214 protein-coding genes, 1 tRNA gene and 1 pseudogene (2 of these 216 only partly in view) are annotated in these 230686 nt (G+C 72.8%); 90 read left to right on the top strand and 126 right to left on the bottom strand.

Annotation, left to right across the window (positions count from 1 at the left end; all coding sequences use genetic code 11):
• From ML5_RS06170 to ML5_RS06150, 5 genes are all read right to left on the bottom strand, one after another.
• Positions 1-468, bottom strand: partial view of a M15 family metallopeptidase gene (locus ML5_RS06170; protein ID WP_013474098.1) — the 5' portion only. Its footprint begins 168 nt before the window's first position; 468 of the gene's 636 nt are visible here — the first part of the coding sequence; the start codon lies at positions 466-468; the stop codon falls past the left edge of the window.
• Positions 465-1598, bottom strand: coding sequence for a D-alanine--D-alanine ligase family protein (locus ML5_RS06165; protein WP_013474097.1), 1134 nt, complete (start codon positions 1596-1598; stop codon positions 465-467). Before ML5_RS06165 ends, ML5_RS06170 begins: the two co-directional genes overlap by 4 nt.
• Complete coding sequence (locus ML5_RS06160) at positions 1595-3730, bottom strand: pyridoxal-phosphate dependent enzyme (protein WP_013474096.1); 2136 nt, start codon at positions 3728-3730, stop codon at positions 1595-1597. Before ML5_RS06160 ends, ML5_RS06165 begins: the two co-directional genes overlap by 4 nt.
• A gap of 115 nt (positions 3731-3845) precedes the next feature.
• Positions 3846-4898: a HAMP domain-containing sensor histidine kinase gene (locus ML5_RS06155; RefSeq protein ID WP_013474095.1), complete on the bottom strand. Its 1053-nt coding sequence runs from the start codon at positions 4896-4898 to the stop codon at positions 3846-3848.
• Positions 4895-5560: a response regulator transcription factor gene (locus tag ML5_RS06150; protein WP_013474094.1), complete on the bottom strand. Its 666-nt coding sequence runs from the start codon at positions 5558-5560 to the stop codon at positions 4895-4897. The genes ML5_RS06155 and ML5_RS06150 overlap by 4 nt, the downstream gene beginning before the upstream one ends.
• A gap of 237 nt (positions 5561-5797) precedes the next feature.
• On the opposite strand from ML5_RS06150, the gene ML5_RS06145 reads away from it, so the two are divergent.
• The 4 genes from ML5_RS06145 to ML5_RS06130 all read left to right on the top strand — a co-directional run bounded on the left by ML5_RS06145 (position 5798) and on the right by ML5_RS06130 (position 9525).
• Positions 5798-7081 carry a hypothetical protein gene (locus ML5_RS06145; RefSeq protein WP_013474093.1) on the top strand — a complete coding sequence of 428 codons (1284 nt, stop codon included), beginning with the start codon at positions 5798-5800 and terminating at the stop codon, positions 7079-7081.
• 40 nt (positions 7082-7121) lie between these two features.
• Positions 7122-8627: an aldehyde dehydrogenase gene (gene adh, locus ML5_RS06140; RefSeq protein ID WP_013284178.1), complete on the top strand. Its 1506-nt coding sequence runs from the start codon at positions 7122-7124 to the stop codon at positions 8625-8627.
• Positions 8627-8974, top strand: a complete 348-nt coding sequence (locus ML5_RS06135) for a DUF779 domain-containing protein (protein ID WP_013474092.1) — start codon at positions 8627-8629, stop codon at positions 8972-8974. Before adh ends, ML5_RS06135 begins: the two co-directional genes overlap by 1 nt.
• Before the next feature lie 101 nt (positions 8975-9075).
• Positions 9076-9525 (top strand): hypothetical protein, encoded by a 450-nt coding sequence (locus tag ML5_RS06130; protein ID WP_013474091.1) that lies wholly within the window; start codon positions 9076-9078, stop codon positions 9523-9525.
• Between the two features lie 19 nt (positions 9526-9544).
• On the opposite strand, the gene ML5_RS06125 is transcribed toward ML5_RS06130, so the two are convergent.
• The 8 genes from ML5_RS06125 to ML5_RS06090 all read right to left on the bottom strand — a co-directional run bounded on the left by ML5_RS06125 (position 9545) and on the right by ML5_RS06090 (position 17798).
• Positions 9545-9856 carry a helix-turn-helix domain-containing protein gene (locus tag ML5_RS06125; RefSeq protein ID WP_013284175.1) on the bottom strand — a complete coding sequence of 104 codons (312 nt, stop codon included), beginning with the start codon at positions 9854-9856 and terminating at the stop codon, positions 9545-9547.
• Between the two features lie 40 nt (positions 9857-9896).
• Positions 9897-10910, bottom strand: a complete 1014-nt coding sequence (gene speB / locus ML5_RS06120) for an agmatinase (RefSeq protein WP_013474090.1) — start codon at positions 10908-10910, stop codon at positions 9897-9899.
• A complete protein-coding gene (locus ML5_RS06115) occupies positions 10907-12109 on the bottom strand; it encodes a saccharopine dehydrogenase family protein (RefSeq protein ID WP_013474089.1) in 1203 nt (400 codons plus the stop codon). The genes speB and ML5_RS06115 overlap by 4 nt, the downstream gene beginning before the upstream one ends.
• Positions 12109-13530 (bottom strand): FAD-binding oxidoreductase, encoded by a 1422-nt coding sequence (locus tag ML5_RS06110; protein ID WP_013474088.1) that lies wholly within the window; start codon positions 13528-13530, stop codon positions 12109-12111. The genes ML5_RS06115 and ML5_RS06110 overlap by 1 nt, the downstream gene beginning before the upstream one ends.
• Entirely contained in the window at positions 13527-14360 is an 834-nt protein-coding gene (locus tag ML5_RS06105; protein ID WP_013284170.1) for an ABC transporter permease, read from the bottom strand. The genes ML5_RS06110 and ML5_RS06105 overlap by 4 nt, the downstream gene beginning before the upstream one ends.
• A gap of 114 nt (positions 14361-14474) precedes the next feature.
• Positions 14475-15383, bottom strand: coding sequence for an ABC transporter permease (locus ML5_RS06100; protein WP_013474087.1), 909 nt, complete (start codon positions 15381-15383; stop codon positions 14475-14477).
• Positions 15384-15459: 76 nt separating this feature from the next.
• Entirely contained in the window at positions 15460-16617 is a 1158-nt protein-coding gene (locus ML5_RS06095; RefSeq protein ID WP_013474086.1) for an ABC transporter ATP-binding protein, read from the bottom strand.
• On the bottom strand, positions 16614-17798 hold the full coding sequence (locus ML5_RS06090) for a spermidine/putrescine ABC transporter substrate-binding protein (protein WP_013474085.1): 1185 nt from the start codon (positions 17796-17798) through the stop codon (positions 16614-16616). Before ML5_RS06090 ends, ML5_RS06095 begins: the two co-directional genes overlap by 4 nt.
• A 205-nt stretch (positions 17799-18003) precedes the next feature.
• Between ML5_RS06090 and ML5_RS06085 the strand changes: the two genes are divergently transcribed.
• From ML5_RS06085 to ML5_RS06075, 3 genes are all read left to right on the top strand, one after another.
• Positions 18004-18516 carry an Lrp/AsnC family transcriptional regulator gene (locus tag ML5_RS06085; protein WP_013284166.1) on the top strand — a complete coding sequence of 171 codons (513 nt, stop codon included), beginning with the start codon at positions 18004-18006 and terminating at the stop codon, positions 18514-18516.
• 148 nt (positions 18517-18664) lie between these two features.
• Positions 18665-20011 carry an aspartate aminotransferase family protein gene (locus tag ML5_RS06080; protein ID WP_013284165.1) on the top strand — a complete coding sequence of 449 codons (1347 nt, stop codon included), beginning with the start codon at positions 18665-18667 and terminating at the stop codon, positions 20009-20011.
• A 5-nt stretch (positions 20012-20016) separates the two neighbouring features.
• Complete coding sequence (locus ML5_RS06075; protein WP_013474084.1) at positions 20017-21396, top strand: FAD-binding oxidoreductase; 1380 nt, start codon at positions 20017-20019, stop codon at positions 21394-21396.
• 129 nt (positions 21397-21525) lie between these two features.
• On the opposite strand, the gene ML5_RS06070 is transcribed toward ML5_RS06075, so the two are convergent.
• Complete coding sequence (locus tag ML5_RS06070; RefSeq protein WP_013474083.1) at positions 21526-21894, bottom strand: DUF3499 domain-containing protein; 369 nt, start codon at positions 21892-21894, stop codon at positions 21526-21528.
• A 153-nt stretch (positions 21895-22047) separates the two neighbouring features.
• Between ML5_RS06070 and ML5_RS06065 the strand changes: the two genes are divergently transcribed.
• On the top strand, positions 22048-22497 hold the full coding sequence (locus ML5_RS06065) for a metallopeptidase family protein (protein ID WP_018787548.1): 450 nt from the start codon (positions 22048-22050) through the stop codon (positions 22495-22497).
• Between the two features lie 98 nt (positions 22498-22595).
• On the opposite strand, the gene ML5_RS06060 is transcribed toward ML5_RS06065, so the two are convergent.
• The 6 genes from ML5_RS06060 to ML5_RS06035 form a co-directional block, all read right to left on the bottom strand.
• Positions 22596-22856, bottom strand: coding sequence for a WhiB family transcriptional regulator (locus tag ML5_RS06060; RefSeq protein WP_013284161.1), 261 nt, complete (start codon positions 22854-22856; stop codon positions 22596-22598).
• A gap of 460 nt (positions 22857-23316) precedes the next feature.
• Positions 23317-23655 (bottom strand): hypothetical protein, encoded by a 339-nt coding sequence (locus ML5_RS06055; protein WP_013284160.1) that lies wholly within the window; start codon positions 23653-23655, stop codon positions 23317-23319.
• A 13-nt stretch (positions 23656-23668) separates the two neighbouring features.
• Positions 23669-25066, bottom strand: a complete 1398-nt coding sequence (locus ML5_RS06050) for a DUF4331 domain-containing protein (RefSeq protein WP_013284159.1) — start codon at positions 25064-25066, stop codon at positions 23669-23671.
• Between the two features lie 72 nt (positions 25067-25138).
• On the bottom strand, positions 25139-25432 hold the full coding sequence (locus ML5_RS06045; protein WP_013284158.1) for a hypothetical protein: 294 nt from the start codon (positions 25430-25432) through the stop codon (positions 25139-25141).
• A 150-nt stretch (positions 25433-25582) separates the two neighbouring features.
• The gene (locus tag ML5_RS06040; protein ID WP_013474082.1) at positions 25583-28108 is read right to left on the bottom strand and encodes a bifunctional FO biosynthesis protein CofGH; all 2526 of its coding nucleotides are present in this window, start codon (positions 28106-28108) and stop codon (positions 25583-25585) included.
• 154 nt (positions 28109-28262) lie between these two features.
• Positions 28263-29198 carry a hypothetical protein gene (locus ML5_RS06035; protein ID WP_013284156.1) on the bottom strand — a complete coding sequence of 312 codons (936 nt, stop codon included), beginning with the start codon at positions 29196-29198 and terminating at the stop codon, positions 28263-28265.
• 99 nt (positions 29199-29297) lie between these two features.
• Here ML5_RS06035 and cofD point away from each other — a divergent pair, with 99 nt between their 5' ends.
• Positions 29298-30245, top strand: a complete 948-nt coding sequence (cofD, locus tag ML5_RS06030; RefSeq protein ID WP_013474081.1) for a 2-phospho-L-lactate transferase — start codon at positions 29298-29300, stop codon at positions 30243-30245.
• Positions 30242-31327, top strand: coding sequence for a coenzyme F420-0:L-glutamate ligase (locus ML5_RS06025; protein WP_013474080.1), 1086 nt, complete (start codon positions 30242-30244; stop codon positions 31325-31327). The genes cofD and ML5_RS06025 overlap by 4 nt, the downstream gene beginning before the upstream one ends.
• 15 nt (positions 31328-31342) lie before the next feature.
• On the opposite strand, the gene ML5_RS06020 is transcribed toward ML5_RS06025, so the two are convergent.
• Positions 31343-32332: a helix-turn-helix transcriptional regulator gene (locus ML5_RS06020; RefSeq protein ID WP_013284153.1), complete on the bottom strand. Its 990-nt coding sequence runs from the start codon at positions 32330-32332 to the stop codon at positions 31343-31345.
• 245 nt (positions 32333-32577) lie between these two features.
• Complete coding sequence (locus ML5_RS06015; RefSeq protein WP_013474079.1) at positions 32578-33621, bottom strand: hypothetical protein; 1044 nt, start codon at positions 33619-33621, stop codon at positions 32578-32580.
• A 39-nt stretch (positions 33622-33660) separates the two neighbouring features.
• On the opposite strand from ML5_RS06015, the gene ML5_RS06010 reads away from it, so the two are divergent.
• The gene (locus ML5_RS06010) at positions 33661-34230 is read left to right on the top strand and encodes an NUDIX hydrolase (protein ID WP_013284151.1); all 570 of its coding nucleotides are present in this window, start codon (positions 33661-33663) and stop codon (positions 34228-34230) included.
• 44 nt (positions 34231-34274) lie between these two features.
• On the opposite strand, the gene ML5_RS06005 is transcribed toward ML5_RS06010, so the two are convergent.
• Positions 34275-35366, bottom strand: coding sequence for a mannose-1-phosphate guanylyltransferase (locus ML5_RS06005; RefSeq protein WP_013284150.1), 1092 nt, complete (start codon positions 35364-35366; stop codon positions 34275-34277).
• A gap of 64 nt (positions 35367-35430) precedes the next feature.
• Positions 35431-36576, bottom strand: coding sequence for a glycosyltransferase family 1 protein (locus tag ML5_RS06000; protein WP_013284149.1), 1146 nt, complete (start codon positions 36574-36576; stop codon positions 35431-35433).
• Between the two features lie 150 nt (positions 36577-36726).
• On the opposite strand from ML5_RS06000, the gene ML5_RS05995 reads away from it, so the two are divergent.
• The gene (locus tag ML5_RS05995; RefSeq protein ID WP_013474078.1) at positions 36727-37416 is read left to right on the top strand and encodes a TIGR03089 family protein; all 690 of its coding nucleotides are present in this window, start codon (positions 36727-36729) and stop codon (positions 37414-37416) included.
• A 127-nt stretch (positions 37417-37543) separates the two neighbouring features.
• Here the strand turns inward: ML5_RS05995 and ML5_RS05990 are convergent, their stop codons facing one another.
• Together ML5_RS05990 and ML5_RS05985 are read right to left on the bottom strand one after the other, a co-directional pair.
• Positions 37544-39535, bottom strand: a complete 1992-nt coding sequence (locus ML5_RS05990) for an acetoacetate--CoA ligase (protein WP_013474077.1) — start codon at positions 39533-39535, stop codon at positions 37544-37546.
• A gap of 318 nt (positions 39536-39853) precedes the next feature.
• On the bottom strand, positions 39854-40369 hold the full coding sequence (locus ML5_RS05985) for an acyl-CoA thioesterase (protein ID WP_013284146.1): 516 nt from the start codon (positions 40367-40369) through the stop codon (positions 39854-39856).
• 23 nt (positions 40370-40392) lie between these two features.
• On the opposite strand from ML5_RS05985, the gene ML5_RS05980 reads away from it, so the two are divergent.
• Positions 40393-41046: a hypothetical protein gene (locus ML5_RS05980; RefSeq protein WP_013474076.1), complete on the top strand. Its 654-nt coding sequence runs from the start codon at positions 40393-40395 to the stop codon at positions 41044-41046.
• Between the two features lie 52 nt (positions 41047-41098).
• Here the strand turns inward: ML5_RS05980 and ML5_RS05975 are convergent, their stop codons facing one another.
• Entirely contained in the window at positions 41099-42262 is a 1164-nt protein-coding gene (locus ML5_RS05975; RefSeq protein ID WP_013284144.1) for an acyl-CoA dehydrogenase family protein, read from the bottom strand.
• Positions 42263-42509: 247 nt separating this feature from the next.
• Between ML5_RS05975 and ML5_RS05970 the strand changes: the two genes are divergently transcribed.
• Positions 42510-43937, top strand: coding sequence for a UDP-glucose/GDP-mannose dehydrogenase family protein (locus tag ML5_RS05970; protein WP_013284143.1), 1428 nt, complete (start codon positions 42510-42512; stop codon positions 43935-43937).
• Positions 43938-44098: 161 nt separating this feature from the next.
• The gene (locus tag ML5_RS05965) at positions 44099-49006 is read left to right on the top strand and encodes an SCO7613 C-terminal domain-containing membrane protein (protein WP_013474075.1); all 4908 of its coding nucleotides are present in this window, start codon (positions 44099-44101) and stop codon (positions 49004-49006) included.
• Between the two features lie 299 nt (positions 49007-49305).
• Here the strand turns inward: ML5_RS05965 and purE are convergent, their stop codons facing one another.
• The 7 genes and pseudogenes from purE to mca all read right to left on the bottom strand — a co-directional run bounded on the left by purE (position 49306) and on the right by mca (position 58073).
• The gene (gene purE / locus ML5_RS05960; protein ID WP_013284141.1) at positions 49306-49797 is read right to left on the bottom strand and encodes a 5-(carboxyamino)imidazole ribonucleotide mutase; all 492 of its coding nucleotides are present in this window, start codon (positions 49795-49797) and stop codon (positions 49306-49308) included.
• On the bottom strand, positions 49797-50954 hold the full coding sequence (locus ML5_RS05955; RefSeq protein ID WP_013474074.1) for a 5-(carboxyamino)imidazole ribonucleotide synthase: 1158 nt from the start codon (positions 50952-50954) through the stop codon (positions 49797-49799). Before ML5_RS05955 ends, purE begins: the two co-directional genes overlap by 1 nt.
• 64 nt (positions 50955-51018) lie before the next feature.
• Positions 51019-53055, bottom strand: coding sequence for a thioredoxin domain-containing protein (locus ML5_RS05950; RefSeq protein ID WP_013474073.1), 2037 nt, complete (start codon positions 53053-53055; stop codon positions 51019-51021).
• A gap of 85 nt (positions 53056-53140) precedes the next feature.
• Positions 53141-54034, bottom strand: coding sequence for a hypothetical protein (locus ML5_RS05945; protein WP_013474072.1), 894 nt, complete (start codon positions 54032-54034; stop codon positions 53141-53143).
• Between the two features lie 111 nt (positions 54035-54145).
• Positions 54146-56678, bottom strand: a pseudogene (locus ML5_RS05940) (putative bifunctional diguanylate cyclase/phosphodiesterase).
• Positions 56679-56858: 180 nt separating this feature from the next.
• Positions 56859-57143, bottom strand: coding sequence for a hypothetical protein (locus ML5_RS05935; RefSeq protein ID WP_013284136.1), 285 nt, complete (start codon positions 57141-57143; stop codon positions 56859-56861).
• A 48-nt stretch (positions 57144-57191) separates the two neighbouring features.
• A complete protein-coding gene (mca, locus tag ML5_RS05930) occupies positions 57192-58073 on the bottom strand; it encodes a mycothiol conjugate amidase Mca (protein ID WP_013284135.1) in 882 nt (293 codons plus the stop codon).
• A gap of 244 nt (positions 58074-58317) precedes the next feature.
• Between mca and ML5_RS05925 the strand changes: the two genes are divergently transcribed.
• Both ML5_RS05925 and greA read left to right on the top strand, forming a co-directional pair.
• A complete protein-coding gene (locus ML5_RS05925; RefSeq protein ID WP_013474070.1) occupies positions 58318-58752 on the top strand; it encodes a DUF4307 domain-containing protein in 435 nt (144 codons plus the stop codon).
• Positions 58753-58897: 145 nt separating this feature from the next.
• Complete coding sequence (gene greA, locus ML5_RS05920) at positions 58898-59398, top strand: transcription elongation factor GreA (RefSeq protein WP_013284133.1); 501 nt, start codon at positions 58898-58900, stop codon at positions 59396-59398.
• 134 nt (positions 59399-59532) lie between these two features.
• On the opposite strand, the gene ilvA is transcribed toward greA, so the two are convergent.
• From ilvA to ML5_RS05900, 4 genes are all read right to left on the bottom strand, one after another.
• The gene (ilvA, locus tag ML5_RS05915) at positions 59533-60753 is read right to left on the bottom strand and encodes a threonine ammonia-lyase (protein ID WP_013284132.1); all 1221 of its coding nucleotides are present in this window, start codon (positions 60751-60753) and stop codon (positions 59533-59535) included.
• Positions 60750-61538 carry a DUF4328 domain-containing protein gene (locus ML5_RS05910; protein ID WP_232236674.1) on the bottom strand — a complete coding sequence of 263 codons (789 nt, stop codon included), beginning with the start codon at positions 61536-61538 and terminating at the stop codon, positions 60750-60752. The genes ilvA and ML5_RS05910 overlap by 4 nt, the downstream gene beginning before the upstream one ends.
• Positions 61539-61686: 148 nt before the next feature.
• The gene (locus ML5_RS05905; protein WP_030271225.1) at positions 61687-63099 is read right to left on the bottom strand and encodes an amidase; all 1413 of its coding nucleotides are present in this window, start codon (positions 63097-63099) and stop codon (positions 61687-61689) included.
• Between the two features lie 16 nt (positions 63100-63115).
• Positions 63116-64258, bottom strand: coding sequence for a cystathionine gamma-synthase (locus tag ML5_RS05900; RefSeq protein WP_013474068.1), 1143 nt, complete (start codon positions 64256-64258; stop codon positions 63116-63118).
• A 95-nt stretch (positions 64259-64353) separates the two neighbouring features.
• Here ML5_RS05900 and ML5_RS05895 point away from each other — a divergent pair, with 95 nt between their 5' ends.
• The 3 genes from ML5_RS05895 (at position 64354) to msrA (ending at position 65984) form a co-directional block, all read left to right on the top strand.
• Positions 64354-64680 (top strand): hypothetical protein, encoded by a 327-nt coding sequence (locus tag ML5_RS05895; protein WP_071096722.1) that lies wholly within the window; start codon positions 64354-64356, stop codon positions 64678-64680.
• A 154-nt stretch (positions 64681-64834) separates the two neighbouring features.
• Positions 64835-65248, top strand: coding sequence for an HIT family protein (locus ML5_RS05890; protein ID WP_013474065.1), 414 nt, complete (start codon positions 64835-64837; stop codon positions 65246-65248).
• Between the two features lie 76 nt (positions 65249-65324).
• Complete coding sequence (msrA, locus tag ML5_RS05885) at positions 65325-65984, top strand: peptide-methionine (S)-S-oxide reductase MsrA (protein WP_013474064.1); 660 nt, start codon at positions 65325-65327, stop codon at positions 65982-65984.
• A 66-nt stretch (positions 65985-66050) separates the two neighbouring features.
• Here the strand turns inward: msrA and ML5_RS32715 are convergent, their stop codons facing one another.
• Both ML5_RS32715 and ML5_RS05875 read right to left on the bottom strand, forming a co-directional pair.
• Positions 66051-66188, bottom strand: a complete 138-nt coding sequence (locus ML5_RS32715) for a hypothetical protein (protein WP_236619367.1) — start codon at positions 66186-66188, stop codon at positions 66051-66053.
• Positions 66189-66327: 139 nt separating this feature from the next.
• On the bottom strand, positions 66328-66795 hold the full coding sequence (locus tag ML5_RS05875) for a hypothetical protein (RefSeq protein WP_013474063.1): 468 nt from the start codon (positions 66793-66795) through the stop codon (positions 66328-66330).
• 205 nt (positions 66796-67000) lie between these two features.
• Here ML5_RS05875 and ML5_RS05870 point away from each other — a divergent pair, with 205 nt between their 5' ends.
• The 5 genes from ML5_RS05870 (at position 67001) to ML5_RS05850 (ending at position 73553) form a co-directional block, all read left to right on the top strand.
• Entirely contained in the window at positions 67001-68791 is a 1791-nt protein-coding gene (locus ML5_RS05870; protein ID WP_013284126.1) for an N-acetylglutaminylglutamine amidotransferase, read from the top strand.
• A gap of 2 nt (positions 68792-68793) precedes the next feature.
• Positions 68794-70632, top strand: a complete 1839-nt coding sequence (gene ngg / locus ML5_RS05865) for an N-acetylglutaminylglutamine synthetase (RefSeq protein WP_013284125.1) — start codon at positions 68794-68796, stop codon at positions 70630-70632.
• Positions 70629-71813, top strand: a complete 1185-nt coding sequence (locus ML5_RS05860; RefSeq protein ID WP_013474062.1) for an osmoprotectant NAGGN system M42 family peptidase — start codon at positions 70629-70631, stop codon at positions 71811-71813. Before ngg ends, ML5_RS05860 begins: the two co-directional genes overlap by 4 nt.
• A 304-nt stretch (positions 71814-72117) precedes the next feature.
• A complete protein-coding gene (locus tag ML5_RS05855) occupies positions 72118-73047 on the top strand; it encodes a ribonuclease Z (RefSeq protein WP_013474061.1) in 930 nt (309 codons plus the stop codon).
• Complete coding sequence (locus ML5_RS05850) at positions 73044-73553, top strand: GNAT family N-acetyltransferase (protein ID WP_013474060.1); 510 nt, start codon at positions 73044-73046, stop codon at positions 73551-73553. Before ML5_RS05855 ends, ML5_RS05850 begins: the two co-directional genes overlap by 4 nt.
• A 90-nt stretch (positions 73554-73643) precedes the next feature.
• Here ML5_RS05850 and ML5_RS05845 read toward each other — a convergent pair whose 3' ends face one another.
• Positions 73644-75014, bottom strand: coding sequence for a cystathionine beta-synthase (locus tag ML5_RS05845; protein ID WP_013474059.1), 1371 nt, complete (start codon positions 75012-75014; stop codon positions 73644-73646).
• A 76-nt stretch (positions 75015-75090) separates the two neighbouring features.
• The gene (locus tag ML5_RS05840; protein ID WP_013474058.1) at positions 75091-75447 is read right to left on the bottom strand and encodes a YkvA family protein; all 357 of its coding nucleotides are present in this window, start codon (positions 75445-75447) and stop codon (positions 75091-75093) included.
• Positions 75448-75588: 141 nt separating this feature from the next.
• Here ML5_RS05840 and ML5_RS05835 point away from each other — a divergent pair, with 141 nt between their 5' ends.
• From ML5_RS05835 to ML5_RS05820, 4 genes are all read left to right on the top strand, one after another.
• Complete coding sequence (locus tag ML5_RS05835; RefSeq protein ID WP_030271236.1) at positions 75589-76635, top strand: GDSL-type esterase/lipase family protein; 1047 nt, start codon at positions 75589-75591, stop codon at positions 76633-76635.
• A 236-nt stretch (positions 76636-76871) separates the two neighbouring features.
• A complete protein-coding gene (locus tag ML5_RS05830; protein WP_013474056.1) occupies positions 76872-77684 on the top strand; it encodes an SGNH/GDSL hydrolase family protein in 813 nt (270 codons plus the stop codon).
• A 58-nt stretch (positions 77685-77742) separates the two neighbouring features.
• On the top strand, positions 77743-79005 hold the full coding sequence (locus ML5_RS05825) for an acetyl-CoA C-acetyltransferase (RefSeq protein WP_013284117.1): 1263 nt from the start codon (positions 77743-77745) through the stop codon (positions 79003-79005).
• A 40-nt stretch (positions 79006-79045) separates the two neighbouring features.
• Entirely contained in the window at positions 79046-80530 is a 1485-nt protein-coding gene (locus ML5_RS05820; RefSeq protein ID WP_013474055.1) for a CYTH and CHAD domain-containing protein, read from the top strand.
• Positions 80531-80638: 108 nt separating this feature from the next.
• On the opposite strand, the gene ML5_RS05815 is transcribed toward ML5_RS05820, so the two are convergent.
• The 4 genes from ML5_RS05815 to ML5_RS05800 all read right to left on the bottom strand — a co-directional run bounded on the left by ML5_RS05815 (position 80639) and on the right by ML5_RS05800 (position 82940).
• Complete coding sequence (locus tag ML5_RS05815; RefSeq protein WP_013284115.1) at positions 80639-80959, bottom strand: hypothetical protein; 321 nt, start codon at positions 80957-80959, stop codon at positions 80639-80641.
• Between the two features lie 48 nt (positions 80960-81007).
• The gene (locus ML5_RS05810; RefSeq protein ID WP_013474054.1) at positions 81008-81766 is read right to left on the bottom strand and encodes a Bax inhibitor-1/YccA family protein; all 759 of its coding nucleotides are present in this window, start codon (positions 81764-81766) and stop codon (positions 81008-81010) included.
• A 125-nt stretch (positions 81767-81891) separates the two neighbouring features.
• Positions 81892-82749, bottom strand: a complete 858-nt coding sequence (locus ML5_RS05805; protein ID WP_013284113.1) for a Bax inhibitor-1/YccA family protein — start codon at positions 82747-82749, stop codon at positions 81892-81894.
• 110 nt (positions 82750-82859) lie between these two features.
• A tRNA-Leu gene (locus ML5_RS05800) sits at positions 82860-82940 on the bottom strand.
• Positions 82941-83030: 90 nt separating this feature from the next.
• Here ML5_RS05800 and ML5_RS05795 point away from each other — a divergent pair.
• Positions 83031-84860, top strand: a complete 1830-nt coding sequence (locus ML5_RS05795; RefSeq protein ID WP_013474053.1) for a hypothetical protein — start codon at positions 83031-83033, stop codon at positions 84858-84860.
• Positions 84861-84916: 56 nt separating this feature from the next.
• Here the strand turns inward: ML5_RS05795 and ML5_RS05790 are convergent, their stop codons facing one another.
• The 8 genes from ML5_RS05790 to ML5_RS05755 form a co-directional block, all read right to left on the bottom strand.
• The gene (locus ML5_RS05790; RefSeq protein ID WP_013284111.1) at positions 84917-86248 is read right to left on the bottom strand and encodes an NAD(P)/FAD-dependent oxidoreductase; all 1332 of its coding nucleotides are present in this window, start codon (positions 86246-86248) and stop codon (positions 84917-84919) included.
• Positions 86249-86351: 103 nt separating this feature from the next.
• A complete protein-coding gene (locus tag ML5_RS05785) occupies positions 86352-86912 on the bottom strand; it encodes a hypothetical protein (RefSeq protein ID WP_013474052.1) in 561 nt (186 codons plus the stop codon).
• Positions 86913-86949: 37 nt separating this feature from the next.
• Positions 86950-88311 carry a DUF58 domain-containing protein gene (locus ML5_RS05780; RefSeq protein ID WP_013474051.1) on the bottom strand — a complete coding sequence of 454 codons (1362 nt, stop codon included), beginning with the start codon at positions 88309-88311 and terminating at the stop codon, positions 86950-86952.
• Positions 88311-89309, bottom strand: a complete 999-nt coding sequence (locus ML5_RS05775) for a MoxR family ATPase (protein ID WP_013474050.1) — start codon at positions 89307-89309, stop codon at positions 88311-88313. Before ML5_RS05775 ends, ML5_RS05780 begins: the two co-directional genes overlap by 1 nt.
• Positions 89309-89893: a hypothetical protein gene (locus ML5_RS05770; protein WP_013284107.1), complete on the bottom strand. Its 585-nt coding sequence runs from the start codon at positions 89891-89893 to the stop codon at positions 89309-89311. The genes ML5_RS05775 and ML5_RS05770 overlap by 1 nt, the downstream gene beginning before the upstream one ends.
• Complete coding sequence (locus ML5_RS05765) at positions 89890-90621, bottom strand: DUF4129 domain-containing protein (RefSeq protein WP_013474049.1); 732 nt, start codon at positions 90619-90621, stop codon at positions 89890-89892. Before ML5_RS05765 ends, ML5_RS05770 begins: the two co-directional genes overlap by 4 nt.
• 20 nt (positions 90622-90641) lie before the next feature.
• The gene (locus ML5_RS05760) at positions 90642-91355 is read right to left on the bottom strand and encodes a uracil-DNA glycosylase (RefSeq protein ID WP_013474048.1); all 714 of its coding nucleotides are present in this window, start codon (positions 91353-91355) and stop codon (positions 90642-90644) included.
• A 19-nt stretch (positions 91356-91374) separates the two neighbouring features.
• Positions 91375-92115 (bottom strand): dienelactone hydrolase family protein, encoded by a 741-nt coding sequence (locus ML5_RS05755; RefSeq protein ID WP_013474047.1) that lies wholly within the window; start codon positions 92113-92115, stop codon positions 91375-91377.
• Between the two features lie 177 nt (positions 92116-92292).
• Between ML5_RS05755 and ML5_RS05750 the strand changes: the two genes are divergently transcribed.
• Together ML5_RS05750 and ML5_RS05745 are read left to right on the top strand one after the other, a co-directional pair.
• The gene (locus ML5_RS05750) at positions 92293-92655 is read left to right on the top strand and encodes a type II toxin-antitoxin system RelE/ParE family toxin (protein ID WP_013474046.1); all 363 of its coding nucleotides are present in this window, start codon (positions 92293-92295) and stop codon (positions 92653-92655) included.
• Positions 92652-92969, top strand: a complete 318-nt coding sequence (locus ML5_RS05745) for a helix-turn-helix domain-containing protein (protein WP_013284102.1) — start codon at positions 92652-92654, stop codon at positions 92967-92969. Before ML5_RS05750 ends, ML5_RS05745 begins: the two co-directional genes overlap by 4 nt.
• Positions 92970-93051: 82 nt before the next feature.
• Here ML5_RS05745 and ML5_RS05740 read toward each other — a convergent pair whose 3' ends face one another.
• The 3 genes from ML5_RS05740 to ML5_RS05730 form a co-directional block, all read right to left on the bottom strand.
• Positions 93052-94011 (bottom strand): hypothetical protein, encoded by a 960-nt coding sequence (locus tag ML5_RS05740; RefSeq protein ID WP_013474045.1) that lies wholly within the window; start codon positions 94009-94011, stop codon positions 93052-93054.
• Positions 94008-94340 (bottom strand): PadR family transcriptional regulator, encoded by a 333-nt coding sequence (locus ML5_RS05735; RefSeq protein ID WP_030271259.1) that lies wholly within the window; start codon positions 94338-94340, stop codon positions 94008-94010. The genes ML5_RS05740 and ML5_RS05735 overlap by 4 nt, the downstream gene beginning before the upstream one ends.
• A gap of 64 nt (positions 94341-94404) precedes the next feature.
• Complete coding sequence (locus ML5_RS05730; protein ID WP_236619365.1) at positions 94405-94602, bottom strand: hypothetical protein; 198 nt, start codon at positions 94600-94602, stop codon at positions 94405-94407.
• A gap of 178 nt (positions 94603-94780) precedes the next feature.
• Between ML5_RS05730 and ML5_RS05725 the strand changes: the two genes are divergently transcribed.
• On the top strand, positions 94781-94972 hold the full coding sequence (locus ML5_RS05725) for a hypothetical protein (protein WP_222947856.1): 192 nt from the start codon (positions 94781-94783) through the stop codon (positions 94970-94972).
• Between the two features lie 102 nt (positions 94973-95074).
• Here the strand turns inward: ML5_RS05725 and ML5_RS05720 are convergent, their stop codons facing one another.
• Genes ML5_RS05720 through eno form a run of 5 tightly spaced genes read right to left on the bottom strand, consistent with a single transcriptional unit; the run spans position 95075 to position 99086 of the window.
• The gene (locus ML5_RS05720; protein ID WP_013474042.1) at positions 95075-96004 is read right to left on the bottom strand and encodes a Ppx/GppA phosphatase family protein; all 930 of its coding nucleotides are present in this window, start codon (positions 96002-96004) and stop codon (positions 95075-95077) included.
• Between the two features lie 42 nt (positions 96005-96046).
• On the bottom strand, positions 96047-96556 hold the full coding sequence (locus tag ML5_RS05715) for an amino-acid N-acetyltransferase (RefSeq protein ID WP_013284096.1): 510 nt from the start codon (positions 96554-96556) through the stop codon (positions 96047-96049).
• A 1-nt stretch (position 96557) separates the two neighbouring features.
• Positions 96558-97115: a DUF501 domain-containing protein gene (locus ML5_RS05710; RefSeq protein ID WP_013284095.1), complete on the bottom strand. Its 558-nt coding sequence runs from the start codon at positions 97113-97115 to the stop codon at positions 96558-96560.
• A gap of 23 nt (positions 97116-97138) precedes the next feature.
• Positions 97139-97774: a septum formation initiator family protein gene (locus tag ML5_RS05705; protein ID WP_013284094.1), complete on the bottom strand. Its 636-nt coding sequence runs from the start codon at positions 97772-97774 to the stop codon at positions 97139-97141.
• A gap of 28 nt (positions 97775-97802) precedes the next feature.
• Complete coding sequence (eno, locus tag ML5_RS05700) at positions 97803-99086, bottom strand: phosphopyruvate hydratase (protein ID WP_013284093.1); 1284 nt, start codon at positions 99084-99086, stop codon at positions 97803-97805.
• 212 nt (positions 99087-99298) lie between these two features.
• Here eno and ML5_RS05695 point away from each other — a divergent pair, with 212 nt between their 5' ends.
• Complete coding sequence (locus tag ML5_RS05695) at positions 99299-99991, top strand: hypothetical protein (protein WP_013474041.1); 693 nt, start codon at positions 99299-99301, stop codon at positions 99989-99991.
• Entirely contained in the window at positions 99988-100815 is an 828-nt protein-coding gene (locus ML5_RS05690; protein WP_013474040.1) for an NAD(+) diphosphatase, read from the top strand. The genes ML5_RS05695 and ML5_RS05690 overlap by 4 nt, the downstream gene beginning before the upstream one ends.
• Positions 100816-100848: 33 nt before the next feature.
• Here ML5_RS05690 and ML5_RS05685 read toward each other — a convergent pair whose 3' ends face one another.
• The 4 genes from ML5_RS05685 to mfd form a co-directional block, all read right to left on the bottom strand.
• Positions 100849-102468 carry a DUF885 domain-containing protein gene (locus ML5_RS05685; RefSeq protein ID WP_013474039.1) on the bottom strand — a complete coding sequence of 540 codons (1620 nt, stop codon included), beginning with the start codon at positions 102466-102468 and terminating at the stop codon, positions 100849-100851.
• 462 nt (positions 102469-102930) lie between these two features.
• Positions 102931-103920, bottom strand: a complete 990-nt coding sequence (locus tag ML5_RS05680; protein WP_013474038.1) for a nucleoside triphosphate pyrophosphohydrolase — start codon at positions 103918-103920, stop codon at positions 102931-102933.
• Positions 103917-104687, bottom strand: a complete 771-nt coding sequence (locus ML5_RS05675) for a hypothetical protein (protein ID WP_013474037.1) — start codon at positions 104685-104687, stop codon at positions 103917-103919. The genes ML5_RS05680 and ML5_RS05675 overlap by 4 nt, the downstream gene beginning before the upstream one ends.
• A 104-nt stretch (positions 104688-104791) precedes the next feature.
• Complete coding sequence (gene mfd, locus ML5_RS05670; RefSeq protein WP_013474036.1) at positions 104792-108448, bottom strand: transcription-repair coupling factor; 3657 nt, start codon at positions 108446-108448, stop codon at positions 104792-104794.
• Positions 108449-108603: 155 nt separating this feature from the next.
• Between mfd and ML5_RS05665 the strand changes: the two genes are divergently transcribed.
• Positions 108604-109515, top strand: a complete 912-nt coding sequence (locus ML5_RS05665) for a cyclase family protein (protein ID WP_013474035.1) — start codon at positions 108604-108606, stop codon at positions 109513-109515.
• A 27-nt stretch (positions 109516-109542) separates the two neighbouring features.
• On the opposite strand, the gene ML5_RS05660 is transcribed toward ML5_RS05665, so the two are convergent.
• Positions 109543-110583: a S66 peptidase family protein gene (locus ML5_RS05660; RefSeq protein ID WP_013474034.1), complete on the bottom strand. Its 1041-nt coding sequence runs from the start codon at positions 110581-110583 to the stop codon at positions 109543-109545.
• A gap of 84 nt (positions 110584-110667) precedes the next feature.
• On the opposite strand from ML5_RS05660, the gene ML5_RS05655 reads away from it, so the two are divergent.
• From ML5_RS05655 to ML5_RS31405, 3 genes are all read left to right on the top strand, one after another.
• A complete protein-coding gene (locus tag ML5_RS05655; protein ID WP_013474033.1) occupies positions 110668-111696 on the top strand; it encodes a membrane protein in 1029 nt (342 codons plus the stop codon).
• A 123-nt stretch (positions 111697-111819) separates the two neighbouring features.
• A complete protein-coding gene (gene ppc, locus ML5_RS05650) occupies positions 111820-114606 on the top strand; it encodes a phosphoenolpyruvate carboxylase (RefSeq protein ID WP_013474032.1) in 2787 nt (928 codons plus the stop codon).
• Between the two features lie 176 nt (positions 114607-114782).
• Positions 114783-115648, top strand: a protein-coding gene (locus ML5_RS31405; protein WP_013474031.1) for an IS5 family transposase whose coding sequence is annotated in 2 segments (ribosomal slippage) — positions 114783-115116 and positions 115116-115648 — 867 coding nt in all. Because the reading frame shifts where the segments join, the coding sequence is not laid out codon by codon here.
• Positions 115649-115663: 15 nt separating this feature from the next.
• On the opposite strand, the gene ML5_RS05635 is transcribed toward ML5_RS31405, so the two are convergent.
• Positions 115664-116476: a hypothetical protein gene (locus ML5_RS05635; protein WP_013474030.1), complete on the bottom strand. Its 813-nt coding sequence runs from the start codon at positions 116474-116476 to the stop codon at positions 115664-115666.
• Positions 116477-116530: 54 nt separating this feature from the next.
• Here ML5_RS05635 and ML5_RS05630 point away from each other — a divergent pair, with 54 nt between their 5' ends.
• A complete protein-coding gene (locus tag ML5_RS05630; RefSeq protein ID WP_013284081.1) occupies positions 116531-117709 on the top strand; it encodes a DNA recombination protein RmuC in 1179 nt (392 codons plus the stop codon).
• Between the two features lie 148 nt (positions 117710-117857).
• Positions 117858-121148, top strand: coding sequence for a S8 family serine peptidase (locus ML5_RS05625; RefSeq protein WP_013474029.1), 3291 nt, complete (start codon positions 117858-117860; stop codon positions 121146-121148).
• Between the two features lie 58 nt (positions 121149-121206).
• Here ML5_RS05625 and ML5_RS05620 read toward each other — a convergent pair whose 3' ends face one another.
• Both ML5_RS05620 and ML5_RS05615 read right to left on the bottom strand, forming a co-directional pair.
• Positions 121207-121617, bottom strand: coding sequence for a hypothetical protein (locus ML5_RS05620; protein WP_013474028.1), 411 nt, complete (start codon positions 121615-121617; stop codon positions 121207-121209).
• Between the two features lie 38 nt (positions 121618-121655).
• The gene (locus ML5_RS05615) at positions 121656-122645 is read right to left on the bottom strand and encodes a 4-hydroxy-3-methylbut-2-enyl diphosphate reductase (RefSeq protein WP_030270742.1); all 990 of its coding nucleotides are present in this window, start codon (positions 122643-122645) and stop codon (positions 121656-121658) included.
• 195 nt (positions 122646-122840) lie between these two features.
• On the opposite strand from ML5_RS05615, the gene xseA reads away from it, so the two are divergent.
• Both xseA and ML5_RS05605 read left to right on the top strand, forming a co-directional pair.
• A complete protein-coding gene (gene xseA / locus ML5_RS05610) occupies positions 122841-124007 on the top strand; it encodes an exodeoxyribonuclease VII large subunit (protein WP_041784137.1) in 1167 nt (388 codons plus the stop codon).
• A 13-nt stretch (positions 124008-124020) separates the two neighbouring features.
• On the top strand, positions 124021-124233 hold the full coding sequence (locus ML5_RS05605; RefSeq protein WP_013284076.1) for an exodeoxyribonuclease VII small subunit: 213 nt from the start codon (positions 124021-124023) through the stop codon (positions 124231-124233).
• Between the two features lie 40 nt (positions 124234-124273).
• Here ML5_RS05605 and ML5_RS05600 read toward each other — a convergent pair whose 3' ends face one another.
• Together ML5_RS05600 and ML5_RS05595 are read right to left on the bottom strand one after the other, a co-directional pair.
• The gene (locus ML5_RS05600) at positions 124274-125113 is read right to left on the bottom strand and encodes a hypothetical protein (protein ID WP_013284075.1); all 840 of its coding nucleotides are present in this window, start codon (positions 125111-125113) and stop codon (positions 124274-124276) included.
• Between the two features lie 92 nt (positions 125114-125205).
• Complete coding sequence (locus tag ML5_RS05595) at positions 125206-125895, bottom strand: DUF4245 domain-containing protein (protein ID WP_176739731.1); 690 nt, start codon at positions 125893-125895, stop codon at positions 125206-125208.
• Between the two features lie 147 nt (positions 125896-126042).
• On the opposite strand from ML5_RS05595, the gene glpX reads away from it, so the two are divergent.
• Positions 126043-127074 (top strand): class II fructose-bisphosphatase, encoded by a 1032-nt coding sequence (gene glpX / locus ML5_RS05590; protein WP_013284073.1) that lies wholly within the window; start codon positions 126043-126045, stop codon positions 127072-127074.
• Entirely contained in the window at positions 127071-128051 is a 981-nt protein-coding gene (locus ML5_RS05585; RefSeq protein ID WP_013474024.1) for a DMT family transporter, read from the top strand. The genes glpX and ML5_RS05585 overlap by 4 nt, the downstream gene beginning before the upstream one ends.
• Here the strand turns inward: ML5_RS05585 and ML5_RS05580 are convergent.
• Positions 128048-128986, bottom strand: coding sequence for an NAD-dependent epimerase/dehydratase family protein (locus ML5_RS05580; RefSeq protein ID WP_013474023.1), 939 nt, complete (start codon positions 128984-128986; stop codon positions 128048-128050). The two genes, ML5_RS05585 and ML5_RS05580, sit on opposite strands and share 4 nt — an antisense overlap.
• A 139-nt stretch (positions 128987-129125) precedes the next feature.
• On the opposite strand from ML5_RS05580, the gene ML5_RS05575 reads away from it, so the two are divergent.
• Positions 129126-129812, top strand: a complete 687-nt coding sequence (locus ML5_RS05575; protein ID WP_013474022.1) for a TetR/AcrR family transcriptional regulator — start codon at positions 129126-129128, stop codon at positions 129810-129812.
• Between the two features lie 12 nt (positions 129813-129824).
• Here ML5_RS05575 and ML5_RS05570 read toward each other — a convergent pair whose 3' ends face one another.
• From ML5_RS05570 to ML5_RS05545, 6 genes are all read right to left on the bottom strand, one after another.
• A complete protein-coding gene (locus tag ML5_RS05570) occupies positions 129825-130793 on the bottom strand; it encodes an NAD(P)/FAD-dependent oxidoreductase (protein ID WP_013284069.1) in 969 nt (322 codons plus the stop codon).
• Between the two features lie 106 nt (positions 130794-130899).
• Entirely contained in the window at positions 130900-131556 is a 657-nt protein-coding gene (locus ML5_RS05565; protein ID WP_013284068.1) for a rhomboid family intramembrane serine protease, read from the bottom strand.
• Between the two features lie 103 nt (positions 131557-131659).
• Positions 131660-132349 (bottom strand): transglycosylase SLT domain-containing protein, encoded by a 690-nt coding sequence (locus ML5_RS05560; RefSeq protein ID WP_030270729.1) that lies wholly within the window; start codon positions 132347-132349, stop codon positions 131660-131662.
• 234 nt (positions 132350-132583) lie between these two features.
• Positions 132584-133990 carry a PhoH family protein gene (locus ML5_RS05555; RefSeq protein WP_013474020.1) on the bottom strand — a complete coding sequence of 469 codons (1407 nt, stop codon included), beginning with the start codon at positions 133988-133990 and terminating at the stop codon, positions 132584-132586.
• Positions 133991-134307: 317 nt separating this feature from the next.
• Positions 134308-134733, bottom strand: a complete 426-nt coding sequence (locus ML5_RS05550; protein WP_013474019.1) for a hypothetical protein — start codon at positions 134731-134733, stop codon at positions 134308-134310.
• The gene (locus tag ML5_RS05545; protein WP_013284064.1) at positions 134730-135071 is read right to left on the bottom strand and encodes a hypothetical protein; all 342 of its coding nucleotides are present in this window, start codon (positions 135069-135071) and stop codon (positions 134730-134732) included. Before ML5_RS05545 ends, ML5_RS05550 begins: the two co-directional genes overlap by 4 nt.
• A 264-nt stretch (positions 135072-135335) precedes the next feature.
• Between ML5_RS05545 and ML5_RS05540 the strand changes: the two genes are divergently transcribed.
• From ML5_RS05540 to otsB, 3 genes are all read left to right on the top strand, one after another.
• Positions 135336-135776 (top strand): XRE family transcriptional regulator, encoded by a 441-nt coding sequence (locus ML5_RS05540; RefSeq protein ID WP_013474018.1) that lies wholly within the window; start codon positions 135336-135338, stop codon positions 135774-135776.
• A gap of 163 nt (positions 135777-135939) precedes the next feature.
• Positions 135940-136293, top strand: coding sequence for a hypothetical protein (locus tag ML5_RS05535; protein ID WP_013284062.1), 354 nt, complete (start codon positions 135940-135942; stop codon positions 136291-136293).
• A 69-nt stretch (positions 136294-136362) separates the two neighbouring features.
• A complete protein-coding gene (gene otsB / locus ML5_RS05530) occupies positions 136363-137187 on the top strand; it encodes a trehalose-phosphatase (RefSeq protein ID WP_013284061.1) in 825 nt (274 codons plus the stop codon).
• Positions 137188-137324: 137 nt separating this feature from the next.
• Here the strand turns inward: otsB and ML5_RS05525 are convergent, their stop codons facing one another.
• From ML5_RS05525 to ML5_RS05510, 4 genes are all read right to left on the bottom strand, one after another.
• On the bottom strand, positions 137325-138095 hold the full coding sequence (locus tag ML5_RS05525) for an isoprenyl transferase (protein WP_013284060.1): 771 nt from the start codon (positions 138093-138095) through the stop codon (positions 137325-137327).
• 31 nt (positions 138096-138126) lie between these two features.
• Positions 138127-139287: a geranylgeranyl reductase family protein gene (locus ML5_RS05520; protein WP_013474017.1), complete on the bottom strand. Its 1161-nt coding sequence runs from the start codon at positions 139285-139287 to the stop codon at positions 138127-138129.
• Positions 139288-139378: 91 nt separating this feature from the next.
• Positions 139379-140236: a hypothetical protein gene (locus ML5_RS05515; RefSeq protein WP_013474016.1), complete on the bottom strand. Its 858-nt coding sequence runs from the start codon at positions 140234-140236 to the stop codon at positions 139379-139381.
• A gap of 40 nt (positions 140237-140276) precedes the next feature.
• Positions 140277-142118 carry a phosphoenolpyruvate carboxykinase (GTP) gene (locus ML5_RS05510; RefSeq protein WP_013284057.1) on the bottom strand — a complete coding sequence of 614 codons (1842 nt, stop codon included), beginning with the start codon at positions 142116-142118 and terminating at the stop codon, positions 140277-140279.
• 490 nt (positions 142119-142608) lie between these two features.
• Between ML5_RS05510 and ML5_RS05505 the strand changes: the two genes are divergently transcribed.
• Positions 142609-143145 carry a GtrA family protein gene (locus ML5_RS05505; RefSeq protein WP_013284056.1) on the top strand — a complete coding sequence of 179 codons (537 nt, stop codon included), beginning with the start codon at positions 142609-142611 and terminating at the stop codon, positions 143143-143145.
• A gap of 62 nt (positions 143146-143207) precedes the next feature.
• The gene (locus ML5_RS05500) at positions 143208-143903 is read left to right on the top strand and encodes a GtrA family protein (protein WP_013474015.1); all 696 of its coding nucleotides are present in this window, start codon (positions 143208-143210) and stop codon (positions 143901-143903) included.
• Between the two features lie 56 nt (positions 143904-143959).
• Here ML5_RS05500 and ML5_RS05495 read toward each other — a convergent pair whose 3' ends face one another.
• Both ML5_RS05495 and ML5_RS05490 read right to left on the bottom strand, forming a co-directional pair.
• Complete coding sequence (locus ML5_RS05495; protein WP_013284054.1) at positions 143960-144529, bottom strand: PH domain-containing protein; 570 nt, start codon at positions 144527-144529, stop codon at positions 143960-143962.
• 142 nt (positions 144530-144671) lie between these two features.
• Entirely contained in the window at positions 144672-145544 is an 873-nt protein-coding gene (locus ML5_RS05490; protein WP_013474014.1) for a biotin--[acetyl-CoA-carboxylase] ligase, read from the bottom strand.
• A 96-nt stretch (positions 145545-145640) separates the two neighbouring features.
• Here ML5_RS05490 and ML5_RS05485 point away from each other — a divergent pair, with 96 nt between their 5' ends.
• Complete coding sequence (locus tag ML5_RS05485; protein WP_013474013.1) at positions 145641-147224, top strand: acyl-CoA carboxylase subunit beta; 1584 nt, start codon at positions 145641-145643, stop codon at positions 147222-147224.
• A gap of 41 nt (positions 147225-147265) precedes the next feature.
• On the opposite strand, the gene ML5_RS05480 is transcribed toward ML5_RS05485, so the two are convergent.
• From ML5_RS05480 to ML5_RS05465, 4 genes are all read right to left on the bottom strand, one after another.
• On the bottom strand, positions 147266-148150 hold the full coding sequence (locus ML5_RS05480) for a hypothetical protein (RefSeq protein WP_013474012.1): 885 nt from the start codon (positions 148148-148150) through the stop codon (positions 147266-147268).
• Positions 148143-148646 (bottom strand): SigE family RNA polymerase sigma factor, encoded by a 504-nt coding sequence (locus ML5_RS05475; protein WP_013474011.1) that lies wholly within the window; start codon positions 148644-148646, stop codon positions 148143-148145. Before ML5_RS05475 ends, ML5_RS05480 begins: the two co-directional genes overlap by 8 nt.
• Positions 148647-148705: 59 nt before the next feature.
• Positions 148706-149677 carry a ketopantoate reductase family protein gene (locus ML5_RS05470; protein ID WP_041784135.1) on the bottom strand — a complete coding sequence of 324 codons (972 nt, stop codon included), beginning with the start codon at positions 149675-149677 and terminating at the stop codon, positions 148706-148708.
• Between the two features lie 98 nt (positions 149678-149775).
• Positions 149776-150519, bottom strand: coding sequence for a M50 family metallopeptidase (locus ML5_RS05465; RefSeq protein WP_013474009.1), 744 nt, complete (start codon positions 150517-150519; stop codon positions 149776-149778).
• A gap of 100 nt (positions 150520-150619) precedes the next feature.
• On the opposite strand from ML5_RS05465, the gene ML5_RS05460 reads away from it, so the two are divergent.
• Entirely contained in the window at positions 150620-151168 is a 549-nt protein-coding gene (locus ML5_RS05460; RefSeq protein ID WP_013474008.1) for a Uma2 family endonuclease, read from the top strand.
• A 128-nt stretch (positions 151169-151296) separates the two neighbouring features.
• On the top strand, positions 151297-152049 hold the full coding sequence (locus ML5_RS05455) for a GH25 family lysozyme (RefSeq protein ID WP_013474007.1): 753 nt from the start codon (positions 151297-151299) through the stop codon (positions 152047-152049).
• A gap of 64 nt (positions 152050-152113) precedes the next feature.
• Here the strand turns inward: ML5_RS05455 and ML5_RS05450 are convergent, their stop codons facing one another.
• Both ML5_RS05450 and ML5_RS05445 read right to left on the bottom strand, forming a co-directional pair.
• On the bottom strand, positions 152114-152326 hold the full coding sequence (locus ML5_RS05450; protein WP_013284045.1) for a hypothetical protein: 213 nt from the start codon (positions 152324-152326) through the stop codon (positions 152114-152116).
• Between the two features lie 89 nt (positions 152327-152415).
• The gene (locus ML5_RS05445; protein WP_013474006.1) at positions 152416-154395 is read right to left on the bottom strand and encodes a serine/threonine-protein kinase; all 1980 of its coding nucleotides are present in this window, start codon (positions 154393-154395) and stop codon (positions 152416-152418) included.
• Positions 154396-154486: 91 nt separating this feature from the next.
• Here ML5_RS05445 and ML5_RS05440 point away from each other — a divergent pair, with 91 nt between their 5' ends.
• On the top strand, positions 154487-154699 hold the full coding sequence (locus ML5_RS05440) for an acyl-CoA carboxylase subunit epsilon (protein WP_013474005.1): 213 nt from the start codon (positions 154487-154489) through the stop codon (positions 154697-154699).
• A gap of 100 nt (positions 154700-154799) precedes the next feature.
• Entirely contained in the window at positions 154800-155252 is a 453-nt protein-coding gene (locus tag ML5_RS05435; protein ID WP_013284042.1) for a hypothetical protein, read from the top strand.
• A 292-nt stretch (positions 155253-155544) separates the two neighbouring features.
• Here the strand turns inward: ML5_RS05435 and ML5_RS05430 are convergent, their stop codons facing one another.
• On the bottom strand, positions 155545-155799 hold the full coding sequence (locus tag ML5_RS05430) for a hypothetical protein (RefSeq protein WP_041784133.1): 255 nt from the start codon (positions 155797-155799) through the stop codon (positions 155545-155547).
• Between the two features lie 849 nt (positions 155800-156648).
• Here ML5_RS05430 and ML5_RS05425 point away from each other — a divergent pair.
• From ML5_RS05425 to ML5_RS33075, 4 genes are read left to right on the top strand one after another with little or no spacing between them, the layout of a single operon-like run.
• Entirely contained in the window at positions 156649-157725 is a 1077-nt protein-coding gene (locus ML5_RS05425) for a S8 family serine peptidase (RefSeq protein ID WP_013474003.1), read from the top strand.
• Between the two features lie 10 nt (positions 157726-157735).
• Positions 157736-158392, top strand: a complete 657-nt coding sequence (locus ML5_RS05420) for a nucleoside triphosphate pyrophosphatase (RefSeq protein ID WP_013284039.1) — start codon at positions 157736-157738, stop codon at positions 158390-158392.
• Positions 158393-158401: 9 nt separating this feature from the next.
• Complete coding sequence (locus ML5_RS05415; RefSeq protein ID WP_013474001.1) at positions 158402-159055, top strand: O-methyltransferase; 654 nt, start codon at positions 158402-158404, stop codon at positions 159053-159055.
• 25 nt (positions 159056-159080) lie between these two features.
• Positions 159081-159215 carry a hypothetical protein gene (locus ML5_RS33075; RefSeq protein ID WP_255348695.1) on the top strand — a complete coding sequence of 45 codons (135 nt, stop codon included), beginning with the start codon at positions 159081-159083 and terminating at the stop codon, positions 159213-159215.
• 237 nt (positions 159216-159452) lie between these two features.
• Here ML5_RS33075 and ML5_RS05410 read toward each other — a convergent pair whose 3' ends face one another.
• The 4 genes from ML5_RS05410 to ML5_RS05395 form a co-directional block, all read right to left on the bottom strand.
• On the bottom strand, positions 159453-160973 hold the full coding sequence (locus tag ML5_RS05410; RefSeq protein ID WP_013474000.1) for a sugar MFS transporter: 1521 nt from the start codon (positions 160971-160973) through the stop codon (positions 159453-159455).
• Positions 160974-161036: 63 nt separating this feature from the next.
• Positions 161037-161792 carry an ABC transporter permease gene (locus tag ML5_RS05405; protein ID WP_013284036.1) on the bottom strand — a complete coding sequence of 252 codons (756 nt, stop codon included), beginning with the start codon at positions 161790-161792 and terminating at the stop codon, positions 161037-161039.
• 17 nt (positions 161793-161809) lie between these two features.
• On the bottom strand, positions 161810-162769 hold the full coding sequence (locus tag ML5_RS05400; protein ID WP_013473999.1) for a daunorubicin resistance protein DrrA family ABC transporter ATP-binding protein: 960 nt from the start codon (positions 162767-162769) through the stop codon (positions 161810-161812).
• Positions 162770-162896: 127 nt separating this feature from the next.
• On the bottom strand, positions 162897-163487 hold the full coding sequence (locus ML5_RS05395; protein WP_013284034.1) for a PadR family transcriptional regulator: 591 nt from the start codon (positions 163485-163487) through the stop codon (positions 162897-162899).
• Positions 163488-163619: 132 nt separating this feature from the next.
• On the opposite strand from ML5_RS05395, the gene ML5_RS05390 reads away from it, so the two are divergent.
• Both ML5_RS05390 and ML5_RS05385 read left to right on the top strand, forming a co-directional pair.
• A complete protein-coding gene (locus tag ML5_RS05390) occupies positions 163620-165371 on the top strand; it encodes a biotin carboxylase N-terminal domain-containing protein (RefSeq protein ID WP_013473998.1) in 1752 nt (583 codons plus the stop codon).
• Between the two features lie 125 nt (positions 165372-165496).
• Entirely contained in the window at positions 165497-166936 is a 1440-nt protein-coding gene (locus ML5_RS05385; protein ID WP_013473997.1) for a GuaB1 family IMP dehydrogenase-related protein, read from the top strand.
• Between the two features lie 21 nt (positions 166937-166957).
• On the opposite strand, the gene ML5_RS05380 is transcribed toward ML5_RS05385, so the two are convergent.
• Entirely contained in the window at positions 166958-167497 is a 540-nt protein-coding gene (locus ML5_RS05380; protein ID WP_013473996.1) for a TetR/AcrR family transcriptional regulator, read from the bottom strand.
• Between the two features lie 85 nt (positions 167498-167582).
• On the opposite strand from ML5_RS05380, the gene ML5_RS05375 reads away from it, so the two are divergent.
• The gene (locus ML5_RS05375; RefSeq protein WP_013473995.1) at positions 167583-168026 is read left to right on the top strand and encodes a DoxX family membrane protein; all 444 of its coding nucleotides are present in this window, start codon (positions 167583-167585) and stop codon (positions 168024-168026) included.
• A gap of 44 nt (positions 168027-168070) precedes the next feature.
• Here ML5_RS05375 and ML5_RS05370 read toward each other — a convergent pair whose 3' ends face one another.
• Positions 168071-169693 carry a DHA2 family efflux MFS transporter permease subunit gene (locus tag ML5_RS05370; protein ID WP_013473994.1) on the bottom strand — a complete coding sequence of 541 codons (1623 nt, stop codon included), beginning with the start codon at positions 169691-169693 and terminating at the stop codon, positions 168071-168073.
• 54 nt (positions 169694-169747) lie between these two features.
• Here ML5_RS05370 and ML5_RS05365 point away from each other — a divergent pair, with 54 nt between their 5' ends.
• From ML5_RS05365 to ML5_RS05350, 4 genes are all read left to right on the top strand, one after another.
• Entirely contained in the window at positions 169748-170263 is a 516-nt protein-coding gene (locus ML5_RS05365; protein WP_013473993.1) for a MarR family winged helix-turn-helix transcriptional regulator, read from the top strand.
• A gap of 61 nt (positions 170264-170324) precedes the next feature.
• Positions 170325-170846: a MarR family winged helix-turn-helix transcriptional regulator gene (locus tag ML5_RS05360; protein WP_013473992.1), complete on the top strand. Its 522-nt coding sequence runs from the start codon at positions 170325-170327 to the stop codon at positions 170844-170846.
• Entirely contained in the window at positions 170840-172573 is a 1734-nt protein-coding gene (locus tag ML5_RS05355) for an ABC transporter ATP-binding protein (protein WP_013284026.1), read from the top strand. The genes ML5_RS05360 and ML5_RS05355 overlap by 7 nt, the downstream gene beginning before the upstream one ends.
• Positions 172570-174648, top strand: a complete 2079-nt coding sequence (locus tag ML5_RS05350) for an ABC transporter ATP-binding protein (protein WP_013473991.1) — start codon at positions 172570-172572, stop codon at positions 174646-174648. The genes ML5_RS05355 and ML5_RS05350 overlap by 4 nt, the downstream gene beginning before the upstream one ends.
• Positions 174649-174718: 70 nt before the next feature.
• Here the strand turns inward: ML5_RS05350 and thrS are convergent, their stop codons facing one another.
• Entirely contained in the window at positions 174719-175933 is a 1215-nt protein-coding gene (thrS, locus tag ML5_RS05345; protein ID WP_013473990.1) for a threonine--tRNA ligase, read from the bottom strand.
• Positions 175934-176435: 502 nt separating this feature from the next.
• On the opposite strand from thrS, the gene ML5_RS05340 reads away from it, so the two are divergent.
• The 3 genes from ML5_RS05340 (at position 176436) to ML5_RS05335 (ending at position 178039) form a co-directional block, all read left to right on the top strand.
• Entirely contained in the window at positions 176436-177059 is a 624-nt protein-coding gene (locus tag ML5_RS05340; RefSeq protein WP_013473989.1) for a DedA family protein, read from the top strand.
• Between the two features lie 38 nt (positions 177060-177097).
• Positions 177098-177280, top strand: a complete 183-nt coding sequence (locus tag ML5_RS31910) for a hypothetical protein (RefSeq protein WP_141722566.1) — start codon at positions 177098-177100, stop codon at positions 177278-177280.
• A gap of 96 nt (positions 177281-177376) precedes the next feature.
• Positions 177377-178039, top strand: coding sequence for a DUF998 domain-containing protein (locus ML5_RS05335; RefSeq protein WP_013473988.1), 663 nt, complete (start codon positions 177377-177379; stop codon positions 178037-178039).
• A gap of 24 nt (positions 178040-178063) precedes the next feature.
• Here ML5_RS05335 and ML5_RS05330 read toward each other — a convergent pair whose 3' ends face one another.
• Positions 178064-179467: an NAD(P)H-quinone dehydrogenase gene (locus ML5_RS05330; protein ID WP_013284021.1), complete on the bottom strand. Its 1404-nt coding sequence runs from the start codon at positions 179465-179467 to the stop codon at positions 178064-178066.
• A 106-nt stretch (positions 179468-179573) separates the two neighbouring features.
• Between ML5_RS05330 and ML5_RS05325 the strand changes: the two genes are divergently transcribed.
• Entirely contained in the window at positions 179574-180029 is a 456-nt protein-coding gene (locus tag ML5_RS05325) for a gamma-glutamylcyclotransferase (RefSeq protein ID WP_013284020.1), read from the top strand.
• A 74-nt stretch (positions 180030-180103) separates the two neighbouring features.
• On the opposite strand, the gene ML5_RS05320 is transcribed toward ML5_RS05325, so the two are convergent.
• Genes ML5_RS05320 through ML5_RS05305 form a run of 4 tightly spaced genes read right to left on the bottom strand, consistent with a single transcriptional unit; the run spans position 180104 to position 183451 of the window.
• Positions 180104-181066, bottom strand: coding sequence for a GNAT family N-acetyltransferase (locus tag ML5_RS05320; protein ID WP_013473987.1), 963 nt, complete (start codon positions 181064-181066; stop codon positions 180104-180106).
• 42 nt (positions 181067-181108) lie between these two features.
• On the bottom strand, positions 181109-181849 hold the full coding sequence (locus ML5_RS05315) for a hypothetical protein (protein WP_013284018.1): 741 nt from the start codon (positions 181847-181849) through the stop codon (positions 181109-181111).
• A 43-nt stretch (positions 181850-181892) separates the two neighbouring features.
• Positions 181893-182819, bottom strand: a complete 927-nt coding sequence (locus ML5_RS05310) for a hypothetical protein (protein WP_013284017.1) — start codon at positions 182817-182819, stop codon at positions 181893-181895.
• Between the two features lie 2 nt (positions 182820-182821).
• Positions 182822-183451 carry an MBL fold metallo-hydrolase gene (locus ML5_RS05305; RefSeq protein ID WP_013473986.1) on the bottom strand — a complete coding sequence of 210 codons (630 nt, stop codon included), beginning with the start codon at positions 183449-183451 and terminating at the stop codon, positions 182822-182824.
• 124 nt (positions 183452-183575) lie between these two features.
• Between ML5_RS05305 and ML5_RS05300 the strand changes: the two genes are divergently transcribed.
• A complete protein-coding gene (locus tag ML5_RS05300; protein ID WP_013284015.1) occupies positions 183576-184571 on the top strand; it encodes a DUF4349 domain-containing protein in 996 nt (331 codons plus the stop codon).
• On the opposite strand, the gene ML5_RS05295 is transcribed toward ML5_RS05300, so the two are convergent.
• Complete coding sequence (locus tag ML5_RS05295; protein ID WP_013284014.1) at positions 184528-185787, bottom strand: amidohydrolase; 1260 nt, start codon at positions 185785-185787, stop codon at positions 184528-184530. The two genes, ML5_RS05300 and ML5_RS05295, sit on opposite strands and share 44 nt — an antisense overlap.
• A gap of 472 nt (positions 185788-186259) precedes the next feature.
• Entirely contained in the window at positions 186260-187843 is a 1584-nt protein-coding gene (locus ML5_RS05290) for a methylmalonyl-CoA mutase (protein ID WP_013473985.1), read from the bottom strand.
• Positions 187844-188046: 203 nt separating this feature from the next.
• Between ML5_RS05290 and ML5_RS05285 the strand changes: the two genes are divergently transcribed.
• The gene (locus ML5_RS05285) at positions 188047-190065 is read left to right on the top strand and encodes a serine/threonine-protein kinase (protein WP_013473984.1); all 2019 of its coding nucleotides are present in this window, start codon (positions 188047-188049) and stop codon (positions 190063-190065) included.
• A gap of 49 nt (positions 190066-190114) precedes the next feature.
• Positions 190115-191779 carry a phospho-sugar mutase gene (locus ML5_RS05280; protein ID WP_013473983.1) on the top strand — a complete coding sequence of 555 codons (1665 nt, stop codon included), beginning with the start codon at positions 190115-190117 and terminating at the stop codon, positions 191777-191779.
• A gap of 88 nt (positions 191780-191867) precedes the next feature.
• On the opposite strand, the gene ML5_RS05275 is transcribed toward ML5_RS05280, so the two are convergent.
• Both ML5_RS05275 and upp read right to left on the bottom strand, forming a co-directional pair.
• Positions 191868-192542, bottom strand: a complete 675-nt coding sequence (locus tag ML5_RS05275; protein ID WP_013473982.1) for a GPP34 family phosphoprotein — start codon at positions 192540-192542, stop codon at positions 191868-191870.
• 124 nt (positions 192543-192666) lie between these two features.
• Positions 192667-193299: a uracil phosphoribosyltransferase gene (upp, locus tag ML5_RS05270; RefSeq protein WP_013284009.1), complete on the bottom strand. Its 633-nt coding sequence runs from the start codon at positions 193297-193299 to the stop codon at positions 192667-192669.
• Between the two features lie 136 nt (positions 193300-193435).
• Between upp and deoC the strand changes: the two genes are divergently transcribed.
• From deoC to ML5_RS05220, 10 genes are all read left to right on the top strand, one after another.
• Positions 193436-194395, top strand: a complete 960-nt coding sequence (gene deoC / locus ML5_RS05265; RefSeq protein WP_013284008.1) for a deoxyribose-phosphate aldolase — start codon at positions 193436-193438, stop codon at positions 194393-194395.
• Positions 194396-194400: 5 nt separating this feature from the next.
• Entirely contained in the window at positions 194401-195831 is a 1431-nt protein-coding gene (locus tag ML5_RS05260) for an aldehyde dehydrogenase family protein (RefSeq protein WP_013284007.1), read from the top strand.
• A complete protein-coding gene (locus ML5_RS05255) occupies positions 195824-196648 on the top strand; it encodes an aldehyde dehydrogenase family protein (protein WP_013473981.1) in 825 nt (274 codons plus the stop codon). The genes ML5_RS05260 and ML5_RS05255 overlap by 8 nt, the downstream gene beginning before the upstream one ends.
• 886 nt (positions 196649-197534) lie before the next feature.
• Positions 197535-198005: a BlaI/MecI/CopY family transcriptional regulator gene (locus ML5_RS05250; RefSeq protein ID WP_013473980.1), complete on the top strand. Its 471-nt coding sequence runs from the start codon at positions 197535-197537 to the stop codon at positions 198003-198005.
• A 10-nt stretch (positions 198006-198015) separates the two neighbouring features.
• Positions 198016-198921 carry a M56 family metallopeptidase gene (locus tag ML5_RS05245; RefSeq protein ID WP_013473979.1) on the top strand — a complete coding sequence of 302 codons (906 nt, stop codon included), beginning with the start codon at positions 198016-198018 and terminating at the stop codon, positions 198919-198921.
• Between the two features lie 103 nt (positions 198922-199024).
• On the top strand, positions 199025-200272 hold the full coding sequence (locus ML5_RS05240) for a cytochrome ubiquinol oxidase subunit I (protein ID WP_013473978.1): 1248 nt from the start codon (positions 199025-199027) through the stop codon (positions 200270-200272).
• 11 nt (positions 200273-200283) lie between these two features.
• Positions 200284-201291: a cytochrome d ubiquinol oxidase subunit II gene (locus ML5_RS05235; RefSeq protein ID WP_013473977.1), complete on the top strand. Its 1008-nt coding sequence runs from the start codon at positions 200284-200286 to the stop codon at positions 201289-201291.
• Entirely contained in the window at positions 201288-202967 is a 1680-nt protein-coding gene (gene cydD, locus ML5_RS05230; RefSeq protein WP_013473976.1) for a thiol reductant ABC exporter subunit CydD, read from the top strand. The genes ML5_RS05235 and cydD overlap by 4 nt, the downstream gene beginning before the upstream one ends.
• 34 nt (positions 202968-203001) lie before the next feature.
• Positions 203002-204840, top strand: a complete 1839-nt coding sequence (gene cydC, locus ML5_RS05225) for a thiol reductant ABC exporter subunit CydC (protein ID WP_013473975.1) — start codon at positions 203002-203004, stop codon at positions 204838-204840.
• 62 nt (positions 204841-204902) lie between these two features.
• A complete protein-coding gene (locus ML5_RS05220; protein WP_013473974.1) occupies positions 204903-205586 on the top strand; it encodes a permease prefix domain 1-containing protein in 684 nt (227 codons plus the stop codon).
• Between the two features lie 69 nt (positions 205587-205655).
• Here the strand turns inward: ML5_RS05220 and ML5_RS05215 are convergent, their stop codons facing one another.
• Positions 205656-205997, bottom strand: coding sequence for a PadR family transcriptional regulator (locus tag ML5_RS05215; RefSeq protein ID WP_013473973.1), 342 nt, complete (start codon positions 205995-205997; stop codon positions 205656-205658).
• A 145-nt stretch (positions 205998-206142) separates the two neighbouring features.
• On the opposite strand from ML5_RS05215, the gene ML5_RS05210 reads away from it, so the two are divergent.
• The 3 genes from ML5_RS05210 (at position 206143) to ML5_RS05200 (ending at position 210887) form a co-directional block, all read left to right on the top strand.
• Positions 206143-207093, top strand: a complete 951-nt coding sequence (locus ML5_RS05210; protein WP_013283997.1) for a hypothetical protein — start codon at positions 206143-206145, stop codon at positions 207091-207093.
• A gap of 40 nt (positions 207094-207133) precedes the next feature.
• On the top strand, positions 207134-209545 hold the full coding sequence (locus ML5_RS05205) for a hypothetical protein (RefSeq protein ID WP_013473972.1): 2412 nt from the start codon (positions 207134-207136) through the stop codon (positions 209543-209545).
• Between the two features lie 121 nt (positions 209546-209666).
• Positions 209667-210887, top strand: a complete 1221-nt coding sequence (locus tag ML5_RS05200; protein ID WP_013473971.1) for an ABC transporter substrate-binding protein — start codon at positions 209667-209669, stop codon at positions 210885-210887.
• A gap of 124 nt (positions 210888-211011) precedes the next feature.
• Here the strand turns inward: ML5_RS05200 and ML5_RS05195 are convergent, their stop codons facing one another.
• The 4 genes from ML5_RS05195 to ML5_RS05180 all read right to left on the bottom strand — a co-directional run bounded on the left by ML5_RS05195 (position 211012) and on the right by ML5_RS05180 (position 216133).
• The gene (locus ML5_RS05195; protein WP_013283994.1) at positions 211012-211605 is read right to left on the bottom strand and encodes an ATP/GTP-binding protein; all 594 of its coding nucleotides are present in this window, start codon (positions 211603-211605) and stop codon (positions 211012-211014) included.
• A 1-nt stretch (position 211606) separates the two neighbouring features.
• Positions 211607-211987, bottom strand: a complete 381-nt coding sequence (locus tag ML5_RS05190; protein WP_013473970.1) for a DUF742 domain-containing protein — start codon at positions 211985-211987, stop codon at positions 211607-211609.
• Between the two features lie 100 nt (positions 211988-212087).
• Positions 212088-212492, bottom strand: coding sequence for a roadblock/LC7 domain-containing protein (locus ML5_RS05185; RefSeq protein ID WP_013283992.1), 405 nt, complete (start codon positions 212490-212492; stop codon positions 212088-212090).
• A complete protein-coding gene (locus ML5_RS05180) occupies positions 212489-216133 on the bottom strand; it encodes a nitrate- and nitrite sensing domain-containing protein (protein WP_013283991.1) in 3645 nt (1214 codons plus the stop codon). The genes ML5_RS05185 and ML5_RS05180 overlap by 4 nt, the downstream gene beginning before the upstream one ends.
• Before the next feature lie 427 nt (positions 216134-216560).
• Here ML5_RS05180 and ML5_RS32710 point away from each other — a divergent pair, with 427 nt between their 5' ends.
• Positions 216561-216932, top strand: a complete 372-nt coding sequence (locus ML5_RS32710) for a hypothetical protein (protein WP_232236649.1) — start codon at positions 216561-216563, stop codon at positions 216930-216932.
• Here ML5_RS32710 and ML5_RS05170 read toward each other — a convergent pair whose 3' ends face one another.
• From ML5_RS05170 to ML5_RS05155, 4 genes are all read right to left on the bottom strand, one after another.
• Positions 216933-218009 carry an adenosine deaminase gene (locus ML5_RS05170; RefSeq protein ID WP_013473969.1) on the bottom strand — a complete coding sequence of 359 codons (1077 nt, stop codon included), beginning with the start codon at positions 218007-218009 and terminating at the stop codon, positions 216933-216935.
• Between the two features lie 50 nt (positions 218010-218059).
• Complete coding sequence (locus tag ML5_RS05165) at positions 218060-218473, bottom strand: PPOX class F420-dependent oxidoreductase (RefSeq protein ID WP_013473968.1); 414 nt, start codon at positions 218471-218473, stop codon at positions 218060-218062.
• A gap of 64 nt (positions 218474-218537) precedes the next feature.
• Entirely contained in the window at positions 218538-219113 is a 576-nt protein-coding gene (locus tag ML5_RS05160) for an NADPH-dependent FMN reductase (RefSeq protein ID WP_013473967.1), read from the bottom strand.
• Positions 219101-219721, bottom strand: coding sequence for a YitT family protein (locus ML5_RS05155; protein WP_013473966.1), 621 nt, complete (start codon positions 219719-219721; stop codon positions 219101-219103). Before ML5_RS05155 ends, ML5_RS05160 begins: the two co-directional genes overlap by 13 nt.
• A 57-nt stretch (positions 219722-219778) precedes the next feature.
• Here ML5_RS05155 and ML5_RS05150 point away from each other — a divergent pair, with 57 nt between their 5' ends.
• Together ML5_RS05150 and ML5_RS05145 are read left to right on the top strand one after the other, a co-directional pair.
• Complete coding sequence (locus tag ML5_RS05150; protein ID WP_013473965.1) at positions 219779-220264, top strand: MarR family winged helix-turn-helix transcriptional regulator; 486 nt, start codon at positions 219779-219781, stop codon at positions 220262-220264.
• Between the two features lie 3 nt (positions 220265-220267).
• Positions 220268-221119, top strand: a complete 852-nt coding sequence (locus tag ML5_RS05145) for a putative RNA methyltransferase (RefSeq protein WP_013473964.1) — start codon at positions 220268-220270, stop codon at positions 221117-221119.
• Positions 221120-221125: 6 nt separating this feature from the next.
• On the opposite strand, the gene ML5_RS05140 is transcribed toward ML5_RS05145, so the two are convergent.
• From ML5_RS05140 to ML5_RS05100, 9 genes are all read right to left on the bottom strand, one after another.
• On the bottom strand, positions 221126-221806 hold the full coding sequence (locus tag ML5_RS05140; RefSeq protein WP_013283983.1) for a DUF4272 domain-containing protein: 681 nt from the start codon (positions 221804-221806) through the stop codon (positions 221126-221128).
• A 101-nt stretch (positions 221807-221907) separates the two neighbouring features.
• On the bottom strand, positions 221908-223188 hold the full coding sequence (locus tag ML5_RS05135; RefSeq protein ID WP_013473963.1) for a thymidine phosphorylase: 1281 nt from the start codon (positions 223186-223188) through the stop codon (positions 221908-221910).
• An 89-nt stretch (positions 223189-223277) separates the two neighbouring features.
• Positions 223278-223979, bottom strand: a complete 702-nt coding sequence (locus ML5_RS05130) for a cytidine deaminase (RefSeq protein WP_013473962.1) — start codon at positions 223977-223979, stop codon at positions 223278-223280.
• Between the two features lie 104 nt (positions 223980-224083).
• Complete coding sequence (locus tag ML5_RS05125) at positions 224084-225364, bottom strand: ABC transporter permease (RefSeq protein WP_013283980.1); 1281 nt, start codon at positions 225362-225364, stop codon at positions 224084-224086.
• A gap of 2 nt (positions 225365-225366) precedes the next feature.
• Positions 225367-226554, bottom strand: coding sequence for an ABC transporter permease (locus tag ML5_RS05120; protein WP_369752228.1), 1188 nt, complete (start codon positions 226552-226554; stop codon positions 225367-225369).
• A 173-nt stretch (positions 226555-226727) separates the two neighbouring features.
• The gene (locus tag ML5_RS05115) at positions 226728-228236 is read right to left on the bottom strand and encodes an ABC transporter ATP-binding protein (protein ID WP_327653228.1); all 1509 of its coding nucleotides are present in this window, start codon (positions 228234-228236) and stop codon (positions 226728-226730) included.
• Positions 228237-228504: 268 nt separating this feature from the next.
• Complete coding sequence (locus tag ML5_RS05110; RefSeq protein ID WP_030270517.1) at positions 228505-229575, bottom strand: BMP family protein; 1071 nt, start codon at positions 229573-229575, stop codon at positions 228505-228507.
• Between the two features lie 276 nt (positions 229576-229851).
• Positions 229852-230193 carry a hypothetical protein gene (locus ML5_RS05105; RefSeq protein ID WP_013283976.1) on the bottom strand — a complete coding sequence of 114 codons (342 nt, stop codon included), beginning with the start codon at positions 230191-230193 and terminating at the stop codon, positions 229852-229854.
• A 209-nt stretch (positions 230194-230402) separates the two neighbouring features.
• Positions 230403-230686, bottom strand: partial view of a glycoside hydrolase family 13 protein gene (locus ML5_RS05100; protein ID WP_013473960.1) — the end only. It continues 1528 nt past the right edge of the window; only the last 284 of its 1812 coding nucleotides appear in the window; its start codon lies beyond the right edge, outside the window; it ends in the stop codon at positions 230403-230405.

The following is a 230686-nucleotide window of genomic DNA, read 5'->3' as shown; positions in this document are numbered from 1 at the left end:
CGCGGTGAAGCAGGCGTCGGCGCTCTCCTCCGGGGTGGCGTCGAGCGCTGTGCCCATGTCCAACTCCACCCCGCCGGCGTCACACAGCGTGAGGTCGACTGCTCCGCCGGTGCTGTGCGGGGCCACCTCGACCGGCGAGACGAACTTGGTGGTCTCCCGGTGCAACCGGTCCGCCGGCCAGTCCGGGTGGCGCCGCCGCAACTCGTCCCGGTAGCCGGTGAAGATGTCGAGCTGCGCCCGGTACGGCCGGTACCCCTCGACCACGAGCAGGCGCAGCCCGGCCGGCAGCGCGCGCTGCGCGGCCAGCAACCGGTCCGCGACCCCGAGCCGCACCCGGGCGTACGCCCCGGCGGGATCGGCGGCCCGCCCGTCCACCCGCAGCCCAGGCACCTCGCGCAGGTCCACCAGGGGTTCGCCGTCGTCCCGGCTGGACACCGCGGCGACCCGGGGGTCGGAGAGCAGGATCACGGCGTACCCCCGGGGTGTTCGCGCGACGGCCGGGCCGCGTGCCTGGTGAAGGCAAGCGCGACGAGCCGGTCCACCACATCGGGGTACGCGACGCCGGACTCGGCCCACACCTTCGGGTACATCGAGTGGGCGGTGAAGCCCGGCAGCGTGTTCAGCTCGTTGACGAACAGGTCGCTGGTGGTCTCGTCGTAGAGGAAGTCGACACGGGCCAGGCCCCAGCCGCCGATCGCGGTGAACGCCCGCACCGACAGCTCGCGGATCCGCTCGGTGACCTCGTCCGGCAGCGGCGCCGGGACGATCATCGGGTCGGCGTCGCCGAAGTACTTCTGCCGGTAGTCGAACCAGCCGCCCGCGACCCGGACCTCGCCGACCGCCGACGCCTCCGGCTGCCAGCCGCCGAGCACGCCGCACTCCAGTTCCCGGCCGGTCACGCCCTGCTCGACGAGCACCACGTGGTCGTGCCGGAACGCCTCCTCCACGGCGGCAATCAGGTTGTCGCCGTCGGCCACCCGGGAGATCCCGATCGAGGAGCCCATCCGGGCCGGCTTGACGAACAGCGGCCCGCGCAGCCCGACCACCAGCTTCTCCGGGTCGGACGCGGCCCGCCAGGTCGGTTCGTCGAACCAGACGTACGGCGTGGTCGGCACGTCCTCGGCCCGCAGCGCCCGCTTCATCGCCACCTTGTCCATGCCGACTGCGGAGGCGAGGATGCCGCACCCGACGTACGGCACGCCCAGTGACTCCAGCAGCCCCTGCACCACGCCGTCCTCGCCGTACGGGCCGTGCAGCACCGGGAACACCACGTCCAGTTCGGCGTGCACAGTCGCGGGGGCGTCGGCCGCGCCGACCGCGACGGTGCCGGTTGTCGTTCCGCGTCGCAGCTCGACCGCCGGACCGGTGACCGGCAGCCGGTCGTCGATCGCCCGCCCGGCCGTCACGGTGCCGAGGTGCTGCGCGAGCACCGGTTCGGGCAGCAGCCGGATCCCGCCGGTGCGGGTGATGCCGAGCGCCACCACCCGGTGCCCCTGCTCGGCCAGGGCCCGGGCCACGCCGAGCGCCGAGGCGCAGGAGACCTCGTGTTCCGCCGACGGGCCTCCGAACACGACACCGATCCGCACTGTCTCTCTCATGCCGCCGCTCCCACTGTCATCCGGTCGCCCGCCAGCCGGGCCACCAGGTCCGCTTCCACGTTTCCGCCGGTCAGCACCACGCCGACAGTCATCTGCCGCCTGCCCTCGGGTGGCCACGGCGCCCCGCCCCCGGGGCGGGCGACGCCGCCCGCGCCGGACGGCTCGCCGAGGCGCAAGGCGCCGGCCAGCGCGGCCGCGCCGGACGGCTCGACGAGTACCTTCAGGTCCAGCAGGAGCAGCCGGAACGCCTCGGCGATCGCGTCGTCGTCGACACGGACCACCCCGCGGACGCGGTTGCGGGCCACCGCGAACGGCAGGTCGCCGACGCAGCCGGGGCGGAGTCCGTCGGCCAGGCTCGGCGCCGGGGCGACAGGTGTGGGCCGTCCGGCGGCCAGGCTGCGCGCCAGCGAGTCGCAGCCGAGCGGCTCCACGCCGTACACCTCGATCGGGGTTCCGGCCGCCGCCAGGCAGGCACCGGCGATGCCGCCGCCCCCGCCCACCGGCACCACGAGCGCGTCCAGCGGTGTGCCGCGTCGCGCCGCCTCCTCGATCAGTTCCAGGCTCGCGCTGCCCTGACCGGCCACCACGTCCGGGTGGTCGTACGCGTCGACCAGCGGGTGGCCCTCCACCTCGGCGATCCGCCGGGCGACTGCGAGGCGCTCCTCGACTGTGGTGCCGGCCCGGACCACCCGGGCCCCGGCGGCCCGCGCCCGGTCCACCTTGACCGGCGCGGCGTCCTCCGGCAGCACGACGGTCGCGGCCAGCCCGTGCCGGCGCGCGGCGAGCGCCACCGCGACGGCGTGGTTGCCGGTGCTCTGCGCGACCACGCCGGTGTGCCCGGCGGCGGCGAGCCGGCCGACCGCCAGCATCGCGCCGCGCATCTTGTACGAGCCGCCGTCCTGGAGGTTCTCCGCCTTGAGCAGGATCCGGGCGCCGGCCAGGCGGTCGATCGCCGGGCTGTGCAGCACCGGGGTACGCACCACCCGACCGGACAGCACGCGGGCGGCCTCCTCGACATGTGTTCGGTCCGGCAGTACCGGCGCGTCGATTCGGGGCATGGTCTCTCCTTCGGGATTCGAGTGGGCGCGGCGGCGCGGCAGGTCGAACAGCCAGTGCGCGCCGAGCGCGGTGAGGCAGCGGTGCGCGGCGAGGCTCAGGGCCAGCACGAGCGCGGTGAGCAGGACCGGGTAGACGGTCACCAGCAGCGCCCGGGCCGGCCCGGGCAGGCCGGCCACCGGTGCGGCGAGGAGCCGGTCCAGCAGCGCCAGCACCGGCATGTGGATCACGTAGACACCAAGCGTGCGGCGGCCGAGCCGGGCCAGCGCCGGACCGGCCAGGCGGTGCCGGGCCAGCCGGGCGGCGGCGGTCAGCCCGAACGCCACAGCGATCACGGAGACGAGCAGGTACACGCCGGGCCGGCTCTGCGCGCCGGCCAGCGCCATGGCGGACAGCCCGATCGCGTACGCAAAGCCGGTGCCCACGAGCCGGCGGGTGTTCGCGCCGTCCGCCCACCGGGTGAGGTACGGCCGCAGGTGCACGCCGGCCAGGAAGAACACCAGGTTCTGGTAGACCTGCCCCCGGTTCCCGGGACTGTCCAGCAGCCCGGTGGCGGCCACCGCGGACAGCGCGCCCGCAGCGGTCAGCAGCACCGCCGGATGGATCCGGCGCAGCGCCTTCGCGATCGCGAAGTAGAGCGCCAGCGCGTACAGGTACCACAGATTCGAGGGCGTCACGGTGAGCTGGGCCAGCAGCTCACCACTGTCGGTGGCCCGGTCGGTCGGGAAGTCCGGTGCCGACGCCAGCAGCGCGGTGTGGATGAGCAGCCAGATCGCGTAGAGGTAGAGGTTCCGCGCGATCCGGGGCCGCCCGGCCACCCGCCACGGTCGGGCCACCGCGTTCGCCGCGAAGATGCCGGAGAGCGCGAAGAACAACGGCATCCGCAGCGGCAGCAACTGCTCGCCGAGCAGCCCCCACGCACCCGGCACCGGCAGGCCGACCCGCCAGTCGACGCGCAGGTAGTCCTTGACGACGACGTGCCACAGCACCACGAGCACGATGCAGGCGCCCTTCGCCACGTCGGCCCAGAGCACCCGGCCGTCGGGCGGCACGTTCCCCTCGGCACGGGTCGGCACTGCGGTCTCCTCTCCGGCCGTCTGCGGGTGGAAGGCGGCTCCGCCGGTCCCGTCCTCGGGCAGGTGTCATCGCGGGACGCCGCGACGGCGGCTCCCGGAGTCGTGTGTGAGGTGGTCAGCCCACGGGGGGCAGGTGGACGTCGACCCGCAGGCCGCCGTCCGGCCCCGGACGCGCGGCGATGATGCCGCCGTGCGCCTGGGTGATGGAGCGGGCGATGGCCAGGCCGAGCCCGGCGCCGCCGCCCTGGTTGGTCCGGTCCCGGGCGAGACGCCGGAACGGTTCGAACAGCCCGTCGACCGCCTCGGCGGGGACGCTCTGCCCGCTGTTCATGACGGTCAGCGCGGGGTCGCCGCCGACCGTGACGACGAGCCGGCCGCCCTCGCGGTTGTACTTGATGCCGTTCTCCACCAGGTTCGTAACCAGGCGTTCCAACAGTACCCGCTCGCCGGTCACGATCCGGGGCGACAGCTGGGCCTCCACCGTCACGCCGGCCTCGGCGGCCCGGTCGGCGTACGCGGCCAGTACTCCGCTGACGATCTGTTCGAGGCGTTGCGGGGTGGAGGACCGCAGGCCCTGGTCGCTCTCGCTGAGCGCGAGCAGCCCTTCGATCAGCCGCTCGTTGCGTTCGTTCGTGGCGAGCAGTTGGGCGGTCAGCAGTTCCAGTTGCTCGCCGGTGAGCGACTGGGCCATGCCGACCTCGATCAGGGTGCGTTGCACCGCGAGCGGCGTACGCAGTTCGTGCGAGGCGTTCGCGGCGAACCGCCGCTGTCCCTCGTATCCGGCGGTGACCCGGTCCAGCATGTCGTCGATCGCGCGGCCGAGCCCGGCCAGCTCGTCCCGGCCGCCGCGCCGGATCCGGTAGCCGAGGTTCTGCGGCCCCAGGTTCGCGATCGGGGCGGCCAGGTCGTGCACCGGGCGCAGGCACCAGCGAGCAGCGCCCCACACCGCGAACCCGATGGCCACCAGCACCAGCAGTTCGATGAGCATGGGCAGCAGCGGGACGAACGGGCGGCCCGGCTCGCACACCGCGCCGATCGTGGCCAGGCCGCAGAACCGCTCGGCCTGCCCCCACACCATTTCGAGCAGCGACTTGACCAGGTTGGGCAGCATGAACCCGGCGAGCAGGGCGAGCACCCCGACCAGCAGGATGCGGCGGCGGGGGCTCACTCCGGCTTGCCGATCCGGTAGCCGGCCTTCGGCACCGTGTGGATGACGGACGGCTGGCCGAGCTTCTTGCGCAGGGTCATCACCGTCACCCGGACCGCGTTGGTGAACGGGTCGGCGAACTCGTCCCACGCCTGTTCCAGCAGCTCCTCGGCGCTCACCACCCGGCCACCGGCCCGCATCAGCACGTGCAGGACGGCGAACTCCTTCGGGCTCAGCCCGAGCGGGCTGCCGTCCCGGGTCGCGGAGTGCCGGGCCACGTCGAGCACCACACCGTGCTGCTCCAGCACCGGCGGGAGGGCCGGGGTGGATCGGCGGCCCAGCGCCTGCACCCGCGCCACCAGCTCGGCGAACGCGAACGGCTTGGTCAGGTAGTCGTCGGCGCCGAGCCCGAGGCCCGCGACCCGGTCCCGGATGCCGGCGGCGGCGGTGAGCAGCAGCACGCGGGTGCCGGCGTCCGACCCGGCCAGGCTCCGGCACACGTCGTCGCCGGTGGCGCCGGGCATGTCCCGGTCCAGCACCGCCACGTCGTACCGGTTGACCCCGATCCGTTCCAGCGCGCCGTCCCCGTCGTAGCAGACGTCGACAGCCATGGAGAACCGTCGCAACCCCTCGGCGACCGTGTCCGCCAAGAGCCGCTCGTCGTCCGCCACCAGCACCCGCACCGTTGCGCTCCCCCGTGTCTTCGCTCGTCGTCCGGCACACCATCGCAGGCCGGAGTTAAGGGTTCCGTAAGCGTCCGCAGCAGCCATCCTCCACGCGGGCCACGCTGCGACAACCGGCGTGGGGCCGTCTGGGCCGTTCGTCCGGTACGCCTGCGGCGCGAGCACCGCTCAAGTGACCCGGATCACGCATTGGCGCTCGGGGGTGAGGTGGGTCACGATGGGTGGAAGGAGGCGCTGGTGGCTGACCCGTGGCTCGCCCTGGAGTTCGGCGCGGATCCGGCGGAGCGGATCGCGCAGATCGGTGCCGCCCACGAGGCGTTCCTCGCCGCCGGCACCACCTCCGGCCGGGTCCGGGAGGTGGTGGCCCGATCCTGGGAGCGGTCCGCGCTGCTCGACCCGGAGACCACCGCGCCGGTCGACCTCGCCGACGACGCGCTGGAGACGTACCGCGCCGTGCACCCGCTGGCCCGGGTGATGCCGCTGTTCCGCGACCTGCTCGGCGGCATCGCGCAGGACGGCGCGCACCTGATGGCGGTCTGCGACGCCGCCGGCCGGCTGCTCTGGGTGGAGGGCCATCCCGGGGTGCTGCGGCACGCCGAGCGGATGAACTTCGTACCGGGAGCCCGCTGGGACGAGGCCCACGCCGGCACGAACGCCCCCGGCACCGCCCTCGCCGTCGACCACGGCGTGCAGATCTTCGCCACCGAGCACTTCGTCCGGCCCGTGCAGCGCTGGACCTGCGCCGCCGCGCCGATCCACGACCCGGCCAGCGGCGCGCTGCTCGGCGCCGTCGACATCACCGGCGGGGACCACCTGGCCAACCCGCAGAGCCTCGCCCTGGTCCGGGCCACCGCCCGGGCCGCCGAGGCGTTCCTGGCCGGTGCCGCGCCCGCCGCGCCGGACGTGGCGTACGTGTCGGCGCTCGGACGTGACGAGGCGGAGTTGCGCGTCGGCGGCCGGCGCATCCGGCTCGGCCGGCGGCACAGCGAACTGCTGGTGCTGCTGGTCGACCATCCCGAGGGGCGCACCGGGGAACAGCTCGGCCTCGACCTGTACGGCGACGACAGGCGGCACCCGGTCACGCTGCGCGCCGAGCTGTCCCGGCTGCGCCGCGTGCTCGGCGAGGAACTGCTCGACTCCCGCCCGTACCGGCTGCGGCCGGCCGTGCGCGCCGACTTCCGTACCGTCACCGAACTGCTGGAACGTGGCGATCCGGCGGCGGCGCTGCGCGCGTACCCCGGGCCCCTGCTGCCCCTGTCGGACGCGCCGGGAGTCGCGCGACTGCGCCGCCTGGTCGACGGCCAGTTGCGCGCCGCCGTGCTGGCCGGCGCCGACCCGGGGCTGCTCGCGGCCTGGACCGCGACGGCGGCCGGGTCCGACGACCTGGCCGCCTGGCAGGCCCTGGCCCGGGCGTTGCCGCCGGGCGCGCCCCGCCGGCCGCTCGCCGTCGCGCGGGCCCGCCAGCTCGCCGAGGAGTACGCGCTGCCGCGCGCAACGTTCCTGCAACGTCCCGGAAACTAGCCTGCCCGCCATCCACCCCAGACGGACGGCGGAGGTACCCATGACGCGCTACGACGCCCCCACCCACTGGCAGTCCCGCTACGACCACTACATCGGCGGCGAGTACGTGAAGCCGCACGGTGGGAAGTACTTCGAGAACCCGACCCCGGTGACCGGGCAGACCTTCTGCGAGGTGGCCCGGGGCACCGCCGAGGACGTGGAGAAGGCGCTCGACGCGGCGCACGGCGCGGCCGACGCGTGGGGCCGCACGTCGGTCGCCGAACGCTCGCTGATCCTCAACCGGATCGCCGACCGCATGCAGGACAACCTGGAGTCCCTCGCGATCGCCGAGACGTGGGAGAACGGCAAGCCCGTACGCGAGACGCTCGCCGCCGACCTCCCGCTCGCGATCGACCACTTCCGCTACTTCGCCGGCGCGATCCGGGCGCAGGAGGGCTCGCTCGGCGAACTCGACGACGACACAGTCGCCTACCACTTCCACGAGCCGCTCGGCGTGGTCGGGCAGATCATCCCGTGGAACTTCCCGATCCTCATGGCGGTGTGGAAGCTCGCCCCGGCGCTGGCCGCCGGCAACGCGGTGGTGCTCAAGCCGGCCGAGCAGACACCCGCCTCGATCCACTACCTGCTCTCGCTGATCGGCGACCTGCTGCCGCCGGGCGTGGTGAACGTGGTGAACGGCTTCGGCGTCGAGGCGGGCAAGCCGCTGGCGTCCTCGCCGCGGGTGGCGAAGGTGGCGTTCACCGGCGAGACCACCACCGGGCGGCTGATCATGCAGTACGCCAGCGAGAACATCAGGCCGGTCACGCTGGAGCTGGGCGGCAAGAGCCCGAACATCTTCTTCGACGACGTCAGCGCCGCCTCCGACGACTTCCTGGACAAGGCCCTGGAAGGCTTCACCATGTTCGCCCTGAACCAGGGCGAGGTGTGCACCTGCCCGTCGCGGGCGCTCATCCAGCAGGGCCACTATGCCGACTTCCTGGCCGCCGCCGTGGACCGGACCCGGCAGATCACGCAGGGGCACCCGCTGGACACCGACACGATGGTCGGCGCGCAGGCGTCCAACGACCAGCTGGAGAAGATCCTGTCCTACCTGGACATCGGGCGGCAGGAGGGCGCTCGCGTCCTCACCGGCGGTGAGCGGGCGGACCTCGGCGGCGAGTTGTCCGGCGGCTACTACGTCCAGCCGACCATTTTCGAGGGCGACAACTCGATGCGGATCTTCCAGGAGGAGATCTTCGGCCCGGTGGTGTCGGTGACCTCCTTCGCCGACCTGGACGACGCCGTGAAGATCGCCAACGACACGCTGTACGGGCTCGGCGCGGGCGTGTGGACCCGGGACCTGAACACCGCGTACCGGGCCGGACGGGCGATCCAGGCCGGCCGGGTGTGGACGAACTGCTACCACGCGTACCCGGCGCACGCGGCGTTCGGCGGCTACAAGCAGTCCGGCATCGGCCGGGAGAACCACAAGATGATGCTGGAGCACTACCAGCAGACCAAGAACCTGCTGGTCAGCTACTCGCCGAAGAAGCTGGGCTTCTTCTGATGGGTGACACCGTGACCCTGACCCCCGCGGCGGCCGACCTGATCCGGTCGCTGCGGGGGCAGCACGGCCCGCTGATGTTCCACCAGTCCGGCGGCTGCTGCGACGGCAGCGCCCCGATGTGCTACCCGGCCGGTGAGTTCCGCACCGGCGGCTCGGACGTGCTGCTCGCCTCGCTGGCTGTCGACGGGGTGCCCGAGCCGGTGGAGTTCTGGATGTCGAAGGCCCAGTGGGAGCTGTGGCAGCACACCCGGCTCACCGTCGACGTGGTGCCCGGCCGGGGCAGCGGCTTCTCCCTGGAGGCGCCGGAGGGCGTCCGCTTCCTCATCCGGTCCCACCTGAACCGCTGATCTGTCCGAGATCTTGCAGCTCGCGGGCATCGCGGCGGTGGGATGCTGACGCCGTCCACTTCGGAGTACGCGTCCCACCACCGCCCGACAGGAGACCGCGCATGAACCCGGTCCGACAGCCAGTGCTCGCCGCCGGCCTCACCGCCCTGGCCACCGCCGCCACGCTCGGGCTCGCGCCGGGCGCCGCCGTCGCCGCCCCGGCCGCCTCCCCCAGCATCTCCGTCAACTGGTTCGGCGCCGCCGACGTGCGGGCGCACACCGCCACCGTCGGCGGCCGGTTCGACTGCGGGGCCGAGCGCGGCCTCGCGTACATCGAGGTGCACCTCGACCAGCGGGTACGGCGCGGGTCGGTCACCGGCTTCGGATTCGGCGTGATCGGCGCGTGCACCGACGAGCGCACCGCCGGCACCTGGACCGCCACGATCCCCGCCGACCAGGGCAGATTCCGCCCCGGCCCCGCCACCACCATCGCCCGCCTGGTGATCGAGCCCAACTCCCTCACCGAAACCACCGAACGCGTACGCCTGCGCCCCCACTGCGCCCGCCCCTGACCGCATCGGCGGCCTCCGGTCAGGCGATCTGCCGGAGGTCGTCGCCGTAGTCGAAGATGATCCGCAGCCGGGCGCCGAGGGCATTGGCGTACCGGCTCAGCGTGGCCACCTCGTTGACGTCGAGGTCGCCGTTCTCGATCTGGCTGACCCGGCCCGGCGTGACCCCCATGATCTCGGCGACCTGCCGCTGGGTGAGCCCCAGCCGCTTGCGCTCCTCGGCCAGGTGGAACGCGCTCACCCACGCGTCGGTCCGGGCGCGCTCCGCCTCGTACGCCTCGTCGTCACCGCCGAGTTCGGCGCGGACCTCGTCCCAGTGATAGAACTCCGTCACCTGCTCGACTATAGCCCGAGCTAAACTCGGAGGGCTACGCTCAGCGGTTGTCCAGGAGCGGCTGGGTGGGGTTCCACGGGGGTCCGCCGGCGGCGTCGTGGCGGCGGCGGGCTATCGCGGACAGCGCCTCCAGCACCACCCGGTTGCCCAGGTACGCGGTGATGTCGGCGTGGTCGTACGGCGGGGCGACCTCGACCACGTCCAGCCCGACCACCGGCAGCTCGTAACAGACCCGGCGCACCGCGTCGAGCAGTTGCCGGGAGGTGAACCCGCCCGGCTCGGGCGTGCCGGTGCCCGGCACCATGCCCGGGTCGACCACGTCCACGTCGACGGAGAGGAACACGCCCTCACACTCGTCGGTCGCGATGCCGAACGCCTCGGTGAGGCACGTGTCCAGGCCGCGCGCCACGATCTCGGTCATCTCGTACGAGCGCATCCGCTGTTCCGCCATCCACGCCAGCGTGTCCGGGCCGGGCCAGTAGCCGCGCAGCCCGATCTGGAGGAAACGGTCACCGCGTACCGCGCCGGACTCGATGAGCCGGCGCATCGGCTGGCCGTGGCCGTGCAGCGAGCCGAACTCGACGTCGCCGGTGTCGGCGTGCGCGTCGAAGTGCACGAGCGACACCCGGCCGAGCCCGTGGTGCCGGGCCACGCCTGTGGCGTCGGGCAGCGCGATGGAGTGGTCGCCGCCGAGCACCACAGGGATCGCCCCGGCGGCGGCGACCGCGTGCACGGCGGTCTCCAGCGCGGCCAGCGAGCGCTCGATGTCGCCGCTGAACATCTCCACGTCGCCGGCGTCGTAGACGCACAGGTCCTTCAGCCCGTCGACGCGCAGCGCCAGCGACGGGCGGGAGCCGTCGTGCGGCAGGTAGCAGGCCTGCCGGATGGCGGACGGCCCGAACCGGGTGCCCGGCCGGTGCGAGGTGCCGCCGTCGAACGGCGCCCCGATGATCACCACGTCCGCGTCGGCGTACGTGACCGGTTCCTCGACTGTGCACGGTGGCACGCCGAGGAACGTGATGTCGGGACCGTACATCGGGCCGTACCGGGTCATCGTTCCTCCATCCCCCACGGCGAACCGTAGCCGGTGAGCAGGTTTAGGAAGGGGATCGGCGGGAACGCCTCCGGGCCGAGCACGCCCGTGCCGGACCAGGCGCCGGTGGCGAGCAGTTCCAGCGCGACGACCGGGTTGACGGCGGTCTGCCAGACCACCGCCTGGTGGCCGTACTCGGCCATCGACCACTCGTTGTCGACCACGTGGTAGAGGTAGACGCGGCGGGGCCGCCCGTCCGGCCCGGTGCCGGTGACGTACGTGCCGGCGCAGGTCTTGCCGCTCATCCGGTCGCCGAGCGTGGCCGGGTCGGGCAGCGCGGCGGCCACCAGGTCGCGCGGCGACACGTCGACCCCGCGTACGCGCACCGGCTGGGTGGAGTCCAGCCCGAGCTTGTGCAGCGTGCGCAGCACCTCGATGAACTCGGCGCCGAGGCCGTACTTGAAGGTGACCCGCTTCGCCGGCACCCAGCGCGGGATGAGCAGCACCTCCTCGTGCTCGACGTTGACGCACTCGACCGGGCCGATCCCGGCCGGGAAGTCGAACACCTCCGGCTCGCTGAACGGTTCGGTGGTGAACCAGCCGCGCCCGGCCTCCCAGATCACCGGCGGGTTGAGGCACTCCTCGATGGTGGTCCAGATGGAGAACGAGGGCGCGAACTCGTACCCGGCGACTGTGAGGTTCGCGCCGTCGCGTACCCCGATCTCGTCGATCTCGGCGAAGAGTTCGTCGGCGGCGTAGCGGGCGAAGACGTCGGACAGGCCCGGTTCGACGCCGATGCCGCAGAGCGCGAGCCGTCCGGCGGCGGCCCACTGCTCCGCGACGGCGAACTGCTCGTCGCCGAGCTTGACCCCGGTCTCGGCGTAGGGGTGCTCGGGGTGCGGCCGGGACAGCGACATCGCCATGTCCAGGTAGTCGGCCCCGGCGGCGAACGCGCCGTCGAAGATCGGCATGACGAAGCGCGGGTCCACCGCGTTGAGCACGTGCGTGATCCGGTGTTCCCGGCACAGCGCGGCCACCGCGTCGGCGGAGGCGGCGTCCACTGTGGCGGCGACGAACCGGTCGCCGTGCCCGGCGACGGCCCGCGCGGCCCGCGCCGGGTCGTGGTCGGCGACCACCATGATCTCGAAGAAGGTACGGCGGGCGGCGATGGATACGGCGGCGGAGCCGACGCCACCGGCGCCGACGAGGAGGATACGCATCAGGAGTCGAACCCCAGTCCAAGACGGTCGAGAGTACGGAGCCAGAGGTTGCGCCGTCCGTCCCGCGCATCGGCGCGGGCGAGCGACCATCGGGTGAGGTTGATGCCCACGGACCGGGCCGGTTCCGGCGGGAACGGCAGCGGCTTGCGGCGCACCAGGTCGAGCCGGGTCAGCGGGGTGTCAGTGCCGGAGAGCAGGTCGAGCGTCACGCGGGCCCCGAACCGGGTCGCGCCGACGCCGAGCCCGGTGAATCCGGCGGCGTACGCCAGGCGTCCGGAGTACGCGGTGCCGAAGAACGCGCAGAACCGGGTGCAGGTGTCGATGACGCCACCCCAGCGGTGGCTGAACCGCAGGCCATCGAGTTGCGGGAAGGTCGCGAAGAAGTGCGACGCCAGCGTGGTGAAGGTGGCCTCGCGCTGCTCCAGCGCGGGCGCCACCCGGTTGCCGTAGTGGTAGACGGCGTCGTAGCCGCCGAACAGGATCCGGTTGTCGGCGGTGAGCCGGTAGTAGTGGAACTGGTTGCCGGTGTCGGCGAGCCCCTGCCGGTGCCGCCAGCCGATCGCGTCGCGCTGCGCCCCGGTCAGCGGCTCGGTCATCAGCGCGTAGTCGTAGACCGGCACGATCCAGGAGCGCAGCCGGCGCAGCAGTGGCGGGAACGCGTTCGTGGCCAGCACGACCTGCCGCGCCCGTACCGCGCCGGGCGCCGCGTCCGCGCCGCCCGCCGTGGTGGCGAGCAGCCCGGCGCCGTCGCCGGTCAGGCCGGTGACGCGGGTGTGCTCGTGCACGCGTACGCCCAGGTCGAGCGCAGCCCGGCGCAGTCCCCAGGCGAGCTTCGCCGGGTCGAGCAGGGCCACCCGGTCGCGGTCCCACATCCCGCCCAGGTACGTCGGCGACGCCACCTCGGCGCGTACCTCGTCTCGGTCGAGCAGCCGCACGTCGTGGCCGTACCGGCGGGCCAGGTCGGCGTCGGCGGCGAGCCCGTCGAGCTGGTACGGCTCGACGGCAACCGCCAGCTCGCCGGTGCGTTCGAAGTCGCAGTCGATGTCGTACTTCGCCACGGTGGCGGCGATGGCGTCGAGATTCTCCCGGCCCAGCCGTTCCAGCTCACCGATCTCGCCGGGGAACCGCTCGACGCCGTTGGCGAGCCCGTGGGTCAGCGACGCGGCGCAGAACCCGCCGTTGCGCCCGGACGCCGCCCAGCCGCACGTGCCCGCGTCGACGAGCAGGACGTCGCGGTCCCGGTCGGCCTCCTTCGCGAGCAGCGCGGTCCACAGCCCGGCGTACCCGCCGCCGACCACGAGCAGGTCGGCGGTGTGCGTCCCGGTCAGCGGCGGCAGCGGGTCGGGGCGAGCCGGGCGGTCCAGCCAGTACGACACGGGCGCGGCGTCGGCCAGCGCCCGGCCGGTATGCGGGAGTGTCATGGCTTGCCCGCCGGTGTGGCGACCATCGCGAGGGCGGCCCGGCGTGCCCGCCGCCCGCGCAGCGAGGTGGCCCCGACCAGCAGCAACGCGATCACGAACATGGCCGTGCCGATCACGTTCACCTGCGGCGGGATGCCCCGCTGGGAGGCGCCCCAGACGTACATGGGGAACGTGACAGTGGTGCCGGCGTTGAAGTTCGTGATGATGAAGTCGTCGAAGCTGAGCGAGAATGCCAGCAGCGCGGCGGCCACGATGCCGGGCAGCACGAGCGGCAGCGTGATCCGGCGGAACGTCTGCCACTCGCTGGCGTACAGGTCCATCGCGGCCTCCTCCAGCCGCCGGTCCATGCCGGAGAGCCGGGCCTTCACGGTGACCACGACGAACGACACGCAGAACATGACGTGCGCGATGACGATGGTCCAGAAGCCCTGCGGCACCCCGGCGGCGACGAAGAGGGCGAGCAGCGAGGTGCCCATCACGAGTTCCGGGGTGGCCATCGGCAGGAAGATCAGCCCGTTGAGCCCGGAGCGGCCGCGGAAGCTGTGCCGGACCAGCGCGAACGCCATCAGCGTGCCGAGGAGCGTGGAGACGACCGTGGCGATGAGGCCGATCTGCATGCTGCGCACCACGGCGTCGCACATGTCCGAGGTGGCGCAGGGCTGCTTCCAGTTGTCGAGCGTGAACTCGTTGAAGTCGTAGGAGAGCCGGCTGGAGGGCCGGTTGAAGGAGAGCCCGGCGACCACCATGATCGGCAGCGTCAGGTAGCCGAGGACGAGCAGTGCCACGCCCATCACCCACCGGTCGGCGAGCCAGCGCCTGAGTCCGTTCACAGCGCCCGCCTTTCGTTCGCGACTGCGGGGCTCCGCTTCGCTGCGCTCCTCGCGCTCACAGCGCCCGCCTTTCGTTCGCGACTGCGGGGCTCCGCTTCGCTGCGCTCCTCGCGCTCACGGAACCTCCTCCGTGCCGGCCTTCCGCAGGTAGACGAAGACGATCGCCAGGATCGCGGCCATCAGCAGGAACGACAGCGCCGCGCCCTGCGGATAGTCCAGCCGGACCAGGAACGCCGAGTCGATGACGTTGCCGATCATGTACTCGTTCGGCGTACCGAGCAGCTCGGCGTTGATGTAGTCACCGGTGGCCGGGATGAAGAACAGCAGCGTGCCGGCGATCAGACCGGGCATCGACAGCGGCAGCGTGACCTTGGCGAACGCGCGCAGCGGGCTCGCGTACAGGTCGCTCGCCGCCTCCAGCAGCCGGGAATCGAGCCGCTCCAGGCTCGCGTACAGCGGCAGCACCAGGAACGGCAGGAAGTTGTACGTCAGGCCGAGCACAACGGCGATCGGGGTGGCCAGCAGCCGGCCGTCCGGGCCGAGCAGGTGCACGTCGCGCAGCAGCCCGACCAGCGCGCCGTTGTCCGACAGGATGGTCTTCCAGGCCAGCGTGCGCACCAGGAAGCTGGTGAACATCGGCGCGACCACCGCGACCAGCAGCAGGTTCTTCCACCGGCCGGCCTTCTGCGCGATCGCGTACGCCAGCGGGTAGCCCATCAGCAGCGCGAGCACCAGCGCGATGGCCGAGTAGAGGAACGACCGGGAGAACTGCGGCCAGTACGCCTGCAACGCGTCCGGGTAGTTGCTGAACGCCCAGGTCATGGCGTACCCGGTGGAGAGCGAGCCGGCCGGGTCGTAGAGGCTGGCCGAGGCGAGTTGCACCAGCGGGAGCGCGAAGAAGACGAGCAGCCAGACCGCGCCGGGCAGCAGCAACAGGTACGGCAGGAGGCGGCTGCGCCCGCGCCGCACCGGCGGCGGCACCGGTTTCCCGGCGGAGGTCGGTACGTGGGCCAGCGCGCTCATGACGCCACTCCGCTTCGCTCCGTGCCGCCATGAGGCACCTTCGCGCTGAGCCGGCCGATTCGCTCGCTGCGCTCGCTCATGGCAGCGCACCCACCGGCGGCTCGTCGAGCAGCGGCGCGGTCTGGTCGTCCTCACCGGCGGCCCGGGGCAGCAGGAACGCGTGCCGCGGATCCCAGTGCGCGGTCACCGCCGTACCGACGGCGAGGCGGCCGCCCAGCCCGCTGTTCGCGGCGAACGCGGACAGCTCGCTGCCCCACGCGGTGCGCACCAGGTACTGGGTGCTCACCCCGACGTAGGAGGTGTCGGTAACGATGCCGCCGACGTGCTGGTGCCCGGCCGGCACCCCGTCCGGGCCGTCGGCCAGGTGCAGCTTCTCCGGACGTACGCCGAGGAAGGCCGGCCCGTCGGTGAGCCGGGCCCGGCCGGCGGGCACCGAGAAGCGCGAGCCGTGCGCCGTGACCAGCACGTCGTCGGCGGCGCGACCGCCGGCTTCGGCGGCGAGCAGGTTGGACTGGCCGAGGAAGTTCGCCACGAACGCGGTGGCCGGGTACTCGTAGATGTCGGCGGGCGCACCGAGTTGCTCGATCCGGCCGGCGTTCATCACCGCGACCGTGTCGGCCATCGTCATGGCCTCCTCCTGGTCGTGGGTGACGTGCACGAACGTGATGCCGACCTCGGTCTGGATCCGCTTCAGCTCGATCTGCATCTGCCGGCGCAGCTTGAGGTCGAGCGCGCCGAGCGGCTCGTCGAGCAACAGCACCTGCGGGTGGTTGATGAGCGCCCGGGCCAGCGCGACGCGCTGCTGCTGGCCGCCGGAGAGCTGGGCCGGGCGGCGCCGCCCGTACCCTTCGAGCTGCACCAGGGCGAGCATCCGCTCCACCTGGTCGCTCACCTTGCGGATGCCGCGGCGGCGCAGCCCGAACGCCACGTTCTCGTGGATGTCCAGGTGCGGGAAGAGGGCGTAGCTCTGGAAGACGGTGTTCACCGGCCGCTTGTACGGCCGCAGCCCGGCGATGTCCTGCTCGCCGAGCAGCACCTGCCCGCTCGTGGGCTGCTCCAGCCCGGCGATCATCCGCAGTGTGGTGGTCTTGCCGCAGCCGGACGCGCCGAGCAGGGCGAAGAACGAGCCCTGCGGGATCGTGAGGGTGAGGTCGTCGACGGCGGTGAAGACGCCGAACCGCTTGGTCAGGTCGACCAGTCGCAGGTCACCGGCCGGGGTCTGCTGCCCCTTCACGCGCCGATCACCTGCTGGAACTTGGTCTCGTACTCCTTCTCCTGCGCTTCGTCGAGCGCCATGAAGACCTTGGCCTTGGACAGCATCGTGTCGTCCGGGAAGATCAGCGGATTGGTCGCCAGATCCGGGTCGATCTTCTCCATCTCGGCCTGCGCGCCCTGCACGGGGCAGATGTAGTTGACGTACGCGGCCAGCTTCGCCGCCACCGCCGGGTCGTAGTAGTGGTTCATCAACGCCTCGGCGTTGGCCTTGTGGGTGGCCTTGTTCGGCACCAGCATGTTGTCCGACCAGAGCATCACGCCGGACTCGGGCACCACGAACTTGATCTTGTCGTCCTCGAAGCCGAGCTGCACGACGTCGCCGGACCAGCCGATGCACGCGGCGATGTCGCCCTTGGCCAGGTCGGGCGCGTAGTCGTTGCCGGTGAACCGCCGGATCTGCTTGCTGTCCACCGCCTTCTTCAGCTTGTTCAGCGCGTCGTCGAACTGGGCCGGGGTGAACTTGGCCGGGTCGTGGCCGAGCGACTGGAGCAGCAGGCCGATGGTGTCGCGCATCTCCGACAGCACTGTCACCTTGCCCTTGAGATCGGGGCGGGTGAGCAGCTCGTCGACGGTGCGGATCTCCTTGGTGACCTTGGCGTTGTACGCGAGCCCGGCCAGCCCGGACTGCCACGGGACCGCGAGCTGGGTCTCGGCGTCGAAGGAGCGCCCGCGCAGCGACGACAGCAGGTTCGCCTCGACGTTGGGCATCTTCGACTTGTCGAGCTTCTGCACCCAGCCGAGGCGGATCATCCGGGCGGCCATCCAGTCGGTGAGCACCATGATGTCCCGGCCGGTGCTCTGACACCCGGCGAGCTGGTTGCGCACCTTGCCGAAGAACTCGTTGTTGTCGTTGACGTCCTCGGTGTACGTCACCTGGATGCCCGACGCGGCGACGAACGCGTCGAGCGTGGGGCGCTTGGACTCGTCCTTCTCGTCGGTGTCCATGTACTGCGGCCAGTTCGAGAAGGCGACCTTCTTCTCGGTGGCGGACAGATCCTCGCTCTTGCAGCCGGCTTCGGTCTGCTGGGCGCCCTTGGTCCCGCAGCCGGCCAGGGTGCCCGCGGTGGCGAGCAGCGCGGCCGAGCCGACGGTCCCGGTGAGCAGACCACGCCGGGTGAGGGTCCGGAGGGGACTACGCATGTGACGACTCCTTGGGGGGCATCGTCGGCGGCGGGACGGGGGCGGCGCGCCGGCGGGAGGGTCAGTGGCGATGGACGACTGATCCTGACATGAGAAAACCTCTCTCACAAGGGATTCCGTTGCCGGAATAGCCAGTCGCCACGAAATACGCCAGACTGCGCGGGGCACTACGCTCAACACGGAGAATCGGACACGAGGAGCGTCGATGGTCAACCGGCACCAGGAGAACTCCAACGGCGCCCGCCGGGTCACGGTGCGTGAAGGAGCCAATCACGCTCTGCTCGACGACGTGGCCAAGCAGATCATCGAGCAGCTCCAGGAGGACGGGCGCCGTCCGTACGCGAGCATCGGCAAGGCGGTCGGCCTCTCCGAGGCGGCGGTACGCCAGCGGGTGCAACGGCTGCTCGACGCGGGCGTCATGCAGATCGTCGCGGTCACCGATCCGCTCCAGCTCGGCTTCCCCCGTCAGGCCATGATCGGGCTGCGCACCGACGGCGACCTGGAACCCGTAGCCGACCGGCTGGCCGAGTTCGAGGAGATCGACTACGTGGTGATCACCGCCGGCTCGTTCGACCTGCTGGCCGAGGTGGTCTGCCGCAACGACGCACACCTGCTGGAGATCCTCCAGAAGCTGCGCGGCGTGCCCGGGGTGCTCTCCACCGAGGCGTTCGTCTACCTGAAGCTGCGCAAGCAGACCTACAGCTGGGGCACCGCCTGATGCGGATTCCGTCGACAGGGAAGTGATATGGCGCTGAATCCGTCGCGCTGAAGCTTGTTCGCTTGCCTTATCGGCATCGCCTGTGGGATAACCGTGGGCAGAGCGGCCGGTGTCACCCCTGACCGGCCCGAGACCCGATGGGGCTGACATGGCCAACGCCACCGACCATCTATGGATGCACTTCACCCGCATGGCGAGCTACCCGGCCGGCGAGGTTCCGACAATCGTCCGGGGCGAGGGCGCGTACGTCTGGGACGCGCAGGGCCGCCGCTACCTGGACGGGCTGGCCGGGCTGTTCGTGGTGAACGCCGGTCACGGCCGCGCCGAGCTGGCCGAGGCCGCCGCCAAGCAGGCCGGCGAGCTGGCCTACTTCCCGCTCTGGTCGTACGCCCACCCGAAGGCCGTCGAGCTGGCCGAGAAGATCGCCACGCTCACCCCCGGCGACCTGAACCGGGTCTTCTTCACCACCGGCGGCTCCGAGGCCGTCGAGGCGGCGTGGAAGCTGGCCCGGGCCTACTTCAAGCGCACCGGCAAGCCCACCAAGCACAAGGTGGTCAGCCGCTACATCGCCTACCACGGCACCTCGATGGGCGCGCTGTCGATCACCGGCCTGCCCGGCATCAAGACCGACTTCGAACCGCTGGTGCCCGGTGGCATCAAGGTGCCGAACACCAACTTCTACCGGGCCCCCGAGCACGGCGACGACGCCGAGGCGTTCGGCCGCTGGGCCGCCGACGAGATCGGCCGGGCGATCGAGCGGGAGGGGCCGGAGACGGTCGCCGCCGTCTTCCTGGAGCCGGTGCAGAACTCCGGCGGCTGCTTCCCGCCGCCGCCCGGCTACTTCGAGCGGGTACGCGAGATCTGCGACGCGTACGACGTGCTGCTCGTCAGCGACGAGGTGATCTGCTCCTGGGGCCGGCTCGGCGAGTACTTCGGCGCCGTCCGCTACGGCTACCAGCCGGACATCATCACCACCGCCAAGGGCATCACCTCCGGCTACGCCCCGCTCGGCGCGATGATCGCCGGCGAGCGGCTGATGGAGCCGTTCCTCACCGAGACCGGCATGTTCGCGCACGGGGTGACGTTCGGCGGCCACCCGGTCTCCTGCGCCGTCGCGCTGGCCAACCTGGAGGTGTTCGCCCGGGAGGACCTGATCGGGCACGTCCGCGCGAACGAGGGCGCGTTCCGGTCCACCCTGGAGAAGCTGCACGACCTGCCGATCGTCGGCGACGTCCGGGGCGACGGCTACTTCTACGGCATCGAGCTGGTCAAGGACAAGACGACCCGGGAGACGTTCGACGAGGCCGAGTCCGAGCGGCTGCTGCGCGGCTTCCTGTCCACAGCGCTGTTCGACGCCGGGCTCTACTGCCGGGCCGACGACCGGGGCGACCCGGTGGTGCAGCTCGCCCCGCCGCTGATCGCCGACCAGCAGCACTTCGACGAGATCGAGCAGATCCTGCGCGCGGTGCTGACCGAGGCGTGGTCGCGGCTCTGACGCCGATGACCGACTACCGGCATCTGTCGTACTGGCTGTCCGGCCTGGACGAACCGCTGACACCGCGACCCGGGTTGCCCGGCGACACGGACGCCGACGTGGCGATCGTGGGCGCCGGGTACACCGGGCTGTGGACGGCCTGGTACCTGGCCGAGGCCGCCCCCACGTTGCGCGTCGTCGTGCTGGAGCGGGAGATCGCCGGGTACGGCGCGTCGGGGCGCAACGGCGGCTGGTGCTCGGCGCTGTTCCCCACGTCGCTGCCGGCGCTGGCCCGGCGGCACGGCCGGGACCGGGCGCTGGCCATGCAGCGGGCCATGCACGACACGGTCGCCGAGGTGGGGCGGGTCGCCGCCGCCGAGGGCATCGACTGCGACTGGCGGGCCGGCGGCACGGTGATGCTCGCGCGTGGCGAGGCCCAGCTCCAGCGGGCCCGCGCCGAGGTCGCCCAGGCCCACGCGCACGGGCTCACCGACGACGACCTACGGCTGCTCGACGCCGCCGAGGCCGCCGCGCGCTGCGCCGCCGAGGGGGTACGCGGCGGCACGTACACCCCGCACTGCGCGGCCGTACACCCGGCGAAGCTGGTCCGGGGTCTGGCCCGGGCGGTGGAGCGCCGGGGCGTACGCATCCACGAGCGCACCCCGGTGACCGCGCTGCGGCCGGGCGCGGCGGTGACCCCGGCGGGCGTGGTCCGGGCGCCCGTGGTGGTGCGTGCGACGGAGGGCTACACGCCGGGGCTGCCCGGCCAGCGGCGGACCGTGGCGCCCGTCTACTCGCTGATGGTGGCCACCCCGCCGCTGCCCGAGGAGACGTGGGCGCGGATCGGGCTGGCGGAACGGGAGACGTTCTCCGACTACCGGCACGTCATCGTGTACGGCCAGCGCACCGCCGACGGCCGGCTCGCGTTCGGCGGGCGGGGCGCGCCCTACCACTACGCCTCCCGGGTCCGGCAGGGCTTCGACCGGGAGCCGCGGGTGTTCGCGGCGCTGCGCCGGGCGCTCGGGGAGCTGTTCCCGGTGCTCGGGCCGGACGTGCCGGTGACGCACGCCTGGGGCGGGCCGCTCGGCGTGGCCCGGGACTGGGCCGCGTCGGTGGGGCTGGACCGGCGTACCGGGCTGGCCTGGGCCGGCGGCTACGTCGGTGACGGCGTCGGCACCAGCAACCTCGCCGGGCGTACGCTCGCCGACCTGATCCGGGGCGTGGAGAGCGACCTCACGGCGCTGCCCTGGGTCGGGCACCGCTCCCCCCACTGGGAACCGGAGCCGCTGCGCTGGCTGGCCATGAACGCCGGCCTGCGGGTGATGTCCTCAGCCGACCAGAGCGAGCACCGCACCGCCCGCCCGTCCCGCCGAGCCGGTCTCTTCAACCGCTTCCTGGGCCACTGACCGCGCCACCCACCCCGGCGCCCACCCCGTTGATCATGAAGTTAGCGGCACTCAGGGAGATCGAAAACGCCGTCAACTTCATGATCGACCGGTGGAGGGCCGGGGCCCGCGGGCCTGAACGGCGGTGGGTCAGTGGTGGGGTGGGATGACCCGGAGGTGGCCCCGGCGGCCCTGCTGGGGGGTCTGGGGCTTGGCGGGCTCATCCTCCGGAGGACGGGGCGGGACGGGGCGTGCGGCCTCGCGTACCGCCTCGGCCAGCGCCACCAGGTCGTCGGTGGTGGGCGGCGGCGGCTCGAACTCGCCCTCGTGCCGCACCACGTCCCAGCCGCGCGGGGCGGTCAGGCTGCGGGCGTGCGGCTCACACAGGTCGTACGTGTGCGGTTCGGCGAATGCCGCGAGCGGGCCCACCACCGCCGTCGACTCGTTGTAGACATAGGTCAATGTGGCGACCGCTTGCCGGGGGCAGCCGTTACGGGAGCAGCGCCGTGGTGACCTCACGGCGGCAGGGTATCCCCATTACCGGGTCCGGCGCACCGCTTCGCGTTACGACACGCCCGTCATGGTGATCACAATTCCTCCGATCGGCGCAGCGGCACGCCGGACGGCCGCGCGACGGCGGGTGGACCGCCGATGCGGGCTACCCTGTGCGTCATGACGAGCCCCCAGAACCGCCGCCCCGGCTCCGGCCGGCGCACCCACCGTGACCGGCACGGTCGCGGGCTGCGCGGGCGGCTGGTGCCGGCCACGGTGCCGCTGGCGCGGACGAAGGCCGAGGTCTTCGACGATCTGGTGCTCGACACGGTGGAGACGCTCGAACGCCGGTTCGCCAAGGAGCTGGCCGGGGTGGAGTTCGCGGTCGAGGACGTCCCGCCGGATCTGAACGTCTACGACTCGGACGTGCTGGAGGACGGCGAGGTGCCGCTCGCCCGGCTGCTGCCCGGGCGGCCCGGCCGCCAGGAGGTGCCGCCGCGGATCGTGCTCTACCGGCGGCCGCTGGAGTTCCGCGCGATGGATCGCGAGGACCTCGCCGACCTGGTGCATGACGTGATCATCGAGCAGGTGGCGAATCTGCTCGGGGTCGACCCGGACGAGCTGGCCTGACCGGCTGACCGGACAGGCGCCGCCACCCGGCCGGACGCGCCGGCCGGACAGCGACCCGGGTCCGGGCGGCCCCCACCGCCCGTGGACCCGTACGTGGATCAGGCGGCGACCCGCCGCTTGAGCTTGCGCCGCTCCCGCTCGGAGAGGCCACCCCAGATCCCGAACCGCTCGTCGTGGCCGAGCGCGTACTCCAGGCATTCCGTCTTCACTTCGCACCGCGAGCAGATGCGCTTCGCCTCGCGGGTCGAGCCGCCCTTCTCGGGAAAGAACGCCTCCGGGTCGGTCTGCGAGCAGAGCGCTCGCTCCTGCCACTCCGGCGCGTTCCCGAGCAGGTCGGCCACCTCGAGCTGGCCGTCCATCGATTGCCTCCTTGTCGCGCACCGGCGTCATTCGCCGCTGCAACCCCCCACGCGAAAGGCGTGCCTGTCCGTACGGTCACCATTTGTTGCGTTCCGTGCGAACAACCCCATTCAAATTACACGCGTGTAATGCGTGCGCCGTCAAGCCAAACTTGATAATGGAGTCGCCCTCCCGACACGTCCGTGACGACCGCCGCGGTCGCCCGTAGCCTCGCAACCTGCCCTATCGATTCAGACCCCGGACGAGTAACGCCCTCCCCGGCGAGTTGCCGGAAGTTTTCTGCCGTGGCGCATCGCCGGCAGGCCGGCCGGACGCCCCCGCCGGCCGCTCGCACCAAGATCAGAATTGGTGGGGCAAAGGGTAACCCGCTTCCCGCTGTACCGCCCGTCGAGCCGTCCAACGCCGACCGCGCCCCGTCCATCATGTGGACGGGGCGCGGGTTCCGGCGCGACTGACGGATCAGTCCAAGCGGGCTGGTGAGCTGGTGGGCCAAACGAATTCGGCGATCGACCCACCGGTGACCGAGATCGCGCCGGCGGACGTACTCTCGTCCCACCAGACGGTATACACACCCGCCTCCAGATCCGGGTAGACGGCACTGTGGAACACCCCGTCCCGGACGTGCCGCTCGCGTACGGCGGAGTGGGTCCGCGGGCCGTCGAGGTCCACGCGGCTGATCTCGATCTCCCGGCCGTGCAGGTCCCGCCCGGTGTGGATGATCAGCGCGCCCCGGTCGCCACCCAGGTCGAGCACGACGCTGCCGACCTCCGACGGGCCGAGATCGTGATGGTGTGACATTCGCCGGCTCCCGTCAGGACTTCTTCGCCTGCGGGTTGCCGAACCCGTCGTACGGCGTGCCGAGGAACGGGAAGTCGGCCAGGAACGGCGCTGTCACGTCGGCCGCGCTCAGGCCCGGTGTCACCGCCGCGGCGGCGGCGTCCGGCCGGAACGTCTTGTCGACGAGCGGCACGGTCAGCCCGGCGATGGCGCGCAGCGCGATCGTCACCACGTCGTCGGCGGGACGGCGGCCGTTGGGGAAGCCGGCCAGGTCGCCGCCGAGCACACCGAACCGGTCCGGTTTGCGGCTGGGCCGGATCGCCGTGTTCAGCCGCAGCATGTCCGCCTGCACGTCACCGGTGGTGTTGGCGAAACCGTCGATCAGTCCGGCCGGGACGCCGGTGAGCAGGATCGCCACCAGGTCGGCACGCGGCTTCTTGGACTTGTTGAGCGCGTCCAGATTGGGGAACACACCCGGGTAGAGCGCCGGCAGCAGCCCGGCCAGCTCGGGCCGCTCCACGAACCCGGCGAACCGCTTGTCCTCCGACGGCGGCAGCGTGTTCCAGACGTCCTTCCTGGACATCGGCACGATGACCTCGTTGAACAACGGGTTACCGAGCCGCGACACCTGCGTGAAGGGTCCGGCGGCGGTGTCAGCGGCGACCCGGTCACCCAGCACCCGCACCTGCTGGCGGGACGCACTGGTCCAGACCCCGATGGTCGAGGCGCGGTCGGCGTAGCCGTAGCGGGCCGCCTTACGGCGTACCTGGTTGAGCGGCACCTGCACGGCGAGACTGTGCACGTTGAGCCGGTCCAGCGCGTTCACCGGCTCGCCCTCGTCCCGGAACAGCTTCTTGCCGGCGACGTGCAGCTGCTGGAACGGCCGCAGCGTACCCAGGTCGAACACCGCGCCCAGGTCGACGAAGAAGCCGTCGGCCCGCTGCCCGGCGAACACCTTCTCACCGGTGGACAGCTTGAACGTCGCCTGCCGGACCAGGTTCTGGTAGTTCGGCGTGGACAGCGGCCCGACGTTGCACGGCGGGCAGGGCAGTTTGTGCGCCAGCACGCGCGCGCGGCCGTCGGCGATCCGGGTCAGCCGGTAGAACTGCCGCCGGTTCCAGTTCTTGCTCTCCAGCGACTCGATCGGCCCGGTGTTGTAGAGAAAACTGTTCTGGTTCGTGATCTCGGTAGTGAATTCGAAACGATAGGTGACGTCCGGATAACCGTCGCCGTCGTTGTCGATGTGAATCTCGTACCGGACGTCGTCACCGAACTCGAAGAAGTTCGGGCCGCCGGACGGGAGCTGCACCGGCACGTAGTTGGCGATCAACGTGACCGTGTCCGGCTGGCTCGGCGTGACGAACGCGTACAGGTCGGAACTGTCGGCGACCGGATCCTTGGCGATCTCCGGGGCCTCGCGGTGAGAGGACATGGCGGACGCACCTTCGTCGGGGGAACGGAAGTCGGAACCGGCGCCGGGAGCCCGCGCCGGTGGAGGGTGGGATCAGCGCCGGCCGGCGGCGCGCACCAGGCGGTCGGCCAGGCCGCGGTCGCGTACCTCGACCCGGGTGGTGCCGACGAAGACGTCCATGACGCCGGCCGCGGCGTCGCGGAGGTGGACCACGATCGGCTCGTCGCGCCGGCTCGCCGTGGGGGCGTTCTGGGCGGCGGACAGGCCCGGCACGGTGAGGGCGGCGGCGCCCAGTGTCGCGCTCGCCGCGGCGGTGAGCGTCTGCCTGCGGGTCAATCGCGGCCAGGTCCGCCGTTTCGGCGCGTCGGTGGTCTCGTCAGTGCTCATCGGCAACCTTTCCGGACCGGCGCCGCAGCGCCGCAGCGGGCCGGGCGCCCGGACACCGCCGGGCCCCGGTTCGGGGTCACCGGCGGCGGTCCTCGCCGAAACCGCCGCCGGCATCCACAGGTACGGCGCGCGGCGGGGAAAGGTTCGACCTCAGGCGCGGGCGTGACCGTACGCGGTCGTCCGCTTGCGGAACGGCCGCCCCGCGGCGGTGGCGATGGCGCGCAACTGCTCCTCGGTACGGGCCGACCCGTTGCCCGAGCCGGCCATCCGGGAGATCGTCTCCTCCATCAGCGTGCCGCCCAGGTCGTTGCAGCCGCCGCGCAGCATCTCCACTGTGCCTTCGTCGCCGAGCTTCACCCAGGAGCACTGGATGTTGTCGATCCGGCCGTGCAGCAGCAGCCGGGCCATCGCGTGCACCACCCGGTTCTCCCGCCAGGTCGGGCCCGGGCGGGCGATGCCGGCCAGGTAGATCGGCGCGTTCGTGTGCACGAACGGCAGCGCCACGAACTCGGTGAACCCGCCGGTACGGTCCTGCACGCCGGCCAGCACCCGGAAGTGGGCGAGCCACTGGCCCGGGTGGTCCACGTGGCCGTACATCATCGTGGAGCTGGACCGGATGCCCAGCTCGTGCGCCGTGCTCACCACGTCGACCCAGGCGGAGGCCGGCAGTTTGCCCTTGGTGAGCACCCAGCGCACGTCGTCGTCGAGGATCTCGGCGGCGGTGCCCGGGATGGTGTCCAGCCCGGCCTCGCGGAGCTGGAGCAGCCACTCCCGCACCGGCACGCCGGCCTTCGCGGCGGCGGTGACGATCTCCATCGGGGAGAACGCGTGCACGTGCATGTCCGGCACCCGCGCCTTGATCGCGCGGACGATGTCGGCGTACCCGGTCACCGGCATCTTCGGGTCGATGCCGCCCTGGAGGCAGACCTCCGTCGCGCCTGCCGTCCACGCCTCCTCGGCCCGGTCGGCGACCTGCTCCAGCGAGAGCCGGAACGCGTCGGCGTCGCTCTCCCGCTGGGCGAACGCGCAGAACCGGCAGCCCACGTAGCAGACGTTCGTGAAATTGATGTTGCGGTTGACCACGTAGGTCACGTCGTCGCCGACCGCATCCCGGCGCGCGTCGTCGGCCAGCCGGCACAGCTCGTCGAGCGCCGGGCCGTCCGCGCCGAACAGCGCCAGCGCCTTCGCCTCGTGCGCCGGAGTCAGCAGCGCGGCCGGGTCGTCAGCGGCGAGCCGCAGGCCCGCGCGCAGGTCGGCGTCCGCGCCACCACCCACTGGTACGCCGGCGCGCGCCTCCGGCGCCACCTTGCCGGCCACCTCGGCCCAGTCGCCGTACACGCTGTCGAAGTCGCCCCGCCGGTCGTCGGTACGGCCGGTGACGTCGATGGTGACGTGCAGGTCGGTGCGACCGCCGTAAACCTCCTCCGGCTCCTGCCAGGGCCGTCCCTCCGGGCGGGCCGCCTCGACCGCGAGCCCGGTGGCCGGGTCGGCGAGCGCTGTGACGTGCGGCAGCAGGCGCGGATCGAGCCACGGCTCGCCCGCCCGGACGTACTCCGGGTAGACGGTCAGCCGCTCGCGCAGCGTGAACCCGGCACTCGCGGTACGCGCCGCCAGCTCGTCCAGGTGCGGCCAGGGCCGCTCCGGGTTGACGTGGTCGGGCGTGACCGGGGAGACGCCGCCCCAGTCGTCGATGCCGGCGCGCAGCAGCAGGTCGTACTCGCCCGCGATGAGGTTCGGCGGGGCCTGGATGCGGGCCTTCGGGCCGAGCAGCACCCGGGCCACCGCCACTGTGGCGGCCAGGTCGTGCAGCTCGGCGTCGGGCATGCCGCGCATCGCGGTGTCCGGCTTGGCGCGGAAGTTCTGCACGATCACCTCCTGGAGGTGGCCGTACTCCCGCATCGCCCGGCGGATCGCGAAGATCGCGTCGACCCGCTCGGCCCGGTTCTCGCCGATGCCGATCAGGATTCCGGTGGTGAACGGCACCCCGACCCGGCCGGCGTCGTCGAGCACCCGCAGGCGTACCGCGGGTTCCTTGTCCGGTGAGCCGAAGTGCGGGCCGCCCGGTTCGGACCAGAGCCGGGTGGCGGTGGTCTCCAGCATCATGCCCATGCTCGGCGCGACCGGCTTGAGCCGCTGCAACTCCGACCAGGTGAGCACGCCCGGATTGAGGTGGGGCAGCAGGCCGGTCTCCTCCAGCACCGCCACCGCGCAGGCGCGCAGGTAGTCCAGCGTCGAGTCGTACCCCCGCTCGTCCAGCCACCGGCGGGCCGCCGGCCACCGCTCCTCGGGCCGGTCGCCGAGCGTGAACAGCGCCTCCTTGCAGCCCTGCGCGGCGCCCTCGCGGGCGATCGCCAGCACCTCGTCGCGTTCCAGGTAGGCGGCGGGCAGCCGGTGCGGCACGGTGGCGAACGTGCAGTAGTGGCAGCGGTCCCGGCAGAGCCGGGTCAGCGGGATGAAGACCTTCTTCGAGTACGTGACCACGCCCGGCCGCCCGGCGTCGCGCAGCCCGGCGTCGCGGATGTCGCCGGCGATCCGGAGCAGGTCGTCGAGCATCGGCCCGCGAGCGGCGAGCAGCGCGCCCGCCTCGCCGGCGTCGAGCGCCCGGCCGGTGGCGGCCCGCCCCAGTGCCCGCCGGATGCTCGCCTCGGTCGGTTCGGGGTCGCTGCGATCAACCATCCGCCCAGCCTAAGCGCTGCCGGACGGCCGGACGCCCGCCCCCGGCCGCGGTCCGGGCACCGGGACGACCCGGGTGAGCTGCCGCACAGCGGCGGGCGACGGTGGCGGCCCAGGTGGCGGCGGGCGACGATCTCCGTCGCCCGCCGCGCGGGGCTCAGCGAGGCTGGTTCGGGTCCTCGCGGTCGAACCGCTGGGTGCGCTCGTCGTCGGCGGCCGGCGACGGCGCCCCCGGCTCGGCGGACTGGCGCGGGATCGCCTGCGTCGGGTCGGCCGACGGCGGCTGGCCGAACGGCGGCGCGTGGTGCGGCGAGCCGTACTGCGGCGCCTGCTGCGGTCCGGCGAACGGGACACCGGACTGCGGGTCGGCGGACGGCGGACCGGAGTGCGGAGCGTGCGGCGGGGCGGTGTTGAACGGCGGCGCCGACTGCGGCTGGCCGTACGGGCCGGGCTGCTGCGGCCAGCCGGGCGGGGGCGAGCCGGCCTGCGGGTAGCCCTGGCCGGGCTGCTGCGGGTAGCCGCCCGGACCGGGGTAGCCGCCGGGCTGACCCGGCTGCTGCGGCCAGCCGGGCTGGGCCTGGCCGTACACGCCCGGCTGCGGCTTGGGCTTCGGCACGTAGTAGAGCGTGCGCCAGATCTTGAACACCACGAACGCGGCGACCGCGAAGATCGCCAGCCACGCCGCGCGGGTCAGCAGGCCGAGGAACGCGTCCAGCACCTCGCCGTCGGCGAGCCGGCCGACCAGCCAGATCAGGAACGTCAGCGCGCCGAACACGGCGGACACGGCGTACTCGACGAGCGCCACCTGCGTGATCAGCTTGGCCTTCGGCACGACCGGGAGGATCACTGTGGCGATCAGGACGGCGAGCACCGGCAGGACCGTCGACTCCAGGCCGATGAATGTGAAATACGTGCTCCCGGCCCGGCCGGTGGACGTGCTGTAGTCGTCGATCGGCAGCAGGCGCAGCAGGCCGACGAAGAGCAGCACGGCGTTGGCGCCGAGAAGGACGAGCGCGGCCAGTTCGCGCAACGGCTTGATCAACTGGCTGGCCTGCGCGGCGTCGCCGGACGCGGGCTCGGCGGGGCTGGTCACGGACTCCCCCAGGGGACGAAAGCGGACAGTTGCCGAAGTGAGCGTAGTCTCTCCGGCCACCGGACGATCGACGGCGGCGCGTGCGGAAGGATGGACGCCATGCGCATCGTGGTACTGACCGGCGGCATCGGGGGCGCCCGTTTCCTGCTCGGCGTGCGGGCGTACGCCCGGGAGGTGGGCGCCGAGGTGACCGCAGTGGTCAACGTCGGCGACGATCTGCTGCTGCACGGGCTGAAGGTCTGCCCCGACCTGGACAGCGTGCTCTACACGCTCGGCGGCGGCGCCGACCCGGAGCGGGGCTGGGGCCGGGCGGGCGAGACCTGGACGGTGAAGAACGAGCTGGCCGCGTACGGCGCGGAGCCGAGCTGGTTCGGCCTGGGCGACAAGGACGTCGCCACCCACCTGGTGCGCACCCAGATGATCAACGCCGGCTATCCGCTGTCCCAGGTCACCGAGGCACTGGCGGCCCGCTGGCAGCCGGGCGTACGGCTGCTGCCCGCCACCGACGACCGCCTGGAGACCCATGCCGTCGTCACCGACGAGCAGGGCCGGCGGGCGATCCACTTCCAGGAGTGGTGGGTGCGGTATCGGGCCGGCGTACCCACCGACCGGTTCGTCTTCGTCGGCGCGGACGCGGCGAAGCCCGCGCCCGGCGTGGTCGAGGCGATCGCCGCCGCGGACGTGGTGCTGATCGCGCCGAGCAACCCGGTGGTGAGCATCGCCCCGGTGCTGGCGGTGCCCGGGCTGCACGACGCGGTTGCCGGCGGCCCGGCCCCGGTGATCGGGGTGTCGCCGATCATCGGCGGTGCGCCGGTACGCGGCATGGCCGACCGCTGCCTCGCCGTGCTCGGCGTGGAGTGCAGCGCGGCCGGCGTGGGCGGCCTCTACGGCGCCCGGCCGGCGGGCGGGCTGCTCGACGGCTGGCTGGTCGCGCCGGAGGACGAGGGCACTGTGGTGCCGGACGTGACCGTCCGCGCGGCGCCGCTGCGGATGACCGACGAGGCGGCGACCGCCGCGATGGTGCGCGCCGCGCTGGAGTTGATGTGAGGCTGGAGATCCTGCCGGTGCAGGGCATCGGTGACGTGACCGAGGGCGACGACCTGGCGGCGCTGATCACCGGTGCGGCGCCCTGGCTGCGCGACCACGACGTCCTGGTGGTCACCAGCAAGATCGTGTCGAAGGCGGAGGGCCGGCTGGTCGACGTGCCGGCCGACGGCCCGGAACGGCTCGCCGAGCGGGACCGGATCCTGGCCGGGGAGACCGCCCGGGTGGTGGCGACCCGGGGCGCGACCCGGATCGTGCAGACCCACCACGGGTTCGTGATGGCCTCCGCCGGCATCGACGCCTCGAACGTGGACAAGACCAGGCTGGTGCTGCTGCCCGTCGACCCGGACGCGTCCGCCCGGGCGCTGCGCGCCGCGTTGCGCGACCGGTACGGCCTCGACGTCGCAGTGATCGTCAGCGACACGATGGGACGCCCGTGGCGCAACGGGCTCACCGACGTGGCGCTCGGGGTGGCCGGCATGCCGGCGATCCGTGACCACCGGGGCGAGGTCGACCCGTACGGCAACGAGCTGTTCGTCACCCAGATGGCGGTGGTCGACGAACTCGCCGCCGCCGGTGAGCTGATCAAGGGCAAGTGCGACCAGGTGCCGGTCGCGGTGGTCCGGGGTTACCTCGCCGCGACCCGGGACGACGACGAGGGCGCCCGCACGCTCGTGCGCGACGCCTCGATGGACCTGTTCTCGCTCGGCACGGCCGAGGCGCGCGCCGCCGGTCTGCGGGCGGCGGCGACGCTCGCGGACCGGATCGGCCCCGAGCCCGCCGATCCGGCCGCGGTGCGGCGGGCGATCGACGCGGTGGCCGACGTGGTCGCGCCCGGCACCGTCTTCACCCACGTCACCGACGACGAGGTACGCGCCGGACTCGCCGCCACAGTGCCCGGCTGGCCCGCCTCGGCCACCGGCCTGCTGCTCGGCGCGGCGCCCGCCCCCGTCGACCCGGCGGACCTGGTCCGGGTCGGCGCGGACCTGCAACGCCTGCGCGCCGCGCTGGCCGCCGAGGGCGTCGACTCGACGTTGCTCCCGCCCCCGTCCGGCAGCACCGCGAGCGCCACGCTGGCGCTCTGACTCCGGCGGGCGTGCTCAGGCGTCGAGGACGGCCCGGCCCAGCGGTGTGAGCGTGTGCAGGACGGTGTTGCGGTCCCGCCGGCTGACCAGCAGTCCCGCGTTGCGCAGCACAGTGGTGTGCTGGCTGGCCGCGGCGGCGGAGATGCGCAGTCGGCGTGCCATCTCGCCGGTGGTGCAGCCCTCGTCGGCGGCCTGGAGCACCCGGGAGCGGGTACGGCCGAGCAGGGCGGCGAGCGCCTCGCCCTGCGGCGACGCGGCGGCGCCGGACGCGGGCGTCAGGCCGGCGAGCCGGTCGACCGGGTAGACCAGCACCGGGGGCAGCGTCGGGTCGACCAGCGCCACCGGGGTACGCGAGCAGAAGAACGACGGGACGAGCAGCAGCCCCCGGCCGTCCAGGTGCAGCTCCCGGGTGTCCGGGTAGTCGAGCACCTCCAGCACACCCGACACCCAGCGCATGTTCGGCCGCAGGCTGGCCAGCAGCCCTTCGGCGCCGCCGTCGAGCATGGCGCGCGCACGCCGGGCCCGGTCCGCCTCGACCGCCGCCTGCACGCGGGACCAGTAGGGCGTGACCGCCAGCGACTGGTACCGCGCCATGGCGTCGGTGAGGTGGTGCAGCGTATCCGGCTCGCCACGGGCGAGCGAGGTGGCCGACGACGGCAGCGTGGTCTCCCCGGCGAGCAGCGTCAGGTCGCGGCGCAGCATGTCCACAGAGGTGCCCCGGATCGCGTCCAGCCCGGCCTGGAAGCCCTCGCGGCTGGCGAACGGGGTGAGGAAGTCGGGGAAGTAGCCACGCGGCGGGTTGAGCGCGAGCAGCAGGCGGTACTGCTCGGCGTCGGTGTCGGTCCGCAGGCCGTGCGCCACTGTGCGCCGCCACGTGGTCATCATCGGATCCCGGCTGCGCCCCTGGAGCAGGTGCAGGCTGAGGACCAGCTCCCAGAGCGGGTCCGCGGCCGGGGCGACCCGGGTCCGCAGAACGTCCTCGCCCGAGAAAATGATCTTCAACATGGGTTGCTGCTCCCGTGCGGACGGCGGGGGTGCCCGCCACACCTCGCACTGTACCCGCCGGTACTAATCTCCATCTTTAAGCGTCAGGTGAAAAACCTCGACGCTGGGCGGGCCGGTTCGGCAAACTCTCTGTTGCCCGCCGACGCCGGGGCGCAATGTCGACCCGGACGCCGGCTGACGGGCGTGGCCGGGTGGCACCACGAGGGTCTGCGACATCAGTCGCAGGGGTGCCGCCCGGCCCTCGCTCATCCGATCCAGAGCGCCACCCGGTGGTCCTCGTCCGTGACGTAGTAGCAGCGTCCCGCCAGCTCGGCCAGCCCTTCCACGTGATGGAACGGCGCCAGCTCCGCCACCACCTCCCCGGCCACCAGGGCGCTCCCGCCCGCGTCGTGCCGGAACCGCACGTGCCGGGAGGTCACCTCACCGCCGTGCGGATGGTCGTCCAACAGCACCGAACCCTTGCCCAGCGCGTCGATCGACCCGGTCACCGCCGCGTAGCCGCCGTCGCCGGTCGGCGTGATCGCGCGGAAGCCGGCGAGCGCCCCGGGCGGCGTCACACCGGTCAGCGCGTACGCCCCGAGCGCCCGCAGGTCGCCCGAGTGCTCCGGGTCGTCGAACATCTCCGGTACGCCGGCCAGCTCGACGTAGACCGGCTCCCCCGCGGCGGTCACCGGGAAACGCAGCCCCAGCAGCGCCGTACCGGCCGGGGTGAACGCCGCCGCCTCGACGTTGACCGGCAGGTCGTCCGCGGCGAGCCGGGTCACCCAGCTCTTGGCGCGGGCGGTGCCCCGGGCCAGTGTCTCCACGATGAACCGCTCCCGGACCCGGTCACCGGGCGGCAGCAGCGTCAGCGGGGCGGCGGCGAGCGCGTCGTTCACCGCCCGGTGCAGCCGGAAGCGGTTGCGCACCACGTGCACCGGCAGCGGCCCGGCCACGGCCTCGTCCTCCCGGAACCGGGCCACGAACGCGCGCCGGGGCCGCAGCGGGCCGCCCTTGGACCCGAAGTGCGAGCCGAAGACGTACACCCACCCGTCGTGGTGGGCGAGCGCCTCGCCGTCCTCGGTGCGGCCGTTCTCGCGGCCGGCATCGGCAGGTACGTGGTGCGCCACCCAGTGGCCGTCGTCGCGTTCCAGCAGCAGCGCCAGGCACTGCTCGACCGGCCCCTCGTCCAGCACCGTCCAGAAGCCGCGGCGCGCGCCGTGCGCCCGCAGCAGCGCGGCCGACCGCACCGGCAGGAGGTCGCTCGCCTCGTTGCCGGCCACCAGGAACTCGACGAGTCGCAGGGTCACCGCGCCAGGGTACGGAGGGCGCGCTCGTAGAGTGTCCGGGTGCCCGATCTCATCCCGTACACCGAGTTGCACGCCGACGCCGTCGCGACGCTGAGCCGCTGGACGGCGACCAGCCCCGCCGCCGACGCCGCCCGGGACCGGACCCTGGCGCTGCTGGCCGACGGGCCGGTGGCGATGAGCCGGACGCACCGGGCCGGGCACGTCACGGCGAGCGCGCTGGTGCTCGACCCGGACGGCCGGGTGCTGCTCTGCCTGCACGGCAAGATCCGCAGGTGGATGCAGCTCGGCGGGCACTGCGAGCCCGGCGACCGGACGCTCGTGGCCGCCGCGCTGCGCGAGGCCACCGAGGAGTCCGGCATCACCGGCCTGACCGTCGAGCCGGAGCCGATCGACGTGGACATCCACCAGGTCGCCTGCCAGGGCGGGTCGTTCCACTACGACGTCCGGTACGCCGCCCTGGCCCCGGCGGGGGCGGTCGAGCGGGTCAGCGCGGAGTCCGAGGCGCTCGGCTGGTTCCCGCCGGACCGGCTGCCCGAGCCGCTCGCCCACGCCACGGCTCAGCTCGTGCCGCCGGCGCTCGCGGTGCTGGCCCGCCGCGCCGGCGGCTGAGCGGCTCTACCGCGCCGCCGGACGCGTCCCGGCGGCCCGGCGGATCAGACCAGGCCCTCCTCGCCGCGTTCCTTCAGCTCGTCCACGATCTTCTTCACGTCCTGCGCGCGGTCACGCGGGCAGACCAGCAGCGCGTCCGGGGTGTCCACGACGATCAGGTCGTGCACCCCGACGGTGGCCACGAGCCGCCCGGAGTGCGGCACCACCACGGTGCCGGTGGTGTCGTGCAGCAGCACGCCCGGCTTCGCGTCACCGCCCAGCACCACGTTGCCGGCGCCGTCGGCGGGCAGCACCTCGCCGAGCGTGTGGAAGTCGCCCACGTCGTTCCAGCCGAAGTCGCCGGGCACCGTACCCACCCGGCCCGCAGTCGCCGCACCCTCCATCACCGCGTAGTCGACCGAGATCCGGGGCAGCGTCGGCCAGATCCGGCCGAGCACGTCGTCCTGCTCCGGGGTGCCCCAGGCCGCCGCGATGGCGGTGATCCCGGCGTGCAGCTCCGGCTGCTGGCGAGCCAGCTCGGACAGGAAGACGTCCACCCGCCAGACGAACATGCTGGCGTTCCAGAGGTGCCGCCCGGAGCGGACGTACACCTCGGCCACCTCGGCGGCCGGCTTCTCCTTGAACTCGCGTACCGGGCGCAGCGGGCCGTCCCCCGCCGGCTCGCCGGTCTCCAGGTAGCCGTAGCCGGTCTCCGGGCGCGTCGGGGTGATGCCCACAGTCATCAGCAGCCCCTGCTCCGCGCCCCGGATCGCCTGCCGCACGACCTCGGCCAGCCGGGCCGGGTCGCCGATCAGGTGGTCGGCGGCGAACGAGCCCATCACCGCGTCCGGGGTCCGGGCGGCGATCACCGCGGCGGCCAGCGCGATCGCCGCGCAGGAGTCGCGCGGTGACGGCTCGACCAGGATGTTCTCCTCCGGCAGGCCAGCCAGTTGCCGAGCCACCGCCGCGGCGTGCGCGGCCCCGGTGACCACGAGCGTGCGCTCCGGAGTGGTCAACGGCGACAACCGGTCGACAGTGGCCTGCAACAGCGAGGCGGGGGTGCCGGTCAGCGGGTGGAGGAATTTGGGATGGCCGGCACGGGACAACGGCCACAACCTCGTGCCGCTGCCGCCCGCCGGGATGACGGCGTAGAACATCAGCACATCATGCCCGAAGCGGGCGAGCCGTCACGGTCGGTCGCCCGGGACCGGCAGCCGACGCTCAGGACCGGGCCCGTCGCCATGCCGCGATGTGGACCTCCGCGCTGGACTCCCAGGTGAACTCCTTGGCCCTGTCGAAACCGGCCTTGGCCAGCGACAGCCGCCGCTGCTCGTCGTCCAGGAGGGCACCGAGGTCGGTGGCGATCTGGTCCGGGTCCTCGCTGGTGTAGGCCACCGCGTCGCCGCCCACCTCGGGCAGGGACAGGCGCGGCGTGGTGAGCACCGGGGCGGCGCACGCCATCGCCTCCAGGATCGGCAGGCCGAAGCCCTCGCCGTACGAGGGGTACGCCGCCACCAGCGCGCCGCCGAGGAAGCCGGGCAGGTCGGCGTAGCGCAGGTAACCCGGGCGCAGCAGCCGCAGGTGCGACGGGACCTCGGCCACCGCACGGTCGATGTCGTCGTCGTGGCCCTGGCCGCCGGCCACCACCAGCGCGGGCGGGTTCGGCCGGTCGGCCACCGCCCGGGCCCAGCCGCGGATCAGGTTGGGTACGTTCTTGCGCGGCTCCTTGGCCCCGAGGAACGCGATGTAGCTGCTGTCGCCGAGCCCCAGGCGGGCCCGGACGCGTGCCTTCTCCTCGTCACCCGGCGCGTGGAACGCGTCCTGGTCGACACCGTGGTAGGCGACGTCGATCCGGGTCGGGTCGGCGTCCAGCAGCCGGATCAGCTCGTCGCGGGTGGCCTTGCTCGGCACGATCACCCGGTTCGCCCGGCGCAGCGAGGTCTTGATCGCGCTGCGGAAGAAGGTCCGGCGCGACTTGTCGTAGTGCTCCGGCTCGGTGAAGAACGTCGCGTCGTGCACGGTGACAGTCACCGGGCAGCCGGCCCGCAGCGGGCAGGTGTAGAACGGCGAGTGCAGCACCTCGGCGCCGACCTGCTGGGCCAGCAGCGGCAGGCCGGTCTGCTCCCAGGCCAGCCGGGCCGGCCGGTGCGCCACCGCCGCCGGGGCGGGGATCACCTCCGCGCCGGGCAGCATCCGGGTGTAGCGCTCCAGGTCGGTGCGGAGGCTGACCACGGCCAGGTCGACGCCGGTGCCGCAGACCCGGCCCAGCGCGCCGAGCAGTCCGTCGACGTATCTACCGACGCCGCCACGGTCGGCGGGGACACTCGTGGCGTCGATGAGAACGCGGGGCGGGCGACCGGCGGTCACGGGGCGACTCCTCAGGTGGCGCAGTTGTGGGGAATAACACTCTCGGCAAGCCTACGCCGGGCCGGGCGCGAGGCGCTGACCGCGACCCGACGGTACGCCGACTTGTCGCTGTCATCGAGTACGCACGCGGGGCGCGTATCGTTCGCGCCGATGGCCGACAACATTGCCCGGGTGTTCGCCGACGCGATCGCGACCGACCCCACCCGACCGCTGCTGACCTGGTACGACGACGCCTCCGGCGAACGCACCGAACTCTCCGGGGCGACGCTCGCGAACTGGGTGGCGAAGACCGCGAACCTGCTCACCGACGAGGTCGGCGCCGCGCCCGGCGACGCGGCCGGGGTGCTGCTGCCGCCGCACTGGCAGACCGCCGCGGTGCTGCTCGGCTGCTGGTCGGCGAAGCTCACAGTGACCGGCACGCCGGGCCCGGTGGAGGCACTGTTCGTGGCCGTCGGCCGGGTGGACGAGGCGGCCGGGTGGCCGGCCGGCGAGCGGTACGCGCTGGCGCTCGACCCGTTCGCGCTGCCGATGCGGCAGGTGCCGGCCGGCTGCACCGACTTCGTCTCCGCGGTACGCGGACACGGCGACCACTTCACGCCGAACTCGGCCGGTGGCGAGGCGGACGCGGCGCTGCTGGCCCGCGCACAGGCTCGCGCCACCGAGCTGGGCCTGGCTCAGGGCGATCGCCTCCTGGTCGACGTGACCACCCACCCCGACCCGGTCGACTGGCTGCTCACCCCGCTGACCGCAGGCGCCAGCGTGGTCGCGTGCGCCCACCCCGACCCGGCCCGCCTGCCTTCCCGCGCCGAAACCGAGAAGACCACCCACACCCTGGCCTGACGCCCGCCCCTTCCCCTCCCCCGCGTTGATCTTGCGGTTTCGGCCCTCGGGACGGGTGATTCGCCCCCTTCGCCGGGGCGGAAAGTGCAAGATCAACGGGCGGGGCGGCGGGGCGGAGAGTGCGAGATCAGCGAGGCGGGGCAGGGCTGTCGGCGGTGGCCCGGCGCTGGGCCAGGGCGGCGAACGCCGTCAGGGACTCCGGGTTGGCCAGGGCGCCCTTGGCCGCCGCGCTGTCGATCGGGGTGCCCGTCAGGATCTTCTTGACCGGTACCTCCAGCTTCTTCGCGCTCAGCGTGCGGGGCACGGCCCGGACCTGGTGGATCTCGTCCGGCACGTGCCGCGGCGACAGCGCGGTACGCAGCTCCCGGCAGATCTTGCGCCGCATCTCGTCGTCGAGTTCCAGGCCCTCGGCGAGCACCACGAACAGCAGCAGCTCGCCCGCGCCGCCCTCGTCGTCCTCCAGGTGCACGACGACCGAGTCGACCACCTCGTCCAGCCCCTCGACCACCGAGTAGAACTCGGCGGTGCCGAGGCGTACGCCGCCCCGGTTGAGCGTGGCGTCGGACCGGCCGGTGATCACGCACCCGCCGCGCTCGTTCACCGTGATCCAGTCGCCGTGCCGCCACACCCCGGGATAGACCTCGAAGTACGCCTCCCGGTAGCGGGCGCCGTCCGGGTCGTTCCAGAACCCGACCGGCATGCTCGGCATCGGCTCGGTGATCACCAGCTCGCCGAGCTGCCCGATCACAGCGCTGCCGTCGGCGGAGCGGGCCTCCACCTTCGCGCCGAGCGCCCGGCAGGCGATCTCCCCGGCGTACACCGGCAGCAGCGGCACGCCGCCGACGAACCCGGTGCACACGTCCGTGCCGCCGGACAGCGACTGGAGCTGGAGGCGGTCGCTCACGTTCTCGTACACCCAGGTGAAGCCCTCGGCCGGCAGCGGCGCGCCGGTCGAGCCGAGGCCGCGCACCGCGGACATGTCGGCGACCTCGCGCGGCACCAGCCCGGCCTTGCGGCAGGCCAGCAGGAACGGCGCGGACGTGCCGAAGTACGTGGTGCCGGTGTCGGCGGCCAGCCGCCACAGCGCGCCCAGGTCGGGGTGGCCCGGGTTGCCGTCGAACAGCACGATCGCTGCGCCCACCGCCGGGCCGGAGACCAGGAAGTTCCACATCATCCAGCCGGTCGTGGTGAACCACAGGAACCGGTCGGACGGGCCCAGGTCGTGGTGCAGCGCCAGCATCTTGAGGTGTTCCAGCAGGATGCCGCCGTGGCCGTGCACGATCGGCTTGGGCAGGCCGGTGGTGCCGGAGGAGTACAGCACGTAGAGCGGGTGGTCGAAGGCGACAGGGGTGAACGTCAACGGCTCGTCCGTCGCCGCCGCCAGCTCCGCCCACGGCAGCGCGCCGTCGGGGGCCGGGCCGTCCGGATCGAGGTACGCGATGGCGACCGTGTGCCGCAGCGACGGCAGCGCGGCCCGGATCGCGGCCACCTCGGCGCGCCTGTCGACCGGCTTGTCGCCGTACCGGTAGCCGTCCACGGCGACCAGCACCGTGGGCTCGATCTGCTGCCAGCGGTCGGTGACGCTGCGGGTGCCGAACTCGGGCGCGCAGGAGGAGAAGACCGCGCCCAGGCTGGCGGTGGCGAGCAGCAGGACGTACGTCTCCGGGATGTTCGGCGCGTACGCGGCCACCCGGTCGCCCGGACCGACACCGAGGCGGCGCAGCCCGGCGGCCACCCGGCGGACCCGCTCGCGCAGCTCGGCCGCGGTGAGCGTCTCCGGCGCGCGGGTCTGACCGTGCGCGATAACCGCCGGGTCGTCGTCGCCCAGCCCCGGCATGCGCAGCACGTTCTCGGCGTAGTTGAGCGTCGCGCCGGGGAACCAGCGGGTGCCCGGCATGGCCCGGCCGGTGAGGGTGGCGGTCGGCGGGGTGTGCGCGACCACGTCGAAGTAGTCCCAGATCGAGCGCCAGAACGCGTCCAGGTCGGTCACCGACCACTGCCACAGCGCGTCGTAGTCGGCGAACTCCAGCCCGCGGTGCTCGGCCAGCCAGCGCAGGTAGTCACCGATCCGGGACCGCTCCCGCACGTCCGCCGGCGGCGTCCACAGCACGTCAGCCACTGTTCCACCCTCCCCTGGGCCCGCCACGACGGTGTGCCGGGGCCGTGGCGCCATCTTGCCCTACCTCGTGCCGCCATTGTCCGCGCCGGGTACGCCGTACGGGGCGTGCCCCGCCCACACCCCGAACCCCCACCCCATGTGGCCCGGGTGTAAGGAAGGGCCCCCTATTAACGCCTCGTGCAGAGGAAGGGCCCCTTGTTAACACCTCGCCCTCCGCGGGTGTCCGCCGCCGGTGGAGGCGGCGCGGGTAGGCCGGGGAGTGTTAACAGGGGTCCCCTCCTCTACCGCAGGCGTTAACAAGGGGCCCTTCCTTACACCTCAGCCGGCGCGGTGGGCCTGGATCGCGCGACGCCGGGCGAGCCGGTGCGCGCGCCGGATCTCGGCCTCCCGGAAGCGGCGCTCGTCCTCCGGCGTCTCGGGCAGCACCGGGCGGACCGGCCGGGGCGTGCCACCCACGTCGACGCCCACGAACACCAGGTACGCGGTGGCGACCCGGACCGGTTCCTCCTCGGCCGAGTCCCAGCGTTCGGCGACCACCTTCACCCCGACCTCCATCGAGGTCTGTCCGGTCCAGTTGATCTGCGCGTGCGCGTGCACGAGATCGCCCACCCGGACCGGCTCGGAGAAGACGATCTCGTCGATGGACGCAGTCACCGCGGTGCCGCCGCTGTGCCGCGCCGCCGCCGCGCCGGCGACGTCGTCCACGAATTTCATCAGTACCCCACCGTGCACGGTCCCGTACAGATTGACATCGACCGCGGTCATGATGCGACTGAGCGTGACGCGGGAGTACGACGTGGGCTTACCCGGCGGGACCGCGGGATGATCTGTCATGCCGAAAACGGTACGGTGCGCGGATGCGACATCTCTGGAGCTTCCTCGCCGGGTTGGCGGTGGCGCCCGTCACCTGGGTGCTCGTCACGCTCGGTCAGGACGGATCTGAGCGGACCGTCGACCGCTGGGTGGAGATCGGGACGTACAGCACGCCGAACCTGATCGAGCCGGCCGTCTATCTGGGCGTCGCCGGCATCCTGCTCGGCCTGCTCGGCACGTTGCGCTTCTCGCCGTTCGGCCCGCTGGTGGCCGGCCTGCTGCTCGCGGTCCCGTACCTCGGGCTGTTCGTCACGCCGTTCAGCGTGCGGGACCGGGTGCCGGACGACCTGAAGCTGCTCGGTGACCCGCTGCCGCTGCGCGACCCGCTGGACAACGGCACGCTGTTCCTCATCGGCGTGCTGCTGCTGATGGCCGTGTTCAGCACGAGCCGCTGGCGGCGTCCCGTCACATCCGCGACGGCCGAGGCGGAGCTGACCCCGGCCGTCACACCGGTCGAGCACAAGCCGGCGCTCACCGACTGGCCCCCGGCGCCGGCGAAGGACCCCGACACGCCGCCGCTCACGCTCGCGTACCCCGAGTCCCCCACCGAACCCCTGCCCCGCCGCACCGGCGGCGAGTCGCCGTGGTCCGCGCCCCCGCGCGGCGCCGGCCGGCCGGAGGGCACCGAGAGCCGTTGAACGAGCGCGGGCGGGCCGGTACGTACCGGCCCGCCCGCCCGAACGCCTGCAGTCAGCCCTTGAGCAGCTGACGCGCCATCACGATGCGCTGCACCTGGTTGGTGCCCTCGTAGATCTGGGTGATCTTGGCGTCCCGCATCATCCGCTCGACCGGGTAGTCGCGGGTGTAGCCGTAGCCGCCGAGCAGCTGGACCGCGTCGGTGGTGATCTCCATGGCGGCGTCGGACGCGAAGCACTTCGCGGCCGCACCGAAGTAGGTCAGGTCCGCGTCGCCGCGCTCGGACCTGCCGGCGGCGGCGTACGTGAGCTGCCGCGCCGCCTCCAGCTTCATGCCCATGTCGGCGAGCATGAACTGGATGCCCTGGAAGTCGGCGACCGGCTTGCCGAACTGCTTGCGCTCCTGGACGTAGCCCTTGGCGTAGTCCAGCGCGCCCTGAGCGATACCGACGGCCTGGGCGGCGATGGTGACCCGGGTGTGGTCCAGCGTCTTCATCGCGGTGGCGAAGCCGGTGCCCTCGGCGCCGATCATGCGGTCGGCCGGGATCCGGACGTTGTCGAAGTAGACCTCACGGGTGGGTGAGCCCTTGATGCCGAGCTTCTTCTCCGGGGCGCCGAAGCTGACGCCCGGGTCGGACTTCTCCACCACGAACGCGGAGATGCCCTTCGAGCGCGCTGTGGGATCGGTCACGGCGAACACGGTGTAGTACTCGGAAACGCCCGCGTTGGTGATCCACCGCTTCACGCCGTTGAGCACCCAGTGGTCTCCGTCACGTACCGCCTTGGTGGTCATCGCGGCGGCGTCGCTGCCCGCCTCCGGCTCGGAGAGGCAGTAGGAGAACATGCCCTCCCCGGCCGCGACCGGGGTGAGGTACTTGCGCTTGAGTTCCTCGGAGCCGGCCAGCAGCAGCGGCATGGTGCCCAGCTTGTTCACCGCCGGGATCAGCGAGGACGACGCGCAGGCCCGGGCCACCTCCTCGATCACGATGGCCGTGGCCAGCGCATCCGCGCCGGCGCCGCCGTACTCGACCGGGATGTGCGGGGCGTGGAAGTCGGCCGCCCGCAGGGCCTCGTAGGACGCCTTGGGGAACTCACCTGTCTCATCCGCCTCGGCGGCGTGCGGAGCCACCTTGGCCGCACAGACCTCACGGACCGCCTCCCGGATCGCCTCGTGTTCCTCCGGCAACCGGTAGACGTCGAACGACTGCTCTGCGGCCATGTCGGCCCTCCCCTTTCACCGCTATCATGCGCAGTCTGTGCCGCCCGGGGGCCGACGACTGCCGCAAACTGAAGGATAGCCACCGGCCCCGGCCGAACCTTACCGGCGGGTAGGCTCGCGCCCGAGCCTCGCCCGCCCAACCCCATTACCCTCACAGCAGACATCCAGTTCCCTCGGTGCCCGGCCTCGGCGCCCCAGCAGAATGCGACGCGTGGAAGCGCCGCCAGTGCGAGCGGAGAAGACAGGCGTGACGATTCCGTACCCGAACACCCAGCCGATGCCCGCCATCGCCGCGGTGACCCCGCCGTCCGGCGCCGCCCGCCCGCGGGTGACCTTCCTCGGCACCGGCTACCTCGGTGCGACCTACGCCATCTGCTACGCGGAGCTGGGCTACGAGGTGCTCGGCTTCGACGTCGACGCGGACAAGATCGCCAAGCTGAACGCGGGCGAGGTGCCGATCCACGAGCCCGGCCTCGACGAGCTGCTGCGGCGCAACCTGGCCGCCGGCCGGCTGCGGTTCAGCACCGACATCCAGGAGACCGCCGACTTCGGAGACGTCCACTTCATCTGCGTCGGCACCCCGCAGCGGGCCGACGGCATGGGCGCCGACCTGTCGTACGTCGAGGCGTCCGTGACCAGCCTCGCCCAGCACCTGACCCGCAAGGCGCTGATCGTCGGCAAGTCCACCGTGCCGGTGGGCACCGCCGAGTGGGTGGAGCAGCTCGTCGGCAAGCACACCCCGGCCGACCTCGGCGTCGAGGTGGCGTGGAGCCCCGAGTTCCTCCAGGAGGGCTTCGCCGTCGACGACGTGCTGCGTCCGAACCGGATCGTGGTCGGCGTCAAGAGCGAGTGGGCCAACGGCATGCTCTTCGCCGCCCACAAAGGCGTCTTCGACCTTGCCGCCACCGAGGACCGCGAGGTGCCGCTGGTGGTCACCGACTTCGCCACCGCCGAGCTGGTCAAGGTCGCCGCGAACGCGTTCCTCGCCACCAAGATCTCCTTCATCAACGCGATGGCCGAGGTCTGCGAGGCGGCCGGCGGCGACGTCACCCAGCTCGCCCGCTCGATCGGCTACGACCCGCGCATCGGCAACCGCTTCCTCCAGGCCGGGCTCGGCTTCGGCGGCGCCTGCCTGCCCAAGGACATCCGCGCCTTCCAGGCCCGCGCGCAGGAGCTGGGCGCCGGTGAGGCGCTGCGCTTCCTGCACGAGGTCGACCTGATCAACCAGCGCCGCCGCAGCCGCGTGGTGCAACTCGCCGCCGAACTGCTCGGCCGCCGCTCCGGGCCGGCCGGCCCGGACCTGTCCGGCACGCGGGTCGCGGTGCTCGGCGCCACGTTCAAACCCAACACCGACGACGTACGCGACGCGCCGGCGCTCGCGGTCGCCTCGCTGCTCGGCAAAGCCGGCGCCGACGTGCACGTGTTCGACCCGCAGGGGGTCGAGAACGCACGCCGGGCGGTGCCCGAGCTGACGTACGAGGAGACGATGAACGACGCCGTCCGCGGCGCCGACCTGGTCTGCGTGCTCACCGAGTGGGCCGAGTTCCGCAACGCCGACCCGGTGGCCCTGGGCGAGCTGGCGAACGGCCGCAAGGTGGTCGACGGGCGCAACTGCCTCGACTCCACACTGTGGACGCAGGCCGGCTGGGAGTACCGCGGCATGGGTCGCCCCTGATCCGCTGAGCGCGCGGACCGGCCGCCGGGGAACGTCTCCCGGCGGCCGGTCCGTTTTTGTTGTCCCGAACGCGGCGGCAACTGTCGAAATCCCGGCCCACTCAAGGCATGCTGCCTCTGGGAGGTCCACAGTGCGGGGGCACGGGCGGACGGGAGACTGTCGTGGAGAGCTTCAGGTGCGCCTCGTGCGGGCAGGACATCAAGCCCGCCGTCGTCTGCCCGCACTGCGGCGCGCACCAGCCGCAGTGGGCCGAGCACCTGGCCGACATCGAGCGCTCGATCGCCGAGATGAAGGCCCGCGACGCCGAGATCGCCCGGGAGCAGCGGCAGATCGCCGCGAAGATGCAGGCCGCCCTCTTCCAGCGGGACATCCTGGCGCACGCCGGTGAGGAACGGATCAGGCAGGCCACCCGGCCGCGCCGGGTGCTGCGCCGCCGGCCCGGCCGCCGCCCGCCCACCGACGCCACCGGCGCGCCGCCCCGGGTGCCCCGCCAGGGCACCCCGCCGCCCGGCCCGCCGGAGGACCTGCCCCCGTCGCCGCCGCGCGGCCGCCCCCGCTGGCTCGACGCGGACGACCCGGAGCACCCGCCCGAGGCGTCCTCGCGCGAGGTGCAGAACATCCCGCTCGGGCTGGGCGCGCTCCTGCTCGGCGTCGCCGCGGTGGTCTTCGCCGCGGTCGCCACCAGCTCGATGGACGCGCTGGCCCGCCTCGGCGTGCTGCTGGTGGCGACGGCGCTGATGCTGCTCGCCCCGCCGGTGCTGGCCCGGCGCGGGCTCACCTCCACCGCCGAGACCATCGCCGCGGTCGGGTTGCTGCTGGTGCCGCTGGCCGGGTACGCGCTCTGGGCCGTGGACCGGATCGGCGGCGGCTCGTCGGGTGCCGCGTTCGCCGGGACGATCTTCCTGGTCACCACGCTCGTCGCCCTCGGGTACGCGTACGGGACGGGTCTGCGCGCGCCACGCTTCGCCACAGTGCTGGCCGCCCAGCCGGTGCTGCCGCTGCTGGCGTACGAGCGGATCACCGGGCCGGTCGGCTGGGCGCTGGTGCTGACCGTGGTGGCAGTGCTCGACCTGGCGCTCGCGCGCTCGGCGGTGGTACGCGAGCGGCCCGTCCGGCGGGACCTGCCCGTCACCGAGCCGGCACCTCCCGTCCCGCCCCGGCAGCGCGCCGACGACGACCGGCCCGAGTCGGCGCCGGAGGAGTCCGCCGAGGTGCTGGGCGGTGAGACACCACCGGGTCCGGCCGCCACCGCCCGGCCGGTGCCGTGGCTGCCCGAGCTGACCTGGCTGCTGCACGGCGTGGCGGTCGCTGTCGCGCTGGCGTACGCGGTGACCGGACTGCTGCGCGCCACCACGGTGCCGCCGGCCGCCGCCGCGGGCACGGTGCTGCTGCTCGCCGCCCTGGTCGCGCTGGCCGGGACGCTCGTGCTGCGCCGGCCGCCGCTGCCGGACGTGGGCGCCGGCATCCTCACGCTGGCGGTCATCGGCGCTCTCGGGCGGGTCGCCTCGGTGGCTCTGCCCGGCCGGTCCCTGCTGCTCATCTCCGCCGTCATCGCGCTGACCGGGCTCGCCGTCCGGGCCGTACCGGAGACGGCCCGGCGTGGCCCGCAGATCGCCTCCGCGGTGGCGCTCACGGTCAGCGGCCTGGTGGTCGCCGGTGGCGCGCTGCGCGCCGGGCTGGCCCCGGTCCGGGCCGCCTTGCCGGCATGGTCGGCGGATCTGACCGGATGGCACACCGAGCTGGCCCGGGCGGTCGGCCCGACCGGCTGGCAGCTCGCGGCCAGCGCGTCGTTGCTCACGATCGCCGCCGTGATCGCGCTGCCGGCCGAGATCCGGCGCGAGTTCGCAGTGGTCGGCGCGGCGCTCACCGCGCTCGCCGTACCCGCGTCGCTCGGTCTGGGCTGGGCGGCGGCCTGCTGGCCGATGCTGCTCACAGCGGTAGCGGTCGGCGTGCTCGGGCTGACCGCACGCACCGAACGGTCCGCTGTGGCGCACGCGGTGACAGCGGCCGGGCTGGGCCTGGTCGGCGCGGGTGCTTCGCTCGCCCGCCCGGCGCTCACCGCCGCCGCGCTGACTGTTCTGTTCCTGGCCGGGGCGCTGGTGTCCCTCGCCCCGCGGGTCCGGCTCGCCGCCGCCGCGACGGAGACGGTCTGCTCCTGGGCCGCGGGCGGCGCGGCGTTCGCCCTGCCCGGTGCCGTCGCCGCGTTCGTGGCGGCCACGGTGCCGACGCCGCCGGTCGCCACACCGGCGAACCTGCGCGAGATCACCGTGCCGATCCTCGCGGCGAGCTTCCTCGCCGTCTGTGTCACGCTCGGCTACGCCGCCCTGGTGCAGGTGGCACAGCGGCACCTGAGCATGCCGCACGCGCTCGGTACGGTGCTCGGCGCGGTGGCGGTCGCCGCCGCCGCGTTCGGCGCGCCGGGCGCGACCTCGGCCGACGCGTGGGTGGGGAGTCTGCTCCTGGTCGCCGCCGCGCTGCTGGCGCTCGCCCCACGCATCGACGCCGGCCGCCGCGCGGACATGTCCCTCGACGGGTCCGACCTGGCGCTCGCGGCCACCACAGTGGCGCTCGTCGCCACGCTGGCCCGGATCGCCGCGGTGCTCGCCCCCGGCGGTCAGCTCGTGGTGGCCTCCGCGCTGGTGCTGCTGGTGGCGGTGGCCGCCCGCGCGCTGCCCGAGGAGTGGCGGCGCGGCCCGATTCTCGGCATCGCCGCCGGTGGCACGCTGATCGGCCTGATCGCCGCCTGGAGCGCGTTGCGCGGCGGACTCGGCGTGCTGGCCACCCCCGGCCCGATCTGGGCCGGTGACCTGTTCGGCTGGCCGGCCGCGCCGACCGGCGGGTCGACCTGGCAGGCCCCGGTCGCGCTGGCGCTGCTGGGGGTGACCGCGGCGATCCTGCTGCCGCCGCCGTGGAAGTACGACGTCTCCGGCCTGGCCGCCGTGCTCGCCACGGTGGGCGCACCGGCCGCGTTCGACCTGCCCTGGTGGTCCCCGGTGCTGGTCGGCTGCATGGTGGCCACCGTCTACGGCATGGCGGCCGCGGCCGCTGTCGATCCCCGGGCCGCGCTGTCCCGGGCCACAGTGGCCGGGGTGGTGGCGCTGCACGCGGCCGGGGCCGGGCTGGTACGGCCGTGGACGACAGCGCTGGCGCTGGGCAGCATCGCGCTGATCGGCGCGACGGTGGCCGCGGTGGCCCGCACGCTCGCGCCTTCCCTCGTCGACGACATCCGCAGCGAGGGCATGCCGCCGCACCTGGTGCAGGTGGGCGGCGCGGGCGCCGGAGCCGCACTGCTCGCGCTGCCCGGCGCGGTGGCCGCGCTGGCAGTCGAGTACGGCCGCCCACCGCAGGTGGTGCTCACCGCCGCGCTCGCCGCCGCCAGCATCGGGCTGGCCGCGATCGCGGCGGTACGTCGGCAGGTGCCGCAATACCTCCCGTACGCCAGCGTCGCGGTGGTCGGCGCGGCCACAGTGACCGCCGCCGCGGCGCTCGCTGTCGGCCTGCCGGCGGGCGTGTTCGCCGCCGCCGCCGCGCTGCTCGGTGTGCTCGCCGAACTGGTACGGGCCGCCACCGTCCCGCCCGCCGGTTCGGGCCGGCCGGTACGCCGCTGGACCGTGCTGCTCAACGGGGCGCTACGACGTGCCCCGGACGATCCCGAGCTGCGCTGGCGGGTCAGCCCGGCGGCCGGCGCGCTCGCCGCCGCGGCGCTGCCCACCGCACTGGCGCTGGCCACTCTGGCGCCCTCACTCGTGGTGTCGCTGTTCTCGCCGTTCGCGGTGCTGAGCCGGGTGTGGCAGGGGCCACCACCGGAGTTGCTGACCCCGCCGCCGGAGGCGGTCAACCCCACGCACGTGCTCACCGCGCTGCTGCTGACGGTGACCGCGGCGCTGGCCGCCACCGGGTTCAGCGGCGGCCGGCGGTCCCGGGCGGTGCCGGTGATCCTGCCCGGCGCAGCGATCACCCTGCTGATCACGCCGGTGGCGCTGGGGCGGGGCTGGCCGGTGACCGCGCTTGCCGCGCTCGCGGTGTTCACCATCTCGATGCTCGGGCTGGCGCTGACCCCGCCACCGGCGATCGCCGAGCCGGGCCGGTCGATCCGGGTTGCCCGGGTGCTGGTCTTCGCGCTGGGGCTGGCCGCCGGTGGCGCCGGGCTGGCCGGCAGCCTCGCCACGAGCGACCTGACCGTGTTCACGCTCGGCGGGGCGGTCGGCGTGGGTGCTGTCGCCGCGCTGTTCGGCACCACCCAGCGGGCGCGCATCCTGGGCTGGTTGTTCGGCTCGGTGATGGCTCAGCTGTTCGTGCTCACGATCGGCCTGAAGTCCGGGCTGGCGGCCGTCTGGTCCGCGTTCGGGGTGCTCGCCGTCGGCGCGGCGTTGCAGGTGTTCGCCGCCACGCTGCCCCGGCTGCGCCGTCCCGAGGCGTACCGGGAGGCGGCCACAGTCGAGTGGAGCGGCTACGGGGCGGCGCTCATCGCGCTGGCGCTGGCGTACGACTCGCCCCGGCACATCGCCGCGCTGCTGGCCGCCTGGGGCGCGGTCCTCGGGGTGGCGGCCAGCCGTCCGGGACGCCGTCCGATGGAACGCAACCTGCTGTTCTGGGCGGTGGTGGCCTGCGAGATCAGCGCCTGGTGGATCCTGATGCGGGTGGCCGACGTGGCGCTGCCGGAGGCGTACACGCTGCCGTTCGCCGCGCTGGCCCTGCTGGTCGGCGTCCTGCAACTGCGGCACCGGCCCGACCTGTCGAGCTGGGTGGCGTACGGGCCGGCGCTGGTCACCGCGTTCCTGCCCACGCTGGCGATCGTGATCGCGACCGAATCCAGCATGCTGCGTCAGGTGCTGCTGCTGCTCGGCGCCGTCGCGGTGCTGATCTTCGGCTCGACCAGCCGGCAGCAGGCCCCGGTGATCGTCGGGGCGACGGTGACCGCTATCGCGGCCGTGCACGCGTTGTTCAGCCTCGGCCCGTGGCTGGTCCTGATCCCGGTCGGCATCGTGCTGCTGGTGCTCGGTGCGAGCAACGAACGCCGCCGCCGTGCCCAGGAGCGCCTCCAGACCGCCCTGCGCGGCATGCGGTGAGCCGGTCCCGGTCCCGGTCGGGGCCGGGACGCGACTGATCAGGTCACGCTCCGTGTCGAAGGGCTGCGGCGGGGATGCCGCCCCTCTGCCGCCTTTGCTCTGCACCCACTGACGCAGCAGTCACCAACTGTGACGATGGCCGCCGCCGAGCCGTTTGGGGACGGGAGGCCGGGTTGCAGGCCAGAGCCGTGCTGCGCCGATGGCTGCAGAGCAAAGTGGGCGGAGGGCACAGACACGCGTCGGCCCGGCCGGTCACGCTGAGCGACCAGACACCCGGGAAACAGAGAGTGACGAGACGGTCAGATCAGGGAGGCGCGCAGCGCGGCATCCTTCTCCGCGACCAGGTCCTCCAGGCTCGCCTGGTAGGCGGCCATCCTGTCGCGCAGCACCGGGTCCGAAGCGCCCAGGATGCGTACCGCGAGCAGGCCGGCGTTGCGAGCGTTGCCGATCGACACGGTGGCGACCGGCACCCCGGCCGGCATCTGCACGATGGACAGCAGCGAATCCATGCCGTCCAGGTACTTCAGCGGCACCGGGACACCGATCACCGGCAGCGGGGTGACCGAGGCGACCATGCCGGGCAGGTGAGCCGCCCCGCCCGCGCCCGCGATGATCACCTGGACACCACGTCCGGCGGCGGCCCGGCCGTACTCGATCATCTTGACCGGGGTGCGGTGCGCCGAGACCACACCAACCTCGTACGGCACGCCGAACTCGTCGAGCGCCTCGGCGGCGGCCTTCATGACCGGCCAGTCCGAGTCGCTGCCCATGATCAGCCCGACGGTGCTCATCAGTGCCCCTCCTGGAGCCAGCGGGCGGCACGCGCGGCCCGGGCCCGTACGTCGTCCAGGTCGTTGCCGAGCACGGTGACGTGCCCGATCTTGCGGCCCGGGCGCACCTGCTTGCCGTACAGGTGGACCTTGGCCCCGGGCTCGGCGGCGAACAGGTGGTGCAGCCGCTCGTCGATGGACTTGCCGCCCGGCGCGCCACCCAGCACGTTCGCCATCACCACGACCGGCGCGGTCAGCGAGGTGTCCCCCATCGGGTAGTCGAGCACCGCCCGCAGGTGCTGCTCGAACTGGGAGGTCCGGGCCCCTTCGATGGTCCAGTGCCCGGAGTTGTGCGGCCGCATCGCCAGCTCGTTGACGACCAGCCCGGACGGCGTGTCGAACAGCTCCACCGCGAGCAGACCGACCACGCCGAGCGCGGTCGCCAGGTCGATGGCGAGCTGCTGCGCGGCCACGGCCTGCTCCTCGGGCAGGTCGGGCGCGGGCGCCAGCACCTCGACGCAGATGCCGTCGCGCTGCACCGTCTCCACCACCGGGTACGCGGCGACCTGCCCGAACGGCGATCGCGCCACCTGCACGGCCAGTTCACGGCGCAGCGCCACCCGCTCCTCGACCAGCAGCGGGGTGCCACCGGCGAGCAGCGTGGCGGCCAGCTCACCGGCCTGACCGGCGTCGTCGACCATCCAGACGCCGCGCCCGTCGTAGCCGCCCCGGGCGGCCTTGAGCACCACCGGCCAGCCGGTCTCCTCGCCGAACGCGATCAGGTCGGCCGGGGACTTCACCGGACGCCAGGCCGGGTTCGGCGCGCCCAGCTCGCCGAGCCGTTCCCGCATCACCCGCTTGTCCTGCGCGTGCACCAGCGCCTCGGCCGGGGGGAACAGCTTCACGCCCTCGTCGGTCAGGGCGCGGATGTGCTCGTTGGGGACGTGCTCGTGGTCGAAGGTGACCACGTCGCAGCCCTTGGCGAACGTGCGCAGCGCGGCCAGGTCGGTGTGGTCGCCGTACTGGACGTCGGCGGCGACCAGCGCGGCACCGTCGTCCGGGGCGAGCGCCAGCACGCGCAGCGACTGGCCGAGAGCGATGGCGGCCTGGTGGGTCATCCGGGCGAGCTGGCCGCCACCCACCATGCCCACGACGGGGAGACCGGTACGGGAGTCCATAGCGCCGCCAGCCTATAAGGGCCGGTGCCGGGCCGGACCGTGAGGGCGGCCCGGCCCACTCCGCTCAGCCGAGCTGCGCGACCAGCTCCTCGACGCCGGTCACGGGCCGCTGGCAGACGAAGCCCCGGCAGACGTACGCGGCGGGCTTCCCGTCGACGAACGGCCGCCCGGCCAGCAGCGGCACGCCGGGCTGGTCCGGGGCGCCGGCCACCACCACCGCGCCGGGCGGGGCGTGGCGCCGGGCGGCGGCCACCAGCGGGTCGCCCTCCGGGTCACCGGTCGCCACAGCGATCTCGTACGGCCCGGACAGCAGCGCCTCGCCGACGGTGGCCGCGTACCCGGTGAACCGGGCGTGCCTGTCGACGATCGGCGCTACCGTCGTCAGCGTCTTCTCGGCCGCCTCCCGGTAGCGGGTCTCGCCGGTCAGCGCCGCGTACGCCACGAGCGCCGCGACGATCGCCGACCGGCCCGACGGGGTCGCGTTGTCGGTCGGGTCGGCGGGCCGGGTGACCAGGCGCTCGGCGTCGTCGGCGGTGTCGTAGAAGGCGCCGTCCGGGCCGGCGAAGCGGGCCAGCGCCACGTCGAGCAGCTCACCGGCCAGCGTCAGCCACCGCCCCTCGCCGGTGAGCTGGTGCATCGCGCAGAACGCCTCGGCGACGCAGCCGTAGTCCTCCAGCACCCCGGCCGGCTGACCCACGACCTTGTCCCGGGAGACGCGGCGCAGCCGGCCGTCCACGAGATGCACGGTGGCCAGGTGCTCGGCGGCGTCCCGCATCGCACCGTCGGAGACGATGAGCACGCCGTCCATCAGGTTCGCGTCTTCGTCGTCGGGCGACACGAGCAGCGAGGCGACCTGCTGGAACTCTGCGATGGCGGTGATCGCGAGCCCGTTCCAGGCGGCCACCACCTTGTCGTCGCGGGCGGGCTGGGGCCGGGTGTCGCGGGCGGCCAGCAGCCGGCCCACCACGTCCTGCCAGCGGGCCCGCACCTCCGGGTCGGCGTCGTCGACGTCCCGGGCCAGCCGCAGCACGCTGGTGCCGTGCTCGAACGTGCCGTCGGCGGTGACCTCGAAGAGGTCCGCGGCGAAGCGGCCGTCGTCCTCCCCCAGCACCTCGACGAGCTGGCCGGGCGTCCAGACGTAGGTGAGCCCCTCGACGCCCTCGGTGTCCGCGTCGAGCGCGGAGGCGAAGCCCTCACCGGCGCGGTGCAGCTCGTCGGCGAGGAAGCGGGCGGTGTCGCGGGCCACCCGGCGGGCCAGCCGGTCGCCGGTGAGCCGCCAGAGCTGGGTGTAGACCCGCAGCAGCAGCGCGTTGTCGTAGAGCATCTTCTCGAAGTGCGGCACGGTCCAGTGGCCGTCCACCGAGTAGCGGGCGAAGCCACCGGCGAGCTGGTCGTTGAGGCCGCCGCGGGCCATCGCCTCGCAGGTGTGCCGGACGATCTCCAGGCTGCGCGCCGAGCCGGTGCGCTGGTGGTGCCGGAGCAGGAAGAGCAGGTTCATGTGCGGCGGGAACTTCGGTGCGCCGCCGAAACCGCCGTTCGTCTCGTCGTACTCCCCGGCGAGCCGGCTCGCGGCGGCGTCGAGCAGTTCGGCGGTGAGCGGGGCGGTGACGCCGCCGACTGCCTGCGCGCCGCCGATCGCCTCGACCACTGCGGTGCCCTGCCGCAGCACCGCCTCGCGCTGGTCGCGCCAGGCGGTGGCGACCGAGCCGAGCAGCCGGATGAAGTTGGCGCGGGGGAAGTACGTGCCGCAGAAGAACGGGGTGCCGTCCGGCGTGGCGAAGACGGTCATCGGCCAGCCGCCCTGCCCGGTCATCGCCTGGGTGGCGGTCATGTAGACCGCGTCGACGTCGGGGCGCTCCTCGCGGTCGACCTTGACGCAGACGAAGTCGTCGTTCATCAGCCGGGCGACTGCCTCGTTCTCGAACGACTCGTGGGCCATGACGTGGCACCAGTGGCAGGCCGCGTAGCCGACCGAGATCAGCACCGGCACGTCGCGCCGTTTCGCCTCGGCGAACGCCTCGTCGCACCAGGGCCACCAGTCGACCGGGTTGTCGGCGTGCTGGAGCAGGTAGGGCGACGTGGCCTCGGCGAGTCGGTTCACCACCCGACCTTAGCGAGCGCGCGGAGCCGGTGCGGCGCGAGTGCGGCGGCCGGGCCGGGGTCGTGGTCCCGGCCCGGCCGCCGTCTCACCGGGTCAGGGTGAGCGTCGAGGTGTCCCGCACGGTGAACTCGTTCCAGTACTCGAAGTCGCGGACCAGGATCTCGCTGACCGCCTGGGCGGTGCCGCGCTGGAACTTGACGTCGGCCGGGTAGGTGGTGGCCGACCACGGCACCACCTGGCCCGGAACGCACGGGATGTGGGGTGAGAAGTAGCCACGCACCATGCCCGCCTTCTTCTGCTCCTGGACGAGTTCGCCCGCGATGGAGAAGGAGTCCGCCCGGGTGCAGGTGATCGAGCCGCGGACGGTGGCGATGCCCTTGTTGTCCACCGTCGCGACCGGATCGACGGTCAGTGTGACGTCGAGCGCCGGCAGCGGCGGCGGGTTGCCGATGTGGACCTGGCCGCGCAGACCGCCGGTCGCGCCCTCGCACCGGATCTCGAAGGTGGCGTCGAAGCGCTCGACGTAGTCGAAGGGCCCCCACGCGGCGTCGAGGACCGTGAACGATCCGGTGCTCTGCGCGCAGGAGCGCCCCCAACCGCCGTTGTAGAGGCGGATGCCGGCCGTGCCGCTTCCGTCCGGCTGGCCGACGTTCTGGTAGGTGTCGCCCGCCTTCAGCGGCTGGCCGGCCGGGGCGCTGATCTCCAGACGCCAGGTGTTGTCGGCGTCGCTCCAGAACTCCATCCCGAAGTGCTGCTGGTCGTGGCCCCACGCGTTCATCTCGTCGCCCGGTGTCGGTGCGGCGGAGCTGTAGGAGTAGGAGTTGCCGGCGGTGATCGGATCACCCGGCTCGCCGGTGACGGCGAACGACCAGGACTCCGCCGGCCGGGCCTGCGCCGGCGCGGGCATGACCAGGCCGGCGGCGCCGGTGGTCAGCGCCATGGTCGAAGCGAGCAGGATCCGTCGCCAGGAACGTCTCATCGTCGTCCTCCCCGTGTGGACGTCAGCGGGGACGCCTGTCGTGCCCGCCGTGCCAGCAGCGTAGGACCGGCCGGGCGTCCTCCGCTGCCCCGTCCACGGCGGACGGACCGGTCAGGAGGCGCCGTCGGCGCGCAGCGGGAAGACGTTGCCCCGGGCCGCGTCGCGCAGCGACGCGAGCACTGCGGCGATCTTGTCAGCCGGCATCGGCTTGAAGAAGTGGTAGCCCTGGGCGGCGGTGCAGCCCAGCTCGGCCAGCGCGGTGCGCTGCTCGGCGGTCTCGACACCCTCGGCCACCACCCGCAGGCCCAGTTCGTGGGCCAACCCGACGGTGGTCCGGACGATCGCCGCCGCCTCCGGCGAGTCGGCCATCCGGAGCACGAACGAGCGGTCGACCTTCAGCTCGTCGACGGCGATGCGGGTGAGGAACGTCAGCGACGAGAAGCCGGTGCCGAAGTCGTCCACGGCGAGCTGCACGCCCATGCCACGCAGCGTGGCCAGCACCTCGTCGATGACCTCCCAGCTCGCTCATCACCACCGTCTCGGTGATCTCCAGGACCAGCCGGTGCGGCGGCACCTGGTGGCGGCGCAGCGCTTCCTCGATCTCGGCGGGCAGCCGCGGGTCGAGCAGGCTGCGCGCGGACAGGTTCACCGAGATCGGGACGTCCAGCCCGTCCCGCGCCCATCCGGAGGCGACCTCCAGCGCCTTGTCCAGCACGTACCGGGTGAAGCTGCCGAGCTGCTCGCTGTTCTCCACCGGGCGGATGAAGTCGGCCGGGCCGAGCCAGCCCCGGCGCGGGTGCCGCCACCGGATCAGCGCCTCCACCCCGGTCGGCGCGCCGGTCGCCAGGTCCACCGCCGGCTGCAACGCCAGCACCAGCTGGTCGTCGGCGGCGAGAGCCTCCCGCATCTCCGCGAGCAGCGCCAGGTGGTCGGTGCTCGCCGCGTCGCGGGAGCTGTCGTACGCGGCAACGCTGCCGCCGCCCTCCTTCGCCTGGTACATGGCGATGTCGGCGCGCCGCAGCAGCTCCGTCAGGTCGGCCGCGCCCGCGTCGGCGACCACGACGCCCACCGCGACCTCCACGGACATCCGCACCCCGGCCACCTCGGTCGGTGCGGCGAGGCGCTCGGCGACCTCCCGGGCCTGGCGCAGCGCGTACGCCAGCGGGGCCGTCCGGTCCTCGACCAGCGGCACCGAGGTCAGCAGCAGCGCGAACTCGTCGCCGCCGAGGCGCCCGAGCAGGTCACCCGGCCGGGTCAGCGCGGCGAGCCGGTTGGAGGTGAGCCGCAGCAACTGGTCGCCCGCCGAGTGCCCGAGCGTGTCGTTGACCTCCTTGAACTGGTTCACGTCGAGCAGCAGCAGGGCCACCGGGTGGTCGTGCGCGCGCTGCCGCAGCGCCTGGTCCCCCTTGGCCAGCAGCGCCGCCCGGTTGAGCAGTCCGGTGAGCTGGTCGTGCACCGCGTCGTACGACGAGCGGGCGGTGACCAGCCGCAGCTCCCGGTGCGTGGCGGCGTCGTGCAGGGCGGCGGCCAGCGCGTCGCCGAAGGCCGCCACGCCGTCGCGTTCCCGGGCGCTCGGCGGGGCGGACCGGGCGAACCGCACCCGCAGGCGGCCGACGTCGGCGGATCCCACCGCGAGGCGGCGCACCAGTTCGTGCTCCCCCGCGTCGGCGCCGGCGGACGGCTCCACCTCCCGGTCGCGTACCTGCCCGCCGCGGTCGGCCCGGTAGCGGCGCCAGCGTCCCTCACCCCGGGCCACGTCGACCTCGACCAGCTCCGCGCCGAACAGGGTGAGCGCGCCGGTCACCGCGGCGGTCGCCACGCCGCGCTCGTCGAGCTGGTTGAGTGCGGCGGTGGCCTCGGCGAACGCCCGCCAGGTACGCCGCTCCTGGTCGGCCCGGAGCCGGTGGCGGTAGGTCTGCTGGAGCAGCCAGAGCGGCGGCGGCAGGAGCAGCAGCCAGCGCGCGTCGAGTTCGAGCAGCGCGACGACCACCAGGCCGACCGCCACGTTGCCGACGAACATGAGCAGCTTGCCGCGCAGCGCGGCGAGCAGCGGCGGACCGATCGCGATGCCGTGCCGCAGGGCGAGCGTGACGGCGCCCAGGAAGGCGGTGGTGAGCAGGTACGTGACCGCGGCGGCGGTGAGCGTGAGCGCCAGCTCCGGCGTGGGCGCGGCGAGCAGCGGCGGGCCGAGCGCGGTGGCCACCGCGGCGGCGAGCGCGGTGGCGGCGGTGAGCGAACCGGCGATCCCCACCAGTTCCAGCGCCGGACGACGGTCGGAGACCAGCGACATCACGGTCCAGGCGGCGCCCACGCCCAGCAGGGCCGCGGCCGGGAGCCAGCCGGCCGGCACCAGCCAGAGGCAGACCACGAGCGCGGCCTCGCCCCAGGTGATGCTCACCATGCCCGAGGCGGTACGGAAGCGCAGCCGGGCGAGCTGGGCCACCGCGAACGCGACGATGGCGATGCCGAAGCGTGCCGGACCGGGCAGTGGGTGGTCGGCCGGCAGGTGGGACGGGACGGTGAGGCCGAGCGCGGCGGCGAGCAGACCGGTCAGCGCGACCGCGACGGTGAGCAGGACGACGCCCACCGGTGTCCCACGCAGGCCGATCCGGTCGGGGGAACGGTCGGCCGGCTCGGTGGTCACGGGGCCGCCCCGTCGACGGGTCGGGCCGGGGCATGGTCGGGGGCCGGTGCTGTCTTCGACATCGGCGTCCCCCTTCCGCGCAGGGTCCGGGGCCTGACGGTCCCCCCGGCGGAAGGCTAAGCCAAAGCCGGTGGTCGCAACAGGGGGCGACGACCGGCTTCGACGTGATTCACGCGGTGTTCAGCTGTTCCGGTGCTGCTGGGAGCCGTTGGGCGCATTCGTCGGTGAATCCTGCTCGACGAGCCCGTCTGTCGGATCGGCGACTGCGGAATCGGCCCGGCCGGGGGTGCCCTGCTGCGGGAAGCGGTCGGGCAGCCGGCGCAGCCGGGCGTTCATGTTGCGGATCAGCAGGACGGTGACGGTGGCCAGCGCGACGATGAGGAAGAGGCCCATCGGACCGGCCAGACCACCCGTACGGGTGTCACCGAAGTTGTTCTGCGCGAGCACCTCGACGGTGGTCAGCATGGTGTTCCTCCGATGTGCGACTGAGCACCAGGGTAGACCCCGGCCGGGTCAGTGGGCACGGCACGCCTCTCGTACGCCGGCGAACAGGTCGGACTCGGGCAGCGGGCTGTCGACCAGCGAGCGGGCGAGCTGGAAGTCCTCCGTCGGCCAGGCGCGCTTCTGCAACTCCATCGGCACCTGGAACCAGAAGCCGTCCGGGTCGATCTGGGTGGCGTGCGCGCGCAGCGCGTCGTCGCGGACCGGGAAGTAGTCGGCGCACTCGACCCGGGTGGTGATCCGGGCGCCCTTGTCGGGGCGCTCGTCCCAGCGCTTCATCCACTCGCCGTACGGCGACTCGAGCCCGGCGGCGAGCACCGCCTCGTGCAAACTCATGATCTTGGCCCGGGAGAAGCCCACGTCGTAGTAGAGCTTCAGCGGCTGCCACGGCTCGCCCAGCTCGGGGTGGCGGTCCGGGTCACCGGCCGCGTCGAACGCCGCCACGGTGATCTTGTGGGTCATGATGTGGTCGGGGTGCGGGTAGCCGCCCTCCTCGTCGTACGTGGTGACGACGTGCGGGCGGAACTGCCGCATCAGGCGCACCAGCGGCGCGGCTGCGACGTCCACGTCCTGGAGGGCGAAGCAGCCCTCCGGCAGCGGCGGCAGCGGGTCGCCCTCGGGCAGCCCGGAGTCGACGAAACCGAGCCACGCCTGCTCGACGCCGAGGATGGCCCGGGCGGCGTCCATCTCGGCCCGCCGGATGTCACCGATGTTCGCCCAGACGTCGGGGCGGTCCATCTTGGGGTTGAGCACACTGCCCCGCTCGCCACCGGTGGCGGTGACGACCAGGACGTCCACCCCCTCGGCGACGTATTTCGCCATGGTGGCGGCGCCCTTGCTCGACTCGTCGTCGGGATGGGCGTGCACCGCCATGAGACGCAGCTGTTCTGCCACCTTCGGCGCTCCTCGTCTGTGCCCGCCGACCGACCCCCGGGCCGGCCGGCTGACCTGCCGGAATCTCCCCCCCGCGCCCGCGAAAGCCCCCGTGACGGCCGGTCGGGGGCCGCCACCGGAGTGGCCAGGGCCACGCCCGCCGGTCCAGGCCGACCTGCCATCCTTGACTCAGCGCCGGGCTGGGAAGATGGACCTAGCCATTCTTGCCGATGCCGCCGACAACAACGCCAGGAGATACCCGCCGGTGAGCGAGACGCACGCCACAGTCGCCGCGAAGGCACCGGTCTTCCCGCCGGGCCGCTACGGCCGCCGCCGGGAGCCGGGGCGCCGCCGGCCGGTCCTGCTCGCCCTGACGGTGACGGTCATGCTCGCCGTCCTCGGCCTGGGCGCGGCGAAGCTCTACTACCAGTACGGCGACCCGGAGTACCAGGGCGAGATGATCAGCTACACCGACATCACCGACTCCCGGGTGGTCGTCGACTTCCGGGTCACCGTGCCGCCGGGCGGCTCCGCCACCTGTCTGCTGCGGGCCCGCTCCCACGACGGGGCCCAGGTGGGCAGCGCCGAGGCCACCGTGACCGCGGAGCCCGGCCAGCGCCACATCCGGACCCGGCAGGAGGTCCCCACGAGCGCCCGGCCGTTCATCGGCGAGGTCCTGCGCTGCCGGCCCGCCGGCTGAGCCGGACCGCCGGCGAGTCGCCGGCCACCGCACCCCGGTCCCGCCGCCGGCACCCGGGGTGATTGATCACACCTCGACGCGACCCGCACTGGTAGCCTTGCAAGTTCACCTGTCAGCCAGTCCGCACCAATCGAGGAGACCGCCTGTGTCCACAAATGGAAACGAGGCGCCCGCCACCTGGCTGTCCCAGGACGCCTACGACCGTCTGCAGGCCGAGCTCGACGAGCTGATCGCCAACCGACCGGTCATCGCCGCCGAGATCAACGCCCGGCGCGAGGAGGGCGACCTGCGGGAGAACGGCGGCTACCACGCCGCCCGCGAGGAGCAGGGCAAGGCCGAGGGCCGCATTCTCTACCTCAAGGAGCTGCTGCGCACCGCCAAGGTCGGAGAGGCGCCGGACACCGACGCGGTGTCGCCGGGCATGGTCGTGAAGATCTACTTCGACGACGACGCCGACGACAGCGAGACCTTCCTGCTCGGCTCCCGGGAGATCGCCTCCACCACCGACCTCACGGTCTACAGCCCCGAGTCCGCGCTCGGCAAGGCCATCCTCGGCGGCAAGGCAGGGCAGACCTGCACCTACACGGCGCCCAGCGGCGCCGATATCAAGGTGACCATCGTCTCCTTCGAGCCGTACAGCGGCTGACCCCTCCGGACCCGCGCCGGACGGCTCGGGTCCCGAACCCGACCGAGGCTGACAGGCCCTCCTCGGACCCGAGCCGCACACCCGAACGCCCCGACCGGATCATCCGGCCGGGGCGTTCGCGTTCCGCCGAGCGCTCAGCCCTCGCCGGTGAAGACCACCTGGTAGCCGCTGGCCCGCAGCGCGCTGATCAGCGTGTCCGAGTGCTCCACCCCGCGGGTCTCCACGGACAGGGCCACCTCCACCTCGCCGAGGCGCAGGTGCGGGTTGGCGCGCTGGTGCACCACGTCCACCACGTTGGCCCGGTGCTCGGCGATCTCGCTCAGCAGGGAGGCGAGCTGGCCGGGCCGGTCCGTGCAGCGCACGGTGATCCGCAGGAACCGGCCCGCCGCCGCCAGGCCGTGCTCGATCACCCGGAGCATGAGCAGCGGATCGATGTTGCCGCCGGAGAGCACCGCGACGACCGGCGCGGTCACCTCCACCGCGCCGGCCAGCAGCGCCGCCACGCCGACCGCGCCGGCCGGCTCGACCACCTGCTTGCCTCGTTCCAGCAGCATCAGCAACGCCCGGGAGATGTCCTCCTCGGAGACCGTGACGACGTCGTCGACGAGCTTGCGGACATGGGTGAAGGTCAGCTCGCCCGGACGGCCGACCGCGATCCCGTCGGCGATCGTCGCGAACGAGGGCAGCCGCAGCGGCTCGCCGGCCCGCAGCGAGGGCGGGAAGGCGGCGGCGCTCGCCGCCTGGACCCCGATCACGCGTACGTCGGGACGCAGCGCCTTGGCCGCCACCGCCATGCCCGAGACCAGGCCGCCGCCGCCCACCCCGGTCACGATGGTGCGCACGTCCGGGCACTGTTCGAGGATCTCCAGCGCCACGGTGCCCTGCCCGGCGATCACGTCCGGGTGGTCGAACGGGTGGATGAACACCGCTCCGGTCCGCTCGGCGAAGGTCTGCGCCGCGACGAGCGACTCGTCCACCGTGTTTCCGACCAGCTCGATCTGCGCACCGTACCCCTTCGTGGCGGCGACCTTCGGCAGCGGCGCGTTCACCGGCATGAAGACGGTGGCGTGTGCGCCGACCAGCCCGGCGGCGAGCGCCACCCCCTGGGCGTGGTTGCCGGCGCTCGCCGCGACCACGCCGCGGGCCCGCTCCTCGGCCGAGAGCCGGGAGATCCGCACGTACGCACCGCGCACCTTGTACGACCCGGCGCGCTGGAGGTTCTCGCACTTGAGCCAGACCGGCCCGCCGAGCGCGGCGCTGAGCGGCCGCGACGGCTCCAGCGGGGTGGTACGGGTGACACCGGCGAGCAGTTCCCGCGCGGCCTGTACGTCGGCGAGACCGACCAGTTCCGTCATGCCCCGATCGTGCCACCCGGGGTGGGCGGAACCTGCGGCGACGTCGGCGCGACCGGCATCGGCGCGGCGGGCGCGGGCCAGCCCGGTCGGCCGGGCCAGACCGGCTGCCCGGGCCACACGGGCACGGCCCGGGAGAGCCGGTCCTGCTGGGCGGCGGAGATCCGGCGGACCAGCACGACGAACGCGATCCCGGCGACCAGGCAGGCCACCGCCGGCACCAGCCGCGGCGCGAGCGCGTCCTCGTAGAAGCGGACGTACGTGGCGAACTCCGCGTCGTTGCGGGGCAGCTCGGTCAGCCGGTCGTAGCGCTGCTGCTCGGCCCGCGCGACGAACCGGTCGCCGATCAGGAACACCAGCCAGCTCGCCCACCACACCCCGACGAGCCACGACTGGCGGCGCTGCCACACGCTGTTGCGGAGCAGGTCGGCGAGCACCCGGGCCGGTACGACGAGGTTGGCCAGCGGCACCAGCCACCCCGCGATCGCCCACGCCGGGCTCAGGTTCGGCACCGCGCCCGGGAACGCGTCCAGGTTCTTGCGCGCCCGCCAGGTCCAGATCACCACGAGCGTCCCCGCAGTCAGGAGCGCGAGCAGGTAGGGCACCGAGAACAGCACCTCGGCCAGTACCGCGCCGAGCAGCACGTCCCGGTCGAGCTGCTCGGCGGCCGAGCGGGCCATCCGCACACCCACCAGCGGGAACAGCGCCGTCAGCAGGTAGCACAGGGTGGCGGCGCCGACCGCGGACGCGCCGGCCACGGCCAGGCCGCGCACCCCGTACGTGGGCACGCCGGGGCTCACCGCGGGCTGACCGATTCGGGTACCGCAGCGCCGGCACTCCTCATAGGCCGGGGACGTGGCGTCGCCGCAGGTCTGGCAGTGCATCGGGGACCGTCCGAGGTGGTGAGCGCGACAGGGGTGCGCACACGCTAGACGATCAGCCGGCGGCCGGCGACCCCGTTCCGACGCGGGGATAGCCGGGGGCGTGCCGGGCCCACGGCGCCTGCAACTCGAACTGGCCGGCCACTCCGAGCAGCAGCAGTTCGGAGCCGGGCGGGCCGACGAACTGCACACCCACCGGCAGGCCGTCCGGGCGGCGGCCGACCGGCACCACGATCGACGGCAGCCCGGCGATGTTCCACGGCGCCGCGTACGGGGCGTACCTGATGTTGGTCGACATGTTCGCCAGCCAGGAGCGGCCGGACCACCCGGCGGCCTCCGGCGGCGGCCCGGCCAGCGCCGGGGTGAGCAGCAGGTCGATCGAGTTGTCCGCGAAGAAGTGCACGGACCGTTCGCGCCAGGCGGCCCGGTCGGCCTCCCGCACGTACCCCCGGCGCTGCGCCCACTCGCCGAGCCTGACGTGCCGGCGGCTGCGCCGCTGGAGTTGACGCGGCGCCACCCCGGCGGCGCGCACGTCGGCGGCGGCCGCCGCGAACCAGGTGGCGATGCCCTGGAGGCCGAGCCGGGTCGGGTAGACCGGGTCGGCGGGCACGGTGTCGTGACCGGCGGCGGCCAGCAGCCGGCCGGCGGCGGCGACCGCGTCCCGGTTCGGCGCGTCCGGCGAGACGCCGCGTACCGGCGAGCGCAGCGAGACGCCAACCCGCAGCCGCTCCGGCGGGACCAGCTTGTCCGGCCGGCGGCCGGCCAGCACCGAGAAACCGACCACCGCGTCGGCGACGGTGCTGGTCAGCATGCCGTGCTCGGTGAGGCCGAACCAGTCGTCCGCGCCGAGCTGGCAGGGCACCACGCCCCGGCCGGGCTTGAGCCCGACCAGGCCGCAGCAGGCCGCCGGAATGCGGATCGACCCGAGACCGTCGTTGCCGTGGGCCATCGGCACCAGCCCGGCGGCCACCGCGGCGGCCGCGCCGCCGGACGAGCCGCCGGGGGTACGCGCCGGATCCCACGGGTTGCGGGTCACAGCGGTGTCGTCGTCGGTGAGGGCCCACAGGCCCAGCTCCGGCATCCGGGTGACGCCGAGGATGACAGCGCCCGCGCCGCGCAGCCGCCGGACCACCTCGTGGTCGGCCTCCGCCACCTCGGTACGCATCGCGGCCGACCCGTTCCAGGTGGGCAGGCCGGCCACCGGCGTGTTCTCCTTGACCGCCACCGGCACCCCGGCGAGCGGCAGGTTCGCCAGTTCCTCCTGCTCGTCGACCTTCTCCGCCTCGGTGATCGCCTCGCCGCCGCGTACCGTGCGGAACGCGCCCAGCTCGGCGTCGACCCGGGCGACGTGGTCCAGGTGGTCGGCGACGACCTGGGTGGCGGAGACGTCGCCACGGCGTACCGCCCGGGCGATCTGTTTCGCGGTCGTCCCGACCCAGGTCGTCGGCAAGATGTCCGGCACTGCCACCCTCCCCAACCAGCGGTCAGCCCAGGGCCTGCTCCAGATCGGCGAGCAGGTCGTCGACCGTCTCGATGCCGACAGACAGTCGCACGAGATCGCCGGGAACTTCAAGCGGCGAGCCCGCAGCGCTTGCGTGTGTCATCCGGCCCGGGTGCTCGATCAGGGACTCGACGCCGCCGAGCGACTCGGCGAGCACGAACAACCGGGCCCGGTTGCAGATCTGGACGGCGTGCTCCTCGCCGCCCGCCGCGCGGAACGAGATCATGCCGCCGAACCGGCGCATCTGCTTGGCGGCCACCTCGTGGCCGGGGTGCGAGGGCAGGCCCGGGTAGACGACCTGGGCGACCTTGGCGTGTCCGTCCAGGTAGGCCGCGACCCGCTCGGCGTTGTCGCAGTGCCGGTCCATCCGTACCCCGAGGGTCTTGATGCCGCGCAGGGTGAGCCAGGCGTCGAACGGCCCGTTGACCGCGCCCATCGCGTTCTGGTGGTAGCGCAGCTCCTCGCCGAGCGTGCGGTCCGCCGCGACGAGCGCGCCGCCGACCACGTCGGAGTGCCCGCCGACGTACTTGGTGGTGGAGTGCACCACCACGTCCGCGCCGAACGCGATCGGCTGCTGGAGGTACGGCGAGGCGAACGTGTTGTCGACCACCAGCAACGCGCCGGCGTCGTGCGCCACCGCGGCGAGCGCGGCGATGTCGGCGATGCCGAGCAGCGGGTTGGTCGGCGTCTCCACCCAGACGATCCTGGTGGTGCCCGGGCGGATCGCGGCACGAACGGCGTCCGGGTCGGATACCTTCGCCGGGGTGTACGACAGGCCCCAGCGCTCGGCCACCTTGGCGAACAGCCGGTACGTGCCGCCGTACGCGTCGTCCGGGATCACCACATGGTCGCCCGGCTTGCAGACGGTCCGCAGCAGCGTGTCCTCGGCGGCCAGGCCGCTGGCGAAGGCGAGCGCCACCGGGCCGCCCTCCAGCGCGGCGAGGCACTCCTGGAGCGCGTCGCGGGTGGGGTTACCGGAGCGGCTGTACTCGTAGCCCTCGCGGGGCGCGCCGACGGCGTCCTGGGCGTACGTGCTGGTCTGGTAGATCGGCGGGATCACCGCACCGGTGCGGGCCTCCGGGTCCTGACCGGCGTGGATGGCGAGTGTCTCGAAGCCGTGGCTCATGCCGCAGACGTTAGCCCCCCGCCCGCTCCCGCTCTCGTCAACCCGGCGCGAGTCACAACCGCGAAGGTGTCGGGGTGGTCGGCCATACTGGTCCGGTGAGTACGACCGAGGCGCTCCCCTCCCGCCTGCACGGCGTCGCCGACCGGATCCCCACGTGCCTGGACGACCTCAAGGGGCCCGAGCACGGCCGGGTCACGCTGCCGATCCGCCTCGCGTGGTCCGGTCTCACCGAGTTCGACGTCGACGACAGCGGGCAGCGGCTCACGCTCTACCGCACGCTGATGGACTGCGGGCAGCGCGAGGACATCGTCCGGTACGTGAATCCGGCGCTTCTCCGGCAGGACTGGTCCCGCATCCGCAAGCTGACCGCACACCGGGTGATCCGCCTCTGGGAGAGCAGGATCCCGGGCCTGGCGGCCTAGCCGTGGACGAGTTGCACACGCGCTTGCTGCGCGTCGGATTCCGCGCCGCGCCGATCATGAGGTTGACGGTGCCGCCGGTCCGATTTGTCGCCGCCAACCTCATGATCACGCTCGCCCGGAGGTGGGGTGGCCGGGTGGGGCCCAGGGTGAGCTCGTGAGCGGGTGTGTGTTCTGCGGGATCGTGGCGGGCGAGGTGCCGGCCTTCCGGGTGACCGACGAGCCGGACGGCGTCGCGTTCCTCGACACCCGGCCGGTGTTCAAGGGCCACGTGCTGGTGGTGCCCCGCACCCACCTGGTCACCCTGTCCGACCTGCCCGCCGACGCGCTGCCCGGCTACTTCCGGCTGGTGCAGCGCATCGCCGTGGCCGTGGAGTCCGGTCTGGGCTCCGGTGGGACGTTCGTGGCGATGAACAACCGGGTGTCCCAGTCCGTACCGCACCTGCACACCCACGTGGTGCCCCGGACCAAGGGCGACGGGCTGCGCGGCTTCTTCTGGCCGCGCACCCGGTACGCCGACGACGCCGAGGCGACGGAGTTCGCCGGGCGGATCTCGGCGGCGCTGGCCTGACGCCGACGTGGGCGGGTAAGGAACCCGGGGCCGACGATGTTGCACACGCTGGGAAAGCCAAGAGAGGAGTCCCACCGTGTTCCTCCGCCGCATGAAGGCCGAAATGATCTCTCCTGACCAGGCCCTGCCGGGCCGCCCGATCGCGATGCCGATCGCCGACCGGCACGAGGTGCTGCCGTCCTCGCTGAAGGGCCCGTTCCCCGAGGGCGCGCAGGTCGCCGTCTTCGGCATGGGCTGCTTCTGGGGCGCCGAGCGGCTGTTCTGGACCCTCCCCGGCGTGATCACCACGTCGGCCGGTTACGCGGGCGGGTACACCACCAACCCGACGTACGAGGAGGTCTGCTCGGGCATGACCGGGCACGCCGAGGTGGTCCAGGTGGTCTACGACCCGTCGAAGATCGCCTACGAGGACCTGCTCAAGGTGTTCTGGGAGAACCACGACCCGACCCAGGGCATGCGCCAGGGCAACGACGTGGGCACCCAGTACCGCTCGGCGATCTACACCACGACCGACGAGCAGCTCGCCGCCGCCAAGGCGTCGCGGGACGCGTTCGCGCCGATCGTGGAGCGGGCCGGCAAGGGTGAGATCACCACCGAGATCGCGCCGCTCGGCGACTACTACTTCGCCGAGGACTACCACCAGCAGTACCTGGCTCCGACGAAGAACCCGAACGGCTACTGCAACCACGGACCGAACGGGCTGAGCTGCCCGGTCGGCGTGGCCCGCACCGCGTAGCCAGACCCGAGCACTGCCCCACTCGGGCCCTCGTCCTCCAGGGACGAGGGCCCGAACGCACTGCGGTCAATCGGTGGCTCGGGGATGGCCGGTGCCGGCGTGCTTGATCCAGCAGGTCCGGGTCTGGTCGTCGACCAGGTACCAGACGCGGCCGCCGGCGGTGACCTCGTACTGCCACTGCGGCAGGGCCCTACCGTTGTGCACCGCAGTGGCGAGGGAACCCTTGAGGGGGTGCTGGCGGCTGGTCGCTCCTCCCAGCCCTTGGCCGCGTCATTGGTGGCGAACCGCAGGGTGTACCCACCTGGCCGGGGTGGCGGGGCGGCGCGGTCGCCGCGCTTCGCGCTCACTCGTCGGTCGGGCGCGTGACCGGCCCGAAGTCGTCGGCGCTGGGCGCGGCCAGGATCCGATGCAGATCGGGATCGGCGTGAACCTCGGCGGTGTGCCGCCATTCCGCGAGCAGCTGGGACACCGCCGCGGTGCTGCCGACGGCCGCTGCGGCCTCGGCCGTGGCGATGAACTCGTCGGTCATCTGCTCGGCGTCCCCCTGCGGCAGGAACCGCATCCAGGGCAGCACGGTCGGAAGCGTCTCGCGGACCAGGGCCGGCTCTCGCCGCGCCAGGCCGGCCAGCAGCCGCGCGGTCAAATCGACCACCTCCCCCTCGGCCTCTGCCCGTTCGGCGGACATCAGCACCAGGTCGGCGGCGTCGCGGCGACGTAGCCGCAGTGCCCGAGTACGAGCCAGCCGCTCCGCGGTTTCCGTCGGCTGGCGCAGCAACTCGGAGAACGGCACGGACTCCAAGGGCATCGACATGACATCAACACTACTTCAGAAGTAGCGCGCTGCGGCATTCCTCACACCCTCGCGGGAGCCGAATCCCGACATCGGGTGGAGCGAGGCAGGAACCGAAGGCGTGACAGGTGACCACCCTGCGTGACGGCGCATCGTAGCAAGCTGTCACACGTTCGTCATCGTCTCAACAGGCGAACTGCAACAAGCTCTGGCAGCATTGGCTTGTATGTGCGGACTTGCGGGAGAGTTCCGCCGTGACGGTTCACGCGCCGACGTCTCGGCCGTGGAGCGGATGGCGGCCACGATGAGTGACCGAGGGCCCGACGACAGCGGCGTCTGGTCGCAGGGCCCGACCGCGCTGGGACACCGGCGCCTAAAGATCATCGACCTGTCCGCGGCGAGCGGCCAACCCATCGTGGACGCCGCCGCCGGGCTCACCGGTGTCTTCAACGGCTGCATCTACAACTATCGAGAGCTGCGCGCCGAGCTGCAGGCCAAGGGCCACCGGTTCTTCTCGTCCGGTGACAGCGAGGTCGTGGTCAAGGCGTACGCCGAGTGGGGTCTCGACTTCGTCGACCACCTGATCGGCATGTTCGCGGTGGCGATCAGCGAGCGCGACACCGGCCGCCTGGTGCTGGCCCGGGACCGCCTCGGCATCAAGCCGCTCTACCTGGCCGAGAGCCCCGGCGTGGTGCGGTTCGCCTCGACCCTGCCGGCGCTGCTCGCCGGTGGCGGCATCGACACCACCATCGACCGGGTGGCGCTCGCCCACTACCTGAGCTTCCACAGCATCGTGCCGCCGCCGCGCACGATCCTGGCCGGCGTCACCAAGCTGCCGCCTGCCACGGTCCGGGTGTACGAGGCGGACGGCTCCACCCACGAGCGGGTGTACTGGGATCCGGCGTTCAGCCGCGCCGCCGAGCGGGCCGGCTGGTCCGAGCGGGACTGGCAGGACGCGCTGCTCGACTCGCTGACCACAGCCGTACGCCGCCGCATGGTGGCCGACGTGCCGGTGGGCGTGCTGCTCTCCGGCGGCCTCGACTCCAGCCTGGTCGTCGCGCTGCTCGCCGGCGAGGGGCAGGCCCGGTCCGGCCTGGCCACGTTCTCCATCGGCTTCGACGCGGTCGGCGGCCGGGAGGGCGACGAGTTCGTCTACTCCGACCTGGTCGCGAAGACGTTCGGCACCGACCACCACCAGATCCGGGTGCCCACCGGTGACCTGCTGCCGCCGCTGGAATCCGCCGTCGCGGCCATGAGCGAACCCATGGTCAGCCACGACTGCGTCGCGTTCTGGCTGCTCAGCCAGGAGGTCGCGCGGCACGTCAAGGTGGTGCAGTCGGGCCAGGGCGCGGACGAGATCCTGGGTGGCTACCACTGGTACCCGCCGCTCGCCGGGGTGGACCGGGAGCAGGCGCTCGAGACGTACGCGAAGGCGTTCTTCGACCGCGACGCGGCCGGACTGGCCCGGGTGCTCAACCCGGCGTGGCTGGCCGACGGCGACCCGGCGCGGGAGTTCGTGGCCGCGCACCTGGGCCGCGCGGGGGCGCAGACCGCCGTCGACGCGGGCCTGCGGATCGACACCCAGGTCATGCTGACCGACGACCCGGTGAAGCGGGTCGACAACATGACCATGGCGCACGGGCTGGAGGCCCGGGTGCCGTTCCTCGACCACGAGTTCGTCGAGCTGGCCGCGAGCTGCCCGCCGGAGCTGAAGCTGGCCCAGGGCGGCAAGGGCGTACTCAAGGAGATCGGGCGCCGGGTCCTGCCGCACGAGGTCATCGACCGGCCCAAGGGCTACTTCCCGGTGCCCGGACTCACCCACCTGGAGGGCAAGCTCCTCGACCGGGTACGCGACGCGCTGACCGCGCCCGAGGCGCGCCGTCGCGACCTGTTCCGCGCCGACTACGTCGACGCGCTGCTCGCCGACCCGAATGCCGAACTGACCCCGTTGAACGGAAACAAGCTGTGGCAACTGGGACTCCTGGAAATGTGGCTCCAGAGCCACGGAATCGACTGACCGTGACGGACACCCTCGCCACCGGAACGGCGCGTACCGACCGGGAACGGGTGCTGGGCCGGCGCCGGGAACTCACCGGCCCCGGCGGTGACCCGGTCGCACCGGGTACGCCGGAGCCTCGGCAGCCGGAGACCGCGTCCGCCGACGCCTCGGGCGTGGTGCTGGACTGCGGCTGGGGCCGGCTGGTGTTCGGGCAGACGTTCGACGACCAGGTGCACGTGGCCGACGTGCTGCGCTCCGAGGCGGTCGGCGCCCGTGACATCTGCATCTACCTGCGCGACCCGCACGTGCTGGTGTCCCGGCTGCCGGACGAGCTGTTCATCGACCCGTCGCTGACGTACCGGCTGCCGCTGGGCGAGAAGCGGCCCGCCGCCACCGAGGGCGGCGAGGTCCCCGGGCTGACCGTCCGGCCGCTGCGCGACGCCGCCGACGCCGAGGCGGTGAACCGGATCTACGCGCGCAACGGCATGGTCACCGCACCGGTCGAGGTGCTGGTGGACAACGCCGGCACGGACCGGTTCCTGCACCTGGTGGCCGAGGACACCACGGGTGAGGTGGTCGGCACCATCACCGGCGTGGACCACGTCGCGGTCTTCGGCGACCCGGAGAAGGGCGCCAGCCTGTGGTGCCTCACAGTCGACTTCAACACCGCCCCGCCCGGCACCGGGCAGGCACTGCTCACCGCGCTCGCCGACCGGCTCGACGAGCGCGGCCGGGCGTTCGTGGACCTGTCCGTGCTCGCCGAGAACTCGGGCGCGATCCGGCTGTACGAGCGCCTCGGCTTCCACCGCACCGGCACGCTCTGCGTGAAGCGGAAGAACCCGATCAACGAGCGCCTGTTCCTGCCCGCCATGCCCGAGGGGTACGACGAGCTGAACCCGTACGCGAAGATCGTCGCGGACGAGGCGATGCGCCGCGGCATCCGGGTCGAGGTGACCGACCCGCACTGGGGTGAGCTGAAGCTGACCACCGGCGGCCGGACCATCCACACCCGCGAGTCGCTGTCGGAACTGACCTCGGCGGTGGCGATGAGCCGCTGCGACGACAAGCGGGTGACTCGGCGCATCCTCACCGAGGCGGGGCTGTCGGTGCCGCGCGGGCGTACCGCCACCGGCGAGCCCGACGACGTGGCGTTCCTGAACGATGTGGGTCCGGTGGTGGTCAAGCCGGCGCGGGGCGAGCAGGGCAACGGCATCACCGTCGGCGTGCGTACGCCGGAGGCCCTCACCGCGGCCGTCGAGCTGGCCCGCCGGTTCTGCCCGGACGTGCTGATCGAGGAGCTGCGCGCGGGCGAGGACCTGCGGGTCGTGGTGATCGACCACGAGGTGGTCGCCGCCGCGGTGCGTCGGCCCGCGCAGATCACGGGCGATGGCGTGCACGACATCACCGAGCTGATCGAGCGGCAGAGCCGGCGCCGGGCGGCGGCCACCGGCGGTGAGTCCCGCATCCCGGTCGACGACATGACCCGTGAGGTGGTGGCGGAGGCCGGGTACCGGATGCACGACGTGCTCCCGGAGGGCGAGGTGCTGGCGGTCCGGCGGACGGCCAACCTGCACACCGGCGGCACGATCCACGACGTGACAGCCGAGCTGCACCCGGCGATCGCCGAGGCGTGCGTCACTGCCAGCCGGGCGCTGGACATCCCGGTCACCGGGCTGGACCTGCTGGTCCCCGCCCCCGACCGGCCGGAACACGTGTTCATCGAGGCGAACGAGCGGCCCGGACTGGCCAACCACGAGCCGCAGCCGACCGCCGAGCGCTTCGTCGACCTGCTCTTCCCGGGTACCCGGGCACCGCAGCGACTCTGGTCGCCGGCCGGTGCGGCAGGCTCTGGGGCATGACCGCACGCAAACCCCAACCGCTCAAGCTCGACCTCGACTACCTCCGCCAGGTGCTGGTGGAGCTGCTGGAGATCCCCAGCCCGTCGGGGCGCACCGACCACATCCAGCAGTACGTGGGCGAGCGGCTCTCCGCGATCGGGATCAGCTCCACGCTGACCCGTCGCGGGGCGCTGAGCGCCTGTCTGCCCGGCCCCCGGTCGACCGGCGCCGACCGGGCCGTGGTGGTGCACACCGACACCATCGGCGGCATGGTGAAGCGGCTCAAGGAGAACGGCCGGCTGGAGGTCAACCCGATCGGTACGCACAGCGCCCGCTTCGCCGAGGGCGCCCATGTGCGGATCTTCACCGACGACCTGGACCGGGTGGTCACCGGCCAGGTGCTGCCCCTGAAGGCGAGCGGCCACCGCTACAACGAGGCGGTCGACCTCCAGGGCGTCGGCTGGGAACTGGTCGAGGTGCGGGTGGACGAGCCCGTACACGACGAGGCCGGGCTGCGGGCGCTCGGCATCGACGCCGGGGACTTCGTCGCGTTCCTGCCCAACCCGACCATCACCCCGAACGGGTACGTCAAGTCGCGGCACCTGGACGACAAGGCGGGCGTGGCGGCGGTGCTGACCGCGTTCAAGGCGATGGTCGACGCCGGTGTCACCCCGGCGGTCACCGCGCACCTGCTGGTCACCGTCACCGAGGAGATCGGTCACGGCGCGAGCCACGGGCTGGACCCGGACGTCGCGGAGATCGTCTCGGTGGACGCGGCTGTGGTCGCGCCGGGCCAGCAGTCCCGGGAGACCGCCGCGACGCTGGCGATGGGCGACGGGGTCGGCCCGTTCGACTACCACCTGACCCGCAACCTCGCCTCGATCGCCAAGGAGCACGGCGTCGACCTGGTCCGCGACGTGTTCGACTACTACCGCTCGGACGTGGCCGCCGCGGTCGAGGCCGGGGCGCACGCCCGGGTGGCGCTGCTCGGCTTCGGCGTGGACGCCACCCACGGCCACGAGCGCACCCACCTCGACGGTCTGCACCAGCTCACCCAGCTGCTCTGCCTCTACCTCCAGAGCCCGCTGGTCTTCCCCGAGTGGGACGCCGAGCCGGAGGGCGACCTGGCCGACTTCCCGTCGCTCGCAGTGCAGCCGGCGAATGAAGAGGGCCCGCGCGAGGGCCCGATCGGCCTGGACTGACGCCTGTGATCGAAATCCGTTGCCGCGGCCGCCGGGAAGTGGATAGCGTGGCGGTACACGGGAAAGGAGGTGGTCCAGACTTGTATAGCAATCGGACTCGTGAGGTGGCTGTCCGCTAGCCGCTGTCCTCGACAGTGAAAACTCGTCCGCCGCGAGGCGGGCATGCACGATCGTCGAGACCGTGTGGCAGCGGTGCGGCGAAACCACGACAGCCACCCGACCCCCGGGGTGCCGGCCCAGTCCAGCCGGCCCGCGCGTGAGCGCGGAAGCCCCGGGGGTCGCTTTTTGCCTTCCGGAGGATGCCGTGTCCATGCGTGAGCTGGTGGTGCTCGGTACGGCCAGCCAGGCCCCGACCCGGCAACGCAACCACAACGCCTACCTGCTGCGCTGGGACGACGAGGTGATCCTCTTCGATCCGGGCGAGGGCAGCCAGCGGCAGATGCTGCACACCGGGGTCACCGCCACCGACCTGACCCGGATCTGCGTCACCCACTTCCACGGCGACCACTGCCTCGGCCTGCCCGGCATGATCCAGCGCCTCTCGCTCGACCGCGTACCGCGCCCGGTGGCTGTGCATTTCCCGGCCGGCGGCGCCGAGTACTTCGCCCGGCTGCGCCACGCCTCCAGCTTCTACGAGACCGCCGAACTCGCAGTCGAGCCGATCGACGCCGACGGGCAGCGGATCACGCTGGGCATCGGCACGCTGGAGGCCCGCCGGCTGCGGCACCCGATCGAGACGTACGGGTACCGCCTGGTCGAGCCGGACGGCTGCCGGATGCTGCCGGAGCGGCTGGCCGCGTACGGCATCGCCGGTCCGGACGTGGGGCGGCTGCTGCGCGACGGGCACCTGGACCGCGACGGACGCCGCGTCACCCGGGACGAGGTGAGCGTGACCCGGCCGGGGCAACGGTTCGCGTTCGTAATGGACACCGGGCTCTGCGACGGCGTGTACGCGCTGGCCGAGCACGCCGACCTGCTGGTGATCGAGTCGACGTTCCTGGAGTCGGAGGCGGCGCTCGCCGCCGAGGTCGGGCACCTCACCGCCGGTCAGGCCGCGCGGGTGGCGGCCGAGTCGGGGGTACGCACGCTCGTGCTCACCCACTTCTCCCAGCGGTACGCCGACCCGCGCCGGTTCCACGACGAGGCCCGGGAGCACTTCTCCGGTGATCTGGTGATCGCCGAGGATCTCCAGACGGTGCAGGTGCCGCCCCGGCGGGTACCGTCGCCCGGGTGACGATCTCCCTACGTTCCGCGACCGGGGCCGACCTGATGGCGGTCGGCGCCCTGCACCAGCGCTCCCGGACGGCGGCGTACTCGTCGTTCCTGCCGTCCGAGGCGCTGGCCGACCCGACGCCCGAGGCGATGGGCCGTTACTGGGTGGAGCGGCTGACCTGGGAGGGCGCCGACCACCGGATGACGGTGGCCGAGCGGGACGGGCGGCTGGTGGGCTTCAGCTACCTCGGGCCGGACGACGAGGGCGACCCGGCGACCGGGCTGCTCAACGCGATCCACCTGGAGCCGTCCGAGCGGGGCAGGGGCACCGGGCGGGCGCTGATGGTGGACGCGCTCGACGCGATGCGGGCCCGGGGATGGACGCGCGCGGTGCTGTGGGTGCTGCGGGACAACGCCGTCGCGCGGGGGTTCTACGAGCGCGGCGGCTGGACCGCCACCGGTGAGCAGCGGGACGAGCACATCGGCCGGGTGCTCGTCCCCCAGCTCCGCTACGCCCGCCGCTTGTAAGGAAGGGCCCCTTCTTAACGCCTCCGGTAGAGGAAGGGCCCCCTTTTAACACCGAGTGTTAAAAAGGGGGCCCTTCCTTACACCGCAGGGTCAGCGGGCGCCGAGGTGGGCCAGCAGGTCCTGGCGGGTCAGCACGCCCTTGGGCTTGCCGTCGACCAGCACCAGCGCCGCGTCCGCCTTCTCCAGCAGTCCGACCGCCTCGCTCACCGGCTGGCCGCCGCCGATCATCGGCAGCGGCTCGCCCATGTGCCGCTCGATCGTGTCGTGCAGGTGGGCCTGGCCGGTGAACAGCGCGTCGAGCAGGTCCTTCTCGGCGATCGAGCCGGCCACCTCACCGGTCACCACCGGCGGCTCGGCCTTGAGCACCGGGAGCTGGGAGACCCCGTACTCGCGCATGTAGTCGATGGCGTCGCGGACCGTCTCGGTCGGGTGCACGTGCACCAGCTCGGGCAGGCCACCGGGCTTGCCGGTGAGCGCGTCGGCGACGGTCGGCTCGGTGCCCGAGTCGTCAAGGAAGCCGTACCGGGCCATCCACTTGTCGTTGAAGATTTTCGAGAGGTAGCCCCGGCCGCCGTCCGGCAGCAGCACCACGATCACGTCGTCCGGGCCGGCCTTGCGGGCCACCTCCAGCGCGCCCACCACGGCCATGCCGCAGGAGCCGCCGACCAGCAGACCCTCCTCGCGGGCCAGCCGGCGGGTCATCTCGAAGGACTCCTTGTCCGACACCTCGACGATCTCGTCGGCGATCCCCCGGTCGTACGTCTCCGGCCAGAAGTCCTCACCGACGCCCTCGACCAGGTACGGCCGGCCGGTGCCGCCCGAGTAGACCGAGCCCTCCGGGTCCGCGCCGATCACCTTGACCCGGCCCTCGGACGCCTCCTTGAGGTAGCGGCCGATGCCGGAGATGGTGCCGCCGGTGCCGACGCCCGCGACGAAGTGGGTGATCTTCCCCTCGGTCTGCCGCCACAGCTCCGGACCGGTGGTCTCGTAGTGCGAGCGCGGGTTGGCCGGGTTGCTGTACTGGTTGGGCTTCCACGCGCCGGGGATCTCCCGGGCCAGCCGGTCGGAGACGTTGTAGTAGGAGCGCGGGTCCTCCGGCGCGACGGCGGTCGGGCAGACCACCACCTCGGCGCCGTACGCGCGCAGCACGTCCTGCTTGTCCTGGCTGACCTTGTCGGGGCAGACGAAGACGCAGCGGTAGCCCTTGAGCTGGGCCACCAGGGCCAGCCCGACGCCCGTGTTGCCGCTGGTCGGCTCCACGATCGTGCCGCCCGGCCGCAGGATGCCCGCCTTCTCGGCGTCCTCCACCATGCGCATCGCGATCCGGTCCTTGACCGAGCCGCCCGGGTTCACATACTCCACCTTCGCCAGCACGGTGGCCTGAATGCCCTCGGTGACGTTGCGCAGGCGTACCAGCGGGGTGTTGCCGATCAGCTCGACGACGTTGTCGTAGTACTGCACCTCGTTGTGCCCTTCGTCGCGCCGCCGTCGTGGGGCGGTCGGTCAGCCGTCAGTTCGCCGACCAGCGTACGTGCCGTCAGGGCACCACATGCCCGGGGATGACGGAGCTGCGACGTGCCTCCCACTCCAGGAACCGCTCGGTCTCGGCGAGCACGCTGCCCGCCAGCCAGGTGACCATGACCGCGTCGTCGGCCAGCCCGAAGATCGCCAGCGGGATCTCCGGGAGCAGGTCGATCGGGGAGACGATGTACGCCGTCGCCCCGGCCATCAGCGCCAGGCGCAGGCCACCGTCGTACTCGCCCCTGGTGGTCGCGCGGATCATCCGCGGCAGCGCCGCCAGCCGTGCCCCGAGCGACGGCCCGCCCCGCGTGCCCGCCGCCAGCGCCCGGGCCAGCGCCGCGAACGCGGCACTGCGCTTCAACGTCTTCCCCATGATTTCGCCCCTCTCCGCCCGACCATGGTGCGGCCCGGTGGCAAGCCCGCGTCCGCTGCACCCATCGGTACCCGATCCGGGCACCGCCCAGCCATCCGATCAAGGACAGCAGTGGTCGTACCGGCGCGATACTGTCGGTTCATGGGGGACGCTGGTTCCGTCGCGCCGGTCCGCCGGCAGCGCGCCCGGCAGATCGCCCGCCTCGCGGCGATCGGCACGGGCGCCACGGTGGCGGCCACCGCCGCCACCGGCGGGGTGCTGCTCGGCCAGGCCCGTCAGGCCCGCCGCACCATCCCGATGGCGCAGGCCCCGCCGCCGCGCTGCGACGGTGTGTACGGCGCGAGACTGCCCGGCCCGCCGATCACCATGGTCATCCTGGGCGACTCCTCAGCGGCCGGGTACGGCGTGCACAGGCGCCGGGAGACACCGGGCTCGCTGCTGGCCACCGGGCTGTCCCGCCGCCTGCACCGACCGGTCCGGCTGCACCGGTTCGCCGTGGTCGGTGCGCTGTCCTCAGGGCTGAAGCCGCAGGTCGAATCCGCCCTGGAGGTCGAGCCGGACGTGGCCGTGATCCTGGTCGGCGGCAACGACGTCACCAACCGCTCACCGTTCTCGGTAGCGGTGCGCTACCTGGTCGACGCGGTCCGTACGCTCCGGGCGGCCGGCTGCGAGGTGGTCGTCGGCACCTGCCCCGACCTGGGCACCATCCGGCCGATCCAGCCGCCGCTGCGCTGGCTGGCCCGGCGCTGGAGCCGCCAGCTCGCCGCCGCGCAGACGGTGGGCGTGGTCGAGGCCGGCGGCCGTGCCGTCTCGCTCGGCGACATGCTCGGGCCGCGGTTCGCCGCCGAGCCCGGGCGGATGTTCGCCTGGGACCGGTTCCACCCCTCCGCCGAGGGGTACGCGATAGCCGCGGCGGCATTGCTGCCCACCGTGCTGTCCGCGTTGGGCGCGGTCCCGGAACGCAGGCCTGTCCTGCCCGGCGTGGAAGGCGTACGGTCGCTCCCGGAGGCCGCCCACCAGGCGGCCCGGCACGCCGGCACGGAGGTCAGCGGCGCCCAGCTCCGGGGTCGCGACCGCGGACCGGGCGGGCGGTGGGCGCAGCTTCGCCGGCGGGCCTTCTTCGGCGTCGGCGCGGTGCCACCGACCGGCAGCGCCGCCGACTCGGCAACGCTGGAGGGAACGGCATGAGCGAGCGCAGCGAGCGAATCGGCCGGCTCAGCGCGAAGGTGCCTCATGGCGGCACGGAGCGAAGCGGAGTGACGTCATGAGCGAGCGCAGCGAGCGAATCAGCCGGCTCAGCGCGAAGGTGCCTCATGGCGGCACGGAGCGAAGCGGAGTGACGTCATGAGCGAGCGCAGCGAGCGAATCGGCCGGCTCAGCGCGAAGGTGCCTCATGGCGGCACGGAGCGAAGCGGAGTGGCGTCATGAGCGAGCGGAACGAGGTGGCCCGGTGGGGCCGGGCGGCGGCCCTGTCGCTGCTGGCCGGGACGGTGGGCGGCGCGGCGGTCCTCGCCGGCCAGGCCATCGCCGCCCGCACCCGCGAGTACGCCCAGCCCGAGCTGGGTCTGGTGCTGCGCGCGACGGTCGGCCGTGCGGACGCCCCGCCGCTGCGGCTGGTGCTGCTGGGTGACTCGTCGGCGCTCGGCGTGGGCGTCGACCGGTTCGAGGACACCATCGGCGGTCAGCTCGCCAACCTGCTCGCCGAGGGGCCGACCGGCCGCCGGGTGCAGCTGTCCAGCGTGGGGGTCTCCGGCTCGCGCGCCACCGACCTGGCCACCCAGGTGGCCCGGTCGCTGCTCGGTGAGCGGCCGGACGTGGCTGTGGTGCTGATCGGGGCGAACGACGCCACCGCGATGTCCCGGCCCGGCGACGCGGCGGCCTATCTCGGCTCGGCGGTACGCCGTCTGCGGGAGGCGCACGTCGAGGTGGTGGTGGGCACGTGTCCCGATCTCGGCGCGGTACGCGCGGTCGCCGCACCGTTGCGTCAGGTGCTCGGCTGGTCCGGGCGGCGGATGGCGCGGGCCCAGACCGCGGCCGTGCTGAACGCCGGCGGAACCGTCGTCGACCTGGGCACCGAGACCGGTCCGGTGTTCCGCGCGGACGCGGGCACGCTCTGCCACGACGGCTTCCACCCGTCGGCCGACGGGTACCGGGTCTGGGCGCACGCCCTGCTCCCGGCGGTCGAGGCCGCGGCGGCCGTCGCGTTCCGGCACCACCGGCGACCGCCCACGGGGTGACATTTCCCGCCCGCCTCGCGGCTTCCCGGGCATGTTACTCGCGCGTTAACGTTGGTTCATGCCGATTGAGTCGCCCCGCGACGCCGTCATCGTCGCCACCGCCCGGTCCCCCATCGGCCGCGCGTTCAAGGGTTCCCTCCGCGAGGTCCGCCCAGACGACCTCGCCGCCACCATCGTCCAGGCCGCCCTCGACAAGGTCCCGGCGCTCGATCCCACCACCATCGACGACCTCTACCTCGGGTGCGGTCTGCCCGGCGGCGAGCAGGGCTTCAACATGGCCCGGGTGGTCGCCACCCTGATGGGCCTGGACGGCCTGCCCGGCGCCACGCTGACCCGCTACTGCGCGTCCTCGCTCCAGACCACCCGGATGGCGATGCACGCGATCCGGGCCGGTGAGGGTGACGTGTTCATCTCCGCCGGTGTGGAGATGGTCTCCCGGTACGCGCGGGGCAACTCGGACACGCTGCCGCCGGAGGCGCAGGCCCTCGTCGGCGGCGGCTGGGAGAACCCGCGCTTCGCCGAGGCCCGGGAGCGTTCCGCGGCCCGCGCCCAGGGCGGCTCCGAGGTGTGGACCGACCCGCGCGAGGCCGGGCAGCTCCCCGACATCTACCTCGCCATGGGGCAGACCGCGGAGAACCTGGCCCAGGCGTACGACGTGACCCGCGAGGACATGGACGCGTTCGGCGTCCGCAGCCAGAACCTCGCCGAGAAGGCGATCGCTGACGGCTTCTGGGCCCGTGAGATCACCCCGGTCACCACGCCGGACGGCACGGTGGTCAGCACCGACGACGGCCCGCGTGCCGGTGTGACACTGGAGGCGGTGGCCGGTCTGAAGCCGGTGTTCCGCCCGGACGGCCGGATCACCGCTGGCAACTGCTGCCCGCTCAACGACGGCGCCGCCGCCGTGGTGATCATGAGCGCGCAGCGCGCGTCCGAGCTGGGGCTCACCCCGCTGGCCCGGATCGTCTCCACCGGTGTCACCGCGCTCTCCCCCGAGATCATGGGTCTGGGCCCGGTCGAGGCGTCGAAGCAGGCGCTCAAGCGGGCCGGCATGACCATCGACGACGTCGACCTGGTCGAGATCAACGAGGCGTTCGCCGCCCAGGTGATCCCCTCGTACCGGCAGCTCGGCATCCCGGAGGAGAAGCTGAACGTCGCCGGTGGCGCGATCGCCGTCGGTCACCCGTTCGGCATGACCGGTGCCCGGATCACCGGCACGCTGCTCAACGCGCTGGAGTGGCACGACAAGACCATCGGTCTGGAGACCATGTGCGTCGGCGGTGGCCAGGGCATGGCGATGGTGCTCGAACGACTGAGCTGAGACCGGTTCGCCGGTGCGCGGGCCGGGTACGGGAGGCCGCATGGCGACCGTCGTGGAACGTGAGCGCAAGTACTCCGGCGACGAGGGTTTCCGGCTGCCCGACCTGACCGGGTGCGGTGGCGTCGTGACCATGTCCGACGCCACCGTCTCGGATCTGGACGCCGTCTACTGGGACACCGACGACCTGCTCCTGCTACGCAGCGGGCACGCGCTGCGCAGGCGTACCGGCGGGCACGACGCGGGCTGGCACCTCAAGGTGGGCGCGGTCGGTGGTGCCCGGGTCGAGCACCAGTTCCCGGCCGGGGCGTCCGACGACGGCCCGCCGCCCGAGCTGGTCGCGCTGATCCGGGGCGCGTCGCGCGGCCGGCCTGTGGCACCGGCGGCCCGGGTCGTCAACCGCCGCCGGGAACACCGGCTGCTGGGTGCGGACGGCCGGGTGCTTGCCGAGGTGGCCGAGGACGACGTCCGATCCGAGGACCTGGTGGACGGCGCCGCGCGGACCTGGCACGAGATCGAGATCGAGCTGGTCGAGGGCGACGAGGAGCTGCTCGACGCGCTCGGGGAGCGGCTTCGCGCGGCAGGCGCCCGCGAGGTAACGGTCAGCAAGTCGCACCGGGCCGTCGCCGGCCGGATCGAGCGCTTCGACGACCGGGAACCGGACGGCCCGGCGGCGCCGGTCCTCGCGTACGTCCGGGTGCAGCGGGACGCGATCGTCGGCAACCACGCGGCCGGGTACCAGGGGAACGAGGACGCGGTCCACGACATGCGCGTCGCGACCCGCCGGTTGCGGGCGACGCTGCGTACCTTCCGGGGGTTGTGGGACCGCCGCGAGAGCGAGGCGGTCCGGGCCGAGCTGCGCCGCCTCGGCGGCGAGCTGGGCCGGGTCCGCGACACCCAGGTGATGGCCGCCCGGCTCACCGAGGCGGTGCACGAGCTGCCGGACGAGCTGGTGCTCGGTCCGGTGGCGGCGCGGATCGGCGAACGGTTCGCCGCCGATCTGGCCGAGGCGACCACCGCGCTGCGGTCCGCGCTGGACTCCGACCGCTATCCCGCCCTGCTGACCCGCCTCGACCGGCTGGCCGACGCCCCGCCCGCCGACGTCGGCCGGCGCTGGACGGACCGCCGGATCCGCAAGGCGGTGCGCCGCGCCGACACCCGGCTGGACCGGGCGCTCGCCACCACCGGGCCGGACAGGGACGCCGCGCTGCACGAGGCACGCAAGAAGCTCAAGGCCGCCCGCTACGCGGTGGAGGTGCGCGAGCCGGTCGTCGGCAAGCGGGCCGCCCGCCTGGTGAAGCGGCTCAAGGCGCTCCAGGATCTGCTCGGCACCCACCAGGACTCGGTGGTCACGCGGGAGGTGCTGCGACGGCAGGCGCTCCAGGCGTACGCCGACGGCGAGAACACGTTCACCTACGGCCTGCTGCACGCGAGGCAGGCCGAGGCCGCCGGCCACGACCGCCCGGCGGTCCTGCGGGCCCGCGACCGGTCACGACACCGCAAGGTACGCCGCTGGCTGAAGCCCTGACCGTCCCTCCTTCTCCCCGTCCCCCACTCCGTCGATCATGAAGTTGACGGGGATCCGCGTCCGTTTTGTCGCCGCCAACTTCATGATCAACCCGACTAAGGGCGGGGGTCAGAGGGCGGTGCGGGTTCGGGTTACCTGGGCGGTGGCCTCGGTGAGCACCGGCTCGGGCGGGTCGGCGAGCGTCAGGTCGGCGGTGACCACGCGGAGCTGGTCGGGCAGGGCCAGGTCGCTGGGGAGGCGGGGCACCTCGCGGCGCGGCTCACCGGCCGCGTCGGCGGCCAGGTTGGCGATCTCCTGGACCAGCTTGTGCACCAGGTCGGCGCGGGACACGTTGCCGCCGTCCGCCTTGGCCGACCAGCGCGGCTGCTGCCAGTGCCCGACCTGTCGGACCAGCAGGGTCACCGCCCGGTCCAGTTCCGCTGCGCTCATCGCCGCCGAGTCTACGGCGACACCAGGCCGGAGCGTGCTCAGCCGGCGTCAGCGGCGTACGTAGCTGAGCAGGCGGAGGATCTGCCAGTACAGGAAGATCAGCCCGACCAGCAGACCGAAGGCGCAGTACCAGGCGTAGCGGCGGGGCAGCCGGTTCGCGGCCGACCGCTCGACCAGGTCGAAGTCGAGGATGAAACTGAGCGCGCCCGCGATGATCGCCACCACCGAGAACAGGTACGGCAGCCAGCCCACCCGGTCGCTGAGGCTGTAGACGACCACCCCCTGCCGCCCGGTGAACAGGTACGCGAACAGGTTGACCAGGCCGATCGCCACGATCCCGACGAGCCTGCCGATGACCAGCCGGGCCAGGCGCGGGGTGGCGCGTACCAGCCGGGCCCGGTAGAGCACGGCCATGCCGAGGAAGACGCCGAACGTGCCGATCACCGCCTGCGCCACGATGCCCGGATAGACCATCTCGAAGGCGCGGCTGGCCACCCCGAGCAGCACGCCCTGGAGCACCGCGTACCCGACGATGACCGGCGGGCTGGTGATCTGCTTCAGCGAGATGACGAGCACCAGGGCGAGGCTGGCCAGCGCGCTCCCGGCGAGTGCGGCGGAGATCCACGCGGCCTGCGGCACCACCACCCAGGACACCGCCGCCGTGACGCCGGTGATCAGCAGCAGACCCACGGTCCGGCTGATCACGTCGGCCACCGTCATCGTGTCGGCGGTACCGACGCCGAGCACCTGCCGCTCGGCGCGGCCGACGTCGTCCAGCCGGTCCAGCACCGGGTTGGCACTGCGCACCGTGACCACCTCCCGCCCACGTACCCGGATCCCACTCTGCCCCGGGCGGTCCGGCGGGGACGGGGAAACGGCGACGCCCGCCGCCGCGGATGCGGCAGGCGGGCGTCGTCGGGGAGGGCGTGATGTCAGTCGTCGCCCTGGAAGTAGCTGAGCAGCCGCAGGATCTCGATGTAGAGCCAGACCAGGCCGACCACGATGCCGAAGGCGGCGGTCCAGGAGTAGCGCTGCGGGAGGCCCATCCGGACCCCCTCCTCGATGTCGGCGAAGTTGAGCACGAAGCTCAGCGACGCCACCACGATGCAGACCAGGCTGAAGCCGATCGCGAGCGGGCTGCCGTCACGCAGGTGCGTGTTCACGCCGAACAGCGCCAGCACCAGGTTGACCAGCATCACGCCGAACAGGCCGGCCATGATCGCCACCATGATCCGGGCGAACTTCGGCGTGGCCCGGATGATCCGCGCCTTGTAGATCATCGCCATCAGGAAGAACACGCCGAACGTGGCCACGACCGCCTGGAGCACGATGCCGTCGTAGAGCGACTCGAACGCCTTGCTGACCATGCCGACGAAGACGCCCTCGATGACCGAGTACGCCACGACGAGCGCCGGGTTGGCCATCCGCGAGAACGAGATGATCAGGCCGAGCACCAGGCCGACGACCGCGGCACCGATCCACGCGACGCCGACGAGCGAGTCCGGCACGAGCACCCAGGCCGCCGCGGCCGAGGCGCCGAGGATGGCGAGCATGAGGACCGTCTTGACGACCACGTCGTCGAGGGTCATCGGGGTCACGGTGGGCGGAGCCACCGGCTGGCCGTAGCCGCCCGGGTAGGGCTGGGCGTAGGGCTGCTGGGGGTACTGCTGCTGCGGGTACTGCTGGGGGTATCCGGGCTGACCGTACGGCCCGGGCTGGGCGTACCCGGCCGCCCGCTCACGCTCTGCCGCCTGGCCGAGCCGGGCGAGCACCGGGTTCGAGGTCTTCACTTCTCAGGCCTCCCTCAGGGGGTCGATCGCACGTAGACGTGCTACTCCAGGGTAGACGTGGCCGCAATCGCGCGTGCTACGGCTAGCTGTGGGAAAGCTGAGAGTTCACGTGCCCGGGGCGGGGGTCGAACCCGCACGCCTTGCGGCAGCCGCTTTTAAGGCGGCCGTGTCTGCCGTTCCACCACCCGGGCGGGTGACACCGGCGCGTCGACACGCGGCGGTGCAGATCTCACCGTAGCGGCTCGGCCGCGACGCGGCGTACCCCGACGGGTGCGGCCGTTATGGTCGAGGCCGTGACCAGCGCCGCCCGCACGGCACCCGGGCCCGATCACGCCCGGGCGGCCCGCCCGGCGGCGGTCACGCGGCGGGTGACGGCCGCCGTCCGGCGGCACCGCGCGGACCTGCTCGCCGGGCTGGCGTTCGTCGCGCTCGCCGGATGGCTCACCCACGGTCTCTGGCCGGCGCCGGGCACGCGCGCACTCGCCCTCAACCCAGCAGACCAGACGCTGTACGAGTGGTTCCTGGCGCTGGACGCGCGTGCCCTGCGGGGCGAGCTGAGCCTGGTCACCGGCCGGCTGAACGCGCCGGACGGGGTCAACCTGATGGCCAACACGTCGATCGTGGCGCTCGGTGTGCTGCTCGCCCCGGTCACGCTGGCGTTCGGGGCGCCCGTGACGTTCGCCCTGCTCGTCGCCGCGAACATGGCCGGTACGGCGCTCGCCTGGTACCTGCTGTTCACCCGCGTCCTGCGGGCCCGCCGGCTCGCTGCCGTACTCGGCGCGGCGCTCTGCGGCTTCGGGCCGGGCATGGTCTCGCAGAGCAACGGCCACCTGCACATGACCGCGCAGTGGCTGGTCCCGGTGCTGGTCTGGCTCGTGCTCCGGCTGCTGCGCGCCGCCGACCCGGCCGGTCGCCCGGACGGCCCGGACCGCCGCCGGACGGCCTCCTCCGCGGCCGGGCTCGCCGCGGTCGTCACCGTGCAGGTATTCGTCGGCGAGGAGGTGCTGTTCCTCGCCGCGCTCACCCTGGCGGTGACCGCCGTCGCGTACGGGCTGGCCGACCGGGGCCTGCTGCGCCGGGCCGGTTCCGGGTTCGCCGGTGGTCTGCTCGCCGCCGCCGGGCTGGCGCTGCCGGTGCTGGCGTACCCGCTGTGGGTGCAGTTCGCCGGCCCGCAGGGCGTCGCGGACGGCATCTTCCCACCCGCCTACTTCTCCGCCGACCTGATCGCCTGGACCCGCCTGTCCGCGCTGACGGTGTTCGGCAGCCCGGAGGCGGTACGGCTCACCACCGGTCCGTCCGAGTTCACCACGTTCCTGGGCTGGCCGCTGCTGCTGGTAGCCGCCGCCTGCGCGGTCCGGCTGGGCCGGCGCGCCCCGGTGGTGGCGGTCGTGGCCGCCGCGCTGACGATGGCCGCACTCGCGCTCGGCCCGGAGGTGGTGGCCGGCGGTGAGCGGACCGGGATCCCCGGTCCGTACGCGCTGCTGGCCGGGCTCCCGGTGGTGGACGGCGCGCTGCCGACGCGTTTCGCGCTGGCGGTGCTGCCGCTCGTCGGCACAGTGCTCACGCTCGCCGTGCACCGGGCGCTCGCCGAACCCGGCCGGGCCCGCCGGGTCGTCCCGTTCGCGGTCGGCGCGGCGCTGCTCAGCGTCTTCCCCACACCGCTGCCCACGATGGACCGGCCGCCGCTGCCCGAGTTCGTCACCGGCGGCCACTGGCAGCAGTGCGTACGCCCCGGCGGGGTGCTGGTACCGGTGCCCACCGCCACCCCGCAGGATCCCTGGCCCATGCGCTGGGCCACCGCCACCGGCGTCGCGTTCGCCATGCCGGAGGGCTTCTTCATCGGCCCGTACGGCCCGCACGGCTCGGCCACCATGGGCACCTGGCAGCGTCCCACCTCGGCGCTGCTCGCCGACGTGGCCCGCCGCGGCGTGGCACCCGCGATCGGTGACCGGCAACGCCGCCAGGCCGCCCGGGACGTCGAGTTCTGGCACGCCTCGTGCATGGCGGTGACCGACGACACGCCGCACGCGGAGATGCTGCGCCGCACCCTGGAGCAGCTCTACGGGCGGCCGGGTACGCGGCTAGCCGACGCCTGGACCTGGCGGTTCTGACCCCAAACACGGCGAAGGGCCCCTCCCGTGCGGAAGGGGCCCTTACGCGAAACGCGTCAGACGCGCGCGGCGACCGGCGGGGCCGACGCCTCGGCGAACTCCTCGCGCGGGTCGTGCAGCTGGCCCAGCGCGACCACCTCACGCTTGAGGAAGAACGCCAGCGTCCAGTCGACCACCACGCGCACCTTGCGGTTGAACGAGGGGATCCGCGACATGTGGTACGTCCGGTGCATGAACCACGCCGGCCAGCCGGTCATCTTGATGCCGTAGACCTGCGCCACGCCCTTGTGCAGCCCGAGGCTCGCCACGCTGCCGGCGTGCTTGTGCTTGTAGTCGACCGGCTCGCGCCCGCGGATCACGTTGGCGATGTTGTCGGCCATCCGCGCCGCCTGCCGCACCGCGTGCTGGGCGCTCGGCGAGCAGAAGTTACCCGGCTCCTTGGTCAGGTCCGGTACGGCGGCGCAGTCACCGGCGCTCCACGCGCCCTCGACCACCCGGTCGCCGTCCACGATCTGCAGCGTCGGCCGGCAGGTCACCCGGCGGCGCTCGTCACGCGGGAAGTCCGTCGCGTCGAGCATCGGCGACGGCTTCACGCCGGCGGTCCAGACGATGGTGTCGGACGGGAAGCTGTCGCCGTCGGAGAGCTTCACCACACCGTCGACGCAGGACTCCAGCCGGGTGTCCAGGCGGATGTCCATGTCCCGCTTCATCAGCTGCTGCACCGTGTAGGCGCCCATGTCCCGGTCGACCTCGGGCAGCACCCGCTGGGTCGCCTCGACGAGCACCCAGCGCATGTCCTCCGGCTTCAGCTCCGGGTAGTAGCGCAGCGCGTCCCGGGCCATGTCCTCCATCTCGGCGAGCGCCTCGATGCCGGCGTAGCCGCCGCCCACGAAGACGAACGTCAGCGCGCGACTGCGGACCGCCGGGTCGGTGGTGGAGGCCGCCACGTCGAGCCGGTCCAGCACGTGGTTGCGCAGGAAGATGGCCTCGCCGATGGTCTTGAACCCGATGCCGTTCTCGTGCAGGCCGGGGATCGGCAGGGTGCGGGAGACCGAGCCGGGGGCGACGACCACGTGGTCGTACTGGATCTCCCGGGCCGGGCCGCTGATCGGCTGCACCACGGCGGTCATGCGGTCGTGGTCGATCCGGGTGACGGTGCCCGCCACCACGGTGCACTTGCGCAACTCCCGCCGCAGCGGCACCACGGCGTGCCGAGGGGAGATGTTGCCCGCCGATGCCTCCGGGAGGAACGGCTGGTACGTCATGTGCGGCTGCGGGTCGACGACGATGACCTCGGCCTCACGCCTGCTCAGCTTCTTGGACAGGCGCAGAGCGGCGTACAGGCCCACGTGACCGGCACCCACGACAAGGATCCGCTTCGGGTTCACGTCATCTATCTTTCCCCGGGTGCTTGGGGTAATCCCGCGCGAGACCCCCTTCTGTGACGGAGCACAACCCGTGTGACCTGCGCAACGTCCCCGGAACGGTGCGTCACCTGCGCCGGAGCAGCCAGCCCAGCAGGGCGCTCAGACCCACCGCCACCAGCAGTCCCACCACAGTCGCGGCCTGTGAGCCGTCGGTGCCGCCCACTCCCCCGAGCCACGCCAGCACCACGCCGAGCACGGCACTGGCGAGCACCACGCCACCCACCCGGCCCAGCCACCGCAGCACCACGTCCGGGTCGATCAGCCCGTCGTAGGGCAGCAGCGCGGCGAGCGCGCACAGCGAGTGCGCCAGGTAGAGCAGCGTCGCCACGGCGAGCAGCCGCCACAGCGCCGGTGGCCGGTCGAAGCCGAGCGTGGCCAGCAGCCAGCCGCCGACTGTCACCAGCGCGGTGAACGTCGGCCAGATCCGGCGCGGCCCGGCCGCCGGGAGCACCGCGGCCACCGTCATGGCCAGCAGCGAGCGCGGGGTGAAGGCCTGCACCGGGTACGCGAGCAGGAAGCCGGCCAGCACGGTGAGGAAGATGCCGCCGCGTACGAGCAGCGGCAGCGGGCTGACCCGGGCGGCGGCGAACCGCAGCGCCCGCACCCGCTCCACAACCGCGTTCACCGGGCCGCCCTTCCGTTCGCGACTGCGCTCCCCGTGCTCATCGCAGCCCCGCCTTCGGGGCGGTCGCCAGCCGGGCCACGTCGCGCAGCACCTCATCCAGGCTGCCCGCGCCCGCCCAGCGCACCACCGGCACGCCGTGCTCGCGGAGCTGGCCGATCATCGTGTCCCGGTCCAGCCGCCACAGCCGGTACGCGACCTCGGCCCAGCCGCGTTCCTTCGGCACCGGCAGCTCGGCCGGCAACGTGTCCACCGCCACCACGAACCGCCCGCCCCGGGCCAGCCGGGCCAGCATCTGCGCGGACCGCTCGTCGAGCAGCGGGGTGAGCACCACCACGAGCGCGTCCGAGGAGAGCACCTGCGGGCCGAAGACCTGGTCGTACGGCTCGTGCGGGGACGACTCGGCCTGCACGTCGAGCAGCCACTCCAGCACTGTCAGGTACTGCCGCCGCCCGGTGGCCGGACGCAGCCGGCGAGCGGCCGGCCCGTACTCCAGCATCGACACCCGGTCACCGCGGTGCAGGTAGTGCTCGGCGAGCGCGGCGGCGGCCCGCACGGTGGTGTCCAGCACCGACGCGGTCCCGTTCACGCCACCGGAGCGGCCCGCCTCGGCCAGCACGTCCAGCAGCACCACCACCTCGGCGTCCCGGTCCGAGAGCGTCGACGCGACGTGCAGCTGGCGGGCCCGCAGCGACACCCGCCAGTCGATCCGGCGCAACCGGTCACCGGGCGCGAAGACGCGTACCCCGGCCAGTTCACCGCCCTCGCCCGGCCGCCGCGAGCGGTGCGCGCCGACCAGTCCGGCGGCCCGCGGCATCGCCTCGACCGCGTCGAACGGCTCGGTACGCGGATAGACCCGGGCCCGGATCGGGTCGGTGATCACCGCGCGGGAGACCAGCAGCCCGTCGGCGGCGGCGACCCGCACCCCGGCCGGCCCGATCGGGTGCCGCCCCCACCGCAGGGCGGTGCCGGTCAGCTTCAGGTCGACAGCGCTGCCCCGGGGTACGGACGTGACGAACGGGCGGTCCGCCCCGCCGGAGCGGCTCACGTCCAGCCCGGTGCCGCCGAAGCCGACCTGCTCCACCCGCAGCCAGCGCGACATCCGGGTCCGGACCACCGCCAGGTCGTACCCGACCAGGTCGGGGTTGGCCACCGCGACGGTGGCGGCCAGCGGCGCGCCCTCGACCAGGTGGGTGTCCCCGACGCCGAGTTCCAGCTCGGGCAGCGCGGCGGGGCGGCGGCGCAGCGCGTACGCGGTCCCGAGCGCGAACGGCGTGGCGAGCACCACCAGGTCGATGCGGCCGAGCAGGACGGCGGCGACGAGCAGCACACCGGTGAGCAGCACGGCCCGGCCGAGCGCCCACGTGGGCGCCCAGCCGCCTGCCGCGTCGGCCCGGTCCATCAGCGTCCGGCGGCGTAGCTGGGCAGCGCGCCGCTCGCCGGGGCGGGCGTGGACTCCAGCACCTCGCCGACCACGAACGACGGGTCGACGCGGCGCAGCCACATCTCCGGCCGCAGCGTGATCCGGTGCGCCAGCGCGGGCGCCGCCACCGCCTTGACGTCCTCCGGCACCACGTAGTCCCGGTTGGCGAGCACCGCCCGCACCCGGGACAGCAGCAGCAGCGCCAGCGAGCCGCGCGGGGACGCGCCGACCAGCACCGACGGGTGCTCCCGGGTGGCAGCGGTGAGCACCACGATGTACCGGCCGATCGAGTCCTCGACCACCACGTCCTCCAGCGCGGCCTGCATGGCGCGCAGCGTGGCGGCGTCCACCACCGGCTTGATCTCCGCCTCCTCGCGGCGGCGGGCGATCCGGCGCCGCAGCACGTCCCACTCCTCGTCGTGGCTGGGGTAGCCGAACGACACCCGCAGCAGGAACCGGTCGAGCTGCGCCTCCGGCAGCGGGTACGTGCCCTCGTACTCGATGGGGTTGGCGGTGGCGAGCACGTGGAACGGCTCGTCCAGGCGGTAGGTCACGCCCTCGACCGAGACCTGCTTCTCCTGCATGGCCTCCAGCAGCGCCGACTGCGTCTTCGGCGGCGTCCGGTTGATCTCGTCGGCGAGCAGCAGGTTGGTGAACACCGGGCCGGCCCGGAAGGCGAAGTCGCCGCTGCTCTGGTCGTAGAGGAACGAGCCGGTCACATCGGCGGGCAGCAGGTCCGGGGTGAACTGGAGCCGCCGGAAGTCCAGTCCGAGCGCCTGCGCGAAACAGCGCGCGGTGAGCGTCTTGCCCAGGCCGGGCAGATCCTCCAGCAGCACGTGACCACCGGCGAGGATGCCGGCCAGCACCAGCTCCAGCGCGTCCCGCTTGCCGACCACGACGGTGCCGACCGCCTCCAGGACGGCCCGGGCGAGCCGGCCCACCTCGGCGGGGGCCATGCTCCGGTCCACGTCGTTCATCAGATCTTCTCCAGTTCGGCGACGATCGCCGCGAGGTCGCGCGGCGACGGAGGGCGGCGGGCGGGGGTGGCGAGGAACGTCCACAGTGGCTCGCCGAGCACCGCCCGGGCGCGGGCCGGGTCGGACTCACGGGTGACGCCGTGGCGCTGGCGCAGCCGTTCGTCGGCCAGCTCGCCGAGGCGGGGCAGGATGCGCTCGGTGAACCGCTCCTGGTTGCCGGCGCACCAGTCCAGCGGGCGCTCCCAGCCGTTGATCGCGGTGCGCAGTGCGTCCCGCGCGGACCAGTTCCAGGTGCCGGGCTCCTCACCGGCGGGCGTTCGGGCACCCGCGCGAGGCGGCGGCGGGGGTGACAGCGCGGTGGTGACCCGGCGTACGGCGAGCACGGCGAGCACCCCCGCCACGATGATCCAGATCGGCACCTTCAGGCCGACCGCGCGCAGCCCGACCACGACCACCACGACGACGGCGGCGGTGACCGCCGCGGTCCGCAGCAGCAGGCGCGCCCGGCCGCCGCCCGAGGGCCGGACGTCCTCCCCGGCGGGCTCCTCGCCGAACGACAGCAGGTCGTCGATGCTGGTGCTCACGACGCCTCCCCCGCCAGGCTGGTCAGCTCGCCGCGCAACCGGCGCAACGCGGCGCGGGCCTGGTCCCGGGTGTGCTCGTCGACCGGGTGCGTGGCGTACCGGGCCTCCCGGTAGACGTGCGCGAAACCGTCGAGCACGTCGGCGCTGGCGATCGCCGGGATGCCGGCCGCCGGGTCGCCGCGCAGCAGCCGGCCCACCAGGTCGGTCGGGGTGTCACCGGTGTGCCGGGGCACACCCGCGTCCTCGGCGGCCTCCTCCAGGCGTACCCAGCAGGCGATCACAGCGGTCCGCGGGTCGGTGGAGCGGTCGTCCAGTTCGACGAGTCCGGCGTCGAGCGCGGCCACCACCTCGCGGGCGGTCCCCTCGGCGGTACGCCTGGTGCGCCGCACCGGCACCGCGCGAGTGGTGCGCCGCAGCGCGCCCCGCAGCACGTTCCACAGGACGTACCCGACGGCGGCCAGCACCGCCGCGGACAGCAACACCACGGCGGCGGTGGCCAGCCAGCCGGGCACACCGCCCGAGGTGGACTCGCCCACGTCCCGGGGCTCGACGGGGATCGACGGCACCGCCTCGGGCGACGGGTAGTCCGGCACGTACGGGATGGTGTCGGCGGCGGGCGGGATCCGGCTGGCCCCGATGGCGGAGTGACCGGCGGCGAACGCGGCGAGCGCGAGCAGCACCGTCACCGCGGCGACCGGCCACCACCTGCGCAGTACGCCGAAATCCATCCCACCGCCTCAGGTGTTCCTCAGTCCACCCCGGCCAGGTCCTTCGCCCGGGTGAACACGTCGTCCAGCATCGCCGGTGTGAGCCGGCCGGTGAACGTGTTCTGCTGGCTGACGTGATAGCAGCCCAGCAACGCCGGCACCGACTCGCCGGACCAGTGTGCCCCATGACCGAACGCAGGTCGCGGTGTGGGCGGTCGCTGCCCGTACACCTGGCGTAGCACCGGCCACCACGCGGCCCACGCGAACGCGCCCAGCGCGACCACGACGCGCAGCGTGGGCCGGATCAACTCGACCTCGCGGTGCAGCCACGGCGCGCAGGTGTCGCGCTCGTCCGGGGTGGGTTTGTTGTCCGGCGGCGCGCACCGCACAGCCGCGAAGATGCGGGTGTCGCGCAGCGTCAGGCCGTCGTCCGCGGACACGCTCGTCGGCTGGTTGGCCAGCCCGGCGCGGTGCAGCGCGGCGAACAGCACGTCACCGGACCGGTCCCCGGTGAAGATCCGGCCCGTGCGGTTGCCGCCGTGCGCGGCCGGCGCCAGACCGAGGATCGCGATGCGGGCGTCCGCCGGCCCGAGGCCGGGCACCGGCCGTCCCCAGTAGTCCTGGTCGCGGAACGCGGCCCGCTTGACCCGGGCGACCTCCTCCCGCCAGGCCACCAGGCGCGGGCAGGCGAAGCAGTCGCTGACCGCGCCGTCGAGGTCGGCCAGGTCGGCCGCCCGCGCGGCGCGGGCGACCACGTCCTGCGGGGTACGCGACTCAGCCAAGCTTCGCCCGGAACAGTTCCAGCGTGCGGGCCCAGGCGGTGGCGGCCGCCCGCTGGTCGAAGTGCTCGGGCCGGTCCTCGTTGAAGAACGCGTGCGCGGTGCCCGGGTAGTCGAACGTCTGGCAGGTGCCACCGGCGGACTCGATGGACCGGCGTACGCTCTGCACCCCGTCGGCGGCGGACAGGCCGTCCGCCTCGGAGCAGTGGATGAGCGCGGCCTTCCCGGCGTAGCCGGCCCAGTCGGTGCGGCCGGCGTTGTCCGCCGCGCCCGTGCGACCGGCGTTGTCCGCCGCGCCAGTGGCCATGCCCTCCCAGGGCAGGCGCGGGTAGAACCCGGCGGTGGCCACGATGCGCTCGGAGAACGTGCCGGACCACAGCGCCAGGCTTGCACCCGCGCAGAACCCGGCGCAGCCCACCTTGCCGGCGACCTCGGACCGGCTCGCCAGGTATTCGGCGGCGGCGGCGATGTCGCTGGCCGCCTCGTCCATCTGGGAGCTGTTCAGCATCAGCCGCGGCTCGGTCGGCTTCACGGCCGGCCCGCCGTGCCGGAAGTCGGGCGCGAGGGCGACGAAGCCGGCCTCGGCGAAGCGGTCCACCACGGCCCGGACGTGGGGCACCAGTCCCCACCAGTCCTGGATGACGATGACCGCCGGGCTGGCCGCACCGCCGGAGGGTATCGCGAGATACCCCTCGCTCGTCCCCCCGTTGCCGGTGAAGCTCACCATCTCGCCCATGGGCCCGTCCTCCTAGCGGTCAGTCATCATTGGCTGGTCGCCCAGTTGGCTGATACGTGCCGGTAGCGTGCCACGCGGTCACCGGCGCGGGGAAGACGGAACAACAGTGGCATTCACCTCCTGTTGAACCGCCGGACAGGCACACACGCTGGGTATAGCGATTGCTAAACTAGCCCCGTGGTGGCTGGAGACTGGGACGTCTACCTGGTCGACGAGGTGCGGCAGTGGCTCGACACTCTCGACGCGTCCACCCATGCGCGAGTGGTGCAGGCGATCGACCTCCTGGCCGAGCACGGACCAGGACTCGGACGACCCCTTGTCGACACCATCCACGGTTCGTCGATGGCGAACTTGAAGGAGCTCCGGCCGGGCACCGTGCGTATCCTTTTCGCGTTCGACCCGTGGCGCTCGAGCATCCTCCTGGTCGCCGGCGACAAGTCCGGCCGGTGGAAGACGTGGTATCAGGAGGCCATTCCCGTCGCCGAGCACCGCTACGAGCTCTACCTCAAGGACCGGGCACGAGAGGAGGGGAAGGCATGAGCGACTACTCCCGGTGGCAGGACATCCGCGCCGACCACGTCGCCCGGGTCGGCGGGGAAGATGCGGTCGACGCGGGTAAGCAGGAACTCCTCGCCGAGGTCATCGGTCACCGCCTCGCGGAGGTACGGCGAGCGCGCGGCCTGACCCAGCAGCAGGTCGCCGACCGGATGGGCGTCACCAAGGGACGGGTCTCCCAGATCGAGCAGGGAAAGATCTCCGGACAGGAAGTGGTGGCCCGGTTCGCCGCGGCGCTGGGTGGCCGGCTCCACCAGGCGATCTACTTCGACGACGGTGACATCGCCGCCATCGCCTGACAGCGGATCCCGCGAGATCTTGGAAGATTACGGCCCTCATGGGGGCCGTTTCCTTCCAAGATCTCGCGGGATCGAGCGTGTTCTAGCGCGTTGACGTGGGTTCCGGGGAAGCGCTGGTGGTGGGCGTGGCGGGCGCGGTCGGGGTGGCGCTGCCTGTGGGCGCGGGTGCGGGCGGGGCGATCGACGGCGAGGCCGGTGCGCCGAACGGTGCCAGCTCCGGGCAGTACGGGTAGGCGTTGCGGGGCGCGGGCACGGCGCCGGACGAGTCCAGGCAGTTCGGCCAGCCGAGCCGGATCGGCACGCCGTTCTGGTCGAACAGCTGCGCGTCGCGGATCAGCCGCCCCTGCTGGTCGTAGACGAAGACGTCCTCGATCCGGTCGTACCGCCGGTCCACCGACGTCTGCTCGTAGCCGCTGTAGACGTCGGAGCTGGCGTTCCGGTCCACATCGACGAGCACCGCGAAGCCGAAGAGCAGCAGCGCGGCCGTACCCAGCCGGTGCAGGCGGCGCGGCCAGCCGGTGAAGCCCGCGGAACGGCGGCCGAGCCACAGTGACGCGACCACCGCGCCGATGAGCAGCAGCAGGCCGGCCGACGCGTTGTCGTTCGGCCGGGGCAGCAGACCGGGCCGGCCACCGTCCACCATGACGCTGATCAGCAGCGCGGCCAGCCAACCACGCACCAGCCACCAGGCCGGGCGCAGCGGGCGCAGGAAGTCGCTCACCGTCTCGTGCCCGAGCACCGGGCCGAGCTGACGATCCAGCAGACGTATCTGCGTGGCTGCCTGATCCCGCGCCTCGGCCAGGCGGTGGAAGCGCGCCGGTCGCCGCCCCTCCCCGGCGCCGGCGGCGGCGCGCAGCTCGGCCGCGTACGCCTCGGGGGTGCCCAGCCGGTCCACGAGCGCGCCCTCGCCCTCGGCGGCCACCTCGGCGAGGTGTTCCGGCAGGTCCTCGGTCAGCTCGTCGCGGACCCCCGGCGGCAGGTCGGCGAGCGCCGCGCGTACCCGGTCGACGTAGTCCGTGATCTCCTGCCCAGTGACGGTCATGCCGCCATCCCCCGATCGTCGAGCAGTGCGTCCATGGTGGTGGCGAACGAGCGCCAGGTCTTGCCGGAGCGGGTGAGCTGGTCACGCCCGGCCGCGTTCAGCGAGTAGTACTTGCGGTGCGGCCCGGACTCGCTCGGCACCACGTACGTGGTGAGCAGGCCGGCGGCGAACAGCCGGCGCAGCGTGCCGTAGACCGAGGCGTCGCCGACCTCGGTGAGGCCGGCCTCGCGCAGCCGCCGCAGGATGTCGTAGCCGTACCCGTCCTCGTCCTTGAGCACGGCGAGCACCGCCAGGTCGAGCACGCCCTTGAGGAGCTGCGTGGTATCCACGCTCCGCACACTAGTGCGCAATCCACACTACCGTCAATCACACAGCACTTTGCCCGGCCCTTGTTCACCGGGAGGAAGGGCGGGCGGTCCACCCGATGAAACGGTCGAACAGGTCGGCCGGGTTCGGGTTGGTGGCCATCAGGTCGGCGGTGGCGTCGAACAAGCAGCCCGCCATGTGGATGGACAGGGCGACCCGGTCGCGCCGGTAGCCCAGCAGCAGCAACAGGCGGGCCGGCTGGCACGGCCAGGGGGCCGCGCACACCCGGCACAACCAGAGGGGCCGCATCGGCACGTGCGGCCGCACGACACGGCGACTGCGATCGGGTACGGGAGAACAGTTCCTCACGGTCATCCCCCGATCGTGCTCGCGCTGTTACCGATCGTCAACCCCGATCGCTGTTACCGATCGCGAGTCAATCGCTGCTACCTACCGTCAAGAGGTGGTCGAGTTCGTGGGAATCGCTGAGATCCGAGACATGCTCGGTGGCGTCTCGCGTGCCCGCGCGTCAGTGGTCGCTTCGCGACGCGACTTCCCCGCGCCCTATCAGGTGCTCCGGATGGGCCAGATCTGGCGGAAGTCCGACGTCGAGAAGTGGATCAGGGAACACCGCCCCGACCTGGCGACGGACTAACCCCGCCCGTCCCGTCGACCAAGGACTTTGCGTACCCGGAGGCGTCCGGATCTGACACAAACTCCTTGATCACCGCCGAAGGGGCGGGCGAGAAGATGAGGGCTAGGCGAGGCTCCAGGCGATGCCGTCGAGGATGTCGTGCTCGGACGCGACCACCGACGGCATCCCGGCCCGCTCCATGATCACTCGCAGCACCAGCGCGCCCGCGCCGATCACGTCGGCCCGCCCCGGGTGCATCACCGGGTACGCCAGCCGCTGCTCACTGCTCTTACCGAGCAGGTCGGCTGTCACCTCGGCCACCTGCTCGTACGAGACGCGGGCGTGGTGGATGCGGCTCGGGTCGTACTCCCGGAGCCCCTGCGCCAGGGCGACCACTGTGGTGACCGAACCGGCCAGCCCGACCAGCGTGGCGGCCTCGCGGCCGGGCACGGCGGCGAGCGCGCGGTCGACGGCGGCGGCGATGTCGGACTCGGCGGCGGCGATCTGCGCCGCTGTCGGCGGATCGTCGTGCAGGTGCCGTTCGGTCATCCGGACGCAGCCGATGTCCACCGAGATCGCGCCGCGCACCCCGTCGGCGCGGGTGCCGACGACGAACTCGGTCGAACCGCCGCCGATGTCGACCACCAGGTACGGCGGCTCTGCATCGGCGGGCAGGCCGCGCACCGCGCCGGTGAACGACAGGCGTGCCTCCTCGTCGCCTGTCACCACCTCGGGCGGTACGCCGAGCGTGCGCTCGACCATGGCGCGGAAGTCGGCGGCGTTGGAGGCGTCGCGGGAGGCCGAGGTGGCGCACATGCGTACCCGGTCGGCGCCGGACTTCTCGATCTCCGCCGCGTAGTCGGCGAGCGCCACCCGGGTCCGCTCGATCGCCTCGGGCGCGAGCATGCCGGTCTGGTCGACGCCCTGCCCCAGCCGGACGATCTCCATCCGCCGGCTGACGTCGCGCAGCGGCGCCGCCTCCCCGGCCGACGACTCGGGCAGGTCGGCGATCAGCAGTCGGATCGAGTTGGTCCCGCAGTCGATGGCGGCCACACGCGCACTCACGGCGCCCACCCTACGGCAGCCCGCGCACGGTCAGAGGCGCAGCAGCATTCGGGTGTTGCCCAGGGTGTTGGGCTTGACCCGTTCCAGGTCCAGGAACTCCGCGACACCCTCGTCGTACGAGCGCAGGAGCTGCTCGTACACCGGCTGCGGCACGGGCGCGCCGTCGATCTCGCGGAAGCCGAACGAGCCGAAGAAGCCGGTCTCGAACGTGAGCACGAAGATCCGGGCGATGCCCAGCTCCCGTGCCGCGTCGATCAGCCCGCCGACGATCCGGTGCCCGATCTTGTGGCCCCGGCAGGACGGGTCGACCGCCACCGTCCGGATCTCGGCCAGGTCCTCCCACATGACGTGCAGCGCGCCGCAGCCGACCACCGTGCCGTCAGACGTCACCGCGACCCGGAACTCCTGCACGTCCTCGTACAGCGTCACAGTCGCCTTGCTGAGCAGACGCCGGTCGTCGGTGTAGGTGTCCACCAGCCGCCGGATGCCGCGTACGTCGGTGGTGCGGGCCCGGCGCACAGTGATCTCGTCGGCGCTCATCTCACTGGACCGCGGGCACGTCCACGCAGGGGCCGGCCGCCCACCACTTCTCCACGAGCGCCAGCGTCTCGTCGCCGAACGGGTTGACCCCCGGCCCGGCGGCGAGCGCGTGCCCGAGGTGCACGTGCAGGCACTTCACCCGCCCCGGCATGCCGCCGGCCGAGATGCCGGCGATCTCCGGCACCTCCCCGATCGCCTCCCGGCGGGTCAGGTAGTCCTCGTGCGCCGCCCGGTACCGCGCCGCCAGCTCCGGATCCTCGGCGAGCCGCTCGGCCATCTCCTTCATCAGCCCGGCCGACTCCAGCCGGCTGCACGCCGCCGTGGCACGCGGGCAGGTCAGGTAGAACAGCGTCGGGAACGGCGTGCCGTCCGCCAGCCGGGGCGTCGTCTCCACCACGTCGGGCAGGCCGCAGGGACACCTGTGGGCCACCGCGCGGGTGCCGCGAGGCGGGCGTCCGAGCTGCGCGGCCACCGCGGCCAGGTCGGCCTCGGTGGCCGGCTGGCGTTCCGGCGGGGGTACGGAGTCCGCCGCCGGCTCCTGCGGTGGTACGACGCTCAAGGAAGTGCCTCTCGGATCAAAGCTCACTTGTCGGGGCGCTCGGCGTTGGCCGCCCGCACGCTCCCCCACAGGGTGTCGTACCAGGGCTCGGGCGGCTTCGGCGCCCCCGGCTTCGCGCCCTTGCCGGCGTCCTTCGCGGCGCCCTCCGGGTCGGAGAGCACCACGAGCAGCGTCTCGCCCGGCTTGCCCATGAAGAACCGCTCCCGGGCCTGCGTCTTGACGTACTCCGGGTCCTTCCACTTGGCCGCCTCGGCGGTGAGCCGGTCGATCTCGGCCCGCTGGGCGGCCTGCGCCGCCTCCATCCGCTCGATGTCGGCCTGCTGGTCCAGGTAGACCCGGACCGGATAGGTGTACGCCAGGGCGAGCGCGATCAGCACCGCGAACAGCACCGTGGCGCGCCCGGTGAAGCGCCGGGGTTGGGGTGCGGTGAGCCGCTTGACCGGGCCACCGGCGGCAGTACGCCGGGCCGCGGCGGGGCGGCTCGCGGAGCGTACGCCGTCGGCGGCACGGGACGCGCCGGGTGACCGGCCGGCGGCGCGCGCCTCCGCGCGGACGCCGTTGTCGCGTGCCGTGGACCGGACCCGGGCACCGCCCGTCCGGCCGGGCTGACCCGGCCGGCGGGCGGGCCGCTGGCCACCCGGTGTGCGGCGCTGCTGCATCGTCACACCCCTCCCCCGGAGCGCTCGCTCAGGCCGAACGGTAGCGCGGGAACGCGCCGGCACCGGCGTACCGCGCCGCGTCGGCCAGCTCCTCCTCGATCCGCAGGAGCTGGTTGTACTTGGCCACCCGGTCCGAGCGGGCCGGCGCGCCGGTCTTGATCTGCCCGCAGCCGGTGGCGACGGCCAGGTCGGCGATGGTGGTGTCCTCGGTCTCGCCGGAACGGTGGCTCATCATGCACTTGAAGCCGGCCCGGTGGGCCAGGTCGACGGCGTCGAGCGTCTCGGTGAGCGAGCCGATCTGGTTGACCTTCACCAGGACCGCGTTGGCGGCCTGCTCGGCGATGCCCCGGGCGATGCGCTGCGGGTTGGTCACGAACAGGTCGTCGCCGACGATCTGGATGCGGTCGCCGAGCGCGGCGGTGAGCGTGGCCCAGCCGCTCCAGTCGTCCTCGGCCAGCGGGTCCTCGATCGACACGATCGGGTAGTCGCCGGCGAGCTTGGTGTAGTAGTTGCTCATCTCCTCGGCGCTCTTGGCGCTGCCCTCGAACGTGTAGGTGCCGTTGTCGAAGAACTCGGTGGCGGCCACGTCGAGCGCGAAGACGATGTCGGTGCCGAGCCGGTAGCCGGCCTTCTCCACGGCCTCGGCGATCAGGTCCAGCGCGGCGGCGTTGGTGGGCAGGTTCGGGGCGAAGCCGCCCTCGTCGCCCAGGCCGGTCGACAGGTCCTTCTTCTTCAGCACCGACTTCAGCGCGTGGTAGACCTCGGCGCCCGAGCGCAGCGCGTCCCGGAACGTCGGCGCGCCGATCGGCGCGATCATGAACTCCTGGATGTCGACGTTCGAGTCGGCGTGCGCGCCACCGTTGAGGATGTTCATCATCGGCACCGGGAGCAGGTGCGCGTTCGGGCCGCCCAGGTAGCGGAACAGGCTCAGCTCGGCGCTGCCGGCGGCGGCCTTCGCCACGGCCAGGGAGACGCCGAGGATGGCGTTCGCGCCCAGCTCGCCCTTGTTGTCCGAGCCGTCGATGTCGATCATCTTCTGGTCGATCAGCCGCTGCTCGCTGGCCTCGTAGCCGATGAGCTGGTCGACGATGCGGTCCTCGATGTTGGCGACCGCCTTCTCGACGCCCTTGCCCAGGTAGCGATCCTTGTCACCGTCGCGCAGCTCGACCGCCTCGAACGCGCCGGTGGAGGCGCCGGACGGCACCGCGGCGCGGGCGATCGTGCCGTCGTCGAGCCCGACCTCGACCTCGACCGTCGGGTTGCCCCGCGAGTCCAGGATCTCCCGGGCGACGATTCCCTCGATGGTTGCCACTGAGTCGCTCCTCGTTTGTGTGGTTCCGGTCCGTATGGGCCGCGACGGTGCGGCTGAGGCAGGTGTTGAACGCAGCGTATCGGTCCCCGCCCTGCCGCACCCCGCTCGGGGCGGCCCCCGAGGCGCTTGCTGAGACGGACATTCCCGGATTACCGGTCGTCAACCGGCAACCGGTTTGCGAGACGTTGCGTCGATCGACAAGGCTGGGCATCATGCCTGCCGCCTCGACGACTCTCCGCGTGCTCGCCGCCTCGGTCATCGCGTCGCTCTCGGTCACCGGCTGTCAGGCCCTGGACGACGCGAACGTCGCGCTCGGTCGCGCCGACCTGGTCAACGACCTCGCCGCGCGGATGGACCGGGCGCTGGAGCAGACCTGGGCCGCCGACTACCAGATCGACGGCGGCCGGACCGCCTCGATCGCGCAGACCAAGAAGCCGCTGCGGTCCACGTACACCTGGCCCGGCGGCAAGATCACGGTGACGCAGGAGTCGGTGACCCGGTGCGCGAGCACCGCCGCCCGTACCTCCTGCACCGTCTCGCCGCCCGTGCTCACCGCGGGGAAGCCGTCGGTGATCGTCTACGACGAGGCACGCAAGCAGGGCCTGGTCACGCCGCCCGCGGTGATCCGGCTGCTCACCGAGGCGGCGCTGGCGCCGGAGGCGGTCATCGAGCAGAGCGACACCACTCTCGCCGGACACCACGCCACCTGCGTCGACGTCACCCACGACGGGGAGCGCTTCAACGCCTGCGTGACGAACGAGGGTGTGCTGGGAAGCTTCTCCGGCACGCTCGACGGCAAGCCCGCCGAGGTGACGCTGAGCCGCTACACCGAGAGCGTCGAGGCGGCCGCGTTCGCGGTCCCGGACGGCGCCGGCGTGGTGGACCGCCGCCCGTCCACGTCGTGACCCCGCCCGGGTTCCTGCCTGCTGCCGATCACGGGCGGCCGCCGGAGCCGGACGACCTGGCGCTGCCGGTGGCCGGACGGAAGCTGCTGACCGGCCCGGACGAGCAGCCGCTGCGGATCGGCGCGCTGCCCGGCGACCTCGCCTGGATCCCGGTCGGCACGCTCGACGGCGTCCCGGCGTGGGCGGCCGAGGTGGCCGATCCGGAGTCGCTTCCCGGCCCGTGGCGCGGCTGGCGCGGCCTCGCCGCCGAGCTGCCCGCACCCCGCGCCGACCTGGCCGGACGGGCGCTCGCCGTGGTCACCTGGCGGCGTACCCACAGGTGGTGCGGCGCGTGCCGGGCCGAGCTGGCCGACGTGCCGGGCGAGACCGCGCGGCGCTGCCCGGACTGCGGGCTGACCGTGTTCGTGCCCCTGTCCGTCGCGGTGCTGACCGCGATCACCCGCCCCGGCCCGGCCGGCGGCGTCGACGAACTGCTGCTGGTCCGGCACGCGCAGGGGCCGACGCAGCTGTGGGCACTCGTCGCCGGGTTCGTCGAGGCGGGCGAGTCGCTGGAGGCGGCGGTGCACCGCGAGGTCGCCGAGGAGGTCGGCCTGACGCTGCGGCGACCGGTCTACGTGGACAGCCAGCCGTGGGCGCTGTCCGGGCCGGGCACGCTGCTCGCCGGTTTCACCGCCGAGGTGACCGACCCGGCCGCCGAACCGGTCGTCGACGGCATCGAGCTGACCGAGGCGCGCTGGTTCCCGGTGGATGCGCTGCCCGCCGAGCTGCCGCCCGCGTACTCCCTGTCGCGCTGGCTGATCGACGCGGTCGCCGCCCGGCGGTGACCGCAGGCCGGGTCGCCGCCCGGGCGGTGGCCGTCACACCCCCAGCAGTGTCCGCAGGTGGCGCGGCGGCGGGCAGTCGTGCGCCAGCATGGCGTCGTGCCAGTCGCGCACCGTCACGCCGTCCGGCCGGGCGGCGGCGATGTCGGCCATCTCGCTGTAGCCGACGAAGTACGTGGAGAGCTGCGTCGAGGTGAGCAGCGCCCGCCGCCACTTGCCGGCCGCCTCGCCCTCCTCCTGGAAGCCGCGCCCGGTCATCAGCGCCATCGCCTCGGACTCGGGCATGTCGTCGCAGTGCACGAGCTGGTCCAGCAGCGCGTTGATGGTCATCCGGAGCTGCATCTTGAGCTGCTGCAACCGCACCGGCAGTCCGCCGAAGCCGAGCCCCGCCATCAGCTCCTCGGCGTAGACCGCCCAGCCCTCGACGAACACGCCCGACTCGGTGAGCGCGCGTACCCGGGTCGGGCCGTCGTACCGGCGGGCGTGGGCGAGCTGGAGGAAGTGACCCGGCATCGCCTCGTGCACGGTCAGGTTGCGGATCATGTGGTCGTTGTACTCGCGGTAGAACGACTCGACCCGCTGCGCCGGCCAGTCCGCCGGGGTGGGCGAGATGCAGTAGAACGTCGGCACGTCGGCCGTCTCCAGCGGGCCCGGCGAGTCGCAGTAGGCCACCGCCACGCCGCGCGCGAACTCCGGCATCTCCTGGATCACGCACGGGTCGCCGACCATGCTGACCAGGTCGTGGTGGCGGACGAAGTCACTCGCCTCGTCGAGCGTGACCGAGGCGAGGTCGACGATCGTGGCGTCGTCCGGGTGTTCGGCGGCCAGCAGGTCCAGCGCCCGGCGTACCGTCTCGTCGTCGGCCGGACCACCGACCAGCTCGACCGACGCCGCGCGGATCTCCTCGGTGACCCGGTCGAGGTTGGCCCAGGCGCGGCGCTGCACCTCGGCTGCGCTCAGCTCGGTGTCGAGCGTGTGCCACAGCCGCGCCTCCCACCGCCGCCGGCCCAGCCGCGGGTCACGCCCCGGACCGGCGTCCGCGGCCAGGCCCTGCCGCAGCCAGGCCACGAACTCCTCCAGCGCGGCGATCGCATCGCTGGCCGCCGGGCCGACCCGGTCACGCATCGCCGGCGCCTCGGCGAGCAACCCGGGAACCTCGTCGCGGATCAGCGCCGCCGTACCGGCGAACTGCCCGACCGCCGTCTCCGCGTGGACCCGCGGCATGTCCCGCAGCGTCGCGCGCGCCGTCGACAGCGCATCGGGTACGGCCGACAGACGCCCGACGAGACTGGTCAGGCGCTCCTCGGCCGGGGCGAAGGGACGGGCCAGCAGGGCGTGCAGCAGCGGCCCCGGATTGTGGCGCAGCGGATCCCACTCGTGGCCGCGGATCTCGGTGGCCTCGAACAGTCCCCTGTCGACGAGGCTGGTGAGCAGCGCGTGGTCGACGCTCTCCGCCACGTCGAGCGCGTCCGGGTCGATCTCCGCGAGCGCGTCGGCGGCGTCCTTCAGCATCGCCTGGTCGGCGGCGAGGGCGTCGGCGGAGAGATCGGGCAGCCGGTCGTCGTAGCGGTGATCCCCGGCGGAGGTGGCCAGCCCGGGCCGGCTCTCCAGCAACGCCTCCACGATCCGCTCCGCAAGCGGCCCGAACGACTCCATCCCCCGACCCTACCGATCACCCCGCCCACTCTCCCGCCTCCCCGCCCCCGTTGATCAAGGAGTTCGTGTCCCCGCCAGAGCCCGCCCTCGACCCAAACCCCTTGATCACCGCCGCGAGTCCCCTGGAAGGCCACCGCCTGGGTGCCGGTTGGTCGGCCGCGAGCGCGCCTCCGCCCGAGGCGGGCGTAGATCTTGGACGGAAACGGCCCCTATAGGGGCACTTTCGTACCAAGATCTACGGCGATCCCGGGATGCGGACCGCGGGTCTCGACTGCCGGGAGGGGCGCGGCTGGGCATGGCTGGCGAGGTCCGGCCCGGCAGCCGACTCGGCGATCTTGCACTTTGTGCCCGGGCAGAGGGGGCATTTGCGGCACCGCTCGGGCCGAAAGTGCAAGATCGCGGGGAGAGGGCGGGGCGGGGTGAGGCGGGGGGGCAAGGTCCCGGAGGGCGGCGGGGAGGGCGTTAGGCGGGGTTGGTGGGGGTGGGGCGTTCGGCGGCTCGGATCGCCTCGGCGTACGCCAAGGTGGCCCGGCGCAGCGCGGCCTCCGGGTCGATGCCGGCCTGCCGGGCGGCGGCGACAGTGGCCAGCAGGCTCGCGCCGAGCCGGGCCTCCGGATCCACCTGCGACTCGGCCAGTGGCGGCGGTACGGCGAGGCCCACCCGGCCGGCCCGGTCCAGGATCTTCGCGGCCAGAGAGAGCGCGGGCTGGCTCAGCGCGATGCCGTCCAGCACCGAGTCGCGGGTCTTCTCGGCCCGCTTGATCCGTTCCCAGTTCGCCTCGATCTCCTCGATCGAACCGGCCGGCTCACCGGAGAACACGTGCGGGTTGCGCCGCACCATCTTGTCGACCAGCGTGCCCGCGACGTCGTCGACGGTCCAGCTCTTGCCCTCCGGCAGGTTCTCCGCCAGCCGGGCGTGCAGCAGCACCTGGAGCAGCACGTCGCCCAGTTCCTCGCGGAGCGCGTCGGTGTCGTCGGCGCTGATCGCGTCGTACGCCTCGTAGCACTCCTCCAGCAGGAAACCGGCCAGGCTGCGGTGGGTTTGCGCCCGCTTCCACGGATCGCCGCCCGGGGAGGCCAGCCGGTCCATCACCTCGACCGCGTCGAGCAGCCGGGCGCCGGGCGGATCCCACGAGCCGTACATCAGCTCCAGCTCGGCCAGGCCGGGCTCGCGGGCCAGCCGCAGCCCCAGCTCACGGGCCAGCGTCTCGTCGCCGGCCGGACCGGCCAGCCACACCGCCCCGCCGTGCGCGGCGGCGGCGTCGAGCAGCGCCTGGGTCGCACCCTCGGTCACCACGCTCACGTCGGCGCCGGCCATTCGGACCGCACGGGTCAGCTCGCTCTCCGCACCGGCGAGGACCGGGGCGGAGCGTACGGCGTCCCAGGCGGCCGAAGTCAGCAGGCCGGCGGGCAGCCGGGGTGAGGTGACGAGCAGGACGATCCGCGCGGTCATGCGGCTCCGGGAGCCGGGGAGCCGGAGGCCGGCGCCTCCGGAGTCGAGATGTCGGTGACCGGGCCGTCCTGGTCGACGTACGGCAGGGAGTAGAAGACGAACGACTGGCCGGTGTTGACCAGCGACGGCACGCCCGTCACGCCGAACCGGGGGTTGACGCGGACGTCCGACTTCTCGGCCTGCTCCTGCAGCGCGCTGCTGAGCGCGGTGGCGGTGCGGACGAACCCGGCCTCGCCGAACGCCTGCCGCACCTGGTCGATGCTCAGGCCCGGCTGGATCGCCCCGGTCTCCTCGAGGGCGTGGTAGACGGCCATCAGGGACTCGTCGCTGAGGTCGGCCGGGGGCAGGCTCTGCTGGAGCGTGCCGGAGAGGTCGACCCACTCGCCCCACAGCTTCGTGTACTCGGTGGTCGCCGGCATGCGGAGCGCCTGCTGGATCTGCTCCGGGGAGATCTGGTCGGTGACCTGGAGGCCCTTGTCGGCCGCCACGCGCTTGCCCAGGTCGATCGCGACCAGCAGGTTCAGCACGTCCTGCCGGGTCACCGAGGACCGCAGCTCCGCCGGCGACGGCGTCTGCGGGGACTGGCTACGGACGGCCTCCGCGTACTGCCGCTGCGCGTCCTCGTAGATCGCGTCGACCCGGTCGACGGAGTACCGGCTGTCGCCGACGTAGGCGGCGACGTCCGGGGCGGAGCGGCCACAGGCGGCGAGAGAGAGCGCGGCAAGGGCCGCGACGCTGACGGCGACGAGGGAACGGCGAGCACGCATGAGGGTCACTCTCTCACGCCGAGTACCGGCCTGTGACTCCGCCCACCTCATCGCGCACCCGCCCCGGACCGGGCGGCACCGGCGAACTCCTCGGGCTTGCTGTGTCATCGTCCGCTCGCCACTGTGGGGCTGGCAACACCGGCCAGCTCCTCGGGCTTGCCGAGGACGTCGGCCAGGAGCTGCCCGCACCACTCCAGCAGCGCCTGGTCGCGCAGCGGCTCGCCGCCGATCCGCCGGGTGCTCGGCCGGGGCACGCTGACCTGGTCGAGCGCCTGCTTGTAGACCGAGTCCGGGTGGTAGCGCTTGAGCCGCATCTGCTTCGAGTCGGGCAGCGGCAGCGGGCCGAACCGGATGTGCTTGCCCTGCATCGACACGTCGGTCAGCCCGTAGCGGCGGGCGAGCAGCCGGAACCGCGCCACCGCGACCAGGTTCTGCACCGGCGCGGGCGGCTCGCCGTACCGGTCGGTCATCTCGGCGACCACCTCGCGCAGACGCTCGGAGTCGCGGGCCTCGGCGAGCTTGCGGTACATCTCCAGGCGCAGCCGCTCCACCGCCACGTAGTCGTGCGGCAGGTGCGCGTCGATCGGCAGGTCGACCTTGACCTCCGCCTCCTCCTCCTGCTGCTCGCCCTTGAAGGCGGACACCGCCTCGCCGACCATCCGGACGTACAGGTCGAAGCCGACGCCCTCGATGTGGCCGGACTGCTCGCCGCCGAGCAGGTTGCCGGCGCCGCGGATCTCCAGGTCCTTCATCGCCACGTACATGCCGGCGCCGAGTTCGGTGTGCTGGGCGATGGTCGCCAGCCGCTCGTGCGCGTTCTCGGTGAGCGGCTTCTCCGGCGGGTAGAGGAAGTACGCGTACGCCCGTTCCCGGCCACGGCCGACCCGGCCGCGGATCTGGTGCAGCTGGGCCAGGCCGAGCAGGTCGGCGCGCTCGACGATGAGGGTGTTGGCGTTCGGGATGTCGATGCCTGATTCGACGATCGTGGTGCAGACGAGGACGTCGAACTCCTTCTCCCAGAAGCCGACCATCACCTTCTCCAGCGCCTCCTCGCCCATCTGGCCGTGCGCCACCGCCACCCGGGCCTCCGGGACCAGCTCCCGCAGCCTGCGGGCCGTCTTCTCGATCGACTCGACCCGGTTGTGCAGGTAGAAGACCTGACCGTCGCGCAGCAGCTCACGGTGGATGGAGGCGGCCACCTGACGGTCGTCGTACGCCCCGACGAACGTGAGCACCGGGTGCCGCTCCTCCGGCGGGGTGGCGATTGTGGACATCTCCCGGATGCCGGTGATCGCCATCTCCAGCGTGCGCGGGATCGGGGTGGCCGACATGGCGAGCACGTCGACCGAGGCGCGGAGCGTCTTCAGGTGCTCCTTGTGCTCGACGCCGAACCGCTGCTCCTCGTCGATGATGACCAGCCCCAGAGACTTGAACCGGGTGGCCGCCTGGAGCAGCCGGTGGGTGCCGATGACGATGTCGACGGTGCCGGCGGCGACCATCTCCAGCGTCTGCTCGGACTCCTTCGGCGTCTGGAACCGGGACAGCTGCCGGATCGACACCGGGAACTGGCTCATCCGCTCGGCGAACGTGTTGTAGTGCTGCTGCACCAGCAGCGTGGTCGGCACCAGCACGGCCACCTGCTTGCCGTCCTGCACCGCCTTGAACGCCGCCCGTACCGCGATCTCGGTCTTGCCGTAGCCGACGTCGCCGCAGATCAGCCGGTCCATCGGGACGGTCTGTTCCATGTCCCGCTTGACCTCCTCGATGGCGGCCAGCTGGTCGGGCGTCTCCTGCCAGGGGAACGCGTCCTCCAGCTCACGCTGCCACGGGGTGTCGGGACCGAAGTTGTGCCCCTTCGACGCCTTGCGCGCGGCGTAGAGCTGGATGAGCTGCGCGGCGATCTCCCGGACCGCCTTGCGGGCCCGCGCCTTGGACTTCTGCCAGTCCGAGCCGCCCATCTTGTGCAGCGTGGGCTGCTCACCGCCGACGTAACGGGAGAGCTGGTCGAGCTGGTCGGTGGGGACGAACAGGCGGTCGCCGGGCTGGCCGCGCTTGCTCGGCGCGTACTCGATGACCAGGTATTCGCGGCTGGCGCCGTTCACCGTGCGCTGCACCAGCTCCACGTACCGGCCGATGCCGTGCTGCTCGTGCACCACGAAGTCGCCGGCCTTCAGCTCCAGCGGATCGATGGTGTTGCGCCGCCGGCTGGGCATCTTGCGCATGTCGCGGGTGGAGGTGCCCCGGCCACCGGTGACGTCGTTGCCGGTGAGCAGCACGAACTTCGACGCCTCGTCGACGAAGCCGGCGGTCAGGCAGCCGCAGGACACGAGCAGTTCGCCCGGTGCCGGTGCGGCGGGCACCTCCTCGGTGAGCCGGGCGCCGAGACCGGCGTCGCGGAGCACCTCGACGGCCCGCTGGGCGGGGCCGTGCCCCTCGAACACGAGCGCGATCGACCAGCCCTCACCGGCCCAGCGCTTCAGGTCGTCGACCACCCGGGCGGTCTCGCCGTGGTAGAGCGGGGCCGGCTGGGCGGCCAGGCTCACCGCGATGGCGTCGTCGGGGGTGACGTCGACAGCGGCCGGCTCGTCCTCCCAGGGCTGCCGGGCCGGCGCCGCGTCCGCCTCGACCAGGCCGAACGGCGCGAGCGTCCACCAGGGCTGGCGCAGGGCGCGGGCTGCCGTGCGTACCTCGGCCAGGGTCTTGAAGGCGGCGGCGCCGAGGTCGACAGGGGCCTGGCCGCCGACGGCGGCTGCGGCCCAGCTGGCCTGGAGGAACTCCTCCGAGGTACGGACCAGGTCGTGCGCGCGGGTGCGGATGCGCTCGGGGTCGCAGAGGAGTACGTGGGTGCCGGCCGGCATGCAGTCGACGAGCAGTTCCAGCGCGTCGGCGCCGATCAGGGCCGGAGCGAGCGACTCCATGCCCTCGACCGGGATGCCCTCGGACAGCTTGTCCAGGATCTCGGCCAGCTCGGGGTGCTCGGCGGCGAGCGCGGCGGCCCGCTCCCGCACCGCCGGGGTCAGCAGCAGTTCCCGGCACGGCGGCGCCCACATCTGCGCCACGCCCTCGATGGTGCGCTGGTCGGCCACCGCGAAGGTGCGGATCTCCTCCACCTCGTCGCCCCAGAACTCGACCCGGGACGGGTGCTCGTCGGTGGGCGGGAAGACGTCCAGGATGCCGCCGCGTACGGCGAACTCGCCGCGCTTGGTGACCAGGTCGACCCGGGCGTACGCCATGTCGGTGAGCCGGCGGGCGACCTCCTCCAGGTCGGCCTCGTCCCCGGCGGCGAGCTGCACCGGCTCCAGGTCGCCGAGGCCCTTGAGCTGCGGCTGGAGCAGCGAGCGCACCGGCGCGACGACGACCCGCAGCGGCCCGGTGCGGCCGTGCGCGTCGGCGGCGTCCGGGTGGGCCAGCCGGCGCAGCACGGCGAGGCGCCGCCCGACCGTGTCGGATCGGGGCGACAGGCGCTCGTGTGGCAGCGTCTCCCAGGACGGGAAGACCGCCACCTGCTCCGGCGGCAGCAGGCTGCCCAGCGCGGAGGCCAGGTCGTCGGCCTCGCGGGTGGTGGCGGTGACCGCGAGCACCGGGCGGCCCGCGCCTCCGGCCGGCTCGTCGGCGGCGACCGCTGCCACAGCGAACGGGCGCAGCGCGGCCGGGGCGGTGAGGTCGAGCCCGTCGACCTGCGCGGCACCGGAGCGCGCCAGGTCACGCGCCCGGGCCAGCCCCGGGTCGGCCAGGGCGGCGGAGAAGAGTCCGGTGAGCATCAGTGATCACTTCCAGCGGATCGACACACGACGACGACCCCGCGTCCAGCCGGACGGGGGGTGCACCGTTCGAGCCTATCCCCCTCCACCGACGAACCGGGCCCGCCCGATGTTGGATCTTGACCGGCTGCGACCGGGCGTGGTGCGGTGGGCGGATGGTCGAGTATCGGACGGTCTTCGACGCCGAGGTGGTTTTCTCCAACGGTGGCGGTCTGCGCACCGACGGGTTCCGGCTGGACGTGCCGCACCCCGACGTCACCGACGACGAGGTGGCCGCGCTGCTGGTCCGGCACCTCGGGCTGCTCATGGTCGGCGAGGTACGGATCACGAACCGGACCGTCGTCGAGGAGCCGCACAAGGGCGGGCGCGGGGTGACCGCCCCGGCCACGGGCGGCGGGCGGAAACTCGTCGAGCTGAGTCACGTGATCACCGACGGCCTGGTCACGCTGCCCGGCTGGCCCGCACCGGCGATCAGCGAGTGGCTGACCCGGGAGGCGTCCCGGAGCCGGTACGCGCCCGGTGTCGAGTTCCAGGTCGGGCGGATCGACATGATCGCCAACACCGGCACGTACGTGGACACGCCGTCGCACCGCTTCGCCGACGGCCCGGACCTGACCGGGGTGCCGCTGGACCGCCTCGCCGACCTGCCCGGCCTGGTGGTACGCGTGCCGGCCGGTACGCGGGCGGTGGACCGGCTGATGCTCGCCCCGTACGACGTGGCCGGGTGCGCGGTGCTGCTGCACACCAGGTGGGACGCGCACTTCGGCACCGACGCGTACGCCGCACCGGACGCGCCCTACCTGACCGGTGACGGCGCCCAGTGGCTGGCCGAGTCGGGCGCGGCGCTCGTCGGCATCGACTCGATCAACATCGACGACATGACGGCGGCGGCAGCAGGTCAGCGCCCGGCGCACACCGGTCTGCTGGCCGCCGGGGTGCCGATCGTGGAGCACCTGACCGGCCTGGACGCGCTGCCGCCGACCGGCTTCCGGTTCACCGCCGCTCCGCCGCGGGTCGCCGGCATGGGCACGTTCCCGGTGCGCGCCTTCGCCGTCGTCGACGCCTGACCCGCGCCGTCGGCCCCGACGCCGCCGTCAGTAGCGCACGGCGATGCGGCGCTCGGCCGCGTCCACGCGGATCTCGCCGCCGTACGGGATGATCACCTGCGGGTCGGTGTGGCCCAGGTCGACGTCGAAGACCACCACCGGGTCGCCGGCGTAGGGGGCGAGCGCCGACAGGATCGCCGCCCGCTGGTCGGCGGCCCAGGCCAGCCGCTCCGCGACCGAGTGCGGCCGGTCGAAGTCCCACGCCTTGGGGCGGCCCACCACGATCGCCGGGACGGCGGCGAGCAGACCCCGCTCGCCCATGTTGCGCACGATCCGGAAGACCTCCTGCGCGGTGGGCATCTCCTCCGACGTCTCCAGCACCAGTACCGAGCCGGCCAGGTCGGCCGCGCGCGGAACGCGGTCGGCCGCCATCAGCCAGTGCAGGATCTCCAGGTTGCCGCCCCACGTCCGGCCCTGCACCACCCGGGCCGGGCCGTGCCAGCGCCAGCCCTCGGACGGGTACATCGGCGGCTCCTCGGCGAGCGTGGCCGGGTCACTCCAGTCGCGCGGCTCGTCGCCCCACTCGGAGGCGGCGGTCAGCTCGTACCAGCCGGTGGTGAACAGCGCGGCGCGCAGCGAGTCGAGCGTGAGCGGGTGCGGCTTGCCGGAGCGCCCGAGGTGCACGAGCACGGAGCCGCCGTGGTAGCCGACGACGCCCAGCCGGTACAGGTGGTTGAGCACGTTGGTGTTGTCCGAGTAGCCGAAGTACGGCTTCGGGTTGGCCCGCAACACGTCGTCGTCCAGGTACGGGGTGACGGTGATCAGGTCGTCCCCGCCGACCGTCGCCAGCACGGCGGTGATCGTCGGGTCGGCGAACGCGGCGGTCAGGTCACGCGCCCGGTCGCGCGGGTCGGCGCCCATGACCCGGGTGGTCGGATACTCCACCGGTTCCAGCCCCAGCTCGTCGCGAAGCCGGCGCAGGCCCAGCTCGTACACGTGGGGGAAGAGACCCGGCAGGCCGGCGGAGGGTGAGACGACCGCGACCCGGTCGCCGGGCTGCGGTTTGGCGGGATAGACAGGCACCGTCATGGCCCGACGTTATCGGCCCGGGCCAGCGGTTTTCGCCCGACGAAACCCCATGAGCCGGGCATATGCCCGCAATAGGCTGAGGCCGTGGACGACGAGCCGGAGCTGCGTACCCGGGACTGGCTGCCCCGCACGGCGGCGCTGATCCTCGGCACCCTGGCGCTGGCCAGCGCGTTCATCGCCGCCTACGTCGGCGCGCTGCACAAGCCGGACCCGCGCGACGTGCCGGTCGCCGTCGTCACGAGCGACCAGCAGGCCCAGGCCGTGATGTCCGCCGTCCGCGCCCGCACCGACACGATCAAACCCGTCGGGTACGACAGCCGCGACGCCGCCTCCGACGGTCTCACCGACAGATCGGTGTACGCGGTGCTCAGCTCCGCCCCCGACGGCGGCCTGACGCTCGCCACCGCCAGCGCGGGAGCGCCCGCCGCCACCGAACTCGTCACCGACGTGTTCACCGAGGCGGCCCGGCAGGCCGGGGTGCCACTGGAGGTCACCGACGACGTGCCGGTCTCCGCCGACGACCCGCGGGGCCTGGTCCCGTTCTACCTGGCCGTCGGCGTGGTGCTCGGCGGCTACCTGGCGTCCACGGCGCTCGGCATCTCGCTCGGCACCAGCCCGCGCGACCTGCGCCGGGCCGGGCTGCGGATCGCCACGCTCGCGGTGCACGCGATCCTGCTCGGCGTCATCGGGGCGATCCTGGTCGGGCCGGTGCTCGGCGTGTTCCCCGATCAGGTGGCGACGGTGGCGGTGGTCGGCGCGCTCGCCGCGTTCGCGGCCGGGATGGTCGCCGCCGCCGTCCAGGGCTGGCTCGGGCTGCTCGGCACCGGCATCGTGATCCTGCTGCTCGTCGTGCTCGGCAACCCCGGTTCCGGCGGCATCTACGCGCCCGAGTTCCTGCCGCCGTTCCTGCGCGGGATGCACCGCTGGAACGTTCCGGGCCTCGCCACCGACCTGTTCAAGTCGGCCATCTACTTCGACTGGCGCGGCGGCGGCTGGGCACTGACCGGACTGCTGGTCTGGGTGGTCGCCGGCCTGACCGGCCTGCTCACCGCGACCGTGTTCCGGGCACGCCGCCGGCCGAAGGCGGGACGGCACGCCGGCGAGCGGGGCTGACCGGCGGACCGTCCCAGAGTGCAGATCATCACGCCGTCCCCCTCCTGTCCGCCGGGGCCGCGCGGATACCATCCAGAGGAGTCGGACAGCGCTGTCCTTCGTCCTCGCGTAAGGAGCGCAACCGTGACCGACCAGCACGACCACGACGGCCCCGACGCCGCTCTCCGGGCCGACATCCGCCGCCTCGGCACGCTGCTCGGGCAGACCCTCGCCCGTCAGGAGGGCCGGCCGCTGCTCGACCTGGTCGAGGAGATCCGCGCCCAGGTCCGCTCCGACGTACCGGCCGCGGCCCAGCGCCTCGCCGGGCTCGACGTCACCACCGGCACGAAGCTGGCCCGCGCCTTCTCCACCTACTTCCACCTGGCGAACATCACCGAGCAGGTGCACCGCGCCCGGGACCTGCGCCGCCGCCGCGCCACACACGGCGGCTGGCTGGACCAGGCGGCCAAGATGATCGCCGAGCGGGGCGTACCGGCCGAGGAGATCGCCGCCGCGGCCCGCCGGCTGGCCGTACGCCCGGTCTTCACCGCCCACCCCACCGAGGCGGCCCGCCGGTCCATCCTGTCCAAGCTGCGCGCCGTCGCCGACGAGCTGGACACCGAGACCGCGAACGCGATCCTGTACGGCGCCAGCGACGAGGGCCCGGCGAACCGGCGCCTGGCCGAACTGCTCGATCTCATGTGGCAGACCGACGAGCTGCGGCTGGACCGGCCGGACCCGACCGACGAGGCGCGCAACGCGATCTACTACCTGCGCGACCTGTACGCCGAGGCCGCGCCGCAAGTCCTCGACGACCTCGCCGACACGCTGCGCACGCTCGGCGTGGAGACGTCGCCGACGTCCCGCCCGCTGAGCTTCGGCACCTGGATCGGCGGTGACCGCGACGGCAACCCGTTCGTCACGCCGGTGGTCACCCGCGAAGTGCTGCGCATCCAGCACGAGCACGGCATCGCCGCCACCGAGAAGGCGATGGACGAGCTGATCACCGAGGTCAGCGTGTCCCGGCGGCTGCGTGCGGTGTCGCTCGACCTGTCCGCCAGCCTGGCCAAGGACCTGGACGCGCTGCCCGAGGTGGCGCCCCGGTTCCGCCGGGTCAACGCGGAGGAGCCGTACCGGCTCAAGGCGCGGTGTGTGAAGGCGAAGCTCGCCAACACCCGGGAGCGGCTGCGTGCCGACACCCCGCACGTGCCGGGGCGGGACTACCGGGGCTCGTCCGAGCTGATCGCCGACCTGGAACTGCTGCGCGCCTCGCTGGCCCGCAACTCCGGCCAGCTCACCGCGGTCGGGCGGCTGGCCTCGGCCATCCGTACGGTGTCCGCGTTCGGCCTGCACCTGGCCACCATGGACATCCGGGAGCACGCGGAGAAGCACCACGAGGTGCTGGCCCAGCTCTACGAGGCGGTCGGCGAGGTCTCCGACTACCCGGCACTGTCCCGGCTGGAGCGCACCAAGCTGCTCGCCGACGAGCTGACCGGCCGGCGGCCGCTCTCCACCCAGGACAGCCCGCTCACCGAGTCGGCCCGCAAGACGTTCGACGTGTTCGCGGCGATCCGCGAGGCGCAGGACCGGTTCGGCCCCGAGGTCATCGAGTCGTACATCATCTCGATGACGCTCGGCGTCGACGACGTGCTGGCCGCCGTGGTGCTGGCCCGCGAGGCCGGCCTGGTGGACGTGCACTCCGGGCGGGCCCGCATCGGCATCGTGCCGCTGCTGGAGACCCCGGCCGAACTGAACGCCGGTGGTGAGCTGCTGGACGAGTTGCTGTCGCTGCCCGCGTACCGGGCGCTCGTGGCGGCCCGGGGCGACGTGCAGGAGGTGATGCTCGGCTACTCCGACTCCAACAAGGAGGCGGGCATCACCACCAGCCAGTGGTCCATCCACCGGGCGCAGCGCTCGCTGCGGGACGTGGCCGCGCGGCACGGCGTGCACCTGCGGTTGTTCCACGGCCGCGGCGGCACCGTCGGCCGTGGTGGCGGCCCCACCCACGACGCGATCCTGGCTCAGCCGTACGGCACGCTGGACGGCGCGATCAAGGTGACCGAGCAGGGCGAGGTCATCTCCGACAAGTACACGCTGCCGGCGCTGGCCCGGGAGAACCTGGAACTGACGGTGGCGGCGGTGCTCCAGGCGACGCTGCTGCACACCGCGCCCCGGCAGCCGGCCGAGATGCTGGAGCGCTGGGACGCGGCGATGGACGTGGTGTCCTCCTCGGCGTTCCGGTCGTACCGGTCGCTGGTCGAGGAGCCGGACCTGCCCGCGTACTTCTGGGCCTCCACGCCGACCGAACTGCTCGGCGCGCTGAACATCGGCTCCCGGCCGGCGAAGCGCCCGAACACCGGCGCCGGCCTGTCCGGCCTGCGCGCCATCCCGTGGGTGTTCGGCTGGACGCAGACCCGGCAGATCGTGCCGGGCTGGTTCGGCGTGGGTTCCGGTCTGGCCGCCGCGCGGGCGGCCGGGCTGGCCGACGTGCTCGCCGAGATGAACCGGAACTGGCACTTCTTCCGCACGTTCCTGTCGAACGTCGAGATGATGCTGACCAAGACCGACCTGACCATCGCCCGGCGGTACGTGGAGACGCTGGTGCCGAAGAAGCTGCACCCGATCTTCGACAAGATCGAGCAGGAGTACGAGCTGACCAAGCAGGAGGTGCTCGCGGTCACCGCCGCACCGGCGCTGCTGGACAACTCGCCGGTGCTCCAGCGCACGCTCGCCGTGCGGGACACCTACCTGGAGCCGCTGCACCACCTCCAGGTGGCGTTGCTGCGGCAGTACCGCGAATCCGGCGCCGCCGGGCGTGCGGTGGTGACCGCGCCGGGTGGGCGGCGTGCCCCGAACGACGGTACGGCGCTGGAGCGGGCGCTGCTGACCACCGTCAACGGCATCGCCGCCGGCATGCGCAACACCGGCTGAGATGTAAGGAAGGGCCCCCTCTTAACGCCTCGTGCATAAGAGGGGGCCCTTCTTAACGCCTGCGCCCGGCGCGCCGCGAGCGGCGCCCGACGCGAGCGGCGCCCGACGCGCGGCGGCGTCGACTAGGGCGTGTCCTGCCGATCTTGTAGGGGTTGGTCGTTGACGATGTGTCGGTGGTGCGTCGTGGTGAGTTGACCGATGAGGCGTGGGCGGTGATCGCGCCGCTGCTACCGGAGCCGGGCGGTGCTCGTGGGCGGTGGCGAGATCACCGGCAGGTCATCAACGGGATTTTGTGGAAGCTGCGCACGGGTGCGCCGTGGCGTGACCTGCCCGAACGTTTCGGGCCGTGGAAGACCTGCCATGAGCGGCTGCGTCGGTGGAGCGCCGACGGGACATGGGATCGGATCCTCGCGGCGGCGCAGGTGCACGACGACGGCACACCGGTGCAGTGGACGATCAGCATCGACTCGTCGATCGTGCGGGCGCATCAGCATGCCGCTGGCGCCCGCAAAAAGGGGGCTCCCCGACAAGTCCGGCGACGCCTGGTGCGCAAGATGGCGAGGCCATCGGCCGATCACGCGGAGGACTGAGCACGAAAATCCACCTCGCAGTCGACGGACGCGGCCGGCCGTTGTCGATCCTGCTCACCCCGGGCCAGGCCGGCGACAACCCCCAGCTCCTCGCCCTGCTCGACGCGATCCGCGTCAACCAGCCCGGACCGGGCCGGCCCCGCAAACGTCCGGACGTGCTGATCGCGGACAAGGGCTACGCCCATGACTCCACCCGTCGAGCCCTGCGCCAACGCGGGATCCGGCACGTCATCCCCGAACGCAGCGACCAGATCGCCCGCCGCGCCGCCAAGGGCAGCACCGGCGGGCGACCACCCGCCTTCGACAAGGCGACCTACCGCAAACGCAACGTCGTGGAACGCTGCTTCAACCGACTCAAGCAATGGCGTGACCTGGCCACCCGCTACGCCAAACGCGCATCCCTCTACCGAGCCAGCCTGATCCTCATCGCCGCCATCATCTGGCTTCCATGATCGACAGGACAGGCCCTAGAAGTCGCCGCCGCCGAAGTCACCACCGAAGTCCCCGCCGCCGAAGCCACCGAAGTCGCCGCCGCCGTAGTCCCCGCCGCCGCCGAAGTCGCCACCGGCGTAGTCACCACCGCCGCCCGTGTCGCCGCCGCCCATGTCGCCGCCCTGGTCGCCGAAGTCCTGGCCGTCGCCGAAGCCCTCCTGGTAGCCGGCGTCGTACCCGGGGTCGGCGAACGCGGGTGAGAACAGCGCGTCCGCGATCAGGAGACCGCCGACCACACCGACGCCCGCGCCGAGCGCGGTCTTCCACCACGGCGTGGAGTACCAGCCGGCCGGCACCGGCCGCCCCTGGAACCGGCCACCCGGGTAGTAGTAGGGCGTCGCGTTCCCCGGCTGCGGGCCGGCCCGGAACGTCTGCCCCTGCACGTCGACCTGGCGCTCCTTGGTGAGCGCGCCGGCGCCCTGGGCAGCGGCGAGCGGCGGCAGCTCCGGGCCCGGGTCGATGCCCATCGCGGTCCGCGCCGCCCGGATGTACGCAAGCCCTTCCAGCGCGGTCTCCCGGGCCAGCCCGAACTGGCGCGGCGTGGTCGCCTGCTCCAGCTGCGAACCGGCCGCGTTGTACCGCTCACCGGCGTCGGCGAGCGCCTGCCGGACCGCCGGAGCGTCGCCGTGCAGGTTCATCAGCTGGCCGCCGAGCCGCTCGTACCAGCGCTGCGCCTCGGCGCGGGCGTCGGCCAGCTCGTTCGCCCGGCGCGATCTGCTCCCCCTCCGCCAGAACACGAACGCACCTCCGAGCAGCAGGATCAGGACCAGCCACAACGCGAACTCCATGACTCGAACGTACCCACCGGGCGCTCGTCGTACCCGTTTGGCAAGCTCTTGGCCATGAGCTTTGCGACGCTGGCCGTGGTGGTGCTCTGCCTCGCCGCGGGCGGCGCGGTGGGCTGGCTGGCCGCGCGGGCGCGCGCGGCGGCCGACATCGCCCGCCTGGAGGCGACACTCGCCGCCACCCAGGCCGGCGAGGGCCGGCTGGAGCAGTCCATGCGGGCGCTCAGCTACGAGGCGACGGCGCAGTCCCAGGAGGCGGTGGCCCGCGCGGTCGCGCCGCTGCACGACACGCTGCGCCGCTACGAGCAGCGGGTGGCGGAGCTGGAGCGGGACCGGGTCGACGCGTACGCCGAACTGCGCGAGCAGGTGCGGTCCATGAGCGCCGTCTCCGGCGAGCTGCGCACCGAGACCAAGCAGCTGGTCGCCGCGCTGCGCGCGCCGCAGGTGCGGGGCCGCTGGGGCGAGCACCAGCTCCGCCGGATCGTCGAGGCCGCCGGCATGCTCGAACACTGCGACTTCAGCGAGCAGGTCACCGCCGCGACCGACCACCAGGGGGTACGCCCCGACCTGGTGGTGCGGCTGCACGGCGGCCGGACGGTGGTGGTGGACGCGAAGGCGCCGTTCGACGCGTACCTGACCGCGATGGAGGCGCGCGACGAGCGGGGGCGCGACACCCACCTGGACGCGCACGCCCGGCACCTGCGCGCGCACGTGGACGGCCTGGCGGCCAAGTCCTACTGGTCGGCGTTCGACCAGACGCCCGAGTTCGTGGTGCTGTTCGTGCCGGCGGACCCGTTCCTCGACGTGGCACTGCAACGCGACCCGTCCCTGCTGGAGCACGCGTTCGCCCGCAACGTGGTGCTCGCCACGCCGGCCACGCTGGTGGCGCTGCTGCGCACCGTCGCCTACTCGTGGCGGCAGGAGGCGCTGGCGCGTAACGCCGCCACCGTCCACTCGCTGGCCCGCGAGCTGTACGGGCGGCTGTCCACACTGGGCGACCACGTGGGCAAGCTCGGCAGTTCGCTGAGCGGTGCGGTGACGGCGTACAACCGGGCGGTGGGGTCGCTGGAGGCGCGGGTGCTCGTCAGCGCCCGCAAGCTGGCAGAGCTGGGCGTCTCCGACGACGAGCTGGCCGCGCCGGCGCAGGTCGAGCTGGCGCCGAGGCAGCCGCAGGCACCCGAGTTGCTGGGCACGCCGTCCACATCGGCCGAAAGGTCGACGGACGTCGACGCCTAACACGGCACGCGCGGTGACGTAGACCGATCCGTGTCACGGACTGATCACAAACCGAGGCCGGGTAGTGACACATGTCGTCGTGACACGCAGGATCACCGTCACACGTGCCCTGCCCCTCGAGGGCCCTGTTCTCTGGAGGAAGAGAACGTTGAGTAAACCCCGCACGCGCAGCCGGCGACCGTCCGCCGCGCTTCTGGCCTCGGTCCTCGCGGCCGGCGCCCTGACCGTGGGAGGTGGCGCCGGTACCGCGAGCGCCGCCCCCGCCGCCGACCCCTCGCTGCCGGCCGCCGCCAAGGCACTGGGCGCACACGACGCCAAGCTGCTCGACGAGGCCGAGGCGAAGAACGCGCCGACCGTCACGATGATCATCGCGGCGAAGAAGGGCTCGGCCGAGAAGGTCGTCGACGGCCTGACCGGCCTCGGCGCCACCGTCAGCCAGCGGTACGACCAGATCGGCTACGTGCTGGCGAAGGTCCCCACCGCGAAGGCGCTCAAGGCCGCCACGCTGCCCGGTGTCGCCGCCGTCGACCTGGACGAGACCATCAAGCTCCCCGACCCGGCGCCCGAGGCGGCACCGAAGGGCGCCAAGTCCGCCACCCAGGCTCAGGCGCTGGCCGGGCCGGGCGGTGACACCGGTGCGGTGAACCCGTACATGCCGACCAACGAGACCGGCGCGGAGGCCTTCAAGGCCGCGAACCCGCAGTGGGACGGCCGCGGTGTCACCATCGGCATCATGGACTCCGGTGTGGACCTCGACCAGCCGGCGCTCCAGACGACCACCACCGGCGAGCGCAAGATCGTCGACTGGGTCACCGCCACCGACCCGCTGGAGGACGCATCCTGGCGGCCGATGCTGACCGAGGTCAGCGGCCCGGAGTTCACCACCTCGCTGGGCACCTGGACGGCACCGGCCGGCAACTACCGGTTCAACGTCTTCCGCGAGAACATCACCGCGAACAGCGACGCGCGGGGTGACCTCAACCGCGACGGCGACACCACCGATTTCTGGGGCGTGCTCTACAACCCCACCACCGGTGACGTGCGCGTCGACGCGAACCAGAACAACGACTTCACCGACGACGAGGTGATGCGGCCGTACAAGGAGAAGTTCCAGGTCGGTCACTTCGGCACGGACAACCCGGCCACCGCGGTACGCGAGCAGATCCCGTTCGTGGTCGAGTACCGGCGCAACGTGAACACCGCCCCGGTCGGCGGCCCCGGCCTGGTCGACTACGTCAACATCGGCATCATCGAGAGCACCCACGGCACCCACGTCGCCGGCATCACCGCCGCCAACGACATGCTGGGTAACAGCGCCTTCGACGGCGCCGCCCCGGGTGCCAAGCTGGTCTCCGCCCGCGCCTGCTCGTGGGGCGGCGGCTGCACCGCGGCGGCGCTCACCACCGGCATGGCCGACCTGGTGATCAACCGCAAGGTCGACGTGGTGAACATGTCGATCGGTGGTCTGCCCGCGCTCAACGACGGCTCGAACGCCCGCGCGGTCCTCTACAACGACCTGATCAACACGTACGGCGTGCAGCTGTTCATCTCGGCCGGCAACTCCGGTCCGGGCGTGAACACGGTCGGCGACCCGTCGGTCGCCACCGACGTGGTGAGCGTCGCGGCGAGCATCAGCAAGGACACCTGGCTGGCCAACTACGGCTCGGTGGTCCGCAAGGACAACGCGCTGTTCAACTTCTCCTCGCGCGGCCCGCGTGAGGACGGCGGTTTCAAGCCGAACGTCACCGCCCCCGGCTCGGCCATCTCCACCGCGCCGACCTGGCAGCCGGGCAACCCGGTGCCGGAGGCGGGCTACCCGCTGCCCCCGGGCTATCAGATGCTCAACGGCACCTCGATGGCTGCCCCGCAGGCCACCGGCGCCGCCGCGCTGCTGCTGTCGGCCGCCAAGGCGACCGGCAAGGGCGTCACCCCGGCCGCGCTGCGCCGGGCCGTCTACACCTCGGCCCAGCCGATCACCGGCGTCCCGACGTACGCGCAGGGCTACGGCATGTTCGACGTGCCGGGCGCGTGGAGCCTGCTCGCCAAGGGCGTGCCGACCCGCACCTACACCTCCGAGGCGCCGGTCTGCACCGAGCTGTCGCCGAACCTGACCCGCTACGACCGGGCCTCCGGCACGTTCGTGCCGAACCCGAACGTCGGCACCGGCCTCTACAACCGCTGCGCCGCCGACCGTGGTGGCCAGAAGGTCAAGGAGAGCCGCCACTACGAGGTGAAGCTGACCCGTACCAGCGGCCCGAACAAGGGCATCAAGCACGAGGTCGCCTTCCGCGGGAACGACGGCACCTACAGCGCCCCCAAGGTGGTGTGGCTGCCGCTGAACAAGACCGTCACGGTCAAGGTGAAGGCCAAGCCGATGACGGCCGGCGCGCACGGCGCCATCATGACCGTCGACGACCCGGCCACCAACGTGGTCGACTTCGAGGTCGCCACCGTCGTGATCGCCTCGAACCCGGTCGCCGCTCCGGCGTACTCGTTCTCGGCCGACGGCTCGGTCGAGCGCAACGGCTTCCGGTCGTACTTCGTGACGGTGCCGCCGGGTGCGGGCGCGCTCCAGGTCAACCTGTCCGGCATCGCGACCGGCTCGCAGACCCGGTTCATCGCCATCAACCCGTACGGCGTGCCGGTCGAGAGCACCGCCAGCACCGCCTGCTACACCAACTTCTCCGACGCCGCGGTCTGCAAGCCGCAGGAGCGGGACTACCAGAACCCGCTGCCGGGCGTGTGGGAGATCGAGGTGGAGGCGCGTCGCACCTCGCCGGCGCTGGACAACCCGTTCCGGCTCCAGGCCCGCGTGCAGGGCGTCAAGGTGGAGCCGGCCGTCGTCCAGCTCCCGTCGGTCACCGCCGGCACCCCGTCCCCGGTGAGCTGGAGCCTGACCAACACCTTCGGCCCGGTCCAGGTGACCGGCGTCGGCGGCCCGCTGGCCAGCGTCCGGACCGAGCGGCCGAGCATCACCGAGGGCGCCAGCCAGGAGTACGTGGTGGAGGTGCCCGCGGGCGCCACCTCGTTCACCGCCCGGATCGGCAACCCGTCCGACCTGAGCGCCGACCTGGACCTGACGGTGTTCCGCGGCACCACCCAGGTGGGGCAGGCAGCCGACGGTGACTCGGAGGAGGCCGTCACGCTGACCAACCCGGCGCCCGGCACCTACCGGGTCGTGGTCGACGGTTACTCGATGAGCGACCCGAGCACCGCGTACGACTACCGGGACTCGTTCGCGTCCCCGGCGCTGGGCACACTCTCCGCCCCGTCCACGCCGCTGTCCCTGGCCAACGGCGCCACCGCCACCCTCACCGGTGCGGTGACCGCCCTGTCCACCCCGGCCGCCGGCCGGGAGCTGTACGGCGACATGGCCGTCACCACCACCGAGGGCGCGGTCGTCGGCCGCGGTTCGGTGGAGGTCGTCTCGGTCGACTGATCCGCTGACACGACGGAGCCCCGTCCCCTCTCGTAGGGGGCGGGGCTCCTTCGTGTCGTCAGGCGGGGCGGGCGGACTCGACCACGAACGGGGTGCCCTGCTGGCAGGTGGTCATCATGCCCGGCTCGGGGCGGCCGGTGACCTCGACCCGGGCGCCGGCCTTGAGCACGTCGCGCGGGCCACCGACGAGCAGGTGGCCGTCGAGCAGCAGACAGTTCGGCTCGACGCCGGCCTGCACCGTGCCGCTGATGACGGTGCCGCCGACACCCGGCGGGGTCGACGGCCCGCCCTTCCAGGAGGGGTCCGGACGGCTCGGGCTGGTGCCGGGGTCGGGCTGGCTGGTCACCGGGGCGGCTCCCGTCGTACTCGGGCTCGGGTCGGAATCGGCGGACCCGTCGCCGGGTGCGGCGCAGGCGGTCAGCGCGAGACCGGCGAGCAGTGCGACGAGCACCGTACGAGGAGTCTTCATGGTTTGTTGGACGCGGCCGACGGCCGATCCGTTCCCGGTCAGCCGCGGGCCGCGGCGGCGGCCTTCATGTCGCGCTTGAGCTCCTGCGGCAGCGAGAACGTCAGCCGCTCGTCGGCGGTGGTGATCTCCTCGACGTCGCCGAAGCCGCGCTCGGCGAGGTGCGCGAGCACCTGCTGGACCAGTTCGTCCGGCACGCTCGCGCCGGAGGTCACACCCACGGTCCGGGCGCCGGTCAGCCAGGCGTCCTCGATCTCGTGCGCGAAGTCGACCAAATAGCCGGCGCGGGCCCCGGCGTCGAGCGCCACCTCGACCAGCCGGACCGAGTTCGAGGAGTTGCGCGAACCGACCACGATCACCACGTCGCACTCGGGGGCGATCTCCTTGACCACGTGCTGGCGGTTGGAGGTCGCGTAGCAGATGTCGTCGCTGGGCGGCGACTGGAGCAGCGGCAGCCGCTTCTTGAGCCGGGCCACGGTCTCCAGCGTCTCGTCCACCGACAGCGTGGTCTGGGAGAGCCAGACCACCTTCTCCGGGTCGCGCACGGTGACCTTGTCGACGCCGTCCGGGCCGTCGACGAGCTGGATGTGGGCGGGCGCCTCACCGGCGGTGCCGATGACCTCCTCGTGCCCCTCGTGGCCGATGAGCAGGATGTCGTAGTCCTGCGCGGCGAACCGCCGGGCCTCGTGGTGCACCTTCGTGACCAGCGGGCAGGTGGCGTCGATCGCCCGCAGCGAGCGCTGCTTGGCCTGCTCGTACACCTCGGGGGCGACGCCGTGGGCGGAGAAGATGACTGTGGCGCCCTCCGGCACCTCCTCGTTCTCCTCCACGAAGATCGCGCCCTGGGCCTCCAGCGTGCGCACCACGTGCTTGTTGTGCACGATCTGCTTGCGCACGTAGATCGGCGCGCCGTAGAGCTTCAGCGCCTCCTCGACGGTCTGCACCGCCCGGTCCACACCCGCGCAGTAGCCGCGGGGGTTGGCCAGGAGCACGCGCTTGCCGGTCCGGGGAGTCGTCTCAGCGTCAGTCACCCGCCCATCGTACGTGCCGCTCTCCCGCGCGGCAGCGGCCGCGAGGCGCACGCGGGCGCTGTCGGTCCCGGGCCGTAGGGTGGGCGGGTGAGCGCGGGCGAGGAGGGGCGGAGCACGTCTGACGGGCAGAGCAGGTCGGACGGGCAGAGCAGGTCGGACGGGCGCAGCACGGCCGAGGAGCCGTGGCCGGTCCGGGTGGTCAGCCAGAAGGTGGGCGCCTGGATCGCCCGCCTGGGCTGGGTCTGGGTCGACGGCCAGGTGGCGCAGATCAGCCGCCGCCCCGGCGCGAGCACCGTCTTCCTCACGCTGCGCGACCCGTCGGCCGATCTCAGCCTGACCGTCACCACCAACCGCGACGTGCTGGACGCGGGCGCGCCGGAGCTGCGCGAGGGCGCCCGGGTGGTGCTGCACGCCAAACCCGAGTTCTACGCCGCGCGGGGCACGCTCAGCCTGCGGGCCGACGAGATCCGCCAGGTCGGCCTCGGCGAGCTGCTGGCCCGGCTGGAGAAGCTCAAGAAGCTGCTCGCCGCCGAGGGCCTGTTCGACCGGTCCCGCAAGCGGCGGCTGCCGTTCCTGCCGGGCCGGGTGGGCCTGATCACCGGCCGAGCCTCGGCGGCCGAGCGGGACGTGCTGACCAACGCCCGCCGCCGCTGGCCCGCCGTCGACTTCCGCACGATCAACGTGGCGGTGCAGGGGCCGAGCGCGGTGCCGGACATCGTCGGGGCGCTCAAGGTGCTCGACGCCGACCCGGCCGTCGACGTGATCGTCATCGCCCGGGGCGGCGGGGGCATCGAGGATCTGCTTCCCTTCTCCGACGAGGCGCTGTGCCGGGCGGTCTTCGCCTGCCGCACGCCGGTGGTCAGCGCGATCGGCCACGAGACGGACGCGCCGCTGCTCGACTACGTGGCCGACGTGCGCGCCTCCACCCCGACCGACGCGGCGAAGCGCATCGTGCCGGACCTGACCGAGGAGACCCGGCTGATCGGCCAGGCCCGGTCCCGGCTCGAACGGGCGGTGCGTCACCTGGTCGACCGGGAGCAGCACCGGATCGACCTGCTGCGCTCCCGCCCGGTGCTGGCCCGGCCGCAGGTGATGGTCGAGCAGCGGGCGGTGGACGTGTCCGCGCTGCGCGACCGCGCCGGCCGGTCCCTGGAGCACCGGCTGCGGGGCGCCACCGACGACCTGCGGCACACGCTGGCCCGGCTGCGCGCGCTGTCCCCGGCGGCCACGCTGGAGCGCGGCTACGCGATCGTGCAGCGCGCCGACGGCCACGTCGTCCGCGCGGCCTCCGAGGTGGCCAAGGGCGATCCACTGCGGGTACGCCTCGCCGAGGGCGAGCTGACCGCCACCGTCGACGGCTGAGGGAAGAGAGACGATGACCGGGACGAAGCAGGACGAACAGCTCAGCTACGAGCAGGCCCGCGCCGAGCTGGCCTCGGTGGTGGAGAAGCTGGAGGCGGGCGGCACCTCGCTGGAGGAGTCCCTCGCCCTCTGGGAGCGCGGCGAGCAGCTCGCCGGGGTGTGCCAGCGCTGGCTGGACGGCGCCCGCGCCCGCATCGACGCCGCCCGCCAGCGCGCCGAGGAGTGACGGTGGGATTCGGCGCGATCGCCGAACCCCACCGCAGACCTCAGTTGAACAGGTTGTACAGCTCGGCGGGGGCCTCGACGACCTGGTCGGCCGAGGGCTTCTGGGCCGGCGCCGCGTTGCCGTAGTCGGTGTAGGTGATCTTCAGGTCCTGCGCGGCGCTCTGCCCGGCGGCCGGGATCTTGAGCACCATCTCGCTGAGCCGGCCCTGGGTGTCGACCTTGGCGGTGAACGGCACCGACTGGGCCTGCGCCCCGAGCGCGGTGATCACGGCCGGGTCGAGCGAGCCCGCCTCGGCGGCCTTCGACACGTCGACGGTGCCCTCGTACGCGCCCTCGCCGGTCTGCCGTACCTCGGTGATGCCCTGGGTGAGCACGGCGCTGCCGGCCGGGTCGAGCTTCTCGAAGTCGAAGCCCAGCGCCCGGTTGCCCTTGACCCGGTTCTGGTCGAGGTGGTGGTACTTGCCGGTGTTGAGGTTCTTCACGCCGGGGATCTGCGCCGCAGCGGTGCCGCCGAGTTCCAGCTTGACCCAGCTGTCCGGCTTGGCGTGGATCAGGTCCAGCTTCATCATCAGGTCCGACGACGGGTCGCCGATGGTCATCCGCATGTCGGCGCTCTGGCTCGGCTCGTGCACCTGCCCTTCGGCGGTGGAGCCCGCGCCGGTCATGGAGAACTTGAAGTTCCCCTCACGGATCGCGTTCGTGGAGTCGAGCAGAGCCTGCTTGGCCGCGCTGCTGGACGCCGTGGCGCTCGGTGCGACGCTGCCGGAGGCGCTCGGGGTCGCGGAGGCGTCGGACGTCGTCCCGTTGCCGTTGCAGGCCGCCAGGCCGGGAATGAGCAGCGCCGCGGCGAACGCGGTGGCGCTGAAGCGTCGAATCTTCACGTCAACCTCTCCAGGTGGGTCGTCCGGGCTCGATGTCCCTTCTGTTCCCGGAAGCGGGGTTCCGCAATCCCGCGTCCCCCGGAGGGAGGACGTCAGCGCAGCGACGTGGCGAGCTTGCGCAGCTCCGTCTCCCCCGCGTCACCGACAACGATCACCGTACGGTTCGGCTCCAGCAGGACGAGCGCCTGCTCGTTGCCGCGTGCCGTGTAGCGCTGCCAGCTCAGCCCGCCGGGCAGGTCGGCCGCGCCCTGCGGCTGCCCCTCGGTCAGCTCGGCCGGCAGCAGCTTCTCCGCCGGAACGTTGCTCTCCACGAGTTGCGCGCCCCGGCCCTCCGGGGTCACGTACCCGATCCGCAGCGTCGAGCCGTCCGCCTCGGTCCGGAAGCGGGCGTTGACCGTACGCCAGTCGTCGCCCAGCCCGGTCGGCTCGCTGACCGGGAAGGCGTTCGCGGAGCGGGCCTGCTCCAGCGCGGGCGCCGGGTCGACTGTGACCGGCGAGTCGCCGCCGAGGAAGCCCCGGTAGAAGGCGAGCAGCAGCGCGATCGGGACCAGCAGGATCAGCAGGGACAGCGCCATGTCCTTCGGCGACCGCTCGGAGCGGGCCTTCTCCTTGCCCGCCGGCGGCGCGGGGGTGTCCACCACGGGGGCCGGCTCGCCCCGATCCGCGACGAGCGCGGGCTGACCCTCGGACGGGGCCGGGGCGCCGTCCGGTCGGACCGGCGGCTGGCCCTCCGGCGGGGTGGCGTCGGTCGGTGTGCGGTCGGCAGGCTGTGCGGCTTCCACCCGGCCATTGTCGCAGCCCACCGGGTGACGTGATCCTGGCCTCCTCCGCCCCGCCGGGACGGCGAACCTGAGATCGTGTGAGGATCAGCGACAAAACCGGCGGCGGTGGCCGCCGGTCCCACCCCGCAACGTCGCGAGGAGGCCGCCATGACAACCACCAGGACGCGGACGCCCCAGGATCTCGACCGCAACCTCGCCCTCGATCTGGTCCGGGTCACCGAGGCCGCGGCGATGGCCGCCGGCCGCTGGGTCGGCCGGGGCGACAAGGAAGGCGGCGACGGCGCAGCAGTCGACGCCATGCGAAAGCTGATCAACTCGATCCCGATGCGCGGCGTCGTGGTGATCGGCGAGGGCGAGAAGGACAACGCCCCCATGCTGTTCAACGGCGAGGAGGTCGGCGACGGGACCGGCCCCGAGGTGGACGTGGCGGTCGACCCGATCGACGGCACCACGCTGATGAGCAAGGGCATGCCGAACGCGCTGGCGGTGCTCGCGGTCGCCGAGCGCGGCGCGATGTTCGACCCGAGCGCCGTCTTCTACATGGAGAAGCTGGCGGTCGGCCCGATGTACGCCGACGTGGTGGACATCAACGCCGGGGTGGCCGAGAACATCAACCGGATCGCCAAGGTCAAGGGCACCGACGCCGCCGAGGTGACCGTGTGCGTGCTGGACCGGTCGCGCCACGACGACCTGATCAAGCAGATCCGGCGTACCGGTGCCGGGATCCGGCTCATCTCCGACGGGGACATCGCGGGCGCCATCGCGGCGGCCCGCGGCGAGTCGGACGTGGACGTGCTGATGGGCATCGGCGGCACCCCGGAGGGCATCACCGCCGCGTGCGCGCTCAAGTGCATGGGCGGCATGATGCAGGCCAAGCTCTGGCCGAAGGACTCCGACGAGCGTCGCAAGGCGCTGGACGCCGGGCACGACCTGGACCGGGTGCTGTTCACCGACGACCTGGTCACCGGCGACAACTGCTTCTTCGTGGCCACCGGTGTCACCTCCGGCGACCTGCTGCGCGGCGTGCGCTACCGCTCCGGCGGCGCGTACACCCAGTCGATCGTGATGCGCTCCAAGAGCGGCACCATCCGGGTGATCGACTCGTACCACCGCCTGGAGAAGCTCGCCCTCTACTCGGCTGTCGACTTCGACGGACGCCCGCTGGCCGAGCAGGAGTGAGCCGGACCGGGACGGCGGCACCACCGGCACCGCAGACGCTGTCGACCGGGCGACGTGTCGCCGGTGTCGGGTTGGCCACCGCCTCGGGCGTGATGGTCGCCGTGCAGTCCCGGATCAACGGTGAGCTGGGCGTACGCCTGGCCGACGGGATCGCCGCCGCGGTGGTCTCGTTCGGTGTGGGCCTGCTGATCCTGCTGGTGCTGGTCCCCGCCACCCCCGGTGGCCGGCGGGGACTGGCCGCCCTGCGCGGCGCGCTGCGCTCCGGCGCGCTGCGGCCCTGGCAGTGCCTGGGCGGCGTCTGCGGCGCGTTCCTGGTGGCGACGCAGGGGCTGACCATCGGCGCGCTCGGCGTCGCGGTCTTCACCGTCGCGGTGGTGGCCGGGCAGTCCGGCAGCAGCCTGCTCGTCGACCGGGCCGGCATCGGCCCGGCCGGCCGGCAGCCGGTCACCCCGAACCGGCTGATCGGCGCGGTGCTCACAGTGCTCGCCGTCCTGCTGGCGGTGGGCGACCGGCTCGGCGACCCGCACGCGCTGGCGCTGGCGCTGCTGCCGCTGGCGGCGGGGGTGGGCATCGCCTGGCAGCAGGCGGTCAACGGTCGGGTCCGGGCGGCGGCGGGCAGTGCCATGACCGCCACGCTCGTGAACTTCACAGTCGGTACGGCGGCGCTGCTCGTCACCTTCGCGGTGGACCTGGCGGTACGCGGACGGCCGGCAGGCGCGTTCCCGGACGAGCCGTGGCTCTACCTCGGCGGCCCGCTCGGGATCGTGTTCATCGCGCTGGCCGCCGCCCTCGTCCGGTTCACCGGGGTGCTGCTGCTCGGCCTGGCCACGATCGCCGGGCAGATCGTCGGTGCGGTGCTGCTGGACCTGCTGCTGCCCACCGCCGCCTCGCACCCCGGCCTGGACACGCTGCTCGGCGCGACGCTGACTCTGGTCGCGGTGCTCGTCGCCGCCTTCGGCCCGACCCGCCGCCCTTAGCGGGCGGCGGCGGGCGCGGCGGCGCGCAGGCCGGTGATCATCTCGTCGACGACCCGGTCCAGCGGCGTCCCCTCGATCCCGAACGTCTCGCTGGCTGCGGTGGAGTCCATCACGAACGGCCCGGCGAACTGGTGCGCGGTCTCCCGCATCTCCCGGGCGAACGGGTCGGCCAGACCACCGAGCCAGAGCACCGGGTAGGGCATCCGGGTCAGCCGGGGCGCCGGCGCCCCGGCCCGCTTCGCCGCCCGGTCGGCGAGCGCCCGCATGGCCATCGGGGGCGCGCTGGGCACGTGCCAGGCCCGTCCCCAGGCGCGCGGGTCGGTGGCGGCGGCGACGAGGGTACGGGCCACGTCCCCCACGTACGTCCAGGTGTGCGGCGCGTCCCAGGCGACCGGCAGGAACACCCGGTGCCCGGCGAGCACCTTGGGCAGCACCATCATGGGCAGCGAGGTGCCGCCGAGGCCGATGTAGTCGGAGCCGCGTACCTCGGTGACCCGGGCCCGGCCGGCGCGGTGGGCGGCCAGCGCGTCGGCCCACATCCGATTGCGGACGCGGCCCTTGACGCCGGTGGCGGCGAGCGGGGTCGCCTCGGTCATCGGGGCGTCGACCGGGCCGTACCCGTAGAGGTTGCCGACTGTGGCGAGCACGGCGCCGCTGCGCTCGGCGGCGGTGAGCAGGGCGGCGGCCAGCGGCGGCCAGTCCGTCGGCCACGTGTGGTACTGCGGGTTGGCGCAGTTGTGGAGCGCGTCCGCGCCCTCGGTCAGCGCGGCGAGCCGGTCCGCGTCGGCGGCGTCGGCGGCCACCCGCTCGATCGCCGGGTGCTCGGGGCCGGTGCCGCGCCGGGTGACCACCCGCACCCGCTCGCCGCGCTCGGCGAGGAGGCGGGCGGTGGCGGTGCCGACGGGGCCGGCGCCGACGATCACGTGCAGTGCCATGACAGGTCCACCTTCACTGAAGCAGTAATTCGAATCGAGAGCACCGCTCTCGGAACAGAGCATGACTCACGGAAGCGGCGCAAGTCAAGAGCAGTGCTCTCTCTTTTGATTGCTGCTCTCGTCGTGGCAGAGTGGGGACATGGTCGCTCCCTCGCTCCGCGCCCGGGTCCGCGCCGGGATGATCGAAGAGATCAAGACGGTCGCCCGCCGCCACCTGGACACCGACGGCGCGAACCTCTCCCTGCGCGCTGTGGCTCGCGACCTCGGCATGGTCTCCTCGGCGATCTACCGCTACTTCCCCAGCCGCGACGACCTGCTCACCGCGCTGATCCTGGAGGCGTACGACGCGCTCGGCGACGCGGTGGAGGCGGCCGACGCCGCCGCCGACCAGGCCGACCTGCGCGGACGCTGGCTCGCCGCCTGCCGGGCCGCCCGCGCGTGGGCGCTCGACCACCCCGCCGAGTACGCGCTGCTCTACGGCAGCCCGGTGCCCGGGTACGCGGCCCCGGACGACACCGTCGTGCCGGCCCAGCGCCCTCCGGTGACCCTGGTCGGCATCCTGCGCGACGGCCTGGCCTCCGGCCGGCTCGCCCCGCCCGACGAGGATCTGCCCGAGCCGCTGCGCGGCGACGTGGCCGAACTGGTCGAGCTGATCGGGATGGACGTGCCGCCCGCGCTGCTGGCCCGCGGCATGGCCGGCTGGACCCAGTTGTTCGGGCTGATCAGCTTCGAGCTGTTCGGCCGGATCAACCGGGCGCTGCCGCACCGCGACGAGTACTTCGACCACCAGATCGGCCTGATGGCCGACCTGGTCGGCCTGCCCTGACGCCGGTCGGCGTCAGGTGCCGTCGGAGGAGTGACCCGGGAACAGGTGCGCGGTCGGGTCGATGACGACAGCCGCGTTGTTGACGGCGGTGGCGGCCTCACCGAAGCCGGTGGCGATCAGGCGGACCTTGCCCGGGTACTCGGTGATGTCCCCGGCCGCGAACACCCGGGGCAGGTTGGTGGCCATCGCGCTGTCCACCACGATGTGCCGGCGGTCGAGGTTCAGCCCCCACTCGGCGAGCGGGCCGAGGTCGGCCGTGAAGCCGAGCGCGGCCACCACGGTGTCCACCGGCAGCGTCTCCACCTCGCCGCCGCGTACGGTCAGCTCGGCGCCGGTGACCGTCTCCTCGCCGTAGAGCCGGCTCACCTCGGCGTTGACCACGATCCGCACCGGCAGCGCGCGGACACGCTCGATGGTGGCGGCGTGCGCCCGGAAGCGGTCCCGCCGGTGCACAAGCGTCACCGACCGGGCCAGCGGGGCGAGCGTGGCCGCCCAGTCGAACGCCGAGTCGCCGCCGCCGACGATGAGCACGTGCCGGTCGGTCAACTCGGTGGGCTGCGGCACGAAGTAGACGATGCCGCCGCCGGTGAAGCTCTCCGCGACCGGCAGCGGCCGGGGCGTGAAGCTGCCGAGCCCGCCGGTGACCAGCACCGCGCCGCAGCTGAGCTGCTCACCGCCGGCCAGGCCGAGCACCGGCCGGCCGTCCAGGTAGGACAGCTTCTCCGCGCGTACGCCGAGCCGGTAGTCGGGACGGAACGGCGCGGCCTGCGCGACCAGGTTCGTGACCAGCTCGCGGCCCTTGATCGCGGGGAAGCCGGCGACGTCGAGGATCAGCTTCTCCGGGTACATCGCGGTGACCTGACCGCCCGGCTCGGGCAGCGCGTCGATCACCGACACGGAGAGTCCACGGAAACCGGCGTAGTAGGCGGCGAAGAGCCCGGCGGGACCGGCCCCGATCACGGCGACATCGACCTCGCGCATGGCGTACCGTCACTTTCCGCTTCGGGATCACCCCGTGCTGATGCGGAAACGGTAGGCGGGCAGGTGGCCGCGGGCAAGGACGTCCCGCGGTTCGATCAACGCGCCGTCAGGGCAGCGTCATCCTCGGTGAGCCGAGACGGTCGGACTCGCCGGTGTCGTTGCGGCGGCGGAACAGGATCGCCGCGACCACGCCGCCGAGCAGCCCGAACAGGTGGCCCTGCCAGGAGATGCGCTCGTCGGTCGGCAGGATGCCGAGCAGTTGCCAGCCGTAGAGCAACCCGACCAGCAGGCCGACGGCGAAGTTCCACCAGCTCCGCTCCACCACGCCCCGGGTGAGCAGGATGCCGAGGTAGCCGAAGATCACGCCGCTGGCACCGACCACCACCGAGTTGGGTGAGCCGGTGAACCAGACGCCCAGACCGCTGACCAGGATGATGACGGCGGTGGACCAGAGGAACCGGCGGGTGCCGGCGGCGAGCACGAACGTGCCGAGCAGGATCAGCGGGATGCTGTTGCTGTAGAGGTGGTTCCAGCCGGCGTGCAGGAACGGCGAGAAGAAGACACCGTCCAGGCCCTGGAGCCGCTGCGGGATGATGCCGGCGGTGTAGTCCAGGCCGAGTCGCAGGCCGACGTCGAGCGCCTCGATGAGGAACAGCACCGGGACCACCGCGCACATGGCGACGAAGGCCCGGCCGAGCGCCGCATAGAACGCGTCGGTGCCGAACCGGTAGGGGTCGCCACTGGGGCCGCCGTGCCAGGTCACCTACCAAGAGCTATCAGCAAATGCGGCAGGCCGCCAGTCGGACGGCGGTACGACGACGGCGGGACACCCGGGTCTGTCCGCGTGTCCCGCCGTCGTGGTGATGTCAGTACCAGCCCGAACTCTGCGACTTCTGCCAGGCGCCGCAGGGAGTGTCGTACCGGCCCTTGATGTAGCCGAGACCCCAGGTGATCTGGGTCGCCGGGTTGGTCTTCCAGTCGTCGGCGACCGAGGCCATCTTGCTGCCCGGCACCGCCTGCGGGATCCCGTACGCCCCGGAGGAGCTGTTGGAGGCCTTCGGGTTCCAGCCGCTCTCCTTGGTCCAGAGCTTGTCCAGACAGGGGAACTGGTCGATGCCGAAGCCCTTGTCGAGCATGATGGCGCAACCGATCTTCCGGTTGCCGCTGTACTCAGCGCACGAGGACGGGATCGGGCCGTCGTACGGCTTGGCCTTCGCCTCCGCCTCCTCCTCGGCCGCGGCCCGCTCCTTCTTGCGGGTGGCGGCGGCCGCCTCGGCCTTCCTGGCCCGCTCGGCGGCCTCCTTCGCCGCCGCGGCGGCACGCAGCTTCGCCTGGTACTCGGCGGCACGCTGCCGAGACGAGTCCACGCGGTGGTCGGACAGCCGGTCGCGCTGGTACGCGTACTCCGTCTGGTCGACCTTCAGGCCGACCTGCGCGGTCAGGCCCTGCTGCTGGGTCTGTCGATCCTCGCCCAGATAGAAGCCGCCGGCGACGCCCACGGAGAGCAGCGCGACAGCGGCCGTACGGGCGCCGAACCGGCTCCACAGCCGACTCACGAAGTTTCCCTTCGTCGGGGGCAGGGACACGGCACGCGCATGGCCGGGTCGGGTCACGCCGGGTGCCGTGAGCGCACCGGTACCGGTGTGACTCCGGGGCCGTGTCCGGCTCCCGAGTGGTAGGTGACGCTCGATGGACACCATTGCGCACAGTGAGGCCAGTGGGAAATGGCCGGGCTCAAAAGTGATCTGCGTCACCCCAAAAATGCTGGCAAAGTAGGGCAAAAGCGGCGCTCAGCCGGGGATGTCCTCCAGCAGGTCGGTGACCATGGCGGCGATCGGAGAACGCTCCGATCGGCTGAGCGTGACGTGCGCGAAGAGGGGATGCCCCTTCAGCGCCTCGATCACCGCCGTCACCCCGTCGTGCCGGCCGACCCGCAGATTGTCCCGCTGGGCCACGTCGTGGGTGAGCACCACCCGCGACCCCTGGCCGATGCGCGACAGCACGGTGAGCAGTACGCCCCGCTCCAGCGACTGCGCCTCGTCCACGATGACGAACGCGTCGTGCAGGCTCCGGCCGCGGATGTGGGTCAGCGGCAGCACCTCCAGCAGCCCGCGCGAGGTGACCTCCTCCAGCACGTTCTCGTGCACCACCGAGCCGAGCGTGTCGAAGACCGCCTGCGCCCAGGGCGACATCTTCTCCGACTCCGACCCGGGCAGGTAACCGAGTTCCTGGCCGCCGACCGCGTACAGGGGGCGGAACACGATCACCTTCTTGTGCCGGCGCCGCTCCATCACCGCCTCCAGGCCGGCGCAGAGCGCCAGCGCGGACTTGCCGGTGCCGGCCCGCCCACCGAGCGACACGATGCCGATGGACTCGTCCAGCAGCAGGTCGAGTGCGACCCGCTGCTCCGCCGAGCGCCCGTGCACACCGAACGCCTCCCGGTCGCCCCGGACCAGCCGGATCGTCTTGTCGGGCAGCACCCGGCCCAGCGCCGAGCCCCGCCCGGAGTGCAGCACCAGGCCGGTGTGGCAGGGCAGGCCCGCCGCGGCGTCGACGTCGAGCGTCTCGCCCGCGTACAGCCGGCCGATCTCCTCCTCGGCCAGATCCAGCTCGGCCATCCCGGTCCAGGTCGGGTCGCTGGCCTGACCGTGCCGGTACTCGTCGGCGCGCAGGCCCACCGAGGCCGCCTTCACCCGCAGCGGCATGTCCTTGCTGACGAGCGTGACCTCACGCCCCTCGGCGGCCAGGTTGAGCGCCACGGACAGGATGCGCGCGTCGTTCGACTCGTTGCGGAAGCCGGGCGGCAGCACCCCGTCGTCGGTGTGGTTCAGCTCCACCCGCAGCGTGCCGCCCTGGTCGTTGGCGGGCACCGGGCGGTCCAGCCGGCCGTGCCGCACGCGCAGCTCGTCCAGCATGCGCAGCGACTGGCGGGCGAACCAGCCCAGCTCGGGGTGGTGTCGCTTGCCCTCCAGCTCGGAGATCACCACCAGCGGCAGCACCACCTCGTGCTCGGCGAAGCGGTGGAAGGCCGCCGGGTCGGACAGCAGGACCGAGGTGTCCAGGACGAAGGCCGGGCCGGCTGGTCGGGGCTCCTCGGCCTCCGCGGCGGCGGCGCGGCGGCTGCGGGTGGTCCGGCGGGTCGGGGCGGTCGAGGCCGGGGTCTGCTCGGCTCCGGCGGGGGTACGGCGAGTGGTCACAGGCCTGCTCCGCGGATGGGCACCCGGCCACCCGAGTTCCGCCTCTTCCGGTGCCCGGAGGACACGGGGTCGGATGCGGGCCCCGTGCGCGAGGACGCAGGTCCGGGCTGTCCGGCTGGCCCGGGAAAACCCCGTGCCATGCCTAGACGCTAATCGCACCGGGGCCGCGGGGCTAGAGGTGCGCGTGGATCATCGTTCGGTCTTCGCCGGACGTACACCCGTTCGAGTGACCGGCGGACCGGAACCGGCCGGGATGCATGCCCCCTGCGCGCACCCCGGCCGGTCGTCCACTGCGGCGCCGCGACGCGGCGCGGGCCTCAGCCCTGGCGGCGCACCAGCGTGCCGGCCCGCGGTCCGGCGCCGGCCGCGCCGAACGACGATCCGGTGTACGTGGTGCCCACCCGGCCGACGGCGCCGAGCTGGGCCGTGGCGGTGACGCGGACGGCCGGGGCCGAGCCGGGCCGGGCGGCGACCGCTGCGGGTACGGAGGTGCCGGCGAACGGCACGGCCGAGCGCCCGGCCGAGGTCACCACGGTCGGGCCGGGACCGGACAGCGCCGAGGCGATCGCCGCCTGGGCATCACGCCGACGGCGGTTCCAGGCGCCCCGGTCACCGTCGAAGTAGCCCTGGCGGTAACCGAACCGGTAGCCGATGCGGTAGCTGAGCTGACCGTGCAGGCGCCCGGCCGCGTAGCAGGTGGAGCCGAGCAGGAGAACGAGCACCACGGCGAGAAAGGGAGTCATCGCTCGTCCGCCCCGGGCAGCGGGTCGACCACCAGCAGGCGCTCCAGATCGTCGGTGCTGACCTCCTCGACCAGCTCCACGCTGATCCGGCAGCCGTCGAGGATCACCTCGGCCACCGACGCCCGGCGGATCTCCCCGCCGGAGTCGTAGACCCGCACGCTCAGCTCCGGGCAGCCGAGGTGGGTCCGCCAGGCGTCCCACTCCCCCCGGTCGCCGACGCTGAGTGAGAGATACCGGCACCCGCGGGCGAGATAGAGACGCCAGGGGGCGCTCAGCCCGGCGGACACTCCGTCCGCGATCAGCCCGAAAGCCTGGGCACGTGTCGCGAGCTCGGTCACGAAACCCCCTCGGCACCCGCGGAGTGACGCATGTGAGCACTCGTCGTCTCAAGCACGTGACACACCGTAAGTTGTCTCATGAGCGTGACAGTATCAGCTTTTCAGGCCTTTGCCGCCGTACTCGTGTCCATCTATTCTGCCCGGGTGACACCCCTCAGGAGCAGCACTGGATCGTTTACCGGAAATCCCGGATCATCGTCACGTCGGCGTGACAGCAGCGCGCCGAGCCGTCCTCTAGGGACCGACTGGCCGTACCGTCACGGGGTGACCGAGACGACCAACGCACGGAAGATCGCGTTCGCCACCTTCGTCCGGCGCGCGCTCGACGACGCCCGCGCACTGCGGGCCTGGAGCGGCACCGAGGTCTCCCGGCGCACCGGCGTCTCCCGCCAGACCATCAACCGATGGGTACGCGGCGACTGGGCCAGCGACCCGGAGGCGGAACGGGTGGTCGCCTTCTGCGAAGGGCTGGGGCTCGACCCCGCCGCCGCGTTCACCGCGCTCGGCTGGGACCGCGCCGCCGGACCGCGTACCGCGCCGACCCCGCCCCCGATGGACCCGGACGTGGAGGCGCTGCTGCGCCGGCTGGTCGACCCGAACGTGTCCGACGCGGAGAAGTTCCACATTCGAGAAACCATTCGTTACCTCGCATATCGCCCGACTCTGCCGGGCGGTGTCCGAAATAGGGGTAAACAAGCAGGGTAGTTCCTCAGATGGCGAAAGAACGGAAGGTCGGACCCGATCGTTTCGCCTCGGGGACGGATCGGACCCGCTAGCGTCCACGTTTGTACTGCTAGGGGCTCGTCATCGGCGGGGGGACGGGACACAGCCGAACCCAGCCCTGCGGGACAGAAGGAGGGGTCTGTCCATGACCCTGAAATGGTTGGCAGTCGTGGTCGCGGTGGTGTCGCTGACATCGTGCGTGACCGGCAACGTGGTGGTCGGCGTACTGGACGGCGGGCAGCTTCCCCTGGTCGTCAACCTCTTCGCGCTCACCACGGCCGGCACCGCGGTGATCCTCGCCGTCGTCGCCGAGCTGCACGATCGGCTCAACGACCGGGTCAGCGCGCTCACCGAGTTCCTGGTGGCGCGGCTCAACGAGATCGAGGCACACACCGGCGACCGCAACACCGGCTTCGTGGAGGGCTACCTGCTCAGCCACGGGCAGGAGGCGGCCGTGGTGCCGTTCGGTCGCCGGGGACGAGGAGCCGCCGAACGCTGATCCCCACGTCGTTCCGACGTCACATCTCGGCCACGAATACGCCGCCCGGCGCGGGGTACGCTGACGCGCGTGCCGCCGTTGAATCTGGGCAACCAGCAGCCGAAGACCCCGTTGAACGCGGAGCACGCCTGGCGTGCGACCGCTGACCGCGCGGGTGACGTCGTCCTCTTCTTCGACTTCGACGGCACACTGGCGCCCGTCGACGACGACCCCACGGCCGTACGGCCCGCGCCCAACGTGCTCACCGCGCTGGAGGCGCTCGCCCCGCACGTCCGCCGGATCGCCATCGTCTCCGCCCGCCCGGTGGACTTCCTGCGTGACCACCTCGGCGGCCTCGCCGGCATCGACCTGTACGGGCTCTACGGCCTGGAGCACAGCCACTCCGGCGGCGAGACGGTCACCGAGCCGGCCGCCCTGCCGTGGGTGCCGACCATGTCAGAGCTGGCCGAGCAGGCCCGCGCCGAACTGCCGCCCGGCGCGCTCGTCGAGTTCAAGCGGCTCTCCGTGGCGCTGCACTGGCGTACCGCACCGCAGCTCGGCGACCTGGTGCAGGAGTGGGGCCGGGCCCAGGCCGAGCGGCTGGGCCTGCGCGCCCAGCCGGGCCGGATGGTGCTGGAACTGAAGCCCCCTGTCGACCGGGACAAGGGCATGGTGATCGGCGAGACGGTCCGGGACGCCGGTGGCGCCTGGTACTTCGGCGACGACGTCTCCGACATCAAGGCGTTCGCCGCGCTGCGCGCCCGCGCCGCCGCCGATCCCGACTTCCTCGGTGTCTGCGTCGCCGTCGCCAACCCGGAGACCGGTCACGAGGTGGCCGATGCCGCCGACCTGACCCTGGACTCCCCGGCCGCCCTGGCCGACTTCCTCACCGCCGCCCTGCCCCACCTCCGCTGACACCCCGCCCCGCGGTTTCTCCCCCGCGATCTTGCACTTGCCGCCCCGGCAAAGCAGGGCAAAAGCCCCGCCCTCGGGGCCGAAAGTGCAAGATCGCCGGGGCGAGGGCGGCGGGTGGGGCGGTGGGGGCGAGGGGGTCAGGTGCCGAAGCGGCGCTGGCGGGTGGCGTAGGAGCGCAGGGCCCGCAGGAAGTCGACCTTGCGGAAGTCGGGCCAGTTCAGCTCGCAGAAGTAGAACTCCGAGTGCGCGCTCTGCCAGAGCATGAAGCCGGAGAGCCGCTGCTCGCCACTGGTCCGGATGATCAGATCCGGGTCCGGCAGCCCCTTCGTGTAGAGGTGCTCGGAGATGTGGTCGACGTTGATCGAGGTGGCCAGTTCCTCGATCGTGCCGCCGTTCGCCGCGTGCTCCACCAGCAGCGAGCGGACCGCGTCGGCGATCTCGCGCCGCCCGCCGTACCCGACTGCGATGTTGACCTGAGCCCCGCCGTCGCGGTCGCGGGTGCGTTCCTCGGCGGCCTTGAGCGCGGCGGCGTGCTGCGCCGGCAGCACGTCGAGCGCGCCGACCATCCGCAGCCGCCAGGGGTTGCCCTCCTCGGCCAGCTCGGTGGTGAGGTCCTCGATGATCTGGAGCAGCGGGTCCAGCTCGGCGGCCGGGCGGGACAGGTTGTCGGTGGAGAGCAGCCAGAGTGTGACGTGCCCGACGCCTGCCGCGTCGCACCAGCGGAGCAGCTCCTTGATCCGCTCGGCGCCCATCCGGTGGCCGTCGTTCGGGTCGACGAAGCCCATCTCCCGGGCCCATCTGCGGTTGCCGTCGCACATCACGCCGACGTGTGCGGGTACGGGCTTGCCCGCGAGCTTCGCCGTCAGCCGGCGCTCGTACACGGAGTAGAGGAGTTTCCGCAGAGTCATCACCTTGCAGGGTAGCGACCCGCGGGAGAGATCAGTGTCTCGGTGGCATATCACCTGACTGTGCGCCGGTCCGGCGTGGTCGCGGCAGGTCCGCCCCGATCGCCATCAGGGTGCGCGCGTCCAGCCGGCCGTCGCCGAGTCCCAGCTCCACCACGGTGCGGTAGACGCGTTCGTCCCGCCGGGCCGCGCCGACCACCGCGTCGACCACCCGGCGCCGCCGGGCCAGCCACGCCGCCACCGAGCTGTGCCGCAGGTGGGTGCCGAGCCGGGCGCGCAGCGCGGCGGCGTACGCCCGGGCGGCCCCGGCCGGGGAGCCGGCCGCCGCCGCGCCGGCGAGCGCTCCGGACCGAAGCGCGTAGAAGATGCCCTCGCCGGTGAACGGGTTGATCAGCGACAGCGCGTCCCCGGCCAGCACCACCCGTCCGCGGCCGGGCGCGGGCCGGTGGGTGGACAGCGGCAGGTGGTGCGCCCGCAACCCGGTCACCGTGGCCGGGTCGACGTCCGGGAGCAGCGCTGCCATCCGGTCCAGCAGGTGCGCGCGGGTCAGTGGCTCGCCGCGCAACACCTCCCCGTACCCGACGTTCGCGCGACCGTCGCCGATCGGAAAGGCCCAGGCATACGCGGGCCAGCGCGCGGCCGAGGTGACGATGAGCTGTTCGGGCGGCCCGGCCGGTGTGGGCGCGTAGCCCCGGATGGCGAGCGCCAGGTGCCGGTCCGGGTTGACCGGATGACCGAGCGCGCGCCGTACCACCGATCCGGCGCCGTCAGCGCCGACCACCGCCCGTGCGGACAGCTCTCCGTCGAGCACCACCCGGTCGGCGGCGATGTCCACCCGGCGTACGGTGTGCCGCCGCAACTCCGCGCCCGCCGCCACCGCCGCTGCCACCAGGCGCGCGTCGAACACCTGGCGGGGCACCGTGTACGCGGGCCGGGGCAGCGTCCGGGCGACGGTGCCGCCACCGGGGCCGACCAGGCGCAGCGCGGGCAGTGGCGCGTAGCCGTCGACCGCGCCGGTCACGCCCAGCTCGGCGAGGACGTCCAGCGCGTGCGCGGCGATGCCGTCTCCGCACGCCTTGTCGCGGGGGAAGTCGGACCGGTCGAGCAGCAGCACCCGCGCCGCCCCGGCCCGCCGCGCGCCGAGCGCTGCGGCCGCTCCGGCCGGCCCCGCCCCCACCACCACGACGTCCCACATGTCCTCATCCTGCCCCGCCGCACCCTGCCCTGGGCGACGATCATGAGGTTGACGGCAGCGAAGGAGATCGAATAAGACGCCAACTTCATGGTCAACCGAGTGAGGGTGGGGTGCGGGTGGCGCGGTGCAGGGAGTAGAAGGTGAGGGCCGCCGCCGTGACCAGGGGGGCGCCGTCGCGGATCAGGCCGTCGGTGCCGAGCAGCCACCAGCACAGCGGCAGGTCGATCGCCAGGACGCCGAGTGTGACCACTACCAGCGCCCGGCGCGCCCATGCCCGGTCGCGCAGCAGGAAGGCGGTGCAGAACAGCACGGCGTAGCTGACCGCGATGCCGGCGCCGAACCAGAAGATCAATGCCGGTACGGCGGCCAGCCGCCCGTCCAGTACGGCGCCGGTCGCGACGAGCGCCGGCACCAGCATCAGCGGGCTGTAGGTGAACGCCGCGACCCGGGCGGTGAGCAGCCAGCCGTTCGCCTGCGGGCGCTTCGGCGCCATCTCCCGCCAGGCGATCGTCCCGCCCTCGACGACCAGGCCCTTGCGGTGCCGGACCAGGTGCGCGCGGATCGCCTCGGAGCGGTAGAGCAGCACCACCACGGCGACGCAGAGCGCGGTGAGCACGGCGAACCCGACCAGGCCCGGCAGCGCGGGCACCCCCTGCCGGGGCACGATCAGCCGCCCGACCGCGAAGATCGTGGTCACGGCCAGGATCAGCCCGAACGGCCGCGCACCCACCCGGCCCTTGTTCACCTGCCCGATCAGCAGCAGGAAGCCGAGCGACCGGAGCATCGCCCAGCCGGTGCGTACGGCCAGACCGAACTCCTGCTCCGGGGCGTACCAGTAGTTGAGCAGCTCGACCACGACGGTGGCCGCCGCGGTCACGGCGAGCAGCGTGGTGAGCGCCCGGACGGCGGACGGCCGCCGGACCTCGACAGGTTCAGCGGCCGTCCTCATGGCATCCGATGTTGCCCGGCGGGGGCAACAGGCACACCTGTTACTTCTGCGGCTCCGCGTCGAGCCGGGCGCGCAGCGCGTCCAGCTCGGCCCAGAGCACGCCGGGGAGCTTGTCCCCGAACTTCTCGAACCACTCGGTGACCAGCGGCAGCTCGTTGCGCCACTCGTCCGCGTCGACCTTCAGCGCGATCCGGACGTCCTCCGGGGTCATGTCCAGACCCTCGACGTCGAGCGCGTCCTGCGCCGGCACCATGCCGATCGGCGTCTCCACGGCCTCGGCCCGGCCCTCCAGCCGCTCGATGACCCACTTGAGCACGCGGGAGTTCTCGCCGAAGCCCGGCCAGAGGAAGTTGCCCTCGGCGTCCTTGCGGAACCAGTTCACGTAGTAGATCTTGGGCAGCTTGGCCTCGTCGCCGTCCGCGCCCTTGCCCATCTCGATCCAGTGCCGGAAGTAGTCGCCGGCGTTGTAACCGATGAACGGCAGCATGGCCATCGGGTCGCGGCGGACCACGCCGACCGCGCCGGAGGCGGCGGCGGTCGTCTCCGAGGAGAGCGTGGCGCCCATGTAGACGCCGTGCACCCAGTCGCGGGCCTCGGTGACCAGCGGGATGGTGTCCCGGCGGCGGCCACCGAACAGGATCGCGTCGATCGGCACGCCGTTCGGGTCGTAGTAGTCGTCGGCCAGGATCGGGCACTGCGTGATCGGCGTGCAGAAACGGCTGTTCGCGTGCGAGGAGAGGCTCTCGCTCTCCGGCGTCCAGTCGTTGCCCTTCCAGTCGATCAGGTGCGCCGGCGGCTCACCCATGCCCTCCCACCAGATGTCGCCGTCGTCGGTGAGCGCCACGTTGGTGAAGATGGAGTTGCCCCGGTCCAGCGTCCGCATGGCGTTGGCGTTGGTCTTCCAGTCGGTGCCGGGTGCGACGCCGAACAGGCCGTACTCGGGGTTGATCGCGTAGAGGCGGCCGTCCGCGCCGAACCGCATCCAGGCGATGTCGTCGCCGATGGTCTCGACCTTCCAGCCCGGGATGGTCGGCTCCAGCATGGCGAGGTTGGTCTTGCCGCAGGCCGACGGGAAGGCGCCGGCGATGTGGTAGACCTTGCCCTCCGGCGAGGTGATCTTGAGGATCAGCATGTGCTCGGCGAGCCAGCCCTCGTCGCGCCCCATCACGCTGGCGATACGCAGCGAGTAGCACTTCTTGCCGAGCAGCGAGTTGCCGCCGTAGCCGGAGCCGTACGACCAGATCTCCCGGGTCTCCGGGAAGTGCGAGATGTACTTGGTCTCGTTGCACGGCCACGCCACGTCCTGCGCACCCGGCGCGAGCGGGGCGCCGATGGAGTGCAGCGCGTGCACGAAGTCGGCGTCGTCGCCCATCGCCTCCAGGATCGACGACCCCATCCGGGTCATGATCCGCATCGAGGCGACGACGTACGGGCTGTCGGTGATCTCCACGCCGAACATGGGGTTCTCGGCCTCGACCGGGCCCATGCAGAACGGGATGACGTACATGGTGCGCCCGCGCATGCTGCCGCGGTACAGCTCCGTCATCGTCCGCTTCATCTCGGCCGGCGCCATCCAGTTGTTGGTGGGGCCGGCGTCCGCCTCGTCGACGGAGCAGATGAAGGTGCGCTCCTCCACCCGGGCGACGTCCGTGGGGTCGGTACGCGCGTAGAACGAGTTGGGCTTCTTCTCGGGATTGAGGCGGATCAGGGTGCCGTTCTCGACGAGTTCGTCGGTGAGGCGGCGCCACTCCTCATCAGACCCGTCCACCCAGACCACACGGTCCGGGGTGGTCAGTTCCGCGACCTCACGTACCCAGGCGAGCAGCTTGGGGTTGGACGTCGGGGCCTGATCGATACCCCGAACAGCAGCCGGAGCAACCATGTCACTTCTCCTTGTGGTCGACGCTGACCGATCTATGGGGTGCACGAGTTCCGGCGGGCTGGTACGCCGCCTCGTGGAAACCTGGGATTGGGCTCAGCGTAAACCGGACTGCCTCGTCAGTCAGTGGGACTGGTTGTGAAGAACTGCACAAGGTACGGCCACGCTGCGGCATCACGATCTGATACCCGCTTTCGCGCGCAGTTTCACGCAAATCCTGCGGTGAACCTTCGACGGCCGGGTCCGGCACCGAGTGACCGCGACGCCCGATCGCGTTGAAGCGTACGAACATGTCGCGAAAGACGATTCCGTGATGCGCTCCACAGATTCGCACAGCGCGTTACGCTCTGCTCACGGACATCGAGAACGGGCGACGCCTCTCCGACCCCGGCAGCCCGAGCGCGACGGCCGCGGCGAAGCCGTCGTGGCCGACTCGCCGTTGCAGTCCGCCCGGTTACCGCGCAACCGGTACTCTCGGCGGGTGGCCGCGACGATGACCGGAGACCAACCGGGGGCTCCGCAGACCCGCCGGGGTCCGATCGGAGCACTGCTCGACCGTTTCGGTCACCTCATCCACGAGCTGAGCAAGTTCGCCACCGTCGGCGGCCTGGCCTTCGTCGTGGACTTCATCCTCTTCAACTACCTGTCCAGCGGCCGGGACATGGCACCGCTGGCCGCGAAGACCATCTCCACGGTGATCGCCGCGACCGTCGCCTTCCTCGGCAACCGGTTCTGGACGTGGCGGCACCGGCAGCGGTCGAACCCGGCCCGCGAGTACGCGCTGTTCTTCTTCTTCAACGCGGTCGGCCTCGGCATCGCGGTGGCCTGCCTGGCGATCAGCCACTACGGGCTGGGCGCGATCTGGCCCGCGGTGTTCCAGACGCCCCTGGCTGACAACATCGCCAGCTTCGTCGTCGGCACCGGCCTGGGGACACTCTTCCGGTTCTGGTCGTACCGACGGTTCGTCTTCGTCGAGGCGGGAACACCTCCCGTTCCGGCAACGAGCCACGACCGAGAGTCCGGGGCGTGACGAACCGCCCATCCCGACCCGCCGGGCCCAGCCGGCCCAGCCAACTGCCTAAGGTGTTCCGCATGCCTGGAGTCCGTCTGCTGCCCGAGCGCTGGCAGAAGTTCATCCACGAGGCGCTCAAATTCGGCATCGTCGGCGGCATCAACACCGTCATCAATTACGCGGTGTTCAATGCGCTGGCACTCACGGTTTTCCGTGACGGTCAGCTGAAGGCGACAGTGATCGCGACGATTGTTGCCACGATCACGTCGTATCTGATGAATCGTCACTGGACGTACCGTGATCGACCGAAATCGGCACTCCGGCGCGAATACGTCCTGTTCTTCCTCTTCAACGGCGCGGGTCTGCTCATCGAACTCGGCGTCCTGGCCCTGGCCAAGTACGGCCTCGGCGTACACGGCCTGCTCGCGCTGAACGTCGCCAAGACCATCGGTGTCCTGCTGGCCACGCTGTTCCGCTTCTGGTCGTACCGCACGTTCGTCTTCCAGCCGGTACCCAAGCACGCCGAGGAGACCTGGCACTCGGTGCCGCGTGACGAGTGGGACAACGTCGCCGAGATGGACCCGGTGGCCGAGCTGGCCGAGTCGGTCAGCGAGCTGGAGGAGGAGGAACCAGCTCCGGGCGCCGGCCGGGTGGCCGACTTCCCGCCACCGCGTGGCCGCCCCGCACCGGCGGACGCCGGACTGGGTGGCGCGCTCGGCGCCGACCTGGACGCCGAACTCGCCGCGGAACTCCAGCCCCGCCGCGCCCGCCGCTGAACGACGAAAGGCCGGCACCCCTGACACGGGGTGCCGGCCTTTTCCGTCGGTCAACGTCAGGGCTGGTCGCGCAGGGCCTTGCCCTCGGTCATGTCGGCCAGGATCTCGCGCATCTCGCCGTCACCCAGGCTGTGCTTGTCGTGGTGCGCCTCGACCAGCTCGTAGAGCTTCGTCTGAACCTTGTCCACGCCCGGCACGTCGTGCAGCACCGACTGGCCGCGCTCACCCGCCGACTCGATGGTCAGCGTGCCGCAGCCGAGCAGCCGCTCCACGAAACGCTGGTGCATGGCGTGGTCGTTGATCCGGGTCAGCGGCAGGTCCCGCCGGTTACGCGACAGCACCCCCTGCTGGAGCAGCACCCGCTCGTTGGTGAACAGGTAGTGCGTGGTGCGCCAGACCAGGAACGGCCACAGACCCAGCCACAGCACCAGTGCCAGGCCGACCACCGCGATCGCGTAGAGCGCGATCGTGCCGCCGCTGCCGTCGGGCAGCAGGAGCCACCCGGCGACGACCGCCGCGACGGCGAGCACGAGCACCAGGACCGGCCGGATCAGGGCCTTCCAGTGCGGGTGCAGGTGCAACACGACGTGCTCGTCCTCGGTGAGCACGTCTTCGGGGAACGCCACGGCTGAACCTCCTCGCAGAACCGGACGCGCTGACCGTAACCGGTCGGCGCATCCGGCCGGCATCGGCCGCGCGGACGGCTACCCGTGGTTGTTAACAGGGGGCCCTTCCTCTACCGGAGGCGTTAAGAGGGTGCCCTTCCTTTCACCGCAGGTGCAGCACGTCGCCTGCGGCCAGCCGCAGCGTCTCGGCGCCCGTCTCGACCAGGAGTTGCCCGTCGGCGTCCACGCCGGTGGCGGTGCCGTGCACCTCGCGGCCGTCGGGCAGCAGCACCCGCACCTGGCGGCCGACTGTGGCGCACCCCGCCAGGTACGCCTCACGCAGCCCGCTGGCCTCCGCGTCGCCTCCGGCGTCACGCCAGCGCTCGTACCAGTCGGCGAGCGAGCGCAGCAGCGCCCGCAGCAGCGGATCGCGGTCGGTGGCGGTGGCGCCGGCGAGCTGGAGCGACGTGGCGGGCAGCCCGGTCGGGTTCTCCGGCAGCTCGTCGGCGCGCAGCGTCACGTTCAGCCCGACACCGACCACGATCGCCGGCGGCCTGTCGTTCTCCCCCGGCACCGCCTCGGCCAGCACCCCGGCGCACTTCGCACCGTCCACCAGCAGGTCGTTGGGCCACTTCAGCCGCGCGTCCAGCTCGGCCAGCAGCCGTACCGCCTCGGCCAGCGCGACACCGGCCAGCAGCGGCAGCCAGCCGTACCCGGTGGTGGGCACGGGCGACCAGCCGCGCTCCGCGACCGCCTCGCCGGGCCGCAGCAGCACGCTCGTCGCGAGACCGGCGCGCGGCGGCGACTGCCAGACGCGGCCCCGGCGGCCGCGGCCGGCGGTCTGCCGCTCGGCGACCACCACCAGGCCCTCCGGCTCGCCGGCCCGCGCCGCGGCCACCACGTCCGCGTTCGTCGAGCCGGTCTCGGCCAGCAACTCCAACCGGCGCCAGGGCCCGTGCGGCGCGACGAGCGCGCGCCGCAGCCGGGCCGCCGACAGCGGCGGTCGGTCCAGATCGGTGTACGGCGAACCGGGCATCCCGCCAGCCTACGGCCACCGGGTCCGCCGGTCGCCGCGAAGCGGTGAGGCGCACTGCACAGCCTCAGACACCTGAACCATCGTTATATTCCACGGGTGACTACCGAGACCGGGTTCAACATCCACACGACCGCCGGCAAGCTGGCGGACCTGGAGCGACGGCTCGACGAGGCGGTGCACGCCGGGTCGGCACGCGCGGTCGAGAAGCAGCACGCGCGGGGCAAGAAGACCGCCCGCGAGCGGATCGAGATGCTCCTCGACGAGGGCTCGTTCGTCGAGCTGGACGAGTTCGCCCGGCATCGCTCGACCAACTTCGGGCTGGAGAAGACCCGCCCGTACGGGGACGGCGTGGTGACCGGCTACGGCACCGTGGACGGCCGGCAGGTCTGCGTCTTCTCGCAGGACTTCACCGTCTTCGGCGGCTCCCTCGGCGAGGTCTTCGGCGAGAAGATCGTCAAGCTGATGGACCTCGCCATGAAGATCGGCTGCCCGGTCGTCGGCATCAACGACTCCGGCGGCGCGCGGATCCAGGAGGGCGTCACCTCCCTCGGCCTCTACGGCGAGATCTTCTTCCGCAACGTCCGGGCCAGCGGCGTCATCCCGCAGATCTCGCTGATCATGGGCCCGTGCGCGGGCGGCGCCGTCTACTCCCCGGCGGTCACCGACTTCACCGTCATGGTCGACCAGACCTCGCACATGTTCATCACCGGCCCCGACGTGATCAAGACGGTCACCGGCGAGGACGTCGGCATGGAGGAACTGGGCGGCGCCCGCACCCACAACACCCGCAGCGGCAACGCGCACTACCTCGGCACCGACGAGGAGGACGCGATCGAGTACGTCAAGGCGCTGCTGTCGTACCTGCCGTCGAACAACCTGGACGAGCCGCCGGTCTTCGACGCGCCCGCGATCCTCGACGTCACCGAGGAGGACCGGGAACTGGACACGCTGATCCCGGACTCGGCGAACCAGCCGTACGACATGCACCGGGTCATCGAGCACGTGCTCGACGACGGCGAGTTCCTCGAGGTGCAGCCGCTGTACGCGCAGAACATGGTTGTCGGTTTCGGCCGCGTCGAGGGGCGTCCCGTGGGCGTGGTGGCGAACCAGCCGATGCAGTTCGCCGGCACGCTCGACATCGCCGCGTCGGAGAAGGCGGCCCGGTTCGTGCGCACCTGCGACGCGTTCAACGTCCCGGTGCTCACCTTCGTCGACGTGCCCGGCTTCCTGCCCGGCACCGGCCAGGAGTGGGACGGCATCATCCGCCGCGGCGCGAAGCTCATCTACGCGTACGCCGAGGCCACCGTCCCGAAGGTCACAGTCATCACCCGCAAGGCCTACGGCGGCGCGTACGACGTGATGGGCTCCAAGCACCTCGGCGCGGACCTGAACTTCGCCTGGCCGACCGCGCAGATCGCGGTGATGGGCGCGCAGGGCGCGGTGAACATCCTCTACCGCTCGGAGCTGGCGAACGCCGAGGACCCGGCCGCCGTCCGCGCCGAGAAGATCGCCGAGTACGAGGACACGCTCGCCAACCCGTACATCGCCGCCGAGCGCGGCTACGTCGACGGGGTGATCCCGCCGCACGAGACGCGTACCCAGATCGTGCGGGCGCTGCGGGTGCTGCGCACCAAGCGCGAGACGCTGCCGCCGAAGAAGCACGGCAACATCCCGCTGTAGCCGACCTGGTGCCCCGCCACCGAGTCGGCGGGGCACCGGCGTCAGCAACCCGGGTTCGCGGCCACGCACATCCGCTCGGCGGCGACCCGGGCCATCTGCCGTACCTGTTCCTCGGTCACCCTGGCCTCGGGCACCTGGCCCTGGGGCAGGTCGGTCCGCAGCCGGCCGGACGGGATCAGCACCGTCACCAGGTCACCCACCCTTACGACCAGCCGGTCCTCGTACAACGGCGCATAGCCGGGCGGCCGGCCGGTCGCCTGGTCCGGCGGCACGCTCGCCTCGTGGCGCAGCAGCAGCGCCTGATCGCCGGCGAAGCCGCTCGCCGCGACGTACCAGCGGTGCACGACCTCGGCGCCGACCATCCCCCGCTCGGTGTAGGCCTGGCCCGTCGTCCGCCACGCGCCGCAGGCCGCGACAGTGCCCTCCAGGTCGGTGACGAACCGGCCCGCCGCCCCGGGTTCCATCCGGTAGACCTCTTGGGTGAGGACCGATCCGACGGTGGTCGCGGGCTCGGTCGGCGGTTCCATCAGGGTCTGCGACCGCGAGTAGCGCGAGCGCGGTTCCTCGGCCGGCCGCCCCTGTTCCCGGGCGCAGACCTGGAGGAGGTCGTCGACCCGGACCGGCTCGTCGAGGCCGGTCTCGCTGAGCCGCTCGCCTGTGGGAACGGGGATGTCGGCCGGTTCCAGCATCGCCTCGGCCACGATCTCCCCCGGCCCGTCGACGGCGCCGGCGGGCGGTGGCGGCGCACCGCCCCGATCCACGAGGGTCGCGGTGAGCGCCGCGACGACCACCACCGAGACCGCGGCGAGCGCGGCGGAGCGCCGGCTGCGCCGCCGGGCCGTGGCCCGGATCGCCTCCGGCTCCGGCCAGGTGACGTTGCGCAGGTCCCGGTGCAGCAACTCCACGAGCGCGACGTCGTCAGGCATCTGCCGCCTCCTCTTCCAGGTCCACCACGGCGAGCAGCCCGGCGAGCGCGGTCCGCCCCCGGGACAGCCGGGCCTTGACGGTGCCGATCGGGGCCTCGGTCTCCCGCGCCACCTCGGCGACCGGCATGCCGAGCAGGTAGTGCATGGCGATCGCGGTGCGCTGGGCCTCGGGCAGCCGGCGCAGCGCGGCGACCACGTCCAGCGTCTCGGTGCTCGGCGGCGGCACGTCCGCCACCGCGCCATGGCGCAGGTAGGCACGGGCCCGGCTGCGCAGGCTGCGCCAGCGGCTCACCGCGATCCGGCTCGCCACCACACGTACCCATGCCTCCGGGTCGTCGTACGCACGCACCGTGGACCACCGCTGCCAGGCCCGGATGTACGCCTCCTGCACGGCGTCCTGCGCCTCGGCGAGGTCGCCGGTGAGCACGTAGACGAAGCCGAGCAGCCGCTGCCGGCTGCCCCGGTAGAACTCGTCGAAGCCGTCGCTGTCGGGCACCTGCCACCTCCCCGTGTTCGTGAGGGGACACGCCTGGCGGCGCGGCGCGGGTTGCCCGCTCAGCCGAGCAATTTCTCCAACTCGCCGAGCGGGAAGCCGCCGGCCGGGATCCGGTCGCGGACGGCCCGGCGTACCGCGGTCTGCACCGCCGCGTTGGCCGGGGTGGGTACGCCGTGCAGTCGCCCGAGCAGCACGATCTCGCCGTTGAGGTGGTCGGTCTCGACCGAGCCCGCACCACGGGCCAGGCTCTGCCAGGTGGAGCCGCCGGAGCCCACCGGCCGGTGCGACACCAGGTCACCGCGTTCGGCGGCCTCCTCCTCGACCGAGGTGTGGGCGATGCCGGCGGCCGCGAGCGCCGCCTCGCCCTCGGCGCGTACCCGTTTCGACAGGGCTTCGGGCACGTCCCGGCCGAGCAGCGCCTGGAGGCCGTTGCCGAGGTTGGCGAGCAGCTTGCCGTACTTCCAGCGCATCACGTCGTCGCGCACCGGCGCGACGAACCCGGCGGCGGTCAGGTCGGCGGCGACCGCGCGGCTGGTGTCGTCGGCGCCGCTCGGGTAGCGGCCGATGTGCAGCATGCCCGGATGCGGATGGCCGTTGGCGACCACCACGCCCGGTTCCAGGTGGGTGGCGGGCAGCCACACGCACACCGGGTGTACGCGGGCGAAGCGCCGCAGCGCGGCCGGCTCGTTCGCGACGCCGTTCTGGGCCAGCACGACCGGCAGCCGTTCGCCCGCCGTCCCGCCACCCTCGACCGGGACGTCCGCCCAGACGTCGAGTGCCGCCACGGTGTCCTGCGACTTCACGGTGAGGACCAGCACTGTGTCCGCCGGCAGCGGCGGCCCGTCCGGCCCGGCCACCGCCGGGAGCCGGCCGGTCACGTCACGGTCCGGCGTGCGCAGCGTCAGACCCCGCTCCCGCAGCGCGTCCAGGTGCGCGCCGCGGGCCACGAGCGTCACGTCGTGGCCGGCGTCGGCCAGGAGTACGCCGATGGTGCCGCCGACCGCGCCCGCTCCGATGATCACATATCGCACGGTCCGATTCTGCCCTGCCACGTAGCGGCCCGCTCCGCGGCGCGATACGGCGTGCAGCGGGCCGGCGCGGCTCGGCGCGTTCGTGCGGCTCGGCGCGGTCAGCCGGTGAGCCCCGCGTCGGCCAGGATCGGGCCGGCCAGCAGCAGCGCGCCGGCGGCCAGCGCGCCCACGCTCACCAGCAGGAACACGCCCACCCAGAACAGCGCCGGGAACGGCGTGATCCGGGCGAGCTGGTCGGCGTCGGACTGCGGCATCCGGCCCCGGGCGCGCTGCCGGTGCAGCTCGAACACCGGCCGTACGCCACCGATCAGCAGGAACCAGACCGACGTCCAGGCGAACGCGGCCTGCACCTCGGGCGAGGTGTACCAGGAGACGGCGAGCACCACCCCACCGGTGACCAGCAGCGACAGCACGCCGAACAGGTTGCGGATCATCACCAGCATGGCCAGCAGCAGCGCCACCGCGAGCCAGAGCAGCAGCGTGATCCGGTTCCCGGCCAGCAGCCACGCGCCGCCGAGGCCGAGCAGCGACGGCGCGACGTATCCGGCGAGCAGCGTGAGGATCATGCCGGGCCCGGTGGGACGGCCGGCGGAGAGCGTGAGCCCGGAGGTGTCCGAGTGCAGCCGGATGCCGTGCAGCCGCCGGCCGGTGAGCAACGCGACGAGCGCGTGGCCGCCCTCGTGCGCGATGGTCACCGCGTTACGGGCGATCCGCCAGGGCAGCCGGGCCACGACCACCGCGAGCGCGACCACGGCGGTGAGAACCACGAGCAGCGGCGGCGGGTCCGGCTGGGCGCTGGTCAGCGTGTCCCAGAGCGTGGTGAGACCGTCGATCAGGGGCATGGGCGGGGAGCCTACCGCCCCGAGCCGTGTCGTTCGACCGGCGTGCTCCCGCAGCCGGTCAGACTTGGCCGGGCAGTTACTGGAACGGAGATGATGTCGGGTGGATTCGGTAACTGGTGCGTCCGTGACCCCGCTGACCGAGGCCGATTATCTCGCGATGGGCGACGGTCACCACCGCGTCGAACTGTTCGACCGAGGACTGGTCGTCAGCCCCGCCCCGGACCTGCGGCATCAGCGGGTGGTGCGCCGGTTGGCGAACGCCGTCGAGTCGGTGGCCGCGCCGGTCGGGTTCTGCGTCCATCACGGCGTCAACGTTCGGCTCGGCGTCGACCGGATCATGATCCCCGACCTCGTCGTCACAGATGCCGACGACGAGGGCGCGATCCTGGACGCGGAACGTGTGGCGCTGGTCGGCGAGGTCGTCTCGCCCCGGAACTCCGGAGTCGACCGGGTGTTGAAGATGCAGCTCTACGCGATCGCCCGGATTCCGTGGTACCTGCTCGTCGAGCAGGACGGCGACAGCCACTCGCTGCGGCTGCACCGGCTCGACGGCGCGCACTACGTCGAGGATGCCGTCGCCAAGGCAGGTGAGACGCTCAGTGTCACCGAGCCGTTCCGCTGGGCGATGGACCCGAGCGACCTGCGCTGATCCGCAACTGTCGCGCCACCTGGGCGAACGACGGCCGCCGATGAAGATTTCCTTTCTTCCTATTGCGATCTAGGGCACTAATCTCCAAAGATGGGCATCAATCAACGGACGTCCCTCTGGAGGCAACCATGGCCCGTACCAGACTCTCCGTACGCCGGCTTCTCGCCGCCGGCCTGGCCGCCGCCGCCACCGCGGCCGCGGCCCTCGTGGCGACCGCCGGACCGGCCGCCGCCGCGACCACGCCCGGGATCGACGTCTCCCGCTACCAGGGCAGCATCAACTGGACCAGCGTGCGTAACTCGGGCATCCAGTTCGCCTTCATCAAGGCCACCGAGGGTACGAGCTACAAGGACCCGAACTTCAACGCGAACTACGTCAACGCGTACAACGCCGGGGTGATCCGCGGGGCGTACCACTTCGCCCGGCCGAACATCTCCGCCGGTTCCACCCAGGCCAACTACCTGGCCAGCAACGGTGGTGCCTGGTCGGCGGACAGCCGTACGCTTCCCGCCGCGCTGGACATCGAGGGCAACCCGTACAGCGGCGGCTACTGCTACGGCCTGAGCACCACCGGCATGCGCAACTGGATCCAGGACTTCCTGAACACCTACCGCTCCCGCACCGGCCGGTACGCGGTCATCTACACCACCACGAGCTGGTGGAACCAGTGCACCGGCAGCTGGACCGGCCCGTGGGCCAACCACCCGCTGTGGCTCGCCCGCTGGGCCAGCGCGCCGGGCACCCTGCCGGCCGGCGCCCCGTTCTGGAGCTTCTGGCAGTACACCAGCACCGGCGCCGTCTCCGGGATCAGCGGCAACGTCGACCGCAACTACTGGAACGGCGACCGCAGCCGGCTGATCGCGCTGGCCAACAACACCTGACCGGCGCGCGAAAGCAATGGGACCGCCTCGTCTCGGGGCGGTCCCGCTGTCGTCGTACCCGAGGTCAGGCTCTGCGGCGCGCGGTGGCCGGGACGGGCACCGGCGTCCGGCGCATCAGGCGCCACGCCGCCACACCGGCGACAGTGAGCGTCAGCACGCCGAGGACCGCGACCGGCGCGGACAGGCCGGCGCTGATCAGGAGCAGTACGACGTCGCCGAGCGCCACGAGCATCCACAGTGCCAGCCGCGGGCCGGTGTACCTCCGTCGGTAACCCATGTCGCGCCTCCTTCCGTCGTCGGAGGGATTCATACCCCCGACGACGGAAAGCCATGCGAGCGAGTTTCGTAACCGCGCGGGATTCCCGGTCAGTTCTTGCGGTCCGGCACGAAGCCCTTGGTGATGATCTCCCAGTTGGCCAGGTTGGCGTCCCAGTCCTTCGCGGGCACCTCCCAGCGCAACGCGAAGCCCCGGTTGCTGGCGGTCGCCACACCCCGGTTGCGGACATGGAAGCGGGTGTCGCCGTTGCGCGTCTCCAGCCAGTCCCAGTCGGCGCAGGTGCGGTAGTAGCCGTCGCACTTGGTGATGCCGACCAGCTTGTAGCCCCGCACACGCGACGCGCGGTACGGCTCCTGTTTCTGCCAGTCGGTGTACGCGTCGGGCTTCGGATCGGACGTCCACTGGATGAACAGCACCCGCCGGCTGCCGCCGACCTCGTAGAGCACGACGTTGTCCCCGCCGACCCGCGCCTGGAAGTTCTCCGGGATCGGCACCTTGAAGCCGTTCGGGCCGGTGTAGAGGCGCCAGCCGGCCGGCAACGCGGCCCCGGACGCCGACGGGCTGGCCGACGGCGTGGGGCTGGCCGACGCCGCCGGGGCGCTCGGCGACGCGCTCTCGCTCGGCGCGGGCGGCGGCGCCGCCGACGCCGAGGTGCCGGCCGTCGGCTCACCGCCGTCGCCGTCGTCACCGTTGTTCAGCAGCGGCACGGCCACTACCAGGCCGACGAGCAGCAGCAGGACCAGCGCGCCGATCAGCAGGTTGCGGCGGTTGGGCGCGGACTTCTCAACCGGCAGCACCGTCGCCCGGCCGGTCGACGGCGCGGGATCGGCTGAAGCCGGAGCCGGGCTGACCGGCGCGGAGCCGGACGCGGCCGGGCTCACCGGCGCCGGGGTGTCGGTGACCGGCTCGCCGTCGAGCCGCGTCTCGTCCAGCGCCGGGTCGACGCCGTCCACCCGGGCCTCGTCGTCCACAAGCGTCTCGTCGGTCGAGGGCGCCGGGTCGAGCTTCGCCGTCGGATCGGCGGGCGGCGGGGTCACCTTCGCGGTGGGCCCGGCGTCCGAGGTGGGCGCCGGCACCTTCGCCGTCGGGTCGGCGGCTGCCGCCGTACCCCCGGTTGCGGCGACCCCGGACGCGGCGCGTTCGGCCTGGTCGGCCGGGCGCGGCGCGGGCACCAGCGGCGGGCGCGGCACGCGCGGACCGTTCGGCCCGGGACGGCGTACGCCGTCCAGCAGCGAGATGCTCTTGGCCCGCCGGCCGGCGGCCTTGCGCAGCATGCGCTCGGCCACCTCGGCGGTGATCCGCTCGTCCGGGTCCTTGCGCAGCAGGCCCTGGAGCACCGGCTTGAGCGGCCCGGCGTTGCGCGGCGGCGGCATCGGCTCGGTGGCGAGCGCGGCGAGCGTGGCGATCGCCGACGGGCGCGCGTACGGCGACTTGCCCTCGACCGCCGCGTAGAGCGTGGCGCCGAGCGACCAGAGGTCGGCCTCCGGGCCGGCAGTGCCGTCGCGGGCGCGCTCCGGAGAGATGTACGCGGGCGAGCCCAGTACCATACCGGTGCGCGTCACGTTCGGGTCGCCGGGGATGGTGGCCAGGCCGAAGTCGGTGAGCACCACGCGGCCGTCCTCGCCGAGCAGCACGTTGCCCGGCTTGACGTCGCGGTGCATGATCCCGGCCTTGTGCGCGGCCTTCAACGCGTTCAGCACGCCGAGGCCGATCTCGACCGCCTTCGCCACCGAGACCGGGCCGTCCTCGGCGATGGTGTCCTGCAACGACTTCGACGCCACGTACTCCATGACGATCCACGGATCGCCGTCGGTGCGCAGCACGTCGAAGATGCGGACCACGTTGACGTTGTTGAGCCGGGCGATCGCCCGCGCCTCACGCAGCGAGCGCTCACGCATCTCGCGGCGCTCCTCCGGGGTGAGGCCGGGGGGCGGGACCAGTTCCTTGATGGCCACGTCCCGGTGCAGCACCTCGTCCCGCGCCTTCCAGACGCGGCCCATGCCGCCTTGACCGAGCGGCGTGAGAAGCCGGTATCGGTCGGCGACGAGTTGGGGGAGCGCGTTCGACATCGCAGAAACCGTACCCGGCCGCTGCGACGCCCACACCGTCGGCACGCCACTGTACGGCGAAGGTCGAATTCGCGACGCGTACCCTTGGGTCATGTCTGCCGAGGAGCCGCTGTTCCGGATCGTCCGTGGCGTGCCCACCGCCGAGGAGCTGGCCGCTCTGGTCGGCGCGATCGTGGTCCGCACCCGCCCGGCCCAGGCCGCCGCGCCGGCCCCCGTGTCGCAGTGGGCGCGCAGCGCACGCCCCGCCCTGGCCGGGCCCGTCGCGGGGCCCGGCGCGTGGCGGGCCTCCGGCCTCCCCCGCTGACCTCACCTCCCGCCCGCGGCGACGGGCGGGGCTGCCGGGATCAGCGTCGAGCCATTAACCTCACTCAGGGAAACCGTGTGGTGACGGGCAGGAGGCTCCGATGATCCCGGAGGACAACCAGCCAGCCGGCTGGCTGCGCGGCTACGGCGGCATCGAGGCCGACATCCGGCAGATGCGGGAGTTCGCCGACCGCCTCCAGGACGAGGTGACGCGCAACTACTCGCCGCACCTGTCCTACATCGCCGACGACATGAAGGCGCCGGTGCCCAACCCGGCCGACGCCTTCATCGAGCTGGTCCAGTTCCTCCAGGCCCACCACGACACCCAGACCGCCGCGGTGAGCGCCGTGTGGGATCTCGCACCGGCGACCGGCCGCCTCGCCGACGCCGCCGGACGGATCGCCGCCCACTACGGCGACGCCGACGCGTTCTCCTCCGCCCGAGTGGCCGACGTCGAACGAGCGCTCGCCGGGCCGTCGAGCACCGTCGCCCGCCCGATGCCGCCACTGGCCGACCCCACCGCCCCCGAACAGAGCCGGGTGATCCTGCCGTGATCGAACGGGGCAGCGGACGCACCTCCGGGCTGACCGACTGGCGGCTGATGGACGTCCTCAGCATGTGGGCGTGCGTGCAGGACCAGGACACCGCCGGCCAGTGGAAGCAGGTGGCCGGCTGGCGCAAGGTCTGCGACCTCGCCCTGGCCCACCTGAGCCGCCTTCGGGAATACCGGCGCGGTCTGGCCGAGGCCTGGCCGCCGGAGACCAACACCGCCGCGCGGGCGTACATCGCCGAACTCGACCAGCTCATCGACCGCGTGCAGCGCACCCACGACGCCGCCGCCGCGAACTACGACGCGTTGGCGGCCGCCGCCCGCGCCATCGGCAGCGCGCGGGCCGAGCTGCAGCCGCTGCACGAGGAGTACGCGAAGAAGCTGCGGCAGAAGCAGGCGTACGAGGCGACGATCGCCGACCCGAAGGCGGTGGCGGGCAGCCGGTTGCCGGAACGTCCCCCGGTGACGGACGACGACTTGGAGCAGTTGAACGTACGGGCTCGCGGACTGATGACGGGGTTGAGCGGCGAACTCCAGCACGCCCAGGTCATGCTTCGCCAGCCGCCACCTCCGGTTCGGCCTCCCCGCGACGCCTCTACAGAGGAAATCGGAGGAAGTAGCGGCACCGTTCCCCTCATTCCTCCCATCGTTCCGGTCGCAACTGGCCCAAGTGCAAGGGCTGCCTATACCGCCGGGCACTCAGAGAAACGGCTCCCACCAGCAGCACCGAATCATGGGCCTGTGACAGGCCCTGTCCTCGGAGGCATCTCGCCTGGCACGGCGGGAACAATTTCGCAGCCTGCTGCCGGGCCGAACATCACACATCCTGCCCCAGCAAGCCTCGGCACGCCGCCAGCGCTTCCGCCCAACTTGCCGCGGACGGGTTCTAGCTCCCCGACCGGTGGAAGGCCGTCTGCCAGTCCACTGAACCCGGAGAGCCAGCGCAACGGCTCAGCCGCCGCTCCACGCGCCACCCCACCTGGGCTTATCGGAGGCGCACCTGTCGGCGGACAGGGACAACCGAACCGGTCCGCGCCGCGCAAGGTCAACCCAGTTGGCGGTGTCATCGGCGGAGGCGGAGCAGGCACCTCTCCCACCGGAGCAGCGGGTTCTCGACCTGGCGGCGCTCGAGCTTCTGGCACCTTTTCAGTTCCGGCAAGCGGAAACGCAGCGGGTGGACCGATGGGTTACCAACCAAAAACGAGCCGCGGACGTGCCGATCAGGCGAAGGAATCGGCGTGGGATCCGGACAATCCTTGGGAAACGCAAAAAGGCGTCGAACCAGTGATGCGACCCCCCGAGGATGAGGGCCCGATAGATCCAGGGCCGGCCATCGGCTTTAACAGGTGAACCTAGATCGCGGCCAGGTTAGCGTCGCACTACTGGCAACTTTAGCGGCATTGACGGGCGCAGCAGTTACCCCCGTTCACCTCGAACTCAAATCATCATCTTCGGAGAAGCAGTGGCACCTTCAATACTTGAAGGCAACACAGGCACACACCCTTAACCAGGGCGAAAATGTCATTGTCGCGGTCCTAGATACTGGTGTCTCCCCTCATCCCGACCTTGGGGGGAACCTACTTAAGGGCGCAGACCTGATCCAAGGCGGATCTAGCGTAGGCCGAAGCGATTCGAGTGGACATGGAACGGGAATGGCGGGTCTAATCGCGGCGACCGGCCGCGGAGGTTCCGCTCAAGGAATTGCACCCCAGTCCAAAGTTCTCCCGGTAGTAGTGACACCGCCCGACGGTCGTGGAGACCCTGATGTACTGGCGGAAGGAATTGACTTCGCAGCCTCGCAGGGCGCCAAGGTGATTAGCATTTCCAGCGTAGGCGGCGCAAGCCCGAAGCTAGTTCAAGCAATCCGCACTGCAACAGCGGCGGATATCACTATTGTCGCCGCTGCCGGCAACCGACCGGAGGATGCCTTCGTTGGCTACCCCGCCGTTGAGGAATCGGTAATCGCCGTTGGCGGAATCGACAGAACAGGAAACCACGCCGCGATCTCGGTGGCCGGACCTGAAATTGATGTCGTAGCGCCGGCCGTTGACATCTATAGCACCGGACTCAACAAGGGCTATCGAGTCGGCACCGGCACGTCGGATGCGACTGCGATCGTTGCCGGGGCTGCTGCTCTCATCCGCTCCAAGTACCCCAACCTCCCTGCCCAGGAAGTCGCCCACCGGCTGACCGCCACCGCCGTCGACAAGGGACCACCCGGTCGCGACGACCAGTACGGCTACGGCGTCATCGACCTGGTCGCCGCGCTCACCGCCGACGTACCGCCGCTCGGCTTCGAGTCCTCCAACGTCACGCCACCGGCGTCAGCGGAGGCAGCACCCGACAAGGGCGACGACGGCAGCGCGACCGTACGCGGGCTCGCCACCCTCGGTGTGCTGGTGGCGGCGGGCGGCGGGTACCTGTTCTGGCGGCGCCGCCGACGTGCCGACGACCCGCCGCCGAGGGTCAGCCGGTAGCGTCGGCGGGGTGTCGACCTCCGTACCGGTGCGCCTCGTGCTCGCCTCGCAGTCTCCCGCCCGCCGCAAGTTGCTCCAGGCCGCCGGGATCGAGCCGGACGTGCTGGTCAGCGGCGTGGACGAGTCGCAGGTGGTGAGCGATCGGGCCGAGGATCTGTGCCTGGAGCTGGCCCGGCTGAAGGCGCAGGCGGTACGTGATCGGCTGCGGCCCTCGCCGGACGAGCGCACGCTGGTGCTCGGCTGTGACTCGGTACTCGCCTTCGACGGCGAGATCCTCGGCAAGCCCGATGACGCGGCGGACGCCACCCGGCGGTGGCAGCGGATGCGCGGGCACAGCGGTGTCCTGCACACCGGGCACTGCCTGATCGACGTGACCCACGAGTCGCGCGCCGAGGCCGTCGCCTCGACCACCGTGCACTTCGCGGATGTCAGCGACGACGAGATCGCCGCGTACGTGGCGACGGGCGAGCCGCTGGCCGTGGCGGGCGCGTTCACCATCGACGGGCTGGGCGGGGCGTTCCTGACCGGGATCGAGGGTGACCCGGGCACGGTGGTGGGGTTGTCCCTGCCGTTGCTGCGCCGGCTGCTCGCCGAGGTGGAGCTGAGCATCGTCGACCTGTGGACGAAGATCGCGCCCGGGGGCCAGGAGATCGAACATCTCGGCTAACGTCCGGACATGACCACGAAGCCGCTGCCGCTCACCCCGGAACTGCACGCCTACCTGGTGGCCCACGGGTCCGCCCCGGACGAGATCGTCCAGGAGCTGGCCGAGGAGACCCGGGCGGCCCTGCCCGCCGAGGCGGTCATGCAGGTCGCGCCCGAACAGGCCGCGTTCCTGACGTTCCTGACCCGGCTGCTCGGCGTACGGCAGGCGGTCGAGGTCGGCACGTTCACCGGCCTCTCCTCGCTGGCCATCGCCCGAGGGCTGGCCGAGGACGGCCGGTTGACCTGCTTCGACATCTCCGAGGAGTACACGGGCGTGGCCCGGCGCTACTGGCAGCGCGCCGGCGTGCAGGACCGCATCGAGCTGCGCATCGGCCCGGCCGCGGAGACGCTGCGCGAGCTGCCCCGCGAGCGTTACCTGGACTTCGCGTTCATCGACGCGGACAAGGTCGGCTACCCGATCTACTGGGACGAGCTGGTGCCGCGTATGCGTCCCGGCGCGGTGATCGCCGTCGACAACACGCTGCGCGACGGCCGGGTGCTCGCCCCACGCAACGCCGACGACCGGGCGATCGCCGCGTTCAACGACGCGGTCATCGCGGACGTCCGGGTCGAGGCGGTCATGCTGCCGATCGCCGACGGGGTCACACTCGCCCGGGTGCTCTGAGCCGACCGAACACAACCTCGCCGAGGTGGCGGTATCCCTGAGCACCGGATACCGCCACCTCGCCGACATGGAGTCGATCAAGCCACCCGCACCAAGCAAGCAGCGCACGGCGGCCATGACACCCACCGCCGACGACCTCACACTCGCCCGGACGCGCTGAGCCGACCGAACACAACCTCGCCGAGGTGGCGGCATCCCTGAGCACCGGATACCGCCACCTCGCCGACATGGAGTCGATCAAGCCACCCCGCACCAAACAGGCAGCGCACGGCGGCCATGACACCCACCGCCGACGACCTCACACTCGCCCGGACGCGCTGAGCCGACCGAACACAACCTCGCCGAGGTGGCGGTATCCCTGATCGCCGAAGCCGCCACCTCGCCGAAGTGGAGTCGATCAAGCCGCGCGGACCGGCGCGGGCAGGGCACGGCCCAGCCGCACGGTCAGCAGCACCGCCACTGCGATGAACGCGGGCAGCAGCAGGAACGCCGGGTGCGGGCCGACGCCGTCGGCCACCCATCCGAGGGCCACCGGCGCGATCCCGAAACCCACACCCATCGAGTACGCGGACCAGCCCGCCGCCTTGTCCGCGGCCGGACCGGCGACGGCCAGCGCGATCGAGATCGCCAACGGGTAGTGCAGCGCGTTGCCGAGCCCGAGCACGACCAGCCCGGTGACCGCGAGCCAGCCGACGGTGCTGCCCCAGAACAGCGCGAACCCGGCCGTCGAGACGGTGAGCGCGCCGAGCAGCAGCGGCACCGGCGCCCAGCGCAACGCGGCCCGGCCACCGGCGAGCCGGCCGGCGAACATGCCGCAGACGATCGCAGCGACCGCCGCCGACGCCCCGCCCGCGCTCAGCCCGGCATGGGTCCGCAGCACGTCGGCGGTCCACAACGACAGGCAGACCTCGATCGACCCGGTGACGGACATCAGAACCCAGGCGATCCAGTACGCACGCGGCAGCCGCCCCGCCGCACCGGAGCCGAAGGAGGAAACGGGCTCCCCGGAGGCGGGAACGGCCGAGGCCCGGACGGAGGAATCGGTGGCGACGGCCTCGACGGCACCGGAGGCGGGAACAACCGAAGCGGGCACGGCAGGAGCGGGAACGACCGAAGCCGGGACGGCAGGAGCGGGGACGACCGAAGCAGGCACCACGGGAGCGGGGACGACGGGAGCTGGCACCACGGGAGCAGGCACCACGGGACCGGGGACGACCGAAGCAGGCACCACGGGAGCGGGGACGACGGGAGCAGGCACGACGGCCTCGGAAACCCCGAGGGCGGGGACGGCGGAGACCCGGGTGGAGGCGGCCACGGGGACGGGCATGCCGGCAGCCGCGTCAGCGGGGGCGGTTTTCGGCCCGCGTACCCGGAAGGTCAGGGCGGCGAGCGCGACGAGCGTGATCAGCCCGACCTCGACGGCCATCAGCGGTCGCCAGCCGAGACCGGCGTCGACGGTGGCGCCGATGGTCAGCGGCGCCAGGATGCCCATGCCGGCGCAGGCCGCGTTGGCCTCGGTGAGCGCGGCGGGGGCGGCGGGTCCGTGCCGGGCGGTGAGCACCACGCTGACGCCGCTGACGACCATCATGCCGAAGGTGGCGATGACCGCGACGGAGGCGAGCGTGGCCGGCAGCGGACGGAGCAGGCCGAGCGCGGTGACTCCGGCGGCGACACCGGCGAGGCCGAGCCAGATGGCCGGGCCGCGGCCGAGGCGGCGGGCGACCGGGGCGAACAGCGCGCCGCCGGCGAGCGCGCCCACGGCGATGCCGGTGCTGTGCAGGCCGGCGACGGCGGCGCTGGTGCCCTGTTCGTCGCGGAGCAGGGGTACGACCGGGCCGAACCCGTAGAGGAAGAAGCCCCACAGACCGAGCTGGGCGTAGGTCAGCCAGGTGATCCGGTCACGGGTGAGGCGGGGCACCGGCCTTACGCTACGCGCGCCCGGCCGGTGCCCCGCCCCTGCTGAGAGGTAGGTCTCCCCTGCTCAGCGGACGCTGCGGGCGAACTGGCGGGCGGCCCAGAACACGCCTGCGGCGGCGAGCACCGCGATGATGCCGAGGCCCTGCCAGACGCGGTCGTTGCCGAGGTCGCCGTTGAACAGCGCACGGGTGCCCTCGACCGCCCAGGAGAACGGGTTCCACTTGGCCACGCCTTGGAGCCAGCCGGGGGCGAAGGTGAGCGGCAGCAGGATGCCGGAGAGCAGCAGCACCGGCTGCGCGACTGTGTTCATCAGTGGGGCGAGCGCGTCCTCGCTCTTGACCTTGAGCGCGATGCCGTAGGAGACGGCCGAGGTCATCAGCGCGATGAGGGCGAGCATCAGGTACGCCAGGAGCAGGTTGCCGATGAACACGCGCAGGTCGAACGCGAGCGCCAGCAGCGTGATGATGATCGCCTGAGCGATCAGCGAGACGACGTCGCGCAGCGAGCGGCCGAGCAGCAGGGCGAGCCGGCTGACCGGGGTGACCCGGGAGCGCTCGATCACGCCGGCGCGCAGCTCGGCGATCAGGCCGAACCCCTGGAACAGGCCGCCGAAGATGGCCAGCAGCACGAGCAGGCCGGGCACGAAGATCTTGTACGCGGCGGCCTGGGTGGGCGCGTTCAGCGCCGGCTTGAGCAGCGGGGCGAACAGGAGCAGGTACATCACCGGCTGGAAGACGCCGACGAAGATCCATACCGGGTTGCGCAGCAGCAGTTGCGTCTGGCGCTGGAAGATCAGCCAGGTGTCGCGGGCGAGTTTCATGACAGCTTCTCCGGGGGTCAGGACTCGCGCAGCGAGCGGCCGGTCTTGGTGAGGAAGACGTCGTCGAGGCTGGGGCGGTGCAGCTCGATCGAGCGCAGGTCCAGCCCGGCGTGGTCGAGGCGGCGCAGCACCTGCGGGATGGCGGTGGCGCCCTCGTCGACGTAGAGGCGCAGGCCGCCCTCGTCGACGGTCTCCAGCTTGCTCACGTACGCCTCGGTGTCGAGCAGTTCGGCGGCGCGCGGGGTGCTGGGCGCGTCCAGGCCGACGATCACCACCTCGCCGGAGATCTCCCGCTTCAGCTCGGCCGGTGTGCCCTCGGCGACCACCTCGCCGTGGTCCATGATCGCGATGCGGTCGCAGAGCGCGTCCGCCTCGTCCAGGTAGTGCGTGGTGATGAAGACGGTCATCCCCTCGGTGCGCAGCCGGCGGATCTCGTCCCACATGTGCGCGCGGCTCTGCGGGTCGAGGCCGGTGGTCGGCTCGTCCAGGAAGACGATCTTCGGCTCGTGGATGATGCCGAGCGCGATCTCGACGCGCCGGCGCTGACCGCCGGAGTAGGTCTTGCACTTGCGGTCGGCGTACTCGGCGAGCTGGAACGCTTCGAGCGCGCGCTCGGCGCGGCGGTGCGCCTCGGCCTTGCCGATGCCGTAGAGGCGGGCCTGGAGGACCAGCTCCTCACGGGCGCTCGACTCGTCCCAGGTGCTACCGCCCTGTGCCACGTAACCGATCCGGCGGCGCACCTCGGCCGGGTCCTTGCGCAGGTCGGCGCCGGCCACAGTGGCCTCGCCACCGTCCGGCTCGATGAGGGTGGCGAGCATCCGCAGCGTGGTGGTCTTGCCGGCGCCGTTGGGCCCGAGGAAGCCGAAGATCTCCCCCGCCGCCACGTCGAGGTTGACGCCGCGGACCGCGTCCACGGTCTTCGTCTCGCGACCCGCGCGGGAGCGGTACGACTTCCGCAACCCCCTGGTCTCGATCATTTCTGCTCCTGGTCGTCCGGGCGGACCTGAGCGGCCGCCGATCGTCCGCGAGGACGCACGAATCCCCCGCGATTCCCGCTGAGGCTAACGCGATATAGCTCTTTTGGTCAACGTTGATTATGTCGTGTCACCGTGATCCGTCGGACCAGCCCGACCAGCCCTCGGCCTGCTCCATCCCATCGGGCAGGTACGACACTCCCGACTCGATCCGCTCCGCGATCCGCTCGCACCAGGCCGTCTCCGCCTCGGCGCGGGCCAGCCACAGCTCGAACATCCACCCGACGTGCACCGGCTTGCGGGTGCGCACCCAGTCCGAGTCGAGCGAGGCCCGCATCGACTCCACCCCGGCCCGCAGCAGGTTCGCCCGGTTGCGCAGCGCCGCCGCGGCCTCGTCGCGGGGCATCGCCGGCAGGAAGGAGAACGCCGCGACGAACGGATCGGGCGGCTCCTGGACCTGCCACCACTGCGCCCGCAGCAGCGTCTCGAACTCGTCCTCCCCCTTCGCCGTCACCTCGTACGTGGTGCGCGCCGGACGGGCGCCCACCTGCTCGACCGAGACGGTCCGCAGCAGGCCCTCGTCGGTGAGCTTGCGCAGCGCGTGGTAGATCGAGCCGGGCTGCACGTTCGCCCACTTGTCCGCGCTCCAACTGAGCAGTTCGCGGCGCACGTCGTAGCCGTGCACCGGCTGCATCCACCTGACCAGGCCGAGAATCATCATCCGCGTCGCCGACACGGGACAAGCGTAATAACCAAGTTTGACTACAGTGCCGCATCCCACACTGAGCGATCGTTAGGCTCCGCAGCTCGGCCGCTAAACTCCCGGCAACGACCTCCCGGGAGGAGCCACAAGGTGCGCAAGGTTCTCATCGCCAACCGCGGCGAGATCGCCGTCCGCGTCATCCGCGCCTGCCGCGACGCCGGGCTGGCCAGCGTCGCCGTCTACGCGGACTCCGACCGGGACGCCCTGCACGCCACGCTCGCCGACGAGGCGTACGCCCTCGGCGGCGACACCGCCGCGGACAGCTACCTGCGCATCGACAAGCTGATCGACGTGGCGGCCCGCTCCGGCGCGGACGCGGTGCACCCCGGCTACGGCTTCCTCTCCGAGAACGCCGACTTCGCCCAGGCCGTCATCGACGCCGGGCTGACCTGGATCGGCCCCACCCCGCAGGCGATCCGCGACCTGGGCGACAAGGTGACCGCCCGGCACATCGCGCAGCGCGCCGGCGCGCCGCTGGTGCCCGGCACCCCGGACCCGGTGGGCAACGCCGACGAGGTGATGGCGTTCGCCGTCGACCACGGCCTGCCGGTCGCCATCAAGGCCGCCTTCGGCGGTGGCGGGCGCGGCCTCAAGGTCGCCCGCACCATGGAGGAGATCCCGCACCTGTTCGAGTCGGCCACCCGCGAGGCGGTCGCCGCGTTCGGCCGCGGCGAGTGCTTCGTCGAGCGCTACCTGGACAAGCCGCGCCACGTCGAGGCGCAGGTGCTGGCCGACCAGCACGGCAACGTGATCGTGGTGGGCACCCGGGACTGCTCGCTTCAGCGCCGGCACCAGAAGCTGGTCGAGGAGGCGCCCGCGCCGTTCCTCACCGACGCCCAGCGGGCCCAGATCCACGACAGCGCCAAGGCCATCTGCCGGGAGGCCGGCTACCACGGTGCCGGCACCGTGGAATACCTGGTCGGCGTGGACGGCACGATCTCGTTCCTGGAGGTCAACACGCGGCTCCAGGTCGAGCACCCGGTGACCGAGGAGACCGCCGGCATCGACCTGGTCCGCGAGCAGTTCCGCATCGCCGACGGGGAGAAGCTGCGCTTCACCGAGGACCCGACGCCGCGCGGGCACGCCATCGAGTTCCGCATCAACGGCGAGGACCCGGGCCGCAACTTCCTGCCCGCACCGGGCACCGTCACCGCCCTGCGCCTGCCCTCCGGGCCGGGCGTGCGGGTGGACACCGGCATCTCGGCCGGCGACGTGATCGGCGGCAACTTCGACTCGCTGCTGGCCAAGGTGATCATCGTCGGCGAGACGCGTACCGAGGCGCTGGAGCGGGCCCGCCGGGCGCTCGACGAGATGGTGGTCGACGGCATGGCCACGGCGCTGCCCTTCCACCGCCTGGTGATCCGCGACGAGGCGTTCACCGCCGAGCCGTTCACCGTGCACACCCGGTGGATCGAGACCGAGTGGGACAACACCGTACCGGCCTTCACCGCCACCGCCGGCGCCGCCGACGAGCCGGCCGAGCGCGAGACCGTCGTGGTCGAGGTGGGCGGCAAGCGGCTGGAGGTCGTCCTCCCCGCCGGGCTCGGCGCGGGTACGGCGGCAGCCGCGCCCGCCGCGAAGAAGCCGGCCCGCCGGGGTGGCGGAGGCAAGGCGGGTGCCGCGGTCAGCGGTGACACGCTCACCTCCCCGATGCAGGGCACGATCGTGAAGATCGCCGTCGCCGACGGCGACGAGGTGGCCGAGGGCGAGCTGGTGGTGGTGCTGGAGGCGATGAAGATGGAGCAGCCGCTGCACGCGCACAAGGCCGGCACTGTCAGCGGGCTCGCCGCCGAGGTCGGCGCGGTGATCACCGCCGGCGCGGCGATCTGCACCATCGCCTGAGGTGTAAGGAAGGGCCCCTTCTTAACGCCTGAGGTAGAGAAGGGGCCCCTTCTTAACAGCGCGGGGCCGGGTGGTCTGAGCCACCACCGGGGGCGGGAGCGCCGCCGGGCGGGAATGATGGCCGGGTGCGGTTCCTTCACGGCGCGGTCCCCGCGCACGACCTGACCTACAACGACGTCTTCATGGCGCCCAACCGTTCCGAGGTGGGCTCCCGGCTCGATGTCGACCTGGCCACCACCGACGGGACCGGCACCACGATCCCGCTCGTGGTGGCGAACATGACAGCCGTCGCGGGCCGGCGGATGGCCGAGACCGTGGCCCGGCGCGGCGCGGTGGCGGTGATCCCGCAGGACATCCCGATCGAGGTCGTCGCCAACGTGGTCGGCTGGGTCAAGCAGCGGCACCTGGTGCACGACACGGCGATCACGCTCGGCCCGACCGACACCGTCGGCGACGCCATCCACCTGCTGCCCAAGCGTTCGCACGGCGCGGTGGTCGTGGTCGACGCGGACGGCCGGCCGATGGGTGTGGTGACCGAGGCGGACACCGTCGGGGTGGACCGCTTCGCCCAGCTCCGGCACGTGATGTCGACCGAGCTGCACACCGTTCCGGCGGACGCGGACCCGCGTACCGGATTCGATCGGCTGTCGGCGGGCCGGCGGCGGCTCGCGCCGGTGGTGGACGGCGACGGACGCCTGATCGGGGTGCTGACCCGGCAGGGCGCTCTGCGCGCCACGCTCTACAAGCCCGCAGTGGACGACCGGGGGCGGCTGCGGATCGCCGCCGCAGTGGGCATCAACGGCGACGTCACCGGCAAGGCCGCCGCGCTGCTGGAGGCCGGGGTGGACACGCTCGTGGTGGACACCGCGCACGGGCACCAGGAGCGGATGCTCCAGGCGCTGCGGGCGGTCCGCCGGCTGGACCCGCCGGTGCCGGTGGCGGCCGGGAACGTGGTGACCGCCGACGGCGTACGCGACCTGGTCGACGCGGGCGCGGACATCGTGAAGGTCGGCGTCGGACCGGGTGCGATGTGCACCACCCGGATGATGACCGGCGTGGGCCGCCCGCAGTTCTCCGCCGTGCTCGACTGCGCGGCGGCGGCCCGCTCGCTGGGGCGGCACGTCTGGGCCGACGGCGGCGTACGCCACCCGCGGGACGTGGCGCTGGCGCTCGCGGCGGGCGCCTCGAACGTGATGATCGGCTCCTGGTTCGCCGGCACCTACGAGTCCCCCGGCGACCTCTACACCGACGCCGACGGGCGGCGCTACAAGGAGAGCTTCGGCATGGCGTCGTCGCGTGCGGTGAGCGCCCGTACGGCCGAGGACAGCGCGTTCGACAGGGCCCGGAAGGCGATCTTCGAGGAGGGCATCTCCTCGGCCCGGATGTATCTGGACCCGAACCGGCCCGGCGTCGAGGACCTGATCGACGAGATCATCTCCGGCTTACGCAGCGCGTTCACGTACGCGGGGGCGCGCAGCCTGGAGGAGTTCCACGAGCGGGCGCTCGTCGGCGTGCAGAGCGCCGCCGGGTACACCGAGGGGATGCCGCTGCCGACGAGCTGGTGACGCCCCGATCGGCCCGCCGGCTCAGTCGAACAGTCGCTTGATCACGGTGCGGGCGGCGGCCTCCGGGTCGTCGCCCACCCGTGGTGGCAGCGCGCCGGAGAGCCAGAGCGTGGCGAAGCCGTGCACGATCGACCAGGCCGCGAGCGCGTCCGCGTCCGGCTCCCGACCGGTGTGCCGGGCCACCCCCTCGCGCAGCACCTCCCCCGACCGGGCGCGGGCGGCGACCAGCTCCGGGTCGTCGGCCCGGTACAGCTCGGGCCGGAACATGACGTCGAAGTGCGCGCGGTGCCGCACCGCGAACCCGACGTAGGCCACGCCGGTGTCGAGCAGGTCGTCCCCGGCCTGCCGCAACGCGTCGGCGAGCAGGTCGAAGCCCTGCGTGGCGAGCGCGGTGAGCAGCCCGGCCTTGTCGCCGAAGTGGTGCGCGGGCGCGGCGTGCGAGACGCCGGCGCGCCGGGCCAGTTCACGCAGGCTCAGCGCGGCCGGCCCGGACTCGGCGATCGCCTCGGCCGCGGTGCTCAGCAGGACGCGGCGGAGGTCGCCGTGGTGGTACGAGGCCATGCCGTCACCCTAACTTGTCATTGACAAGATGGCACCCGTCGACGCAATCTTGTCAGCGACAAGATATTCGTCGGAGGGATCGACAATGGCACCCCTGATCGCACTCCTCGCCGGCACCGCGCTGGCCCGGATCGCCGGCCTGCTCGGCGTGGACGCCCTGGACGGGTGGCACCCCGCGCTGCGGGTGGGGCTGGCGCTGATGTTCGTGCTGACCGGCGTGGCCCACTTCGCGTCCCGCCGGGCCGACCTGATCGCGATGGTCCCGCCGTCGCTGCCCCGGCCCGGCCTGCTGGTCGCAGTCACCGGCGTGCTGGAACTCGCCGGCGCGCTCGCCCTGCTGTTCCCGGCCACCGCGCGCCCGGCTGCGGCCGGGCTGGTGCTGCTGATGCTCGCCATGTTCCCGGCGAACGTGTCCGCAGCTCGGCGTCACCTCACGCTCGCCGGCCGCCCGGTGACGCCGCTCGGCGTCCGTACGGTGCTCCAGGTCGTCTTCGTGGCCGCGGCGCTGGCGGTCGCCCTCGGCGGATGACCCGACGGCAGGCCCGGCCGGGACGGCCCCGGCGGGGACGCGGCTCAGGCCCGGGACGGCTCCGCCTCGGCGGGCGGGGACTCCCCGGTCTCCTCGTGGCGCACCGTCGGCAGGCGCAGGCAGGCGACCAGGCCGATCAACAGGAACCCGGCGCCCGCGAAGGCCGCGTACCTGGTGGCGTCGGAGAACGCCTGCTTCGCCTCCTCCGCGATCGGGGCGGTACGCGGGTCCGCCTCCAACCCGGTGATCGCCGCACCGGCGCTCTCCTTGACCGCGCTCACCACCTGGTCCCGCTGGACCGGGGTGAGTCCGGGCTGGTCGGCCAGGCGGTCGCCGAGGATCCCGCCGAGACCGGCGAAGAGCACGGTGCCGAGCACCGCGATGCCGAGCGCGGAGCCGACCTGCCGGGCGGTGCTCTGCAGGCCCGAGCCCTGGCCGCTGAGGCGTACCGGCACCTGCGACAGCGAGACGCCGGTGAGCTGGGCGGTGGCCAGGCCGACGCCGACGCCGTACACGAACAGGAAGCCCAGCGGCGCCCACCAACTGGTGTCCGGCGCGACCACGAACCCGAGCCCGGCCACGCCGACCAGTTCGGCGGCCACGCCGAGCTGGACCACCCGGGCCGCGCCCCAGCGCTGGGTCAGCGGCGCGCCGATGCCGCTGGCCAGGAAGCTGCCGACGGCGAGCGGCAGCAGCGCCAGGCCGGTTCGGAAGGCGCTGTAGCCGAGCACGTTCTGAAACCACAGCGGCAGCGCGAACAGCAGGCCGAACTCGCCCAGGCTGACGATCGCGGCGGCCAGGATGCCATTGCGGAACGAACCGATGCCGAACAACGACAGGTCGAGCAGCGCCGGGCGGCCGGCCCGGTTGCGGCGTACCTGCTGGGTCAGGAAGATGCCGAGCGCGACGAGACCCACCAGCGCGGCCACCGGCACCGGCGAGATCGACGCGGTCCAGTCCAGCCCGAACAAGCTGAACGGCCGCTCCCGTTCCCACCAGCCGTAGGTGCGGCCCTCGATCAGCGCGAAGACCACGCCGGTCATGCCGACCACCGAGAGCAGCGCGCCGAGCAGGTCCAGCCCGCGCTCGGCCCGCTCGTCGCGGGACTCGGCCACGAGCACGAGCGTCGCGACGATCACGGCCAGGCTGACCGGCACGTTGATGCCGAAGGCCCACCGCCAGGAGTACGTGGTGGTGAGCCAGCCGCCGAGCAGCGGCCCGAGCGCCGCCGCGCCACCGATCGTGGAGCCCCAGACGGCGAACGCGATGCCCTTCTCCCGGCCGGTGAAGTTGGCGTTGAGCAGGGAGAGCGAGGTGGGCAGCATCATCGCCCCGCCGACGCCCTGGAGCACCCGGGAGGCGATGAGTGTCTCGCCGGAACCGGCGAGCGCCGCGAGCACGCTCGCGACCACGAACACGGTGACGCCGACGAGGAACATCCGCCGCCGCCCGGACCGGTCGGCGAAGCGACCGGCGACCAGCAGCAGCGCCGCGAAGACCAGGGTGTACGCCTCCTGCACCCACTGCGCGTCGGTGGAGGTGATGTCGAGGTCCCGGATGATCTGCGGCACCGCGACGTTCACGATCGTGGCGTCCACGATGATCATCGCTACGCCGAGGCTGATGGCCAGCAGCCCGAACCAGCGTCCGCGCCCGTCGCCGCGCATCTCGCCCTCCTTTTAGCTAGATTTTCTAGCTACCCGAGATGCTAGCTTTATCCTGTGGAAGGGGTGCCGTCAACCGGAGAGCCCGCGCCGGGTCCGCCGCCGAGCAGCGAGGCCTCCCGCGCGCTGCGCGACGTGCTGCGGATCGCGGGTGACACCCGGGCCGCGCTGGCCCGCCGCCTGGGCCTCAACGCCACCGACGCCGCGGCGATCGACCACCTGGTCTCCAGCCCGGAGCCACTGGGCCCGGTGGAACTGGGCAACCGGCTCGGCATCCGGTCCGCCTCGGCGACCACGCTCGTCGACCGGCTCGTGCAGGCCGGTCACGTCGCCCGGACCCCGCACCCGTACGACAGGCGGCGACTCAGCCTCCAGGTGACCGAGAGCGCTGTGAGCGAGGTGCTGGAGGCGCTGCGCCCGATGCTCGTCGGCGTCGACCGGGCGGTCGCCCGGCTCACGCCCGAGCAGGCCGAGGCCACCACCGCGTTCCTGCGCGAGGTCACCGAGGTGATGCGGGAGTACGTCGCCACCGCCCCCGACGAGCCGTCCCGGGCACGCGCCGACCGCGGCTGAGGAGATTCTCAGAAATAGTTTGGGGCCTGATGGTTCGGGAGCTAATCTGACGCTCGTGAACATGGGCCCGCTCGTCCGCTTCCCCGACGCGTTGCACCACGCGCCGTTCGGCCGGCTGATCTCGATCGCCGGTCACGTCGTCGAGCAGCACTGGGGGCGTTACCTGGCCGAACACCACGGGCTCACGTCCGCCGGCATGCGGGTCCTGATGATCCTCCTCCGTTCCGGCGACGTGAGCCACCGGGAAATGGCCGAGCTGTGCTTCGTCCGGCCCGCCACGCTCACCGGCATCGTGGACACGCTCGAACGCGACGGCTTCGTCAGCCGCCGTCGCGACCCGGAGGACCGCCGCACGGTCCGGCTCACGCTGACCGACAAGGGCGGCGAGCACGCCCGCGCCATCATCGACATGATCCACAGCGACCGGCCGTTGACGTCGGTCGACGCCGACCCGGCCAACCGGGCGGTGATCCGCCAGTTCCTGATCGAAATCATCACCGGCATGTCCGACGGGGACCTCCGTCGGTTGAACCGGGACAGCGAGTCCGACACCGAGCCGCCAACGGGGAGCCATCCGTGTTGATCCGCCTGCTCCGCTCACATCTGCACCCGTACCGACGATGGCTGGCCGCCGTGGTGGCCTTCCAGTTCGTCGGCACCATCGCCTCGCTCTACCTGCCGAGCCTGAACGCCGACATCATCGACCGGGGCGTCGCCGTCGGCGACACCGACCAGATCCTGCGTACGGGCGGGTGGATGCTGGTGGTCAGCCTGCTCCAGATCGCCTGTTCGATCGCCGCCGTCTACTTCGGCGCGAAGACCGCGATGGCGTTCGGCCGCGACGTCCGCGGCTCGATCTTCCGCCGCGTCAACAGCTTCTCCGCCCGCGAGGTCGCCCGGTTCGGAGCACCGTCCCTGATCACCCGCAACACCAACGACGTCCAGCAGGTGCAGATGCTGGTGCTGCTGAGCTGCACCATGCTGGTGGCCGCGCCGATCATGAGCGTCGGCGGCGTGGTGATGGCGCTGCGCGAGGACGTCGGGCTCTCCTGGCTGATGCTGGTCTGCGTACCGGTGCTCGCAGTCGCGCTGGGCCTGATCATCCGCCGGATGGTGCCGGGCTTCCGGCTCATGCAGACCCGGATCGACACCGTCAACCGGGTGCTGCGCGAGCAGATCACCGGCATCCGGGTCGTCCGGGCGTTCGTCCGTGAGCCGTACGAGACCGACCGGTTCCGGGTCGCGAACACCGACCTGACCACCACCGCGCTGCGGATCGGACGGCTCCAGGCGCTGATCTTCCCGATCGTGATGCTGGTGCTGAACGTCTCCAGCGTCGCCGTGCTCTGGTTCGGCGCGGCACGGGTCGACTCCGGTCAGATCCAGGTCGGCGCGCTCACCGCGTTCCTGCAATACCTGATGCAGATCCTGATGGCGGTCATGATGGCCACCTTCATGCTGATGATGGTGCCCCGGGCGGCGGTCTGCGCCGAGCGCATCGAGGAGGTGCTGGACACCGACTCGTCGGTGGTGCCGGCCACCGACCCGGTCACCGAGGTCACCGGCCGCGGCGAGCTGGAACTACGCGGCGCCGGATTCCAGTACCCGGGCGCCAGCGCGCCGGTGCTGCACGACATCTCGTTCCGCGCCGAACCGGGCCGGACCACAGCGATCATCGGCTCCACCGGCGCCGGCAAGACCACGCTGCTGACGCTCATCCCCCGGCTCGTCGACCCGACCGCCGGCGCGGTCCTGGTCGACGGCGTGGACGTACGGGACCTGGCCCCGGACGAGCTGTGGCGGCGGATCGGGCTGGTGCCCCAGCGGCCGTACCTGTTCACCGGCACCGTCGCCAGCAACCTGCGCTACGGCAACCCGGACGCCACCGACGCGGACCTCTGGGCCGCGCTGGAGATCGCCCAGGCGCGTGACTTCGTCACCGAGATGCCGGGCGGGCTGGAGGCGCCGATCGCGCAGGGCGGCACCAACGTCTCCGGCGGCCAGCGGCAACGCCTGGCCATCGCCCGCGCGCTCGTCCGCAAGCCGGAGATCTATCTCTTCGACGACTCCTTCTCCGCGCTCGACCTCGGCACGGACGCCCGGCTGCGGGCCGCCCTCAAGCCGGTCACCGCGGACGCGGCGGTGGTGATCGTGGCCCAGCGGGTCTCCACGATCATCGACGCCGACCAGATCATCGTGCTCGAGGACGGGGGTGTCGTCGGGATGGGACGACATGAGGAACTGCTGGAGAGCTGCCCCACGTACGCCGAGATCGTCGCGTCGCAGCAGACGGCGGAGGTGGCCGCGTGAGCGCGCCGACCGGGGGGAACAGCGGGACGCCACCGGTTCCGCAGCAGAAGAACGAGCCGACGCGGCTGCCGCCGGCCGGACGGCGCCCCGCTGGCGGCCCGCCGCACATGAGCATGGGCATGCCGGCCGAGAAGGCGATGAACTTCGGGCCGTCGGCACGGCGGCTGCTGGCACGGCTGCGGCCGTACCGGCTCCAGCTCACCGGCGTGCTCGCGCTGGCCCTGGCCAGCGTCGGGCTCAGCGTCATCGGGCCGAAGGTGCTCGGCCACGCCACCGACATCATCTTCAGCGGGGTGATCGGACGGCAGCTTCCGCCCGGCACCACCACCGAGGCGGCGGCGGAGGCGGCCCGCGCCGAGGGCAACGGCAACTTCGCCGACATGCTGGCCCGGATGGACGTGATCCCGGGGGCCGGCATCGACTTCGACGCGCTGGGCCGGGTGCTGGCGTTCGCTGTCGTGCTCTACGTCGGCGCGAGCATGCTCCAGTGGGCGCAGGGCTGGGTGCTCAACGGCGTGGTGCAGCGCACCGTGCTGACGCTGCGCGCCGACGTGGAGGAGAAGCTCAACCGGCTGCCGCTGCCCTACTTCGACAAACAGCCCCGCGGTGAGCTGCTGAGCCGCGTCACGAACGACATCGACAACGTGTCGCAGACGCTCCAGCAGACGCTGAGCCAGTTGCTCACGTCGCTGCTCACCGTCGTCGGCGTACTCGGGATGATGTTCTGGATCTCGCCGCTGCTGGCTGTCGTCGCGCTCGTCGCGGTGCCGATGTCGGTGGTGGTCACCAGCCTGATCGCCAAGCGGTCGCAGGGCAAGTTCATCGCCCAGTGGAAGCACACCGGCGAGCTGAACGGCCAGATCGAGGAGGCGTACACCGGGCACGAGCTGGTCAAGGTCTTCGGCCGGCAGAAGGAGGTCGAGGCCGCCTTCCACGCCAAGAACGAGGAGCTGTTCCGGGCCGGCTTCGGCGCGCAGTTCGTCTCCGGGCTGATCATGCCGGCGATGTTCTTCATCGGGAACCTCAGCTACGTCGCGATCGCCGTGGTCGGCGGCCTGCGGGTGGCGTCGGGCTCGATGAGCCTCGGTGACGTGCAGGCGTTCATCCAGTACTCGCGGCAGTTCACCCAGCCGCTCACCCAGGTCGCGTCGATGGCCAACCTGCTGCAGTCCGGGGTCGCCTCGGCCGAGCGGGTCTTCGCCGTGCTCGACGCCGACGAGCAGAGCCCCGACCCGGCCGAGCCGGCCCGGGTCGCCGACCCGCACGGGCGGGTCGAGTTCGAGCACGTCTCCTTCCGGTACGACCCGGAGAAGCCGCTCATCGACGACCTGTCGCTGGTCGCCGAACCGGGTCACACGGTCGCCATCGTCGGTCCCACCGGCGCCGGCAAGACCACACTGGTCAACCTGGTCATGCGGTTCTACGAGCTGGACGCCGGGCGGATCACGCTGGACGGGGTGGACATCTCCACGATGCGCCGCGACGACCTGCGCGGCCGGATCGGCATGGTGCTCCAGGACACCTGGCTGTTCGGCGGGACCATCCGGGACAACATCGCCTACGGCCGGCCGGACGCCACCGAGGAGGAGATCCTCGCCGCCGCCCGGGCGACGTTCGTGGACCGGTTCGTCCGCAGCCTGCCGGACGGCTACGACACGGTGATCGACGAGGAGGGCAGCAACGTCAGCGCCGGGGAGAAGCAGCTCATCACCATCGCTCGGGCGTTCCTGGCCGAGCCGTCGCTGCTGATCCTGGACGAGGCGACCAGCTCGGTGGACACCCGAACCGAGGTGCTGCTCCAGCGCGCCATGGCGGCGCTGCGCTCGGACCGGACGAGCTTCGTCATCGCGCACCGGCTCTCCACCATCCGCGACGCCGACCTGATCCTGATGATGGAGCAGGGCCGGATCGTCGAGCAGGGCACCCACGACCAGCTCGTCGCCGCCGGTGGCGCGTACGCCCGGCTCTACCGGGCGCAGTTCAGCGGCGCGGTGATCGAGGACGAGGTGCCGGCGCCCGCCCCGGCCGGCCCGCCGGGGATGCGTGCCGGCGCCGGCACGCCGGTCGGGAACTGACGTGGACCCGGCCACAGGTCCGGCACCGGTCCCCGTCCGGGTGCCTCACCGGCACCCGGACGGGCCGGGGTCAGGCCGGGAGCAGCGCCGCCGACCGGCTCGCGACCACCGCGCCGATCAGGCCCAGCGCCTCGGCGGCGGGCATCGGGTCGAGCACCCGGCCGTCGCGCAGGCGCAGCGAGACCGAACCGTCGGCCGCCTCCCGGGGGCCGAGGACCCCGGTGTACGGGACGCGGCGGCGGGACGCGTCCCGGATCCGGGCGCCGAGCGAACCGGCGTGGTCCACCTCGGCCCGCAGCCCGGCCGCCTCTGCCCGGCGGGCCAGCCCGACGGCCGCGTCGGCCTGCGCCGCGTCCACCGGGAGGAGCAGCAACTGCACCGGGGCGTACCAGGCGGGGAACGCGCCCTCGTGCACCTCGATCAGGTACGCGAACAGCCGCTCCATGCTGCCGACCAGGCTGCGGTGCACCATCACCGGCCGTTTCCGGCGGCCGTCCGAGTCGGTGTACGACAGGTCGAACCGCTCCGGCTTGTCGAAGTCGAGCTGCACGGTGGAGATGGTCGACTCCCGGCCGGCCGCGTCCACGATCTGAATGTCGATCTTCGGGCCGTAGAACGCGGCCTCCCCCGGCGCCTCGACGACGTCCACCCCGTCGAGCGCCGCGCGGAGCAGTTCCTCGGCCCGCGCCCAGCCGGCGTCGTCGCCCACGTACCGCTGGTCCGGCCCGCGCAGCGACAACCGCAACCCGGCGGGACGGACGCCGAGCGCGGCGTGCGCCTCGCCGATCAGCCGCAGGATCTCGCGGACCTCGTCACCGACCTGCTCCAGGGCGCAGAAGTTGTGCGCGTCGTTGAGCGAGATGGCCCGCACCCGGGACAGCCCGCCGAGCACCCCGGAACGCTCCGCCCGGTACATGCCGCCCAGTTCGGCGACCCGCAGCGGCAACTCCCGGTAGGAGCGGCCGCGGGCGCGGAACACCAGCGCGTGGTGCGGGCAGAGCGCCGGGCGCAGCACGAACTCGTCGTCGGCGCTCAGCCGCATCGGCGGGAACATGTCGTCGGCGAAGTAGCCCAGGTGCCCGGAGCGCTCGAACAGTTCCCGCTTACCGAGCGGCGGCGAGTAGACGTGCTGGTAGCCGGCCCGGCGTTCCAGCTCCCGGACGTACTCCTCGACGGCGTGCCGGGCGGCGGCGCCGGCCGGCAGCCAGATCGGCAGCCCGGCGCCCGCGAGCGGGTCGGAGACGAACAGCTCCAGGTCCCGGCCGAGCCTGCGGTGGTCGATCATGTCGCTCTCCTTGATCGGGTACGACCCGGAGGCGAGCAGGCCCGGAACGCCGCGAGGCCCCGGAGCGGATCGCCCCGGGGCCTCGTCGACGGAAACGTCAGTGCGGCGCGCCGGGAACACCCGGCGTCGTGGTCACTACCGCGCTGCGCATGCCCGAACGATAGGCACGCGGACATCGACGGCGCATCTGAGTTTCAGAGAGTGGGTGCGGGTCGCCGGCACGGGACCTGCCGGCGACCCGCGGCGGCCCGGGCATCGGGAACGGGGGACCCGACGGCTCCGGTGCCGCGTCCGACCAACGGTACGCCGGGAATCGACGACGCGCCGCCCCGCCCCGGCGCGTATGCCCCGGTGACCCGTCACTCGCGGGCGGGCCGCCTCGTTTCACATCTACGGCCTGCCGGTGTCGGCTGTCACCGTGCGGTGGGGCCGGTGGTGGTGACGCCGGGCACGGCGTCAGGCTCGATCCGGTCGAACGGAGAACTCCGGCGAGGTGGCGGTCGTGGCCGAACTCATCTCTGACGTCGCGTCGCCCATGTGGGCGTACGCGCTGCTGCTGATCCTGCTGATCGCCGACGCCTTCGTCCCGGTGGTGCCGACCCAGCTCGTCATGATCACCAGTGGGGCGCTGACGGTGTACGGCGGGCTCAGCCTGCCGCTCACCATCGCGGTCGGCGCTGCCGGTGTGTTCATCGGTGACCTGGCCTGCTACCTGATCGGCCGCAGCACGCCGACCCGCCGCGCGGCACGCGCCACGCCACCCGGACGGGCACGCCGCGCCGTCACCCGGGTCACCCGTGGGCTGCGCGAACCGGGGCCAATGGTGATCCTGCTCTGCCGTTTCGTACCCGGCGGCCGGATGGCGGCCTGCTTCTCGGCCGGGCGCAGCCGCTACCCGTACCGCCTGTTCCTGCCGTACGAGGCGGCGGCGGCGCTCGCCTGGTCCAGCTACGGCACGCTCGTCGGCCACCTGGGCGGTACGGCGCTGACCCACTCGGCGTGGCGGCTGCTGCTGATCGGTGGGGTGGCCGCTGCGGGGTTCGCGCTGGCCGGGTGGGCGATGACCTGGATCAGCAGCACCCGGCAGACCCGCGCCGAGGCCACCGCCGACTCCGCCGGCAGCTGACCCCCGAGCACCTGATCGACGTAAAGGAAGCACAGGCCATGAGCGACGCGGCGAGATGGCACGACGTCAAGGCCAGGGCCCGGCGAATCGATCCTTCGTGGGACGACGCCGAGCGCGCGGCTCGGCGCAGACATCTCAGGGAGCAGATGCTGGCATCGATCGCCGCCGCGCAACCGGCGGGAGACCGGGCGGACGATCCACCTCGACCCGACCTCACCTGACGCGGTTCTCGGGGGGCCGGTAGGGGACGACCCGGGGAGCGAACTGGGTGGTGGTCCCGGATCCGTCTGGGGCGGTTCCGGCGACAGGCTGGCCGTATGCCTGGAACGCGGAGCAGCGGCCTGCTGGCCCTCGGCGGGATCGTCCTGGCGGCGGTGCTCGCGATGGTCGGTCATCTCGAGGTGAGCGACGACCTGGATCCCTGGTCGCTGACCGTCAGCGACTTCGCCGTCTCCGACCGGGGCGGCGTCATCGACACCGCGATGGCGGTGCTCGCGGCGGCCAGCCTGGTCCTGCTGCCGTCGCTGCGCCGGGCCGGTGCGGGCCGCGTGCCGCTCGCGCTGCTGACCGCCTGGTCGGCCGGGCTGCTGGCCGCCGCCGTGGTGCCCACGAACGAGCCGGGCACGCCCATGGACACCGCTGCGTACGTGCACCGGTACGCCTCGGTGCTGTCGTTCCTGGCCCTGCCGGTGGCCGGCTGGCTGCTCGCCCGTCACCCGGTCGCCGGAGCCGCCGCCTGGCTGCGCGGACTGACCGTGGCCAGCCTGGTGCTGGCGGGCGCGATGATCTGGTCCGCCTACCCGGGCGACCGCGCGCTGCTCGGCCTGATCGAGCGCCTCCTCATCCTCACCGAGACAGCCGTCATAACCACCCTGGCCCTGCACGCCACCCTGAGCCCCAGGACCAGCGCCGTCGATCATGCAGTTGCGACCCCGCACGGACCGGGCATACCGGTCGGATCGGGGGCCACAACTCCATGATCGACGAATGCCTGCGAACGGCTGCTACTCCAGCTCGTGGAGCATGAGCTGGCGGGCGGCCTCGGTGATGGAGCCGGACAGGCTCGGGTAGATGGTGATGGTGTGCGCCAGCTCGTTGACGGTGAGGTTGTTCTCCACCGCCATCGTGATCGGCAGGATCAGCTCGCTGGCCTTCGGCGCCACCACCACGCCGCCGATCACCTGGCCGCTCGCCGGCCGGCAGAACAGCTTGACGAAGCCGTCGGCCAGGTCGTCCATCTTCGCCCGGGCGTTGCCGGACAGCGGCAGCATCACCTGGCGGGCCGGGGTCTTGCCGGCGTCCACCTCGTCCTGGGAGACGCCGACGGTGGCCAGCTCCGGGTCGGTGAAGACGTTCGCCGCGACGGTACGCAGCCGCAGCGGCCGGACCGCCTCGCCCAGCGCGTGCCACATGGCGATCCGGCCCTGCATGGCCGCGACGCTCGCGAGCGGCAGCACGCCGGTGCAGTCGCCCGCCGCGTAGATGCCCGGCACGTTGGTACGCGAGACCCGGTCGACAGTCACGTAACCGCCCCGGGCCAGCTCCACGCCGTACTCGGCCAGGCCCAGGTCAGCGGTGTTCGGGATCGAGCCGACAGCGATCAGCGCGTGCGATCCGGTGACCTGGCGGCCGTCGGAGAGCACCACCTCCACCCCGTCGCCGACACGGCGGACCGCCTCGGCGCGGGAGTTGTTCAGGATGCTCATGCCCCGGTTGCGGAACACCCGCTCGATCGCCGACGCGGCGTCGGCGTCCTCGTGCGGCATGACCCGGTCCCGGCTGGACACGAGCGTGACCTTGACGCCCATGGCGAGGTACGCGCTGGCGAACTCGGCACCGGTCACACCGGAACCGACCACGATCAGGTGCTCGGGCAGCTCGGGCAGGTCGTACACCTGGCGCCAGGTCAGGATGCGCTCGCCGTCCGGTACGGCGGTGGGCAACTGGCGGGGGGTCGCGCCGGTCGCGACGAGCACCGTCGACGCGGCGATGGAGTATTCGGCGCCACCGTCGGCCGGGGTGACGATCACCCGGTGGGTGTGGCCGAGCGTGTCCTCGCCGAGCCGGGCGGTGCCGGCGACGAACTCGACGCCGGCCTTGACGAGCTTGGTGTGGATGTCGGCGGACTGGGCCAGCGCGAGCCGCTTGACCCGCTCGTGCACCGCCCGCGCGTCGACGGTGACCGCCTCCAGGCCGTCGGAGTGCACCCCGAACTCCTCGGTGTCCCGGTAGCCGGTGACCACCTCGGAGCTGGCGATGAACGTCTTGGAGGGCACGCAGTCGGAGAGCACGCAGGCGCCGCCGGCGCCCTCCGCCTCGACCACTGTGACATCGGCGTCCAGCTGTGCGGCGACCAGAGCCGCCTCGTACCCGGCCGGCCCGCCGCCGATGATCACGATCTGGCTCACAGAGCCATCCCTTCGTCGAAGCTCACAGTGACTTTCTTCTCCCCGTCCCGTCCGACACGCACTGTCGTATTCTCCCCCACCCGTCGGCCGGGCTATCGTCGTCGCCGTGCGTCTCTACGCTGCTTACGGCTCGAACCTGGACCCCGCCCGCATGCGCGCCTACTGCCCGCATTCGCCGATGGTGGGCACCGGCTGGCTTGAGGGGTGGCGGCTCACCTTCGCCGGCGAGGACGTCATCGGGTGGGAGGGCTCGGTCAGCACCGTGGTCGAGTCCCCCGGTGACCGGGTGTTCGTGGCGCTCTACGACATCCACCCGTACGACGCCGCGCAGCTCGACGAGATCGAGGGCGTGACGGCCGAGACGTACCGCAGGCTGACAGTCCGCGTCTCGACGCTCGACGGCGACGTGACCGCGTGGGTCTACGTGTTCGACGGGTACGAGGGCGGGCTGCCCACGGCGTGGTACCTCTCGGAGATCGCGAACGCCGCGGAGAAGGCGGGCGCGCCGGACGACTACGTCACCGAGCTGCGGTCCCGCCCCACCGGCACCGCGTCCGCGTAGCGCGTCTCCCACACCGACAGTCTGCGCCGCGCGGCCCTACGGGCGCTCGGCGACCCCGGTACGCGGGTGCCGGGTCACACCCGCGAGGCGGGCACACTCCGCTCGTACATGTCGGTCCAGCGCTCCTCCACCAGCCCGACGGAGCGGTAGAGCGTGACCGGCGCGGTCGGGTTGGCCAGGTCGACGCCCAGCCCGGCCCCGGCGCGGCCCTTCGCCGCGTAGACCGCGAAGGCCCGGCGCAGCAGCGCCGCACCCACCCCGCGACGCCGGTACGCGGGCAGCACCGACAGCGTCCGCACCCACCCGAGGTCCTGGTCGAGCGCCTGGTCGGAGGACTGGAGCGCACCGGCCGGCTCGCCGTCGACCTCGGCCAGGAACCACTCGTCCCAGACCTTGCCGTACGACGGCAGCAGCTCCCGCCACTGCTCGAAGTCGAGCGGGTCGTGGTCCGGGGTGTCCCGGAACGCGGTGTCGTAGATCCGGTGGAACAGCCGCAGGTCGCTCTCGTCGTCGGCGCGCAGCGGCCGCACCGTCACCCCGGGCGGAGGCGCCGGCTCGGCGGGCAGGTCGGCGAACGAGCGACTCATCCGGATGTAGCGCTTGATCCGGGTGAACCCGGCCTCGGTCAGCTCACCGGCCCAGCGGGTCTCCGGCGCGTACACCCCGGTGCGCGCGGTCAGCGCGGGCAGGCCGCGCTCGGCGGCCCGCTCGGCGACGCGTTCCAGCAGCCGGGCAAGCAGCGGCGCGCGCAGGTCGGCGCCGCGGTCGGGGTCGACGAGGACGTCCACCCACTCCCGGCCCACGCCGCTCGGGTTGGCCAGGATCGACCAGGCCACCGCCGTACCGTCCGGGTCGGTGACCAGCCAGGAGTCCCGGTCCGGGTCGACGAACGGCGCGGTCAGCGCGGACCGCACGTCCTCGTCGTCGAAGTCCGGGTAGCCCACGGCGAAGGTGTCGGAGGCGTGCACCACCGCGAGGATCGCGGGCACGTCGTCGAGGGTCGGGCGGCGGGCCGACCAGCCGGCGGGGAGCGTCACGGGCCAGATCCTGGCAGCCGGACCGGCCGGATCGCCTCCCATTTATCCGCCGCGGGCGCGGAGCCGCGCGGCGCCGAGCAGACCCAGCAGCTCAGCGCCCTCGGCCGCGTCCAGCGCGCGGAACGCCGCCGACGCCAGCCGGTCGGTCACCGCCTCGGCCCACAGCCGGCGCCGCACCAGCGGCCCGACCGGCGGGTACGGGGGCACCCAGCCGCACGCCGCAGCGCCCGCCTCGCCCTCCGGCCCGGCCAGCACCGCCTCCAGCGGCGTCAGCCCGGCCGCGCGCACCGCCAGCAGGTACGCCCCGGCGAAGTGCTCGCGCAGCAGCAGCATGCCGACAGCCGCCCGCGCACCCGGGGACGGATCGGGCACGGGCATGGCCCGCCAGGCGGCGAACAGTGGCATGCCGCTGCCGTCCGCCGCGTCGACCGCCCGGCCCAGCAGCGCGGCGAGCCGCGACGACTCGGCGCCGTCGCCCAGCCGGGCGGTGCCCCACCGGCAGCACTCGGCCAGGTTGGCGGCGGCCACCTCCAGCGGCGGGACGGTCCGCGCGGCGGCGTCCCAGCCGTCCGTGACCGCCTCCGGCGCGATGAAGCCGAGCGCCGCGGCCACCGTCTCGGCGCGGACGTCGCCGAGCGCACCGGCCCGCCCGGTGATGTAGAAGGCCCATCCGGAGATGCCCAGCAGCCGCGCCCGGCGCAGCGTGGACGGGCAGCGGGCGAACGCCTCCCCGAGTTCGAGCACCAGCGGTTTGCAGGCGGCGGCGAGCTGTTCCGGAGTCATCGGCCGCCCGTCACCGTCACTCCACCGAAGCCATTCATCACGCTCAGTCTGCCGCGTGGTCACCGGTGTCGGCATCCCCCTCTTCGGCGTCGAGCGCCTCCAACACGGCCTCCACCTCGCCGGCGCGGCGCCGGGCCGCTGTGACCGCCCGTTCCGCGCCCCGGCGGGCCAGCCGGGCCCGGCTCAGCTCCTGCTCGGCGACGGCCCGGCGACGCTCCAGCTCGGCCAGCTCGGTCTCGATCCGGTCCAGCGTCGCGGCGCCGTCCCGCTCGGCCGCGTCGGCCGTCGCCAGCTCCTTCTCGGCCCGGTCCAGGTCCGCGCGGGCCCGGGTCAGCTCCCGGGTCGCGGTCCGCCGCCGCCCGGCCCGTTCGGCCCGCGCCGCCCGCTCGTCGCGGGCCCGGCGCGCGTCGGCCCGCTCGGCCGCCCGATCCGGTACGACAGGCGCCTCCTCGCCCCCTGTCACGAGCCGGAGCTGGGGGCGGGGCACCTCGCCGAACCCGGCGTAGTGGCTGGCCCGCAGCAGGCGTCCGGCGCGTACCTGCTCGGCCACCTCGGTGTCCGACAGCGCGGCGTTGAGTGTCGCCTCCACCTCGCCCAGCGGCAGCTTCCCGGCCGGGGGCGCGGCGGGTTCGGCGGCGGCCAGCCGGCGTACCTCCGCCACCAGCGCGCCCACGACGGCGCGCCGCTGCGCGGAGAGTTCCCGCAGCGTGCCGCCGCGCAGGTCGCGTTGCGCGGCGCGCAGCGACTCGGCGAGCTGGGTGAGGTCGGCGACCAGCTCGGGACGGCGGATCGCCAGCAGGTTGACCAGCCACGCCGCCACTGTGGGCCGGCGAAGCTTGCCGATCTCCCGGGCGGTACGCGGGTCGCCGGACTGCCGCGCCTGCGCGACGGCGGCGTCCCGGGCCGCGACGAACCGGTCCGGCGGCGTGGCGTAGAGCTGCCGGACCACCTCCGCGGGCACCTCGGCCATGCTCAGGCGTCGATCCGGGTGCCCGGCTCCAGACGGCGGTAGTCGGTGTTGGACATCGCCGTGTACTGCCGGTCCAGCACACCGAAGCCGTTGTCGTTGAGCAGCCCGTCGTGCAGTGCGTACGCCCGGCGCGGCGCGACCGCGCGGATGAAGTCGAGCACCTCGGAGAACTTCGACCAGGGCGCGTGAATCGGGGCGAACAGCGTGTCGACCTGCACGTCGTCGGGCACGAACAACGCGTCGCCCGGGTGGTACACCACGTCGGCGAAGAGGTAGCCGATGTTCTGGATCACCGGGATGTCCGGGTGGATGACCGCGTGCTGCCCGCCGTACGTCCGCACCGGCGTCCCGGCGACTGTGAGCGACTGTCCGGGCTCGACCGTCACCAGCGCCTCGGCGGCGTCGCCGAGCACCCCGGCGAGCGAGGCGGGACCGTGCACCGGCACCGGCCGCCGCTCCAGCGCCCGGGTCAGCGCGGCGACGTCCACATGGTCCGGGTGCTCGTGGGTGATCAGCACCGCGTCGGCGCCGTCCAGCGCCGCCGGATCGCTGAAGACACCCGGGTCGACGACGAGCACCGCACCGTCGTGCTCCAGCCGGAGACAGGAGTGGGCGTATTTGGTCACCTGCATCGTGACTCCTCGATTATCGAATCGTGATGTCCTCAGCGCAGTCTGCCGGAACCGGCGCGACCACGCGTCACGTCCGAGGTATCGGTCCCGGCAGTCGGGGCCGCCGACGATCGGAGTACGGGGTATGGGCGGACGACGACTCCGGGGCGTGGCCCTGGTGGCTGTGGGTCTGATAGCGGCACTGGGTGTGGGCGCCTGCGGCGCGGGCGGGGACTCCGGCAGTGACTCGGCCGCGCCGGCGGCCGACGGGGGCGCGGGGCGCGAGCAGGCCGCCGAGGGCGGCGCGGACAGCGGTGGCGCGGATCGCGACCAGGCCGCTCCGGGCGGCACCGGTGGCGCGGACCTGCGGGTCGACCAGCGGTCCATCATCTACACCGGAACCATGCAGGTCCGGGTGGACGATGTGGAGGCCGCCGCGCGGGAGGCGACCACAGCGGTGACGGCGGCCGGCGGATTCGTCGGCGCGGACCGGCGGTCGAGCCGGGCCGCCGAGGCGCGGGCGGCGCTGACGCTGCGCGTGCCCGCGGACCGGTTCGCCGCGGTGATCGACCGGCTCGCCGGTCTCGGCCGGCAGGAGCGCCGGGAGATCCGCACCGAGGACGTCACCGAGCAGGTGGTCGACCTGGACGCCCGGATCGCCACCCAGCGGGCGCGGGTGGAGAGTTCCCGCAAGCTGCTCGCCCGGGCCACGTCGGTGGACGAGCTGGTCCGGCTGGAGAACGAGGTGGGCACCCGGCAGGCCGACCTGGCCGCGCTGGAGGCCCGCAAGCGCCGGCTCGCGGACCTGACCTCGCTGTCCACCATCACCGTGACGTTCCTCGGTCAGGACGCCAGCACCGCCGAGGAGGAGGCCGACCTGGGCTTCCTGGCCGGGCTGGGCGGCGGCTGGACGGCGTTCCTGGCCTCGGCCCGGGTCCTGCTCACAGTGCTCGGCGCGGTGCTGCCGTTCGCGGTCGTGATCGGCGTACCGCTGTGGTTGCTGCTCCTGTGGCGGCGCCGGGTGCGGGCCCGGCGGACGCCGCCGCCCGGCCCGAACCCGGCGGCGCCGATGCCGCCGGGGCCGCTCGGCGGTCCGGTCAGCGCGCCGCCGCCAGTGCCCGCAGCGCGGTCTGGACCATGAGGCGTACGCCGGCTTCGATGGCGCGCTCGTCCACGTCGAACGAGGCCCGGTGCAGGTCCACGTTGGGCCCGCTACGGCCGACGCCGAGACGGGCGAGCGCGCCCGGCACGTGCTCCAGGTACCAGGAGAAGTCCTCGCCGCCCATGCTCTGCGGCGTCTCGGCGATGCCGTCGGGGCCGAGCGCCGCGGCGGTGGCCGCGGTGAGCACACCGATGGCCCGGGCGTCGTTCGTCACCGGGGGCCGGCCGCGCAGGTATTCCAGGTCGACTGTGGCGCCGGTGGGCGCGAGCACGTCCCGCACCACCTGAGCGACGATCTTGGGCGCCTGGTCCCAGGTGTCGCGGTCCATCACGCGTAGCGTGCCGGCCGCGCACGCCTCGGACGGGATGACGTTGTAACGGGTGCCGGCCGAGGCGTGGCCGAACACCAGCAGCAGCCCGCTGTTGGCCGGCACCCGGCGGCTGATCAGCGTCGGCACCTCGGTGACCAGCCGGCCGAGCGCGTCCACCAGGTCGACGGTCAGGTGCGGGCGGGCGGTGTGCCCGCCGGGCCCGGTGAGCCGGACGGTGACGTTGTCGGCGGCGGCGGTGATCGGCCCGACCCGCAGGCCGACCTTGCCCACCGGCAGGTTCGGGTCGCAGTGCAGCGCGAAGATCTGCACCACGTCGTCCAGGCCACCGGCCTCGATGACCTCCAGCGAGCCGCAGGGCAGGATCTCCTCGGCCGGCTGGAAGATCAGCCGGACCCGGCCGTCGAGGCGGCCCGTGTCGGCGAGCTGGGCCAGCAGCATGCCGACGCCGAGCATCACCGACGTGTGCACGTCGTGGCCGCAGGCGTGGCAGACGCCCTCCACGGTCGAGCGGTACGGCACGTCCTTCGGGTCGCTCAGCGGCAGCGCGTCGATGTCGGCGCGGAGCGCGATGACCGGACCGTCCGGGCGTCCGTCGATGTCGCAGATGACGCCGTTGCCCTTCGGCAGCAGGCGCGGCTTGAGACCGGCGAGGGACAGCTCACGGTGCACCAGCGCGGCCGTCTCGAACTCCTCGCCGGACAACTCCGGGTGGGAGTGGATGTGACGGCGCGTTTCGATGAGGCCGGGTACGCGCAGCGCGAGCAGATGGTCGAGCTCGAAGGGCAGGGGCTGGTAACCGGTCGGCGCCTCGGGCCGGGACGACGACAGCAGGCCGCCGGAAGGCAGCGTCAACGCACTCGTCACGTCGAATTCTCGATCACTAGAAGTGGATGGATCTTCGGGTCGGACAGCAGACAGCCTAGACCTCCGGCGGTGACGCTGCGCAACATCTTTCGCGTAGCGGTCGGACCGCGCAGCGTCACGAATGCCCTGGTGAGAGGGCTCGAATATCTGCGGGACAGCAGGTAGATCGCGGTCGAACGCCGTCATCCGCCTCCCACCTCCTACAACGCGTAACCGTTTCATCGGCCACAAATAACGACCCGTCGTTCCGAATTGTCGCATTAGTCGCGGCAATTAACTGCCGCTCCGACAATTGCACGACAACTGTCGGCTGCCGGAAGACTCCCGACGGTGACACGAGCGTCCGACCGCCGACCGCACACGCTGTCCGTCCCGTTCACCCGATCCGGTTACCCGAATCGCCGAATCGCACACGCGAAGGCGGCCCGCGCCGCACACCGAGGGTGTACGACGGGGCCGCCTCCGGACAGTTTCAGAACCGGTCGCTGGGCCGGTAGATCCCCCACACCTCGCGCAGCGTCCCGCAGACCTCGCCGACCGTGGCGCGGGCGCGCAGCGCCTCCTTCATCGGGTAGAGCACGTTGGTGTCCCCCTCGGCGGCGGCGCGCAGCTCGGCCAGGGCCCGCTCGACCGCGCCGGAGTCCCGCTCCGCGCGCAGCCGGGCCAGCCGCTCCCCCTGCGCCGCCTCGATCGACGGGTCGACCCGCAGCGGCTCGTACGGCTCCTCCTCGTCGATCCGGAACCGGTTGAGCCCGACCACCACCCGCTCACCCGAGTCGATCTCCTGGGCGATCCGGTACGCGGACTGCTCGATCTCCCGCTTCTGGAACCCGGCCTCGATCGCGTCCACCGCCGAACCGTGGTCGAAGACCCGGTCCATCAGCTCGGTGGCGGCCGCCTCCACCTCGGCGGTCATCGCCTCCACCACGTACGACCCGGCGAACGGGTCGACGGTGGCGGTCAGGTCCGTCTCGTACGCCAGCACCTGCTGGGTCCGCAGCGCCAGCCGGGCCGCCTTCTCGGTGGGCAGCGCGATGGCCTCGTCGAAGCTGTTGGTGTGCAGCGACTGGGTGCCGCCGAGCACGGCGCCGAGGCCCTGCACCGCCACCCGGACCAGGTTCACCTCCGGCTGCTGGGCGGTGAGCTGCACGCCTGCGGTCTGGGTGTGGAACCGCAGCATCATCGACTTCGGGTTCTTCGCGCCGAACTCGTCGCGCATCAGCCGGGCCCAGATGCGCCGGGCCGCGCGGAACTTCGCGACCTCCTCCAGCAGCGTGGTGCGGGCCACGAAGAAGAACGACAGCCGGGGCGCGAAGTCGTCGACGGCCAGCCCGGCGGCGAGCGCCGCGCGGACGTACTCCACGCCGTTGGCGAGCGTGAACGCGACCTCCTGCGCGGGCGACGCGCCGGCCTCGGCCATGTGGTAGCCGGAGATGGAGATGGTGTTCCACTTCGGCACCTCGGCCCGGCAGTAGGCGAAGGTGTCGGCGACCAGCCGCAGCGAGGGCTTCGGCGGGAAGATGTACGTCCCCCGGGCGATGTACTCCTTGAGGATGTCGTTCTGGATCGTGCCGTTGAGCGCCGCGCCGGGCACGCCGTTCTCCTCGGCCACGAGCTGGTAGAGCAGCAGCAGCACCGAGCCGGGCGCGTTGATGGTCATCGAGGTGGAGACCTTGTCCAGCGGGATGCCGCCGAACAGCGTGCGCATGTCCTCGATGGAGTCGATGGCGACGCCGACCTTGCCCACCTCGCCGTGCGCGATCGGGTCGTCCGAGTCGTACCCCATCTGGGTGGGCAGGTCGAACGCGACGGACAGGCCCATGGTGCCGGCGCGAAGCAGCTGGTGGTAGCGCGCGTTGCTCTCGGTCGCGGTGCCGAACCCGGCGTACTGTCGCATGGTCCAGGGCCGGGACGTGTACATCGTCGGGTAGACCCCGCGGGTGTACGGGAACTCGCCCGGCTCGCCCAGCCGGGCGTCCAGGTCCGCCGGAAGGTCTGCCGCCGTGTAGACGCCCTGGATCGGGAAACCCGACTCGCTTGACCGCGCATCGCTCATTACCGGATGGTAGGACGCGCAGACCGCCTGGTGGGTGAGGGATACCGCACACCTCGCGGCGGCGACCCACCGGAGGTGAGCGACCGACCACATACCGTCGAGTAGGTAAACGCCCGCCGCGTCGGGTTTCGCATCGGGCGTCGGAACCAGCAAGATAGAGGGGTTGTGTCCCAGCCCCCTCGATATCCCCCGGTGGCTTTTCTGTGACTCAGATTCCGACGTGGAGCGGCGGACCGGCCAGTCCCCCCACTGGACGCGCGGCGCCCGGCACCACCATCGGTGGTCGCTACTCGCTGCGCTCCCCGGTGGGCAACGGAGGCATGGGCACGGTCTGGCGGGCCACAGACACGTTGCTGCGCCGTGATGTGGCGGTCAAGGAGGTCGTCCTCCCGCCGGGGCTCGCCCCGAGCGACCGCGACGCGCTCTACGAACGGACGCTGCGGGAGGCCCGTGCCGCCGCCGCGATCCAGCACCCGGCAGTGGTGCAGGTCTACGACGTGGTCACCGAGGGTGGCCGCCCGTGGATCGTGATGGAACTGCTGGACGCCCGCAGCCTGGCCGACATGGTGATCGAGGACGGGCCGGTCGCGCCGCGCGCCGTCGCCAAGATCGGGATCGCGCTGCTCGGCGCGCTGGAGGTGGCGCACGCGATCGGCGTGCTGCACCGCGACGTCAAGCCGGCCAACGTGCTGATCTGCACCGACGGCCGCTGCGTGCTCACCGACTTCGGCGTCGCCCGGATGCCCACCGACGTGCAGCTCACCACGCCCGGCATGGTGCTCGGCTCGCCGCACTTCATCTCGCCCGAGCGGGCCATGGGCCAGGAGTTCGGGCCGCCGAGCGACCTGTTCTCGCTCGGCGTGACGCTCTACACAGCGGTCGAGGGCCGGCCCCCGTTCGACAAGGGCGACCCGATCGAGACCATGCACGCCGTGGTCGAGGACCCGCCCGCCACGCCGCAGCGCAGCGGCCCGCTGACCGGCGTGCTGATGGGGCTGCTGGAGAAGGACCCGGCCCGCCGGATGGACGTGCACCGGGCCCGCGCCAACCTGCGCGAGCTGCTCGCCGGGCCGCTGACCAGCACCGCCACAGCCGTCAACTCGGTCACCGACCCGTACGCGGTGGTGCCGGTGCCGCGCCCGACCACGCCGCCGGCGATCGCGGCGGAGCCGAAGCCGAGCGGGCAGATCGGCGGCCGGGCGATGATCGGCCCGGACGAGTCGCTCACCGACCGGCTCGCCGCGCTGCGCCGCGGGGAGCGGCCCGCCGGCGAGAAGCCCGCGGCGGGTGCCGCCGCGCTCGACGAGACCAGCGCCGACGCGCTGGCCGGCCCGCTGCACACCCCGACCGGCGCGATGTCCGGGCCGGGCACGCCGGAGGCCACCCAGCGCATCTCGCCGGACGCCACGGTGCGGCTCGGCCAGGGCGCCGGAGCGGACGCGACCCAGGCGGTGCCGACCGCCTACGGCCGCACCGTCGACGCCACCCAGCCGGTGTACGGCGGCAACCAGTGGTCGGTGCCCGGCACCGGCCAGCCCTGGACCACAGCGGCCACCTCGCCACCGGCCGCCGGTGGTGGCGGCGCGGTCGGCGGCGCCAAGGGCCTGCTCGGGCGCGTGAAGGCGTGGCCGCGCAAGGTCCAGCTCGCCGCCGCCGGTGGTCTCGCCGTGGTGCTGCTGGTGAGCGTGATCGCGCTGACCAGCGGCGGCGACGACGCTCCCCCGCCGATCGTGGGCGCGCTGCCGTCGAACTCGGCCGCCGCCTCGCCGGTGGAGATGCAGGAGCAGACCGTCAAGGGCGTGACCATCCAGGTGCCGAAGGGCTGGCAGCGGCAGACCGGCGGCCTCTACGTCGACTACGTCGACCCGGAGGACGAGGGCCGCAAGGTGCGGGTCATCGCCGAGGCGTGGGGCGGCACCTCGATCAGCTGGGCCGAGTTCGCCTCGCGGAACCTGAAGAAGAACAGCACCAAGAGCAAGACCTGCCCCGCCCCCTACACCGAGGTGTCGGTCTCCGAGCAGCCGCTGGCCGGGCAGACCGCCGGCCAGCTCGAATACACCTGCGGCGAGGGTGAGTCCATGCGCCACGGCATCTGGCGGGGCGTGGTCAAGGACGGCAAAGTCTACTCGTTCTACCTCTCCTCGACCGACGCGCGGTTCGCCGAGAGCAAGCCGATCTTCGACGCGATGGCCGGCTCGTTCCAGCTCACGGCGGCCAACTGAGTCGAGGCCGACGGCCAGTGGTGATCCGTCGCCGTGCTTTCATGAGGCAATGGCGGCGGAAACCACTGACCTTGACGACCTTCGCGTACGCGCCGAGCGCTGGCTCGCCGACGACCCGGACCCGGACGACCGCGTCGAGCTGCGCACGGTCCTCGACGGGCTGCCCGGCACGGCGGCCGACCTGGCCGACCGGTTCGCCGGCCCGCTGACCTTCGGCACCGCCGGGCTGCGCGGCCCGCTGCGGGCCGGGCCGAACGGCATGAACCTCGCCGTGGTCACCCAGGCCGCCGCCGGGCTCGTCGGCTGGCTCGCCGCCCAGGGCGGCGAGGGCCCGCTGGTGATCGGGTACGACGCCCGGCGCGGCTCCCGTGCCTTCGCCGAGCGCACCGCACAGGTGGCCACCGGTGCTGGCCGCCCGGCGCTGCTGCTGCCCCGGCCGCTGCCCACGCCCGTGCTGGCGTTCGCGGTCCGGCAGCTCGGCGCGGTCGCCGGGGTGATGGTCACGGCCAGCCACAACCCGCCGCAGGACAACGGCTACAAGGTCTACCTGGGCGCGCAGCTCGGCGGTGAGCTCGGCGCCGGCGCGCAGATCGTGCCGCCCGCCGACGCCGGCATCGAGGCGGCCATCCGGGCGGTCGGCCCGCTCGCGGCGGTGCCGCTCGGCCCGGCCGGTCAGGTGCTCGGCGACGACATGGTGACCGCGTACGTGGAGCAGGCCGCCGCGGTGGTGGACCCGGCCGGACCGCGGGACCTGAAGGTGGCGTACACGCCGCTGCACGGGGTTGGTGGCGTGGTGCTGACCGCCGCGTTCGCGCGCGCCGGTTTCGGCGTTCCAGGCGTGGTGCCCGAGCAGGCCGAGCCGGACCCGGCGTTCCCGACCGTGAGCTTCCCCAACCCGGAGGAGCCGGGCGCGGTGGACCTGCTCGTCGCGCTCGCCGACCGCACCGGCGCCGACCTCGCCGTCGCCAACGACCCGGACGCGGACCGCTGCGCGGTGGCCGTACGCGACGCCGGGTCCTGGCGGATGCTGCGCGGCGACGAGGTGGGCGCGCTGCTCGCCGACCACCTGATGCGGCGCGGCGTGACCGGCCTGTACGCCACCACGATCGTGTCGTCGGCGCTGCTGCGGGCCATGGCGGCGGCCCGGGGCCTGCCCTACGACGAGACGCTCACCGGGTTCAAGTGGATCGTGCGGGCCGGCGGGGGCCGGGAGCCGCTGGTGTACGGCTACGAGGAGGCGCTGGGCTACTGCGTCGCGCCGGGTCACGTCCGGGACAAGGACGGCATCACCGCCGCGCTGACGGTCGCCGAGCTGGCCGCCGGTCTCAAGGCCGAGGGCCGTACGCTCCTCGACCGGCTGGACGAGCTGGCCGCCGAGTTCGGCGTGCACCACACCGAGCAGCTCTCGGTCCGGGTGGAGGACCTGCGGGTGATCGCGGACTCGATGGCCCGGATCCGGGCGGCCACCCCGACCACGCTGCTCGGGCAGCCGGTGACCGAGGCGTCCGACCTGCTCCCCGACGCGGACGTGGTGATCCTGCGCACCGGCGCGGCCCGGGTGGTGATCCGGCCGTCGGGCACCGAGCCGAAGCTCAAGGCGTACCTGGAGGTGGTGGAGCCGGTGACCGGCGGCGACGTGCCCGCGGCCCGGCAGCGCGCGCGGGCCGCCGTCACGGAGCTGCGCAACGAGATCGCCGACGCCCTGGGCCTCTGACCCCTGGTGCAAGGAAGGGCCCCTTGTTAACGCCTGGCGTTAACAAGGGGCCCTTCCTCTACCGGAGGCGTTAAGAGGGGGCCCTTCCTTACCGCTTGCCCAGGGCGGCGTCGACGGCCTGGCCCAGCGCGGCGATGACCAGGCTGATCGACGGGCGCACCACGCTGTCGTCCAGGCTCACCGTGCCGGAGAACCCGGCGCCGGCCGCGATCTCCTCGAGGCGCCGGCTGGCGTCCTCGGCGGCCGGGCCGGTCAGCCCCAGCGCGGGTTCCATCCGCAGCACCGCGACCAGCGTCGCGAGCGCGGCGGTCCGCTCGTCCGGGAGCTGCCCGCTGGTCAGCGCGTCGGCCAGCCGCTGCCGGATGTCCGCCTCAACCGAGGCGTCGGCCACCGGGTAGCGGTGCACGTGGATGAAGCCCAGCTCGGTCTCGTCGACGTCGCGGACCACGCCCCGGCCGCAGAGGTCGGAGAGGATCCGATCGCGCAGCCCGTGCCGCAGTCGCTGCACCCACGACGACGGCGTGTGCGGGGTGTCCGCGGCGATCTTGGCGAGTACGGCGTCCGCGATCGGCTCGCCGGTCGGGGCCGGGTCGACCACCGCCAGGTTCCCGTCCGCGTACGCGACCCGTCCGGCCAGGGCCAGCTCGACCAGCACCGCGGCGGCCATGCCCAGGTCCAGGCTGATCCGTGGCATGGTGGCCTTGCCGGTTTCGTCGTCATACGCGAGGAGCAGCAGCTCCTCGGCGAGCGCAACACCAGTCATGGCCCGGAACGCTAGCGCCTCCCCGCACCCCCGCGCATCGACTCGCCGGGGCCGCCCGATTCACGGCGAGAGGGCCCTTCCCCGCGGGAAAGGGCCCTCTCCACCGAATCGCCGGATTGCCCGGTCAGAAGCGGGGCATGCCGCCGAACTGGCGGTCGCCGGCGTCACCCAGGCCGGGGACGATGAACTTCGAGTCGTTCAGTCCCTCGTCGATCGAGGCGGTGACCAGGCGCAGCGGCAGGCCGGAGCGCTCCAGCCGCTCGATGCCGACCGGGGCGGCCAGCACGCAGAGCACCGTGATGTCGGTGCAGCCGCGGTCGGCGAGCAGCCGGCAGCAGTGCTCCAGCGAGCCGCCGGTGGCGAGCATCGGGTCGAGCACCAGCACCGGCAGACCGCTGAGGTCGCGCGGCAGCGACTCCATGTACGCGCGGGGCTCGTACGTCTCCTCGTCGCGGGCCAGGCCGACGAAGCCCATCGACGACTCGGGCAGCAGGCCGAGCGCGGCGTCGGCCATGCCGAGACCGGCCCGCAGCACCGGCACCAGCAGCGGCGGGTTCGCCAGCCGGCTGCCCTCGGTGGCGGTGACCGGGGTCTGGATCGAGTACTTCTCGACCGGGAAGGAGCGCGCGGCCTCGTACACCAGCATGGTGGTGAGTTCGCGCAGCGCCGCCCGGAACGACGACGAGTCGGTCCGGGCGTCCCGCATGGCGGTCAGCCGCGTCTGGGCGAGCGGATGGTCAATGACGTGTACGTCCACGATCGCTCAACCTACCGTTTGGCGGTCCGGCGCAGGGCGGGTGCGGTACGACCAGCGACACCGCTCACGTATGACGCTCACGACCGGTCATCCGTGAGCAAGATCACTCGACTCGCGGGTGCGTACTATTCGGGGCATGACGGCGACAACGACGTCGGCCCGGTCGGACCTCACCGAGCTGGGACGATCCGAGACCGCTCTGCGGACCTTCCTGCACGGCCTGCCCGGCGTGGACCAGGTCGGCGCGGAGCAGCGGGCGGCGCAACTCGGCACCCGCTCCATCAAGACCACAGCCAAGGCCGAGGCGATCGACCTGGCGATCCGGATGGTCGACCTGACCACCCTCGAAGGGGCGGACACCCCGGGCAAGGTGCGGGCGCTGGCCGCGAAGGCGCTGCGCCCCGACCCGGCCGACCCGAGCTGCCCGCACGTCGGCGCCGTCTGCGTCTACCCGTCGATGGTCCCGTACGTGGCCGAGGTGCTGCGCGGCAGCGGCGTGCACCTGGCCAGCGTGGCGACCGCGTTCCCGTCCGGCCAGGCCCCGCTGGAGATCAAGCTCGCCGATGTGCGGGCGGCGGTCGAGGCGGGCGCGGACGAGATCGACATGGTGATCAACCGGGGCGCGTTCCTGGCCGGGCGCTACTCCGACGTCTACGACGAGATCGTGGCCACCAAGGAAGCATGCGGGGACGCCCACCTCAAGGTGATCCTGGAGACCGGTGAGCTGGCCACGTACGACAACGTGCGGCGCGCGTCCTGGCTCGCCATGCTCGCGGGCGGTGACTTCATCAAGACCTCCACCGGCAAGGTCCCGGTCGCGGCCACCCTGCCGGTGACGCTGGTGATGCTGGAGGCGGTCCGCGACTTCCGCGCCGCCACCGGGCGCCAGGTCGGCGTCAAGCCGGCCGGCGGCATCAAGACCACCAAGGACGCGATCAAGTACCTGGTCATGGTCAACGAGACAGTCGGCGCGGACTGGCTGAGCCCGGACTGGTTCCGGTTCGGCGCGTCGAGCCTGCTCAACGACCTGCTCATGCAGCGCACCAAGCTGACGACCGGCGTGTACGCCGGCCCCGACTACTTCACCCTGGACTGAACGCGATGTTCGAATACGCACCCGCCCCCGAGTCCCGCTCGGTGGTGGACATCAAGCCCTCGTACGGGCTCTTCGTCGACGGCGCGTTCGTCGACCCGGCCTCCGGCGGCAGCTTCAAGTCGGTGAACCCGGCCTCCGAGGAGGTGCTGGCCGAGATCGCCGAGGCGGGCGCCGACGACGTGGACCGCGCGGTCCGCGCCGCCCGGAGCGCGTACGAGAAGGTCTGGGGTCCGATGCCGGGCCGCGACCGGGCCAAGTACCTGTTCCGGATCGCTCGGCTCATTCAGGAGCGCTCGCGTGAGCTGGCGGTGCTGGAGTCGCTGGACAACGGCAAGCCGATCAAGGAGTCCCGCGACGTCGACCTGCCGCTGGTCGCCGCGCACTTCTTCTACTACGCGGGCTGGGCCGACAAGCTCCCCCACGCGGGCTTCGGCCCCGACCCGAAGCCGCTCGGCGTAGCGGCCCAGGTCATCCCGTGGAACTTCCCGCTGCTCATGCTGGCGTGGAAGATCGCCCCGGCGCTGGCCGCCGGCAACACCGTGGTGCTCAAGCCGGCCGAGACCACCCCGCTGACCGCGCTGCTGTTCGCCGAGATCTGCCAGCAGGCCGACCTGCCCGCCGGCGTGGTGAACATCGTCACCGGCGCCGGCGACACCGGCCGGGCGCTGGTCGAGCACCCGGGCGTGGACAAGGTGGCATTCACCGGCTCCACCGAGGTGGGCCGGGCCATCGCCCGCTCGGTCGCGGGCACCCGCAAGAAGCTCACGCTGGAGCTGGGCGGCAAGGCCGCGAACATCGTCTTCGACGACGCCCCGATCGACCAGGCCGTCGAGGGCATCGTCAACGGCATCTTCTTCAACCAGGGGCACGTCTGCTGCGCCGGTTCCCGGCTGCTGGTCCAGGAGTCGGTGGCCGACCGGGTGCTGGAGTCGCTCAAGCGCCGGATGGCCCAGCTCCGGGTCGGTGACCCGCTGGACAAGAACACCGACATCGGCGCGATCAACTCGGCCGAGCAGCTGGCCCGCATCCGGGAGCTGTCCGACGCCGGGTCCGCCGAGGGCGCGGAGCGCTGGTCGCCGCCGTGCGAGCTGCCGGAGCGCGGCTTCTGGTTCGCGCCGACCATCTTCACCGGCGTCACCCAGGCCCATCGGATCGCCCGCGAGGAGATCTTCGGCCCGGTGCTGTCCGTGCTGACGTTCCGCACCCCGGCGGAGGCCGTCGAGAAGGCCAACAACACGCCGTACGGGCTGTCGGCCGGGATCTGGACCGACAAGGGTTCCCGGATCCTGTGGCTGGCCGACCGGCTGCGCGCGGGCGTGGTGTGGGCCAACACGTTCAACAAGTTCGACCCGACGTCGCCGTTCGGCGGCTACAAGGAGTCGGGCTACGGTCGCGAGGGCGGCCGGCACGGGCTGGAGGGGTACCTCAATGTCTGAGCGGGTCGCGGTACGCAAGACGTACAAGCTCTTCATCGGCGGGAAGTTCCCGCGCAGCGAGTCGGGACGGTCGTATCTCGTGCAATCCGCGAACGTGTCTCTTGCCTCCCGGAAGGACGCGCGGGACGCGGTAGTCGCCGCCCGCGCCGCGGTGAAGGGCTGGGCCGGGGCGACCGCGTACAACAGGGGTCAGATCCTCTACCGGGTCGCCGAGATGCTGGAGGGCCGGCGCGAGCAGTTCGTCGCCCTGGGCGTCCCGGCCGACGAGGTGGACGCGGCGATCGACCGCTGGGTCTGGTACGCCGGTTGGTCCGACAAGCTGTCCCAGGTGTACGGCGGGGCGAATCCGGTGGCCGGCCCGTACTTCAACCTGTCCGCGCCGGAGCCCACCGGCGTGGTGGCGGTGGTGGCACCCGAGGAGCCCGCGCTGCTCGGCCTGGTGAGCGTGATCGCCCCGGCGATCGTCACCGGCAACACGGTGGTGGTGGCCGCCTCCCCGGCGGCGCCGCTGGCGGCGGTGACGCTGGCCGAGGTACTCGCCACCTCCGACCTGCCCGGCGGGGTGGTCAACATCCTCACCGGCCGGCTGACCGAGACCGTGCCGACGCTCGCCGCGCACATGGACGTCAACGCGATCGACCTGACCGGCGTCGCCGACGCCGACCTGGCGGCCGACCTGGAGATCAAGGCCGCGGAGAACCTCAAGCGGGTGCTCCGGCCGGCCCCGGCCGACCACGACTGGTACGCCGATCCCGGCATCACCCGGATGACCACGCTGCTGGAGACCAAGACGGTCTGGCACCCGAAGGGCGTCTGACCGGCGCAGCCCAGTCCGGCCCGAAGTGGCGGCACACCCCCAGCCGGGTTGCCGCCACTTCCCCTTCCACCCACCTCCCCGAGCCGGTGCCGATCTCACCCGGCGCCCCCACCAAGATCGACGCCATTCCCCCGAAGTGGCCACATCAGCCACCCCCGGACAACACCACCTCCCCGAGCCGGTGCCGACCTCGCCCTCAACGTCCACCCTCGACCAGCAAGATCAACGCCAGCTCCGCGAAGTGGCCGCATCCACCCGCCCCAGATAACGCCACCTCCCCGAACTGGTGCGGACATTGCCCACGCACCCTCACCCCGGACTTCAAGATCAGCACCAGCACGGCGAGGTGGCTGCATCAACCCGCCCGGGACAGCGCCACCTTCCCGAACTGGCGTGGATCTTGCCTGCGGTGCCCGCCCGGATCAGCAGGATCAACACCAGACCCCGGAGTGGCCTGAATAGGGCCCCGATGCCGCCGAAGCCAGCAAGATCAACACCAGCTCCGCGAAGTGGTCACATCGACCAGCCCGGGACGGCGCCACCTCCCCGAGCCGCGTTGATCCCACCCGGAGCACCCATACGGAATGACCAAGATCAACACCCGTACGCCGAAGTGGCTGCATCAACCGGCCCAGGACGGCACCACTTCCCCGAACTGGCGTGGATCTTGCCGACGGGCGCCCACACGACCGCGGCATCGTCGGCACCGGTTTGCCGGGAAGCGGCCCGGACTCCCCGTCAGCAAGATCGACAACCAGTGCGCCGAAGTGGCTGCATGGACCGGCCCGGGACGGCACCACCTCCCCGAGCTGGTGTTGATCTTCGGGAGCGGGGAACGGGGACCGGGGCGACGGAAGGGATCTACTACCGGGGGTAGGATTGACGGGTGACTCGGCTGGGGGACCTTGAGCGTGCGGTGATGGACGTGCTGTGGGACGCGGCGCCCGCCTCGTCGGACGGGGTGACCGTGCGCGAGGTCGCCGACGCCCTGGACGGCCGGGAACTCGCCTACACCACTGTGATGACCGTGCTCGACCGGCTCGCCGGCAAGGGCATGGTGCAGCGCGAGCGGGAGGGCCGCGCCTGGCGTTACCGTCCGGCCGCCACCCGTGAGGCGCACATCGCGCAGCTCATGCTCGAAGCCCTCGACCTCGGCGGCAGCCGGGACGCCGCACTCGTGCGCTTCGCCCGCTCGGTGACCGGCACGGAGGCGGACGTGCTCCGCGCCGCGCTCGGGGCCGAGGCCGGGGCCGCGCTCGGCGCCGAGGCCGGGGCGACTGTCGAGGACGGACCGGCCGGCCGGGTCGAGAACCCCCGGCCCGGCCGGCCGGCGCTCGACGAGGCGACGGACCGGTAGGGCGGCTGCCGTGGCGTACGCCCTGCACTTCGCCGCGATCATCCTGGCCTGCTGGCTGACCGCGCAGGTCCTCGCCGCCGCGCGCTGGACCTGGCGGGCACCCCGGGTGGCGATCATCTGCTGGCAGGCGGTCGGGCTGGCGCTCGGCCTGTCGGCCATGGGGCTGCCGATGGCGCTGGGGCTCGACGCGTACGACCGGGCGACCGGGCACGCGCTGCTGGCCCTGGCCGACGACCTGGCCCACGGCACTCTGCCAGCCGGTGTGGGCGCGGTGCACCTGAGCCTGGTCGGCGTCGGTCTCGGCATCGGCGCGGTGCTGCTCACCACGACGGTCCGCAGCCTGCACGGCGCGGTCCGCGCGCAGCGCCGGCACCGGGAGCTGCTGCACCTGGTGGCCCGGCGTGACCCGACGGTGCCCGGGGCGCTGGTGCTCGACCACCCGAGCGCGGCGGCGTACTGCCTGCCCGGGGTGCGTCCCCGGGTGGTGGTGAGCGCGGGCACGCTCGACCTGCTCGACCCGGCCGAGCTGGCGGCGGTGCTCACCCACGAGCGGGCGCACGCCCAGGAGCGGCACGACCTGGTGCTGCTGCCGTTCACCGCGCTGTGCCGGGCGCTGCCCTGGTTCCGGTGGGTGCGGGACGCGCACGCGCGGGTGGCGCTACTGGTCGAGATGCGTGCCGACGACAAGGCCCGGGAGCTGCACGCGGACGCGCCGCTGGCCGGTGCGCTGCGCCGGTTCGCCGCCGCCGAGCACCGGGTGCAGCCGGCCGGCACGCTCGGACTCGGCGACCGCGACCTCGACGTACGCGTGCAGCGGCTGCTCGTCGCGGACCGCCCGCCGCGGGTGCTCGGCGCGATGGCGCTGGCTGTCGCGGGCACGCTCGTCTCCCTGCCGTTCGCCCTGTTCCTGAGCTGACGTCGCCCCCTACGGGACTTCTCCGGGTTCGCGCGCCTCTATAGGTAGTGAGGCTACGTGTAGGTTGGCTACGACAAGAGAGCCAACCCATGGGAGGACGACAGTGGACCCGCTGCTCCTCGCCCGCCTCCAGTTCGCCACCACCACCTCGATCCATTTCCTGTTCGTGGCGGTCACGCTCGGCCTGGTCACGCTCCTGGTCGGGTTGCAGACGGCCGGCTACCTGACCGGCAAGCCGGTGTACGAGCGGCTGACCCGGTTCTGGGGCCAGCTCTACGTGATCAACTACGTGCTCGGCATCGCCACCGGCATCGTCATGGAGTTCCAGTTCGGCCTGAACTGGAGCGGGCTGTCGCGCTACGTCGGGAACGTCTTCGGCGCGCCGCTGGCCATCGAGACGCTGGTGGCGTTCTTCCTGGAGTCCACGTTCCTCGGCATGTGGATCTTCGGGTGGCACCGGCTGCGGCGCGGCGTGCACCTGGCGCTGCTCTGGGGCGTGGCGATCACCGCGTACGCCTCGGCCTTCTGGATCATGGTGGCGAACGCCTGGCTGCAGAACCCGGTCGGGTACGAGGTGCGCGACGGCGTCGCCCACCTCACCGACTTCGGCGCGCTGCTCACCAACCCGACGTTCGGCATGGCGTTCGGCCACGTGATCTCGGCGAGCCTGGTCACCGGCGGGCTGCTGATGGCCGCGGTGAGCGCCTGGCACCTGCTGCGGCGAACCACCGACTACGCGCTGTTCCGCACCTCGCTGCGGCTCGGCCTGGTCACCGCGGCCCTGGCGGTCAGCATGCTCCAGGGCTTCGGCTTCGCCCAGTTCGGCCCGGTCGGGCAGCTCCAGCCGACCAAGTTCGGCGGCGGGCCGGAGCGGGACGCGCTCGTCGCCGACTGGACCGCGCGGTTCGGCCCGGGCGACTGGGAACCGCCGGTGCTGTCGAACGTCGGCCTCGGCTTCATGATCCTGATCGGCTTCACGCTCGGCGCGCTCTGGCTCCTGCTGCCGCTGCTCTGGCGCGACTGGATCATCAGGTTGAAGGCGCCGCTCTGGCTGATCCTGCTCGGCCTGCCGCTGCCCTTCGTGGCGATGCTGCTCGGCTGGATCGCCCGCGAGGTCGGCCGCCAGCCCTGGGCCGCGTACGGGCTGCTGCCCACCGCGCAGGCCGTCTCGCCGGTCTCACCGGGGCTGATGCTCACCTCGCTGATCGGATTCAGCCTGCTGCTCGGCGCGCTCGCGGTGGCCAACTGGGTGCTGCTGGCCCGGCACGCGGCCCGTGGAGCGCAGGACCCCGCGCTCGGCCGCCCGCCCGCGCCCGACAGCGACGCCCACCACCAGCCCGTGTTCGTCTGAGGGAGCCCGCCGTGGAACTCGCCTGGTACGCCCTGCTCGGCCTCTTCTTCGCCACCTACCTCGTGCTCGGCGGCTACGACTACGGCGTCGGCCTGCTGCTGGCTCGACGTGGCCCGGCGCCGGGAAGCCGGGCCACGCTCACCGCGCTCGGGCCGTTCTTCCTCGGCAACGAGGTCTGGCTGGTCGCCGCCGTCGGCATCCTGTTCGGCGCGTTCCCCCGGCTGGAGGGCGAACTGCTCTCCGGCTTCTACCCGGCCGTGCTCGCCGCGCTGGCGGGGGTGGTGCTGGTGACCGCCGGGGTGCAGTTGCGCAGCCGCCCGGCCTCCGCCGCCGCCCGCGCCCGCTGGGACCGGGTGGTGGTGGTCGGCTGCGTGCTGGCCGCGCTGGGCTGGGGCGCGGTGCTCGCCGGGCTGCTCCAGGGCGTGCCGTTGAGCGCCGACGGCCACGTGGTCGGTGTCGGTCATGTCGCCACCCCGTTCGTCGCCGCCGCCGGGCTGGCGCTGCTCGCGCTGGTGGCGGTGCACGGTGCGACGTTCCTCACGCTCCGGCTGCCCGCCGCCGAGGCCCCGGCGCTCGCCCGGCTGGCGAGCGGCCTGGCGCCCGCCGCACTCGTCGCGGTCGGCGCGGCCACCGTCCTGGGTGTGCTCTCCGATCGGGTACGCGCCGCTGTGGCGCGCCCGGCTGTCGCCGTACTCCTGCCGTTGGCGCTCGTGGCGGCGCTGCTGGCGGCCCGCGCGGCGCTGGGGCGGGGCCGGGCCGGGGTGGCCTTCGCGGCGACCGCGACGGCGCTGGCGCTTCCGGCGCCGCTGATCGGAGCCGCGCTCTGGCCCCGGATCCTGGTCTCCACCACCGACCCGGCGGCGTCGCTCACGGTGGCCGAGGCGGCCGCCGGCCGCCCGACGCTGGCGCTGTTGGGATGGCTCGCGTTACCGCTCCTGCCGGCCCTACTAGGCTTTCAGGCGATGTGCTGGTGGGTTTTCCGGGGACGGATCGACGGCAGGGCACCGGTGTACTGGTGAACCGCCGCCCGTTCGACCCGCGTCTGCTGCGTCGGGTCCCCGCGGCCCGGCGCGACCTCGCCGTGCTCGCGGTGCTGGGCGGGCTCACCGCGCTGCTGGTGATCGCCCAGGCCACCGCGCTGGCGACACTGCTGGCGACGGCGTTCGACGGGCGGCTGCACCGGCCGGCGCTCGCCGGGTTCGTGGCCGCTGTCGCCGGGCGGGCGCTGGTGAGCTGGGCGCAGGGCACCGTGGCGGCGCGGGCCGCCGCCACGGTGAAGGCGGCGCTGCGCGCCGACCTGCTCGGCGCGGTCGGCCGGCACGGCCCCACCTGGGTCGCCGGACAGCGGGCCGGGCAGCTCGCCACGCTGGCCGGGCGCGGCCTGGACGCGCTCGACCCCTACTTCACCGGCTACCTGCCGCAGCTCGTGCTGAGCGTCACGGTGCCGGTGGCGGTGCTGGCCCGCATCGTGTTCGCCGACTGGAGCTCGGCGCTGATCATCGCGCTCACCATCCCGCTCATCCCGATCTTCGGCGCGCTGCTCGGCTGGCAGGCGCAGGCCGCCACCGAACGGCAGTGGCGGCGGCTGTCGCTGCTCGGTGGGCACTTCCTCGACATGGTGGCCGGGCTGCCCACGCTGCGCGCGTTCGGCCGGTCCCGGGGGCAGGTCGACGTGGTACGCCGGATGGCCGACGGCCACCGCCAGGCCACCATGAAGACGCTGCGGATCGCGTTCCTGTCCGCGCTGGTGCTGGAACTGGTCGCCACGCTCTCCGTCGCGCTGGTCGCGGTGCCGGTCGGCATCCGGCTGCTCGGCGGCGGCCTCACGCTCTCCACCGCGCTGCTGGTGCTGCTGCTCACCCCGGAGGCGTACCTGCCGCTGCGGGCCGCGGGCAGCCGGTTCCACGCCAGCATGGAAGGACTCACCGCGCTGGACGAGGCGCTCACACTCTCCGCCACCGACGCGCCCGCCACCGCCGAACCGCGCCGTCCGGCGCCGCGCGGCCGGGGTGAGATCCGCTTCGAGGGCGTCACAGTCGCGTACGACCGGACCACAGCGCTGCGCGACGTCACGCTGACCGTCCGGCCCGGCGACCGGGTGGCGATCATCGGGCCCAGCGGCGCGGGCAAGAGCACGCTGCTCAACCTGCTGCTCGGCTTCGTCGCACCGACCTCGGGCCGGGTCACGGTCGACGGGGTGGACCTGGCCGGCGTCGACCTCGACGCCTGGCGGCGCGAACTGGCCTGGGTGCCGCAGCGGGCGCACCTGTTCGCCGGGTCGCTCGCCGACAACATCCGCCTCGGCGCGCCGGACACCTCCGATGCCGCGCTCGCCGCGGCGGTCACCGGCGCCGCGCTCGACGAGGTGGTAGGCGCCCTGCCCGACGGGCTGGACACCCGCCTGGGCGAGCGCGGCCACGGCCTGTCCAGCGGTCAGCGGCAGCGCGTCGCCCTGGCTCGTGCGTTCCTGCGGGACGCGCCGATCGTGCTGCTCGACGAGCCGACAGCGCGGCTGGACAGCGCCAGCGAGGCGGTCGTGCTGGACGCGACCCGGCGGCTGGTCGCCGGACGTACCGCGCTGCTCGTCGCGCACCGGCCCGCGCTGCTCGCCGACGCCGACCGGATCCTGCGCGTCGAGGACGGCCGGGTCACCGAACTGCACCCGACCGCCACCGGACCGGCGGTGCCGCGATGATCCCCGTCTCCCCCACCCGCCCGGTGGTGACCCGGTGACCGCCGCCGACGGCGTGACGCCTGTGGGCCGCGAGCCGGCCGGGCCGACAGCGGTTCCGGTGCCGCCCTCCGGCTCGCCGGAACCGCCCGCGCCCGCCCGGCCCGGCGCGGAACGTGCGGTGCTGCGCCTGGCCCGGCCGTACCTGAGCCGGCTGCTCGGCGCCGGGCTGCTCGCCGCCGCCACCGAGTTCGCCGGCTTGGCGCTGATGGCCACCGCCACCTGGCTGCTGATGAGCGCCGCCGGCCGTCCGCCGCTGGACCGGCTGACGGTGGCCATCGTCGCGGTCCGGGCACTGGCGGTCAGCCGGGGCGTGTTCCGGTACACCGAACGGCTCGCCGGGCACGACGCCGTCCTGCGCATGATCACCGACGTGCGGGCGCGCGTCTTCGCCACGCTCGCCGCCCGCCGGGAGACCGGCCGCCGTACCGGGGACGCGCTGAGCCGGCTGGTGTCGGACGTGGAGGCGGCCCAGGATCTGCTCCTGCGCGTCCTCGTACCGGGTGCGGCGGCAGCGCTGGTCAGCGTGCTCGCGGTCGGCGTCGCCGCGCTGATCTCGCCACCGGCCGCCGGTGTGCTCGCGCTCGGCCTGCTCGTGGCGGGCGTGGCGCTCCCCGCGCTCGCCGCCCGGATCACCCGCCGCGCCGCCGACGAGGTGGCCCCGCTGCGGGGCGCGCTCGCCGTCGACGCGGTCGACCTCACCCACGGCGCCGCCGACCTGGCCGCGTTCGGCGCGACAGGCGCCGCGCTCGCCGCCGCCGACGAGCGGGCCGGACGACTGGCCCGGCTGGAACGAAGGCTCGCCGCGACCGGCTTCGCGGTGGACGCGCTCGGCGTCCTCGTGGCTGGTCTCACCGCCGCCGCCGTGGTGGTCGTGGCGCTGCGCGCCGAGGTCGGCGGCGTGCTGGTCGGCGTCCTCGCGGTCGGCTCGCTCGCCGCCGTGGAGGTGGCGCTCGCGCTCGTCGCTGCGGCCCGCCAGCGCACCCAGCTGCGGGCCGGGCTGGCCCGGGTCGCCGACCTGCTCACCGAGCCCGGCCCGGCGACCCCACCGGACGCGCCGGAGCCCACTGTCGACGGCCACGACGTGCGGTTCGCCGACGTGACGGTCCGCTACCGGGCCGGCGCCGCCCCCGCCCTGGCCGGATTCGACCTCGACCTGCCGGCCGGCCGGCGGGTGGCGGTGGTCGGGCCGAGCGGCGCCGGCAAGAGCACGCTCGCCGCGGTGCTCACCGGCGCGGTACGCCCCGACACCGGCCGCGTCACCGCCGGCGGCGTGCCGGTGTCCGAGATCCCGGCCGAGCACCTGCCCCGGGTGGTCGGCGGCCTGCTCGCCGAGGCGTACGTCTTCCACGCCACGGTCAAGGAGAACCTGCTCCTCGGCCGGCCGGACGCCACCGAGGCGGACCTGACCGCCGCGACCCGGGCGGCCGGACTGCTCGACTGGGTACGCGAACAGCCAGACGGCTGGGACACGGTGGTCGGCGAGCAGGGCGGGCAGCTCTCCGGCGGGCAGCGGCAGCGGCTCGCGCTGGCCCGCGCGCTGCTGGCCGCCCCGCCGGTGCTGGTGCTCGACGAGCCGACCGAGGGGCTCGACCCGGCGGCCGCCGACGCGGTGCTGAACTCCACGCTCGCCGCCACCCCGGCCGGGCACTCGGTGCTGCTGATCAGCCACCGGCTCAGCGGCCTCGCCGGGTTCGACGAGATCGTGGTGCTCGAAGGCGGCCGGATGGTGCAGCGCGGCCGGCACGACGAGCTGGTGGCGCGCCCCGGCTGGTACCGGGAGCAGTGGCTGCGCCAGGAGGCGGCCGAGCGCGGCTACCTGGCGATCATGCCCTGACGTCCGGCCGATCGGGGTTTTCCCTGACGCGGGTGTCGCCCGCCGGTGGCAGGCTTACCCGCATGCGGGTGCATGAGGAGGCAGTGGTCGACCGCCGGCTGCACGAGTTGTCCACGCGGTTGCACGGACCGAACCGGCTCAAGGCCGACCTGCTGACCGAGGCGCGGCACGCGCTGGAGGACGCCGTCGAGGCGTACCGGGAAGGGGGCCTGCCGCGGGCGGAGGCGCAGCGGCGGGCGGTCGCCGAGTTCGGCAGCGACGCCCAGCTCGTGCCGGGTTTCCAGGCCGAGCTGGCGGTCGGCGCGCTGCGCGGGCTGGCGCTGCGCACGCTCGTGGTGGCGGTGGTGCTCATCGCCGCCGGTGACCTGACCTGGCAGGGGTCGAGCTGGAGCGACGGTCCGCCCCCGCCACAGAGCTACCTGCTGCTCTCCGCCGCGCTGAACGGCATCTGGGGCGTGGTCGCCGCGCTGGCGCTGGTCGCGCTGCTGGTCGGTCCGCTGGTCGCCCGGTGGGGTTCACCGCGGCTCGTCCGCCCGGTGCGGCTGATCGGTTTCGGTCTGACCGGCAGCCTGCTGCTCGGCGCGGTCGCCGGGGGCGCGCTGTTCGGCTGGTCGATCGGGCTGTGGGACGCCGCGCTCACCTGGCCGCCCCTGGTCATCGGGATGGTGGTGGTCTCGGCGGCATGGTTCGCGCTGGCTCGGGCGGCCCGCTGCTGGGTGCTCGCCGACCGCCGGCTGGCCGGCTGAGCGGCCGCCCCTCGGCCTTGCTGCTCGGGCGTTCGGCTGCCCGCTCGGCGGGCCGGGCTGCCGCCGCGGTCAGGCCGGTGCGGTGGGTGGCTCGTCCGCGCCGAGGAACCGTCCGACGGTGGCGCTGAACTCGCGCCAGCCGGCCCGCTCCCCCGCCAGCGCCCGGCCGCCGGCATCGGTCAGCTCGTAGGTGCGGCGCTCCCGGCCGTTCACAGTGCTCCAGGTGCTCGCCACCAGCCCGGCCCGCTCCAGCCGGCGCAGAGCCGGATAGATGGTGCCGGTGGGCAGATCCAGCGTGCCGCCGCTGCGGGCACGCAAGGCCTCGATGATCGCGTAGCCGTGCAGCGCGCCCCGTTCCAGCACGGCGAGCAGCAGCGCGTCCAGGTGTCCATGCAGCGCCTGCGCCTTCATGCGTAGCAACGCTACTTGTCGCGCCGCCGCGACGCCAAGGGGTGCGACTCCCGGTCGGAACCGTCGCCCACTAGGGTATGTGCGCAGAGTCACTCGGCGGCGCGACGCCGTCGGGTGGGCAACCCGAACGCACACGGAGGTCAGCGTGGCCCGCCAGTCGCCCCAACGGCCCGACGCCGACGAGCCCGAGCTCGACGACACCGACGCCGCCGCCGCGGCCGACGAGGTCGAGGAGGACCGCCCGCCGGCCGACCGCGCGCTCTGGGACGAGGTGCGGATCGACCCGGTGGAGATCGCCCTGCCCGCAGGCACCGGCTTCACGCTGCGGGCGTACCGGCAGGCGCGCGAGCTGACCCCGACCGACGTCGCCGAGCGCGACCAGGACGACCCGTTCCTGGCCCGCCGTCAGGTCGTCGAGACCGAGGAGGACGAGGAGGTGGTGATCCTCGACGAGGAGTTCGCCGCCCTCTCCGCCGAGGAGGACGACGAGGACGAGGAGAAGGACGCCAAGTCCCGCCGCAAGGGCAAGGCCGACGCCTCGGACGACGAGAAGGCCGAGGCCGACGAGGACGACGCCGAGGACGACGAGGACGAGGACGAGGCGGGCGACGAGGAGGTGCCGGTCTTCCTCACCCACAAGGGCCGGCTCCTGCTGTTCAAGACGCCGGAGTCATTGGTCACTTTCATCCGTTCCGGTGCGCCCAACGACCTGTCCCAGCTGGACAGTTGGAATGAACTGTCCGAACGGCTGGAGCCGGCCGACATCGCCCCGCTGGACGAGGACACATACGAGCTCGACCTGGTGGTGGAGAACCTGCGCGGCGGCCACGACGCGTGGGACCACGAGCTGCTCATCGAAGCCGGTGAGATCGCCCGTGACCTGGCGTACGCCCTGCGGCTACCCGCCGTGCTGGACATGCTCTCGGCGGGCTCCAGCCTGGACGACCTGGACGAGGCGCTGCGCGCTTCCGTCAACGGTGGCGTCGGTGGTTTCCTGGGTCGTCGGCGGCTGAAGAAAATCGGGGCACAAACCGCAAGTTTGGGTTGGCGCACCATTGTCGGCAAGATCTCTGCGGTTGTGGACTGGCGCGACTGACCCGGAGCGGGGAGCATCAGTCTCTGGCAGAGCAAGACCTGTGTCCCGGGAGGAGGACGACGCCGTGGCGCTCGTGCGCGTGTACTGCGGTCTGGCCTCGGCAGATCCGGCCGACCGAACGGCTTCGGCCGGAACGACGCTGACGTCCGCTGTGGTCGACGACGCAGGCCGTCTGCTGCACGTCTGCGAGATCGGTGACGATCCCGCCGGTTACGCCCGGCTGGTCGCGCTGCTGGTGGAACGGTCCGGCGGTCCGAGCGGCGCGGCCATCGCCGCGGACAGCGACGACCACATCGTCACCTCGCTGCTGAGCGCCGCCGGCCGCCCGCTGGCGATCGCGGACGACGACTCGGTCGACGACTTCGCCGAGCGCTTCGCCGACGACGACTCCCTGGAGGAGATGCAGTCCCCGCCCGCCGAGCGCCGGGCGGTCGGGCTGGCCCGTGCGCTCCAGGCCGGCGCGCTCTCCGCGGTGACCCTCCCGGCGCCGCGCGAACTCGCCGGATACACGCAGGTCCTGGCCGCGCACGCGGCGCTGGCGAGTGGCCGTCACTCCGCCGCCGTGACACTGCGCGAGGTGCTCCGCGAGCTCTACCCGGCCGCGCTGCGGGCCTACCCGGATCCTGCCGACCGGGTCGCCCTGGCGGTCCTCGACGCGCTGCCCGAGCCGGGGATGCTCACCGGCCCCGCGGGCCGTGGTGGCCGGGACGGCGCGCTGGCCGCCGACGCGGTCGTCGCGCAGCTGGCCGGCGAGGGCGTGGCCGACGCCGACGCCGTCTCCGACGCGGTGACCGCGCTGCGTGTCGCCATCTCCGAGACGCCCCGGCGGGCCACCGTCAACCGCACGCTCACCGCGGCCGTCGCCGAGACCGTACGCCAGGCCGTCGCCTCCGTCCGGACCTGTGACGCCGGCTGCGACGCGCTCGTCGGCGCGCTCGCCGAACGCACCGCTCCCACTCCCGCGACCGGCCGCCGGGCCGCCGCCCGACGGGGCGAGCAGGTCGACGAGCTGGCCTCGACGCCCGCGGCCGACCTGCGTCCGGTGCGCTCCATCCAGCCGGACCCGATCGCCGAGCCCCACCGCGGTCGTCCCGAGCCGGCCGGGGCACCCGAGCCGGCCGGCCGTCGCGGTCGTCCCGAGCCGCTCCCCGGCGGGCGGCGCAGCCGTCCGGAGCCGGTGTCCGGTCCGGCCGCCACGACGACGCCCCGGCCGCTCGGCCCGCCACCCGTCGCGCCCGCGCCCGTCACGCCGCCGCCGGTCGCCCCGGCGCCGGTCACGCCCGTCGCTCCGGCAGCAGCACTGGGCCGGCCGACCTCGGCTCCCCCGGCGCGGCCCGAGCCGACCGGCGCGCCGCTGCCGTCGCGGGTGGACGGCCCCACCAACCGGCCGGTCTCCGCGCCGCCTCCGCCGCCACCCGGGATCACGCCGATCGCCCCGTCCCCGCGCGGCGCCGTGCCGCCGGCCGAGGCCGGCGAGCCGTTCCGCCCGACGCTCACCACCGCGGCCATCAACAAGGCGCGGGCCGAGCGGCAGCGCACAGTCATCCCGCCCCGGCCGAAGACCAACCAGAACCCGCACCAGGAACCGCCCACCGGTGGATTCAGCGCCACCGACCTGAGCATCCCGGTGCCGGCCCCGCGCCCGCCCGCGCCGGAGGCGCCGCCGGGCTCCCGGGCGAACTGGCCGCTGGTGAACACCGAGGACGACACCGCCCGGGAGCGGGAGGGCACCACCTACCCGTACGGGCGGGGCGTGGACGCGCCGAGCGACCCGGGCCGGGTCACGCCGCCGTGGCTCGCCGACGACCTGCCGCAGGAGCCGCCGATGCTGCGGCTGGTGGAGCCGCCGCCGCTCGCCGACCGCGCGCTGCGCGACGAGATGGGCCGGCCGGCCGACCCCGGCCTGGAGACGCCCCCGCTGCGTCTCGTCGACCAGGGCGACCCGGGCCGCGTACCGCTGCCCGCCGCGCCCGAGCGGCGTCCCGCCCCGAAGGAGCACCGGCCGCCGCCGGTCTCCGACGAGGGTGACGGCGACCTGCTGATCTTCGCGCAGGCCAAGTCCGCCTGGTTCGTCGGCCACGGCGACGAGGCCGACCTGGAGTGGTCGACCACCGCCGACACCGGCTGGCAGGCGGCCGAGCAGGCGGCCCGTCCGGCCGTCGGCGCCGAGACCAAGGCCGGGCTGCCGAAGCGCGTGCCGCAGGCCAACCTGGTCCCGGGCTCCCCGCTGCGCGAGGAGCGTCCTCTGCGGATCGTCCGGAACGCGGCGAGCCTCGCCGAGAACACCACCGGATACTTCCGGGGCTGGCGGCGCGGCCAGGAGATCGGCGGCTTCGCCGTGGGCGGCCGTCCGGGCCGTGAGGCGGCCGGCGGCTGGGACTTCACCCGCGACACCGGCGACCGCGACGACGACCGGGAGTACGAGTACCGCTCGGCGGGCTACCGCTCCTGACCGGGCCCGCCGGGGTGTTCCATCCCACACCGGGACGATTTGACGCTGGGCTGGACCGGCCGGGAACATACCCGGCGGACCAGCGGCGGCGCCTGTTCGCCGGGGTGGGAAGGCGATTCCATTGGCGACACCGGCGTTCGACTCCACTGTGCTCACCCGGCGGGGCGTCCTCGCCGCCGCTGCCGGGAGCCTGCTGCTCGCCGGGTGCGCGCCGCAGGGCCAGCGGCCGGACGACGGCCCGTCCAGCAGCGCGCCGAGCGACCAGGACCTGATCGTCGGCGCGAGCCTGGAACTGACCGGCGCCGGGTCGCTGCTCGGCGTCGCCCAGCGGCAGGCCCTTCAGCTCACCGCCGACTCGCTCAACCGCACCGGCCTGCCGGTCGGGAACCTGGTCCGGTCGGTCCGGCTCCAGATCCTGGACAACGGCAGCAATCCCGAGGTCGCCGCCCGCCACGCCGCCGAGTTCACCCGGGCCGGCGCCCAGGCGCTGATCGGCGGCGTGCTCGGCGAGACCTCGGTGGCCCTCGCGGCGGCCGCCCAGCGGGTCAAGACGCCCTTCCTGTCCCTCGGCTACGGTGACCGCATCGCGCTGCCGCTGGACGAGCGCACGTTCACCTACAAGCTCACCCCGGACGCCGTCGACATGGCGCGTCGCCTGGTGGAGCTGTTCGAGTCCAAGAAGATCCGGCGGGTGTCGGTGCTCGCCGCCGACGGGATGCACGGCGACTCGGGTGTGCGGGCGATGCGGGAGGCGCTCGCCGACAGCAGCACCGACCTGGCCCGCACGGTACGCCTTCCGGCGACCGGCCGGCGCTTCCGTACCGCCGCCGAGCGCGTCGCCGGGGGCCAGCGGGACGGCGTGGTGGTCTGGGCTACCGCACCCGACTCCGGTGTCGCGGCACGGGAACTGCGCGCCGCCGGCCACCGCGGCCCGATCTTCTTCGACGCCGGCGCGGTCGCCGACGACACCGTGCAGGGAGCGAACGCCGCCGCCGTGGAGGGCGCGTACGCGGTGCACCCGGCCTGCCTGGACGTCTCCGCCGCCACCGCCACCACGACGGCGCAGCTGGCCCGCCGGGACTTCGTCAACCGCTACACGCAGCGGCACGGCGTCAGCCCGAACTTCGCCCCGTACGCCTCGGACGCGCTCCAGCTCCTCGCCACGTCGGCGCGGATGGCGACGAGCCTGGACCGGGGCCGGCTGCGGGCGCTCCTCCAGGCGCAGACCGTCGAGGGCATCGCCGGCGGATACGCGTTCCGCGCCGACCGGCACGGCGGCATGGAGCCCGACTCGCTCGCCGTGTACCAGGTGTTCCGGGGCAACTGGACCCGGTACGCCTGACCTCACCCGTCGCCCGGTGACCGTCCCGCCTGGAGGGTCACCGGGTGATCGCGTACCGTGTCCGCCCCCAGACGGCAGGAAGCGCCCGGTGGCCCTGAGGCCGCCGGGCGCTTCCGCGCGTCGGTCAGGCGGGCGCGACGGCCCGCGAGCGCCGCATGGTGAGCACGTACTCGACCAGCGAGATCAGCACGTGCTTCGTGGACTCCCGGTTCCGGGCGTCGCACGGCACCACCGGCACGTCGCGGGAGATCGCCAGCGCGTCCCGGACGTCCTGCGGATCGTGGTACTGCATGCCGTCGAAGCAGTTGATGGCGATCAGGTACGGCAACCGCCGGTGCTCGAAGAAGTCGATCGCGGCGAAGCAGTCGGCGAGCCGGCGGGTGTCGACCAGCACCACCGCGCCGATCGCACCCCGGACCAACTCGTCCCACATGAACCAGAACCGCGTCTGACCCGGAGTACCGAACAGGTACAGGATCAGATCCCGGTCGATCGAGATACGACCGAAGTCCATCGCCACCGTGGTCGTCGTCTTACCCGGCACCTGCCGGGTGTCGTCGACGCCGACACCGGCGGAGGTCATGATCGCCTCGGTGGTCAGCGGCGTGATCTCGGAGACCGAGCCGACCAGCGTCGTCTTGCCGACGCCGAACCCACCGGCGATAACGATCTTCGCCGACGTCACTCGGCCGCTCGGGGCCGGCGGCCGGTGCGACATGTCAGAGCCTGCGAAGTCCACTCAGCACCCTCTCCAGCAGTTCAGTGCCCACCGCGTCGTCGGAGTCGTCCAAGATGGTCGGCTCGTGGACCGCGACCAGGCCGTCCGTCGCCATGTCGGCGATGAGCACCCGGGCCACGCCGAGCGGAAGCTGCATCCGCGCCGCGATCTCGGCGAGCGACTGCACACGTCCGTCACACAACGCGGCGATGTACTGGTGTTCACGACCGTGGCCGCCACCATTGCCAGTGGCAACCGCTCGGCCGCGCACCGTCGTCTCGACGAGTGCCTCCAGGGCGATGTCGAGCCGGGGACGGGTACGGCCGCGGGTAACGGCGTACGGCCGGACCAACGCTCCGGTCGGCTCGTCACGATCCGCCATTTCGCCGCTCACCTCCCTCGTACCCGGCACCGGCTCGCCCCGGTGGCATCCGTCGCTGTCGTAGTTGTTCCCGCACCTGACCCACCGGCCAGCGCGTCATTCAGCCCATCATCCCCACAGCCGTACGCGGCTGCGGCGTCAGGGCATCGCCCACCCGGTCCACGAGCAGGGCCATCTCGTACCCGACCTGACCCACGTCGCAGCTCCGCGCCGCCAGCACAGCGAACGACGAGCCGTCGGAGATGGACATCAGGAACAGGAAACCGTTGTCCATCTCGACGACTGTCTGCAACACCGCTCCGCCCTCGAAGCAGCGGGCCGCGCCCTGGGTCAGGCTGACCAGACCGGACGCGATCGCGGCGAGCTGGTCGGCGCGGTCCCGCGGAAGGTCACGGGACGAGGCGAGAAGCAGGCCGTCGGCCGAGACCGCGACCGCGTGCGCCACACCGGGCACCCGGTCGGCGAAGTTGGCGAGCAGCCATCCGAGATCCTGCGTAGTAGTCATCCTTGTTGCTCCTTCTGCCCGCTCCCGGCCACCGGGCCTGAGCCAGACTGCGAGGACTGCTGCCCGCCCGGAGTGCCCTCCGGGCCGGTCGTGTTGCTGTCGGTGTTACGCCCGCGCTGTACGCCCCGATGGTAGGCCGAGAGCAGGCCCCGAACACCCTCCGGAGTACGCCGCTGCACCGACGCGGAAGGCTTCTCGATGCTGCCGGGCACGAGCTGCGCCATCGGCGTCCGCTTCGGCAGGCCCTTCTGGGTGGTCTCCGCAACCGGGACCTCGGTGGCCGCCGACGCGGCACGCCAGCCGTCGTCGGCCGCCGTCTGCCACGGGGAGGAGGACTGCGGCGACGCGGTCGGCTGCCGGGTGGGCAACCCGCCGGTGTGCGCGGGACGGGCGTTCCCGTTCGCCGCGCCGTTGTCACGCGGTGCTCCGCCGGCCGTCGGAGTGTGTGCCATCGGCGTGTTACCTGTCGTTGCGGGTGTCTTCTGCGGCACGGGCCGGCCGGCCGTGTCCACCTTGGCGAACTGCTGGGTGGCGGCGCCGCCGTTCGTCGTCGCGGCCGGTGCTGCCGACTCCTCGTTGGGTCCGGGCCGGCGGGTGCGGAACCACGCCGACTCCAGCTCCCGGAAGATCGGCAGCTCCATCGTCTCGTCCGCGTACCGCTGACGGTTGCCCTGCTGCTGCGGCGCGGCCGGGCGTGCCACCGGTGCCGCCGGGCGGTTCGCCGCCGGGGCCTCGGCCGGCCGGCTCGCGGCCGGAGCGGCGGACGGCTGGCCGGCCGCCTGCTGCGGGGTGGCCGGAATCTCCGTGCGCGGCACCCGGGGTAGCTCGGTGGTCATGTCCATGCCACTGGTGGGCCGTTCCGGCGCCGCCGGAGCCGGGGTCGGCGCGACCGGCGGCCAGACCGGCGGGGCGCTGACACCCGGTGCGGGCATCGGACGTGCCTGCGGCTGGTTCGCCGGCGGCGCGGAGGCCGGGTACCCGGCGGCGGGCTGCCCGGACACCGGCGCGGGGTGCCCGGAGACCGGCGCGGCCGAGACCGGACGGTACGGCAGCGGGTCGCCGGAGACCGGCGCCGCGGAGACCGGGCGGCCCGAGAACGGGTCGCCGGAGACCGGCGCGGCCGAGACCGGGCGGTACGGCAGCGGGTTGCCGGAGACCGGCGCGCCGGAGACCGGGGGCAGCGGCGGGGCCGACACCGGCGGGACCGGCGGCGCGGAGACCGGCGGCGGGCTGTAGGGCCGCGCCTCCGGGCTGCTCGGCAGCTGGCGCGGGATCGCCGGCTGCTGGCCGGTGCTGCCCGGGTCGCCGTCGGCCGGGTTGCGCCGCTGCGGCAGCGGGTCCGTCGACTGGCCGTTGGGCCGGCCGCCGAATCCGCCGTCGCCGCCGGACGGGCTGGCGCCGGTCAGGTCGGACCAGGCCGGCATGGCACGGCCGCCACCGGCGTTCGCCGGGGTGCCCGAGCCGTTGCGCGGCGCCGGGTCGAAGGCGCGTCCGCCGAGCGTGACCTGGTTGCCCGAGGAGCCCGGGTGGGGCGCCGGCGGCAGGCTCGGCGGGTTGTTGTTGCCGAAGGCGGCCAGGGCGCCGAAGGCCGGTGCCGGGCCGTTCTGCTGCGGGCCCGCGGCCGGCAGGGCCGGTCCGGGCAGGCCACGGCCGGCCAGGGCGCGCGGCACCAGGACCGAGGTCGGCAGCGTCACGTCGGCGACGGTGCCCCGGTCGGCACCCGGCCGCAGCTCGACCCGGACGCCGTGCCGGGCGGCCAGCCGCGCGACCACGACCAGGCCCATCATCCGGGAGACCGCGACGTCCACCTGCGGCGGCGTGGCCAGCCGCTCGTTGAGGTCGCGGAGCTGGTCCGGGCTGATGCCGATGCCGCGGTCCTCCACGTAGAGGGAGGCGCGGTCGCCGACCCGCCGGGCCTCCACCATGACCTGCGAGTCCGGCGGGGAGAAGGCGGTGGCGTTGTCGAACAGCTCGGCGACCAGGTGCACCAGGTCGTTGACCGCGTGGGCGGCGACCTCGATGTCCCGGTCGATCACGCCGAACTCGATCCGGGTGTAGTGCTCGACCTCGGACTGGGCGGCGCGCAGCACGTCGATCAGTGCGGCGGGCTCGCGCTGCACACGGGTGGAGTCCGCACCGGCGAGGACCAGCAGGTTCTCGTCGTTGCGGCGCATCCGGGTGGCCAGGTGGTCGAGCTGGAACAGCTCGGCCAGCCGGTCCGGGTCCTCCTCGCCGCGCTCCAGGCGGTCGAGGTGGCCGATCAGCCGGTCGACCAGGATCTGCGAGCGGCGGGCCAGGTTGACGAACATGGTCGCAACCGAGGCCCGCAGGGCGGCCTGCTCGGCGGCGGTCCGGACGGCCTCCAGGTGGACGGCGTTGAACGCCTCGGTCACCTGGCCGAACTCGTCCTTGCTGCGCACCGGCAGCGGCTCGGCGATCTGGTTTGCCAGTTGCACAGGGGAGAGCTGGCCGGTCACCTGCGGGTCGCGCAGACGGGCGACCGCCTGTGGCAGCCCGTACTGGGCCACCGCCAGGGCGCCCTGGCGCAGGTCGCGCAGCGACCGGGCCATCGAGCGGGCCACCAGGTACGCGAACAGGATGGCCAGCAGCAGCATGGTGAGCAGCAGGCCGGTCTCCAGGAACACCTGGCGCTGGGTGTCCGAGCGCAGCGCGTCGGCCTGCCGGACCACGTTGCCGTCGAGCCGGGCCTCCACGGTCCGGATCAGCTTGGCGTTGGCGACCATGGTCTGGTCCCACTGGTCCGCCCCGAACGGGGCGTTCTCCATCGAGCCGTTGTTGTTGCCCGAGACGAAACTCGTGAAGCGGTCGGCCTTGCGCAGGTCGGGCCCGGAGACGGTCTGCTCGTAGAACAGCTTGTCGGGCTCGGTGGCGACCGACTGGAAGGTCGCCAGCGACTGCGACTGGCCGGTGCCGCTGGCGATGAACTGCTCGCGCAGCGCGGCGGTGTACTGGTTCTGGGTCAGCGCCTGGTGGACGACGACCCGGCGCTGGGTCAGGTATTCCTTCTGCCGGGCGACGGCGGCCGCCGCGCGCATCCGGTCGCTCAGGTCGTTGTTGCCGGCGAGCTGGGTGGCCGAGTCGCGGATGGCCAGCAGGTCCTCGATCAGCTGCCGGTACGCCTGGTCGGCGTCGTTGATCTTCAGCTTGCCGTTCAGCACCTGGCTGCGGGTCGCCGGAAGGTCCTTCAGCTGGGTGTCGATCGTGTCGAGCAGCCCGACGAAGTTGCGGGGCAGGTCGTCGATCTCGCCACGCTGCCGCAGGTACGGCGACTTCGCCTGGTCCACCCGCTGGTTGGCGCGGTTGTAACCCTCCTGGTACTGCGCCCGGGTCTGGAACTCCTTCGCGCCGAGGAAGAGCACGGCGCCGACCCGCTCGTCCTGCACGGTGTCAACCAGGTCACCCGAGTAGCCGATCAGGTTGGCCAGATCCCCCGCCCGGTTGGCATTGTTGAGCGTCTCCAGGTGGTCGACCAGACCACTGGTGCCCACCACGACCGTGGCGATGGTCGGCACGATCATGATCAGACCGAGCTTGGACCAGATCGGCATGTCGCGCAGCCGACTCATCGGCCGGCGCAGCCGCGACAGGAAGGAGCCCGCCGTCGTTGGCCGTTTGCTCACGTCACCGCCCTCGCATTACCGCACCCCGCGCCACCCTGAGGGCAACGCCGAGCGACCGACCCGGCGGGTCGGACCTCCGAGATTCCATCACGCCGCTCCGCAAAGAGAAAGCCCAGGTTGTCCCTCACCGGAGGTGTGATGAGATGTTGATGCAATTTGATAGCAATCCGTCTGGCCGGAGTCACTGAAGGTAATGGAACACCCGCACCGCGTCGTCCTGCTCGCCGGCCCCTCCGGGTCCGGAAAGTCATACATAGCCCAGCGAACCGGACTTCCGGTGCTCTGCCTGGACGACTTCTACAAGGACGGCGATGACCCTACGTGTCCGCGTCGAAACGGACAGGTGGACTGGGAGTCCCCCTTGTCCTGGGATTCGGACACGGCGGTGCAAACAATCGCCCGACTGGCTCGTGAGGGCAAGGCCGAAGTGCCGGTTTATGCGATCGGCGCAGACCGTCGGGTAGCCACCCGGCCATTCGATGTCGACGGATCGCCAATCTTCGTCGCCGAGGGGATCTTCGCGGCCGAGATCGTGGCCGAGTGCCGGCGACTGGGCCTGCTCGCCGGTGCGTACGCGCTGCGCCGCCCGCGCGGCGCGACGTTCCTGCGCCGCCTCGCCCGGGATCTCGCCGAGCAGCGCAAGGCGCCCCGGGTGCTGCTCCGGCGCGGGGTCGCGCTGCTGCGCGCCGAGCCGGCCGTGCTGCGCCGGCAGACCGGGCTGGGCGCCGAGGCGGCCCGGGCCGGGCAGGTGCTGCGCGGGGTGGCCGCACTGCTCTCCGGCCACCCCCGCCAGTCGTGATCAGCCGATCAGCTCGGCGTACGCCGGCTTGATCACCTCGTCGATGATCCGCAGCCGCTCGTCGAACGGGATGAACGCGCTCTTCATCGCGTTGATGGTGAACCACTGGAGTTCCTTCCAGCCGTAGCCGAAGGCCTCCACCAGCAGCGCCATCTCCCGCGACATCGAGGTGCCGCTCATCAGCCGGTTGTCGGTGTTCACAGTCACCCGGAACCGCAGGTCACGCAGCAGCCCGATCGGGTGGTCGGCGATCGAGGCCGCGGCGCCGGTCTGCACGTTCGACGACGGGCACAGCTCCAGCGGGATGCGCTTGTCCCGCACGTACGCGGCCAGCCGGCCCAGCACCGGCGGGTTGCCCGGGGTGATGTCGTCGACGATGCGGACGCCGTGGCCGAGCCGGTCGGCGCCGCACCACTGGATCGCCTGCCAGATGGACGGCAGGCCGAACGCCTCACCGGCGTGGATGGTGAAGTGGAAGTTCTCCCGCTGGAGGTACTCGAACGCGTCCAGGTGCCGGGTGGGCGGGAAGCCCGCCTCGGCGCCGGCGATGTCGAACCCGACCACCCCGGTGTCGCGGTGCCGCACGGCCAGCTCGGCGATCTCCTGCGAGCGGGCCGCGTGCCGCATCGCGGTGAGCAGCGTGCCGATCCGGATCGGGGTGCCCGCCTCGGCGGCCAGCGCGCTGCCCTCCCGGAACCCGGTGACCACCGCGTCGACCACCTCGTCCAGGGTCAGGTTCTGCTCCAGGTGCTGCTCCGGCGCGAACCGCACCTCGGCGTAGACCACGCCGTCGGCGGCCAGGTCCAGCGCGCACTCGCGGGCGACCCGGCGCAGCGCGGCAGGGGTCTGCATGACCGCCACCGTGTGCGCGAACGTCTCCAGGTAGCGCTCCAGCGAGCCGGAGTTCGCCGCCTCGGTGAACCAGACGCCGAGCGCCGCCGGGTCGGTGGTGGGCAGTTCGTGGCCGACCTCGGCGGCCAGCTCGACGATCGTCGCGGGCCGCAGGCCGCCGTCGAGGTGATCGTGCAGCAGCGCCTTCGGGACCTTGACGATGTCCTCGTACGAGATTGCGACCATGCTCAGACCCTAGTCACCCCCGGTACGGGCGCGGCGGTGGACCGGTCCGGTCAGGGCCGCCAGCCGTACACCCGCTCCACCGCGAGCCGCAGGACCACCCGCCCGTCGGCCACCATGGCGGCCCGGTAGTCGGCCCAGTCCGGGTGCTCGCCGCGGATCCGCCGGTACACCTCGACCAGCTCGTCGACAGTCGCGTCGTCGGTGGCCGCAGCGGGCGGGGTGAGCGTCACGGTGCCCTCGGCGACCGCGTACGCCCCGCCGTCGGCGGTGGTCACGTGGAAGCTGGCCCGGGGGTCGCGGCGCAGGTTGCGCACCTTGGCCCGGTCGCCGGTGGTGGAGCAGCGGATCAGGCCCGGCTCGGCCAGGTAGTCGAGGTTGGACAGCTGGGGGCGGCCGTCCCGGCGCAGCGTGACGAGCACCCCGCGCCCGCGCTCGCCGAACAGCTCCCAGAGCCGGGCGCTCACGGCGCTCCCTTCGTTCGCGACTGCGGGGCTCGCAAACCCGGCTCACTCCTCGCGCTCACTGCGCTCACCGCGCCACCTCGGTTCGCAGCGGCGCGAGCGCGGCGGCCAGCCGGGCGAGCTGATCCAGCATGAGCGCGGCGGCCTCCTCCCGGCCGGGGTCGGGTCGCAGCTCGCCCGCCTCGTCCAACGCCTGCCGCAGGAAGACGACCACCTGGTCGTTGACCGGGGTCATGTTCAGCGTGGTCACCACCTGCTTGATCATCTGCACCGCGCGCAGGCCCCCGGAGGTCATGCCGTAGCTGACGAAGCCCACCGGCTTGTGCTGCCACTCGTAATAGAGGTAGTCGATCGCGTTCTTGAGCGGCGCGCTGAAGCCGTAGTTGTACTCCGGCATGACCAGGACGAAGGCGTCCGCGGCGTCGATCTCGGCGCTCCAGGCCCGGGTGTGCTCGTGCAGGTAGACCCGCTCGGACGGGTGGTGCGGCTCGTCGTGGAAGGGCAGGTCGACCTCGGCCAGGTCGAGGAGGCGTACCTCGTCGAAGCCGGCGTGGCGGACGGCGGCGGCGGTGAACCAGTCACCGATGCGGCGGCCGACCCGGCCGGGGCGGGTGCTGGCGACGACGACGGTCAGGCGGGGCATGGCGAGGTCACTCCTGTCGGGACGGGGGCCGGGGCGGTGAGCCGGGGAACGAACCAGGCGACGATCGGCCCGATGCCGATCGCGTAGAGCAGGGTGCCGGGGCCGACGGCGCCGCCGAGCAGCCAGCCGACGGCCAGCACCGTCACCTCGATCGCGGTGCGGGCCGGGCCGAGCGGCAGGCCGCGGGCGGCCAGGCCGGTCATCAGCCCGTCCCGCGGGCCGGGGCCGAGACGGGCGCCGAGGTAGAGCGCGGTGGCGAGGCCGTTGAGCAGGACGCCCGCGACCAGCAGGCCGATCCGGCCGGCGAGCGGAGCGACCGGCGGCAGGAGCGCCAGCGTGGCGTCGAGGGCCAGGCCGACGAGCGCGACGTTCGCCACGGTGCCGACGCCCGGCCGCTGCCGCAGCGGGATCCACAGCAGCAGCACCAGCAGCGCCACGCCGTTGACCAGCAGGCCCATCGGCAGGCCGGTGCGGTCGGCGAGGCCCTGGTGCAGCACGTCCCAGGACGCGAGCCCGAGGTCGGCGCGGACCATCAGCGCGACGCTGACGCCGAACAGGGCCAGGCCGGTGAACAGCCGTACCAGCCGGGACCGCAGTTTGGTTGACATGTCATCAACCTAGGCCGCAACTTGGTGACATGTCAACAACACCGGTACGATCGGCGCATGGACGAACCGCGCTGGCTGGACGAGCAGGAGGACCGCGCCTGGCGCGGCTACCGCCGCATGCGCCGCCTGCTCGACCTGGAACTGGCCCGGGAGCTGATGCAGGACGCCGGCCTCTCCGAGCCCGACTACGACGTCCTGAGCGACCTGTCCGAGACCCCGGAGCAGCGGCTGCGGCTCAGCGAACTCGCCGACCGGATGCTCTGGTCCCGCAGCCGCCTGTCCCACCACATCTCCCGCATGCAGCAACGCGGCCTGGTCACCCGGGAGGAGTGCGTCACCGACGGCCGCGGCTCGATCGTCGTGCTCACCCCGGCCGGACGCCGGGCCGTCGAGGCCGCCGCACCCGGGCACGTGGCGGCCGTCCGCCGGCACCTGATCGACCGGCTCACCCCGGCCGAGGTGGCCGCGCTCGGCACGCTCAGCCAGCGGGTGATCGACCACCTCACCGGCCGCCTCACCGGCCGACCCGAGACGGAGCACTGAGCCGTGGACGATCGCATCCTCGCCCGGCTGCGCTGCCCGGTCTGCGCCGAGCCGCTCACCGAGACCACCGCCGGCACCGCACGCGCGCTGCGCTGCCCGCGCGGGCACAGCTTCGACATCGCCCGGCAGGGATACGTGAACCTGCTCGCCGGCCGCGCCCCCCACACCGGGGACAGCGCCGAGATGGTCGCCGCCCGCGCCGGCTTCCTCGCCGCCGGCCACTACGACGCCGTCGCCGCCGCGCTGGCGACCACAGCGGTACGCGTCGCGGGCTCCGACGCGTACCCCCTGGTCGTGGATGCCGGCGCCGGGACCGGGCACTACCTCGCGGCGGTGCTGGCGGCGCTGCCTGAGGCCGCCGGCCTGGCCCTGGACGTCTCCAAGCCGGCGCTGCGCCGCGCGGCCCGGGCGCATTCGCGGGCCGCCGCCGCGCTCGCCGACACCTGGCAGCGGCTGCCCCTAGCCGACCGGTCCACCTCAGTGCTGCTGAACGTGTTCGCGCCGCGCAACGGCCCGGAGTTCCACCGGGTGCTCGACCCGGGCGGCGCGCTGCTGGTGGTCACCCCGGCCGCCGACCACCTGACCGAACTCGTCGACGCGCTGGACCTGCTGCGGGTCGACCCGGACAAGGCCGACCGGGTCGCCGGCAGCCTCGGCGCCCACTTCGCCGAGGAGTCCGCGACCGGGCACCGGGCCCGGCTCGCGCTGACCCGCGCCGAGGTCAGCACACTCGTCGGGATGGGACCGAGCGCCTGGCACGCCGACCCGCGACGGCTCGCCGCGCGCATCGCCGCGCTGCCCGAGCCGGTGCCGGTCACGCTCTCCGTCCGGCTCGGCGTGCACCGCCCGCGCTGACCCGGCTCAGGTGGAGAGGTCGACCTCTTCCCAGCCCGGCGGCTCGTCGTGGTACGGCCCGCGCAGCACCACCGCCCACTCCAGCGCCCACCGGCGCTGCCCGATCGCGTTGGCGTCCACCAGCCCCGGCAGCGCGCCACCCGCCTTCTCGGTCTCCAGGTACGCCCAGTCGAGGCAGTAGTGCAGGTCCAACAGCGCCGCGGCGTCACCGGGATGCTGCGGCGCGGCCAGGATCCGGGCCCGCCACTGGCCGAACGTCTCCCCCGCCACCAGGTTCGGCATCCGCTCGACCAGCCGCTCGTCCACCGGCACCGTCGGGTCCAGTTCCTTGGCCAGCCCGAGCACCCAGGCCAGCGAGAACAAGGCGTCGTGGTGCAGCACGAACGACCTGTGGTCGCCCCGGCCGCCCATCACGAACTGCCACTCCGGCGGCGTCACCGAGTCGACCAGGTGCGACTCCAGCAGCCAGCCCATCGCCGCCCGGGCAGGCATCCCGAAGCAACGGGCCAGGATCACGTGCAGCACCGCGATCCGGGCCTCGATCTCCGGGGTCGGACGCAGCTCGATCTCGTCGCCCGGCTCCCACACCAGCGGGAACTGCGGCGGCGGCAGCGGAAGACCCAGCCGGGACAACTCGTCCAGGCTCGCCTCCCGGACGGCCCGGGGATCGGGAGCGGGTACGCGCACGGTCAAGCCCCTGTCTGCTCACCTCGGCTCGTCGCCGGCCGATCCCCCCTGGCCTGGGAGGATAGCGGCTCCGGCCGGGCCGGCACCATGGCCGGTCCCGGTCAGCCGATCCGCTCGACGACCAGAGGCGTCGCGTCCGGCGCGTCCGGCGCCACCCGCACCGCGCGGCGCGCCTCGTCCAGCGCGGCGGGCATCCGCTCGGCGTGCTCGGCCCGCAGCTCGAACAGCGGGTCGCCGACACGCACCCGGTCACCGCGGCGCTTGTGCAGCACCACGCCGGCCGGGATGCTCACCGGGTCCTCCTTGCGGGCCCGGCCCGCGCCGAGACGCCACGCGGCCACCCCGATCGCGTACGCGTCGATGTCGGCGACCCAGCCGTCCTCGGTGGCGGTGACCAGCTCGACCTCGTTCGCGGTGGGCATCGGGGCGTCCGGGTCACCGCCCTGCGCCCGGATCATCGTGCGCCAGGAGTCCATCGCCCGGCCGTCCCGCAGTGCCGCCTCCGGGTCGGCGTCCGGCAGCCCGGCCGCGTCGAGCATCTCCCGGGCCAGTGCCAGCGTCAGCTCCACCACGTCGGCCGGACCGCCACCGGCGAGCACCTCCACCGACTCGGTCACCTCGACCGCGTTGCCCACTGCGAGGCCGAGCGGAGTGGACATGTCGGTGAGCAGGGCGACCGTCCGTACGCCGTGCGCGCCGCCCAGCTCGACCATGGTGCGGGCCAGCTCGCGGGCGTCGTCGACGTTCTTCATGAACGCGCCGGAGCCGACCTTCACGTCGAGCACCAGCGCGCCGGTCCCCTCGGCGATCTTCTTGCTCATGATCGAGCTGGCGATCAGCGGGATCGCCTCGACGGTGCCGGTGACGTCGCGCAACGCGTACAGCTTGCGGTCGGCCGGGGCGAGCCCGTCGCCGGCCGCGCAGATAACCGCGCCCACGTCGCGGAGCTGGGCGATGAACTCGTCGTTGGTCAGCGCCGCCCGCCAGCCCGGGATCGACTCCAGCTTGTCCAGCGTGCCGCCGGTGTGGCCCAGGCCCCGGCCGGACAGCTGCGGCACCGCCGCGCCGCACGCGGCCACCAGCGGGGTCAGCGGCAGGGTGATCTTGTCGCCGACGCCGCCGGTGGAGTGCTTGTCCACCGTCGGCCGGGACACCGGCGACAGGTCGAGCCGCTCGCCGCTGGCGATCATGGCGGCGGTCCACCGGGCGATCTCCGGGGCGGTCATGCCGCGCAGCAGGATCGCCATGGCCAGCGCCGACATCTGCTCGTCGGCGACCAGACCCTTGGTGTACGCGTCGACCACCCAGTCGATCTGCCCGTCGCTCAGCACACCCCCGTCCCGCTTCGCCCGGATGACGTCAACCGCCGTAAAAGCACTCACTTCTCAAGATCCAATCAGTTGATCGCGCGTGGCCGCACCGACCCGCGAACGGTGACCAGGTCGGCCCCGGCCCCAACCGCAACCCCGACTCAACCCCAGCGGACCGGAATCTCCGTAGGAGGCTCACCCTCACCAGCCCAGAAGATCGTCCCCGAGGCGTCCACCACGACTACGCGCGGCGTCCGCGCCAGTCCCCACGCGATCGCCTCGGCCGGGTCGTCCCAGGTCGACCCCTCCTCCAGCACGCCGGTCTCGGCGCCCTCGGTCTCACCGGACGACCGCTCCCAGTACGTCGTCCAGACCTGCTGCCCGGCCGACAGGTCGGGGTGCACGAACACGGTGCCCCGGCCCCGCCAGGCGGCCAGCCGGTCCGGCACCACAGGCACCGGGTGCTCGCCGGTCACCGCCTCGATGTCGGCCACGTCGAAGGCGTGCGGCAGCAGCTCCGCCATCCGCAGCGGTCCGCCCTTCGCCTCGACCAGGCACTCCGGCCCGCCCTGCTCCCAGAGGAGCTGCCGGCACCTGCCGCACGGCATCAGCGGCTCACCGGTGGCGTCGACGCAGGACAGCGCCACGATCCGGCCTCCGCCGGTCGCGTGCAGTTGCGAGACCACGCCGCACTCGGCGCAGAGCGTGACGCCGTAGCCGGCGTTCTCCACGTTGCAGCCGACCACGACCCGGCCGTCGTCGACGAGCGCGGCGGCACCCACCGGGAACTTCGAGTACGGCACGTAGGCGTGCCGCATGACCTCGGTGGCGGCGGTACGCAGCCGCTCCCAGTCGATCTCCATCACAACCCCCATTCTGCCCAATCAACGCCGATCGGTCGCGGGTGCGGCCGGAGACGACGATGCCCGGCGGGTCGCCCCGCCGGGCACGGTGTCGCGGCGGGCGGTCAGCCCTTGATGTACGGCTTGCCGTCGGCGGCCGGCGCCCGGACCTTGCCGACCAGCCCGGCCACGGCCAGGATCGTCGCCAGGTACGGCAGCATCGCCAGGAACTGGCTCGGGATGCTGCTGCCGATCGCGCCCAGGTAGGTGGCGAGCTGGTCGGCGAAGCCGAAGAACAGCGCCGCCAGCAGCGCGCCGGTCGGGCTCCACCGGCCGAAGATCAGCGCGGCCAGGGCGATGAAGCCCTTACCGCCGATCATGTTCTTGGTGAACGAGTAGAGCGCCAGCGTGTACGAGGCGCCGCCGACCCCTGCCACCAGACCGGCCAGGATCACGTTGCGGTAGCGCAGCCGCAGCACCTTCACGCCCAGCGTGTCCGCGGCGGTCGGGTGCTCGCCGACCGAGCGGGTCCGCAGGCCCCACCGGGTACGGAACAGCGCCAGGTGGATGACGAGCACCAGCAGCAGGCCGACGTAGAGGAAGATGTTGCCCCGGAACAGCGCCGGACCGAGCAGCGGGATGTCGGACAGCAGCGGGATCTCCCAGTTGCCGAACCGGGGCGCGCTGTTGTACTTCGCCGCGTCGGTCTGCATCAGCCGCTCGTACAGGAAGCCGGTGATGCCGACCGCGAGCAGGTTGAGCACGATGCCCATGACCACCTGGTCGACCAGATAGCGGATGGAGAACACGGCCAGCAGGAACGAGATGAACGCGCCACCGATGGCGGCGGCCACCAGGCCCACCCAGACGCTGCCGGACATGCTGCCGAACAGCGCGCCGGAGAAGGCGCCCATCAGGAGCTGGCCCTCGATCGCCACGTTCACCACGCCGGAACGCTCGCAGAGCACACCGGCGAGCGCGCCGAAGATCAGCGGCAGGGCCAGGATGAACGTGCCGCGGACGACGTTCACCAGCGGCATGAAGTTGCGGCCCTCGGGCGCGGCCGAGACCTGCCAGCACAGGAAGCTCAGCACGAAGGCGACCAGCCCGGCGCCGAGCAGCAGCGTGAACCAGCGCTTCGGCACACCGGCCAGCAGGGCGCCTCCGGCCGCGGCGGTGATCAGCCCGAACAGGATCGCGCCGACCGTACCGTTGATCTCCAGGGCGGCCCCGCCCTCGGTCTCGCTGAGCGTGAACCGCGCGTGCTGGTCGGTCGCGAGCGCGCCGAACAGCACCGCCGCGAGCACACCGAGCGCCAGCAGGACCGCGCCGATCTTCCGGTTGCGGGTCCAGAAACCCTCGTCGACCGCGGTAACGGCGACCTCGGGGACAGCGGTGGTGGACATGCTCACCAGCCCTTCGCGAGGCTCGTCTGCAACCGGGCGGCGCGGGCCGCCCGGAGCTGGAAGATCGTCTTCACCAGGGCAGGCGCGGCGATGAAGATGACGATGAGCGCCTGGAGCACGGTGACCAGTTCCAGCGAGATGCCGGAGTACGACTGCATCCGGTTGCCGCCGGCCTGGAGCGCGCCGAACAGCAGCGCGGCCAGCAGCACGCCCCACGGCTTCACGCGGCCGAGCAGCGCGACCAGGATGCCGTCGAAGCCGATCTGCGCGATCACCAGCGGGGTCAGCGCGGTGGCGGTGGTGCCGAGCACCATGGTCGAGCCGCCGAGACCGGCCAGCATGCCCGCGAACACCATCACCAGCACGTACGTCTTCGTGACGCTGATGCCGGCGGTCCGGGCCGCGTCCGGGTTCGCGCCCACGGCCCGCAGCTCGAAGCCGAGCGTGGAGCGGTTGAGCAGCCAGGCGATGAACCAGGTGGCCGCCACCGCGAGCAGGATGCCGGCGTGCACCCGCAGGTCTTCGCCGAGCAGCCGGGGCAGCTGCGCGGTGGAGTCGACCGGCTTGCTGATCGCGTCCGCCCGGTTCGGGTTCTGCACCCCGTTCTGGACGATGATCCAGGACAGGAAGTAGACCGCCACGTAGTTGAGCATGATCGTGTTGATCACCTCGTGCGCGCCGGCCCGTGCCTTGAGGATGCCGGGGATGAAGCCCCAGAGCGCGCCGCCGAGCGCGCCCGCGATCAGCGCCACCAGCAGGTGCACGACGGGCGGCAGCGGCAGCGCGAAGCCGGCCACGGCGGCCAGGATGACGGCGATCGTCGCCTGGCCCTGGGCGCCGATGTTGAACAGGCCGCCGCGGAAGGCGAGCGCCACCGACAGGCCGGTGAAGACGAGCGGCGCGGCGTAGGTGAGCGTCTCCGAGATCGGGCTCATGGCGGCGGTGAAGCCGACCGCGTCCGGGTCGAAGATCGCGCCCTTGAACAGGTTCGCGTACGCCTCGCTGACCACAGTCCAGCTGGCGTTCAGCGCGTCGGTGGGACGGGCGGTGATGTAGCTGTAGGTGGCGAGCACCTCGGGGTCGGACACGATGATCAGCACCGCACCGACCACCATCGCCAGCAGCACCGCGAGCACTGTCACGGTGAGCGTGTTGGCCGCCCAGAGGTTGTCCAGGAACATCCGGCCCATGCTGGGACGGGACTCCCCGGCCGGGTCCGGCTTCTTCGCGGTCGCGGTGGCGGGGACCGTCTGCTCGGTGTCACCGGCCGGCTGCGTCGGCGTCGCCCGGGCCTCGCTCAGCGACTCCTGCGCCTCGGTCGCCGGTTCCTTGTCCGGCGAGCCCGAGACGGGGTTCGGGTTGGTCATGCCTCGTCCTCGTTGCCAGGGCCGTCCTCGGTCGCGGTGGCGGCGTCCGGGGTGGCGGCGTCCGGGGTGATGCCGGCCATCAGCAGGCCGATCTCCTCACGCGGGGTGTCCGGGCCGACGATGCCGATGATCCGCCCGCGGTACATGACCGCGATCCGGTCGGCCAGGCCGATCACCTCGTCCAGTTCGCTGGAGACCACCATGACCGCGGTGCCGATGTCCCGTTCGCGGATGACCCGGCTGTGGATGAACTCGATCGAGCCGACGTCCACGCCCCGGGTGGGCTGGGCGGCGATGAAGAGCTTCAGCGGCCGGGACAGCTCCCGGGCCACGATCACCTTCTGCTGGTTGCCGCCGGAGAGCGTGCCGACCGCCGCGTCGGCCGAGGAGGTACGGACGTCGAACTGCTCGATCCGCTCCCGCGCCGACTTCGCGATGGCCTCGGGCTTGAGCGACAGGCCCTTGCCGAACGGCGGCCGGTCGTAGATGTCCAGCACCAGGTTCTCCGCCACGGAGAACTCCTTGACCAGGCCGTCCACGCTGCGGTCCTCCGGCACGTAGCCGACGCCGGCGCGGAGCACCTTCTTGGTCGACCAGCCGTGCGTCGGCTCGCCGTCGAGGCTGATCGTGCCGGCGAGCACCGGGCGCAGGCCCATGATCGCCTCGATCAGCTCGGTCTGGCCGTTGCCCTGCACGCCCGCCACGCCGAGCACCTCGCCGGCGTGCACCGTGAGGTCGACGCCGTCGACCGCGCGTACCTGCCGGTCGTCGTCCACGACCAGGCCGGCGACCTCCAGGATCGGCTTGCCGGGGGTGCCCGGCTTCTTGTCCACCGTCAGCCGGACGCTGCGTCCCACCATCAGCGCGGCCAGCTCGTCCCGGCTGGCGCTCGGCTCGGCGGTGCCGACGGTCTTCCCGCGCCGGATCACCGTGATCCGGTCGGCGATCGCCTTCACCTCGCCCAGCTTGTGGGTGATGAACACGATCGACTTGCCGGCGGCCTTAAGCGACCGCATGACGGTGAGCAGTTCCTCGGTCTCCTGCGGCGTGAGCACGGCCGTGGGCTCGTCGAGGATCAGCAGGTCGACGTCGCGGGTGAGGGCCTTGACGATCTCCACCCGCTGCTGGATGCCGACCGGCAGGTCCTCGATCACCGCGTCCGGGTCGACGCGCAGGTTGTACCGCTCGGAGACCTCGGCGACCTCGCGCCGGGCACGCCGGCGGTCGAGGATGCCGGCGAAGGGCCCCCTGACCTGCTCGGCGCCGAGCATCACGTTCTCGGCCACGGTGAAGACCGGTACCAGCATGAAGTGCTGGTGCACCATCCCGATCCCGGCGGCGATCGCGTCCGACGGGCCCTTGAGCTTCAGCGGCTTGCCGTCGACCAGGATCTCGCCCTCGTCCGGCTGGTAGAGGCCGTAGAGCACGTTCATCAGGGTCGACTTGCCGGCGCCGTTCTCGCCGAGCAGGGCGTGGATCTCTCCAGGCTCCACCGTCAGGTCGATGTGGTCGTTGGCGACCAGATCACCGAACCGTTTGGTGATGCCGCGCAGTTCGAGTCTCAGCGCAACCTCCTGGAGTGCGAGCGATGGTGCAGCGTAGCGACCTGCCGCGCCGCCACCACGCCGGGTGGGGATGTTCGGGGGATTCAAGGTGATCGGCCGCCCCGGCGCCGGGGTACCTTCCCCGTTGCGCCGGGACGGCCGGATCGTCAAACCTGGTGCCCGCCGGCCCCCGCTGCCGATGATCGCACCGCGGCGGCCGGCGGGACCGTCACTTGGTCGGCTGGGCCTTCGAGGTGACGGTGATGGTGCCGGCGGCGATGTCCGCCTTGATCTTGTCGACCTCGGCCTTCAGGTCCGCGGGGACCTTGCTCTCGAAGTCGTGGTACGGGGCGATCGAGACGCCGGTGTTGGCCAGCGTGCCGACGAAGCCCGGGGTGGACTGGAGCTTCTCGCCACCGGCGGCCTTCACCACGGCCTCCTTGACGGCCTCGGGGATGTTCTTGACGACGGTGGTCAGGATCACCCCGCAGTCCGGGGTGCTCTCGCAGCCGTCGATGTCCACCCAGACGACCGAGTACTTGCCGCCCGCGGCCTTGGCCGCGGAGGTGGTGCCGAGACCGGCGCCACCGGCGACCGGCATCACGACGTCGGCGCCCTGGGCGACCAGCGCGTCGGAGACCTTCTTGCCCTCGTCCTGCTTCTCGAACGAGTTCGCGAAGGAGCCCTTCTGGGCGGCCTTGTCCCAGCCCAGAACCTGGACGTTCTTGCTCTTGGCCTTGTTGTAGTACGCCACGCCGTCGGCGAAGCCGTCCATGAAGATGGTGACCGGCGGGATCGGCAGGCCACCGTAGGTGCCGACCTTGCCGGACTTGCTCATCCCGGCGGCCAGGTAACCGGCCTGGAACGCGGCCTGCGCGGTGTCGAACTGCATCGGGTAGACGTTCGACACACCCGGGTTGGCGTCGACGATGCCGAACTGCTGGTTCGGGTTCTTCTCAGCCGCCGCCTTGGTGGCGTCCGACATCAGGCCACCGACGGCCAGGATGAAGTCGCACTTCTGGTTGACGAACCCGGTCAGGTTGACCTCGTAGTCCGCCTCGGCCTTCGACTGGACGTTCTTGATCTCGATCTTGTCGTTCTCCTTCTGCGCCTCCTGGAGGCCCTTCCAGGCCGAGGCGTTGAAGGACTTGTCGTCGATGCCGCCGACGTCGGTCACCATGCAGGCGCTGAACTTCTTGCCACCGTCGCCGCCGGCGTTCTTGTCGTCGTCCGGAGCCTCACCACACGCGGCAGCGCCCAGCACGAGTCCACCCGCCACGATGGCGGAGGCGATCCGCATCCCACGCACAGAGCGCAAGACGTCTCCTTCCCCTTGCACACCGCGTCGTGCGCGGTGCACAGCCCTTCGCCGGCCTGCGGTGTGCCGCCGGCGTCCCACGTTACGGACGGGAGCGTACGCCCGCGCCCACCCACCGGCCGACAATCGTGCACGACTGTTGAGCGTCTGTTACCCCGGTGTAACCCTTGGGTGGGGCACGTCACTTCTCATGCCGGTAGGCGCGCGCGGTGGTGTCGCGAACGTCCGTTTTCCCGAGCTTCCCCGACTCCTGGCGAACTAACGCCAGAACACCGCGACGGCAGCGTTGACCAGCGTCAACCCGACGATCGCGAGGAAGTGGCCACGGTTGACGGTCTCCCGCTTACGGGAGAAGAAGACCATGACGAAGATGAGCAGCGCGAGCACCAACTTGGTAACAAGTTTCGCCGGGGCCGGCTCGTCCCCGTCCCGCAGCGGAGCGGACAGCCCGATGCCGGTGAGGATCTGGATGATCGCGCCCCAGAGCATGGCGGCGTTGATCCGCAGCCGGCCGGTGACGTACTGGGCGATCGCGCCACCGAGCAGCAGCGCGAAGCCGATCAGATGGACGTAGAGAAGAATCAGTCGAAGAGCTTCCACGCGGCCCATCCTCCCTCATCAACGACGCTTCGTAGTAGTCACCCCGCCGACCTGCCGTCATACCGTGACCCGCCCTCCCGCCGCCCTCCCGCCCCCCCTTCCCCCGCGATCTTGCAGTTACCGCCCCGGCATCCGGGACGAATGCCGCGCGCCACGGGCCGGAACCGCAAGATCGCGGGGGGCGGGAGAGTGGGTGGGTGGGGGGAGGGCTAGCGCAGGCGCCAGACCTGGAACGTGGGGCCGTCCGCGGGGAGGGTCACCGTTCCGTCGGCGTCGGGATGGAGGGCGGGGGCGTCGCCGTAGACGTTGTCTCCGGCTCCCACGCCGGTCAGGCGGACCGGGGTGCCGGGGGCGCGGCGGGCCAGCACCAGCACCGTCGACGAGGGCGCCTCGCGCAGGAAGACCAGCGTGTCCGCGTCCGCGTGCATCCACCGCAGGCCGCCGTGCCGCAGCGCCGGCTCGTCGCGGCGCAGCGTCAGCAACGACCGGTACG

This window comes from Micromonospora sp. L5 (genome assembly GCF_000177655.2).
GTDB classification, from domain to species: Bacteria; Actinomycetota; Actinomycetes; order Mycobacteriales; family Micromonosporaceae; genus Micromonospora; species Micromonospora aurantiaca.
This window is presented reverse-complemented; position numbering and strand designations above follow the sequence as displayed.

Excerpts from the sequence above, each read along its gene's own strand:
- ML5_RS06165 (WP_013474097.1), bottom strand. The coding sequence starts at position 1,598 with ATGAGAGAGACAGTGCGGATCGGTGTCGTGTTCGGAGGCCCGTCGGCG.
- adh (WP_013284178.1), top strand. The coding sequence starts at position 7,122 with ATGACGCGCTACGACGCCCCCACCCACTGGCAGTCCCGCTACGACCAC.
- ML5_RS06135 (WP_013474092.1), top strand. The coding sequence starts at position 8,627 with ATGGGTGACACCGTGACCCTGACCCCCGCGGCGGCCGACCTGATCCGG.
- ML5_RS06130 (WP_013474091.1), top strand. The coding sequence starts at position 9,076 with ATGAACCCGGTCCGACAGCCAGTGCTCGCCGCCGGCCTCACCGCCCTG.
- speB (WP_013474090.1), bottom strand. The coding sequence starts at position 10,910 with ATGACCCGGTACGGCCCGATGTACGGTCCCGACATCACGTTCCTCGGC.
- ML5_RS06115 (WP_013474089.1), bottom strand. The coding sequence starts at position 12,109 with ATGCGTATCCTCCTCGTCGGCGCCGGTGGCGTCGGCTCCGCCGCCGTA.
- ML5_RS06110 (WP_013474088.1), bottom strand. The coding sequence starts at position 13,530 with ATGACACTCCCGCATACCGGCCGGGCGCTGGCCGACGCCGCGCCCGTG.
- ML5_RS06100 (WP_013474087.1), bottom strand. The coding sequence starts at position 15,383 with ATGAGCGCGCTGGCCCACGTACCGACCTCCGCCGGGAAACCGGTGCCG.
- ML5_RS06090 (WP_013474085.1), bottom strand. The coding sequence starts at position 17,798 with ATGCGTAGTCCCCTCCGGACCCTCACCCGGCGTGGTCTGCTCACCGGG.
- ML5_RS06085 (WP_013284166.1), top strand. The coding sequence starts at position 18,004 with ATGGTCAACCGGCACCAGGAGAACTCCAACGGCGCCCGCCGGGTCACG.
- ML5_RS06080 (WP_013284165.1), top strand. The coding sequence starts at position 18,665 with ATGGCCAACGCCACCGACCATCTATGGATGCACTTCACCCGCATGGCG.
- ML5_RS06075 (WP_013474084.1), top strand. The coding sequence starts at position 20,017 with ATGACCGACTACCGGCATCTGTCGTACTGGCTGTCCGGCCTGGACGAA.
- ML5_RS06065 (WP_018787548.1), top strand. The coding sequence starts at position 22,048 with ATGACGAGCCCCCAGAACCGCCGCCCCGGCTCCGGCCGGCGCACCCAC.
- ML5_RS06060 (WP_013284161.1), bottom strand. The coding sequence starts at position 22,856 with ATGGACGGCCAGCTCGAGGTGGCCGACCTGCTCGGGAACGCGCCGGAG.
- ML5_RS06055 (WP_013284160.1), bottom strand. The coding sequence starts at position 23,655 with ATGTCACACCATCACGATCTCGGCCCGTCGGAGGTCGGCAGCGTCGTG.
- ML5_RS06050 (WP_013284159.1), bottom strand. The coding sequence starts at position 25,066 with ATGTCCTCTCACCGCGAGGCCCCGGAGATCGCCAAGGATCCGGTCGCC.
- ML5_RS06045 (WP_013284158.1), bottom strand. The coding sequence starts at position 25,432 with ATGAGCACTGACGAGACCACCGACGCGCCGAAACGGCGGACCTGGCCG.
- ML5_RS06040 (WP_013474082.1), bottom strand. The coding sequence starts at position 28,108 with ATGGTTGATCGCAGCGACCCCGAACCGACCGAGGCGAGCATCCGGCGG.
- cofD (WP_013474081.1), top strand. The coding sequence starts at position 29,298 with ATGCGCATCGTGGTACTGACCGGCGGCATCGGGGGCGCCCGTTTCCTG.
- ML5_RS06020 (WP_013284153.1), bottom strand. The coding sequence starts at position 32,332 with ATGTTGAAGATCATTTTCTCGGGCGAGGACGTTCTGCGGACCCGGGTC.
- ML5_RS06005 (WP_013284150.1), bottom strand. The coding sequence starts at position 35,366 with ATGTTCTACGCCGTCATCCCGGCGGGCGGCAGCGGCACGAGGTTGTGG.
- ML5_RS05995 (WP_013474078.1), top strand. The coding sequence starts at position 36,727 with ATGGCCGACAACATTGCCCGGGTGTTCGCCGACGCGATCGCGACCGAC.
- ML5_RS05985 (WP_013284146.1), bottom strand. The coding sequence starts at position 40,369 with ATGACAGATCATCCCGCGGTCCCGCCGGGTAAGCCCACGTCGTACTCC.
- ML5_RS05980 (WP_013474076.1), top strand. The coding sequence starts at position 40,393 with ATGCGACATCTCTGGAGCTTCCTCGCCGGGTTGGCGGTGGCGCCCGTC.
- ML5_RS05975 (WP_013284144.1), bottom strand. The coding sequence starts at position 42,262 with ATGGCCGCAGAGCAGTCGTTCGACGTCTACCGGTTGCCGGAGGAACAC.
- purE (WP_013284141.1), bottom strand. The coding sequence starts at position 49,797 with ATGAGCACCGTCGGGCTGATCATGGGCAGCGACTCGGACTGGCCGGTC.
- ML5_RS05955 (WP_013474074.1), bottom strand. The coding sequence starts at position 50,954 with ATGGACTCCCGTACCGGTCTCCCCGTCGTGGGCATGGTGGGTGGCGGC.
- ML5_RS05945 (WP_013474072.1), bottom strand. The coding sequence starts at position 54,034 with ATGAGACGTTCCTGGCGACGGATCCTGCTCGCTTCGACCATGGCGCTG.
- ML5_RS05935 (WP_013284136.1), bottom strand. The coding sequence starts at position 57,143 with ATGCTGACCACCGTCGAGGTGCTCGCGCAGAACAACTTCGGTGACACC.
- ilvA (WP_013284132.1), bottom strand. The coding sequence starts at position 60,753 with ATGACGGAACTGGTCGGTCTCGCCGACGTACAGGCCGCGCGGGAACTG.
- ML5_RS05900 (WP_013474068.1), bottom strand. The coding sequence starts at position 64,258 with ATGAGCCACGGCTTCGAGACACTCGCCATCCACGCCGGTCAGGACCCG.
- ML5_RS05875 (WP_013474063.1), bottom strand. The coding sequence starts at position 66,795 with ATGTCGATGCCCTTGGAGTCCGTGCCGTTCTCCGAGTTGCTGCGCCAG.
- ML5_RS05870 (WP_013284126.1), top strand. The coding sequence starts at position 67,001 with ATGTGCGGACTTGCGGGAGAGTTCCGCCGTGACGGTTCACGCGCCGAC.
- ML5_RS05860 (WP_013474062.1), top strand. The coding sequence starts at position 70,629 with ATGACCGCACGCAAACCCCAACCGCTCAAGCTCGACCTCGACTACCTC.
- ML5_RS05840 (WP_013474058.1), bottom strand. The coding sequence starts at position 75,447 with ATGGGGAAGACGTTGAAGCGCAGTGCCGCGTTCGCGGCGCTGGCCCGG.
- ML5_RS05835 (WP_030271236.1), top strand. The coding sequence starts at position 75,589 with ATGGGGGACGCTGGTTCCGTCGCGCCGGTCCGCCGGCAGCGCGCCCGG.
- ML5_RS05830 (WP_013474056.1), top strand. The coding sequence starts at position 76,872 with ATGAGCGAGCGGAACGAGGTGGCCCGGTGGGGCCGGGCGGCGGCCCTG.
- ML5_RS05825 (WP_013284117.1), top strand. The coding sequence starts at position 77,743 with ATGCCGATTGAGTCGCCCCGCGACGCCGTCATCGTCGCCACCGCCCGG.
- ML5_RS05820 (WP_013474055.1), top strand. The coding sequence starts at position 79,046 with ATGGCGACCGTCGTGGAACGTGAGCGCAAGTACTCCGGCGACGAGGGT.
- ML5_RS05815 (WP_013284115.1), bottom strand. The coding sequence starts at position 80,959 with ATGAGCGCAGCGGAACTGGACCGGGCGGTGACCCTGCTGGTCCGACAG.
- ML5_RS05795 (WP_013474053.1), top strand. The coding sequence starts at position 83,031 with ATGGTCGAGGCCGTGACCAGCGCCGCCCGCACGGCACCCGGGCCCGAT.
- ML5_RS05780 (WP_013474051.1), bottom strand. The coding sequence starts at position 88,311 with ATGGACCGGGCCGACGCGGCAGGCGGCTGGGCGCCCACGTGGGCGCTC.
- ML5_RS05775 (WP_013474050.1), bottom strand. The coding sequence starts at position 89,309 with ATGAACGACGTGGACCGGAGCATGGCCCCCGCCGAGGTGGGCCGGCTC.
- ML5_RS05765 (WP_013474049.1), bottom strand. The coding sequence starts at position 90,621 with ATGGATTTCGGCGTACTGCGCAGGTGGTGGCCGGTCGCCGCGGTGACG.
- ML5_RS05755 (WP_013474047.1), bottom strand. The coding sequence starts at position 92,115 with ATGGGCGAGATGGTGAGCTTCACCGGCAACGGGGGGACGAGCGAGGGG.
- ML5_RS05745 (WP_013284102.1), top strand. The coding sequence starts at position 92,652 with ATGAGCGACTACTCCCGGTGGCAGGACATCCGCGCCGACCACGTCGCC.
- ML5_RS05740 (WP_013474045.1), bottom strand. The coding sequence starts at position 94,011 with ATGACCGTCACTGGGCAGGAGATCACGGACTACGTCGACCGGGTACGC.
- ML5_RS05715 (WP_013284096.1), bottom strand. The coding sequence starts at position 96,556 with ATGAGCGCCGACGAGATCACTGTGCGCCGGGCCCGCACCACCGACGTA.
- ML5_RS05705 (WP_013284094.1), bottom strand. The coding sequence starts at position 97,774 with ATGCAGCAGCGCCGCACACCGGGTGGCCAGCGGCCCGCCCGCCGGCCG.
- ML5_RS05695 (WP_013474041.1), top strand. The coding sequence starts at position 99,299 with ATGCCTGCCGCCTCGACGACTCTCCGCGTGCTCGCCGCCTCGGTCATC.
- ML5_RS05685 (WP_013474039.1), bottom strand. The coding sequence starts at position 102,468 with ATGGAGTCGTTCGGGCCGCTTGCGGAGCGGATCGTGGAGGCGTTGCTG.
- ML5_RS05680 (WP_013474038.1), bottom strand. The coding sequence starts at position 103,920 with ATGACCGCGCGGATCGTCCTGCTCGTCACCTCACCCCGGCTGCCCGCC.
- ML5_RS05675 (WP_013474037.1), bottom strand. The coding sequence starts at position 104,687 with ATGCGTGCTCGCCGTTCCCTCGTCGCCGTCAGCGTCGCGGCCCTTGCC.
- mfd (WP_013474036.1), bottom strand. The coding sequence starts at position 108,448 with ATGCTCACCGGACTCTTCTCCGCCGCCCTGGCCGACCCGGGGCTGGCC.
- ML5_RS05665 (WP_013474035.1), top strand. The coding sequence starts at position 108,604 with ATGGTCGAGTATCGGACGGTCTTCGACGCCGAGGTGGTTTTCTCCAAC.
- ML5_RS05660 (WP_013474034.1), bottom strand. The coding sequence starts at position 110,583 with ATGACGGTGCCTGTCTATCCCGCCAAACCGCAGCCCGGCGACCGGGTC.
- ML5_RS05635 (WP_013474030.1), bottom strand. The coding sequence starts at position 116,476 with ATGGAGTTCGCGTTGTGGCTGGTCCTGATCCTGCTGCTCGGAGGTGCG.
- ML5_RS05630 (WP_013284081.1), top strand. The coding sequence starts at position 116,531 with ATGAGCTTTGCGACGCTGGCCGTGGTGGTGCTCTGCCTCGCCGCGGGC.
- ML5_RS05620 (WP_013474028.1), bottom strand. The coding sequence starts at position 121,617 with ATGAAGACTCCTCGTACGGTGCTCGTCGCACTGCTCGCCGGTCTCGCG.
- ML5_RS05605 (WP_013284076.1), top strand. The coding sequence starts at position 124,021 with ATGACCGGGACGAAGCAGGACGAACAGCTCAGCTACGAGCAGGCCCGC.
- glpX (WP_013284073.1), top strand. The coding sequence starts at position 126,043 with ATGACAACCACCAGGACGCGGACGCCCCAGGATCTCGACCGCAACCTC.
- ML5_RS05580 (WP_013474023.1), bottom strand. The coding sequence starts at position 128,986 with ATGGCACTGCACGTGATCGTCGGCGCCGGCCCCGTCGGCACCGCCACC.
- ML5_RS05575 (WP_013474022.1), top strand. The coding sequence starts at position 129,126 with ATGGTCGCTCCCTCGCTCCGCGCCCGGGTCCGCGCCGGGATGATCGAA.
- ML5_RS05570 (WP_013284069.1), bottom strand. The coding sequence starts at position 130,793 with ATGCGCGAGGTCGATGTCGCCGTGATCGGGGCCGGTCCCGCCGGGCTC.
- ML5_RS05550 (WP_013474019.1), bottom strand. The coding sequence starts at position 134,733 with ATGACTCCCTTTCTCGCCGTGGTGCTCGTTCTCCTGCTCGGCTCCACC.
- ML5_RS05535 (WP_013284062.1), top strand. The coding sequence starts at position 135,940 with ATGACCCTGAAATGGTTGGCAGTCGTGGTCGCGGTGGTGTCGCTGACA.
- ML5_RS05525 (WP_013284060.1), bottom strand. The coding sequence starts at position 138,095 with ATGACTCTGCGGAAACTCCTCTACTCCGTGTACGAGCGCCGGCTGACG.
- ML5_RS05520 (WP_013474017.1), bottom strand. The coding sequence starts at position 139,287 with ATGTGGGACGTCGTGGTGGTGGGGGCGGGGCCGGCCGGAGCGGCCGCA.
- ML5_RS05515 (WP_013474016.1), bottom strand. The coding sequence starts at position 140,236 with ATGAGGACGGCCGCTGAACCTGTCGAGGTCCGGCGGCCGTCCGCCGTC.
- ML5_RS05510 (WP_013284057.1), bottom strand. The coding sequence starts at position 142,118 with ATGGTTGCTCCGGCTGCTGTTCGGGGTATCGATCAGGCCCCGACGTCC.
- ML5_RS05505 (WP_013284056.1), top strand. The coding sequence starts at position 142,609 with ATGACCGGAGACCAACCGGGGGCTCCGCAGACCCGCCGGGGTCCGATC.
- ML5_RS05500 (WP_013474015.1), top strand. The coding sequence starts at position 143,208 with ATGCCTGGAGTCCGTCTGCTGCCCGAGCGCTGGCAGAAGTTCATCCAC.
- ML5_RS05490 (WP_013474014.1), bottom strand. The coding sequence starts at position 145,544 with ATGCCCGGTTCGCCGTACACCGATCTGGACCGACCGCCGCTGTCGGCG.
- ML5_RS05480 (WP_013474012.1), bottom strand. The coding sequence starts at position 148,150 with ATGCCTGACGACGTCGCGCTCGTGGAGTTGCTGCACCGGGACCTGCGC.
- ML5_RS05465 (WP_013474009.1), bottom strand. The coding sequence starts at position 150,519 with ATGCCCCTGATCGACGGTCTCACCACGCTCTGGGACACGCTGACCAGC.
- ML5_RS05455 (WP_013474007.1), top strand. The coding sequence starts at position 151,297 with ATGGCCCGTACCAGACTCTCCGTACGCCGGCTTCTCGCCGCCGGCCTG.
- ML5_RS05450 (WP_013284045.1), bottom strand. The coding sequence starts at position 152,326 with ATGGGTTACCGACGGAGGTACACCGGCCCGCGGCTGGCACTGTGGATG.
- ML5_RS05445 (WP_013474006.1), bottom strand. The coding sequence starts at position 154,395 with ATGTCGAACGCGCTCCCCCAACTCGTCGCCGACCGATACCGGCTTCTC.
- ML5_RS05440 (WP_013474005.1), top strand. The coding sequence starts at position 154,487 with ATGTCTGCCGAGGAGCCGCTGTTCCGGATCGTCCGTGGCGTGCCCACC.
- ML5_RS05435 (WP_013284042.1), top strand. The coding sequence starts at position 154,800 with ATGATCCCGGAGGACAACCAGCCAGCCGGCTGGCTGCGCGGCTACGGC.
- ML5_RS05430 (WP_041784133.1), bottom strand. The coding sequence starts at position 155,799 with ATGACCTGGGCGTGCTGGAGTTCGCCGCTCAACCCCGTCATCAGTCCG.
- ML5_RS05415 (WP_013474001.1), top strand. The coding sequence starts at position 158,402 with ATGACCACGAAGCCGCTGCCGCTCACCCCGGAACTGCACGCCTACCTG.
- ML5_RS05405 (WP_013284036.1), bottom strand. The coding sequence starts at position 161,792 with ATGAAACTCGCCCGCGACACCTGGCTGATCTTCCAGCGCCAGACGCAA.
- ML5_RS05400 (WP_013473999.1), bottom strand. The coding sequence starts at position 162,769 with ATGATCGAGACCAGGGGGTTGCGGAAGTCGTACCGCTCCCGCGCGGGT.
- ML5_RS05395 (WP_013284034.1), bottom strand. The coding sequence starts at position 163,487 with ATGATGATTCTCGGCCTGGTCAGGTGGATGCAGCCGGTGCACGGCTAC.
- ML5_RS05380 (WP_013473996.1), bottom strand. The coding sequence starts at position 167,497 with ATGGCCTCGTACCACCACGGCGACCTCCGCCGCGTCCTGCTGAGCACC.
- ML5_RS05375 (WP_013473995.1), top strand. The coding sequence starts at position 167,583 with ATGGCACCCCTGATCGCACTCCTCGCCGGCACCGCGCTGGCCCGGATC.
- ML5_RS05370 (WP_013473994.1), bottom strand. The coding sequence starts at position 169,693 with ATGCGCGGCGACGGGCGCGGACGCTGGTTCGGGCTGCTGGCCATCAGC.
- ML5_RS05360 (WP_013473992.1), top strand. The coding sequence starts at position 170,325 with ATGGGCCCGCTCGTCCGCTTCCCCGACGCGTTGCACCACGCGCCGTTC.
- thrS (WP_013473990.1), bottom strand. The coding sequence starts at position 175,933 with ATGATCGACCACCGCAGGCTCGGCCGGGACCTGGAGCTGTTCGTCTCC.
- ML5_RS31910 (WP_141722566.1), top strand. The coding sequence starts at position 177,098 with ATGAGCGACGCGGCGAGATGGCACGACGTCAAGGCCAGGGCCCGGCGA.
- ML5_RS05335 (WP_013473988.1), top strand. The coding sequence starts at position 177,377 with ATGCCTGGAACGCGGAGCAGCGGCCTGCTGGCCCTCGGCGGGATCGTC.
- ML5_RS05315 (WP_013284018.1), bottom strand. The coding sequence starts at position 181,849 with ATGACTCCGGAACAGCTCGCCGCCGCCTGCAAACCGCTGGTGCTCGAA.
- ML5_RS05310 (WP_013284017.1), bottom strand. The coding sequence starts at position 182,819 with ATGGCCGAGGTGCCCGCGGAGGTGGTCCGGCAGCTCTACGCCACGCCG.
- ML5_RS05305 (WP_013473986.1), bottom strand. The coding sequence starts at position 183,451 with ATGCAGGTGACCAAATACGCCCACTCCTGTCTCCGGCTGGAGCACGAC.
- ML5_RS05300 (WP_013284015.1), top strand. The coding sequence starts at position 183,576 with ATGGGCGGACGACGACTCCGGGGCGTGGCCCTGGTGGCTGTGGGTCTG.
- ML5_RS05290 (WP_013473985.1), bottom strand. The coding sequence starts at position 187,843 with ATGAGCGATGCGCGGTCAAGCGAGTCGGGTTTCCCGATCCAGGGCGTC.
- ML5_RS05280 (WP_013473983.1), top strand. The coding sequence starts at position 190,115 with ATGGCGGCGGAAACCACTGACCTTGACGACCTTCGCGTACGCGCCGAG.
- ML5_RS05275 (WP_013473982.1), bottom strand. The coding sequence starts at position 192,542 with ATGACTGGTGTTGCGCTCGCCGAGGAGCTGCTGCTCCTCGCGTATGAC.
- deoC (WP_013284008.1), top strand. The coding sequence starts at position 193,436 with ATGACGGCGACAACGACGTCGGCCCGGTCGGACCTCACCGAGCTGGGA.
- ML5_RS05260 (WP_013284007.1), top strand. The coding sequence starts at position 194,401 with ATGTTCGAATACGCACCCGCCCCCGAGTCCCGCTCGGTGGTGGACATC.
- ML5_RS05255 (WP_013473981.1), top strand. The coding sequence starts at position 195,824 with ATGTCTGAGCGGGTCGCGGTACGCAAGACGTACAAGCTCTTCATCGGC.
- ML5_RS05220 (WP_013473974.1), top strand. The coding sequence starts at position 204,903 with ATGCGGGTGCATGAGGAGGCAGTGGTCGACCGCCGGCTGCACGAGTTG.
- ML5_RS05215 (WP_013473973.1), bottom strand. The coding sequence starts at position 205,997 with ATGAAGGCGCAGGCGCTGCATGGACACCTGGACGCGCTGCTGCTCGCC.
- ML5_RS05195 (WP_013283994.1), bottom strand. The coding sequence starts at position 211,605 with ATGTCGCACCGGCCGCCGGCCCCGAGCGGCCGAGTGACGTCGGCGAAG.
- ML5_RS05190 (WP_013473970.1), bottom strand. The coding sequence starts at position 211,987 with ATGGCGGATCGTGACGAGCCGACCGGAGCGTTGGTCCGGCCGTACGCC.
- ML5_RS05185 (WP_013283992.1), bottom strand. The coding sequence starts at position 212,492 with ATGACTACTACGCAGGATCTCGGATGGCTGCTCGCCAACTTCGCCGAC.
- ML5_RS05170 (WP_013473969.1), bottom strand. The coding sequence starts at position 218,009 with ATGGTCGCAATCTCGTACGAGGACATCGTCAAGGTCCCGAAGGCGCTG.
- ML5_RS05160 (WP_013473967.1), bottom strand. The coding sequence starts at position 219,113 with ATGCCCCGCCTGACCGTCGTCGTCGCCAGCACCCGCCCCGGCCGGGTC.
- ML5_RS05155 (WP_013473966.1), bottom strand. The coding sequence starts at position 219,721 with ATGTCAACCAAACTGCGGTCCCGGCTGGTACGGCTGTTCACCGGCCTG.
- ML5_RS05150 (WP_013473965.1), top strand. The coding sequence starts at position 219,779 with ATGGACGAACCGCGCTGGCTGGACGAGCAGGAGGACCGCGCCTGGCGC.
- ML5_RS05130 (WP_013473962.1), bottom strand. The coding sequence starts at position 223,979 with ATGGAGATCGACTGGGAGCGGCTGCGTACCGCCGCCACCGAGGTCATG.
- ML5_RS05125 (WP_013283980.1), bottom strand. The coding sequence starts at position 225,364 with ATGTCCACCACCGCTGTCCCCGAGGTCGCCGTTACCGCGGTCGACGAG.
- ML5_RS05120 (WP_369752228.1), bottom strand. The coding sequence starts at position 226,554 with ATGGGCCGGATGTTCCTGGACAACCTCTGGGCGGCCAACACGCTCACC.
- ML5_RS05110 (WP_030270517.1), bottom strand. The coding sequence starts at position 229,575 with ATGCGGATCGCCTCCGCCATCGTGGCGGGTGGACTCGTGCTGGGCGCT.